The organism is Labrenzia sp. PHM005, assembly GCF_006517275.1.
Lineage (GTDB): Bacteria > Pseudomonadota > Alphaproteobacteria > Rhizobiales > Stappiaceae > Roseibium.
The window spans coordinates 3,386,725-3,617,410 of the sequence record NZ_CP041191.1; the positions used below are offsets into that span (position 1 = coordinate 3,386,725).

The following is a 230,686-nucleotide window of genomic DNA, read 5'->3' on the forward strand; positions in this document are numbered from 1 at the left end:
TTGAATTGCCGACAAAGCCAGAAATGGGTTTTGACCCGAACACGCCGCGCTGGGTCCAGCACATCGCATTCAAGGTCAAGGACCGGGACGAGCTGATTGGCTTTAAAGACCATCTGGAAGCAAACGGGGTTGAAGTTCTGGGCGTGACCGATCACTCAATCTTCCACTCCATCTATTTCTTCGACCCGAACGGCCACCGCGTAGAACTTGCCTGCCCGGATCCGGACGAAGAGGCGCTTTTGGCCAAGCTGGATGATGTGAAATGGCAAATGCTGGAAGAGTGGTCGAAGACCAAAAAAGCGCCGAAACACGCTGAATGGCTGCACGCAAAAGAGCTGTCCGATGTGTGAGAAAACCGAATGCGACCGCTGCGGCAAATGCGGGGCATTTGACACGATTTCAGCGGGATTGGGAGGAGAGCCCGATGTTTCAAACCTATCAGTATCCGGAATTCGACTACCAGCAATCGGAAGAGCAACGCGCAGGCACGGTCAAACGCCATCCGATGGTGGTGATCGGGGCCGGGCCCATAGGCTTGACGGCCGCGCTTGATTTTGCCCAGCGGGGCATTCCAACGATTGTCCTGGACGACAACAACACGGTTTCCATTGGCTCGCGCGCCGTCTGTTATGCCAAACGCCCACTGGAAATCTGGGACCGGCTCGGCTGCGGTGATCGCATGGTCGACAAAGGCATCAAGTGGAAGATCGGCAAGGTGTTCTTCCGCGATGATCTGACCTACACCTTCGACCTGTTGCCCGAAGACGGGCATAAAAATCCGGCCTTTATCAACCTCCAGCAGTATTATCTGGAGGAATATATGGTCGAGGAATGCGCCAAGTCGAACCTCATTGATCTGCGCTGGAAGCACAAGCTGATCAACCTGACGCAGCTCGATGACGGCGTGTCGCTGACCATCGAGACCCCCGATGGTGTTTTCACCATGGAAGCCGATTGGGTTCTGGCCTGTGATGGCGCCAATTCCGACACCCGCAAGATGGTAGGTGCCGGATTCTCCGGGCAATTTTTCCAGGACCGGTTCCTGATTGCCGATATCATCATGAAGGCCGATTTTCCGACCGAACGCTGGTTCTGGTTCGATCCGCCGTTCCACCGGGGGCAATCGGCTCTGTTGCACAAGCAGTGCGATGACGTCTGGCGGCTCGATTTCCAGCTGGGCTGGGAGTCTGACCCGGAAGAAGAAAAGAAACCGGAAAACATCATTCCGCGGGTCAAGGCGATGCTTGGTGAAGACACCGAATTTGAGCTGGAGTGGGCCTCGGTCTACCAGTTCGCCTGCCGCCGGATCGACCAATTCCGCTATGGCCGGGTTTTGTTTGCTGGCGATGCGGCCCATCAGGTCTCACCCTTCGGCGCTCGCGGGGCGAACACCGGCGTTCAGGACATCGACAATCTGGCCTGGAAGTTAAAGCTGGTCATGGATGGCGATGCGCCGGAAAGCCTGATCGACAGCTACCATGAAGAACGGGCGTTTGCGGCCGACGACAATCTGTTGAACTCGACCCGGTCCACCGACTTCATCACACCGAAGAGCGAAGCCTCACGACGCTTCCGTGATGCGGTTCTGGACCTGTCCGAAGTCACCGATTTTGCCAAACCTCTGGTCAATTCCGGACGGCTTTCAGCGCCAACGCCTTATGTGGAAAGCTCCCTGAACACGGCGGATGAATCCAGTTTTTCCGGCTCCATGACACCGGGCACCTGCTGCCTGGATGCGCCGGTCAAGGTGGGTGGCGACGACGCCTGGTTCCTGAACCAAATCGGGGACGGCTTTACCCTTCTGGTGTTTGGCGACGAGGAAGCCGAGACCGTTGCAGTCGGCAACGTCAAAGCCAATGTCCTGCGTGTCGGCAGTGATGTGGAAGATCCAGAGGGTAAGCTGGCAGAACGTTATAATGCGGCGCCTGGGACGGTCTATCTGATCCGCCCGGATCAGCATGTTGCCGCGCGCTGGCGTTATTTCAACGACAACAAGGTGGCATCAGCTTTGAAAACCGCGATTGGAGGCGCGTGATCCATGGCTCTTGAACTCACACGCAACATCGCCGACCCGGATGGTTTTTATGAGCATCTCGTCTCCAGCCAACGTCACATGAGCGACGAAGAGGCCAACCAGATGAATGCCCGGTTGATCCTGATCCTGGCCAATCAGGTAGGCGAAATGGAGACGCTTAAGGCGGCCATTGATTTCGCGGTTGACCCGAAGGTGGGCCGCAAACAAGCCGCTGCCTAGAAGATGCGGGTGGCTGCGGCCACCCGAATTTGGCCAATTCCAGAATAGCGTCCCGTTGGGGCGCTTTTTTTGTTCGAAGGCCGACCAACTGCCGTCTTTAGACCTAACCTTGTATGGTACTTCTGTTTGGATGTTGTGTGCTCTGGCCATGCGCGCAAGCAGATATAAGGGGGCAGACAAATCTCATGGCGAGTAGGGGTGGTGAAACCGGAAAAAAAAACCTGTTTGTGCGGGGCGCTGGAATGGCTGTTTGTCTTGCGCTTCTCTTGCAAATCTTCACTCTAGATGCCTCTGCCCAAGAATTTTCGCCAAATGTCTCCTCGCTTGGTTCTTTGACTTGCCAGCAGCTCTGGTATTTGGAGCATGAGCTTCTGGCCGTAGGCAGGATATGCCTGAAATCCGCCCGGGCACGGCGGGCCTTTCAACGGGCGAAACCCTGCATTTCTTCAGAAGAGCGCATCCTGCCGGCAAATGTTCGGAGTTACCTCACTGAGGTCCGTAAAACAGCGCGCGCAAAGAACTGCTCAAAACAGTGATGCCACTTGGATAACCCTGTGGACCTTCTGCGCTTTTGCTGTGGCGCTTTTTTACTTCTGCCGTTAGTTCTGAAACTCACAGTCCCGGTTCCGCTGCGTTCCGGATCCTGAACAGCTAGCAATCAAGGGGAGGGCGAGATGAGCGAAGCTGCTGAGCTTGACGTAAGCCCTTCTCCAGATCTGCAAATCCCCGTCCGCGACGACGAAGAACGGCTCAATCCGGACTTTATTGCCGCCGTTGAGGCTGCGCTTCACGTTGAAAATCGTGCGGAACTGCATGTACTGGCCGCCGATCTGCACGAGGCGGATACCGGCGACCTTCTGGAAACCTTAAGCGCCGATGACCGTGCCGATTTCATTCGCCTGCTCGGTGATGAATTTGATTACGCGGCGCTAACGGAGACCGATGAAGCGGTCCGCCTGCAGGTTCTGGAAGACCTGCCGAATGAAGTCATCGCGGAAGGCCTGGGCGAACTCGATTCCGATGATGCTGTCTACATCCTGGAAGACCTCGACGAGGACGACCAGGCGGCCATTCTCGAAGAGCTGCCCTACGCCGACCGGGCGCAGCTCAAGAAGGCTCTGGATTACCCGGAAGAGAGTGCCGGGCGGCGGATGCAGAGCGAATTTATTGCTGTTGCACCGTTCTGGACCGTTGGCCAGACCATCGACTACATGCGCGAGGCGCGCGACCTGCCCGACAGTTTTTACGAGATCTATGTGGTCGATGCCTCGTTCAAGCTGCTCGGCTCTGTGCATCTCGACAAGGTCTTGCGGGCCAAGCGGGAAGAAAAAGTCACCTCGATCATGGCCGAACGGCTGGATGCCGTGGAGGCGACGGAAGATCAGGAAGAAGTGGCCCGCCGGTTCGAGCGCTACAATCTCGTCTCCTCGGCTGTCGTTGATGAGAACGGCCGCCTGGTTGGGGTTCTCACCGTTGATGACATCGTCGACGTGATCCAGGAAGAGGCGGAAGAAGACCTGCGCGCACTGGCCGGTGTTGGTGACGAAGAGATCTCCGACAGTGTGATGACCATTGCGCGCTCGCGTCTAACCTGGCTGGTGGTCAATCTTGGTACGGCTGTGCTGGCATCCGTCGTGATCGCCATGTTCGACGAAACCATCGAGGCGATGGTGGCGCTGGCGGTTTTGATGCCGATTGTTGCCTCCATGGGAGGCAATGCGGGCACACAGACCATGACCGTTGCCGTGCGCGGCATCGCAACTCAGGAGCTGGGTGCGCGCAACATGGTCCGGGTTCTCAACCGCGAGATCCTGGTCAGCGCTCTCAATGGCGTTGCCTTGGCGGTGCTCATCGGCATCACCGCCTGGCTGTGGTTTGCCAGCCCCGGGCTCGGCCTGGTAATCGGCAGCGCGATTATCATCAACATGCTGTTTGCCGGCCTGTCTGGGTTGCTCATTCCGCTGGTTCTGGACCGGTTCCATATTGACCCGGCCATTGCTTCCAGCGTGTTTGTCACAACGGTCACCGATGTGGTTGGCTTTTTTGCGTTTCTCGGTATCGCGGCGATCTGGTTTGGCTTGCCGTTTTAGGAGCCTCGATCCCTCTCTTAGGTTAGATCAGCATCGCGCAGATTGTCCCGCAGCTTCATGATCTTGTTTTGAAGATCAACCACCTCTTCCAGGCTCATTCCGGTTGACGTGAAAACGCAGTTGCCGAAGTGTTCGGTCTTTTTCTGCAAATTCCGGCCCTTGCGAGTGAGTTTCAGGATCACCTGCCGTTCGTCCTTGGTGGAGCGGGTCCGGGTGAGAAGGCCCATGGCCTCCAGGCGTTTTAGGAGCGGGGTCAGCGTGTTGGTGTCGAGTTGCAGTTTCTGGGTGATCGCACCAACGGGCACATTGTTCTTGTCCCACAGAACCGTCATGGCCAGGAACTGCGGATAGGTGAGGCCAACTTCCTTCAAAAGCGCCTTGTAGACACTGTGCATGGCGTGGTTTGCGGAATAGAGTGCAAAACACAAATATTTATCCAGCGGCAAGGGACCGTCTGGCTGGATCTCCAAAGTGCCAATCGCTGGTTCTGCAGTGGCAGTCTCCTGTGACACCGGATCAGACACGTGGGCTGGATCAGCCGGGCCCAAACTTTCAGTTGCCTTTGCCGGCCGGGCGTCTTCCGCAACACCTGTTGCATCAGTCTCCGCGACCTGACCTGCGTCCGTGTCGTCTGCGGCTGCTGCCACATCCCCTGCCGGTTCAGCCTTCTTTTTGGCTTTACGTTTTTTCAGCGAAGCCTTGGCGCTCTTTGGTTCGCTGGCGCCTTCTTTGTTGGTTTTCTTCTCTTCTGGCTCGCTGAATCCGATCGCGTCCAGGAGAGACATCTGATTGGTCGTGTCACTCATAATCCGCCTTATAAATCGCGCGCGATATGATCGCAACCTGTTGACCTTCTGGCGCTGTCATCCTATGTGGGTAAAATATATCGCGCGCGATATAAAATCTGCCATCAAGTGGATTTGTTCAAGTTTTTGAAACGGTAAAGGAAATAACGAAATGAGCGTTGACGTGCTTTATGAAGCAAAAGCCAAGGCAACCGGCGGCCGCGATGGGACGGTTGAAACTTCAAACGGCTCCTTCCAGGCGAAGCTGACAACGCCGAAAGAACTCGGTGGGTCAGGAGGGGACGGCAACAATCCGGAAGAGCTGTTCGCCGCTGGCTATGCAGCCTGCTTTATCGGTGCGCTGAAATTTGTCGGCGGGCAGGAGAAGATCGCAGTTCCTGCTGACACCGCCATCAATTCCACGGTCGGGATCGGGCCACGATCAGAAGGCGGGTTTGGTCTGGAAGTTGCTTTGGAAGTCACGCTTCCTGGCATGGATAAGTCAGAGGCTGAAGCGCTGGTCGCCAAGGCGCATGAGGTTTGCCCTTATTCCAACGCCACTCGGGGCAACATCGATGTGAAGTTGTCTGTCGTCTGATCACTATGACCGGTCCAGCAAAACCGCAGGGCCGGTTTCTATTACCGGAGCTTTTCAATCAATGGCCCAAAACCTGTTTGTCGTTGATCTCACCTATGTTGTCCCGTTGGATCAGGTTGATCCTCATCTCGAACCGAACCGTGATTTCTTGAAAACGAACTATGAGGCCGGCCTGTTTGTCGCGTCAGGCCCCAAGAAACCACGCACCGGCGGCATCATCCTGGCGAAGGCAGAAATCCGGGACATGATCGAAGCGGTCCTTCAGCAAGACCCGTTCAAACAGGAAGGCCTCGCTGAGTATGTTGTGACGGAATTCAATCCGGTTATGATCGCAGACGGCGTTACCTTTTGATCCGAATGGCGTCTGTGCATGTTCGCCAAAGATCGGGTCTGGTAACGGATTTGATACGGTCTAATGGGTTTCGAATAGGAAGTGGTGGTGGCCGAACGTCCAGAAATCAATGGTATTTTAGAAACCTCGGTTTATGTCGACGACATGGACATCGCCCATGATTTTTACGGCGGGATCCTGGGGCTTAAACGCATGGTCGCGGGCGATAGGCTCTTTGCTTATGACGCTGGACCGGAACAGACCTTGTTGGTGTTTTTTCGCGGACACACGGGCGCGGATGTTCCAACCCCTGGCGGTGTTGTGCCGGGACATGATACCAGCGGATCTGGCCATTTTGCCTTCAAAATCAAACCGGAGACGCTCGATCCTTGGCGGGCTTATCTTAGAGAAAACCAGATAGACATTATCAGCGAAGTGGATTGGCCCGCCGGTGGCACAAGCCTTTATTTCAAGGATCCGGATGGCAATATTTTGGAGCTGGCCGCAGCACCACTCTGGCCGAATTATCTATCCTGATTTTTAAAGATTCTTCGGGCATGGTGTGACTGCTATTGGGGCCGTTGAAGAGGGGCGGAATGAATTTCTTGCAAGCAGTCTTGCGGACCTTGTTCTACATTGCCGTGGGCGGTGTGATTTCTATTGCGGGAGCAGCTTTCTTTTTCATGAACTGGGAACCGGACCGGGACGATTACACTCTGCGCGGGGTAGATGTCTCCCACCATCAAAAGGACATCGACTGGCAAGCGGTCGCCGGCGACGACGTTTCCTTCGCTTACATCAAGGCGAGTGAGGGAGGGGACTTCAAGGATAGTGCTTTCAAACGCAATTGGGAGGGGGCTAAGTCTGCTGGCCTTGCCAGAGGGGCTTATCATTATTTCAGCCTGTGCAAGGAAGGCGCTGCTCAGGCGCGCAACTTCCTTTCGGTTCTACCTGATGATCCTGACATGCTCGCGCCGATGCTGGATCTGGAGTTTGAAGGCAATTGTGCCCGCCGTCCGACCGTTGGCGAGATGCTTACGGAAATCAGCGATTTTGTAGCCGCCGTGGAGCCGGCAACCGGCAAACGCGTAATCTTTTATGCGCCGGAAGAGTTCTACAAAACTTACCTGAAAGACCGCGGATTGAACCGGCGGCTGTGGGTCCGCTCGATCTGGCATGCACCGTCTTATGCAAAGGAATGGGTGCTGTGGCAGTATCATCAGCGCGGGACGGTCAGCGGAATCTCTGGGAATGCTGATTTGAATGTTTTGCAAAAGGGCCTGGCACTCAAGGATTTGCAAAGATAATTTATTGAAAAATATGATGAAAAACTGATCTATTGACTTTAACGTAAAAAGAAGAAAGTCTGCGCCCCAAAGGATCGGGCATGCAGCGTTATTTTACCATTACCCAGCTTACGCAGGAGTTTGACATCACCACCAGGACGCTTCGGTTTTACGAGGCGCAAGGCTTGGTGACACCCCAGCGGCGTGGGCGTCAACGGCTCTATACGCCGGGTGACCGGACCCGCATCAAACTGATTCTGCGCGGCAAACGGCTTGGCTTTTCTTTGGCCGAGGTCAAGGAATTGATCGGCATGTACGGCAGCGCGCCCGGAGAAGCCGGGCAGTTGCGCTTGCTGATGGAAAAGATCTCTGCACGCCGGGATGAGCTTTTGGAAAAACAGCGGGACATTGAATTGACTTTGCTGGAACTGGAAGAAGTGGAAGCCGGTGCGCTCGCGCGGATGGAAGAACTCAGCCCTGTGCCCAGTGAGGAGAGCCCTTGATGGATTTGACACCGAGATCTGAGGATTGGGAGCAGCGGGTCCGCAAGAGTTTCAAGGCTCAGGGGTTCATGACCTATTTGGGGGCTGAGATATCCCATCTTGCGCCGGGTGCCGTTGATCTGGAACTCAAGCTGAAACCGGAACTTACTCAGCAGCACGGCTTTTTCCATGCCGGAGCGACGTCGGCCATTGCCGACAGCGCCGCCGGATATGCCGCGCTCAGCCTGTTTGCCGACGGTGTTGGCGTTCTGACAACCGAATACAAGGTGAACCTGCTCAATCCGGCCGCGCAAGATATCCTTGTGGCTCGCGGGCGGGTAATCAAACCAGGGCGGACCCTGACCATTGCCCGCGCGGATGTTTATGGGCTCGGAGACACCGAGCAAGTGCATGTCGCAACGGGCCTGTTCACGCTGATGAGCGTTTCCGGGGTGAAGGATTAACAATGAGTGACGTGAAAATCCGGCCGATCACACGAGATGATAAGGCCGCTTGGTGGGGCCTTTGGCAGGCCTATCTTTCTTTCTATGAGCAAACCCTCACGGACGAGATTTCAAACATCTTGTTTGAGCGGCTTCTTGGAGAGGAGTACCACGATGGTTTTGTCGCCGAACAGGACGGCAAGCTCGTCGGTTTTGTCCACTACCTGTTTCACGCCAGCACCTGGTCGCTGGAACCCACCTGTTATCTGGAAGACCTCTTTGTCGATGGCCAGATACGCGGCGGCGGGGTTGGCCGGAAACTGATCGAGGCTGTTTATGCAGCAGCTGATGAGAGTGGCTGCAGCAATGTTTATTGGCACACACATGATCACAACACGACGGCCCGCAAGCTTTATGACCGGGTCGGCAAGTTGAGCAACTTTGTGCGCTACGAAAAGCGCAAATGGGAGGATACGATATGATCCGCAACGATTTTCCGAGCTTCAACTTCAACCTCGGCGAAACCGCCGACATGCTGCGGGACACGGTCCGCTCCTATTCCCAGGACCGGATTGCGCCGCTGGCAGAAAAGATCGACAGGGACGACTGGTTCCCGCGTGAACTTTGGCCGGAAATGGGCGAACTTGGCCTGCATGGCATTACTGTGGAAGAAGAGTGGGGCGGCTCCGGCCTCGGCTATCTGGAACACTGTATTGCCATGGAAGAGGTCAGCCGGGCGTCGGCTTCCATCGGCCTCAGCTACGGCGCGCACTCCAACCTTTGCGTCAACCAGCTGCGCCGCTGGGGCAATGACGACCAGAAAAATCGCTACCTCGGCAAGCTGATTTCCGGTGAACATCTGGGCGCGCTCGCCATGTCCGAGCCGGGCGCAGGATCTGATGTTGTCTCCATGAAGCTGAAGGCCGAGAAAAAGGGCGACAAATACATCCTCAACGGTTCCAAGATGTGGATCACCAACGGCCCGACCGCTGAGACCATGATCATCTACGCCAAGACCGATCCGGACGCTGGCCCAAAGGGCATCACAGCCTTCCTGGTGGAAAAGGATTTTCCAGGGTTTTCCGTTGCCCAGAAACTCGACAAACTTGGCATGCGCGGGTCGGAAACCGGCGAGCTGGTGTTCCAGAACTGTGAGGTTCCGGAAGAAAACGTGCTCGGTGAAGTTGGCAAGGGCGTCAATGTCCTGATGTCCGGTCTCGACTATGAACGCACGGTTCTGGCGGCCGGCTGCATCGGTATAATGCAGGCCGCCATGGACATTGTGATCCCTTATGTCCATGAGCGCGAACAGTTCGGCAAGCCGATCGGCACCTTCCAGCTGGTTCAGGGCAAGGTTGCGGACATGTACGTTTCTATGAACGCATCCAAATCCTATGTCTATGCGGTGGCGCAGGCGTGTGACCGCGGCGAAACCACCCGCGAAGATGCCGCTGGCGCGATCCTCTATGCGGCGGAAAACGCGACCAAAATGGCTCTCGATGCGATCCAGCTGCTCGGTGGAAACGGTTATATCAACGAATATCCGACTGGCCGCTTGCTGCGCGATGCCAAACTTTATGAAATCGGCGCCGGCACCTCCGAAATCCGCCGCATGCTCATCGGCCGAGAGATTTTCTCGAAGACGGGCTAAGAGTGTTTACGTAATTTCAGGTTGCAATAGGCGGTGAAATCCTTGACTGATTTCGCCGCCTATTTCGTATGCACCTACAGGGATCACGGCATACATGACGAATGAGCCATCCACCATTCTCAGTCATTTGTTGCGCGGTGTGGCGACAGATGATGTGGAAACGATTAGAGATTCTTGGAGGGGGCTGCTTCAAGATAAATGCGGCTCAGAAGCGGTTGTCCGGCGCAAGCTACAGACTGATGCTTGGGAAAAGAAACCAAGCGGTCCGATCGCGAAGTATTTTGGGGTTCTTCTTGCTCTACTTCACGAACTGGACACAGTTTCTTTCCGTAAGGAAATCCGGCGGCTTTCGATTACTGATCTAAACCCGCATCATCGGCTTACACTCAAAGTGTTGTCGCTTCGGTGTGGCGATGCGGCAGCAACGAGGATAGGTCCTGACGTCCCTGTATTCATTTCGGACGAAATAGAGAATAAAAGTGAAATCATCAAAAAACTGGAGAAATGGGGCCAAACACGAGATCTAGATCTTAAGGATGTGACGAGGGTTGATGTCGTCGCGTCTCATCCACAACTTGACTATTTGGGCCTATACAATCTTCCCTTTTCAGGAGTTATTCTTGCTTGGCCGTCTGATGAAAAAGTGCGTGGCATTTCGCTTTGGTGGCGCAATTTTCTGGTCGAAAAGACTTTTTATCACGAAGTTGGTTGCCATGCTTGTGGCCACCTCGAAGGTGGACAAGTGCCGGAACAGGAAAGAGAAGCAGACCGCTATGCGTCGAAGATGATGCAGAACTCCCGCCCGATAACAGTTCGGACAATCCGGTTTGTATTTTGGCCACTCATCTACTATTGGAAATTTAATAAACGCTGAGAATTCCAGTAGCCATTTTTGGGGAAGGTATGGCGGTTTTTCAAAGTGCGATGTGAAGCAGCTTGACAGGAAATTCATGGCATTTTGAATCTGGAAATGTTGCTGTTGTTGCTCCGCAAATCTTAAGCTGGGGTGCTGCGTAAAGGTACTGGTACAAATTGAGGAACCATGGCAGCAGCGACAGCAATCGCGATTGGGGCAACCGGCAGCATTAGAGCTGCGGTTCTGGCAGAACTGCGGCAGACAGGCACTGTTTGAACAAGTTATCTGCCTTGGTGTCAGTCAGATCTTTAGGTTGATCTTCTGAAAGGCGCTATGAACGAAGACGCAGCCCGGTGGCCACAGGCTTCTCCATTATGACGTTCATGCTTGCACCAACCGAGGAAAGGCTAAGGTGCAAAAATTCATTGAATTGTGCATTGCAATAAGATCGGATTGGCAGTTTCATAAGCCCGGTAGCAGAGCGGCCTCAAACACCCGCACCCGTAAATAGCGGGTAACTGGCACAAGCGGACGTTTTTACCTGATCGGTTCTTGGAAGTTGGTGAGCTGATTTTATGAAGAAACAAATCGACATCGCGTTGCAAGGCGGCGGGGCGCATGGGGCCTTCACTTGGGGGGTGCTTGACCGTTTGCTGGAGGAGCCGGATCTCGAAATCGCCGGGATATCCGGCACAAGCGCTGGGGCTATGAATGCCGTCGCATTGGCGCAAGGGCTGTGTGAGGGCAGTGCGGAGAGAGCCCGGGAACTTCTCAGCGACTACTGGCTGGCGATAAGCGATGCAGCGCGCTACAGCCCGATACAGCGGACTGTTCTTGATCGGTTGTGGGGGCGCTGGAGCCTTGAATACTCCCCAAGTTTCATATTGTCACAACATTTCAGCCGCAGTTTTTCGCCCTACCAGTACAATCCGATGGATATCAATCCGCTCAAGGATATCGTCGAAGATATTTTCGATTTTGATCTAATTAATCGGTCCGAAACTCCGCGTTTGTTTTTGTCAGCGACCAATGTGAGGACCGGCCGGCCAAAGGTTTTCCGCCAACCGGATCTATCTGCCGAAGCTGTGATGGCGTCTGCGTGCTTGCCATTTATGTTCCAGGCGGTCGAGATCGACGGCGAGGCTTATTGGGACGGCGGTTATATGGGGAATCCGCCGCTGTTTCCCTTGATTGACGAGACCAACGCCAGGGATGTGGTCCTCATTCAGATCAATCCGTTTTACCGAGAAGAGGTTCCCAAAACCGCCTATGAGATCGAAAACCGGTTGAATGAAATCACCTTCAACGGCAGTTTGATCAAGGAGTTGCGGTCGATTGGTTTTCTTTACGAACTGATCCAGCACGAAGGCCTGGAGCGGGAGGCGTATCGCGATGCCCGGCTGCATATGATTAGTGCCGAGGCGGAAATGCGCGATCTGAGCGTTTCCAGCAAATTGAACGCAGAACGCCAGTTCCTGCATCATCTTCACAAGCTTGGGCGTACCACGGCTGAAACCTGGATTGATCAGCATTGGGAGGATGTTGGCAAACGAACAACCTGGAGCCCCAGGTTTGTGTTTGAGGAAAGCTTGAAACCGGCCCATTTGCCGGAGGAAGAGGAACGGGAGCTCGACAGCTGATGGACCTTCTTGCCATTCTCGTCGCCCTCGGGCTGTTGATGTTTCTAGCCTTCAAAGGTGTGACGATTTTAATCGTTGCGCCACTGATGGCGCTTTTGGCGGCGATCATTTCAGGGGCATTGCCGCCGCTTGCTGCCTATACTCAGATATTCATGAGCAACACGGGCGATTTCATTATCGACTTCTTCCCATTGTTTCTGCTTGGGGCTGTTTTCGGCAAATTGATGGATGACAGTGGGTGCGCTGAATCCATCGCAAAGGGTGTGATCGCTTGGCTAGGGCCGGAGAGGGCGATCCTTGCCGTGGTTCTGTGCTGCGCCGTACTGACATTTGGAGGTGTTTCCCTGTTCGTTGTGGCCTTCGCGGTTTATCCGATCGCCGCATCGCTTTACCGGGATGCCGATATTCCCAAGCGGCTTATTCCAGGAACCATCGCGCTTGGGGCTTTTACCTTCACAATGTCCGCGCTTCCCGGCAGTCCTGCTATCCAGAACGCAATTCCAATGCCGTTTTTCGGGACTACATCGTTCGCAGCGCCTGGACTGGGTGTCATCACCGCTGCACTGATGTTTGGATTAGGGATGGTTTGGCTAAACCGCCGCCACGCCCAAGCTATCGCAACTGGGGAGGGGTACGGCACTCATGAAGACAGCATTGTCAAACCAACCGTCGTGATGCGGGAGCAAGCCCAGGCGGAAGGGTTTGATATTGCTGAGATTGATGTCAAAGATCAGGTGAAAGATACCGCCCCGTCTGGCTTGCCTTCGTTTGCACTCGCCATCGCGCCGGTGGTGGTCGTGGTGGCCGTCAATATGGCGTTTATTCAGTTCATTGTTCCTTTGCTCCAGGTCGATTTCCTATCGCTGCCCTTGTTTGGAGAAACCAATCTAGAGGCAGTTCGCGGGCTTTGGGCGGTTATCATCGCTTTAACGTTGGCGAGCCTCTTTGTCATTGGCACCAATTGGGGACGGCTGAGTGATTTAAAAGCAAGCCTGAACAAAGGCGCGGACGCGTCTGTCTTGCCGATTTTTGCAACGGCGAGCCTTGTTGGATTTGGTGCGGTTGTCGCAGCCTTGCCAGGGTTTCAAACCGTCACGGAAGCTCTCATTGGGCTCGGTTCTACCGACCCGCTCATTGCAGTGGCAGTGTCCGTAGCAATTCTTTCAGGATTGACCGGCTCTGCATCCGGCGGCATGAGCATTGCGCTCGATGCGCTGGGCGGAACCTTTGTCGACATGGCCAAAGCGACAGGGACGTCGCTGGAAGCGATGCACCGGATCACATCGGTCGCTTCCGGGGCGATGGATGCGTTGCCCCACAACGGAGCGGTGATTACCGTCCTCGGGATTTGCCAGCTTGGGCATAAAGAAGCTTATTTTGATGTCTTCATGGTTGCGGTGGTCATCCCGATGATTTCCTTGATAGCCCTGATCATATTGGCAAGTGTTTTCGGCAGTTTTTGACCGCCCTGAACAGCTATCTGTCAGCGGCGGATTAGATCTGGGCAGTGCGTGGGTGCGTACTGATTCCCAAGGCATAGCGCATTGGGAAAAACATGACTGAAACGGCGGCACTCGTGATCGGTGCGACGGGTGGAATTGGAAAAGCGATCGTGGCGGAGTTGGAGGCCGACGGTCATTATGACCAGATCATCGCTTTGAGCCGGCGATCTAACCCGAGAATAGATCTGCTGGACGAAGCTACGATCGCTGAGACGGCTGATTGGGTCGAGAAACAGGACCTTCGGATTGAACTGGTGCTAGATGCGACAGGTGCGTTGACGCTGGGTGACAAAAAACCAGAGAAAAGCCTGCGGGAACTGGAACCACAGGCTCTGGCAAAGTCCTATGCCATCAACGCAATTGGCCCGGCGCTTTTGATGAAGCATTTTCTGCCATTGTTGCCCAGGGACGGCAAAAGTGTCTTTGCGACCCTGTCGGCCCGGGTTGGGTCTATTTCGGATAACAAATTGGGTGGCTGGTACAGCTACAGGGCGTCAAAGGCAGCACTCAATCAACTGGTCAAAACCGCTGCAACTGAACTGGCGCGTCGCAAACCGGAAGCCATATGCGTGGCGCTTCATCCAGGCACGGTACGCACGCCGCTCACCGAAGGTTTTGCAAAGTCTGGACTGGAAGTGCAACAGGCGGAGTTTGCGGCTTTGCGGTTGTTGTCGGTCGTTGACAGCCTGACACCAAAGCACTCAGGCGGATTTTTCGATCATCTGGGTAAACCGGTCGGCTGGTAGGATTTTAGGAGATCGGTCCGGGCATATGAGTCATTCTCAAGGGCGCGGTTTCGGGCAAGGATGCAAATTTTTGAAGCTCAGTAATCGCATTTGCAATGAGGGCGTTCAGTTTAGGAAGTTCCCCTCCGTCCAAATCCATTGTTCCGGCCACGCTGGCGCAGCCGTTGCGCTGTTTCGGTGGTCAAGTTATTGTTTGAATTAGGTTGTGTCAGTGCGCCGAGGCGGCTGGTCGGGGCGCTCTTATTCGGCATGAAATTCGCCAAAAGGCCACAAACGGCAACATAAAGCATTCCCAATCGCCAGATATAAGACCAAAGGTATCCGCTGATGCTGGGAACCGAGCGGGCCGAGTAAATCTTGTCCGTTCGTCCCGGGACATAAGCGATTTCTATGTCCGGATGCCGTCGTAGGTTATCTGCGAAAGGGACTGATGTTTTTAAATCCGCTTTTGCTCTGCGGCCGTTTAAGTCGGTGAATTCAATTTGGACAATAGAGGTGCCACGGCTGCCGTTTCCAAAAGGTTCTATTTCAGTGACCTTTACTGCAATGCCGGGGGTCTCAACGGAATGAAACACCACAGGTACATATTCGGGGGCTCCAACCACACCCATGAAAATGGCCGGTGCTGTAAGGAAAACACCGAAGCCATAAATTGCGGTGCTGCCCCAGAGTTCGGCTTCACTTTCCGGTTTTTTGGCAGCCTCTGGTAAACCTTGACTAATTTTCCGCACCATAAGTTTGATGCCAAATCCGAACAGCAACAACCCTGGAATAATCAGAATGAGTGGAAGGAAACCAATAAGAAAGAACACTTTTTCTGCAATCTCGACGTAATTAACTCCGTCGTTTTTAAGTGCGCTAACCAGTTCGAAGACGGCCTTCTTTTCAGCAAAATCCTGATAATCTTGGTAGGCGTTATACATCTGAATTACAGAGTAGCCGGTGAGGGCAAAGCCAAGAATTGCCACAAACCCGCTGAGTGATAGGCCGATTAGAAACCTGAAAAATCGCTCCATGGAAATCTCTTCAAAATGTCAACTTATCGATAGAGATCATTAGAAATAAAACTTTGAGTAGAAGTTAATTTGGGCGATAAACTTGTGCGGTTCAGTCTGGATATTTACCGATCCAAATCGATGGAATAGCTGGAGGTATTGGTAATTTGCGAAAGCGTTTGCTTTCAGGTGCTGCGTCATTTTCCAGGTGAATGGTGTCCCTCAGGACAGCTTCATGGTCACCCTACCGGCCACAATCAAGACGACAGCAATCGTCCGCTGTGGTGTCAGTGTTTCGCCTCGCAGCCAGACCCGGGTGCAAAAGCGCCAATAACTCAGATCCTGGTCCAGACCATATAGGCCGTGCCGGGCGGAAGGGGGCACATGGCCAGTGTGAGCAATCCAAAAGACCTGGCCATGGCAATACCCATGATTATTGTTGGAAGGGGCGTGTGAAATCATCTGGTTGCTACATCGCAAAGGCCCAGGCAACTTCAAGAAACCCAGCGGCAAACAAGAGAGCCCAGGCCATATTTCCTTTATGCCCGGGCCGTCTCGGCCTAATTAGCCACTATTGCGAGACCGTCCCCGCATGCTGAAGATGGAAGACCCTTGACTGTTTCAATGGTGGTTATGTCTTATCCAAGGCAGCCAATGTGCTGGCGTATTAGTCTGGGAGTTTCTCGTGTCCGATCCGTTTTTCCAACCTGTATCCGGTTTCGATTTACCGCGTTTTGCCGGCGTGCCGACATTCATGCGCTTGCCGCATGTTGGATTGGAGGACCCAAGGCTGGCGGAGGTTCAGATCGGATTGATCGGCGCGCCTTGGGACGGGGGCACCACCAACCGTCCGGGCCCGCGCCACGGACCGCGGCAGCTGCGCGATATGTCCACCATGATCCGGGCTCAAAATGGGGCAACCGGCGTGCGCCCGTTCGAGCTGGCCAACTGCGCCGACCTTGGGGATGTCGGCCCCAATCCGGCAAGTGTCGAGGATAGCCTGCAGCGGATGACCGCCTTTTATGATCAGGTGCTTGAGGCGGGAGTTGTGCCGCTCACTGCCGGCGGGGATCATCTGTGCTCACTGCCGATCCTGCGGTCAATCGCCAAGAAACACGGGGCCGTCGGCATGATCCATTTCGACAGCCACACGGATCTCTTCGACAGTTATTTTGGTGGCACACAATATACCCATGGCACGCCATTCCGTCGCGCTGTGGAGGAGGGGCTCCTGGACCCCAAACGGGTGGTTCAGATCGGCATCCGGGGAACAGCCTACGATTTTGAGGACCGGGACTTTGCGGAAAGCGTCGGCATCCGGGTGATTGTCATTGAAGAATTCCATCGGCGCGGCGTTGTCGACGTCATGGCCGAAGCGAAGGAAGTCGCCGGGGCGGGACCGACTTACGTCTCCTATGACATCGATTTTGTCGATCCGGCATTTGCACCGGGAACCGGCACACCGGAAGTCGGCGGGCCGAACTCCTTTCAAGCCTTGCAAGTTGCAAGGATGCTGGATGGAATCGATATCGTCGGAGCGGATCTGGTCGAAGTATCGCCGCCGTTTGACCAAAGCGGTGGAACCGCGTTTTTGGGTGTTTCGATCCTGTTTGAAATGCTGTGCAATATGGCACTCGCCTTTGGGCAATCGTGAGAACAGACACCATCATGAAACACACGAAGCTGCCAGAAAAGCCGGACGCCAGATCTCCCGCGGGCGCGGAAATTCGTTTTATCATGGACGGCGACACCGGCAACATGATCCACAGCACGGTCCCGCCTGGGCAGGTCAACAGAGCCACCCGCCACAAGACGGTGAGCGAGTTCTGGCATGTCCTTGAGGGGCAGGGCCGGATTTGGCGCGAGAAAGACGGTGTTGAAGAAACAGTTGTCCTGGAGGCAGGCGTCTCCATCGACATCTCCGTTGGAACAGCCTTTCAATACCGCTGCGATAGCGACCAACCGCTAAAATTCATCTGCATCTCGATGCCGCCCTGGCCGGGGGACGATGAGGCCGACTATGTCGAGGGGCCTTGGAGCCCCAGCGTTTCTTAGGTGTATTTGCCCGTGTTGATGAAAGAGCCCGGGCAATGGTTAAACCTGGGATTGTATTCTGCAGTTTGCACATCAGCGCAATTCTGCACTGCGGTTAATATGTCTGCGCATTATTGGAAAAACCGTACCATTTTTCCTAAGAACATCATTGCGCAGGATCGGTGCTCTTTCTAACCTTTCAAAAAATCAGGGAGAAACACATGAAATCCGGTCTTTTGAAACTGGCTATAAGCCTGTCTTTGTCGCTTGCAGCCGTTCATGCACAGGCGGAAACACGCATCACCTACAAGTCTGCGAAATCAACTTCGTCCTACTATCAGATGGGCGTGCAGATTTCCGAGGCGGTCAAGGAAGGCAGCGGCGGCGATATCATCGTGACCGTCGAAGAAAGCCAGGGCTCTGTTCAAAACGTCATGGAAGCCCGCGCTCGTGGCGGCGACTACGTCTTCACAACACCACCGGTGCTGGTGAAGCTCGCCCAGGGCGGCAAGGCCATGTTTGAAGGCAAGGGCTCGCCGAAATTTGATGAGATTCGGGCGCTTTTTCCGATTCCCTCACTGACCATGCATTTTGTCATGTCGGACAAGAGTGGCGTCACTGATTTTGCCGGCATGGAAGGCAAAACGATCCTGATCGGCAAAGGCTCGTTTGGTGCGCGTGAAGGCGAAAAATACCTGAAGCTCTTTGGTCTGGAAGGCAAGGTCGATCTGGCTGAGGTCGAGCTCTCCAATGCGGTTGCAGCTTTGAAGAACGGTCAGATCGACGGCTTTGTCACCGCAGGCTCCTGGCCGGCGCCGAACGTCATTGAAGCTGCGGCCTCTACGGGCGTGACCGTGATTACGCTTTCCGATGAGCAGATCATGAAATCCAAGCGGGCCAAGCTCGTCATTCCAGCGGGCACTTATGCCGGTCAGGATGCCGACATCACCACAACGTCTTTGCCGGTCGCAGCCTTTACAACCACGGCCATGAGCGATGATGCAGCCTATGCCTTGACCAAAACCTTCTGGGAGCAGAAGGCGAAAATGGGTGAGGGCGCTGCCTGGTGGAACGGTGTGGACCAAGGCTTGATGGAAAACATCACCGGTAAGATCCATCCGGGCGCCATCCGCTACTACAAAGAAGCCGGTTTTGAACTGACCGGCGCTCAGCAGTAATTCCCACGCACTTTGCTCCGGCGCTGTTTGCGCCGGAGCTTGGCTAAACAAAAATCATCATATGATCAGCAGCGACACAACACAGCCGCCCATCCGGCGAACCCTCATGCTTTGCCTGGCTTTGGCCCTGGTGGTGTTTCATCTGGGTCTGATTTTTTCAGGCCTTGTGCCCAATCTGGTCAGCCGCCCCGTCCACTTGGCACTGGCCTTGCCCTGGATTTTCCTGTTTGCCGAAGGCGGGTTTTTCAAGCGCACGAGTGGTGCTGTTTTGTGCCTGATTGGTGTGGCGGCCAGCTTGTGGGTGGCAATCAATCAGAACATGCTGTCCGACCAATACGGCTTTCTGGAAGGCGATCTGCAGTTTGCAATCGCTGCCGTGCTGCTGGTCGTTGTGCTGGAAGGCGCAAGGCGGGCCATTGGCTGGCCCTTGCCCATCGTTGCCGGCTTGGCGCTTCTCTATGGGCTCTTCGGTCAGCATATTCCCGGCGAATTTGGTCACTCCGGCACGCCTTTGGCGAGTTTTTTGGGAACCTTGACGATTGCCGAAGGCGGGATCTGGGGCAGCCTGACCGGTGTGTCGGTCAATGTCGTGGCGATCTTTGTGATTTTCGGAGCAGTGCTCAACGCAGGTGAAGCTGGGCAGGGGTTTATGAACCTGGCGGCAGCCGCCGCCGGCCGGCTCAAAGGCGGAGCTGCGAAAGTCTCGGTGCTGTCGTCGGCTCTGTTTGGCTCAATCTCCGGTTCGGCATCGGCCAATGTTGCGTCCACCGGCGCGATCACGCTCCCTGCCATGACGCGTCTTGGCTATCCCAAACGTCTGGCTGCCGCGGTTGAAGCTGTTGCATCGTCCGGTGGCCAGATCATGCCGCCATTGATGGGGGCGGGGGCCTTTGTCATGGTGGAGCTCACACGCGTTCCCTACACCCAGATCATGATGGCGGCCCTGTTGCCCGCCATCCTCTATTTTCTGGCAGTCTGGATCGGCATCAATGCGTATGCCCGGCACTACGATCTGAAAGCTGTTGCCAAGGAAGACCGGCCGGCCAGACGTCAAGTTGCGATCACATCAGCGTTTTTCATGGTGCCCTTTGTGGTGCTGCTTTATGGGATGTTCATGGCTGAATATACCCCACAGTACGCGGCCTGCATGGCGATCCTGGCCGGATTTGCGCTGCTGTTTTTCAACTCTCAAGGTCTTGCCAGTCTCCCGGAAATCCTGTCGCGGCTCGAAAAGGCGCTTTTGAGCGCTGCCCGACAGGTGTCAGTCATCGCCTCGATCATCATCTGCGCCTCAATCGTCATCGGCGTTTTGTCGATCACCGGCCTGGGCGTCAAAATCACGTCGCTGATCCTGTCCGGATCCGGCGGATATCTGTGGCCGTCCTTGTTCCTGACAGCTCTGGCCTGTTTGATCCTTGGAATGGAAGTGCCAACGACAGCGGCTTACGTAATTTGCGTTTCTGTCGCCGGGCCTGCGCTCATTCAACAAGGCCTGGATCCCTTGCAGGCGCATTTGTTTGTTTTCTGGTTTGCGCTGATTTCGACCATCACACCGCCGGTGTGCGGCGCGGTCTTCATCGCGGCTGGGATGAGTGATGAAAACTGGTTGAAAGTGGCGTTCACGGCGATGGCCCTGGGCATAGGGCTCTACATCATTCCCCTGGCAATGATCGCAAACCCGGCTGTCATTGCCTTGACCGAGACACCGCTCTTGGCGCTGCTCGCAGCAGCCAAAATCGGAGTGGGGCTCGGCCTGATTTCCTTTGGCGTGATTGGCTTCACAAAACCGCTGCGGAAAGTGGTTGCCATTGGAGCCGGATTGTTGGTTGTTTTTGTTGGTGGGCTTTAGCTTAACACTTGGAAGACGTTGGTCTTACGATGTTGATTCCGGAAATTAGAACAAGTCATTGAAAAATGGAGGAGTTCTTGGCGCCTGAAAGGATACTCAAGGGATATCTGTGTGCGTGTCTCGTGGCTGCTGCTACAGTCGTGTTGGGCGTCGTAATCCAGTTTTTTGACCTCCCAGAAATCATCGACATTTCAATAAACTACATAGCAGCTCACCTGGTGGCCTACCTGCTCCTGTTTTTGATAACTCTCATTGTGGCAGTTTTGCCAGCTTCGCTCGTCATCATTGCTGGTGAAGTCTTCTCTATTCGGAACGTTTGGTATTACATGGCACCTGCCGCAGCGGTTGGATTTTGGGTGACATGGGTTATCGATGGCGTTCAGTATTCTGCTTTTGATACCGGTGTTTTTGTCGCCGCCGGTGCATTGGCAGGATTGATGTATTGGTACGTTGCAGGACGGGATGCTGCGCGTGGTTCCTGGCCCAGGTTTTGATTGCAGGTTGGGTTGCGCGGCAAGTTGACGGAAAAAACAATGACCGGTGAAAAAGATCTTCAGAACCTGATTGCGCATATGCGGCCGATGCTGGATCCGGCGCCTTATGTGTTTTGTACGTTTGCTAAAAAGGGCCTGATGGAACTGGCTGATTACGAGCCGATCGGCCTGTTTTGTGAAACCGAGGGCGTCACTGCCATCTTGCCGCTGGAGCGGGCGCGCGAACTTGGGCTGGCAGATGCGGAGTGGTTTCGCCGGATCACGCTGACCGTGCATTCTTCTCTGGAAGCTGTTGGGTTGACCGCTGCTGTTTCCAAAGCTCTTGCGCAAAAGGGCATCCCGGCCAATGTGGTCGCAGCTTACTTTCATGATCATGTGTTTGTGCCCGAAGAAAGGGCCGAAGAGGCAGTTGAGGCTTTGCGTGCTTTGGCAAGTGATGTGTGACGATCGATTGACCGCATTGGGGAAAGTGGGCTTCTGCGGCAATATCGCATTTGTTTTCCCTTGCAATTGGCGCTGCAGCTTCCCATTCCTATGGTTAGGCAATCAGGGGTAGGTTTATGGAACGGGCCAAGCGCCGTTTAGCAGCAATCATGTGTGCGGATGTCGCGCATTATTCCCGGCTCATGGAGCAGGATGAAGACGGCACATTGAGCCGGCTGAAAACTTACCGCAGCATCATGTCGTCTCTGACCAGCCGCCATAATGGCCGGATCGTCAACACCTGGGGCGATTCAGTGATTGTTGAGTTCACGTCCGTGATCGAGGCTGTCCAATGTGCGGTCGAAATCCAGAACGAGCTCTCGCACAAAAATGCAGAACTGCCCGACGCTACCAAGATGGAATTCCGGATCGGACTTAATCTCGGTGACATCATGATTGAGGGTGATGACATCTATGGTGATGGTGTCAATGTCGCCGCACGGTTGCAGGAATTGGCGCCCAAGGGCGGTATCATGCTGTCCCAGTCCGTATATGACCAGGTCCGGACCAAACTTGCGCTGGGCTTTGATCCGCTCGGACCAAAACAAGTCAAGAATGTCACGGAACCGGTTGAAACCTATTCGGTGCGATTGGGCGGCCGAAATGAACCGGAAGATATCTCTGGTCCGGAGCCGTCAAAACGCAGCGAGCAGGCCGGGGCAGCAACTGACCGAACGCACGATTGGGAAAAGGACACACAAGCAGTTGCCAACGGATTTGAACAAGCGCGCCGCTGGCTCCGCTCGCAGCCAAAGCGTGTGCGCTCTTGCGTGTTTATGATCGGCTTTTTCTTTGTATTGAATCTGTTGACCTCGGGCCTGTCGACACTTTGGTTTGTGTGGCCATCTCTGCCATTTGCTGTGATGCTCGCCTGGCATCTCATAGTCGGCCGGAAGGGTGGGAAAATGCCGGTTCATCCACACCGGACAGATTGATTTCACAGATTGCCGGAATCCGTTGGCGGTCTGATAACTCTTTTCGGAATAAGAAAGCCAACATGATTTGCGAGAGCGGGCCTCTTCGCTTACACATGAAACAAACCGGATCAGGTCGGCATGCCGACTTTGCCGGAAAAAACCGCCGGATCCGACCGGCACAACAGCCAAGGGAGCTAAATCCTGCGCATGAAAAACTATTCGACCACGGTGCCTGCACGCCTCGACGATGACGACGAGGAAAAGTCCAAAGCCCAACAGTCGATCCAGGTCGACAAGCATCTGTTCGAAGCGCGCACGGTACTGATCACCGGTCCGGTGACCCAGGACATGGCCCGCGACGTGTGTTCCCGCCTGCTTGCGCTGGCACAGGTTTCGAACGATCCAATCACCGTCATCGTTTCGTCTCCGGGCGGCCACGTTGAATCCGGTGACATGATTCACGACACCATCAAGTTCATTTCTCCAGAAGTGCGCATTCTCGGTATGGGCTGGGTCGCAAGTGCTGGGGCCTTGATCTACGTGTCCGTGCCGAAGGAAATGCGTTTCTGTACGCCCAACACACGTTTCCTCTTGCACCAACCGTCCGGTGGTGCTGGCGGCATGGCGACCGACATCGAGATCCAGGCCAAAGAAATCATCAAGATGCGTGACCGTCTGAACCAGATCTTTGCCGATGCAACTGGCCAGCCGATCGACCGTATCGAAAAAGATACTGATCGCGACTATTGGATGAGCCCGGAAGAGGGCATTGACTATGGTCTCGTTGGAAAGGTCGTCACCAGCGTTGATGAGCTGGGCTGATTGCTGACTGACCGCGATCTGCGAGTTTTTTGGAGCGCCGGTGATGTTTCACCGGCGTTTTGTTTTTAAAGGCTGGTCTTCATACGCGCATGTGTTCGTTTTCGATCGAATAAACCAGTACCGGAGGGACTGGTTTGGGGGCAAGAACACGCGGGCGGAGACGGCTCATCATCGTTCGCAGACTTTCCTCGCCTTCGAAATTGCCGGATGGGCCGAAAAAGACAGCGACCAAGTGGTCGACGAACCGCTCGTAAGCATCTTCGCAATTGCATAAGGGGGATAAAAGGTCGGCGGCTGGTTTGCCGTCGTAGAATGGCGAGCCACCGAATAGAAACACAAGAAACTCGCATAGATCTCCGGATTGTTCGAATTCACCACGCGATGAAGGCAGATCAAAGCATGGGTCAGCTTCAAGCGCTTCCCTCAAGGCTGGAAGGGCATTTTCAATCGCCGTTCTGCCTCCGATTTTCATGTACAATGTCATCTCACTGTCTCCGAATATCCGTCTGAATCTGTTTGACAGTTTGCGGCAGTTTCCGATCAGTGGCTGTGATGCTGATCACAGCGATTATGTCCTTGGAAAAAAACAACAATGATTTTTAGATCCTTACATGATGTTTCAATTCCAGCCATTGGTTTGGGGACCTGGGATCTGCACGAAGAAGATTGCGTGCGGACTGTGTCATTCGCTTTACAGAACGGGTACCGGCATGTGGATACGGCGGTTTACTACGGCAACGAAAAGGACGTCGGGGAGGGCATCCGGGCCTCGGGTGTTGACCGCACGGAGGTCTTTTTAACCACGAAAGTCTGGTGGGATCAGCTGTCCGCTGAGGCCTTGTTGCGGTCTGCTGAAGACAGCGTGAAACGGCTCGGAACCGGGTATGTTGACCTTCTTCTGGTGCATTGGCCCAATCCGGATATTTCTTTGAAGGAAACAATAGGTGGCCTATTGGAGGCCAAATCCCGCGGATTGACTAAATCAATCGGGGTTTCGAATTTTCCTTCGGTGCTTTTGTGGGAAGCGCAGGACCTTGCGGACGGCCATTTGATAACCAATCAGGTCGAATACCATCCGTTTTTGAGCCAAAACACCTTGCTGCAGACCTGTGCGGATCTCGGCATGACGCTGACCGCCTATTGTCCGATCATCAAAGGGCGCGTGGCGGAGGAACCGGTTCTTGCTGAAATTGCGGAAAAACACGGCAAGTCCCCGGTTCAAGTGACCTTGCGTTGGCACATGCAGCAAGACAATGTCATTGCCATTCCAAAAAGCAGCAATCCGGACCGGCTCAAAGCCAATCTGGACATTTTTGATTTTGAACTCAGCCGCGATGATATGCGCCGAATATCTGCACTTGGCAGCCCCGCCGGACGGACAATACACGCCGATTTTGCTCCGGATTGGGATGTCGACTGAATTGTCATCCGAGTTATAACTAAGCAGTGGTCGGTGTTATCCGCCGATCTTCGGTCGCTTTCGCTTTCCCCCGCCAATTCATAAATAGCTTTCTGGAGCCGCAGACGTGTTTTTCTACATATCCAAGATCGCTTATTTTTTTATCCAGCCGTCCAATGTTCTGGTTGCCATGGTCGTTTTGGGCGGGCTGATGTCCTTGCGTCCGCGTTCTCAGGTGTGGGGGCGCCGTCTGGCATTCCTCGGGGCCCTTGGTTTTTTGGTTTGCGGGTTTTCACCGGCCGCCAATTTTTTGATGCTGCCGCTAGAGGAGCGGTTCTCCCGTCCGGAACAGCTTGGATCTTATGATGGCGTGATTATTTTGGGCGGGGCAGTGGATACGGTTATCTCCGGCGCACGTGGGGATACGGCGCTGACCTTGTCGGGAGAGCGGCTGACCATCGCGGCGCGGCTCGCCCGCGCGCTTCCAGGTGCAAGTATCATCCACACCGGCGGGCAAGGCGTCATCATCTCCGGCCAGACAACAGAATCAGAAGGTGCGGCACGCCTGTTTGCTGATTTTGGGATCGATGAAAACCGGATCATTTTAGAGGATGCGTCGCGCAACACCTGGGAAAATGCGGTTTTGACCAAGAAGATTGTGGATCCGCAGCCGGGACAAAACTGGCTGCTAGTCACGTCCGCCTACCATATGCCGCGCTCCATGGGCGTGTTTGAAGCGGCTGGCTGGACCGGCGTCACGCCTTATCCGGTGGACTATCGCACCCGTGGCGCCAATGACCGGACCCTTGGTTTCAATGGGGCTTCGAAGGGATTGCGAAGATTTGATCTTGCATTCAAGGAGTGGGTGGGGATGACCGTCTATTGGATGACAGGCCGCAGCAGCGCTTGGTTTCCTGGTCCGGATACGGCCGGCTGATCATTAACCTGAATGCATATTTCCACATTTTCCCACTTTCAATGCCAATGACTTGCACCCATATAATCGGTGTCTCATTGGAATGATAAGGACGTGGGCAGATGGTCCTGGAAGCGCCGCTTGTTGCGGCAGACGTCGTGCAATGGCTCTATAGCGATGCGGCACATTTGGACGGCACATTGGAAATTGTATGTGAGCTGGCCACTCGGCTGCAGGGCGGGGGCGTGCCGGTTGACCGGGTAACGACCGGGATTTGGATCGTTCATCCGAATGTTCGGGCGGAAGGCTCGATCTGGACAAGTGACGGCTTGCGCGAGCTGCGCCGCTATGTTCCCGGTCCGGATTCAGAAGCCGATTATGAGAACAGTCCGATCAAACAGGTGCACGAAACAAAGCGCTCCGTTCGGGTCAGCATTATGTCCAGCGAAAACACCGAAGATGATTTTCCGGTCATCCAGGAGCTGCGCGACGAAGGATATACTGACTATCTCGCGCTGCCGATGCCGTTCTCCGATGGGTCGGTTAAAGTTGCGACCTTTGCGACCAAAGCACCGGGCGGCTTTTCCGTTTCCCATCTGAGTGTATTTGACTCTCTCATGCGGCCGCTGGCGCTGGTGTGTGAGCTCAAGACCTTGCAACGCACGGCCGCAACGGTTCTCGACACCTATGTCGGGCCACGTGCAGGGTCGAAAGTGCTGGATGGCACCACCCGGCGGGGAGACGGTGAATGGATCAAGGCTGTGGTCAGCTTTGCGGATATTCGAGGCTTTACACGTCTGTCCAACACACTGCCGGCAGACAAGATTGTCCTGTTCTTGAACAAGTACTTCGGCGCGATGACAGAAGCCGTGGAGGCGCATGGCGGCGAGGTGCTTAAGTTCATCGGCGATGAGGTGATGGCGATCTTCCCCTATGAAACGGACGAAGAAGCCAGGGAAGCAGCCTTCCAAGCGCTGCTGGCCGCCCGTGACACTTTTGAAAAGATAGGTGAAATCAACCAGCAGAGAACCTGTGTGCAAACACCGGACATGAGTGTTGGGATCGCCTTACATGCGGGCGACGTCTTCTATGGCAATGTCGGCAGCGAAACCCGGCTTGACTTCACAGTGGTTGGACCTGCGGTCAATCTTGCGTCACGGATTGCGGAACTTGCAAAAGACCTTGGACGGGACGTCCTGGTGTCTGACGCTATTGCCGGCATCATGGGGTGCCGGCACGGGTTGTTCGGCGAGTATCATGTGAAGGGATTTGACGATCCTGTTGAGGTGTATTCTCCGGATTTAACCGCCGGAGACAAACTGGGGTATTGCCCGGACACGACCGCTGAACGGGCTTTGGAGGCAAATTGACGGCGCAGCAGGACCAAAAGCACGGCGAGTGTCAGCACCGCAAAAGCTATTGGTCCTGCAAACCAGCCGAGAAACCCAATGGCGAAGAACAGTGCTCGCTGGCCGCGGTTGAAATGCCGCCCGCCAAGAACGTTTAATTCTCCGGCCTTTTTGGCAATTTCGTGAATGATTTCGGCATCGCGCTCGTTGCGTTCCGGAACCGAGCCCATGACGATGCTGGCATAGTTGAAGAGCCGGTAGGCCCAGCCGAATTTGAAAAAGCTGTAGGCAAAAATCAGCATCAGACCAAGCACCTTGACTTCCCACAAGGCCCGGCTGGTAGAGACCGGAACGGACAGATCGCCAGCGACTTGCAAGATCATGTCCGTGGCGTCCAGAAGCGCAAAGCAGCCACCAATGGCCAGCAATGCAGTGGACGCAAAAAAGGCGGTGCCTTGCTGAAGGCCGGACAGAATGGCCGTGTCCATAATCCGAACCTCCCGGCCGGCCATGGTCAACATCCAGCCACGGCGATGAACGTCCATCGCGTGAGACAGGCTTTTCTTGCGCAAAGGGCTGATGTCAATCAGAAGGTTGAAGCCGAACCAGGCCAGGAGAAACCAAAGGGCGGCGGCTAAATCAAGCGGGGAAAGGGCGTGCATGAGCTCCACAGGCAGTTGGACGCCCTGACGTAGGGCTGGTGCGGCATACTATCCGCAAATCCCTGCAAATGAGAACTGCTGCCGGACAATTTCCAGAACCAGGCGGGGTCAAATCGACATCGGCCTAGGAATTCGAAACTTGCCGGATTTCAATTGTGATTGTGTTCTCCTGCTGCTTACAATTTCTTCGGAGTTTGAGGGCCGAAACAAGGCAAAACATGGCGGCCGTCCAAAATTATTTGTCGAACAAATTTATTTATAAGTATCAGAAATAATTAGCTAAATTGAGCTGTGCGTTTTTTGCAAAACTGATGCCGCTTTTTTGCACTTGCGAACGGGTAAGGGATCGTTTACCTCCTCGCCTCAATGGCGCCACATTTGCGGCCGCAACCGGCCGGCAACGCCAAAACCATATAGGGATTTTATGGACGAACACGTGCAGAAATCTTGTTGGAGCGTCACGCTTTGGACAGTCGCAGCTGTTGGCCTTGCATTGACCATGGTCCTGCTGTTCAACGACGTTGAAAACGCGCAACAAGCCGTCGCCATCGCCCAATAGGGCTGGGACGCATCCATTTCCAAAAGCCGTAGCGAGAGCTGCGGCTTTTTGCGTTTTTACTTTCTTATTAGTTGAGCGGCGGTGGAGACGGCTTAAGTCTGGGATCAGGCCGGTTCATGGGTCCAAAGACCTTCCGGAATTCCATTTGACGCACCACGGTGGTTTGGCCGGGGTGGCTGATCAAAAAGCCTGTATAGGCGTTCTGGCGCAGGGGCAGCAACACCAAGTGAACGGTGCCGAGCTTCGGCCAGTCAACGTTCGCTCCCCAGGCAGGAACATCTCTGGCTGACTCGAGCGTGCTGAGGTCGAGAATATCAGCACTGCCCAGAACCGAGGAATTGCCAGAATTCCATGTCAGTGCGGCCAGGCCGTTTTCGATCTCATAGAGCACAATTTCTGAGCCATTGATCGTCAAGAGGAGAGATCCAGCTTCCGAACTGCTGAGAGTGACGTCTGCTGTCTGCAAATCGACACCGAGCGGCTCCCGTATTCCGCTGCGCTCCACAAATCCCGCCGAATTGATGATCTTGAACTTGCCCAAAGGTAGGACATCTCCCGCCTGGAGAGGAGCCGCCAGAGCCAGAAGAGCAAACAAATGAAGGAGTATACGCACGCTAGGTCATCCAGCCGATTTGGGAGGCTGCAGTATAGCCTGACGAATCTTGAGAAAGTCTTGGACAGAAGAGCTATCTGGACAGTGTGACGACCAGGTCCTCGATCGTGGCATGCTCAGGGGCCCACCCAAGAATGCGCCGGGCATGGGTGTTGCCCGCGGATTGCGACAGGGCGTAACCGGCGGCCCAGTCCAAGTCCGGATTTTGCCCATCCGGCGCTTGTTGGGTGATAATATCCAGATGCTTTCCATGGCGGGCGGAAATATGCGCAGCCAAATGATCAACCGAAATATCTGAAATGCCACTGCCGATGACTGACATTCGGAACCGGTTCTGTTTCAGCACGAGGCCGTAGAGCCTCGCCAAGTCGGTCACCTCCACCAACGGCCAAAGCGTCTGGCCATTTGCCCGGGTTTCGAATTTGCCACCAGATTTCAAGGCAGCTGTCATCTCAGCAATCGGTCCAAAGTCCGGTCCGCACACCAGCGCGGGGTGAATGACCGAGAGAGAAACATCTGTACCAGCCGACAGGGTTTTGATGGTTTCCGTCATGAAACGGAATGCGGGCAGGGGCGCGAATGGCGTCTTTTCGCTCAAAAAGTCGTCGCTGTCACTGGTTTGCGGAAAGAGCCAAATGCCACCTGTGTAGATGATCTTAAGCGGTTGTCTGCGGTGCCGGGCTGCCTTCTTCAGTTCCAGCATTGCGATCCGATCGACTTTGCCCATATCGTCGGAAAATGTCGCGCCGGTGTGGACGACGGCGTCACAGGCCGCAGCCCGCTCCACCCAGGTTTCCGGGTGGCGCAAATCTCCTGGATAGGCTGAAGCGCCCAAGGCCCGAAGTTTTTCGGACGAAGAGCCAGAGCGTGCAAGTCCGATGACCTGGCAGCCTTCTTCAATGAGATGACGCACCACTGCCGACCCGATGCCGCCGGTTCCACCTGTTACAAAAACGTCCATCGGTCGAGACAACCGGTTTGAAGCTCGGTGCGCAAGGGGGCCGATCAGAGTTATAGGCACAATCCACCGCTTGCGCGAGCGGGTCTCTTGACCTTGACCGCTGTGCTGTTAGGTCAGGAACATGACCTTGCACCTGTTAAAACTGTGCGTTGGCGCGGACAGCGTTGAAAGCTTGCAAGCCTGGATCGATTTCCGGATCGAGCAGGCGCGGGCTGCTGGCCTTGGTGAATTCACCACCCACACCACACGGATGGTCCCGACCCGGCGGGATGAGCTGCTGGATGGCGGGTCACTCTATTGGGTGATTAAAGGCAAGATCCAGGCCCGCCAGCATCTGATGGATATCCGGCCGTTTACCGATGATGCGGGGATCAAACGCTGTGACCTGATCCTGGAGCCGCGGCTGATCCTGACACAGTACCAGCCAAAACGCCCGTTTCAGGGGTGGCGCTATCTCAAAGCGGGAGATGCTCCGGCGGATATTCGCGCAGGGGCCGATGTTCAGAATATGTCGGACAGCATGCGCCGGGATCTCACCGAACTCTGTTTGATCTGAGTTCGTTATTCAGCTGTTTTGATCCCCTTTCGGGTATCGCTTGCCGGTTCAAACAGGGTCAGCACATGCTTGATCACGGGTTCAAAACCTGGCCAGGCCCGCTCCAGGTTCGGATTATCCAGTTTCCGGGTCATGGCTAGATGGGCATAGCCGTGGACCAGCGACCAGACCAGGATCTCAATTTCCTCAGGATGCGCGGACGGTGGAATCAACGGCGCACAGGCCGCGCGCAAGATCCCGTATGCATGACCGGCGTTTGCTGAATAATCGGGATCATCTGATCCGAATTTCTGGCCTGAGAAAATAAACAAGAACAGTTCCGGGTGATGTTCAGCAAAATCCAGATAGCCATAACAAATGGCCGCAAGTCGGTCTTTTGGGTCGGTGCCCGCTTTGTCCAGCCTGGCCTGCATGGCATTTGCGAAGACGGCAAAACCCTTTGCGGCAATCGCCGTTGAGAGGCCCATCAGGTTTTTAAAGTGGTATCCGGGCGCTGCGTGGGAGACACCGGCTTTGGCCGCGCATTCCCGCAAGGACAGGCCGTCCGGACCGCGGTCCCGCAACAGTTCAATACCCGCATTAATGAGAGAGGCACGCAAAGTTCCATCCCGCTTGCGCGGTGTTGACGATGATTTTGTCATGCCAGTTTCATGAAAGAGCAACTTGACGATGTCAAGTTTGCGCCTATCTTGACAGTGTCAAGTTATGAGGAGGTAAGGACATGCTGGTCGCAAATAGGGCTATCGGACAGACGGGTTACTGGATTGCTGCTGTGTTTTCGGTTCTAGTCGCGCTGGCGTCTTTTCGTTTTCTCGTTTGGGGCGTTCCGGCAACCATGGAGATCGTGGCGCACAATTTGGACGGCAACCGGCTGGCGCTTTACGGCCATATCGGATTTGCCCCTGTTGCCCTGGCCGTGATGCCCTTTCAGTTCCTCAAAGGTCTTAGGGCCCGCAAACCGCACATTCATCGCTGGCTCGGCCGGATCTACGTTGCTGCAATCGCTATCTCCGGTATTTCTGGGCTCATTCTAGCATTCACAACAATTGCCGGAACCTTTGCCGGGTTTGGTTTTGGTATTCTGGCGGTCATCTGGCTTGGAACGACCGGTGCAGCTCTTGTGTTTGCCTTGAAACGTGACTTTGCCAGGCACCGGGTCTGGATGATCCGGTCTGCCGCGTTGACTTTTGCGGCGGTCACCCTGCGGCTGCAGCTTCCAATCGGCTTTGCATCAGGGGCTGAGTTCAGTAGTTTCTATCCAATTGTTGCCTGGTCCAGTTGGGTTCCAAATGCGATCCTTGCGGAAATCTACCTCTTCTGGATGCGTCAAGGGCGGCAGCGGCCATCGGCGGAAGCTCAGGTCCGGGCTTGATTGTCTTTACACAGCTGAAAGTCCGTCAAAACTTGTCAAATTCCATGGAGCAACCCAAGTTGATGAAAGAGATCAATTTGGGAGCTGCTTGAATGGCAAAGACGGATGATAAGCGGACATCGGCGCTGACCCAGAAAGGGGAAACAGCGCCGTCCGAGTCTTCCGATATTGCAGCCTTTCTGGACAAGGTTCAGAACACGCCGCCGCAAACCGATCGCGGCGGACGGCTGATCTTTGCGCTCGATGCCACAATGAGCCGCCAGCCGACCTGGGACACGGCCTGCCAGTTGCAGGCGGAAATGTTTCAGGAAGCGGCGTCCATTGGTGGCCTGAAAATTAAACTTGTCTATTTCCGCGGCTTTGGCGAGTGCAAAGCCTCACGCTGGTTCGAAACCGGCCGTGATCTTGCCGGCGTAATGGGGCGGATCACGTGTCAGGGTGGCCACACCCAGATCCGCAAAGTTTTGGCGGCCGCATTAAGTGCGGCGGAAAAGGAAAAGATCGCGGCTGTTGTCTATGTCGGCGACTGTATGGAAGAAGACGTCGACACGCTTTGCGACAAGGCCGGTCAGTTGGGGCTGTTGGGTGTCCCGATGTTTCTATTTCAGGAAGGGCGCGATGCAGTCGCCGAGCGGGCCTTCCGGGAAATCGCGCGTCTGACAAATGGGGCCTACTGCCCCTTTGACGCAGGCGCTGCCCGCCAGCTGGCGGAGCTCTTGAAGGCTGTTGCCGTCTATGCCAGCGGCGGGCGCAAGGCCTTAGCAGCTTTTGAACGGAAAGGCGGGCAGGGTGCCCGTTTGCTATTGGAGCAACTTAGGGACTGTTGAGAATCAGAATTTGGAGCGTGGTATGAACGAAAATCGTTCGGATCGAGAAGCAATACCGTGGGAAAGGCCGCCCCTTTTCAAGGCATTGCGCCGTGGAACCGGGCGATTTTCGTCATATCCCATGCGGGACGCGGTGCATCCGGCCACTGAAGGCGTCAGTGGGCCCTTGTGGAGGTTACTCCACGGCGGTCCCTCTTCCTTTTCAGCGGACGGACGCGCGTCGCGCCACGCCCGAAATCTGATACTCAACAGGCCCTAAACCGACATCATGATTTATTTTCTTCTCGGCCTCGTGCTGCTTGTTGTGTTCGTGGCCTTGGCACGGCAATTCGTCCAGGCCAATCCGGCGGCACTGGCGCAATCGATCCGCACCTATGGCGGTATCCTATTGATCTTATTGTCGGCGGTGTTTGCTTTTACCGGCCGGATTGCGCTTGCCATCCCAGCGTTCGGTTTCGGCGTGTCTTTGCTTGGATTGGCGGGCCTACGTAATTTATCCGGCTACAATCCGCAAAAGAGTTCCGGGCAGCAATCCCGGGTGCGGTCAGCCATGGTCGAAATGGAGCTGGACCATGATACCGGGGGACTGTCTGGAACAGTCCTGGCCGGCGGCTTTCAGGGCCGCAGGCTTGATGACTTGGCAGAAGATGAGCTCAAGGCCTTCTGGCAGGAAGCGCATCAGGACGAGCAGAGCTTGAAACTAGTCGAAGCTTATCTCGACCGCAGGCTTGCCGGATGGCGTGAACACTTCGAGGCGGATGCCGCAGATCGGCAAGGAAGCGCGTCGAGCGCGGGCCCCATGACAGATGAGGAGGCCTACCAGATCCTGGGGCTTTCTCCCGATGCCGGGGACGCGGAAATTAGAGCTGCGCACCGCAGGCTTATGATGCGGGTCCACCCCGACCAGGGTGGCTCCAGTTTCCTCGCGGCGAAAATCAACGAGGCGAAAGACACGCTTCTCAGAAGACATTGACGACATCCATTACTCAATTACTGATAGATGGCGAAGCAGGCGAATTTCGCCTTTTTCAAGGTTCTGCAAGCCCTGCGGGCTGCGGTTTTATTGTCAAACCCGGCAAAGCGGGCGCGGTAAAGGGTCTTGCCATTGGCTTCGACCGGTTCGGTATAAGGATCACTGCCGCGCAGCGCCTGTTTGGCTTTGGCGCCAGCTTTCATTAAAAGCGCCTGCGCCTGGGCTTCTGTCTCTGCCGCTGCGATCTGGATCTGCCAGCTTGGAATAACCTCCGGCTTGGCGTCACTATCGGCCAGGTCTGCTTCATCTGCATCGCCCTGCGCCATTTCTTCCGGTGCATTTGTGGACGGCGTTACAGCGGCGACGGCAATGCTCTGTGCGTTTTCAACATCTGCTGCCGGGATCACCTCAATGGCTTCGGTCTTTACCGTACGGATCGGGAGCGGTGCCGTTGGTGCCAGTTCGTCAGTGCGGGCTGGTAGATCTTGACCTGCACGCGCTCGTGCGGCCTGAAGCAAAGCGGCTTTCGTAATCGAATTTGTGGTCAGCGATGCATCCGGGCTTTGGCGCGGTACTGGCGGTAAGGCGCTTGCTACGGCAAAGGTGTCGTTGAAGCGGGATTTCACAGCCTTTGGCGGCAGCGGTATCTGGTTTCCAAAGCCTGGGACCGGCGCTGGAGCCGGTGCGACAGCCGCTGCTTTTAGGGCCGCTGGAGCTTTGACCGGAGCAGCACTGCTTGCCAATACAATTGGTGCACCTGTTGCTGGTTCAATTCTCCGGCCTGGTTTTTGGATCGGCCGCGGCGGGTTCTTCAAAGAGGCAGCATCAAAGGACCGAGGCGCAGTTTTGGCAGCGATAAGCGGCGCTGTCCGCTTGCCTTTGCTGGCCTTCGGCAAATACCGGCGGATCAGATCCGTCATATGGGCATTGCGGCGGGCGCCGGTTTTCCCGCCCATGACAACAGCAACGATGTGGCGGCCATTGCGTTTGACCGAAGACGTCAGGTTGAAACCAGAAGCGCGGGTGTATCCAGTCTTGATGCCGTCCACTCCCTTCACACGGCCCAAAAGCCGGTTGTGGTTACCGAACCTGCGGCCCTTGTATTTAAATGACCGGGTCTTGAAGTAACCGTAATACTGCGGGAACCGCTCCTGAATAGCCCGGCCAAGGGTTGCCATGTCGCGTGCGGTGGTGCGCTGAGCTGAATTCGGCAAACCGTGCGGGTTTTTGAATGTCGTCTTTGACATGCCCAGTTGGCGGGCAGTCCGGGTCATACGGACAGCAAAGTTCTTTTCAGAACCGCTAATGTTTTCGGCAATCACCGTGGACGCGTCGTTTGCCGATTTGGTGATCAGGCCAAGAATGGCGTCTTTGACCTTGATCGTGCCGCCTCTCTTCAGGCCGAGCTTCGTCGGCGGGCGACTGGCGGCATATTTGGAGACTTTCAACCGCGAATTCAGCGACAGGCGCCCGGCCTCCATTTCTTCGAACAAGACATACAGCGTCATGATCTTGGTCAGAGAAGCCGGATAGCGGTACGCATCGGCGTTCGATGCATAGAGGGTCTTGCCGGTTTTGGCATCAACCACGATACCGGCGTATTTCGAGTTGGCGTTTGCCGCCGCAGGGGCACATAAAACGAGCGCGCCGGCAACAAGGAGCTTGTTCAAACCGGCAAACATTCGCGCAGAGCGTGAAAGACGCATACCAAACACTGTTATTTTCCCAATCCGGGTCACGCATTTCTTGTGTGAACAGGTTGCTGTTCAGCCAGCCCCAGGCTGGACAGCCGGCCTGTCCGTGAATCATTAAGCGTATTTGATGGAAACACGGTTACGAATGTGTAAAGGAGATGCTCGAAAACCACTTAATAAATATAAATTTTGTTATCGTTAATTAAGTGTAAACCTCCGAAAAGCTTCAGAGTTCTTTTTTTGCTAGTGCATAAGAGCTGTGATTGCTGGGTCTGGCAGGTGGTTTTTCTTGGATTTTATCTGTGTTACTTAAGAGTTCTTTTGCTTTCCGAATACAGTTTGGCGAGTTTCTTGGTTTTGAATGAAGCCTAGTGGCCGCAAATCTGATTGCCAAACCAAGCGCCAAGTTCTTTGGAAAAAGGAATGTGTGCGTTGCAGTGATGCAGGTGATTTTCAGATTAGGTAATTACCGCCCGGTTTCGACTGCGGCCTAATCTGAATTGCGGGTTGGCCAAGCTCGCGAACACTGAGATTGTAGAGTGCCCTCGCGGTATCCGGCGTTTACATCAACACTGCCGAAGAGATTGCCCATTCTCGGCGTTATCTACATTTCCGAGACTACACTACTAATTTCTCGTAAGGGTTGTTTTTGCAATGCAAAATCACCTTGACACCTATTGTGCAGTGCATTATCTAATTGGCGTTAGGTAAAGCGACAAGCGCGCCGGACACTCCAGACAGGCCTCGGGTGCAGGTTCTGGCAACCGGTCCGCCGGAGAAGGGCAAACGACATGATGAACAACTTCGATGAAATCCAGAAGATGAGCAAAGACAGCATGGACATGGCCATGGAATCTTTCGGTTCCATGAGCAAGGGTGTTCAGGCCATCGCTGCTGAGGTTGCTGACTACCAGAAAAAGTCTTTCGAAGAAGGCACTGCAGCCGTTGAAAAGCTGGTTGCGTCCAAGTCTCTGGATAAAGCATTCGAAGCTCAGGCAGACTATGTAAAAACTTCCTATGAAGGTTTTGTTGGTGAAATGACCAAGCTCGGTGAGATGGTTACCGACATGTCCAAAGACGCTTACAAGCCGTACGAAGGCGTTCTTGGCAAATTTGCCAAGTAAGCAGAGAAATTCTGGCGGTCGCTAGAATGTGATTTGTGAAAACCCGGTCGCAGGCGGCCGGGTTTTTTCTATTTAGCAGATTTACCCAACTATTCTTTTTTGAATTCTATTTTTATCTGCCAGCCAAAATTCGCCCAAAACCTCATCTTTTAATCGGTTTTTAGAGACCTACATCCCCTAATGGAACAATGCTCGAGCATCTGGCCAGGAAATCGGATGGATGTTGATGAAATCGACCATTGCGCAAGTGCCGCTGGCGCGGCAGGATTATATCAATCGGGCGAAGAACGTGCCCGAATGTAACCTGCGTTAAGAACAGGTCCGGACCAGCTAGCGATGCTAGTCGGACCATAAGAAAGTAGATGGTTAGGGCTGGAGTGACACAGACGAGTGTAACTGAAATGTCTGCGGGATCTGATTATGACAAGGACGGTGGTGACGCCGGAACGTTTGTTGTCACGCGGACGAAAACTGTCACCAAGCGGCCAAACCTCTACCGTGTGCTGCTTTTGAATGATGACTACACACCCATGGAATTTGTGATCCATGTGGTGGAGAGCTTCTTTCAGAAGAACCGTGAAGAAGCCACGCGCATCATGCTGCATGTGCATCATCACGGCGTCGGGGAATGTGGAATCTTTACCTATGAAGTCGCCGAAACCAAGGTGACCCAGGTGATGGATTTCGCACGCCGGCATCAGCACCCCCTGCAATGCGTCATGGAAAAAAAGTGAGGACCTACACACGTGCCTTCCTTCTCGCGCAGTTTAGAAAAAGCCCTTCACCAGGCTCTGGCGCTCGCCAACGAGCGGCAGCAGGAATATGCGACACTTGAGCACCTGTTGCTGGCGCTCCTGGACGATCAGGACGCGGCCGCAGTGATGCGTGCCTGCAATGTTGATCTGGAGACGATCCGGCGCAACTTGGTGGAATATATCGAGACCGAGCTCGACAATTTGGTCACCGACAGTGATGAGGATGCCAAGCCGACAGCTGGGTTCCAAAGGGTGATCCAACGCGCCGTCATTCACGTGCAGTCCTCCGGACGTGAGGAAGTGACCGGAGCAAATGTTCTGGTTGCCATTTTTGCGGAACGTGAAAGCCATGCGGCTTATTTCCTGCAAGATCAGGACATGACCCGCTACGATGCGGTCAATTACATTTCCCATGGGATCGCCAAGCGGCCCGGAATGTCGGAAGCCCGTCCAGTGGAGGGCGCCGAAGAAGAAGATGTTCTGTCCGGCAACGAGGCAGAAAAGAAACCGGCTCAGAAGACCGACGCGCTGGAAGCCTATTGCGTCAACCTCAATGAAAAGGCCGAAAAGGGTAAGATTGACCCATTGATCGGCAGGGACAGCGAAATTCAGCGGACGATCCAGATTCTATGCCGCCGTTCCAAAAACAATCCCTTGTTCGTGGGTGATCCGGGGGTTGGTAAAACCGCGATTGCCGAAGGCCTGGCCCACCGCATTGTCAATGCTGATGTGCCGGAAGTTCTTCTGGACGCGACCATCTTCTCCCTTGATATGGGCTCGCTCCTTGCCGGTACGCGTTACCGCGGCGATTTCGAAGAACGTCTGAAGCAGGTGGTCAAGGAAATCGAAGACTATCCGGGCGCGGTGATGTTCATCGACGAGATCCACACGGTTATTGGTGCCGGTGCGACCTCTGGCGGGGCAATGGATGCGTCCAATCTTTTGAAACCGGCGCTGGCATCTGGGGCGATCCGCTGCATCGGGTCGACGACCTACAAGGAATACCGCCAGTTCTTCGAAAAGGACCGGGCTCTTGTGCGCCGGTTCCAGAAGATCGATATCAACGAGCCGACGATTCCGGACGCGATAGATATTCTGAAGGGCTTGAAACCTTATTTCGAAGATTTCCATAAGGTTCGCTATACGCAAGACGCCATCAAAACAGCGGTGGAGCTGTCGGCCAAATATATTGCCGACCGGAAACTGCCGGATAAGGCGATTGATGTTCTGGATGAAACCGGAGCCAGCCAGATGCTGGTGCCGGAAAACCGCCGCCGCAAGACCATTGGCGTGAAGGAAATCGAAAACACCATCGCCACCATGGCGCGGATCCCACCGAAATCCGTTTCCAAGGACGATGCGGAGGTTCTTGAAAACCTCGGCAAGGATCTGAAACGGGTTGTTTACGGCCAAGATTCAGCGATCGAAACACTGGCGTCGGCCATCAAACTGGCACGCGCTGGCCTGCGGGAACCGGACAAGCCGATCGGGTCTTATCTCTTCTCCGGTCCGACCGGGGTCGGTAAGACGGAAGTGGCCCGCCAGCTGGCGTCTTCCCTTGGTGTGGAGCTGATCCGTTTCGATATGTCGGAATACATGGAACGGCACACGGTCTCACGTCTGATCGGCGCACCTCCTGGTTATGTTGGCTTCGATCAGGGCGGCCTGTTGACTGATGGTGTCGACCAGCATCCCCATTGTGTTCTGCTGCTGGATGAAATTGAAAAGGCCCATCCGGATCTCTTCAACATCCTGTTGCAGGTGATGGATCACGGCAAGCTGACCGATCACAACGGCAAGCAGGTCGACTTCCGCAATGTCATCTTCATCATGACCACCAATGCGGGCGCGGCCGATATGGCCAAAATGCCGGTGGGCTTCAATCGCATCAAGCGGGAAGGGGATGATCAGGAGGCGATTAACAAGCTGTTTACGCCGGAATTCCGCAACCGTCTCGATGCGATCATTCCGTTCGGCAATCTGCCGATGGAAGTCGTCTACAAGGTGGTCGAGAAGTTCGTCATGCAGCTGGAAGTTCAGTTGGCGGATCGCAATGTCACCTTTGAACTCAGCGAAGACGCCATCAAATGGCTGGCTGACAAGGGGTATGACAGCCAGATGGGCGCCCGTCCGCTTGGCCGGGTGATCCAGGAACACATCAAACGGCCATTGGCCGATGAAGTGCTGTTCGGCAAATTGAAAAAAGGCGGCATGGTCAAGGTGTCGGTGTCTGAAGACGCCAAGGGCCTTCTTCTGGAAAGTGTCGAGGAGCGGGTGGCGCCTCCCAAGCCTAAAGCAAAAGTTGAGGCCAAACCTAAGCCGAAGCGCAAACGCAAGCCTGCGGCCAAAACCGCTGCTGCCAAGACGTCCAAACCAAGCGGCAAAGGCGGCACAGCCAAGAAGAGCCTGGTTCCAAAAGTACCGCTGGCGGACTGAGGACGGTCGAAATTATTTAAGATTGAATCGGGCGCCATTTGGCGCCCGCATCTTTTCCGGTTCTATATCGCCGGAACGGAGCGAACGGTTTGTCTTTCCCTCGTTAAACCAGCCATAGAGGCCATGATGGTGTGAAATTATCGAAGGGGGCAGCGAGCCGTAAAAGTTGCTGATCTGGAGTGTCACATTTAGGAAGCAGCAAGACTCGCATGGGATCCTTGGGTCCCGGCTAACCAATTCCCAAGGTCAGCGGCAGTCATAGGTTTAGCGAAGTGATAGCCTTGGGCCAGCACGAACCCAATGCGATGCAACTCTTGCGCTGTCTCGGCATCCTCCACGCCTTCGGCGACCGGAACCATGTTTGTTTTCTGCGCCAGCTGGCAACTGATTTCACAGATCGCTCGACACTTTTTGCTGGTTAGAAGATCCTTTACAAAGCGTCGGTCAACTTTGAGCTCTGTAAAAGGGACTTGGACAATCTGTTCCATCGACGAATAACCGGTTCCAAAGTCATCAATTGAGACACCAAACCCGGACATCCTTAAACGGGTTAAAATATCTATGGCGTTTCCAATATCGAGAGATGCTGCAGTTTCAGTGACTTCCAAAACAATTTGATTTGTGTCCAGGCCGTAGGCCCGGGTTGTTTCAAGAAATTTTTCGGGCAGTTGTACATCGTCGAATGTCGATGCAGAAATGTTTAGTGAAACGGTGAGGCCGGGTGTGATCGTTGAAAACGTCACGAGGTCCTTACATGCCGTCTCAGTGACAAAATCCGTCAAAACAGCCATGGTGTCGCGTGAAGCTTCAGCTGCCGGGATGAAGGCGGAGGGGGAGACCAGTCCGTCTTGGGGGTGTTGCCAGCGTATCAATGCTTCACAACCTGTCACTGTGGTGTCGGTCAGTCGAAATTGTGGCTGATAGACGAGAAAGAACTGATTATCTGCAAGTCCCGTCCTTATGTTTTCGGCAGAATAGGTTTGGTCTGATGCCGGAGCGGGCGTTTCATTCGTTTTTGCGGTTTCGAATTCCGCTTCGGCCTTCTTTAATACCGCTTCTATGGTGTTTAGCGAGATGGGTTTCTGCAATGTTTCAAGAACAGTGAGACCACTTGCGCGAGCGCCTTCCTGTGCGGCGCTTAAGATCGCCGGATCTTGACCGCTCATGAGCACCAAACGCGCATTGTTACCCGTTTTTGCGAGAAACCGAATACACTCGATGCCATTCACGTCCGGCATGAACAGGTCCAGGAATATCAGGTCTGTTTCCGCGGAAAACCTATCCGCAAATTCGTCAGCATTGGTGGCAATGACCGCTTCATGACCGAAGTCCGCAACCGCCTCTTCAACAAACTCGGCGAAGTCGGCTTCATCATCGTATACAAAAATCTTCATTGACGGGACCCTTCATCCAGGGTTGTTCGGACAGCTGCGGCGAGGGACTGCCGGTCGTATGGTTTGATCAGCAGTTTTGAGTGGCTATCTCCGCGGCCCTGGAGAACTTCATCGGGAAACCCGGATGTCAGCAAATGCTTGATTTCCGGATAGGATTTCTGGACTTTTGCAATTAGCTCAAAGCCGTTGACCGGGCCGGGCATCACCACGTCTGAAAGCACAAGGTCAACATCCGCGTTGGTGCGAAGAAATTCCAGCGCTGCCGCAGGTGAGGAACATGTTGAAGCGCGATAGCCGAGGTCTTCCAGCGTGACCTGTGCGTAGGTTGCGAGATCCGGTTCGTCGTCAACAATGAGTATTTTTTCCTTACCGCGCGGTGGGGGGTAATTATTTGTATTAATTGATTCAATTGTCTCTTTATCAGCGTCGAGTAAGGGGATGAAAATCTGAAAAATTGTTCCGACACCAGCCTCTGAGGATACTTTGATTTCACCGCGGCACCGTTTGGCAAATCCGTAGACCATCGCCAGGCCAAGGCCCGTGCCATGCCCTTTCGGTTTCGTAGTAAAAAAGGGTTCAAAGATCCGACTACGGATTTCTTCGGGAATTCCAGGTCCGCAATCGGCAACTGACACGACCCCGTATTGGCCGCTAGACAGTCCCTTCAGGCTTGGAGGCGGCCGGTTCGAAACACTAATTTCGGAGAGTTCGATCTTCAAAATGCCCTTGTTGTGCATGGCATCCCGGGCATTGACCGCGAGATTAATGATCACATCCTGGAGATCACCCATATCGACATGTGCGATCAAAGGTTTGTCATGGACCTTTATATGCAACTGGACACCCTTTGTGATCGAGCCTTGCAGGAGTGCTTCCACGTCTGACAGCGCATGGTTCAGGTCACAGGAAAGGTTATCAGAATAGTATTCCTTTTGACGGGAGAAGGAGAGCAGTTGCTGTGTGATCTTGGTGGCCCGCTCGGTCGCCCGGTTTGCTTTTTGAAAATAGCCAGCGATCTTTGATCCGTCTTCGGCGCGGCGTAATCCGAGTTCGAGGTTTCCCTTAACGATACCGAGAATATTGTTGAAATCGTGCGCGATTCCGCCTGTTAACTGGCCTATGGCTTCGAGTTTTTGTGCCCGTTGCAGCTGATTTTCAAGTTGCTCTTGTTCAGTTAAATCGGTCACTGATCCGATAAATTGAATGGAGTCGGACAATTCAATTTTACCGACCCCTAAGGTTATCGGGAATAGAGTACCGTCCTTTCTCTTGCCAGTCAGTCTTCGGGGTTGACCAATAATTTGAGCCGTTTCGGTCCTAAGGTAGTTGGCGATATACGTGTCATGCTGTTCTGCGTGGAATGGGGGCATGAGCAGAGAGACATTTTGACCAATAACCTCATCCGACCGGTACTGGAACATTCGTTCCGCTTCCCGGTTGAATTCGAGGATGATCCCGTTGGTATCAATCAGGACCATTCCAAGAAGGGCGCTCTGGAAGACGGCGCGCATTCTCGTTTCGGCGGCCTGCAGGCGCTCGTTGGAAAGCACTTGTTCGGTTATGTTCCGCCCAGTGCCGCGATACCCCTTGAAATCTCCTGTTTCGTCATAAACAGGTACCCCTGAGATAGACACGACCAGTTGCTGATTGTTGCGGCCGGCGATCCTATAGCTGAAGTCCCGGAAAGTCTGATGATTGGCGATTTTTTCGTCCAGTTCCCTCCATTTGGCAGATGTTACATCTTCGACAGCCACGCTATTCCGCGTTTTGCCAAGCACCGCTTTTTTTTCTATTCCAGATAGGTGGTGATTTCCGCCAAGGAACTTCATTCGATTGTGTTCATCGGTTTCCCAGATCCAGTCAGAGGCAGTCGCAGTGTAGTCCTTGAATTTCTGCTCACTGTCCCGAATGCCGGCCTCTTTTTCCTTCAGCGACGTAATGTCGGTCCGAACTCCGATGATCCCGCCATTGGGAAGGCGTTTTTCGGAAACGAGCAACCATTCACCAGAGCTCAACTGTTGTTCAAAAGGGTGATGAGGTGGTGTCTTGTGCAGGTCCAGACGCTCTCGCAACCATTCTTTTTCGCGGCCAACACCTGAAGTGTATTCACCGCTACGCAGACCATCGGTGAGAATGTCTTCGAACTTCCGGCCTATCCGGATGTTTTTCCCAGTTTTGTCATAAAATTCCTTGTACCGGTGATTGAAGAAAACCAGCCTGTCGTCTTCGTCAAAGACAGCCAGACCTTCGGTCATTACATTGGTAATATCGTCAATAAGCGCGGACAATCGGATCAGTCCTCGGTCACGTAGATGCCGCTCGCGAAGATGTTCCAATTGACGGATAACCAGACGCGCCATCGCTTTGAGGCTATTCAATTCAGGCTGGGTGTGTTGACGGGGCTGCCGGCTGGCGACGGCTACGGTGCCGATTACGTTGCTATTGCTGGTTATCAGCGGAGCTCCTGCAAAAAACCTTAGATATGGTTCGGCACAGACGCTCGAACTTGCAGAAAACCTCGCGTCTGCAAGCGCATCGGAAATAGCGAGTGGAGTTCCCGTCGAAATGATATGAGAACAGATGGTGTCTTCTTGTTGAGCGAATTGGTGACTAGCGCCAAAACTTGAAAGGAGCTTTCGCTGATTGTTGCTCTGTAAAAAAATGAATGCAAACTCAACGTCCAACAATGCCGCGAGTGTTTCGGTCAAGTCATTGAAGAGCGGGGGCGATGCCAAGTCCAAAAAATCGAAACTTTCAATTTCTTGTAAGTTTTCTTCATCGTTCAGCATCGAAACATGTTCCTGTATTGAGGAAATACATGATTGTTATAGCGGCATTTTTGGTGTCAGGAGCCTTGCACTTGGTTGATGTAGCCGGGATGAGATAGTTCTGATATGTGACGCATGTCTTTGTAGGGTTGTCTGTTTCCCGTGTCATTCCGATCAAATGAAACGGCCTGTTCAAGATAAGTATAATTGGCCGATTTGTTGAATCCTATCATGTAAAATATTATGTCTAAGTTACTGGCGCGCGCGAAATAATTGGGGCTACTCTAGGGAAGTTTGCCAGGGAGTGATGCGGGGTGTCGGGCGTGATCGCAGCGGAGGCGTTGAATTGCTGCGGATGCTGACCTTGTTGAGTGCTGAGTAATAAGGTTGAGCTGGTACGGAAACCCGCCATAGGGAAGCTTTTGAAAAAAATTATGCCCGGCGCGGCTTTGCCGTTCGCCGGGCCATAGGGCCGATGGGTTACCGGACCGGTTGGCATTATCGCCTTTCTCCGGTCTCCGGCGTTCCGCTTGCATTGTCTTGCAAGCCCGGACGCTGCAACGGCCACTGCACATATGTCCGTTGCGTTCAGTCTTGCCTGGCCACCTTCAGTGGATGGCTCAGACAGTAGGTCTTTTATTTTTCCAGCTTATTCAGCGTGATTTGCAGCGTGCCGCGATGCCGGTTTCTTGCTGAAGGTTTAGCTAAAAATATATGGCGGTCAAATTATGTTGTGTTATCTAGATATAACATAATCGATATAATTAGATAAGTGGTTGTAATGGCACTCGATCTTATCCAGAAAGGGCTGAAATTCCCTCACATGCGGCTCTTGGTGGAGCTGGGCCGCCAGAAGAAAGTCACGTCTGCCGCCTCATCTTTGGGAATCGCCCAACCGGCGGCATCACGGCTCATTGCGGAAATAGAGGACATTGTCGACGCTGAAGTTTGTGTCCGAACCGGACGCGGAGTTGAGCTAACGGAAATTGGTACTTTTTTGGCAGACCGCTGTATTCGGATCTTGCAGGAAGTGTCCGATACTGGATTGGCGATCGATCAGCAAAAGAGGGGCGTTAGCGGGCATGTCCGGATCGGGTCGGTTACTGGGCCCGCTGTTGAACATGTCATCCCAGCGCTTAATTCAATCCGGGACAGGTATCCGGATATCTCCATCTTTGTTGAAGTCGGTCCCAGCACCAACTTGGCTGGAATGCTGGCGGCAGGCAGTTTAGATTTTGCGCTGAGCCGTTTGCCGGCGACGCTGGCTTCAGCGACGTTTGATGAACAGCCAATCGGCCGGGAACCGGCCTGCATCATTGCGCGGTCCGGCCATCCGGATTTTGAAAATGCTAGAGACGCGGCGCTCCAGGCCCTCTTGAAGCAGGATTGGTTGCTGCCGCCTGAGGGCGCGCCGTTGCGTGCTTCCTTGGAAGATGCATTTCGTGAACATGGACTAACTCCGCCTACAGGGTCTGTTACCGTGTCCTCGTTTTTGTTCACGCTGATCATGGTGCAGAGTTCAAATGCTTTGGCTCCAATTGCTAAATCGGTTGCAGACAGTTTTGCCGGTGAAAAAGAGGGGGCGGACGGGCCGATCAAGATTTTGGAAACGGATCTGAAGGTGCACCTGAATACTTATTCGCTGCTCACCCGGACCGGCCAGAAACTGACGCCGGCCGCGCAACTGGTCGCTGATGAAGTGGTCCGCAGGGCAAATTACAGCTCCGGCTTGAGGAGGCAGGACTTTTTTTGAGCTAAGCTTTTTTGGGTTTATCGGGCCGGTTTTTGCTGTTTCAACCATGACAGCACCGTGTCTCGGGCCGTGGACCTGGTTTTCGTCGCCGCTGGATAGACAATGTAATAACCGGTGTCTTGAGGGATTGGATCTAGCCAGACGACCACCAGTCGACCATCCGCCAATTCCCGGTCCAGCATGATGTCAGGCACCAGTGCGATCCCTTGTCCGGCCAAGGCCGCTTCGATAGCAAGAGCTGTGTGACTGAAACTGGCGATCTTGGCTGACTTACCAAGTCTCCCGTTGTCGCGCATTTTCTCCCAGTACTTGTGGCCATCGCCAATAAGTGTGCAACCGGTCAAGTCATTAGGAAAATCTGAGAGCTGGATTGGGTTCGCATAATCTGGAGCGCACACCGCACACAGTTGAAGATCGGACAGGTGATCGTGTTTCACGTTGCCGGGAAACGGCGGCTTGCCGTGGCGGATGGCAATGTCGATGCCGTCCGTCTTAAAGTCTGACAGTTGCTCGCTGGCTGTGGTGACCAATTCGATGTCCGTATGGCGATCTCTAAAATCCGCCAGTTTTGAAACGAACCATTTGGACGCAAGGGATGGGGGCAGACTCAGGGTGATCCGGGTGCTGGACGGAGACAATGCATCGGTCGCCTCATCAATGATCGCCAGCGCGGGCTGGATCCGGGTGTGATAGGTGCGTCCGGCCTGGGTGAGGTCTAGACCGCGGGCCTTGCGGTCGAAGAGTTTTAATCCGAGCTCTTCCTCCAAAGCCCGGACCTGCTGCGCCACGGCGCCTTGCGTCAGGTTCAACTCACAAGCAGCCATGCGGAAATTGAGATGCCGGGCGGCGGCATCGAACATGACCAGCCGGTTGAGATTAAGTCGGGGCATCTGGAACTCTTTGAGCCTGTAGTTTTTCTGCAGCCTTGCGCGATGAGACATGATTGGTCAAGTCAGGCGCAGGCAATTACTTTGACCGCGACACCAATTCACGGGAAGAAGATATGAGCGATCACAAGATAGCCCTGATAACTGCCGGCGGGTCCGGCATGGGAGCAGATGCGGCGCGGAAATTGGCGGCCGACGGTTTCAAGGTTGCGATCTTATCGTCGTCTGGGAAAGGCGAAAAACTAGCTGAAGAGCTGGGTGGTATCGGCTTTACCGGGTCCAATCTGGTCGAGGCCGACTTGAAGGCCTTTGTTGACAAGGTCATGGACACTTATGGACGGATTGATGTTCTCGTCAATTCAGCCGGGCATGGTCCTAAAGGCGATATCTTAGAGATCTCAGATGACGATTGGCATCTGGGCATGGACTATTACCTGATGAATGTCATCCGCCCGAGCCGGCTGGTGGCTCCTATCATGGCAAAACAGGGGGGAGGGACCGTCATAAATATCTCCACCTTCGCTGTCTTTGAACCGGATCCAATGTTCCCGACATCAGGTGTGTTCCGGGCGGGGTTGGCTGCGTTCACCAAACTCTTTTCCGATAAGTTCGCAGCAAGCAACGTGCGCATGAACAACGTGTTGCCCGGCTTTATCGACAGCCTGCCGGAAAAGGAAGACCGCCGCGAGCGTATCCCGATGGGCCGCTATGGAAAGGCGGACGAAGTGTCGGCGCTGATTTCATATCTCGCCAGCGATGCAGCAGCCTATGTCACCGGTCAGAACATCCGTATCGATGGTGGCCTAACCCGGGCGGTTTAGTTTCTTCGAACGGCCGGCAAAGTGGTCTTTGCAGAACACGTTGCCGGCCGGTATTCGTCGAAACAAAAGAACACCCAAGCAGGGGTGTGGGCTGGACAGGTTTTTTGGATAAAGATAAGGACACCTTACTAACTGAAACATTCCAGCAGTGAGTCATGACCGTTTCTGAAGGGCAAGATCACCCGCAGATACCTTTGGAACCGCCGGTTTCCGGTGGCGGCTGGATGCTGCGCGGTGCCCGGGCTTCGATCTCCATTCCAGCGTTGATCCTGACATCGGCCTTTGTCGGTTTTGCCGGCATGGCGCGGGAAACCGGTCTGAGCCTTGCCGAAACGCTTTTGATGACCGGAGCCGTTTGGGCGCTGCCGTCGATCGTGGTTTTGACCGGGGCTTTGTCTTCCGGAATGGGATTGATCCCCGCCGCTGTTGCTGTCGCATTGGCGTCGGTCCGCTTGATGCCAATGACAATGGCTCTGATGCCTTTTCTCAAAGTGCCGGGAAAGACAAAAACGTGGCACCTACTGATTGCCTCACACTTCGTGGCGGTGACCGCTTGGGTCTTTGCCATGAAAAACTTGCCGGATTTGCCCAAGGAAGGCCGGCTGCCGTTTTTTGTCGGTTTTGGCGGGTGTGTGACTGGCTTTGTTTTCACCATGACCGGTATTGCCTACATGCTGGTCGATCAGATGCCGCCGATGGCTGCCGGATCGCTGGTTCTAGTCACGCCAGTCTATTTCTTGTGTTCGCTCTGGGGGGCGGCGCGGATGAATGCCGACAAGGCGGCGATGGTCGCTGGCTTGATCCTGGGACCTGTGTTTTTCCTCAGCGCACCTGGTCTTGATCTTCTTTGGACCGGACTTGTCGGCGGCACCTTGGCCTATCTGGTGACACGGGTAATGAGGCGGGGGCTGTCATGAATGACGTGATGGCAAACGCCTGGTGGTGGCCCTTCGTTATGATCTTGGTGGCCGGGTGGCTGGCAACGGATGTCTGGCGCTGGCTCGGTGTCTTTGCCGGCGGCAAGTTGCGCGAAGACAGCGAGCTGTTTATTTGGGTGCGCTGTGTCGCGACCGCTTTGGTCGCGGGCGTTATTTCCAAGCTGATCCTGTTTCCGCAAGGCATTCTTGCAGAAACGCCCATTTGGCTCCGCCTCGCGGCAGCGGCATTTGGGTTTTTGTGTTTTCAACTTTCTCGTCAAAGGGTGATCGTCGGGGTTTTGTCGGCCGTTGGTTTTTTGATCACCGGTTGGCTGATGCTCGATAACTTCGGCTTGTAAGGGCTCAAAAATAATCTACTCAAAAACAGAATGGGCGGCCTCAATAAGAGGCCGCCCATTCTTTTAGTTGCGAATTAGGCCGCGTTTTCAACGATAATCGCAATACCCTGACCGCCGCCGATGCACATGGTGGCTGCACCCAGCGATCCACCGGTCCGCTGTAATTCATACAGCAGCTTGGTCATGATGATAGCGCCGGTCGCTCCGATCGGATGGCCAAGGGCTATGGCACCACCATTCGGGTTGACCTTTTCACCGGGCAAGCCGAGCAGATCATTGACGGCACAGGCCTGGGCAGCAAAAGCTTCGTTGGATTCAACCACATCCAGATCATTTGCTGTAATCCCAGCGCGTTTCATCGCGATCTGCATAGCTGGAGCAGGTCCGATCCCCATCACTGCTGGATCAACCCCAGCAACGCCATAAGCGCGGATTTTGGCAAGCGGTTTGGCGCCAAGTTCTGAGGCTTTTTCGCTGGTCATCAGCGTGATCGCCGCAGCCCCGTCATTCAGCCCTGACGCGTTACCGGCGGTCACCCGGCCGTCTTTTTTGAAAACGGCCCGCAATTTGGCCATGTCTTCGATCTTGGCATCGTGCCGGACGTGTTCATCGGTATCAAAGACCTTTTCCTTGCCTCTGCGGCCGACGGTCAGCGGGATGATCTGGTCCTTGAAGTGACCGGCGTTGATTGCTGCGCTGGCGCGGCGGTGGCTTTCAAGAGCGAATTCATCCTGGCGCTCGCGGGAAATGTCGTTCTGTTCTGCCACATTCTCAGCGGTAATGCCCATGTGGCCAATGCCGAAGGGATCGTGCAGGGCGCCGGTCATCATGTCGTGAGCGACTGTATCGCCCATCTTTTGCCCCCAGCGCGCGGCTGGCATCAAGTAACCGGACCGGCTCATGCTTTCAGCACCGCCAGCAAGGGTGACATCGCCATCGCCCATGGAAATGGCTTGAACGGCCGAGACAATGGCCTGAAGTCCAGAGCCGCATAGGCGGTTCATGGTGAGCGCCGGCGCATGATCCGGCACGCCCGCCTGACGGGAGGCAACACGGGAGATGTACATGTCGCGCGGCTCGGTGTGGATGACATTGCCGAAGAAGGCCTGCTCCACCTGATCTGCCTGAATTCCGGCGCGTTCAATCGCTGCTTTGGCTATCGTGGTACCGAGATCCACAGGGGCCAGGTCTTTCAAGGCGCCACCGAAGCTTCCGACCGCTGTGCGCGCGGCACTGGTAATGACAATGTCTTTCATGTGAGGTCCGTCCTGTTTGGGCTGGTGTATCTAATTTGGCAGGAAACACCATCGCGCATCAATCCCGCTTTCCCATTAGGGAACTTGTCTAAAAGGCTAATGTCTGTAAAGAGCGTTACCTGAACCCATCAGCGCAACGATGGAAACCGTAGGGATCAGAATATGCTGTCAGGTGTTTGTATTGGAACCAACGATATGACTGCTGCCAGTGTATTTTACGATGCTGTCTTGGCAACGATCGGAATGAAACCCGTGTTTTTTGAAACCCACGAAAGAGGCTATGCTGGCCCGGATGGCCGCGTAACGGTTTTTGTCGTAACGCCATACAATGGGCAAGAAGCAACCTTCGGCAACGGGACGCAATTTATGTTTTATGCACCCGATAAGGACGGTGTGCAGGCGTTTCATGAAACAGCCCTCAGATGCGGAGGGACAGACGAAGGCGCTCCAGGACCGCGCGATTATCATCCGGACTATTTTGGTGCCTATGCCCGTGACCTGGACGGCAACAAATTGAACGTGTCTGTCAGTTTGGAAGGCAAGAGGTGAAGTGCGATGACTGGTGAGCCAGTCATCGACGAGAGTGCTTGATGTCTTAAGCTGCCTTTTCCATTTCCCAGCGCTGTTGAGCTTCGATCGTTACCCCGTATTGGAACATTTCGAAGGTGAAGTCTCTGATCGGCAAATTCGCCTGAAGTCTTTTCGGCAGGTCCGGATTTAGCAAGGCAGCTTTGCCGATTGAGATGAAATCTGCCTGTTCGTTTGAAATGATTTCGTTCGCCAAATTCATATCTTGTAGACCGCCGTTCGCGATCACCGGCAGCCCCGTGATTGTCTTGGCAAAGGCCGTCAGATTGTCTCCGTCTCTTGTTGAACTGTGATAAGCGTATCCGTTTTTTTCGCTGGCAAGATGGATGTAATCCGCCCCCGCCTTGGCAACACCTGTGAAAATCTCGCGGGCATCGTCTAGGCCGTTTTCCCAAAAATAGTCCTGATCTGTCGCTTTGGCTTGAGACAGGCGGACACCGACAAGAAATGGCTTTGATGTGGCCGTTTGAGCTCTTTCAATGATGTTTGTTGTGATCCGAAGCCTGTTGGTCAGCGATCCGCCATAGGGATCAGCGCGGAGATTGGTTTCCGGTGTCAAAAACTGATCCAAAAGATATCCGTTGGCGCAGTGGATTTCGACGCCATCAAATCCGAGCCGGTCGGCCGCCCGGGCTGTTTCGACAAAGGCTGTTTCGATGTCCTCTATGTCTTTGAGTGTTAGTTCACCCGGTACCTCGTACGCTCCTTGTCTGTAGCCATAGCCTTGCAGCATTTCGCCCTTGGGGCGGACAGGCGAGGGCGCGAACGCTTTTGGCACATGTTGGGAGACCGCACCTGCATGGATCAGCTGTAGGATGATCTTTCCATCCTCTCGACGAACTGCGTCCAGGACCGTCTTCCAGCCTGCTTCATGCAATGGGGTGGTTAGGCCTGGCTGGTTCGAATAACACTGCGAACAAAGATCATCGACGAAAACGCCTTCAGTGATCAGCAGGCCATAACCGCCTTTCGCAAACTCAGCGTAATATTCGGCCATGGTTTGGGTCGGCGTTCCATCGTCAAGTGCACTTGCACGAGACATCGGCGCAAGCACCAGGCGGTTCTGGAAGGCATGTGTGCCAATGGTGCAGGGCGTCAAGACAGGTTTTGGGTCGGTCATCGGTCAGTTCCTTGTTGTGGGTGACCGAGATTTATTGAGCACATGTCAAATTGCCAAGTACGCAACATTTTGGCATATACATACAAAAAGGTAACTAATGGAGAGCCCGGTGGCGGACCCGCATGACCCAATGTTCTGCCCAACTGAGACGGCGCTTGGCATTATCGGTGGCAAGTGGAAGGGTATGATCCTCTGGTGTATCTGCCGGAAAACCATGCGTTTCAATGAGCTGCACAGGATAGTGCCAGATATCTCTCAGCGGATGTTGACCAAACAACTTCGGGAATTGGAAGAGCACGGCATAATTGTTCGCAAAGTCTATGCGCAAGTGCCGCCGAAAGTTGAATACAGCCTCAGCTCTCATGGGGAACGCTTGAAGCCGATCCTGGATCAACTGGAAGATTGGTCGCGTGATTACCTGACAGAGCGTTTGGATCAACCGGATTCTTGATTTCTTACAAACCCGCTCAGTTGAGCTTCAGGTTCGGCTTAGGCGGTGGGCTGACTTTACTCCAGGCGCTGGTGACAAGCATGCGGTCGGGCTTTGCTCTGGGCTTCGGTACGAACTCCGGTTGGGGCACAAACCATGTCTTGATGGTGTGGCGCCGGGCAGGAACCGGATCGGCCAGATAGCTTTTCTTTCCAGGCAGTCCCCACGGATAGAGCTTGTCTTGCTTGGCTTCATAGACCGCGGTCTGATCACTGCACAGGCGCAGGCGCATGTCTTCCGGCGGGGTATCTGGAGTGTTGGCAAGATCCTTTAAGACTGTACCTTTGGACACCAAGGTGCCGTCAAAGGCCTCGGTGAAGAGCTTCGCTGTTCGCTCAGAGCGTTCCCGTCCCGTGGTGGCGCCCAGAACAACAGTTAGTATCCGTCGCCCGTCTCTTTCTGCTACGGCCGCGATGTTGCGCCCTGCAGGGCAGACGAAACCGGTTTTCAGGCCCAACGTACCTGGAAATCGGGTCAAAAGATTGTTGTAGGACTTCAGATCCTGGCCATCGATCTGGACCGCCGCCGTTGTGTAGATCGCGTGATACTGCGGATATTTCTGGTAGAGCTCGATGGAAAGCAAAGCGAGGTCGCGGGCCGATACAGTTTGTTTGCGGTCGAATAAGCCGTTCGGATTGGTGAAATGGCTGGCGGTCAACCCGAGGCGTTCAGCTGCCGCATTCATCCGTGCGACAAAAGCGTCCTCCGATCCGGCAACCGTTTCAGCCAACGCCACGGCGACGTTGTTTGCTGAGCTGACAAGAACTGCGTAAAGCGCATCTTCCAAGCTCATAGCGCTTCCGACTTTGAGGCTGGTTTTCACCCATCTCTGCCGCATGGCCTGATGCGATAAAATCACGGGAGTTTTGAGATCAATTTCGTTGTTTGCGAGCGCTTCAAACGTCACCAACGCGGTCATAAGTTTGGTGGTTGAGGCTGGATACCAGCGGTGTCCTGCATCCTCAGAATGAAGCACTGCACCGGTATCAAGATCGACCACGAGCGACGGGGTCGCCAGGAGCGCGCGCGGGCTCATAGCAAGGATCAGGATCGCAATTGCGAAGAGACAACGCATCAGAAAACCCGGACATTTATGAAAGGCTGCACCAATGAGACCCCGCTCGCAGTGATTACCTCACGTCATGAAACAGTGGATAGCCGGACAGTGTGGCTAAATTGAAACTTTACAAACTCTATCCCCAAAGACCATGTCGTTTAGCTTCTAATGCCCTCGAGTTACCCCGTTGCAAATTTTTTGGTTCAAATGCAGGCGAAACTGGTTCCATCGTATCTTGTCAGGCTTTCCAATGGGCGCCAAACTCTCGCCATGGTATTTGGCAAGCTCACATTTCCTGCGTTCTTGAGTGTATGCATTGCTGCCTGCATCGTCTTTTCTTTGAGTGCAAAGGCAGGTCAATTCGATCAAACGACGCTCTACCTAAATTATTTGCCGCACAGACTGACCGAAACCAGCGGCCAGCAGTATGACCGGCTTCTTGAGGAGCTGATCGGCGACGATGACAGGGCGGTTTTCCGCCAAGCCGTTCCGCTGGCTCGCGGCAAAGCTCTGTTTCTGCCCAATCCTGATGCTTGTTTGTTTCCAACGAACATTTTGGCGCTCCGGATTGACCAAAATGCCTACAAATTGTTGGTGTCCGAGACCGTCGATATTGTGTCTTTGCGGCTCTACACAGCGAGATCTTCAACCTCATTTGCATCAGTGACGGACTTCGATCCCCGCCGGGTTGGGTTCATCAGTGGATCCGGTGCCATCCAGAGCCTGCCCAATTCGGACCAGTTTGTCGCGATCCCGTCGGAGAAACAGTTGATAGCGATGCTTGAGCTTGGCCGGCTTGATGCCTTCCTTGGGCATCATCCGGACACAGCTCTGGCGCTTGACCATCTTGGCAAACCGGATGCCTTGCATGTCAGCCCGATCACCATCAAGAATCTGCGCTTTCCGGTTACATTCATCTGCCACGACACAGCAGTGGGCCGGACGTTTATCTCAGAAATCAACAAGCGTATTGCTGCGGTTCATAAGTCCGGACGCTTGCGGGACATTCTCGGACCCCATGCCGATCTGCCAGAGCTTAAGACGGCAGAAAACACTGAAGACATGACCCGGTAGGGCAGGTCGCCAAGACATCTGTTTTTACATACCCAATCGTTATTGTGCTCTCTTCTGGAAAGCAGAGATGATCCGCTTCTATGTTTAGCCAACAACGTCGGACCGACATTCCTTACGGGTTAGATTGCGCGTACGGGCGCATGACGTTGTTGACATGGTTGAGCAGCGCATTGAACGCGTCCTTGCGTTTTTTGATTTCCTGTTTTCCAGCCTGAGGATTGTTGGTCAGGTCGCCAAGGTCGGTGATCAGGTTGATGTTAATGTAGACCATGACGCCTTCAAGGAAGTCCTGAACGTGTTTCTTCATCGTGGCGTCTTTGATGGAAAAGGCGGCCTGTGAGAAAATGTATGCATCGTCAAACAGGCATTTGCTGTTTTTCAGTTTGTCGCAATCGACATGCTTGGTGATTGTGCCGCCTTTGCCGTCATCAAACTTGTCCGGACATTGGTTTGGCCGTGTTCCGGCGTTGATGGCTGCGATCAGAAAAGCCTCCTGGCCATCGATGTATTTGGTGTATGCCGACACGGCGTTCATCACGCGGACCAACTTGTTGTGCGCGTCCCTATTGCCGTTGCTGAGATCGTAGAATTTTTTGGCCGACGCATCCGTTTGGTTTTCAGCCTTGAAATGGCAGCTAGCAGAGTTGCGGTATTTGACCGGAGACGGCGCTTTTCGGCACACACGGGGAGCGGGCATGCAGGCGCGGGCACACAGTCCCTTGGTGCCATCTGGTTTCTTGGAGCAGCTCCAGTCGCCGCAGGTCTGTCCGCCCTTTGTTGCACATTGCCGGCATTCAACAAATCCGCTTGCGGCAAGGGTGCATTGTGTAACATCAAAGCAGGGTTCGCCGGGTTTCAGTTTGGAGGCATCGCATAACGCCTGCCCGGATGACCCGAGACCCGGTGCGAGCTTTTGGCCAAGCTTCTCGAGGCGCTGGGCAAGGCCAATCGTGAAAGATGAAGGTTGCAACCGGGGTTGGCGTTCCTCGGGCAAGGGGACGCGGCAGATGCCGGCTTCGGCGTCAACGAGCACATTCACATTGCACAACGCCCGGGAACAATTTGATTTAGGCCCCCAGGTTCCTTCTGTCCCCGGCCCGTCATCATCCAGACAACAACAATCGAAAGGCTTCGCTCTACAAAGCTCGTCGCTCACAATGAGGTGGCTTGCGCATTCGTTCGCAGATTTGAAATTGTAGTATGGCAGCCCGTCATCTAACTGGCAGCAAACCGGGCTCGGTGCTGTTTCGCTGAGTTCAAGAATGCGATTGAACTTCTCAGCGTCAAACAGGCCGTGATCTATGATGGGTGACTGAAGAAGAGGCGCGGTTTCTCGAAAACCTGGAATACTGTCCAAAGAAAGCGATTGAGCATACCCAGGCTGATACGAAACAGCTGCAACTCCGCAACAGATCAATAAAATGCGAGCAAGGATCGTTCTAACAAAACTCATAGTGTAGTTCCCTTATTCATAGGGAGTGCCCAAAAGCAGGTGGATGCAACAAAATCGAGTAACTTTTAAATCTGCCAGTGATGGTATCACGCATTGGGCTCAGGCAAAACAAATGTCTGTTGTGGACTCCCGTTAGATAAAACGCGTCTCTCTCCGGTGCATGCCAGCCGTCCCTTGACTTTTGCCGCCCTTCATGGCTTGTGCAGCGCGCACGGCCTGCGTTCTGCGGGCCGTAATGATTTTCTGTGCCGTGACGCCTTGGATGCGTTATCAGACGCGCAGCACTCTGAAGTTAAGAAACGAGGAACGAGAATGCATCCCTACCGTAGCCATACTTGCGGTGATCTGCGTCTGTCCGATGAAGGCCAGACCATCCGTCTTTCCGGCTGGGTCCACCGGGTCCGAGATCATGGCGGGGTGCTGTTCATCGATCTGCGCGACCACTACGGCATGACACAGTGTGTGGTCGATCCGGATTCTTCAGCATTTGGCCTGGCTGAAACCGTGCGCTCCGAATGGTGTATCCGCATCGATGCGACCGTGAAGAAGCGGACCGATGAGACCATCAATCCGGATCTGCCGACAGGCGAGATTGAAGTCTTCATCCGCGACATGGAAATCCTTGGATCTGCCAAGGAACTGCCGCTGCCGGTCTTCGGTGAGCAGGAGTACCCGGAAGAGGTGCGCCTGAAGTATCGCTTCCTGGATTTGCGCCGCGAAAAGCTGCACAACAACATGATCCTGCGCTCCAATGTGGTGCGCGATCTGCGCGACCGCATGTGGGACATCGGCTTCAACGAATTCCAAACTCCGATCATCACCGCCTCGTCTCCGGAAGGCGCACGTGACTTCCTGGTGCCGTCCCGTCTGCATCCTGGGAAATTTTATGCGCTGCCGCAGGCACCGCAGCAGTTCAAGCAGCTGCTGATGGTCTCCGGCTTTGACAAATACTTCCAGATCGCACCGTGCTTCCGCGATGAAGACCCGCGCGCTGACCGGTCACCGACCGACTTCTATCAGCTGGACATGGAGATGTCCTTCGTCACCCAGCAAGAAGTCTTCGACACAATCGAGCCGGTGATGGCGGGCTGTTTTGAGCGGTTCGGCAACGGCCGTCCTGTGAACCGCAACTGGCCGCAGATTTCTTATAAAGATTCTGCGCTGTGGTACGGCACCGACAAGCCGGACCTTCGTAACCCGATCAAGATGCAGATAGTGTCTGAACATTTTGCTGGTTCCGGGTTTGCGATCTTTGCCAACCTTCTGGAGCAGCCGGGCACGGAAATCCGCGCGATTCCGGCGCCGAAAGGCGGCAGCCGCAAGTTCTGCGACCGCATGAACAAGTTCGCGCAAGGCGAAGGCCTGCCGGGCATGGGCTACATCTTCTGGCGCGAAGCGCAGGACGGCAGCGGCATGGAAGCCGCTGGCCCGCTAGCCAAGAACATTGGTCCGGAGCGCACAGAAGCGATCCGCCAGCAGCTTGGTCTTGACGTCGGCGACGCCGCTTTCTTCCTGGGCGGCAAACCGAAGCAGTTCCAGGCTGTTGCCGCCAAGGCGCGTGTCATCATCGGTGAGGAGCTCGGCCACACTGACATGGACCGGTTCGAATTTGCCTGGATCGTCGATTTCCCGATCTACGAGCAGGACGAAGAAACCGGCGAGATCGATTTCGAGCACAACCCGTTCTCCATGCCACAGGGCGGAATGGAAGCCCTAGAAGGCGACCCGCTTGAAGTCCTCGGCTGGCAGTACGATCTCTCCTGCAACGGTCACGAGCTGGTATCCGGGGCGATCCGGAACCACAAGCCGGAAATCATGTACAAGGCCTTTGAAATCGCCGGTTATCCGCCGGAAGAGGTCAACAAGCGCTTTGGCGGCATGGTCAACGCATTCCAGTATGGCGCCCCGCCACACGGTGGCTGTGCAGCCGGGATCGACCGGATGGTGATGCTCTTGGCCGATGAAGCCAACATTCGCGAAGTCATGCTGTTCCCGATGAACCAGAAGGCGGAAGACCTGATGATGGGCGCGCCGAATGAAGCGGAAACGGCTCAGCTACGTGAACTGCATTTGCGGCTGAACCTTCCGGAAGAGTAAGAATTCCGGTTGTTCGGAGATTTCTGATAAAAGGCTCCGGTCTGCCGGAGCAAAAGAGGCCGGCTTTGCTGGCCTCTGTCATATTGGTGCTGTCTTCCGGTCCGTCAGTCCTCACTGACTTATCGAATCGCGCTAAACACGGCGGACAAGGTGGTGGCGCTTTTACGGGAATAGTTTCTGGCGGCGTTTAAGAAAGGCGAGTTTGCGTGCTCAATTTTAAAAAATTGAACGCTGGGACTGACCCGGATGGAACGGTGCCTCTCATCCGGCGCCTCTTCGGGGAGAACCTGAAGACCTATGTTCCGCAATACGCGCTGGCTTTTCTGTTCATGGGCCTGGTGGCGGCCACAACCGCGGCCAGTGCCTGGATCATGCGCGATGTGGTCAACGAGGTCTTTGTCGAACGCGACAAGCAGATGGTCTATGTGATCGCCAGCGTCGTGATGGTGATCTTTGCAGTCAAAGGCGTTGCCACCTACGGTCAGCTTGTCGTTTTGGCCCGGGTCGGCAATGGGATCATTGCCAGCCTGCAGAAGCGGCTGTTCGACCACATCCTGAAGCAGGATCAGGCTTACTTCGATCGCAAGTCGCTGGCAGAAATCAATGTTATCGTCACACAGGGTGTCACCTCCGCGCGCATGACGATGGACATGGTGGTCGTCTCCTTGGGGCGTGATCTTTTGACGCTGATCGGTCTTGTGATCGTGATGGTCGTTCAAAATCCACTTCTGAGTTTCTTCGCGTTTGTCATCATGCCGCCCGCCGTCATCGGTGTTGCCGTATTGATCCGGCGGGTGAAAAAACACATGAACCGCCAGGTGGTCTCCACCGCGAAAATCACGGCAGCCCTGCAGGAGACGGTGCTGGGTGTTCGGGTGGTCAAGGCGTTTGGTATGGAAGAGGCCATGCGCGGACGTATGGGCTATTCTGTTGAGGACGTACAGGCCCAGGCCAACAAGATTGCCGCGCTCAGCGCCCGAACCTCGCCGATGATGGACACCCTCGGCGGTTTCGCCATCGCCGGTGTGATTTTCTATGGCGGTTATTCCGTGGTGGAGCTGGGCCAGGATCCAGGAGCGCTTTTCTCCTTCATCACCGCGCTGCTGCTGGCCTATGATCCGGCCCGCCGGCTGGCGCGGCTGAATGTCAATCTTGGCCGCGAGATGGTCGGCCTCAAGCTGATGTATGAGTTGCTCGATGAAACACCGGATTTGACCAGCAAGCCGGACGCCAAACATCTGGCGGTCAGCGATGGAGAAATTGTTTTTCAAGATGTCAGGTTTTCATATGGCGAGGGCACGGCACTGAATGGGGCATCCTTCACCGCTGAGCCGGGCAAGATGACCGCACTGGTTGGCGCGTCTGGCGCGGGCAAGTCGACGGTCTTTTCGCTGATCGAGCGGTTTTATGACCCGCAAGGCGGCGATATTCGCGTGGATGGCCAGTCCGTACAGGATGTTCAGATCGCCTCCTTGAGGGGCAGCATCGCCTATGTCGGCCAGGAAGCCTATCTCTTCAACATGAGCCTGCGCGATAACATTGCTGTCGGGGTTCCAGGCGCAACACAGGCGCAGATTGAGACGGCGGCAAAAGCGGCCAACGCTCATGAGTTTATTACAGAGCTGCCGGATGGTTATGAAACCAGTGCCGGGGAGGGGGGCAGCAATCTCTCAGGCGGCCAGCGTCAGAGGATCGCCATTGCCCGGGCGATGTTGCGCGACGCGCCGATCCTTCTCCTCGACGAGGCGACTTCCGCGCTTGATGCGGAATCCGAAGCCAAGATCCAATCTGCTCTGGACACTTTAATGGAAGGCCGGACCACTCTGGTGATTGCCCACCGGCTGTCGACGGTGCGCCACGCCCACCAAATCCACGTTATGGACCAGGGCAAGGTTGTTGAGAGCGGGACACATGACAAGCTCTATGATCACGACGGCATCTACCGCCGTCTGTGCGATCTGCAGTTTCAGGACAAGACGGAAGCTGCGGAATAGGCGGCTTGCTCAAGCGCGTTCGCTGAAGCGTAGACCTTTGTGTTTCAGAACTAATTCACACGAATCATGGACAAAGGAGCTGTGCCTGGGTCGACTGTTCTAGTTCAGTTGGCTGATTGAAATTAGGCGCTCTTCGAACGGCTCATGTAGGTTTCCAGCTCCCGCTTAACCACCGGCATCAAGACATAGAGCTCGACGATATTGACCACTCCCATGGCAAAGATTGCCGTGTCTGAGAATTCAATGACCGGGTCGAGAAATGCAGCAGCGCCTATGATCACTCGGTCAGATGTCGCTCGGGCAATGGCGAAAAAGGGTGCCAAGCAGGCATTTGGACGCTTGATATCTCCGAAACAAAAAAGGGCTGGCCAATGTGGCCAGCCCTTTTTTGTTGTTCTGTAAGCTGCAGTAGTATCCGAAGCAGATCAGGTTCTCGAGATCACTTAGGTCGCTGCTTATTGGTTTGCCTGGATCGATACCCCGAGCAGTTGCGGGATCATTTGCGGTGCCATCATGGCCGCGCCCATAACCTGAGCAAAAGGTACGGGGCTGTCTGGGGAGGCGCTGATTTCCAGAGAGCCTGGATCGTTCAGATATTGGGTGATGGCTGCGGCCACTTGGCCTTCCAATTCCTTATTCTGCAGCATGCCGAGCATCAGCGGGAGCGAGCCCGTCAGTCCGGCGACATATTGCGGTGTTTCAATGCCAGCCTTCTTGGCTTCTTGATCCAGGATCCGCCCTGTGAGCGAGGCATCGTCCAGCCGGATCTTAACGTTGGATACGGAAATGTTCTGCATGAGAGCCATGGATTCATCCGGATTGTCGGAAGACGTATTCAGCTTCTCGATGACCTCCCGGGTGACACCGCCAAGCGATACGGACAAAGACAAGGCAGCAGCGTTTTGGCCATCGATCTTCAGGTCCGGAATGTTGATGGTCGCCGCATCCGGATCCCACTTGCCGGAGCCTGAGACATTCATGGAAAGGGTCTCATACCCAAGCTCCTGAAGGGTCTTGGCTTCGTCAGCCTGGATTTGCTTCACATCAATAACGATACCGGTTACCGCGAAACGGCCGCTGGTCGGTTGATCCCCGTCCATGCTGTCGATGGTAGACGTGATCTTGTCGATATTGGCAATTTTGCCATTCTCGTCATTGATCTGAATCGTGGAGGCTTCGACGGTCTTGTAGCTCGGGTCGACGTTCGGAGTGCCGTCCTTGATTTCTTCTGGCGCGGGCAGGACGACGTCAGTGGCCGACATGGTGGCCATTGTCATGCCGCCATCGTCTGCGACCAGCTCTAGATTGTCCAGCTGCAATCCGCCGAGTTTCAACCGGCCATTATCAAGCACCATGCCATCGCTCAATGTCGCTGTTGCAACGGTGACTTTTTCGTCGTCATCACCATCACTCTTGAGCACGAGGTCGGATATGGTGATCACACCGCCGTTTTCGGCGACCGCGCCGTAGCTCTCGACATCCCCTTCTTCAGAGTCGAGCAGTTTCAGAAAGGCATCTGCAACCGGTACACCGGTGGCATCAAACGCCAGAACCGGGCCTGCTTGAGCGAGAAAAAGGCCGATCGCGGTTGAAAGGCCAAGGCTAATCCGGGATTTTTGGGCAAACATTTTTGAATACTCCACCAAGCAGTGTCAGAGGCCGATGCCAAAGTAGGCCATAGTTTATACCAGCCACGCCAATTAGATGCCTATTATTTGCGACCGGTGTCTGAGGCGATCAAGGTCTGATGCCTCATGTGAAAAGTCTTGTCACCCAGTTGTTGAGGCAAGATTGTGACGGATGTCACACTACGATCCATTATCCTCAATTTCATTCGTAATCCGTTGTTTAGAATAGGCGCTGGGTTGCCCTGTTTCGAATGGTACAGAAAATGGATTTCAGATTGTCAATTTGAATTCACCAAACAGATGCCAGAGCCTTGCTGTGTATCTTAAAATTCGGCTTTCAGGATTAAGAATTCATCACATATTCAGCGCTTGTTTACCCATTTCACGTCATGGTTGGCAGGACAGTGTTCACGATAGGTCTGTGCGTTGCCCTTTCGCTATTTCGGATTTGCAAAAACGGTTCTGGTTGCCCTTGTTCTGGCGACCACGCCTTTGTTTGTTATCAACATTATCCTGAACCAGTATGCTGAGAGCCGCGCACTTGACGAAATGCAGTCGATGGGACAGGTATCGGTCCACAGGGCTGAAGAAGCGATCACCACAACGGTGTCACTGCTGCAGCGCCTTGACCGGGATAATGTGCAGACATGTGCGGCGGAAGACCGGGCGATCTATGAACAGCTGATTATCGAATACGGGATGATCGATGCCATCGGCCTGGTCGATGCCTCGGGCCAGCGTATGTGCATCATTCCAGACCGGGAACTGACAGCTGAGGTGGTATTGCCGCCGTTGCGAACCGACGGTCCTTTGGTTGGTATTGGCATGTTGGAGCGCAAATACCTGGGTGCACGTGCCGCGGTCGTCAGCTGGGATCTGAAGAATGAGACCCGGTTATTTGCGGAAGTTACGCCCTCGGTGATCGCTATGGATCCTGGGCCGGAGTATTTGCGCTCCTATCGCCGGACTGAACTCCGGCTTGGAGACAATCTGCTGTGGTACAGCATCGGAGGCTATACTTCTGAAGAGTCTAATCCGAGCAACATGCTTAGCGTGGATGTGCCATCAGAGCTTTATCCATTGATTGCTATGGTCCAGGCACCGGTATCTGCTGCAATTCAAGTGGTTCAGCAACTCAAAGTGATTGCAGCGGCTGCATGTGCAGGAATTGCGCTTTTGTTTGTTGCCATCGGTGTCTGGTATTCTTGGCGGCCGGAAAGCGAAGCAAACGACGAATTTGTTGCTGCGATCCGCAATGGCGAGTTCATTCCTTATTATCAACCTGTTATGGATATCGAAACCAAGCGGGTGCGTGGGTGCGAAGTGTTGATGCGCTGGCGTCGGCCGAATGGCGTGATCGTCTCACCGGGACAATTCATGGCCTACGCGGAAGCCAATGGGCATATCTTTGACATGACCCGACACATGATGCGGGTGTCGAGCGAAGAAGTCGGCAAACTCTACGGTGAAAACCCGGACTTCAAACTGTCGATAAACCTGTTTGCGGGTCATTTCCTTGATCGCGAAATTGTTGCGGACATTAAGTCGATCTTTGAAAACTCCGAGATCTCTTATCAGCAAATCGTGGTTGAGGTTACGGAGCGCTATCCACTCGAAGACATGGACCTTGCCCGCAAGATAATGGCGGAAATGCAAGCTCTTGGTGTTCGTGTCGCACTCGATGACGTTGGAACCGGCCATGGCGGCATGGCCTATCTGCAGAAACTCGGTGTCGATATCATCAAAATCGACAAGATGTTTATCGACAGCATCAGCTCCGATGACAATTCGACCACCATCGTCGATTCTATGGTCGAGCTGGCCGACAACCTTGGCATGGGCATTATCGCTGAGGGCGTTGAGGAAGAGGAACAGATTGACCGCTTGATGGAACTTGGTGTGACTGCGGCCCAAGGCTATTATTTTGCGCAGCCAATGCCTGCTAAAGAGTTTATCGAGTTTGCCGAGCGGATCGAAGATGAAGCCCGTGAGCGGGCGCGGATCGCCGCAGAAGCAGCGGCTGCGGAACAGGCTGCTGCGGAAGCTGCCATGTCGGAAGCTGCTGCTTAGCGCGTCCCCAAAAGCGGTAATGCGGTTTCCTCAGCAACGATTGTTGGCCGGTGCAGTCTCGAACTATGCCTCTTTGTGCACCCATGCGACCAAGCTGGAATGGGCGGCTATTGGAAAAACTTAGTTAGGAGCCAAGGACAGCTGACTCACATAAGTTCGGAAGTCGTCAATGTTATTAAACGGCAAGAGTGTTTGCATCATTCCGTTTGACCACATTCCCCGGATTGTACCGTTTAGGTCAGGCAAGATTTTGAAGGCCTTTGGTGTTGCTGCAACGAGAGCTGCTCCATAAACAAACATTGGCCGTTCGGGATTGTGGATCAGAGTTTCGATCCCGGCTTTCTTCATGGCCTGAAGGACGACGAACTCATCGGAGATATAAGCGTCTGCATGTCCAAGATCGACCATCTGAACCGCAGATAAATCCGAGTCCGTGTAGCTGATCTTTATGTCCGGATCTTGCAGGATCGCCGGGTCCAGGCCGTAGCCCAATGTTGCTGCAAGGGTTTTTTCGCGCAGGTCTTTTGCGGTCTTTGGGATTGCATTTCCTTTTCGGACAAACACGAAATCCCGGCGGAATATCATGGGCAGGGACCTTTCGGTCGAGAACGTCTCATAATCAGACATTTCTATCTCGAGAATAGGCATTCCAAAATCAACCTTGCCTGTTTTGAGCAGGACGGGAACCCGTCTGCTGGGGACCACGGAAATTTCGACTGAATGCCCAGTGCGTTCGAATATCTCGGTGACGGCGACGGCTAGCATTCCGGACCGGCCGTCTTTGCTCACAAGCCCTTCCAGATGTGGAGAAGCGACACGAAAGGTGTCAGCCATAGCAATCGGAACGCTGAGCAACAGATTTATGGTCAGGCAAATTGAGAACAGAAAATTCATGGAGCCTCTCTTCCGTAAGGTTAGCATGAGGCGCCTGGCAAAAGGAAACAGATCGGCAGGGAATTACCCGCCATCGCAGGTGGCGTTTCGGGAAAGGCAATCGGCCAACGGTATGTCGCAACGGCCTTTCGACAGGTTGCAGGCACTTCTGGTTGCTCGACAAAGACCAAATGATGCATTGGAGAAATGCCTCATCTTTACTGTACCGGCTGGACGGTTTATATGAAGACTTACTGTACCGGCTGGACGGTTTGGAAATTGTGAGCCATGTCAAAAAACACCAAGGATACCAAGGGCCAGATCCTGCAGGCTGCGCTGGAAGTTGTCTCCCAGTCCGGGACGGCTGCTCTGACGCTTGAAGCTGTCGCCGAAGAAGCGGGCTTTTCCAAGGGAGGCTTGCTTTATAATTTCCCAACCAAAGACGCGCTTATCCGGGGGATGGTGGAATTTCTAGCCGGTAAGTTCGAAGCGGAAATCGCAACTGCGCGAGACGTGAACAGGGCGTCCAAATCGCCAACTCTGGCGGCAATGGTCGATGTTACGGAAGGCTGGCTCCGTCAGCAAAGGGACGTGGCTCGTGCTATATTACCGGCGACGGCCGACAAACCAGACTTAAGACAGCCCTTCATTGATGTGAAGCTTCGATTGCGCGCTGCGATTTTGGAAGAGACCGGGGATCTTGGCGCAGCTTTCGCAATATGGACAAGCCTTGAAGGGCTGCATTTTTCTGAAGCGCATTGCGTTTCCACTTTGACAGACGACGATCGTGCCGCGGTATTCAGCGAATTACGCGCCCGGCTGGCAGAATTGAACAAATAGGACGGATATCAATGTTGGCATTGTTGAGGGCGCCGGCTGCCAAGGCGGCGGTTATTGTGCTATCGGCGGCGTTTTTAGGCGCGTGTCAGGAAGATGTGGTGGACCCAATTGCTGAGGCGGAAGCGAAATTGCACGCCGCACCACGCCCGGCGAAATTGTTCACAGTCACGGATCAGATTGGTCTGATCGAGCGGCGTTTTGCCGGCCGTGTCGCTGCTGTTCAGACCGTGGATTTGTCATTCCAGGTCAAGGGCCGACTGGTAGAGTTGCCGGTTTTGGAGAGCCAGCAGGTCTCCAAGGGCGATCTGATTGGTAAACTGGAAACGGCCGATTATGACCGGGCTCTGCGTGAGGCGACCATCAATGTTGAGCAGGCCAAGCGGGAACTGGACCGGCTGGAAACGCTGCGCGACCGGTCTGTCATCTCTGTTTCGGCTTTCGACGCCCAGAAAGACAAATACGATCTAGCGGTTGAGCGCTTGAAGGAAGCCAAGCAGGATCTGGAATACACCGATTTGCGTGCACCTTTTGATGGCATCGTATCGCTGCGCCTGATCGACAATTTCACTACAGTGAGCGTTGGAACGCCTGTGGTGCGGTTGCATGACATCTCTGAAGTTCAGGTGGATATCAACGTTGCTGAGGCTCTGTTTGGCCGGGTCACGGAAACGGAAGTCGTTTCTATGGAAGCCAGGTTCCCAGCATACAAGGATGTCTGGTTTCCTCTGATATATCGGGAGCATTCGTCGCAAGTGGATGATGTTACCCAAACATACCGGGTCACGCTGGCCATGCCGCGTAAAGATGCCGACCAGCTGTTCCCGGGTATGACGGCTTCGGTTCGGGTCAAATTTCTGCCGGAAGGACTGGAGCTCGGAGAAATGTTCCTGATCCCAACAGGATCAGTCGCGATTGATGGTGATGGCAAGTCCTTCGTCTGGATCTTTGATGACAAAAGCGGCGCTGTCGCCAAGCGAGGTGTGGAAGTCGGCACCATTATGGGCGACTACATTCCCGTCAGCTCCGGACTAGGGGCTGGTGAAGAGATCGTATCCGCTGGAGCCGCCTTCTTGAGCGAAGGCCAGGTCGTGCGCCCGCTGCGCTGATCCCACGACATTAGGAACAAGGATTAGATCCCTTGGATATTGCACGTTATTCCATCCAAAAACCGGTCAATACGTGGATGATCGTTGTCATGGCGCTGCTTGGCGGCCTGTGGGGACTGAGCACCGTCGGCCGGCTGGAAGACCCGGCTTTCACCATCAAGGAAGCCCAAGTCATCACCGGTTATGCAGGTGCGACTGCAGCAGAGGTTGAGAACGAGGTCACAGAAATCCTTGAGACGGCCATCCAGCAGATGCCGCAACTCAAGAAAATCACTTCGGTCTCCGAACCTGGGCTGTCACGCATCCGGGTAGAGATCAAAGACACTTATGACGGCACGGAGTTGCCGCAGGTCTGGGACGAGCTGCGCCGCAAGGTCAGCGACGAACAGCGCCAATTGCCCGCAGGGGCAGGAACCCCGTTGGTCTATGATGATTTCGGTGATGTCTACGGCTTGTTCTATGCCTTTACAGCGGACGGCTATACCAACAGGGACATTCGGCAAACGGTCAAGCGTATTCGCCGCGAATTGCTGACCGTGACCGGGGTCGGCAAAGTGGATATTTCCGGTGAACCGGAGGATGTCATCTACCTCAATGTCGATCACGACAAGATTGCCGGCCTTGGCATATCTATGACCGACATAATCGGCGTTTTGGATGCTGAAAACCGGATACAAACCAACGGTTCGGGCATCTCTGGAAACAAACGGATCCGTCTGATGACGGCATCGGCCTTTGATGATTTCCGGGGGATTCAGGACCTTGTGATCGGCCGCCCGGGCTCCACCGCGATGATCCGCTTGTCTGACATCGCAACCCTCGAACTGGGCGAGCCTGAACGGCCATCGCGCTTGATCCGCCACGATGGTCAGGAAGCCGTTACCATCGGGGTGTCCCAGGTCGACGGTGCCAACATCGTGGAAGTCGGTGCCCGGGTCATTCAAAAGCTCGCGGAAATTGAAGGGCAGCTCCCGGTTGGGATGCAGATCCATCCGATTTATGAACAAAACATCGTGGTCGATGAATCGGTGAACGGATTTATCATCAACTTGGCCGCATCCGTGGTCATTGTGATCGGTGTTTTGGCGTTGTTCATGGGGTGGCGTGCCGCGCTGGTCGTCGGAACAGTTTTGTTGTTGACCGTGATGGCAACAGTTCTGTTTATGCGTCTCTTTGCAATTGAAATGGAACGGATTTCACTCGGCGCGCTGATCATTGCCATGGGGATGCTTGTCGACAACGCCATCGTTGTGGCTGAGGGCATGATGATCAACATGCAGCGCGGCATGCGGGCGATTGAAGCTGCGAGCAAAGTGGTCAAGCAGACCATGTGGCCGCTGCTGGGTGCCACCGTCATCGGAATCATGGCGTTTTCCGGGATTGGTTTGTCGCCGGATGCGACGGGCGAATTCTTGTTCTCCCTGTTTGCTGTGATCGGGATTTCGCTGCTGCTGTCCTGGGTATTTGCAATCACCGTGACACCCTTGTTCGGCAAGTATTTTTTCCGAACGGCAGAAGATGTTGATGGTGACCATGATCCTTACAAAGGCATTCTTTACACGGTCTACCGGAAGTTTCTGATTGGTACCTTGCATGTTCGTCTTCTGACGATTGCCGTTCTGATCGGGATCACAGTTGCCTGTGTCATGGCTTTCGGCAACGTCAAACAGGCGTTTTTTCCAGACAGCAACACACCGCTTTTTTATGTCCACTACTGGACGCCTCAAGGGACCGATATCCGGGCAACGGAAGCTGATTTGAAGGAAATGGAAGCCATCGTTCTGGCCGATGACCGGGTCAGCACGGTCACCAGTTTTGCTGGCGGCGGCGCGACGCGGTTCATGCTAACCTATGGCCCGGAGGATGACAATCCAGCCTATGGCCATATGATCATCCGGACCACAAGCCGGGAGGTGATCGACGGGCTTGCGCTGGATCTCCGCGAACAGTTTTCGGAGAAATTTCCCTCAGCTCAGGTCATCACCAAACGGCTGGTATTTGGGCCTGGCGGAGGTGCAAAAATCGAAGCGCGCTTCTCCGGACCGGATGCAAATACACTCAAACGCCTAAGTGATGAGGCCAAGGCCATCTTCTCTCTGCCGGATAACAAGCTCGCAGATATCAACACTGACTGGCGTCAGCGCGAACTCGTCGTCCGGCCGGTTTTTGATGAAGACCGGGCTCGCATATCCGGGATTACCCGAGAGGAGTTATCTCTGGCCCTGCAGTTTGCCACCGAAGGTGTGCAGGTTGGTGCGTATCGCGATTTTGATGAAAGCATTCCGATTGTCGCGAGAAAAGCGGGTACTGACGGCATTTCGGTCAATGAAAGCGTGTCTGACTCCGTTGTCTGGAGCGCCAGCCAACGCCGGTATGTCCCGGTCGATCAGGTCGTGCGTGAATTCGTCATGGAACCGCAGGACACCTTGATCCAGCGCCGCAACCGCGTGCGCACGATTACAGTGCAGGCGGAGACGACGGGCGGTGAAACAGCAACAGCGGCCCTGGCCCGTGTCCGGCCTCAGATCGAAGCCATTGTCCTGCCCGCCGGGTATGCATTGGAGTGGGGAGGCGAATACGAGAGTACCAACGATGCCCAGGCATCCCTTGGGGCACAGCTGCCGCTTGGTTTCCTGGTGATGTTGATCATCTCAATTCTGCTGTTTGGATCGATCCGCCAGCCGCTGATTATCTGGCTGATGGTCCCGATGTCGATCAACGGTGTCGCGATTGCGCTATTGGCGACTGACACGCCGTTCGGTTTCATGTCGTTGCTCGGCTTCCTGTCGCTGTCTGGCATGCTGATCAAAAACGCGATCGTGTTGCTTGAGGAAATCGATCTGATGATCGGTGAGGGCAAGGAGAAGTATCAGGCTATTGTCGAGGCGAGCGTCTCACGTATGCGGCCGGTAATGCTGGCTGCGATTACTACGATCCTGGGTATGGCGCCGTTGTTGTCGGATGCGTTCTTCCGAGGGATGGCCGTCACAATTATGGGGGGGCTGGCCTTTGCGACAGTACTGACGCTGATTGCTGCCCCGGTACTGTACGCGCTGTTTTTCCGGGTCCGCCCGACTAAGGCAGGTCAATCTAAATCACCGGCAATGCCGGCGGACGCTCAGCCTGCCGCCGGAGAATAGTCAAAAACAAACCGCCTGCCAGCAAAGCCTTCTTTCTTGAAAGCTCTGAGTGGCAGGCGGCAATGCCCGGCTGGTGGGCCGCCCCTGGCGGAAACGAGAGGCCGGATGGGACCGGGCAGTGTGGATCTACTTCAAGTGTGCCAACTCGCCGCGCAGGCGGGATTTGCACTCTTTGACGTTACCCAGAACTCTGGTGCAGACGCCGTGTGAGTTTTCCTTTTCGACCAGGAAGGAGTCCATCCGGGCCTCCAAATCCCGCAAGCGGGAGCGCCGGGATGCGGACCCGGACGGCAATGCGTTGATCCCGTAATAAGGCCAGAACAAAGTCATCGGTTAGTTCCTTTCGAAATTTGGGGTCAGGCTGCAGACTGAGTGCAATTCATCGACAGTTCGATGCGCTGAATTTCATCACGCATACGCAGTTTGAATTTCTTGAGTGCCCGGATGTGCTCACGGTCTGGATAAGCGTGCAGCTCCTCACGCCGGATCAGGCTGTCCAGTGTACCGTGCTGTTTGCGCAAGGAAGTCAGGCGTGCGTGCATTATCGGGCTCCTCAAAAAGTGTTGCTTTGACACCTCCTGATATGGAAATGAAATCTCGATAGTTGAAATACATTGTTTCAATCATATCGATAGATTATCTCTATGTCTGGTAAGTGTTGGAGGTAAACTGATATGGGATATCGGCCATCTGCCAGGCAGCTTGAGTATTTCATCGCGCTCGCAGAGTGCACGCATTTCGGAAAAGCAGCAAAAACATGCTATGTCTCACAGCCAACATTATCTCATCAATTCAAACTATTAGAAGAAGGTCTTGAGACATCACTTTTAGAAAGGGGTGCTGCTGGAATCAGTTTGACTGCTGCAGGCGAACGATTGCTGCCCTTGGCCCGGCGCGCCTTGGAGGCATTGGACGATTTTGTGACCGCGGCTGAGGCAGGACGGGAAAATTTGGGTGGTTTGATCCGTCTGGGCGTTCCATCCACCTTCGGGCCGTATTTCATGCCGTATTTGCTGCCGATTCTAAAATCGAGCTACCCTGGATTGGAGCTGTACATCCGCGAAGACCGGCCTGCGGTTCTAGAACAACAGATCCTTGACGGCAGTCTGGATTGCATCATTTCGCCGGACCTGACCGGCACTGAGCGTCTACAGGCTCTTCAATTGTGCCGGGAGGAGTTGTCGCTTGCCGTGCCTAGGTCTCATCCGCTTGCCGGCTTGGACGTTATTCCGGTGGAGATGTTAGGCGGAGAGCGGCTACTCACGCTTAGTCAAGGGTTCCGATTGCACGATGATGTGCAGGCCCTAGCCCATGCGGCAGGGGCGGAGTTCCGGCAGGATTATGAAGGCACAAGTCTCGATGCTTTGCGCCAGATGGTTTCCATCGGCATGGGGCTGTGTCTGTTTCCGGCCGCTTACATCGCGTCCGAATTCGGTAAAGAGCCCGATGTCCTGTTGAAAAATGTAGCAGATGCAAACCTAAGCCGAACCATCTGTATCGCTTGGCGGCGGGAAAGTGCCCGCTCGGAACACTTCGAAGAGCTGTTCGAGCTGTCGTACAGAGCCGTTGTAACGATGCAGGTTCCAGGAATCGTAGCAATCCGGTCATCATGAAGAGGAAAATGGCGGTCAAGTTGCCCCTGCGGGAAAATCATGTCAGCCTTGAAGAAACTCAACGGAGATGTGCCATGCCCCAGATTTCCGCCGGTACCGATTGCCAGACCGTCATCACCACGTTCGAAATGACCCCGGGGACTTGTTTAGACCTCCTGGAAGAACTCAAAGACGCCTATGACAGCTTTATCCAGCATCAGCCAGGGTTTATTGGCGCCGGTTTGCATGTCAACGACGCTCAGACCCGGATTGCCAACTATTCTCAATGGCGCAAGCGCGATGATTTTCTGGCCATGCTGCGGTCACCAGAAATGCGCGAGCGCAACCGCCGGATCTCAGCACTGTGCAAGAGCTTCGAGCCGGTGATGTACGACGTCGCGGAGAGCTTCGCATAAATTGCATGGATTTAGCGCAGACAAATCGTAGGTAGTCGCCTTTGCAGCATGCCTGAGATGTTGGTCTTAGGAAGAACTGATTTCAACCAAGTCTCTGCGTCTCTACAAAACTTTTTTTGCTTAGATGTATGCATTATCTCGCATGTATAATCTAGCGACCGATAGTAATTAAGTTCAGCGGGTAAATATAATATTTTGTTGCCTTTACGGTCGGTGTGCGAATAGGGATTAATCCTGATTAGATAAAATAAAAAACTTACTTGGGAAAACTATAAAGGCATGGCACTATTGGGTGATCGTAAAAATCCCAGCCGGGGGATTTCGTTTTGTTTAGACTTCTACTTATCCAACTCCTCGCTCTGTGTATTTCTGTCAGCGTTGCTGCTGCCGGCAAACCCACCAAGATACGCCTAACCAACGGCGAATGGGCGCCATATCAATCCGAAAACTTGCCCGAATATGGGGCCGCTTCGGAGCTGGTGACAAAAGCCTTTGAAGCCGTGGGCATTGAAGTTGAGTACGGGTTCTTCCCTTGGAACCGGGCGATGATGCTTGTGGAACGCGGGGCATGGGACGGCACATTCATGTGGGTGCTGACACCAGAACGCGAGCGCCTGTATCTGCCTAGCGATCCTTTATTTACTTTGCGGGAAGTCGTGTTCTTCTCTCACGACAATCCGGTTGCGGCCCAAAAAGCGGAAGATCTAACCGGCAAGGTTATGGGGGCACTGGATTCAAGTGCATTTGGCCGGCAGTTTACTACGCTGGTTGAGAATGATTCTATCATTGTTGCTCGTGTGCCGAACAACCAGCAACTCTTTCAGATGCTCGCAATGGGGCGGGTGGATTTTGTGCCAGAACTGGAAACCAGCGGTTATGATGCTGTTCGCGAACATCTGACGGAAGATCAACGGAAGCGGATCAGTCATCTTGAGAGTTTGACTTATCCCTGGTCCTACCATCTGCTGATTTCCCGGCAGACTGAAGACGGTCCCTATTTTGTCGACGCCTTCAACCGCGGTATGGCCATCATCCGAGCAAACGGCGAGTTTGAGCGCATCATCGGGTCCTATATCCGGCCGAAACCGATTAATTGACTTACGGATGAACCTCTCGACCGCGTTTGTTTCCTTTGGACGAGAAGAGATCGACCAAGGCGTTGTGCGGTATAAGGTTGTTAGCTCCGCCGGGTATCTCGATCAGCCGAACACAATAACGGCCCCGGCACTCGTGTGCGTAGGGGCCGTTTACATTTCTGAACAGTGAAAACGTCTGTCTAGCTTATTGGTAGTTGGCTAGGATTTTAGCCTGCGTTCCGTCGTCGATCATCGATTTCAGAGCATCCTGCATCTTCTTGACGTTTCCGGCGTTTGTGCCAGGGTTACAAGCCATGGATAGCACGGTTTCAGACAGAACGACCGCGATATCTACGTCTTTACCGTCCTTTTTCAAACTGTTGTAGAACGCCTCGGAGACTGCAACCAGGTCAATCCGGCCAGCATCTAGCTTCTTCAAGGTTGTTTCCATGTTCTTTGCTGCGTCGATTTTCGGAAACCCCTGATCCTTGAGAAGGGACTCTGTGTAGTCTTGTGACTGAGTGCCAACAGTGAAAGCTTTCGCGTCTTCAATTGTCGACGGGTTCACATCCGAACCGGATTTTTTCATCAGAAGCGTCCGGTCGACGTTAAGGGGCTCAACCCAAACAAACTTGGGATCGCGTTCAGCCGTATGGGAAGCCGTGAAGACGCAATAATCCGCTTTCTTCTCTGCAAGGCCAATGGCGCGTGACCACTGAGCCATCTCTACATCATAAGAAAGTCCAGCGCGGTTCATGACTTCAAACACTTGGTCTGCGCCAAATCCGACAATCTTGTCACCATCCGTGTAGTTGAACGGCTTGTATTCTTCCGTTGTCAGGTTGATATCCGCCGCCATAGCTGGTGACATCACTGTAACTGCAGCAAGCGCGATAAGTCCGGTAGCGAATTTCATAATTGTTCCTTTCTGGAGCGACCTTGTCCGGTCTTTTTTGGCCTGCCTGATTAGAGGGGCAAGGTCACTACAATAGGTTACGCGGTGTGTTGAAAATTCCGGAAAAACATGAACTAGGTTATTGAAATATTGACGGAAATCGAGATTGTGACTATTGCTGATCGGACAACTGACAATGCGATTTTCGTCTGACCATTGCAGTTTTGAACACCTAATTCACCTCTGGACTGTTCCATGCCAATTGAAGTGACAAATTGCAGTGATATCGCAGCCGAAGATCTGTGTGCTGCGCTCAATCTTGCGTTTTCCGACTATCTGGTTCCGTTGCAAATGGACGTTTCGGCTTTCAAGGATTTTCAGGTTCAGCGCGGTTTTTCGGCGGAGCATTCCTTTGTCGCCCGGTCAGGGAATGAAATCGCCGCGTTCTGGCTGGCCAGCACACCGCTGAAAGACTACGGAAACCGCTGCTACACACTGTCGACAGGAACAGTGCCCGCCCACAGGCGAAAAGGTCTAATCAAAACCCTTTTTCATATGGTCTCGAACGCCTGCCAAGCGGACGGCGCATCGGGCCTGCAACACGAAGTGATTACCACAAACAACGGGGCTGTTGCCGTCTATAAAGCCATGGGATTCCGGCGGGCCCGTGACCTGCTGGTCTATAAGGTACCTTCTGAATCCCTTTCGGTTTCAGTGCCAGATGGTTTCGAAATCCGGGCTTTGACAATTGGGGAATTGCCTGTGCTCTCTGACTTTTTTGAAGACGTGCAAGCCACCCCGCAAAACAGCCGGGCGGCGGTTGGCAGTCAACCAGTGACCACCAAACTTATAGGTGCGTTTCAACGGGATGGAACGTTGATCGGGTGGGGCGCCATCTATCAAAGCGGTGCGGTTGTCCAGATCGCGGTTCGCAGGGATGTTCGCAGGCAGGGTGTTGGCACGGCGATTGTTATTGCTTTGGCAAAGGCCGTCGATACGGAGGTGCTGTCCTTCGTGAATGTTGATGCGGAAGCAACAACACTCACAGCCTTTTTAACTGCGTTAGGCGGTGAAGAAGTTCTGCGCCAATATGAAATGCGATTGCAGTTCTAAATTGGCCTTACAAGCTTGTCCGGATTAGGTGCCGCAAAAAGTCTGGTAGGGGCCGAAATCTGTAGGTGCGGGTTCGGCAAAGGCCTCTAAGCCGGGGCGCTCGTCAAACGGATTTTTCAGCACTGCAAGCAGCGTTTTAACCGGGGCATAATCAGCTCTTTCTGCCGCCGACAAAACCTCTTCCACCTTATGATTGCGCGGTATGTAGATCGGATTGATCCGGTTCATGGAAGCGCTGATCTCATCCAATGGTCTAGCTTCCGTTGCAAGCCGTTGCATCCACCGGTCCAACCAAGTGCTGACGCGGGCGGGGTCAGCAAAGAGCGTTTTGACGCTTTCGTCATTTCCATTGACGGCCTCAGAAAGCTTCCGGAACACCAGCGTATAATCGGCCTTTTGCTCTGTCATCGTGCTGAGAAGCTCTTCGAACAACTGAACGTCGTCATCCTGATGGCTTTCAAGGCCGTGCTTTTGACCCATACCTTTGATCCAGGCTGCTTTATAGAGCTCTGGATACCGGTCGAGTTCTGTGGAAGCGAGCGCGACGGCCCTGTCTAAATCCTCCGCATCGAACAAGGGAAGCAGCGCTTCAGCCAGCCGGGCCAGGTTCCACTGCAGGATTGTTGGCTGGCGGCCAAAAGCGTATCGTCCGCCATGATCGATGGAACTGAAAACGGCTGCGGGGTCGTAGGCATCGATAAAGGCGCAGGGGCCATAGTCGATGGTTTCGCCGGATATTGTAGTGTTGTCGGTGTTCATCACGCCATGCACAAACCCGATCAGCATCCATTTGGAGACGAGGGCCGCTTGCCGTTCGATCACCTGCCTGAAGAACTTTAGATAGCGATCATTTTCTCCGGACAGATCAGGATCGTGCCGGGCGATGGCATAATCGGCAAGCTGGCGAACTTTGTCCGTTTCGCTTCTTGCTGCGAAAAACTGAAATGTGCCGACCCGCAAATGGCTGGAAGCCACACGAGCAAGAACGGCGCCCGGTTTTGTGCCCTCGCGCGGGATCATCTCACCTGTGGTGACCGCGGCAAGGGCCCGGGTGGTAGGGACGCCGAGTGCATGCATGGCTTCGCCGAGGATATACTCCCTGAGCACCGGTCCGATCACAGCCTTGCCATCGCCGCCGCGCGAAAACGGTGTCCGGCCAGAGCCTTTTAGATGAATGTCCTGGCGTTGGCCTTGGCGGTCGATGATTTCACCGATCAAGAGCGCCCGCCCATCGCCGAGCTGCGGGGAAAACCCGCCGAACTGATGACCCGCATAGACCTGGGCGAGGGGAGATGCCCCCTCAGGGCGGGATACACCGGCAAAAATCGCAGCCCCGTCTGTCCCGCTTAAAGACGCCGCATCCAGGCCGAGGGCATCGGCAAGGTCATCGTTGAACAACACCATCTTGGGGTCAGGCACAGCTGCCCCTTGCCAATCGACATAGAACCCCGGCAGATCCCGGGCATAGGTATTATCGAACTGAAAGAGCGGTGGCTGGCTGGTCATATCCGGTCTTGGAAATCTTGTTAAAGACGCTGGCAGAATATAGTCGCCGGCGCATCCGCTTTCGAGCCTTTGATACGAAAAAACACGTAAAGAAAAGCTCTTGCCAGATTCGGCGGTATCTCCAAAAAATCACTGATTGATCGGTGGCGACGCAGGTCAGTGCAATCTATTGATGAAAAGACCAGTAAAAATGGCCGAAATAGGGAACTTTATGGGGAGTGCGACGGAAGGCGCGTTGACCAGTCACCGCGGGTCTGTCACCACGTGTCCCAAGGGAATAGTCCCGATCTTTAAAATACCGGGATGTTCCATTGCAGCCTAATCAGATTAAGGACCTTGCCGCGCATTGCGAGCAGTTCCGCACGCCCAACACTGGAATTGCGATTGGGCAGATTGTAACCACCGTCATTCCATTTATAGCGCTGATCGGCGCAATGTATTTCAGTTTGGATTACAGCTACTGGATTACACTTGCCTTGTCGCTGCCTGCAGCCGGAATGATCATCCGCTTCTTTATCATTCAGCATGATTGCGGCCACGGATCGTTTTTTGCGTCCAAAACGGCGAATGACCTGACGGGGCGGCTCATCAGCATCGTAACCTTGACGCCTTACGCCTATTGGCAACGGGCCCATGCGCTTCACCATGCGACCTCGTCCAATCTCGATCGGCGTGGTTTTGGTGACATCGATACGCTGACGGTAGCGGAATACAAAGCGCTGCCATTGATGAAACGGATCAATTACCGGATTTACCGCAATCCGTTCATCATGACGTTCGTGGGCGGTGTTGTGCATTTTCTGATCATTCAGCGGCTGCCATTCACCGTGCAAAGACCTTCACGGAAAATGACCAGCAGCGTTCTTATGCTGAACGTAGCAATTATCGTTGTCTACGGCGCAATCGGCGCACTGTTTGGCTGGGTGAACTTTGTCTTGATCTTTGCCCCGATCGTGGTGTTCTCAGGTGCGGCGGGTGTTTGGTTGTTCTATGTCCAGCATCAGTTTGAAGAAACACATTGGTCTAGAGACGGGGAGTGGGATCGAAAGACCGCTGCCGTGCTCGGCTCATCTTACTACCAGCTGCCGGGTATCCTGAATTGGTTCACCGGCAACATTGGACTGCATCATATTCACCACCTGTGCAGTCACATTCCCAATTACCGTTTGCAGGAGTGCATGGCCGCGAAGCCTGAATTGGCATCCATCAACCGGCTGACGTTTTGGGAAAGCTTGAAGTGCGCGCATCTGGCACTTTGGGATGAAGACAGCAGACGCCTGGTATCATTTGCACAGGCGTAAAATCGCGTCGTCTTGAGTGGGGACGGCGCGGAAGGTCTTCTTCCGTTTCTGAGTATCTGTGACAATCTACAAACTATACGGCTATCTGGCGTATAGTTGACTGCTCATAACCGTTTTTTTGCCGGATGACACATAATTGGGCAGACAACGGAACTTCAAAAAGTGGCTTCACGCCTTAGGGAGGCACTTGCAGATGATAAAGGTATCTGTTTGCAGCAGCACTCCAGAAGTCTGCGACGAAGCCGCGTATAGAGGGGTTCGGCAAGTTTTTGTTAAAAAGGCAATGCACATCTCGGGCGCAACAGCGTTCTTCAGTAGATGGGCAGCTGTTGTTTCATCTTTGTTTCTGTTTTGCACTCCCTCAGTCATTGCTGAGGAGCCGCGCTTAGAACGCCCTGTTCTTGTGACCGGGCAAGCGGAAGATGGGTATCGGCCCTTCCTATTTCCGGTAGGAGCGCCGCGGCGCGGTATCTATTACGACATTGCCGAACGAGTCACCGCCATCACTGGCATCGAAATCAAATGGGAAGTAATGCCGGCAACCCGTGGCCGGTATCTGTTTGAAAGCTGTCAGGTACAGCTCGAATTTGGGGTCTCACCGACGTGGTATTCCGATAAAGAGCTGGCGAACTCGCACTTTTCAGAACCGTTTATGAAACACATCGACGCCCTTGCATATGCAGGGCCGGACCAGGGCGTGGACCAAATCTCCGTGAAGGACGAGCCCGTTTTAGCGATTCTAGGGTATCGATACCCCACTTTTGAGTTTGATGAGCGGTTTGACGTCAAGTCCGAACGGACAATGATTATGATGCTTCACCAAGGCAGGGCAAAGGCCGGTATCCTTGAAAAAACGGTCGGTCAATATCTCGCAAATGACATGGGAGTGGAGATAAACTTTGCGCAAACGGTAGAAACCACGGAGTTGTCCCTTCGGGTTCATCCCTGCGCTGAAGCCCATTTACCGGCCTTGAACCAAGCCATTGCCGAACTGAAAAACAGCGGTGAAATCGGCCGGATCATGGAAAGCTACCTCAAGCCGGTTCCGTGATGCTTATGAGTTTTCGCCGCATGGCATCGCGCAAATCGCAAATTATCGGCCGCTGGAAATTGAATTGAGGCTCTGTCGTTAAGAAGCGCGACGCGTGTCTGAGCTGGCTGTTATGTGATTCACATTTATCTTTTGCGCTCGTCATTTATCTCGATGAGAGTTTGCGAAGTCTGGCAATCGTCATCCGTTACGGGGCTTCGCAATCCTCGTTTTTTTGCCTTATTTTCATAATTTCGCATGTTGATTGTGGATGTTTCCGCCAAATGCGTCACAACACCCAGCCTGCATATTATCCTATTTGAGATGGCAAAGGCTGCTGGCCCAGCCGGGAAATCAGAACAAATCATTTTGAGTCGATTTGAGCGGTGAAACGCCAGCTTTTTCATTGCCTTCGAGAGTAGAAGCCCCATCTACAATAGAGGGGGTGACGCTATCAAATCGCCTGAAATGGAAGCCGAAAATGGAGATTTATACACGTTTCGCTGAAGACTATAGAAACAAGAGCCTGGAAGAACTGACGATCCAGGACTACCTGCTTGGGTGCAGGGACAATGCTCTGATGCGCGCAACCGCAGCTGAACGAATGATGGCTGCGATTGGTGAGCCGGAAATCGTCGATACCAGCCAGGACCAGCTCCTTGGCCGGATCTTCATGAACCGGACGATCAAACGCTATAAACCCTTTGAAAAACTCTATGGCATGGAAGCGACGATCGAACGGATCGTCGGCTACTTCCGTCATGCCAGCCAAGGCCTGGAAGAACGCAAGCAGGTCCTTTATCTGCTCGGCCCCGTCGGCGGCGGAAAGTCCAGCATCGCTGAAATCCTGAAAAAGCTGATGGAACAAGAACCCATCTATGCTTTGAAGGCCGGAGATCAGATCAGTCCGGTTTTTGAATCCCCTTTAGGACTGTTTGATCCAGACCAGATGGGCGATCTGCTTTCGGACAAATACAATATTCCTCGACGGCTTCTGAAAGGCCTAATTTCGCCATGGGCGGCGAAGCGGCTGCAGGAATTCGATGGCGATATCTCAAAATTTTCGATCGTTAAACTCTATCCCTCTCGTCTACATCAGATAGGTGTCACCAAGACCGAGCCAGGGGATGAGAACAATCAGGATGTCTCGGCGCTTGTCGGCAAGCTGGATATCCGGAAACTTGAGGAATTCAGCCAAAACGATCCGGACGCCTACAGCTACTCAGGTGCGCTCAATCGGACGACACAGGGGCTGATGGAATTTGTCGAGATGTTCAAGGCGCCAATCAAGGTGCTCCATCCATTGCTGACAGCGACCCAAGAAGGGTCCTATGTCGGCACGGAAAACATTGGTGCGTTGCCATTCCAGGGCCTGGTTCTGGCGCATTCAAACGAATCTGAATGGCATCAATTCAAAAACAATAAAAACAACGAGGCGTTCCTTGACCGGATCAGTGTGGTCAAGGTGCCGTATTGCCTCCGCGCAACGGCCGAGGCCCAGATCTACGACAAGCTTTTGCATGAAAGTGCGTTGGCCGAAGCGCCCTGTGCGCCGGAAACTCTGCCGCTGCTTGCAAGGTTCAGTGTTTTAACCCGGCTTCACGAGCACGAGAATTCGACTCTTTATTCTAAGCTCCGGGTCTACGACGGCGAAATGCTGAAAGATGCTGACCCCAAAGCCAAGTCGATGCAGGAATACCGCGATGCTGCCGGTGTCGACGAGGGCATGAACGGGATTTCTACTCGGTTCGCTTTCAAGGTTCTATCCGAAACGTTCAACCACGATACGGAAGAAATCTCGGCTGATCCTGTCCATCTCATGTATGTGCTGGAACAGGCGGTCCGGCGCGAGCAGTTCGATCATGAAACCGAGAGCAAATACCTTGATTTTCTGAAGACCGAACTTGCAACGCATTACGCGGACTTCATCGGCAATGAAATCCAGAAAGCTTATCTGGAATCCTACACAGACTATGGTCAGAACCTGTTTGACCGCTACATCGCCTATGCCGATGCCTGGATTGAGGAGCAAGATTACAAAGATCCTGATACCGGCCAGATTTTTGACCGCGAAATCCTGGAAAAGGAACTGGAAAAAATCGAAAAACCGGCCGGTGTTGCCAATCCAAAAGACTTCCGCAATGAGGTCGTCAAATTTGTCTTGAGGGCCCGGGCGGAGAACCAGGGCCGGAATCCGGACTGGCGGCGCTATGAGAAGCTGCGGCAGGTGATCGAAAAACGGATGTTCGGCAAGGTCGAGGAACTGCTTCCGGTGATCAGCTTTGGTGCCAAACGCGACAAGAAGACGGATGCCAAGCACCACGAATTTGTCGAGCGCATGACCAGCCATGGGTACACAAAACGCCAGGTTCGGCGGCTTGTGGAATGGTACATGCGTGTCAACAAAGCCGGATAACCCGGCTGGAGGCCGTCTGAAGCATGACGCATTTTATCGACCGCCGGCTGAACCCGAAAGACAAGAGCCTCAGCAACCGCCGCAGGTTTTTGAAGCGGGTGCGATCGCAGATCAAAAAAGCGGTTAAAGACGCCGTCAGAGAGCGTGGCATTGCCGATGTCGACCGTGGCAAGAACGTTAGCGTGCCCACGGACGGCATTTCCGAGCCGAGCTTCCGCAATGGGACAGGCACCGGGCGCCATGAGCGCATTTATACCGGCAACAAAACGTTCCAATCCGGAGACCGGATCAAGAAGCCGCCGAGCGGCGACGGCGGCGCTGGCGGCAAACAGGGCTCGGCGGACGGGGAAGGGGAAGATGAGTTTCTCTTTGCCCTGTCGCGGGAGGAATTCCTCGATTTCTTCTTCGATGACTTGGAACTGCCCGATCTGATCAAACACAGTTTGAAGGAGATCACAAAAACCAAGCCGCAACGTGCGGGGTTCTCGGTTTCCGGATCCCCGGCCAATATCAACATCGGCCGGACGATGCGTAATGCGTATGGCCGCAGGATCGGACTTAAGCGCCCGAAAACGAAGGACCTGAAAGCGCTTGAGGAAAAGATCGCGGTTCTTGAAGATGTCGCTGTTCCGACAGAGAAACAGCAGTCCGAGCTGGCAGACTTGCACGCGCAACACGCCAAGGCTGTGCGCCGGCGGCGGCTGATCTCCTACATCGATCCTTTGGACGTGCGCTACAACTACTTCGTCCAGCAGCCGCAACCCAACACCAATGCGGTCATGTTCTGCCTAATGGACGTCTCAGCATCGATGGGCGAGCGGGAGAAGGATCTCGCGAAGCGGTTCTTCATGCTGCTGCACCTGTTCTTGAACAAGCGCTACGACAAAACAGAGATTGTTTTTATCCGTCATACGCACGATGCGTCTGAAGTTGACGAAGAAACCTTCTTCTATTCTCGACAGACCGGCGGAACCGTTGTCAGTACGGCCTTGGTCAAAATGCAAGAAGTTATAGCCGACCGGTATCCGCCGTCGGAGTGGAACATCTATGCAGCTCAGGCATCTGACGGCGAAAACTACAGCGGTGACTCGTTGAAATGCGCCAAGCTCCTCAGCGAAGACATCATGCACATGTGCCAGTACTTTGCTTATGTTGAAATCGTTGAAGAAAACGAAGCCCAGCTGATCCGCAGCGAACTTAGCGGCATGGAACTTTGGGATTCCTATCGCCTTGTGGCGCAAAGCTGGCCGAATTTCGCCCAAAAACGTGTCGCGACAGCCACGGACATCTATCCGGTGTTCCGCGAGTTGTTTGCACGGGATGATGCGGGGAAACAGCATGGCTAAGCGGTCACCAAAGTCTAAGAGCCAGCCTCTGTTTACCGAGGTTGATTGGGACTTCGACACTTTGAACCGGACCTATGACGCTCTTGAGGACGTCGCTTTGAAGGATCTGGAGCTGGACTTTTATCCAAACCAGATCGAAATCATCTCATCCGAACAGATGCTGGATGCCTATTCCTCCATCGGCATGCCGCTGATGTATCACCACTGGTCTTTCGGCAAACACTTTGTCGGGCATCAGCATCTTTACCGCAAAGGCGCGCGCGGCCTCGCTTATGAGATCGTGATCAATTCCAATCCTTGTATCAGCTATTGCCTGGAAGAAAACACCATGGCCTTGCAGGCCTTGGTGATGGCTCATGCAGCCTTTGGCCACAATCATTTCTTCAAGAACAATCATTTATTCGAACAATGGACGGATGCCGAAGGAATTCTCGACTACCTGGAATATGCCCGCAAATTCATCGCCGACTGTGAAGAAAGTCACGGAATTGAAGACGTTGAACTCATTTTGGATGCGGCGCATGCGCTGATGTCCTTTGGCGTGTTCCGGCATCGCCGGCCGCGCCAGCTCTCGTTGAAGGAGGCGGAAGAACAACGTCTTGAGCGGCTCAAGGCCTCCGAGCAGAACGTTTATTATCTTTGGAACACAATCCCGGACCAGGACACGGATCAGCAAGGCGATGCGGCCCTTGCCAAACGCAAACAGAATATGCAGCTGCCGGAAGAAAACATTTTGTATTTCCTGGAGCAGTACAGCCCGGTATTAAGATCCTGGCAGCGGGAAATTCTTCGGATCGTCCGCAATGTGGCGCAGTACTTCTATCCGCAGAAACAGACCAAAATCATGAATGAGGGGTGTGCTTGTTTCGTACATTACCACATCCTCAACACGCTCTATGAACAGGGCCGGATTACAGACGGTGCGATGCTGGAAATCCTGCACAGTCACACCAATGTCGTCACCCAGCCGGAGTTTGATGATCCGCGCTATTCCTGGATCAATCCGTATGCCCTTGGGTTCGCGATGATGCAGGACATCAAACGGATCTGTACCGAGCCGAAGGATGAAGACCGGGAGTGGTTTCCTGATATTGCCGGCAGTGGCGACTGGCGTGGTGTTCTGAAACACGCTTGGGCCAATTACCGGGATGAAAGTTTTATCCAACAGTTCCTGTCGCCGACCGTCATGCGCCACTTCCGCATGTTTGCGCTCGCCGATGAGGCCAAAAACTCGTTTTGCACCGTCACCGGCATTCACGACACCCAAGGCTACCGCCACTTAAGGGATGTGCTGGCGCTCAATCACGACATGTCATTCCTGGAACCGGACATTCAGATTGTCGATGCCGACCTTTTGGGCGACCGCTGCCTGCATTTGCAAGCGGTCAAACGCAATGGCGTCGAGCTCGATCCAGCCAGCAAAAACAAGACCATCAATCACATCGAACGTCTTTGGGGCTACAAGGTTGAGCTGAAAGAGGTCGAGAATACCGTTTGAGGTGATCGCCCGGTAAGCCGCCGCCATGGCAAAACAAATTCTGCCCGAACGTCCCCAGTAAGCGGGGTTATTAGCGGGAATCTGGTTTAGCGTTGTTACCAGGGGAAACCGGTCTGGGGTGTCCCGGCGAGAACCTTGTCAGCGGCCTGAGGCCGAGCCGCAGATGTTGTCTGAAACTGTCTTAAGGCTCTAGAAGGCTGCTCCAAATGATGTGCGGACCAAACAATAGTCTAGTTAACTTCGCGAGTGGATTTTTCGAACTGTTTTTCCTGATCCCTTAAAACAAGTAAGTCATCAAGAGCTGTCTGGAACCGTTCAACGACCCAATTGGGCGTGTCGATGTTAAATGCGAAGTTCAAACTAACGGTATTTGCAAGAAACACCGGCTCATATTCGGAAGGATTTACGCCTACTTCGTTTGCAAGCCGTTCAAAATTCTTCCATTGGATTGGTATGAAATCAATCCGGTCAGCTGCCAGCATTCTGACATTGAAGAGACCTTGAGTGTTAAAGGTGATGTTTGCGTCTGGAATGCCATGTCGCTTGGCAAAGGCAGCGCTTGCACCATCAATCACAACACCGACCTTGTATTGATGGAGGTCTTCAGACTGTTCAATTTTGAAGTTCCTCTCCTTTTTGCCGATAAAATAAGAGTCAAACTCAACGATTGGCCCCACCCACTTAAAAAGCTTCTCCCTTTCGAGCGTGCGGCCGGTCGAGAAAAGCACGGTGTTCGGTCTGGTTTGAGATTCTCTGAAGGCCCGGGCCCAAGGGAGAACCACGATATCTTTGCGCCCCTGCTTTGATCCGACTTTCTTCAATATATTCAGCAAAAGATCGACTGTTTGCCCCTTTACAGTACCGTCTTCGACATAGTGGTAGGGCTTCCAGTCCTCTGTCAGAAGATTGAGTTTTGGGAAAGCGGTGTCCGTCTGAGCGGTCTCCAGACCAAAAATCTGAGAGGCGACCGTAATTAAGCAGACGACTACGATTGTTTTCAATCGTCTGATCAGTTCGGTCTTAAATCCACTTCGGGAATTCTGATCGGATATATTCAAAGTCCCACCAACAGCGTTTAGGAAGCATCAACTCGTACGCAAGTATAAAAATACTGCGTTCGGGTTTAAGAAGTAAATAATATCTGCGTCATCGTAGTTTTTTGACTTAAGGAAAATTATAGGGTTGTAGGCCAGTTTTGGTGTATATTTAAATTATGTTACTTAGGGTAAGTATATCACTGCTCATTGATAGAATTACTAGTAGGGCTTAAAGAAAATTCACTAGGCGTCTCTCATCGTGATTTGAGCGTCGCAATTTATCTTTAGAGAGGGCATGGCAAATCGGAAGCGCCTACCTGTTGTTTCGGCGTCTGCTGATTAGCTGAAATTCACACCAGTTTCAGGACCAGCTGTTTTCTATGTCCAGAGACAGGACCAACCGACAAGGCCTAGATCGCCTCGTCTAAATGAGTTGGTGTGCGTTGTGTTTCTCCATCTGGATGCAGTTCATAACACCTGGAACGAAAAAAACCGCCCATCGTTTCCGATGGGCGGGTTTGTTATTGGGTGCCGGGAGGCGCGCTGTGACCGGGGGAAACCAGTCTGGGCGACCTCCCGGCGAGAGCCTTAGGAGCAGCCGGAGGTGGAACCGCAGGTGTCGCATTTCAGGCAGGTGCCGTTGCGCACCATGGTGAAATTGCCGCATTCGGCGCAACTTTCGCCTTCATAGCCTTTCATGCGGGCTTGGGCGATTTGCTGAGCGGGCGTGCTGACTTGCGGAGCAGGGGCAACTTCAACAGCAACAGCTGCTTCGCTGCCGCGGGCAAAGGCTGTCGCAACAGCCGACGTTTGAGCTGCCGGAGAGCCGCCAAGTTCAGCGGTTACAGTCTGGGTGATCTCTCCGGACGGTTCGTCCGACACCAGGCGGAAGCGCTCTGTCTGGCCACGGACCAAGCCGTGGGACACCATGCCCGTGTCCTTCTTGTCCTTCATGGTGCCAGCAGACACTTTGTCACCGCTGAAGACTTCCGGCGGAACGTGCGCAAGTTCGTGACGGCCGAGGTAGGAGACCGCGAGCTCCCGGAACACATAGTCGAGGATCGATGTTGCGTTCTTGATCGCGTCGTTGCCTTGGACCATGCCAGCCGGCTCGAACTTGGTGAAGGTGAAAGCGTCGACATATTCTTCCAGCGGCACACCGTACTGGAGGCCAAGGGAGACGGAGATGGCGAAGTTGTTGATGAAGGCACGCAGCGCCGACCCTTCCTTGTTCATGTCGAGGAAGATCTCGCCAAGGCGGCCGTCATCATATTCACCAGTGCGCAAGAACACAGTGTGCCCGCCGATCTTGGCCTTCTGGGTGTAACCCTTACGGCGTGTCGGCAGTTTTTCCTGTTCACGCACAACCCGTTCGACGATCCGCTCGACAATGCGCTCGGCCACAACCTCGGCCTTGGCGGCCTGCGGCAGGGCTGCCACTTCTTCGGCTGCATCTTCCGCATCATCGTCATCATCGGCGAGAAGCTGGGAGTTCAGAGGCTGGCTGAGCTTGGAGCCGTCGCGATAGAGCGCGTTGGCCTTCAGCGCCAGCTTCCAGGAGAGCATGTAAGCTTCTTTACAGTCCTCAACGGTCGCATCGTTCGGCATGTTGATCGTCTTGGAGATCGCGCCTGAGATGAACGGCTGGGCTGCGGCCATCATGCGGATGTGGCTTTCGACGCTCAAGAAGCGCTTGCCGATACGGCCGCAGGGGTTGGCGCAGTCAAACACCGGATAATGCTCTTCCTTGAGGAAAGGCGCGCCTTCCAGAGTCATGGCACCGCAGACGTGGGTGTTGGCCGCTTCAATATCCGATTTGCTGAAGCCGAGGTGGCCGAGAAGATCAAACTCACCGTCTTCCAGCTGTTCGTCGGAAACGCCGAGAGCTGTCATCTGCTCGTCGCCAAGCGTCCAGCGGTTGAAGACGAACTTGATGTCGAAGGCCGACTTCATGCCGTCCTTCAGCTTGGTCAGGCTCTCGTCGGTGAAGCCCTTTGTCTTCAGCGCTGACGGATTGATACCCGGTGCCTGATCGATGGAACCATGGCCAACCGCATAGGCTTCGATCTCGGCGATCTCGCTTTCCTTGTAGCCCAGCTTGGCAAGCGCTTCAGGAACCGCGCGGTTGATGATCTTGAAGTAACCGCCGCCGGCAAGCTTCTTGAACTTAACAAGAGCAAAGTCCGGCTCAATGCCTGTGGTGTCACAGTCCATGACGAGGCCGATTGTACCGGTCGGCGCAATGACGGTGGACTGGGCGTTGCGGTAGCCGTTCTTTTCTCCGAGTTCGAGCGCCCGGTCCCAGGCTTTCTTGGCGCGGTCGATCAGGATCGGTTCCGGGCAAGAGGCATGGTCAAGCGGTACCGGGTTGGTGTTCAGCCCTTCATAGCCGCCTGTTTCGCCGTGAGCGGCCAGCCGGTGGTTGCGGATGACGCGCAGCATATGCTTGGCGTTTTTCTTATACCCAGGGAAAGAGCCGAGTTCGCCAGCCATCTCTGCAGAGGTTGCATAAGACACACCGGTCATGACAGCGGTGATCGCACCGCAGATCGCGCGGCCTTCGTCGCTGTCATATGAAATGCCGGAGGTCATCAGCAGACCGCCGATATTGGCGTAGCCAAGGCCAAGGGTGCGGAACTTGTAGGAAAGTTCTGCAATTTCCTTGGACGGGAACTGCGCCATCAAGACCGAGATTTCCAAAACGATGGTCCACAGGCGTGTGGCGTGTTCGAAGTTGTCGATGGCAAAGGATGCATCTTCATTGCGGAACTGCATCAGGTTCAAGGACGCCAGGTTACAGGCGGTGTCGTCCAGGAACATGTACTCCGAGCACGGGTTGGAGGCGCGGATTTCGCCGTCAGCAAGGCACGTGTGCCAGTCGTTGATGGTTGTGTGGTACTGCAGGCCCGGATCGGCAGAGGCCCAAGCGGCGTAACCAATCTGTTCCCAAAGCTCTTTGGCTTTGACGGTTTTCAAGACGGTGTTGGTCTTGCGGCCAGTCAGGTCCCACTCGCTGTCTTCAACAACTGCGTTCAGGAAGCCGTCGGTGACGCGCACAGAGTTGTTGGAGTTTTGGCCTGCAACGGTCAAGTAAGCTTCAGAATCCCAGTCCGTGTTGTAGGTTGGGAATTCGATCTTGGTGAAGCCTTGCTTGGCGAACTGGATGACGCGCTGGATGTAGTTCTCCGGCACCATCATCTTTTTGGCAGCGCGGATTTCACGCTTCAGGGCCGGGTTCTTGGACGGCTCGAAGCAATCGCCGTTGTCTGCCTCGCAGTTGACACAAGCGCGCATGATCGCGGAGAGGTGCTTCTGACAGATCTTGGAGCCGGTGACGAGGGCCGCCACTTTCTGCTCTTCCTTGACCTTCCAGTTGATGTATTCCTCGATATCCGGATGGTCGGCATCAACCACAACCATTTTGGCCGCACGGCGAGTGGTGCCGCCGGACTTGATCGCGCCGGCTGCCCGGTCGCCGATCTTCAGGAAGCTCATCAGGCCGGAAGACTTACCGCCGCCGGAGAGTTTTTCGCCTTCAGCACGGACATGAGAGAAGTTGGATCCGGTTCCGGAGCCATATTTGAACAGGCGGGCTTCGCGGACCCACAGATCCATGATGCCGCCGTCGTTGACGAGATCATCGCCAACAGACTGAATGAAGCAGGCGTGCGGCTGCGGATGCTCGTAGGCGGTCTTGGACTTGGTCAGCTTGCCAGTCTGGAAATCGACATAATAGTGACCCTGGCTCGGGCCATCGATGCCATAGGCCCAGTGCAGGCCGGTGTTGAACCATTGCGGGGAGTTCGGCGCGACTTTCTGGGTTGCGAGCATGTAGCGCAGCTCGTCGTAAAAGGCGTGGGCGTCGGCCTCGGTGTCGAAGTAGCCGCCTTTCCAGCCCCAGTAGGTCCAGGTGCCGGCCAGGCGATCGAACACCTGACGGCCGTCGATTTCCGATCCGTAACGCTCGTCTTCCGGGAGTTTGGCGAGGGCTTTTTCATCGGCTTCCTGGCGCCACAGCCAGGACGGTACGGTGTTTTCTTCCACCGGCTTCAATTTGGCGGGAACGCCGGCCTTGCGGAAATATTTTTGGGCCAGGATGTCGGAAGCGACCTGAGAGAATTGCGCCGGAACCTGAATGTCCTCCAGGCGGAAAACAATCGATCCATCCGGATTGCGGATTTCACTGGTTGCTGTCCGGAAGTCTATGCTGGCGTAAGGCGATTGGCCTTCCTTGGTATAGCGCCGCTCGATCCGCATTTTCTCAAGTCCCCTTTAATTCCCCGACCGGTTCGCCCCGAACCGTTCAATGTGTCCACCTGGTCATTCTGCGGAGTGTTCCCACTGGCCTCTGCCGCCGAATGTCATGCCTGTATGTCACAGGTGTGAAGTCTGTATCTAGCGTCTCTTTGTTAATGATCCACTACATATAGTGTTCATCAACAGGTTTGTCACGATGCGCACCGAAAAAAGGGCACACAAAAACCCGCTTTCCGGTCTTTGGTAAAGAAGCTCCGGAATCGGTACTCGAATACTGGATTTTGGATGATCGGGAAGCCTGACAGGGCCGCCGACTACGCACATCGCTATGATGTCGAAATTAATGTAAATGCTTTCTTAAGGTCAAGACGCGAATGACAACAGCTAGTGCCTATGTTGAGGGCAAGCGCAAAATCTTGTGTGTCTATGTGGATAGCGGGGAGTGCAATAGAACTGCGGCCGGATGCCGGATGGAGCGGGCGGAAAACAGCGCTAAACGGCTGTCAAACTTGCCCAATAAAGGCTGTGGATGAGAATAGATAGAATTTTATGAAAATTTGAAGAAAATGGCATCGAGCGATTTCAACGCGGTTTAAGGCGGCTCTGCTTTAGTACCCCAGTACTAGGGATAAGGGACCGTCTTAATGAAACATCATGCTGCCTTTGGCTTGGCAATGGATGATATCGACGTTGTTGTTGTTGAAGACAGCAAGCCGATGCAGACGATTCTCAGGTCTACGTTGCTGAGCTTCAAGGTTGCGCGGGTGCGTACATTCGATTCGGTCGATGATGCGCTGGAGGCCAGCCTGGCTGAGCCACCGAATCTGATCATCACCGATTGGCGGATGGCTCCCACGACAGGGTACCAGCTGCTGCGGCTTGTGCGCCACAAGCACATGGAGCCCCTGTGTTTTGTTCCGATTCTCTTCATTACAGCCCATGGCACCCGGCCGCTGGTGGATAAAGCGCTTAGGGCAGGGGCTCATCATGTGCTGGTCAAGCCGTTGTCGCCGTCGACTCTCTATAAGCGAATCGAATGGGTTCTGAATGACGACCGCCCGATGGTTCTGGAACATTCCGGCTTCTATAATATCTTCGGCATTCAAAAAATGATGGATGAGCAGGCGGAGAAGATGAAGTCGCTTGCCAACGCCCGGATCAATCATCAGACAGCAGTGAAAAAACGGGCAGAAGTCGAGGATGTCGTGGAAGAAGCATTCGAGAAGAAACCTGCGCCAGTTCCGGCCGCGCCAGGTGGATTTGCCCGCCGGGCGGAAGGGGCCAAAAAACGGCACTCAGCCGCGTCACGCCATATCCGCAACGCCTGATCTTTTAGCTGAACGTCACGGTTCAGACTGTACGGCGGCCTTATGGCCGCCGGTTTGGCGCGTCCGGATCAGCAATTAGGAAGTGATTCTCGATCCACTTCGCATATATGGTTCAATTTCGGGGTCTTGCGGCAATGCGGCACTGGACAGATACTACGCTTGACGCCATAGTCCGCCGAAATTCAGGCGGTCCTCGCTGCCGCCAAATCCTGCGATCTAAGACCAAGGGACCTTATAAGGGCCATGAAAAAGCTTCTGCTTGAACTCTTCACCTGGTGGAACGGCTATACGATGGGCACGCGCTTCTTCACATGGCGGAAGGGCGAGTTTGTCGGCGAAGACGAATTCGGCAACAAGTACTATAAGGAACGTGACGGCAAGAAGCGTTGGGTTATTTATAATGGCCTCGCTGAAGCGTCGACTATCCCTCCGGGCTGGCATGGTTGGATGCATCACCGGGTCGACACGGCGCCGACGGACGAGACGTACCATGCCAAGAGCTGGCAGAAACCGCATCATGCCAATCGCACTGGTACGCAGGACGCCTACCGTCCGCAAGGGTCCATCTTGACCCCGGAAAAACGTCCGGATGTCACTGGCGACTATGAAGCCTGGACACCAGGCCAGTAAGCAGCCCTTACAATTCTGAGCTTTGAAAGGTCCGCAATCGCGGGCCTTTTTTATTTTGGGCTGCGAGCCCAAAAAACGCGAATGACGCTGTCGTTGCGAGGTGATTTCTCACAAACTTGTGTGCTGTGCGTCCTACCGGCATCCCTAGAGATGGCAAGGACCGTTTGCATGATTACCAATTACAAGCGCGTACCCGACCCGCAAGCCGGACAGCAACAGGTGGACGCCAATTTCAAGATCTTGCGGGACAAGCTTAAAGCCGGCCTTGAAGACGCGGCCGCCTTGTCTGAAGACCGGGCCTATGCGCAGAACCTGACGGCGCTTCTTGGAAAGCCTTGCCCGCGCATGATGGTGGTGCCCGAGCTGGCAACCGAGATAAAAACCATTGGGTTTGGCTTCAAGAAGGACGACGACCCTGCAAAAGTCTACCCGCTCCGTGCGATGGTGGCCAAGGGAGCCCAAAATACAGAATTCAAGATCGGATTGGAAACCAAAAGCAGTGATGTCGTCTTTGGCGCGACGTTGCTCGATTTGACCGAACTGATCGAGATAACGGAACTGCGAACCTATTACTGCACCATGCGCAAATCAGAGGGCAAGAAGCAGGACGAATACGGGGTGCGTCTGGTTGCGTTATTGTTTATTGGCCGGAACCAGCAAAATGAAGTGACCTATGTCTATGAGGCTTCATCATCGGGACCTTTGTCAATCACATCCCTCAACCAGGCGGCCACCGGTCAAGATCCTTCCGCGATCATCACAGCGATAGAAACGGCGGTCGGGCAATACAACGACAACACCCGGCACAAGGACTATTACATCTTCTGGTCAATCAATGACTCCGGCTTGCAATTGGGCCCGACAGACGGAAACGGCAACAAGGTCATCAATATCCGGTATTCAAGTTTTCTCGGATCGAGCCGGACTTACATAGGCAATTTCAGCCTGATATCCGCTGTGGACATCAAAGCCACTGTTTCGTCGATGTTTGAAAACCTGGAGACCCTCAATTTTCAGATCCCGTTCAAGAAGAACCCTTCCGGTTTGGCTATGACCTGTACATTTGGTCACGGTGAATCCAAGAAAAACGGGTCAATTGACATCTTTCAAAAATCAACGTCCAGCACCTTCAGCATTCCGCAGGTCGGAATTGGCAAAATTTTCACTGTCGGTTCAATTTATTCGCGGACCAGCGCACAGACGATCACAAAACAAAGAGAAGCGTCTGTCACAATCGACCAGACAGACAGTGTGCAGCTCACCGTTCCGGTGGATTGTTACGTCTCAAACAGCTTTCCCGCGACGCCCTTGGACAACACGGCGGCGGTCGTCCAGTTTTCATATTTCACCGGGAATTACGGCATGCAGCTGGTCTGCCGGATGCAAGGCGGTCAGGCTGTCAGCACCACGAACATTCTGAGGAGGCAGGGGACCATTCTTGTCGAAATGCCTCAAACCCAAGGAAATCCGACAGTCTCGGTGGCGGGATTGGGAGTGATTTCAAATGGTGTTTACCCGGGTGGCGGCGATCAGACAGTGTTCCAGAACGTTGACCTTCCCTTTCGTGTCGCCAAGCGTACTGGGGCCCTTTTCACAATAAAACAGGAGAGCCAAGGGGGGAGCTGCGAGTGTGAGTATTCCTACAATATGGACGATGAGGCGATTACGAGCACCTTACCAAATGTCAATAATATGCAGGCGACAAGCCAGTACTACAACAGTACGGACTACGCGACTGCATCGAACTATTCCATCAGCATCCCGATGAACATTCCTGCGATTGTTTTTGACATGCAGGGGCAGCAGGCGGTCGTGGACTTGAACTTGACCACAGCGGTGATCGGTTTTGTCTAGGCGGAATGAACGCATTCGCCTATTAGCATTTACGAAGCTGTTTGCTGACTATTCAGAACGTTCAACACGTCTTGCCCATTTGCACGTTGAGATAGAGCATAAAAATCGGTCTCTTTCTGCAAGGCATCGCTCAGCAGGGTGTTGTAGGCGTCCCGGGCAACTTCAACGGTTCCGAACTTGCTGAGATGGTCGGTCACAAACTGGGTATCCAGAAGCGTGTATCCACCGGCTATCAACCGGGCGACCAGATGCGCCAGGCACACCTTGGAGGCATCCGTTTTGAAGGTGAACATGCTTTCACCAAAAAAGGCGCCGTTCAAGCTGACACCATAAAGGCCGCCGACGAGTACTCCGTCTTGCCAGGCCTCAACAGTGTGGCAATAGCCCATCTCGAACAATTCGCCGTAGAGGCGCCGGATCTCCTTGTTGATCCAAGTTTTGCGGCGTCCGGGCATCGGCTCTGAGCATCCGTTGATCACACCTTGAAAATCTGTGCTGATCCGGATTTCAAAAACATCGCTGCGAATGGTGCGTTTTAAGCGGCGCGGAATGTGAACTGTATCAAGAGGCAGGATGCCCCGGCGTTCTGGTTCCAGCCAGAATAGACCCGGATCCTCGGCGGATTCAGCCATGGGAAACAACCCGCAGGCATAGGCCTTTAAAAGGACCTGCGGCGTTATCTCCAAGATGAAATCGTCCTTGTATCCTGCCATCGAATGTCTGTTATCCGTTGTACCAATTCTGAGTGTGACACTGGACCGGTTTACACTGCGTTAGGCTAAGCCGCTGTCTTTTACGTATTACCAGCCGGCAGGTCCAATCTCTTCAGTCTAAATGTTCCTGAAAATCTGCAAAAGGAAAACACCGATATTCAAGTCTTCAACCGACGAATTGGGGCTTGTCTCTTCCGCCCATGCATGAAGGCTGCGTAACCCATCACATTTGTCTGCCTCAGCCGTCTTTCAAGACAAACCCGGGGCAAATCGCCCCATATTAAAGAAAGGCTGGCCGGATGCGCGTGACCATCAAGTCTACCGACCAACAATTTCAAGCCATAAGTGACCAGCTGCAAACCAACCTCTCGGTCCGGCTGCAAAATGCGGGGGATGTCGGCAATCCCGAGCCTTACGATTTGTTGAGCAGTCCGGGCTGCGCAGAATTGCTTGCGCTGGATTCTTATCCGCAGGATTTCACAGTGCTTGGATTTGCCTTTAAGGATTCGAAAGATCCGGCCGGTCAATACCCCTTGCGCCGGATCCTGGCGTGTACGGAAAGCAACGCCTGTATTTCCGCTGGATGTGATCTTAGTGCAGGGGATGTCGGACAACAGGTGGCTGTGGACCTCACCGCCATGTCGCAGATCGCGAAGATCACGACCTATTACTGCCAGACGGCGAGTATCGATTCAAAAGACACTAAACGTTATGGCAAGCGGCTGGTCGCTTTTGTCATTTCTTATCTACCTGCGATCCAAGGAAATCCGCAAACAGACCAGTTGGTTGCGGCCCCTGTTGGGCTGTTCGAAACAGCCAAGAACAACGTCACGCAACAACTTCCATTGTTGGACAGCATCAAGCGGGAAGTTGACCTGTACAATCAGCGAAATGCGAACAGCTATCAGATCTTCTCCCAAGTCAATGATACCGGATTGAAGCTTCTGGTGACGGCCGGCCAGGACACCATCCGCCGGACTATCGTCAATCTTGCCTATAATCAGTTCACCGGCAAAAGCCGAACTTACATCAATAATGTGTCGATCATTTCCGCGATCCCGAAAACCGCAGAGGTTGCCAATCTATTTCAGGGACTGAAGGAAATCCGGTTTGATATACCGTTTGTGAAGAACCCGCTGACCTTTGATACAAACTTGAGCCTCGAGAGGTCGGCATCCGATACGGCCGGTAGTGTGACGATCTACCAGAACTCATCGATGCACAGCTTCAAGATCCCATCTTACAAAATCGCTGGCGTTGTCGATATCGGCAGCATGTATTCCTACAGCCGCGGAACCACAACTACGGATCAAAAACAGTCGAGTGAAACGGAAGGATATAAGAATACGATCGGCTTCACGGTCCCGGCCAATTCGTATGTCGTACGCGGCTATCCGCAGACGCAGAAATATGACGTCGCCACCGTCATAGGGCTGATCTACACCGACAACGGTGATCCAAAATTCGAAATCTCCGTGCCGAGCGGAACACCGTGTGTCGTCGCTACCAACGACAACGCATTGGCGGCAGCGATCTTGGGGTTTATCTGACTTTATTCAAGACCAAAGAAAAAGGGGCGTTGCCGCCCCTTTGTCATTTCGATTTGTCCGCCAGGTATTTCTCCAGCCAGTGAATGTCGTACTGGCCGTTGGCGATATCCTGGTTTTCAACCAGATTGCGGAACAGCGGAATGGTCGACTTGATTTCGTCGACGACAAACTCGTCGAGGCACCGGCGCAGGCGCATCATGCATTCGACGCGGTTGCGGCCGTGTACGATCAACTTGCCGATCAGGCTGTCGTAATAGGGCGGGATTTTGTAACCCTGATAAACGCCTGAATCGACGCGCACGCCCAGACCGCCCGGCGGGTGGTAATAGGTAATCGTGCCCGGTGACGGTGCGAAGGTGACCGGGTCTTCCGCGTTGATGCGGCACTCGATCGCATGACCGTCAAAGGAAATGTCATCCTGGCTCATGTCCAGGGTGCCACCAGCCGCAATCCGGATCTGTTCATTGACAAGGTCGATGCCAGTGATCATTTCCGTGACCGGGTGTTCCACCTGCAGGCGGGTGTTCATTTCGATGAAATAGAACTCGCCGTTTTCGTAGAGGAACTCAACCGTACCGACGCCGCGGTATTTCAGCTTGCGCATGGCATTGGCAACGATTTCGCCAATCTCAGCGCGCTGTTCCGGGTTGAGGCACGGGGAAGGGGCTTCTTCCAGAACTTTCTGGTGTCGGCGTTGCAAGGAACAGTCGCGCTCACCCAAGTGAACTGCATTGCCTTGACCGTCCCCCAGAACCTGGATCTCGATGTGCCGCGGCTTGCCGAGATATTTTTCCATGTAGAGGGCATCGTCGCCGAATGCGGCTTTTGCCTCGGAGCGGGCCGTAGACAGGGCCGTATCGAGATCGGCCTCGGTCAGCGCAACTTTCATGCCGCGGCCGCCGCCGCCACTTGCTGCTTTCACCAGAACCGGGAAGCCGATTTCCCGCGCAATCGCATGGGCATCGTCAGCCGCTGTCACTTCGCCATCAGATCCTGGAACCACCGGAATTCCGAGGTCCTTGGCGGTTTGTTTCGCCTGGATCTTGTCGCCCATGATCTTGATGTGATCGGAGGTTGGGCCAATGAAGACAATGTCATGAGCTTCCAGGATTTCCGCAAACCGCGCGTTTTCGGACAGGAAGCCGTAGCCCGGATGAACCGCATCCGCGCCGGTGATTTCACAGGCGGCGAGAAGCTGCGGAATGTTCAGATAGCTGTCGCGTGCGGCCGGAGGACCGATACAGACGCTTTCATCAGCCAGGCGAACATGCATGGCGTCGGCGTCCGCGGTGGAATGAACTGCGACCGTGGAAATGCCAAGCTCTTTACAAGCACGCAAGATGCGCAGGGCAATTTCGCCGCGGTTCGCGATAAGGATTTTGGAGAACATGGCCGGAACGGCTCCTTATTCGACGATAATGAGCGGTTCGCCGAATTCCACCGGCTGGGCGTCTTCCACGAGGATCTGCTTGACCGTGCCAGCTTTGGTCGCCGGGATATGGTTCATCGTTTTCATGGCTTCAATGATCAGGATCGACTGGCCTTCTGCGACTTTGTCGCCAACCTGGATGAACGGGGCTGCGCCCGGTTCTGCCGCCAGATAGGCAGTTCCAACCATCGGTGAGGTGATGGTGCCCGGATGGCTGGACGCGTCGGCGGCCGGGGCGGGAGCTGCGGTTGCAGCCGGTGCAGCAGCTGCAACTGGGGCAACCGGTGCTGGCGCTGCTGCGGGAGCTGCAACACTGACTGGGGCTGTAAACGAAATCTCACGGGCGACCCGGATACGGGTCTCGCCCTGTTCCAGTTCGATTTCGGTCAGATTGGTCTCATCAAGCAAAACGGCCAAATCGCGGATCAGCGCCGTGTCGAAACTCTTGTTATCTTTATTCATGTCTTCTGGCTCTCGTACTCGGGCCGCAAGAAGCGTTCGCTTGCAGGAAACTGATTGGCGATCTGTTCCAAGTCGCAATTTTGGCCGCGCCAACCCCAAAAGGTCAGTACGGCCAGATATTAGCTAAGCAGCAACACGCTTATTGCTCCGCCGAACTGTAAAGCGGATCTAGATACTTTGTCTGATTTCCCTACGAAACCGGACCAAGCTTCTTATAGGCATTCAAAGGGGTCAGGAAAACCCCTGAAACCGCGTCAAAACTAAAGATTTCCGGTTTCAAAGCCGCTTGATTAACAGGTTGTTTGACCACAATTCTTTAAGTCGGTCAGTTTTGCGCTGAGTTGGTCGTAGCCAACAGCTCCCATGATGACTTCCTCGCCAACGACATAGGATGGTGTTCCAGTCAGTCCAAGGCGGTTGGCGAGCGTGTAGACCTCTTCGATTGTCTGGCCTGCCACATCAGTGCTCATAGCCTCCAAAAGTGCTTCTTCGGAAATACCGGCGTTGGTTGCTGCCTCTAGGGCGCTGGCCCGGTTGGCCTGGCCGCGGCGCATCATCAGGGCTTCATGGAAGGCGCCATATTTGTCCGGAGCGACCTCATTCACCGCTACAGCCACCTGAGCAGCTTCAACGGACGGCTGTCCCAATACCGGGAATTCCTTCAATACCACGCGTAGGTCTGGATTTTCTTCCATCAGGCGGACCATGTCACCATAGGCCCGTTTGCAGTAGCCGCAGTTATAATCGAAGAATTCGACCAATGTGACCGATCCGGTCGGGTTCCCTAGAACAACCTGACGTGTGGAGTTGTAGAGAATATCGGAGCTGCTGGTCAGGACTTCCCGGCGGGCGGCTTCTTCTGCTGCCTTTTCACGTCTGTCCAGCTCTGCGAGAGCTTCTGTAATGATCTCCGGATTCTTCAGAAGGTAGTCGCGAACGATATTCTCGATTTCGCCACGATCAATGTCCTGGGCAACCACTGGCGTGCTCAAAATGGAAAAGAGCAGGGCCACCAACGCAGCACATTGTGCCAATGGTAGGCGCCAGAATGTCGAATTACGGTTCATGTGTTGCTCCTGAAACTGCGGCGTCCAAGGCGGCAGCAGTTATTGGGTCCAAAAAATCAGCGCCTTCTTTGACCAGGCACGCTAGGTGGTTTGTAGGCGACAATATCATCAGCTTGAAGCCAAGCGGCTGAACCTCGCTTCAAACTTTTTTGAGCACGTGCGGCGTAGCGTTTTGCAGCACCAAAGTCGCCGCGCACCATCAAGCCTTTTGCGGTTGCAAGATCAGCTTCGGCGCGCTCGCCCTGACGGCCATGGGCAATCGCCAGCTGAGCGTATGCTACACCCGAGTTCGGGTCGCGCTGGATGGCTTTCTTCAAAACCTTTTCTGCCTCGGGCAGATAGGACGGATTGTTGGCACCGACAAGCGCATATCCAAGCCACACCATGAATTGAGTTTCATTCGGTTTGATGGCAAGCGCCTTGCGGAAGGAGGGAATTGCTCCTTTGGGATCACCACCCTCAAGCAGGGCCTGTCCCTTTAATTCATGGAAATAGGCATTGGTTGGATGCTGGCGGATCAGCGGATCGATTTCCTTGACGGCTGCTTTTCCGCGCGCCTGCATGGCGGCGATGGCCCGGGCGTATTGAGCTGGCGGGCTTTTGTCCTTGCGCGGGTATTTTCTAAGAGTGGCCGAGGGATGACTGGTAAAAGCAAAGAGTTTTGCCTTCGCCATTTCATGCCGGTATTGCAGAACATAATCGTCCGGTTTGTCGAAGAATTTTGATTTCTGCGCATCTGCCAGTAGGCCGTTGAAACGGTCTTGTGCCATTGGGTGACTGATCGCGTAAGGGTCTGCGAACCGCTTGGAAAACATCTGTTGTTCGGCCATCCGCTGGAAGTTTTTCAACAACCCGCGTGCGCTTTGCCCTGTCTTGTCCAGGTAACGAAGGGCTGCCCGGTCGGCAGCTGCTTCTTCTCCGCGCTGATAGGCCAAGAATGATCGCTGTCCGAGCGACCCAGCGCTGGCGACAGCCGCAGCGCCTCCGCTAGTTGCCGACCCGGAACCAGCAGCAGCGCCCGCTGCAGCTGCGCCGGCGCCCAGGATCATGCCGATAACGGACATGATTTGTGCATTGGCTGCTGCTGCGCGCAAACGGACCAGATGGCGACCGGCAATATGGCCGGATTCGTGCGCAATCACTCCGATGACTTCGCCAGGTGTCTCGGCTTCCATGATCACGCCAATGTTGATGAACATGCGCCGCGAATCGGGAACAAACGCGTTGAAACTCTTATCGTTCACCAAAATGATGGATGGTTCGGAATTGCCCAGGCCAGCTACCCTGAAAATCGGTTTGGCATAGTCCCGCATAAGAGATTCGATTTCCGCATCACGGACAAGTGGAAGCTTTCTTTGTGCAAAGGCGGGCGTAAGTGTAACCGGAAGCGCCATAGCACCGACACAGGCAAGCGCAACCGCCCTGCGAGCAGCTCTGCGCATGGCTGTCTTGACGGGGACTGTTGGACGGGTAAGCCAGGCGAAACCAGTCCGAAAACCTTTAATAACTTGGGTCAACAAGAGCATTCCGAAGCATTGAAACCTATTTGTGGCGAAGGTATGGGGGCTGACACCACCGGTCAAGGAACGCTGGTATCAAACCCGATAAAAAGCTGGCGAAATGGTTTTAGAAGACCAGTTGATTGCGCCAGGCCTTGCGTATTGGCGCACCTGCATTTAGGGGCAGGGGACAGATCCATGTCCGATCCACTTTTCGAATTTAAAGGACCAGCCCATGGCCCGTGGCCGTTTCCAGCCGTCGAACCGCAGTAATGTCGCGCCGTTCATAGCCATGGACGTGTTAGCAGAGGCGGCCCAGCTGGAAGCCGCCGGGCGCAGAATCATCCATATGGAAGTTGGCCAGCCGTCTGCACCGGCTCCGAAACCGGCGCTTGTTGCTGCCGCCGAAGCGCTCCAACACGGCAAACTCGGATACACCGAAGCCCTAGGCATCAAGCCGCTGCGGGATGCCTTGTCGGCCCACTACCGCAAAACCTATGGTGTCGATGTGCCGGCCAGCCGGATCATGGCAACGACTGGATCTTCTGCTGGATTTAACCTGACTTTTCTTGCCGCCTTCGATCCAGGTGATCGGATTGTGCTGACGGCGCCAGGGTATCCTGCCTACCGCAACATCTTAAAAGCGCTTGGGCTTGTTCCGGTTGAAGTGGAAGTGGGGGCCGAAACCCGTTGGAGCTTGACACCAGCGCATCTGGAGGCGGCTCAAGCCGATGGACCCGTTAAGGGCGTGTTGGTCGCAAGCCCTGCCAACCCCACTGGTACGATGATGACAGCCGAAGCCCTTGAAGAGCTGATCACCTATTGTGATGATGCCGGGATCTGGTTCATCTCAGATGAGATCTATCATGGTCTCGATTATGCCGGTGAGCAGAAGACCGCACTAGAGACCTCGCAAAACGCGATCATCATCAACAGTTTCTCCAAATACTACTGCATGACCGGGTGGCGGATTGGCTGGATGGTGTTGCCGGAACAACTGGTCCGTCCAACGGAACGGATCGCGCAAAGCCTTTATATCTCGCCGCCGGAACTGTCCCAAATTGCAGCAGGTGCCGCGCTGAACGCCGTTCAGGAACTGGAGGCGGTTAAGGCCGGATATGCGGCCAACCGGAAGTTGCTCTTGGAAGGGTTGCCACAGATCGGGTTCGACAAGCTTCTACCGGTGGATGGAGCGTTTTATGTTTACGCCGACATCAGCCGGTTCAGCGATGACAGCCTGGCTTTCGCCAAACGCATGCTGCACGAGGCGGGGGTTGCTGCCACGCCGGGCGTGGATTTCGATCCTGTCCATGGCAAGGAGTTTATTCGTTTTTCCTTTGCCGGTGCCCATGACGACATGAAAACCGCGTTGGGGCTCCTGAAAGACTGGATCTGAGCGGAAAAAAGAAAGGCGGCCACTCGGCCGCCATTCTAAACTACTCATTATCTGATAACTTTTCAGAAGAACGACCGCCCGCGCTGCCACCAGCCGCCGCGTTTCGGTTTGTCTTTCTTTTCGTCACCGGAAGTTTCGCTGGTTACCACCGGTTCAGCCGGTGCAGACGGCTTAACAGGCTCTTCTTCCGCTTCGGCAGCAACCGGCTGTTCTGACGTCGGGGTTTCGACGACAATGTCCTCATCGGCTGGAACGGTTTTCTCTTCAGAGCTGTCTCCGTCGACCTCTGCCGCCACTTCCGCTTCTGCCGGTGCAGCCTCTTCTGTCGCTGCATCTGCTGCAGCTTCAGTGACACTTCCGTTCACAGCGTCATCAGAATCGGCGCTGGTTTCTGAAGATTGATCGACAGGTGTTTCGCTGGATTGAGTTTCAACCGTGGTTTCACCGTTGTCGCCCTCTGTAGCTTCAGCATCTGCGATTGCTTCGGCAGTTTCATCCGAGCGTGCCTCTGTCTCATCGTCCCGGCGGCCGCGGCGGCCACCCCGGCGGCCCCGGCGGCGTTTGCGGCGCGGTTCATCGTCGTCACTGTCATCCGAACCGCGGGCTTCCTGGGTTTCGCCTTGCTCGCTATCAGCATCGTTGCTGTCGGCTTGCGCTTCGGTTCCTTCTGAACCCTCTTGTTGGGCATCCGAGCCGCCCCGCCGGCGCTTTCTGCGGCGGCGCTTGCGGCGGTCACCGCCATCTTCGTCCTGTGCCTGTTCTTCAATAACTGGCTGCTCAGTGTCTTCGTCGATGATCTCGATCATGTCCGGCTGAACAATCGGAGACGGAGCCGGAACACGGTCGCGGTCAATCGGTGCACCGCGTTCAAGGACATAAAGTTGCCCGTTGACCATGTGGTCGGACTGCACCTCGATGCCAACGGCAAAGCGTGTTTCCAAGTCGAAAAGGTTGGATCGTTTCTGGTTCAGGATATAGAGCGCAACTTCCGCCGTGGTGCGGATGATCAGATCGTGGGTTGCGCCTTTGAGCAGATTGTCCTCAATGGAGCGCAGGACGTGCAGCGCGACCGATTCCACGGAGCGGATCATGCCGGTGCCCTGACAATGCGGGCAAGGGGTGGTCGAGCTTTCCAGAACGCCGGTGCGCAGGCGCTGGCGCGACATCTCCAAAAGACCGAAATGGGAAATCCGGCCTACCTGGATACGCGCGCGGTCATTCTTCAGGCACTCTTTTAGCTTGCGCTCAACCGCCCGGTTGTTCTTCGATTCCTCCATATCAATGAAGTCGATGACAACAAGACCGGCAAGGTCGCGCAGGCGCAGCTGGCGGGTCACTTCTTCCGCCGCTTCCAGGTTTGTCTGAAGGGCGGTGTCCTCGATGTTGTGTTCACGGGTTGATTTGCCCGAGTTCACGTCGATGGAGACCAAAGCTTCGGTTTGGTTGATGACGATGTAACCACCGGACTTCAGCGTCACCTGCGGCGAGAACATCGCATCGAGCTGCGGTTCTACCCCATAGCGGATGAACAGCGGGGAAGGGTCGCGGTAAGGCTGGACGTTTTTGGCATGGCTCGGCATGAGCATGCGCATAAAGTCCTTGGCCTCTCTGTAGCCTTCGTCCCCGGCAACAAGGACTTCATTGATGTCCTTGTTATAAAGATCGCGTATCGACCGTTTGACCAGACTGCCTTCCTCGTAGACGAGGCTTGGTGCACTGGATTTGAGGGTCAGCTCCCGGACATTCTCCCAAAGCCGCATCAAATACTCGAAATCGCGTTTGATTTCGGCCTTTGTCCGGCTGGCACCTGCGGTCCGCAGGATAACGCCCATGCCTTCCGGCACATCCAGCTCAGACGCAATCTTCTTCAAGCGCTTGCGGTCGGTCGGCTGGGTGATCTTGCGGGAAATGCCGCCGCCACGGGCAGTGTTCGGCATCAGAACCGAATAGCGGCCTGCCAGGGACAGGTAAGTGGTCAGAGCCGCGCCTTTGTTGCCGCGCTCTTCCTTGACAACCTGAACCAGAATGATCTGGCGGCGCTTGATGACTTCCTGGATCTTGTACTGTTTGCGCAGCGGTACGGTCCGCTCTGGAACTTCTTCCATGGCGTCTTCAGCGCCAACGGATTCAACACCTTCGTCGTCCCCGTTTTCGTCCTCGGGGGCAGCTTCGACGTCAGCTTTGCCACGCCGACGCCGGCGGCGGCGTGTTGGTTTTGCGTCTTCTTCTGTGCTGGCTTCGGCCGCGACGTCTTCGGATTCGGAAGTTTCGTTTGAGGCCTCGTCTTCGGACGCTGCTTCAGCTGTTGTTTCGTCACCATCTGCAGCAGCTTCGGCGTCGGTCGCGCTTTCAGGTGCTGAAGCCTCGTCTGCGTCCGCAACTACCTCCGCTTTAGCGCCGACAGTTTCAGTATCGTCTGCGGCGTTGTCAGCGGCAGCTGTTTGGGCGCCGTCTTCTTCAGCATTTTCAGCTGCCTCAACCGGTGCTTCGCCGTCTGTTTCCTCGGCGTTTTCGATTTTTTCGCTGGCAACCGTATCGGTGTCTGTTTCATTGCGGGCCGCGCGCGAGCGCCGGCGACGCTTTGGCTTTTCTTCCGTCTCAGTATCATCAGACTGGCGTTCGGCTGCCTCGGCAGCCAAGAGCGCTTCCCGGTCGGCGACCGGGATCTGATAATAATCCGGATGAATTTCGCTGAAGGCTAGGAACCCGTGCCGGTTTCCGCCATATTCCACAAATGCTGCCTGAAGGGAGGGTTCAACCCGTGTCACCTTCGCCAGATAGATATTGCCACGCAGCTGTTTGCGATTCGCTGCTTCAAAATCGAATTCTTCAACCCGATTGCCGCGGACGACGACGACCCGGGTCTCTTCCGGGTGGCCCGCGTCGATCAGCATCTTGTTTGCCATTATTGAATTTCTCCACGGCAGCGCTCATGTGCGCCTGTCGAAACCGCGCATCGCCTGAAAGGTAGATGGCTGCCGTATTTGTTGTGCTGTTGTGAGCAAGAGCGTCCGAGCCCGGCGCGTTTGGCTGACCATGACAAGCGGCCGCTCCTTTGGCGGGGGCTTGTATGTTGGTTGTCAGCATTTGCATTACGCGGGTCCTTCGGGGCAACGTAAGCCCTTGAGTTAAAGTCTCTTAATCTGTGTCCGAAACCAGCCGGCCAGTTGCGGCCGTAGGTCTAGCCCCGGGTCGGATCAGCTTGTCCTGGGTGACCGCCTGGGCCCCGGTTGAATATCTGCTCATGTGTAATTGGCAGCGTCACAGGGCGGGCGGTTTCAAGACGGGCCGAGAGACTGTCCTTCACGATCGGGCAATCCTGTGAAACGTTAGAACGGCCTCTGTTCTTTCGTTCAACTGGCCCGTAAACAGATGGCTTTGTGGATATGTGTATCCTTTTGCCACCTTGGACAGTATCGGTTTCTAACCTGAATCCGTAAGGTACTTTTACGTTCCGCGGAGATGGTTTGCAAGCAATGTGAACAGGATAAGCCATTTTCCCTATCGAAGGGGGGAACGATAGCGTAAAACACAGCGTGTTTGAGGCGACCGCATTTGGCGGCTTTTTGGTGACGATGAACGCACTTGGGAATTTAACAGCTAAATTGAACAAATCTGTTGCGCACGGCTGGATTGCGGCCGTGGCGGCCGTCAAGTTATGCCTCGTTGCGGTTGCGACTGCCGTTGCAATTCTTCAGCTGGCTTCGGCCGCAGCGAACGCTGCAGAGGACAAACCGCTTATCTCGGCTGCCCGTGTCGCTGGCGATCAGGATCGGACCCGAATCGTTCTTGAGGTAGACCAGCAACTGACACCAACCATTTCAGCTCTCGGCTCTCCTTACAGATTGATTCTGGATTTGCCTGAAGTCACATTTGGCTTTCTGAGCTCGTCCAATCCAGCCGGCAAGGGATTGGTATCTGATTGGCGGTTCGGGCTGTTTGCAGTTGGAAAGTCGCGCGTCGTCGTTGATCTGGCTGCTCCAGCACGGGTCGACAAAACCCTCTTTTTGCCATCTGTGGATGATCAACCCTCGCGCCTTGTGATTGATCTTGTCAGGGCGAGCGAACAAGAGTTTGCGGACTTTGTCACGGCTTCCAGACCCTCGCGCACGGCCACGAAAAAAGCCGCGCCAAAAGCCGACAGGCTGTCGGCAGAGCGGGCGAAGGACAAACCGGTGATTGTTCTGGATCCGGGCCACGGCGGCATCGACAATGGGGCGATCGGCGTTGCGGGAACACTCGAAAAGGCCATTGTGCTCGAGTTCACAAAGCTGCTTCGGGATAAATTGGCGGAAGGTGACCGTTATGACATTCATCTGACGCGCGAAGATGACACGTTCATTCCGCTCGGCGACCGGGTTCAGGTCGGGCATGATCTGGCTGCTGATCTGTTTATTTCCATCCATGCTGATTCGGTGCGCCGCGGACAGAAATTCGCGCGCGGTGCCACGGTCTATACACTTTCCAACAAGGCATCAGACCGGTTGGCGGAAGAACTGGCAACAACTGAAAACATGTCGGACGTCATTGCCGGTGTGGAACTGGATGAAGAGCCGACAGAAGTGACGGACATCCTTTTGGATCTAGCGCGCCGGGAAACCCGGTCGTTTTCCGTCTACTTTGCCAAGACTTTGGTGGATGAGCTGCAAAGTGCGGTCCGCTTGATCAATAATCCGCATAGATCTGCGGGTTTTCGGGTGCTCAAGGCCCATGATGTTCCGTCGGTTTTGGTTGAACTAGGCTATCTTTCCAACGCCCATGACGAGAAATTGCTGATCTCCGAAGAGTGGCGCGAGCGGATGGCCAGCGCGATGGCGGAAGCAATCCACGGTTTCTTCCGGCCGCGGCTGGCTGGCCGCAAAGCCGCTCCGTCCCAGTAAAAGCGAGGGCAGGATTGAAAAGTTCGAAAATCTTTAGCTGGCATTTGCCTCAGCATCGCCATAATGGTGCACGAGTTAGGCAGTGACTGATTTTGTATGATGTGGCGCCTGAGTGTGCCAGGCCCCTGAAAGCGTGGTACAACACGCAAGGGCACTCAAGACGGGGAAAGACGAGCCCGCAATATGAAGTTTTTGGTGAAATTCTTTGGTTACTTGTTCGGCATTGGAGCAGCGCTTGGCCTGCTAATTGCCGCAGGTCTGTGGATGTATCTGCAGCACCTCGACGAAGGCCTGCCGGACTACAGCGCTCTGAAGAACTATGAACCTGAGGTCATGACCCGGGTGCACGCGTCTGACGGCAGCCTGATGGCCGAATATGCCACCGAGCGCAGGTTGTTCCTGCCGATCCAGGCCATGCCGGACCGGTTGAAGCAGGCATTCATCTCCGCGGAAGACAAGAATTTCTATACGCACCTCGGGGTGGATCCGGAGGGCATTGCCCGTGCCGGTATCCGTTTCATCCAGAACTACGGTTCCGGACGCCGGCCGGAGGGCGCGTCGACGATAACGCAGCAGGTTGCAAAGAACTTCCTTCTGACCAACGAAATCAAGTTTGAGCGTAAGATCAAAGAGGCGATTCTCGCGCTTCGCATTGAGCAGGCCTATTCAAAGGACGAGATCCTCGAACTATACCTCAACGAGATCTATTTCGGATTTGGCGCTTATGGTGTGGCCGCGGCTTCACTGATTTATTTCGACAAGTCGGTGCATGAACTTGCCCTGGAAGAGGCGGCCTATCTTGCCGCCCTGCCGAAGGGACCGAGCAACTATCATCCTTACAAAAAGACAGAAGCGGCGATTGCCCGCCGGAACTATGTGATCGATCGTATGGTGGCCGATGGCCATGTGTCATACGACGACGGCGAAGAAGCAAAAGCGAAGCCGATCACGGTGAAACTGCGTGGTCATGGCTCGAAGCTGTTTGCCGCAGAATATTTCACGGAGGAAGTCCGCCGGGAGGTCGCCGAGATTTTTGGCACCAAACGCCTTTATGAAGGTGGTTTGTCTGTCCGATCGACACTCGATCCGGAATTGCAGAAGATGGCCCGCAAGTCCCTAATGGACGGGCTGATCAGCTTCGACCACAAGCGTGGCAGCTGGAATGGTCCCGTCGACCGGATTTCCACCGGTACGGACTGGGGCGTTGAACTTGCGAAGATCGAAGCCTTAAGTGACTTACCGGAATGGACCCTGGCGGTTGTTCTGGAAAGCGGCGAAACAGAAGCCAAGGTCGGTATTCAGCCAAAGCGGTTGGAAAGCGGGCTTTTGTCGGAAGAGCGCAAATCCGGGCCGTTGTTTCTGGAAACCATGAAATGGGCCCGTGTCAGCGGCCGGGCGCCCTCTGCTGTGTCCGATGTTCTGGCGCCTGGCGATGTTGTTTATGTTCAGGCAAGTCCGGTTGCGCCTGGCACATATGAGCTCAGACAAATCCCGAAGGTGTCCGGTGCTCTTGTCGCTATGGATCCCTATACCGGTCGTGTTCTTGCGCTGGTTGGTGGTTTCAGCTTTGCGCAGAGTGAGTTCAATAGGGCAACACAGGCCTATCGCCAGCCGGGGTCGTCCTTCAAACCGTTCCTTTATGCGGCTGCTCTCGACAATGGCTACACCCCGTCTTCGGTGGTCATGGATGCACCGCTGGAAATCTCGCAAGGGCCGGGACTTGGCACTTGGCGGCCGCAAAACTATGGCGGCAAGTTCTACGGCCCATCGACCTTGCGCACCGGCATTGAGCGCTCGCGGAACGTGATGACCGTGCGCCTGGCTCAGGACATGGGCATGCCGCTGGTGGCTGAATATGCCAAACGCTTCGGCATCTACGACAATATGCTGCCGGTTCTCTCCATGTCGCTGGGGGCCGGTGAAACCACGGTCCTGCGCATGACCACAGCCTATGCGACGGTGGCCAATGGTGGCCGTAAGGTGCGTCCGACCTTGATTGACCGGATACAGGACCGCTACGGCCGGACAATCTACAAGCACGACAGCCGGATTTGTGATGGCTGTACCCAGGATGCTTGGGATGGTCAAAGCGAACCCCAATTGATCGACGACCGTCAGCAGGTGCTCGATCCGATGACTGCCTATCAAATTACCTCCATGATGGAAGGTGTGGTTCAGCGCGGCACAGCGACCTCGGTTCGGGCGGTTGGCCGGCCAGTCGCTGGCAAAACCGGCACCACCAACGACGAAAAAGATGCTTGGTTTATGGGTTTCACATCGGAGCTTGCCGTTGGCGTCTTTGTTGGTTTCGACAATCCCAAACCGATGGGCCGTGGCGCGACCGGTGGTCAGGTGGCTGCACCGATCTTCACCGACTTTGTCAAAAAAGCTCTGGCTGACAAGCCGCCGGTGGAATTCCGCGTGCCGCGTGGACTTCAGCTGATCCCGATCAACCGCAACACGGGTCTTCGGACTGCTGCTGGCTCTCCCGGTGTTATTCTGGAAGCCTTCAAACCAGGCATGGCCCCGCCGGACAGCTATTCCGTTATTGGGTTCCAGGACACCATGGGTGTTCCGACCTATGTGTCTCCGGAGGCAGGCCAAGCCGTGTTACAAGGAACCGGCGGCCTCTACTAAAGTGTCCTGATCAGATGCAGCCAGGCGGTGGTTTACAGGCACCGCCCGGAAAGCTAATGTCCGGCTCCAAATTCCGGCCCGGATCCTGACACGAGGATCCGGGCCGTTTCACCAACTAAAGCGAGGTATCCGATGCGCGCCGAAATGGAAGCCATCGTCGATGAAATCAAGCAGGCCATAAGCCTGCTGAGGAGGCATCTTTGACTGGGATCAGGCCCTTGTAAGACTGGAAGAGCTGAACGCTCTTTCTGAAGATCCCGAGCTTTGGAACGACCCCACCAAAGCCCAGAAGCTGATGCGCGAACGCCAGCAGCTCGACGACGGAATCAATGGCGTCAAAGGCCTGGAGCAGGATCTGGCCGACAACATTGAGCTGATCGAGCTTGGTGAGATGGAAGACGACACGTCGGTCATCGAGGATGCGGAAGACGCGCTGCGCGGCCTGAAGGAAAAAGTCAACGAACTGCAGCTCAACTCGCTTCTGTCGGGTGAAGCCGACGGCAATGACACCTACATCGAGATCAATTCCGGGGCAGGGGGCACGGAGAGCCAGGACTGGGCGTCGATGCTCCTGCGGATGTACCGCCGCTGGGCGGAAAAGCGGGGCTTCAAGGTCGAGGTGCTTGAGTATCACGACGGAGAAGAGGCCGGGATCAAATCCGCGACACTGCTGATCAAGGGCGAGAATGCCTATGGCTGGCTGAAAACCGAATCCGGGGTGCACCGTCTGGTGCGGATTTCGCCTTACGACAGCAACGCGCGCCGTCACACCAGCTTCTCCAGTGCCTGGGTCTATCCTGTGATTGACGATTCGATCGAGATCGACGTCAACGAAAGCGACTGCCGGATCGACACCTACCGTGCGTCCGGTGCTGGCGGCCAGCACGTCAACACCACCGATTCGGCTGTGCGCATCACCCACCAGCCGACCGGGATTGTTGTTCAGTGCCAATCCGAACGCTCCCAGCACAAGAACCGGGCAACCGCCTGGGGCATGCTGAAAGCCCGTCTTTATGAGGCGGAGCTGAAAAAACGTGAAGAAGCGGCCAACGCCGAAGCGGCGTCCAAGACCGACATCGGTTGGGGCCACCAGATCCGCTCCTACGTCTTGCAGCCGTATCAGATGGTCAAGGATCTACGCACCGGCGTTCAAAGCACTGCACCAGGTGATGTTCTGGATGGCGATCTGGATCAGTTCATGGAAGCAGCGCTGGCCCAGCGCGTCTTTGGCGGCGATGAAGTCGAAGTCGAGGATATCGAGTAATCGGACTTCAAATTGTTTTCGAAAAACGAAACGGCGCTTCGGCGCCGTTTTTTGTGCCCAATCACATATACCCGCTTGGAACGTCGGAAGTGAGGAGGACGGCAAATAGACTGCCAACTCACCTCAGCTACGGCAACTTACGGAGAGGCTATATGTCCAAGGTTACGAGCATAGACGTTCAAGGGTGCGACAATGAAATCATCATCATCGCCTGCCAGACCGCGGGAAGTTCAGTAATCTGCCATTTGAAATCTGGTTACAATGCACCGGTCAGCTATACTGTGGACCCAGCAAACATTCTGTCCAGCGGATCCTACAATCTCACTGTGATCGGAATCAACTGGGGTGGTTCAGGAAGCTTCAAAGTTGCTATCAGTGGCGACAGTCCAGTCGTGCTTGAAGGCGGCGGCACAGAACCGGGTGTGGCCTACTCCAAGACGATTCCGATGACAGTCTAAGCCAAAAAATTGACGATTAGAGCGACAGTTGCGTGAGCTTCTCGCCAGCGCGGAGGAAAGATGCCGGGTTGCTTGGCTTATCGTGGCGGCGGACTTCATAATGAAGGTGCGGGCCAGTCGAGCGGCCTGTGGAGCCGATGTTGCCGATCACATCGCCTGCCAGAACATGGCCGCCTTCAGAAATCCGGATCTTGCTCAAATGTGCATATCGCGTCACGAAACCGTTGGCGTGGCGGATTTCAATCATCTTGCCGTAGCCGCCTTTCCAGCCGGCATGGATCACCGTTCCGGGCGCTGATGCAAAAACGCGGGCGCCGTAGGGGGCTTTAAAATCGAGGCCGGAATGCATCGCCAAACGGTTCAGGAAAGGGTCCATGCGCGGGCCATAACCGCTGGAGAGGGAGCCGTTGCGCACTGGCCGTTTGACCGGCAGGCGCAGAGCCGCGAACTTCACCCGTTTCAAGACCTTCAGGGCAGTGTTCGCCCGGTTTAGACGGCTCGCAAAACTCGTATGGTTGAGTGGCTCAAAAGGGCCGCCAAGACCTGACGTCGTTTTGACAGCCTTATTGAGATTGGGAAGGAGTGGGCCGGCGATGCTAAGTATATCTTCAATCCGGCTTTCGGTCGCAACTGTGATGGCATCGACAGCCGCCGTGCTTTCTGTTCCCATTTCGGAGATATCGGCTTTTACGGCGTCAAGTGCGGCCTGTTTTTCAGCGTTTTTTTTTACGTTGGTGTCAGCGGCCGGATCTGTGCCTTGAAGGACGCTCAGTGGATCAAAAGTTTTCGAGGATGCGTCCCGCAAACCGAGCGCCTTGACCGGTTCTGAAATGATATCACTTTCGCCGCCCATGGCAGTGCGGTCGTCGTGGCCGGCAGACGCAAGGCGTCCGGCGTCGATGGCCGGTTTTTGCGCCGGGACCGGCTGGCCGGTGTTCAGATAAATTCCGACGCTTTCAGCGCGGGCCACCAGGTCGGCGACAATAGTATGGCGCTGATTGAGATCATGCTGGCGGCGCAGGACATCCATCACCTGGATTTCAACGCTCTCACGGTCCACCAATTGGCGGCTGTTTAGGCGCTCGATTTCGGCCCGCAGCCGGTCGATTCGATCTTGGTACTGAAGAGCAACTTCCGCGCGGCCAGCGTTGACTTCTGTATCTGTTCCATTGCGCATGACGTGATAGCCAATGATGCCGGAGATGGTCAGCGTGGCGGCAATACAGGTTAAGGCGCCTGCAAGCAAATGCGCGGGGCGCAGAACGTAAGTAGTGGTTCTCAAATCGCCTTTTAAAGACTCCCGATGCGGTGCTGCCGACTTTGGCGCTTGGTATCTCCGCGTCGTTTCTGGGCGCTGCTGTATCATCACTCGTTCACTGCTGCATTCTGCATTTCACTTGTGATGATTAGACTTCCTTAAGGTTAATAATTCGTCTTCAAACACCTGAATTTAGCCCGTCAAACGGGCAAGAGGCTTGTAAAAACCAGGGGTTAGTCCAGCTTCCGACCGCGCGCGGTCGTTGAACGGCGGTTTCAGAGCGCCCCTAAAATGGGTTCGGACATAGGTGTGAAACGCAGGTTCAGGGCGAATCCCTTGCCGGTCACACAAGAATCGGAACCATTTTGCTCCGAATGCGACGTGATGTTTTTCATCCCGGTAAATCACATCAAGACATTTGGCGGTTTCTTCGTCACCAAGGTTACGGGCCTTTTCGATCATCGGCGGGGTGATGTCGAGACCGCGCGCTTCAAGCACCAAGGGGATGATGGCAAGACGGGCGGCCAGGTCGTGTCCAGTATCCTGAGCTGCCTGCCATAAACCGTCGTGAGCCGGCATGTCGCCATAAGCGGTATCCAGGCGCGCAAGCCGATCTTCCAGCATTGAAAAATGCTTAGCCTCTTCCAACCCCACACGAACCCAGTCGTCATAATAGGACCGCGGCAAGCGGACGTGGGCAAAACGGCCGATCAGGTCCCACGTTAGGTCGACGGCATTGAGTTCAATATGTGCAAGAGAATGAATGAGCGCCAACCGGCCGGCTTTGCCGGAGAGGCTGCGTTTGGGCATGTCTCTCGGAGCCAGAAGAACCGGTTTTTCCGGCCGTCCTGGACGGTCCGGCATTGGACCGTCCTTTGACGGAGAGCCCAGCGCCAAGTCCCGTTTGAACCAGGCTTTGGAGACCGCATACGCCAGCCGGACCTTTTCTGAGGTGTCCGGCGTGGCGACAATGGCGCGTGCGCCGGCAACGAGGCTTGCCGGCAGGGGTGTTTCTTTGACTTCGCTCATCTGGCCGTCTGATCTTTATGTGGAGAGACAGTCAAACGTGGCTAAAGTGCCTGGACTGCCTCAAGGACCGCTTCAGCGTGTCCCGCAACTTTCACTTTGCGCCAGATCTGAGCGATTTTTCCGTCCGCGTCCACCAGAAAAGTCGCTCTTTCAACGCCCATATACTTTTTGCCGTACATCGATTTCTCCACCCAAACGCCATAGGCCTCGGCGGTGGTCTTTTCTGTATCGGCCCCAAGGCGGACCGCGAGATAGTGTTTGGCGATGAAATTGTCGTGTTTGCGGGCTGTGTCGGGCGAGATTCCAACTATGGTGGTGCCAAGCTTTTTGAAATCTTCAATCAGATCAGTGAAGGCAATGGCTTCCTTGGTGCAGCCGGGCGTGTTGTCTTTTGGGTAAAAATACACCACCACCGGCTGCCCTTTCAGGGCACTTAGGGAGATTCTGGAGCCGCCATCGGCTTCCAAATCAAAATCCGGAGCAGCATCACCTAGGGCCAGGTCGCTCATATCGCCTTCCTTCTGTCATGTTTTGTGCGTTAAAGCCGTTTTGGGCAGCTGGGAGGGGAGCGGCTATCGCTTTTGCTGCCCGTTTGACACTATCATAGGCATTGATACGACTCGTTCAATGCAACGGATGTGCGGCCATCTCAGAATATTGCATGGCTAACAACAGACCCTGCGTATTCGCCAGGAGATAGCGGACGGAATGTAAGTGGCACGACCGGACGGAATGAAAGACCAATTGCCGGAAAAATCTAAGGTAAGCCGCCGCAGCCTTTTGCGCTGGGGGGCAGGCTTGTTCGTGGTCGGTCTGGCAGTATTCGTTGCGGTGGTGTTTACCTCCGGCCCAGTAATGGTGCCGTTTCTCGGCAGCTTCTTGGCAGCGCAAGGCACACGGGGCCCGGTCACGTTATCCATTGAAAGCGCAAGCTTGGATTTTACCGACGCCGCCGGGGTCAAGATCGTCGCAAATGACGTGGATGTCGAGATTTCCGGAGGGGCGCCGGTTTCGCTGCGCTTTCCGCAATTGGAAGTGCCGCTGGACAGATCAGCCCTATTGTCTGGAAAGCTGAAGTTTGCATCCCTGCAGCTTATCCGCCCTGAAGTCACAATTGCCTTGAAAGGCGGGCCGGCCGTTGTGCCGGAAGTCGGGCAGCTGATGGAAGCTGTGAACCGGATCGGCAATCTGGTCGATGATCAGTTTGCCCGCCGCGGTTTGACGTCCGTTCGAATTCTGGATGGGCGGTTTGACGTGTCCGGACCGGCACCCCGGTCCTTTTCCGGCATCAATGCAGATGTCTTGCGCGCCGCAGACGGTACAATTACGGCTCGGGCCCGCGTCGGCGGGCAGGTCACATCATGGCAATTGGACTTCTTGCGCAGCCAATCGGTCTCGGGGACCGGGACCCGCATGGCGGCCGTGGTCAATGGCATCACACTGGCGGAACTATTGGGTCCGGAAGGATCGACAGCTTACGGAAAAGGCTTGCGCCTTCCTGCTTCGGCGAAAATTGATTCTGTTTTGGATGGAGACGGGAAACTCGAATCTGCGAATGCTGTCGCCCGGGTTCGAAACGGCTGGTTTCAAATGGGGCGCACGCTGGTCGCTTTTGACGATGCAGCTCTGTCATTGGTTTACAGCGGGCCGAACCAACCGATAGAGATCCAAAAATCTCATTTCATTCGCGGCAACACGCGAGTGTTCTTTACCGGCAAGATTGACAGGCCAAAAGCAAATGCCCCTGTTTGGAATTTCCAACTAGAGTCTGAATATCCGGTGGTCGGGCCGAACGACATTCCCGAACCGCCTCAGATGTTGGACGGCGTATTGGTTAAGGGGTCGATCGACTTAAATGAGCGGCTGATTGATGTCAGTCGGTTCGCAATTCGTTCCGGAAAATCTTCCGCTGACGGGGCTGCCAAAGTTCAGCTGAGGCCAGACGGACCATATTTGGCTATTGCCGTTGATGGTCAAAATATCCCTTTGTCGCTGGCAAAGAAGGCTTGGCCAATTACCTTGGTTCCGCCGGCACGGCGTTGGATCATCGAGCGATTGAAGGCTGGGATCATTGAAGAGGCATCGTTTACCGGTGCATTCCGCCCACCAGCCTTCAATCACAAGGATCCGGATGCTGGTTGGTCCGGTGATGATTTGAAATTGACCATGTCTTTCACCAATGGCGCGGTGGCCCCTGTTGGGGAGGTTGCGGTGGTAGATGGCCTGTCTGGTACGGTCAAAATCGAAAACGAAGTTCTGACGGTGACGGCAAGCGACGGGACGGCAGGTCTTCCTGGGAACGCTCGTGTTTTGGTTCCCGAGACGGTTTTTGAGATCCATCATCTTCCGCTGCGCACTGGCAAAGTCGCTCAGGTTCACACACGGCTGGAAGGTGGAAACGCGGAAATCGGCACCCTTTTGAACGCCAAGCCTTTTACGGTGTTGGAGCGGGCGAAGCTGACGGCAGATGGGGTGAGTGGCATTGGCGAGGTAGATATCAGCGCCAGTTTCCCAATGAAACGGAACCTCGACATGAAGTCGGTCTCCTGGAAAGCGGTCGGCCGGTCCCGCGATTTTTCAGACACCAATCCGATTATGGGGCATTTGATCAGCAACGCCGATCTGGTGATTGAGGCCGACCGGGAGGCCGTCGCCATAACCGGAAATGGCAAGTTTGATGGCCTTAATGCGGACATTAATCTTGTTGTGCCGCTGGACGGTGAAAAAGGGTCATCACGACAGGACGTTGTTGCTGCAGTCACTGCAAAACAGCTCAAGGCCCGTGGTATCGACCTGACGGCGTTTCTTGACGGGCCAATGACGGTGAGCGCTGGGAAGATTGAAGGCGGTCAAAACATCACCGTCAACCTGCGCGATACAGACGTGCAATTGAAGGCGCTCGGCTGGCAAAAAGCTAAAGGCGTGCCGGCAACGGCCACTTTTAAGTTGATTGAGACCGACGAGAAAACCTTGGTTCAGGATTTCGAATTGATGTCGGAAGGGGTCGACATCTTTGGCCAAATCGAACTGTCGAAGAGTGGCGAATTGCAGGTCGCGTCTTTTCCCCGGTTCCAGCTTCGGCCTGGTGATGATGTTGATGTCGACATTACACGGGCAAGGAACGGCCGCTATGACATAATCTTTGCCGGTCTCACATTTGATGGGCGGGGGCTCATCAGAAGCCTGCGCAGCCCTGGCGGCAGCCAAGGCGAGGGGGATTTTGCAGATGGCGCCCGCATAGCTGTCGATATCGCTCGAATGACCGGTTTTAACAAACGCTGGATGAGCGACGTTAAGGGCCGGGTGGATACCGGTCCAAAAGGGCTTGAGGCCACGGAAATCCGCGGAAAACTCGACGGCCAGTCAGATTTCCGGTTCACACTCGCCAATCAAGGGAACGCCCAGCAGGCAGATGGTCGGTTCGACGATACTGGAGCGATGCTAGCTTTTCTGGATTTCTATGAGCGGATGCAAGGCGGCAAGGGCGTGCTCAATGTGGCCATGGCGGATGCCGACAGTTGGGTCGGAGACTTCCGTGTCCGCTCTCTCTTTATCACGGAAGATCCAGCGATTCAGCGGATCCGGGAAAGTGACCGCCGCATAAACGAAGAGGACGGTTGGATTAATCCATACGCGGGCCGATCAGCGAGCTCGAACCGGCCAAAAGGCAGCGCATCGTTTGAAACGCTCGATATCAACTTCACCAGGGATGGTGATATCATGACCATCAGCCGGGGCGCCTTGCGCGGCGCGGCGCTTGGCGGCACGGTTTCAGGCACCGTCGATCTGGGCCAGCAGACCCTCAGCCTGACCGGTACCTTTGTTCCGATCTATGCGCTCAACAATGTCTTTTCCAAGATCCCTCTATTGGGGTTTGCGCTCGGCGGCAGCACCGGAGAGGGTTTGATCGGCGTGACCTACCGCCTGTCCGGTGCACTGTCAGATCCGGTTTTGTCGGTCAATCCAATCTCGGCCATTGCGCCCGGGATTTTCCGGAAGATGTTTGAGTTTCAGCCGAACTGAACGGCATTCTAACCACTGATCATAAGAAAAGCCGGGTGCGTGCCCGGCTTTCTGTTTATCAAAATGTGAGCGTCTGATCGATCACACCGGCTTTAGGAGAACATGTTTCTTCTTGCCGAGAGACAATTTGATGATGCCGTCTTCGGTGACGTCGTTCAACGACAGCTGGCGGTTGGCATCCTGCTCACCCTTGTCGTTGATCTTGACCGCACCACCCTTGATGTTGCGTCGGACATCGCCATTCGAAGCACACAGACCGGCGGTCACAAAGGCATTCAAAACACCGAGACCGGCTTCCAGATCGCCTTTGGCAACCTCTACGGTCGGCAAGCCTGCCGCGGATTGGCCTTCTTCAAACGCCTTGCGCGCAGTTTCTGCTGCCGCTTCCGCTTTATCGCGGCCATGGATCAGCGCGGTGGCTTCTGTCGCCAGAACCTTTTTGGCGTCGTTGATCTCAGAGCCTTCCAGGGCGGCGAGGCGTTTGATCTCGGCCATCGGCAAGACTGTGAAGAGCTTCAAGAACTTCTCGACATCAGCGTCTTCTGTGTTGCGCCAGTACTGCCAGTAGTCATAGGCCGACAGCTGTTCTTCGTTCAGCCAGACGGCTCCAGCAGCGGTTTTGCCCATCTTGGCACCGGATGCGGTCGTCAGAAGCGGAGAGGTGAGGGCAAAGGCAGAAGTTTCTTCCAGACGGCGAACAAGGTCGGTGCCGGACAGAATGTTGCCCCATTGGTCGGACCCGCCCATCTGCAACCGGCATCCGGTCCGCCGGTAAATCTCCAGATAATCGTAACCCTGCAGCAGCATGTAGTTGAACTCCAGGAACGACAGATTCTGCTCGCGCTCAAGGCGCAGGCGGACGCTATCGCGCTGGATCATCTGGTTGACGGAAAAATGCCGGCCGATTTCGCGCAGGAAGTCGACGTAATTCAGGGACAGAAGCCAGTCGGCATTGTCCATCATCAGGGCATCGTTCGGCCCGTCGCCAAATGTCAGCAGTTTTTCAAAAACCTTGCGAATACCCGCCTTGTTTTCTTCAATCAGGTCCGGTGTCAGGATCTTGCGGCTTTCGTCCTTGCCGGACGGATCGCCAACCCGGGTGGTGCCGCCGCCCATCAGGGCAATCGGCCGGTGGCCGGTCTTCTGGAACCAGTGCAGCATCATGATCGGGACAAGCGACCCGGCGTGCAGGCTCGGCGCGGTGCAGTCAAAGCCGATATAGGCAGTCACCGTTTCCTTGGCGCACAGCTCATCCAAGCCTTGAGGATCCGAGATCTGATGGATGAACCCGCGTTCGGACAAAACCTGCAAAAACTCTGACTTGAACTCGCTCATAAATCTGCCTGTCGATTAAAACTGTCGCGTGGCCTTTGGCCTGTTGCACAAGGCTCTATACCGGCGGAGTGCGGTTGTAAATTGCAAGCTCGGTCTAGAGTGTTCAGTAAGGCAAAAATTCGATTTTTTGGAAAACTGACTTTCGTGATGCGGGTCACGCCGCCGGATAACAAGCGCTGGTAGTTTCTTATTATCGGCCGGTTGAGATCCGGCGTTCAGTTGAGGAGGAGAAGTCATGTTCAAGAAATTCGCAATTGCCGCCGTAACCACCGCGACATTGGCCACCGCTGCCGTATCCCTTGCGCCGAGCCAAGCCCACGCCGGCAACCGCGCGGGAGCTGTTGCAGCCGGCGCGATTATTGGTCTTGCAGCTGGCGCAATCATCGCAAGCCAGGCACAGCCGCGCTATTATGCGCCTGTCCGTTGCCGCAACCAGGCCGTCCGCCGCTGGAATCCATATCAACGCCGCTATGTCGTCGTCGGTTACCGTCAGGTTTGCTACTGATACCTTGGCAAAGTCATTTTGAAACGAAGGCCTCCTCTTGGGGGCCTTTCGTTTATTGGCAAGGAAGCACACTCGTTTCCCTTTTCCGCTCTTTAACGATCATAGTTCCCGAACTGCAGATTTCATCAGAATGACACCAATCCTTCATTCAGCCACCCGTCCGGTTTGCTACGACGCTCGCAACCGAGGAGGCCTGGATGACTGCAATCTCAGTACAGCGACTGTCCAAAACGTTTCGCGGCGGTGTTCAGGCACTTGACGGTGTCAGTCTGACGGTGTCGGAAGGTGAATTCGTCGCGCTGATTGGCGCCTCAGGATCTGGAAAATCCACCTTAATCCGGCACATTTCAGGCCTTGTTGCCGGCGACAAGGACCGGGATTGCTGTACGGTCACCGTCAACGGGAAAACGGTTCAAAAAAGCGGTGCAGTCTCAAAGAACATTGCGGCCACCAGAACCGGAATCGGCGTTGTGTTTCAGCAGTTCAACCTGGTGCCGCGTCTCAGCGTTCTGACCAATGTTTTGGCCGGACTGCTTGGCAAGGTGCCGGTTTGGCGCGGGGTTTTTGGTTTCTTTTCAAATGAAGAAAAGCAGCTGGCCATGCGCGCACTTCAACGCGTCGGGATTGAAGCGAAAGCCCGCCAAAGAGCCTCAACCCTGTCAGGCGGGCAGCAGCAACGCGCGGCAATCGCCCGCACAATTGTCCAAGGTGCCAAGGTGATCCTGGCCGATGAGCCGATCGCCTCCCTAGATCCAGCCTCTGCGAAGCGTGTGATGGGTATATTGTCCCGCCTCAATGAGGAAGACGGCACTACGGTCGTCGTGTCTTTGCATCAGGTTGAATATGCGCGCCGCTATTGCCAGCGGACCATTGCGATGCGGGCCGGCCAGATTGTCTACGATGGGCCGAGCCATGCTCTGACGACCCAGTTTTTGCGTGAAATCTACGGCGAGGCCAGCGAAGAACTTGTGCTGCCGGACGCCGAAGACTTCGGGACCGCGCCAATCCCGGCGACGGCCTGAAACCCTTTAGGGGAGACATCGTGATGAAATTGTTTGCTCGCATTGCTGCGTCCGCGGCGATCATGGTTGGTTTGAGTGGCCCGGCCCTGGCCGAGCGTGAAAAACCGGAAGAACTGTTCTTTGGCATCTTGTCCACCGAGTCCAGCTCCGCCCAACGCGAAAAGTGGGGCCCGTTCCTGGAAGCCATGGAAGCGTCCCTCGGCATGCCGGTGAAGCCGTTTTTCGCAGCCGATTATGCCGGTGTGATTGAAGGCATGCGTTTCGATAAGGTCGATGTTGTCTGGTACGGCAACAAATCCGCAATGGTTGCGGTTGACCGTGCGGGGGCTGAAATCTTTGCTCAGACCACGGAAGCAACCGGCGATCGTGGCTACTGGTCTGTCATGGTGACGCACAAGGACTCTGGCCTCACATACGAAGATGTCATGAAGTGCGGCAAAGACCTCAACTTCGGCATAGGTGACCCGAACTCCACATCAGGGTTCCTGGTTCCGTCGACGTTCATCTTTGCCAAGGAAGGCGTGAATCCGAAGGACTGTTTCAAGACCCTTCGCAACGCCAACCACGAAACCAACTTGATTTCGGTTGCAACCCAACAGGTTGATGCAGCTGTTGCATCTTCCACCGGCATGTATTCCCGCCTGAAAAACGCAAAGCCGGAGCTCTTTGCGGAGCTTAAGGAAATCTGGCGCTCCCCGCTGATTGCATCTGATCCGATGGCCTGGCGTCCGGAACTGGACGACAGCATCAAGTCGAAGATCATGTATTTCTTCATGACTTACGGCCGTCAGGGCACAGATGAGGAAGTGGCTCAGGCACGGGAAAATCTCGCGCTGATCGACATGGGGCCGTTTATCCCGTCGTCAAACGCTCAACTCTGGCCTTTTTATGAGATGGACCAAATCCGTCAGCGCATGTCGATCGAAGGAGATGACACTTACTCCGACGATGAGCGGACCACCAAGATCCTGGAAATCAACACCAAGATCGAAGAAATCCGCGCTGCTGCTGCTGCTCGTCCGCGAAAGTAACAAGCATCTAACAGAATGGCATGAGGGACACGGTCCCTCATGCTGTTTGAAGGTTTCTTCTCAGGATCACACCAATGACCAGCAACGTGAATGTGCTCAACGCGGCAAACCCCGAATTGCCGGTTCCCGGCCGCACGACCCAAGAAAAGGTCTTTGATGTCCTCATATGGGGCGGTCTGATTGTTCTGCTGGTCTGGAGTTTCAAGCCGGCCGATATGCACCGCATGGGACAGGTTTTCATCGGTGGCGGCAACATGGCCATGTTGCTCGAAGATTTTTTGAAACCAAACTTCCGTTACTGGCACAGCTATTTTGACTTGATGCTGGAAACAGTACAGATGGCGGTTTGGGGGTCGTTTTTGTCCGTGATCCTGGCTGTGCCCTTCGGTCTGCTATCGTCCTCCAACATTGCACCTTACTGGATCGTCTTTCCGGTCAGGCGCCTGATGGATGCCTTCCGGGCGATCAACGAACTGGTTTTTGCGCTGATTTTTGTAGCGGCGGTCGGACTTGGTCCTCTTGCCGGTGTTTTGGCGCTGATGATCCACACCACGGGGACGCTCGCAAAACTCTTTTCAGAAGCCGTTGAGGCAATCGACCCCCGACCGGTCGAGGGCATCAAAGCGACGGGCGCCCCGGCCATTCAGGAGATCGTCTACGGCGTCGTGCCTCAGGTACTGCCTCTTTGGATTTCCTATTCGCTTTACCGATTTGAATCGAATGTGCGGTCTGCCACCGTTCTTGGAATTGTTGGTGCCGGTGGGATTGGAATGTCGCTGTCTGAAGCCTTGCGCGGCTTCGACTATTCGGCAGGGGCCGCAATCCTTCTGATCATCCTAGTGACCGTTTCGTTGCTCGATATCTTTGGATCGCTGCTGCGCAAGGTCGTTATTGACGGCACGGACCACGGCCGTTTCGCCAGCTATTTTCTCTTTCTGGCCGGTCTTGTGGCCGGTCTGGAGGTCCTGCTGGCGCATTCCTAACAACGATTGTTTGGATATTGCTGTTCGTTGCAAATCTGACGGGTTGATGTCACGTTGTCGGTCCCCTCAGTTCCATTTCTCTTCTGAACAGTGCGAACAGGTTTCTTGATGACCACCGGACATCTCCACATTCTCTGCGGCAAAATTGCTTCTGGCAAATCGACATTGGCCGCAAAACTCTCCAGCAGTCCGGCCACGGTGCTAATCAGTGAAGATATCTGGCTTGCGGATCTATTTGGCCCAGAAATGGCGGCGATCAAGGACTATGTCCGCTGCTCAGCGCGTCTTCGATCAGTCATGGAACCGCATGTCGTTTCGCTTCTGAACGCTGGCGTTTCTGTCGTGCTCGACTTTCCGGCAAACACGCCGAACATGCGTGGCTGGATGAAGCAAATTATCGTTACGGCCGAGTGCGGTCATACCCTGCATTTTCTCAACGTAACTGATGATGTCTGTAGGATCCGGCTCCAAGAAAGGAATGCCAGCGGACTGCATCCGTTTGAGGTCAGCGACGAGCAATTTGAGCAAATCACCCGGCACTTTATCGCACCGGAAGTTGAGGAAGGATTTGAAATCAAGGAATACTGAGGTTTTGTTTTTGCCGGTTCCAGCATCCAATGAGATCAAACGAATCGCCGGAGTTCTTTCATGTCCTTAAGCAGCACGTCACCCGCCCGGGACGCAGGTCTTACCTGCGGCACATTGGAGCCAGGGCCGCGCAACACAATTACCGATGTTGCAGGAGTGACGGTCGGCCATAAAACTGTGATTGATGGCAATCTGAGAACTGGCTTCACCGCTATTTTGCCGCATCAGGGCAACATCTTTATGGAAAAACTGGCAGCCGGATCGGATGTCATCAATGGCTTCGGCAAGAGCGCAGGTCTCATCCAGGTTGACGAGCTGGGAACGCTGGAAACCCCGATCCTTTTGACCAACACATTTGGTGTCGCAGAAGGTATCCATGCGCTGATCCGTCGAGAGCTCTCAGAGAACCCGCAGATCGACCGCGCCAAGGGCACCGTCAATCCGGTCGTGATGGAATGCAATGACGGATATTTAAGCGATATCAACGCCATCGCGCTCACCGAAGCAGACGCCAATGCGGCACTTGCGGCTGCATCAGAAGATTTTGACCAAGGCAGCGTTGGCGCGGGCACGGGTATCAGCTGTTTTGGCTTCAAAGGCGGGATTGGTTCTTCATCCCGTCAGTTTCAGCTGGAAGGCAAGATTTATACCCTTGGTGCGTTGGTTCAGGCGAATTTCGGCAAGGCCGGAGACTTGGTCCTGCCGGACGGACGGCGGGCAGCCCCGAACGAAGAAGGGGCTCAGCCAGAGCGTGGGTCTGTGATAATTGTGCTTGCGACGGACGTTCCCTTGGACAGCCGCCAGCTGAAACGTGTGGCCCGGCGGGCGGGCGCGGGATTGGCACGCCTCGGCGCCTATTATGGCAACGGCAGCGGTGACATCGGCCTTGCGTTTTCAACAGCGCAACGTATCCCTCACTTGTCAAAAAATTCGATCGTCGCGCGCGATTGTCTGCATGAAGATAAAATCGACACCTTGTTTCAGGCGGCTGCCGAAACCACTCAGGAAGCTGTCTTAAATGCCATGATTGCGTCCCCTGCGATGCACGGCAAAAACGGCAGTTTCCGGCCGTCTCTGGCTGAGTGGCTGGGCAATGTGCAAGACTGAACATCTATTTAATCGCTGTTTTGCCAATTGGCTCAAGCATTTTGTAAGACTTGGATGAATAATGGTTTGGATTGGACCTGATCTCGGGATCCGCAGGATGATGAGACCGTTTTTAAAAGCGAAATGGGTGTGTGCTGGGACATTCGCAGTGCTTGCCGCGGCGTTGCCTGCTTCAGACAACGCCCGTGCGGCCGACATCCATTTGGTGACCGAAAACTACCCGCCGTTTAATTTCATGGAAGATGGTAAGATTGTGGGCGTTGGCGCGGACCAGGTTCGCGAAATCATGCAACGGCAAGGCATTGAGTTTTCGCTTGAGATGATGCCCTGGTCTAGGGCTTATTGGCTGGCGGAGAATCGGAAAAACCATTGTGTCTTCACCACGGCGATGACTCCCGCTAGGGCAGACAGCTTTTCCTGGATTTCGCCGCTGGGCGGCGCGGAGCTTTTATTGGTCAAGAAGGCCGGTACGCAAGTACCTTCGTCCATTACGGATATCGCACAGACGTCTTCGGTCGGAACTCAGAGAAGCGACTATTCGGAATATGTTCTTCAAAACAACGGCTTCAGCAACATCGACTATTTCGATGATATCGGGGCGATTATCCGGCAACTGACTCAAGAGCGCCTGGATCTGGCCGCGATATCCAGCATGATGTTCCACACCCTCATTGAGCAGGGCGTTGACGTCGAACTTGTTCATGGATTTGGAGATATTATCGGTAATGGAATTGCCTGCCATCCCGATACGGATCAAGCGCTGCTCGGCAAGATGCAAAACGGACTCAACAAGATTATAGCCGACGGTTTTCAGTTAAAAACTTTGAAGAAATACGCGGCAAGTTCCGCGGAGAGCGCACAACTCAGCGACAATTGACCCTTAGCCTCTGGTCTTTCTCTTTTTATCTCGTCCTTTTTCGGAACTTGTGAAGCGCATAGCTCCAAATGAAAAACCCCGGCCAAATGACCGGGGGTTTCCGTGTTTGACGCCTAAACTGTCTTAGACAGAGTAGTAGAGATCGAACTCGACCGGATGCGGGGTCATTTCGTAACGCTCGACTTCTTCCATCTTCAGCTCGATGTAGGCATCGATTTGGTCGTCGTCGAAGACGCCGCCGGCTTTCAGGAACTCACGGTCCGCATCGAGAGCTTCCATAGCTTCGCGCAGGTCACGGCAAACCGTCGGGATCTCAGCCAGTTCTTCAGCCGGCAGATCGTAAAGGTTCTTGTCCATGGCATCGCCCGGATGGATTTTGTTCTTGATGCCGTCAAGGCCAGCCATCAGCAGGGCGGAGAAGCACAGGTACGGGTTCGCTGTCGGATCCGGGAAGCGGACTTCAACGCGTTTCGCCTTCGGAGAAGACGTGAACGGGATACGGCAGGATGCCGACCGGTTACGCGAGGAGTAGGCCAACAGAACTGGTGCTTCGTAACCCGGGACCAGACGCTTGTAAGAGTTGGTGGACGGGTTGGTGAAAGCGTTCAGGGCTTTCGCGTGCTTCAAGATACCGCCGATGAAGTACAGGCAGGACTCAGAGAGATCTGCGTACTGATTGCCGGCGAAGGTCGGCTCACCATTGTTCCAGATGGACAGGTGGCAGTGCATGCCGGTGCCGTTGTCGCCGAAAACCGGCTTCGGCATGAAAGTTGCGGACTTGCCGTAAGCATGTGCGACCTGGTGAACGACGTATTTGTAGACCTGCATGTTGTCGGCACAAGTGGTCAGGTTGTCGAACTTCATGCCGAGTTCGTGCTGAGCAGCAGCCACTTCGTGGTGGTGCTTTTCAGTCGGAACGCCCATTTCGCCCATGACGGACAGCATTTCGGAGCGGATGTCCTGTGCGCTGTCGACCGGCGGGACCGGGAAGTAGCCGCCTTTGGTGCGCGGACGGTGACCGAGGTTGCCGGTCTCATATTCAGAGCCCATGTTGGACGGCAGCTCGGAGCTGTCCAGGATGAAGCCGGTGTTGTACGGGTCAGCGTTGAAGCGGACGTCGTCGAACATGAAAAATTCAGCTTCCGGGCCGACATAGATGGTGTCGCCGAAACCGCCGGACTTCACGTAAGCTTCCGCTTTTTTCGCGGTCATGCGCGGGTCGCGGTTGTAAGCTTCGCCAGTGATCGGATCGATGATGTCGCAGAAGATCGCCATGGTGGACTGGGCGAAGAACGGATCGATGTGTGCAGATTCCGGATCCAGGATCAGCATCATGTCGGATTCGTTGATGGCCTTCCAGCCAGCGATGGACGAGCCATCGAAGGCAACGCCTTCAGCGAACATGTCTTCGTCAACAAGTGCAACGTCCATGGTGACGTGCTGCATCTTGCCGCGCGGATCGGTGAAGCGCAGGTCGACGAACTTGATGTCTTTTTCCTGAATTTCCTTCAGGACGTCAGCGGCGGTGGTCATTATGTCCATCCCTTTGATTTTTCGTGTGAACGTTTGGGTTTTGGTCCCGGTCCGGCAGAGGGTTTATAGCGTTTGTCTCAGCGCGGAAAGTCCGGAATTGGGTGTGCGGCAATAAGCCGGAATTCAAGGCGGGTTAAATGGCGTCGATGCCGGACTCGCCGGTCCGGATGCGAACAGCTTCTTCAATATTGGAAACGAAGATCTTGCCGTCGCCGATGCGGCCGGTCTGGGCGGCATTGCGGATGGCGTCAACGGCTTTTTCAACCATGTCGGCGCCAAGAACGATTTCGACCTTCACCTTTGGCAGGAAGTCGACGACATATTCCGCACCGCGGTAGAGCTCGGTGTGTCCTTTTTGGCGGCCAAAGCCCTTGGCTTCGGTCACTGTGATGCCCTGCAGGCCGACTTCTTGAAGAGCTTCTTTCACCTCGTCGAGTTTGAAAGGTTTGATGATCGCTTCGATCTTTTTCATCACCGTATGTCTCTCTCCACATTAAACTGGCAGGGTCTGCCCGGTCGCTCTTCTTTAGAAGCCGGTTCAGGCAGGCGTGCCTTGACCGGGATCATCCGAGAGCTGTTGCCCAGGTGTTAGCAGGAAGCGTGCCAATTGAAAGTGGACGCAGTTTTTTTTGCATTGCGGCGGGAAACCGCCACCATTTTTGGCAGGTTTGATGCAGTGCCAATGCTGTTGGTCATCAGAGGACCGTGTAGCTGTCTATTTTTTGAGCAACCTGCACATAAAGTATGCAAGGTTGTGCCCTTGACGGCGTCAGGCCGGCCCTGCGCTCAAAAAAGAGCGCGTCGGGCCTTGTGGTTTTGATCAGTGGTAAGGTTGCTTGAAGAAGACCGGCTAGAGTTTGTTGGTCTCCCGATGGAAACTGCGCTTGCAGACTGAAAGCGAAAGAAAATCATGACAGCTGCCTTGTTGACGCCTGAGGAAATGGGCCGTGCCGATCGCTTGACGATCGAGGGCGGTATTCCGGGAATTGACCTGATGGAGCGGGCGGGCACTGCTGTTGCCAAGGCGGCTGCAGATCTAGCGCCGACAGGAGGGCGCGTCTTGGTGTTATGTGGGCCGGGAAACAATGGCGGTGACGGGTTTGTCGCAGCAAGGCTTCTGGCAGAACACGGCTATTTGGTTGATGTGTATCTTCTGAAAGACCCGGCGGGCCTCAAGGGCGATGCGGCGCTTGCGTTTGCCTCTATGAATTTGCCCCACAAAGTTTTGCCGGACACCGTTCAAGTCGCAGGCGATCTTTTCGAAGAAGCCGTTGCGCCCGACGTTGTTATTGACGCCCTTTTTGGCGCAGGGCTGGACCGGCCGCTTCATGGTTTGGCGGCCATGCTCGTTGATGTGATCAACAGCGCCTCAGCGCCGGTGGTCGCTGTGGATCTGCCGTCTGGTGTCAATGGAACGACCGGACAGATAATGGGATGCGCGATTGAGGCGCACACGACTGTGACGTTTTTCCTAAAAAAGCCGGGGCACCTTCTTTTTCCGGGACGCGGCCTTTGCGGGGAGGTCACAGTTGCCGATATCGGGATAAACCAGAGTGTGCTCAATCTTATTGCGCCGCAAACATTTGAAAACGGTCCAGCGCTTTGGCTCGATCATTGGCCGGTGCCGGATCCGGCCGGGCACAAATACGCTAGGGGTCATACTGTGGTTTTTGGCGGTCCGGTGGCTGCGACCGGTGCCGCGCGTTTGTCCGCAACGGCTGCACTGAGGGCCGGGGCAGGGCTCGTCACCTTGGCATCGCCCCCAGATGCTCTGATGGTCAATGCCTGTCATCTGACGGCTGTAATGCTGAAAAAGATAGCAGGCGCTGAGGCCATCCCTGAGCTGCTGGCCGACAAACGTCTCAACGCTGTCCTGATCGGTCCGGCATATGGTGTCGGCCCAAAAACTTGTGCCGCAGTCGAAGCGATTCTGGCGCAGGATCGGGCCACTGTTCTGGATGCGGATGCCTTAACCAGTTTCTCAGAAAAACCTCGGAAGCTATTTGAATTAATAAGAAAAGCTAAAAGTCCTGTGGTTCTCACACCGCACGATGGTGAGTTTGCGCGTCTGTGTCCGGACCTCGTGGATGTAGACAGGTTGAGCCGTGTCCGCACAGCGGCTGTGCGGTCAGGTGCTATTGTCATCTTAAAAGGGCCGGACACCGTGGTCGCAGCGCCCGATGGACGGGCCGCGATCAACGCCAACGCGCCGCCCTGGCTGGCGACTGCCGGGTCCGGGGATGTTCTGGCCGGAATTGTTGGCGGCTTGCTCTCCCAAGGAGTAACCGGGTTCGAGGCCGCATGTCAGGCCGTTTGGCTGCACGGTGCCGCAGGGCAAGAGGCAGGGCCCGGCCTGATCGCGGAGGATTTAGCGCCAGCGCTTAAGGCGCCGATCCGCGAGCTTGTGGACAAGTCTTGCGTCTGGGGTACCTAAGGCGTTATTTTTCCTTTGACCTCAAAAGACAGAGTGATATAGAGGCTCCGCTTCAAACGCGGAGCTTTCAAGTTCTCGCGATGCGGATGTGGTGAAATTGGCAGACACGCCAGATTTAGGTTCTGGTGCCGCAAGGCGTGGGGGTTCAAGTCCCTCCATCCGCACCAAATCACTTGCTAGCAAGTGATTGAGACGAAAAGATAACCGGCCTTTGGCCGGTTTTTTTGTTTTTGCTTTCGTAAGCATTACCCCAGCTCTCGTCCTTCGATCTGTGCAAATGCACTGGGTGCGGAACAACGGCCGTTTCCAAAATGGCCTGACACCAGCCCTTTGGATTGCCCGCGCTGGTAAACTCGCATATCTGGCTCAATGCTTCGCAAAACCGACCGGACCCTAAGCCTGCGGGCGGGTGTCCTGATTTTTGCGGAAGGTTTGGGATCAGCATTGATCAATAACAAACCCCGAACAGGTTTCCCAAAAACTCAAGAATCCAAGCGGAGTTGCCTGAGCGATTTGGACAGGATCCGGCAGAGGGCGTTTTCAATCGGTTTTTGATTGCTGCGTGACGGGATGAGCAGGCCGATCTTCAAGTCTTTCAGAAAGCTCGACTTGAGCGGGAGATAGCTGAGCTCTCCAGATTCAATTTCTTTCAAAAAACCAATCTTGGAATAAAGGCCAATACCGCGGCCAGAGAGGATCATGGAACGGGCGAGGGGCAAGGAGTTGGTAAAACAGGCCGTTTTCAGCGGGATCGTATGGTCGGCAAGCGCCAGATTGACCAGTGACCGTTCCGCAAGCGCATCGTAGGAGCGGATCAGCGGAAACGGTGTGAGGTCTTCTAGGTCCAGGGCATCACGTTCGGCCAATGGATGGTTCTTGGTGAGAATGGCGCCGATTGGTGCGGATTTTTCGGTCTGCAGCCGCACGCCGGGGTGGAGGTCATTGCTGAAGGATATGCCGATGTCAGCTTCGCCCTCGGCCACGGCTCGAACGATCTCGTCCGGCTGCGCCGTTCTGATGGTATAGGTTATATCCGGATAGTCCCGGGCGAACTGGTCGATGGCAGAAGGCAAGAGACTGAGCGCGACAGAGTCGAGAGAAGCGATGTCGATATGTCCGGCCCGCATCTCACGGATATCGGCCACAACATGCAGGATCTTTTCATAGTCGAAGATTGTTTTCCGGCAATGTTCCAGAACAACAGCCCCGGCGGTGGTCAGTTCGACGCCTTCTGCATGCCGGTCGAACAAACGGACCCCTAAGCGCTCTTCAATGTCGAGGATTTTCCGGTTTACCGAAGATGACGACACATGCAGCACGGCCGCGGCTCTCCGGATAGATCCTTGCCGGGCGACTTCATCAAAATAGCTCAAAAACTTGCTGTGCATCGGTGTTTCTCTCTAGCGTGATGCAAAAAATGCATCGCTATGCGCAAAACTTAATTCTATCTGCAGCGCCGAACCCACGTCTAGTCTGAAAAGAAAACGGGAGATAACAAAAAAATATCACCTACCAGGAGACGGGTATCATGACGCATTGGGGACTTAACCGCCGGCATATGTTGCAGGGACTTGGGGCAACCGCCGGACTGGCGACAGCAGGTACATTCTTTTCAATCAAACCATCGAAAGCGGCCGATTTCAAAATCAGGATGCAGCTTGGCTGGCTGGCATCCAACGGGATTCTGGGCGAGGTCATGGCGGACAAGCTTGGCTATTTCGCCGAAGAAGGTCTTGAACTTGAGATCGTACCGGGCGGACCGAACATCGATGGGGTTGCCTCTGTTGCCTCCGGGGCGAACAATTTCGGCTCCATCTCGTCCTCGCCATCGCTCATGCTGGCACGCTCTGCCGGCCTGCCGATCAAATGCGTCGCCGCCGGATATCAGCAGCACCCGTTCACCTATTTTTCCATGGAAAGAAATCCGGTGCACAAGCCGGAGGATCTGATCGGCAAGAAAGTCGCAACGCAAGGCACCGCAAGGATCTTGCTGCGGGCGCTTCTGGCCAAGAACGGCATCGACGAAGATCAGGTTGAAGTGTCGGTGATGGGCGGTGATATGGCACCGCTGAAAGTCGGTCAGGTCGACGTCGCAACTGGCTGGCAGACCAATGTCGGTGCGCTGTCCGTTCTGGGCGACGAGCGGGTCGACATGAAGCTTTGGGACGCAGGCATCCAGCTTTATGCCAATCCCTATTACACCACGGATGATGTCCTACAAGAAAATAGCGACAAGGTTGCTGCCGCCATCCGGGCCATTTCGCGCGGCTGGGGAGCCGTTTACGAAAACCCTGCTGCGGGTGTCGATGCGTTGGTCGAGCGGTATCCAAACCTCGACAAGGACAGTGAGATGAAAGCCGTCGATCTGGTGCTCGGCTTTTCCTTCAATGACAAGACCAAGGCGGGGGGCTGGGGAGTTATGAACCCGGACAATTGGCGGGAGCAGATCTACACCTACGAAGCTCTCGGACAATTCACCAACGGTGCACCGGACCTGTCGGACATCATGACTTTGGACATTCTGGAAGCGACCAAAGATGTCCGTCCAACATTTGGCTGACGTTGCGGACTTGCATCCGCAACAGGATTTGGCAAGCCGCAGCGTTGCGGCCTGCCTGTCCAAAGCCTCGGTGAAATTCGGTCATTTCACTGCCCTTGAAGACATCAGCCTAGACATTGGCGAAGGCGAGTTCTGGACCATCCTCGGGCCGTCCGGGTGTGGCAAATCCACAATGCTACGGCTCGTTTCCGATTTGGTGCCGGCGGCGACAGGACAGGTCGAAATTCTCGGTAAGACCACTGAGGCCGCCCGGCTGGCGCGTGAATTCGCGTTTGTCTTTCAAGATGCAACGCTTCTGCCTTGGCGCAGTGCCTTGCAGAATGTCGAATTGCCGCTGGAAATTGGCCGCAAGCGCGGCGTCAAGATCCCGACGTCCGACAGAAGCCCGCGCGAACTTTTGGAACTTGTCGGCCTGAAGGGACGTGAGGATGCGCTTCCGCACGAGCTCTCCGGCGGCATGCGCCAGCGGGTGGCGATCGCAAGGGCGCTTGTCTGCAAGCCGAAACTCCTGCTCATGGACGAGCCGTTTGGTGCACTCGATGAGATGACGCGGGACCGGTTGAACCTGCAGCTCCGGGACATCTGGCAGGAAACCGGTGTCACGATCCTATTTGTCACTCACTCGATACCGGAAGCAGTGTTCCTCGGGCAGAAGGTTTTGATGCTTCGGGCAAATCCGGGCCGGGTGAAAGACGTCGTGGACATTGATCTTCCAGCAGACCGGCACGTCGCCTTGCGGGAAACTCCGGAATTCAACCGGTATTGCGGCCAGCTCCGCCAACTTCTGGAGGACTGCTGATGTCTTTGGCGCAAGTTTCCGCAGAACTGGATGACAAGAAGTCCGGCCGGAACGACCTGATCTATAAACGGGCCGTCAATGCCGCGATCCCGATTGGGACAGCCGTCTCCTTGCTGCTGATCTGGCAGCTCGGGGTGCGTTTGTTCGAGGTGCCGACGTACATCGCACCAGCGCCGACGGATGTCCTGGCCGTATTTGTGAATGAATTCGCGCTGTTATCGCGGAATTTCTGGCCGACGCTGATCGAAAGCCTGTCCGGATTTGTCGTCGGCAATCTGGCAGCGATTATGATCGCCATCGCCTTCGTACACAGCAGGACGATCGAAAAGGCGTTCTTTCCGATCGCCGTCTTTATCAACACGATCCCCATTCTGGCGATCGCACCGATCCTGGTGCTGATTTTCGGTGCCGGCATGACGGCAAAGGTCGTTATTGCTGCTTTGATCTGTTTCTTCCCGACCCTGGTAAATATGGTTCGGGGGCTTCAGTCCGTCTCGCCGCAAACCTTGGAACTCGCCCGGATCCTGTCCGCGTCCAAGGCAGAAGTGTTCTGGAAAATCAGGCTGCCGTCCTCACTGCCGTTCCTGTTTTCGGCTTTGAAGATTGCCGCGACCACCTGCGTGATCGGAGCAATCGTCGGGGAGTGGATCGGAGCGGATGTCGGCCTCGGCGCCCTTATCATCGACAGCACCTTCAACTTCCGCTCACCGCTTCTCTACGCAACCGTTTTCGTTTCTTCCGGCCTGTCGGTGCTGTTGTTCACCGCAGTTTCGGTCGCCGAGAAACTTGTCATTCGCTGGTAGTCGGCCCACCCGCCGCCAGCCGTTCAAAATCGAAACAAGGAACAAGAAATATGGCAGAGCGTCATACAGAAACTGTTCAAACAGAGGGCGCACAGATCCCGGTCGTTGCCACTTGTGACGTCGTCGTCATTGGCGCTGGACCGGCAGGTCATGCAGCTGCCGTTTCTGCGGCCCGCAACGGAGCTTCCGTAACCCTACTTGAACGCTATCATCATCTCGGCGGTATGGCGTCCGGCGGCATGGTGCTTGTGCTCGACGACATGGTCAATGACGGCAATGAAATCGTCACAACGGGCATCGTCAGCGAATTTGTGGACCGGATGGAACGTCAGGACGCTGCAGTTTATCCGCCGCCTGAAGAGTGCCAGACCAATTGGGAGATGTGGCAGAAATGGTCCCGCTGGGGCTGCATCGACTTCCACAAGGCGATGATGCCGCAACCGATCATCCATGCCGTTGCCTTTGATCCGGATGCTTGGAAACGGGTGAGCTTGGACATGGTTGTGGAGGCAAACGTCAATCTGCGCACCCACAGCTGGTTTTGCGATGTTCTGATGGAAGGCGGCCAGATCACCGGCGTGATCGCCCAAACCAAACTCGGCCGCCAGGCAATTCGGGCGAAATATGTTGTCGACGCCACCGGGGATCTGGATGTCGGTGTCGCAGCCGGTGCGGAGTACACAGACGGCCAATACATCGTCACGACCGTGTTCCGCATGGCCAATGTCGATACCGACAAGGCAATCGCCTTCGAGTTTTCAGATCCGGAGGAATACAAGAAACTGGATCGCGAAGCCCGGCGGCGGATTGGTGGCGCTTGGGGCATGTGGTGGCTGAAGACACCAATCCCCGGAATTGTGTGGTGCAACTGTCCGCATATGCCGGGCTATGACGGGCTTTCGGTCGAGGACATGGTTGCCTCTGAAATCGAGGGCCGGGAGCGGATGATGAAGCTTCATCAGTTCGCAAAGGAAAACATCCCGGGCTTTGAAAATGCCACCATGCTGGGGGCGGCCGAGCAGATGGGTATCCGGCAAACGCGGCTTCTCCAAGGTGAATATGTCGTCACCAAGGATGATGTGAAATCGCGCCGGTATTTTGAAGACACCGTTTGCCGCGGCCGGGACTATTACACACCATACCGGGCACTGCTTCCGAAGGGCATCGACAATTTGATCGTCGCTGGCCGCCACTACTCCGTTGAGAGCGATGCCCAGAAACTGTCGCGCGAAATTCCGCCCTGCATGGCGCAAGGGGAGGCGGCCGGTGTTGCTGCGGCGCTGGCCCTAAATGGGGATGTCCCGCTCCGGATGGTTGATCACAGGGCAATCCAGAAACAGATGCGCGCCCAGGGGGCTGACCCGGGAGACAAACCGTCGGCAAACGCATTGATCGAAGATCACGTCGCGGCGGAATAACAGAGGCCTACATGTCAGAGAAAATAATGCCGCTCGATGGCGTTCGTGTCATCGACTTCACCCAAGTTATGCTTGGTCCCTGCGCCACCCAGACCCTCGGGGACTTTGGTGCAGACGTCATCAAGATCGAACGTCCGGGGGCCGGTGACCTTAGCCGTGGTTTCTACGGCGTGGTCACCGAAGAAGCGACCAACAATGCGGTTTTCGCATCACTGAACCGCAACAAACGCTCAGTCGTCATCGACACCAAATCGCCTGATGGACACCAAAAGATCCTGGATCTTATCAAGACTGCGGATGTGGTCGTTGACAATTTCCGTGCTGGCGTAATGGACCGCCTGGGTTTTGGTTATGACGCTTTGGAGAAAATCAACCCGAGGATCATCTGCGCATCGGGAACCGGATTCGGGTCCACAGGCCCCTACGCCCATAAGGGCGGTCAGGATGTCTTGGCCCAGGCCATGACCGGGGTGATGGAGAAAACCCAAGATCCGTCAATCCCCAAATCGATCTATCCAACCACCTTGTGTGATTACTCAGCCGGCATGCATCTCGTGCAAGGCGTTCTTGCAGCGTTGTTGATGCGGGATAAAACAGGTCGTGGTCAAAAGGTTGAGGTGTCCCTTTACGACAGCATGATCGCCATGCAGATGCAGGAAGCTGCGCAGTGGTCAAAACACCGGGATGTGCTGAACTGGGCGGCCATGCCGCTGACCGGCGTTTTCGACGCGACAGACGGGGCAATCGTTATTGTCGGCGCTTTCAAGGCAAATCCCTTGCAGGACATCTGTACAGCGCTCGAAATCGAAGACCTGTCTCCGGAGTATCCGACGTTGGATATTCAGCGGAAAAATAAGCCCTATCTTCAGCAGCGCTTTAGGGAGGCCATCGCCGGCAACTCTTGTGCTTATTGGCTGGATCGTTTGGAAGCTCAGGATCTTCTGTGCGCGCCTGTGCGTTCGCTGGGCGATGCACTGGATGATCCGCAGACCAAGATCAACGGCATGTTGCACACCATTCAGCATCCGGTCATCGGCGAGCTCACACTTGCCGGTTCGCCGGTTCACCTGAGTGATGCACCGCTCACCGTCCGCCATCTCCCGCCGCGGCTGGGGGAACACACAGACGAGGTGCTTCACGAGTTGGCCGCGCTTCTGGCGCATGAGGCTGCCGAATGAGCGTTGCTTTCGAAATCTCCGGAAATCTTGCGCGGGTAACCATCAACCGGCCAGACAGCTTGAATGCGGTCGATACGGCCACCCATGCAAGACTTGGCGAGATCTGGACGGAAATCGAAACCAATCCCGATATCCGTTGCGCTGTTCTGACCGGTGCGGGATCCAAGGCGTTTTGCGCAGGTGCTGATCTCAAAGAAAACACCGGTCTCTCCGGTGTGGACTATTGGAAGGGCATCAGCGGCGCCGGATTTCCCGGAATTGCGCTCCGGCAGATGTCGACACCGGTCATTGCACGGGTGAATGGCCTTGCCCTTGGGGGCGGGCTGGAAATGGTTCTTGGGTGTGACATTGTCATTGCCGCAACGACCGCCCGTTTCGGACTGCCAGAGGCCAAGGTCGGGCGGGTGCCGCTCGATGGCGGCATGGTTTTGCTGCAACGTCTTATTCCCCGGAACATTGCTCTGGGCATGATGATGACCGGACGGTTGATCGATACCGAGGCGCTTAAGCCTTATGGCCTGTTGAATTCGGTCGTGCCGCCTGAAGACCTTGATGATGAGGTCGACCGTTGGGTGCAGGATCTCTTGGCCTGTGCCCCGCTCAGCTTGAAAGCCATCAAGGCCGTGTCCCGGCAGACCGCGCATTTGCCGCTACAGGACGCTTATCAGTATCCATCGGAAGAGCTGGTTGCGGCCCTCTTGTCAGAGGACGCAGACGAAGGGCCGGCCGCATTCCGGGAAAAGCGGCCACCGGTCTGGAAAGGGCACTGACCCGATGACCCTCGTAATCACCAGCGCTTGCATTGATGTCAAAGACGGCATTTGCACGACTGCGTGTCCAGTCGATTGCATTTATGAGGGGGAGCGCATGTTCTACATCCACCCCACAGAGTGCATCGAGTGCGGCATGTGCGAGAGCATTTGCCCGGTGGACGCCATTCGTTATGCCGATGAGGTTGAAGACGATGAACGGCCCTTCTTGGCGCTGAATGCGGCGGCGTTTCGAAATGCGTCCGGCACACTCTCAGAACCGGGCGGATGGTCAAAAGCGGATGCCCCGCTTTCCGACCCGTCAGAACTGACCGAACTTGCCAAACATTATTCCAAAGAAAAGGTTGCCTGATGGACGGCGTGATTGCAGCGGTGCCAACCCCGGTTGGCAAAGATTTGTCTCCGATGCAGGAGCCATTCCTCGAACATTGCCGGTGGGCGCTAGATAACGGCTGTGATGGTTTAAATATCCTGGGGTCTACGGGCGAAGCCAACTCATTCGATACTGCGACCCGGAAACAAATTATGGGGTGGGCTGCAGAAGGTTTGCCGCAAGACAAATTGATGGTCGGAACGGGAACACCGTCGCTTCGGGAGACGATTGATCTTACGGTCCATGCGGACGAATTGGGGTATTCCGTCGCGCTTGTTCTTCCGCCTTATTATTACAAACCCGTTGATCCGGCCGGTTTGAAAAGTTGGTATATCGCACTTCACGATGCTCTCGGCGCACGGAAAATACAGATCTATTTCTATAATTTCCCGCAGATGACCGGGCTCACAATCCCGGTGGACTTGATTGCAGACCTTGCGTCGCTGGCGCCAGACCGGTTTGCCGGGATCAAGGATTCTTCAGGTGATCTTGATTATTGCCGAGCCATCGTCGCTGCAGCTCCGGCTTTGCAGGTGTTTCCAAGTTCAGAAACCGCGCTCCAATCTGCGGCGACAGACGGCTTTGCCGGGTGTATCTCCGCCAGTGTGAATACCACAGCGCCCTTAGCCGCGCAGGTTTGGTCAGAACGGTCTGCGCCGCCCCAGGAAATCTGTAACGAGATCGCCAGACAGCGTGGTTTGCTCGCCGGATCGCGCCTGGTCCCGATAGTCAAGTTTCTGGCAGCAGCACGATCCGGGAATGAGGATTGGCGAACAGTCTTGCCTCCGTTCACCGCGCTGACTGGGGTAGAGGGAAAAGTCCTTCAGCAAGACCTCGGTCAGACAGTTTGATCATGGCCGAAGACCACAAATGGACTCAGCGTTTTATGGCGCTGTGTGATCAGATCGCATCCTGGTCGGAAGATCCGCACTTTCAGGTCGGATGTATCATCGCGTCGCCCGCAGGCCGGGAAATCCGGTCCACCGGATACAATGGTTTTCCGCGCGGGGTGTCTGCGGCAGATCCAGCGCGGTTCGACCGGGACAGCGGCGAAAAGTTCTACTGGTTCGAACATGCGGAACGGAACGCGATTTACAACGCGGCACGCGCGGGCATTTGCCTGTCCGGCTGTACGCTGTATGTCAACCGCTTCCCATGTGCCGATTGCGGCCGCGCAATCATTCAGGCCGGCATTCCCCGCATCGTTGCTCCGCCCATTCCACAGGCCGATGGAGCCCTAGACTACAGTTTTCAGGTTTCGCGGCAGATGCTGCGTGAAGCCGGTGTTCAGATTATCGAATTCAAGTGAGGATTAAGAATGGTTAGAAGTCAGTCGCTGGTCGCTGGAGAGTGGCTCGCATCGGAGACGGTCTTTTCGAACGACCCTGTCAGCGGCGAGCCGGATCAGTTTTCGGCCGGGACGGCCGAGATGATTTCCAAAGCCTGTGAAGCTGCGGAAGAAGCCTTTTGGAGCTTCGGCTATTCTTCCCGTGCAGACCGGGCCGCGTTTCTGCGCTCTGTTGCCGAGCACATCGATGCGCTGGGCGCGGAGATTACGGCGATGGGCATGAAGGAAACCGGTTTGCCAGAAGCCCGGCTTGAGGGCGAGCGGGGACGGACGGTCGCGCAGTTTCAGCTGTTTGCAGACCACATCGAATCGGGCGATTATCTCGACACGCGCCACGAGCCCGCACTGCCGGACCGCGCACCGTTGCCCAGACCGGATCTCCGGCTCGTGCAAAGGCCGATCGGGCCTGTTGCTGTTTTCGGCGCCTCCAATTTTCCGCTGGCCTTTTCGACAGCAGGTGGGGATACCGCTTCTGCGCTTGCTGCTGGCTGTCCGGTGGTCGTGAAAGGCCATCCGGCCCATCCAGGGCTTTCCAGCCTGATTGCCCAAGCCTTTGACGCGGCAATAAAAGCGACCGGAGTCCATCCGGGCGTTTTCAGCATGGTGCATGATGGCGGCAATGTTGTCGGGGAAACACTTGTCAAACATCCTCTGATTTCAGCAGTCGGCTTTACCGGATCTTTGCGCGGCGGGCGCGCGTTGTTCGATCTTTGCGCGAGGCGGCCAGACCCAATCCCGTTTTTTGGTGAACTGGGATCGATAAATCCGATGTTCGTCTTGCCGAATGCAATGGCCGCCCGCGGCAAAGACATTGCCAAGAACTGGGCGGGTTCACTGACGCAAGGTGCCGGTCAGTTCTGTACTAACCCTGGTGTTGCAGTTGTCCTGGATGGCTCAGAGGCCCAAGCCTTTGCAAAGTCCGCAGTAGAAGCACTTGGCGCAATCGCACCGCAGACCATGCTGACCGGTGGGATCGCAGCTGCGTTCCAATCCGGACGTGGTCGGATGCGCGCGCATCCCAATGTTCAGGTACTGACTTTAGGGCAGGACACCGGCCGAAATGCATCCCCTTGTCTCTTATCCACCACTGCGGAGTCATGGCTTAACAATGAAGATTTGGGGGAGGAGGTATTCGGCCCCCTTGGTCTCATTGTTGTTGCCCGCGATGTACAGGAGATGCTGTCAATTGCCAGAAGACTGCACGGGCAACTGACCTGCACCTTGCATTCTGACACGGAAGATTTCGGCCTCGCCAAAAGCCTACTTCCAATCCTGGAGCGCAAGGCTGGCCGGTTGCTGGCAAACGGGTTCCCGACCGGTGTTGAAGTGTGCAGCGCCATGGTGCATGGCGGGCCTTATCCAGCCTCAACCAACTTTGGCGCAACGGCTGTCGGTACTCTGGCCATCCGGCGTTTCCTGCGGCCGGTGTGCTACCAGGATATTCCAGCCGAGATTCTGCCAGAAGATCTGAGGTATTGAGGCCCGTCGAACTTCTGTAACTTTCAAATGGCGATGGCGTGGAATGTGTCCTGAACGGGCACCATTCCGCGGCATTGTCTGGTGCCGCTCCAAATTACCCAGTGTTCGGTATCCAAGCCAGCACTAACTAACAGCCAATCTGCCGAAAGTGAGATTTATACAAGTCGGCAGGAGAGGGGCGGGCGATTTTGGAGTGCCGCTCAAACGGTTGAGTTGAAAGTTCCGGGAGACAGACGTCACTTTGTCAGCCAGTCGTTGATGCGCTTTGCCAGGTCTTCGCGGGAAGAAGGGCCGAAGGCCGTTTCGAGGGGGATGTTTGCCGTATCCGTTAGAAGCGCCAGACGTTCGGTCGGGCTTCCATCTGAGGTGTTTCTTTCAACATGTGCCCGTTTGATTGCGGTGAGCTGGACCGTTTGCCGGTCGGTTCGGCCGAGCCTTTGACGTTCGTTGACAACCGTTCCTGCAGCTCTGTCGAAAGTGATCGTTTGTTTTGGGAAGAATGCCCATCCGATGGCCAGAAAACCGGCGCCAGTCGCTGCCATTCCCATCCGGCCGACGAGGTCCGCTGCTTCGACCGTTATGGCGCCCCAAAACAAAATCACGGCTGCCGCTGCCAATCCAAGCTGCGGCAACCGGTTTATGCTGCGCAGAATGAGTTTTTCCCGGGAGCAGTTAACAGCAAACATGGATTTGAAACGCTCGTTCTTTTGGGGCAACAGTGCGGGCCGCAAGAAGCCCGAAGGGGTCTTTGGTTCCAGTTGTCGCATTGCATGCAGGAGTATGACGCGATGGGGCGTGTTGTTCCAGACCGGCCCAGAGGAGCAGAACGTTCAAGCTTATACGCACGACAGATGTTTGTCGTGAGGCATTCCTAACCCTGCACTCGCCAAAGGAATAGGGAATTGCGAACAAAAGATCCAACCTCAAAACCCTTGCGGTAGCTGTTTCGTTTCTTCCGTTTAAGGGAAGCCTTCTCCCAGATCCCAGAACAGCCCGGTCATCATTTCCAACCCCTCCTTCATGAGGTGCGGCAGGACATGCTCGTTTGGGGCGTGCTGCGAGCAGCCGGTGTAGCTGTGAGGGACCCAAAGTGTGGGCATGCCGATGATGTTGAGAAAGATATCATTCGGTAGAGAACCGCCGGCATTGGGAATGACAGTGACATCTTTGCCGGTCGTTTGTTCGATCGACTTCACGGCCCAGGCGACTGCCGGATGCTCCGGATCCAAACGCGATGCGCGCAGCATCGACATGCGGGCCGGTTCCACTGTGATGTCATCAAATCCATTGTCTTTCAGGTGCTGACGGATCAGAGGCAGGAAGGTATCGGGATCGGTATCAACCACGAACCGGATCTGGCAAATGGCTTCCGCAAAAGGAGGGACTGCATTTTGTGTTTTTTCAGGATCGCCTGTGATGAACGATAACACTTCGAAGGTGTTCCAACCGAAGACCTTTTCAGCCCCGCTTAATCCAGGTTCACCCCACCATGGATCGATCTCGGGATCATCCGGTCCGGATGTCACCGTTACTTTGGACAGGGCATCACGCACCGAATTCTTGATACGGGCCGGTTTGAGTCCTGGATGCAAGATTTCGCCGGTCCGGCTTACGAGTGTCGTGAGCGCGTGCATAAGTACAATGGCTGGATTGGCCAGCAGTCCGCCCCAATTGCCCGAATGGTGTCCGCCTTCACGGTATTCCAATCGAAAGCGAAGGTTCAATCCGCCGCGTGTGCCAAGCTTGATGTCCGGTCCGGCCGTTGAGAACCGCGGGCCGTCTGAAGCAATCAGGAGATCTGCGGCCAGCAGGTCACGATTGGCACGGCAGAATTCTTCAAGCCCGGCTGACCCCATTTCCTCTGCTGTCTCGATCAAGAATGTGACGTTGTAACCGAGACGACCGCGCGTTCCGATGACATGGCGCAACGCCTGCATATTGATGGCATGTTGGGCTTTGTTGTCGGCCGTCCCGCGACCGTACCAGCGTTCCTGCGACGCTGTTTGGTCGACTTCAAGGGTCCAGGGATCGCGGTCCTGGCTCCAGCGTCCTTCTTCTCCCGGGACAGTGTCACCATGGCCATAGCAGAACAACGTCGGCAGGGCCGGATCCTCGATCCGTTTGGCAACAAGGAACGGCGCCCGGTCTAGGACATCGTTGGGATGGATCTCCACGGAAAAACCCATATCTTCGAAACGCTGGCGCATCACAACATTCTGGTAGCGCATCAGGTCATCGCGATGCTCTTCCTCCCGACTGGACGTTTGAACCGAAACCAAATCGGCCAGCTCGGCTTGGAACCCGCCGTCGTCAAAGTATTTTGAAACGGCATCAATTGCGGCTTCGCGAGTTGTCATGCTGGGTCCCCTATGATGTTGTTTTTATTGGTCGTCTTAAAACTCAATCGTCGCGCCGTGCGAGCCGAACTGCGGTTTGTCCTTTCCAGAGCCGTTTTGAGGGCATCACTAACATCAGATCGTCCACAGGTGTCACAACCGGCTCATCTCCGTCAAAGCCAATGAGCGTTCCCTTTTGCGCAATCACCTCACCGCCGATAAAGGGGTGAGCGAAGGTAAAAGCCTCTGACTTGATCGTTACAGCTTCAATGACTGTGAAGGCTGACTGACGTGCCTGCGGCGCGGGGAATTCTTCGAGCGCCTCCAAAGGTAGAATCCCGGCCGCGCAGAGAAACCGGATTGAAGCTTCCTTGGCAAGATCTCCGGTCGACGCAGCCCAATGCTGGCCGCACTCAATCAAAAGAGCTGTTTGACTGGCACTTGGGTCATCAAACGGACCAAAGTCCCGCAACCGTTTGCCGACGGCGTGGCCAGCGTCACCTACCACCCGTTCCGGAACCCCGATAGAAGCTGCCAGGGTCTTTGCCCGTGCATGCCTGCCGCTCATCATCAAGGGCGGAGCGGGATGCTGCATCGAGTGGATGTCGAACAGAAAATCGATGGTCTCCAGGGCTGGCAAAATTTCCCGTGCGCGGCGCAACTCGTTGCTATCCCGGTCTCCGTTCAGCATATCTTCGCCCCAGATCCGGTTGAAGTCTTCATCGACCCATCGGGATGCGTTCGGGTCGGCTGGGTCAAAAGCCTCATAAGCTGCAACGTTCATGAATGCGAACGTCAATGAGCCGGCGATGGGCCGTGTCTCGCGTGTCATCAGCCAGTCGAGCGCTATGGCTCCACAAGGCTCATTGCCATGAACGATGGCGCTGATCATAACGTTCGGCCCGGCCGTGCCACTGTCAAAGCGCCAGATATATGGAATACCCGAATTGCCCGATTTATAAGGAGAAATGTCCGGCGGAGTAAGCTCGACTGGATAGGCGTTCGGAATATTGATTTCCCTCATCAGGTGGTGTTCCTTAAAAAAATGATCGCATGCGGGAGGAAGAGTGTTGGCATCACCCAAGGTTGCGCTTCTGGGCATGATACTGGAATCAAACCGGTTCGCACGTCCAGCCGATGAGGAAGATTTTCGCTCTTTGACATGGCTTGACGGGGAGGCCCTGCTTAAAGAAGCGCGGTCCGGAACGCCGACCTTGGCGACCGAGTTTGCTGCTTTTGTCCGGGCCATGGACGCCACCGGCGACTGGCAGCCCGTCCCCTGCACACTTGCGGCAAGCCATCCGGCCGGACCAGTGAAACAAGAAGTCTTTGATACGATCCGCGGCAACATTGTCCGGCATTTATCGGAGAATGGTCCCTTTGATGCTGTTTATATCTGCAATCACGGGGCAATGGTCGCCGAACACAGCCACGACCCGGACGGAGATCTTATGGCATGCGTGCGAGAGGTCGTTGGCCCCAAGCCGATCATCGTGAGCACTCTGGATCTTCATGCAAACATGTCGTCCAAGATGGTGGATGCCTGTGATCTGATTGTCGGCTACCGGACCAACCCGCATGTCGACATGATTGAGCGCGGTGAAGAGGCAGCATTTTCGCTGCGGCGCTGTCTTTCAAGCGGCGTAAGGCCAAAAACTGTCCTCAAGCGCCCGCCAATTGTTCCGGCATCGGTCACGCTCTTAACGGCGGATGGGCCTTATGGCGATCTGATCGACTTTGGACAGCGCCGCCAGGCGGAGATGGGCGGAGCGATCCTGAACGTCTCAGTGTTCGGCAATTTTGTCTTTTCCGACACGCCGGACAACGGTTTGAGTGTGGTTGTGACGGCCCGCGATGATCAGAAACAAGCAGAAAATTTGGCGGGAGAAATTGTGGAACGTGCCTGGCAAAACCGGGACCGGTTTGTCCGGGAACTCACGTCCATCGATCAAGCTGTCGCGTTGGCAAGCAATCCTGGAAAAGCGCCCGTGATTTTTTCCGACGCCGGTGACAACCCGGGCGGTGGCGGGTCCGGCCGGACCACGGAGCTTTTGAGCGCTCTTTATGCCAGCAACGCAAAGGGCGTCATCTATGGATCGTTTTACGATTCTGACCTGGCAGCCGAAGCGCATCAGGTAGGTGTCGGAGCAAGCCTCTCTGCAACATTCAACCGCAATGCGGGAACAGAAATCTGGGAGCAATGGAATTGGCCGTTTGAAGCAGAAGCCAAAGTGCTCGCCCTTCACGACGGAGACGTTGTCGGAGAACGGGGCATCACCCAAGGCCGCCGGATGCATCTAGGGCCCTGCGCCGCCTTGGATCTCGGCGGTTTAAAGGTTGTTGTCATCTCTGACCGGGCACAAACGGCGGATCCCGTCTTCTTTCACATGCTTGGACTGGATGTCGGTGCTGCCAAGTGTGTGGTGGTGAAATCCCGGGGCCATTTCCGCGCTGGATTTGACCAATGGTTCGCGCCCGATCAGGTCTATGAAGTCGATACGGCGGGCTTGACGAGCCCCGTTCTTGAACGTTGGCCGTTTCAATACCTTCCGCGTCCAAGTTTCCCACTGGATCCAGATACAGTTTGGCCGGAAGACGTGCGCGGCTAAACAGGCTCCGAATAATCGTCTGGCTCCGTGGTGTCCTTCACATATTCCATGAATTGCTGGGCGAGTTCGGACGGTTGCCGTCCGGTCGGCAAAACGAAGCTGGTGTCGTAGGTGATTGGCGCGTCGAAGGGCCGGACCGAGATGCCCGGCATCCCATTGGACAATACGGGAAACGGGTTGAGCAGGGTAACGCCAAGTCCTGCCCGTACCAATTCGATGGCTGCCATGTTGGTTGCTGTTTCTGCGACGGTGCGCGGTCTGACACCCGCTCTGGCAAAGAGCTGTTCTGTGATAGCGCGTGTCCCAAGCCGTCTCAGGAATTCGATCAGCTCCACGCCCTCCAGATCCGACGGGGTGATGATGTCTTTTTCTTCCAAGGGATGGCCGGCTGGCATGGCGCACACCACCTTGGATCGCCGCCAGGGAAGGAGGGTCACGCCTGAACGCCGGATCATAGCGCTGGTCAGGCCAAGATCGTAGTGCAGGTCAAGGATGCCGGAGACCAAGACATCCGTTGCTTGAATGTCGAGTTGAAGGTTCTTGCCAGGATTCTGTTTTAGGAAAGCCGCAACTCTGGAAATGATATAGTTGTGCGCGAGCGTTGGCGGAACAATCAAGCGCAACGGCTCTTCATCTGCTGTTGCCCACTCTGCCCCTTCGATCAAGGCAAGTGTCTCAAAAAGCGGGTCGAGCTGGTCGTTGAGCCTTAGGGCAGCCGCGGTTGGTTCAATCTTACCGGCACTTCGCAAAAACAGCGACCGGCCAACGCGTTGTTCGAGCTGCCCCAATGCCCGGCTAATCGAGGATTGTGACACACCAAGCCGGCGGGCTGCCCCGATCGTGGTGCCAGTGGTGACGAGGGCACGCAGCGCTTCCATTTCCCTCAATCTGTGTCGCGGTTCTGCCATGAGGTGAGGATCCCATTTTCATCATACTCAATATTCAAGTTGAATTATCCTATGCAAAAATGGATTAACTTTCCAGTTGGCAATGAATTTTCTGCAAGCTAACATCCTTTCCATCGTGCGGCAAAAGTCCGGAAAACGGATATCGCACCTTCCGAGGGAGTTACATTGTTATGAGAAAACTAACAGCTGTTGCTGCTGCAACGGTAAGCGCGCTCGCGTTGTTAACCGGAGCGGCTTCCGCCGAAAAACTAACCATCGGCCTGGCCTCAGAGCCAACCGCGATGGACCCCCATTTTCACAATCTGGGCCCGAACAACGCCATGTCGGTTCACATCTTTGACCGGCTGATTGCTCAGGACGAAAAGCAGCGCTTGTCGCCAGGCCTGGCTGTGTCTTGGAAGCCGATCGATGATCTGACTTGGGAATTCAAACTGCGCGAAGGCGTCAAGTTCCACGATGGATCCGATTTTACAGCCGACGATGTCGTCTGCACCATGGAACGTGCACCGGATGTGCCGAACTCCCCGTCGAGCTACGGCACCTATTTGAAGGGCAAAACCTTCAAGAAAATCGACGACTACACCGTTCATGCCATAACTGCGGCGCCTTATCCGCTGATGGCAAATGACATCTCCAACGTCCCAGTGGTCTCAGACAGTGCCGGCTGCGGCGCAGCAACCGAAGACTTCAACTCTGGTAAAGCTGCTATCGGCACGGGTCCGTTCAAGTTCTCAAGCTACAAGCCGGGTGAAAGCATCAGCCTGGTCCGGAACGACGATTATTGGGGCGATGCTCCGGCCTGGAGCGAAGTTGAGTTCCGTCCGATCAAGTCCGGCCCAAGCCGGGTGGCAGCGCTTCTTGCCGGCGATGTGGACATGATTGCGGCCGTTCCAACGACCGATATCAAGACCTTGAGCGAAAAAGCCGATCTTCAGCTCAGCCAAGGTGTCTCCAACCGGGTTATTTATCTTCACATGGACCAGTTCCGCGAGAACTCGCCGTTTGTGAAAGGCAATGATGGTTCGGACATCAAGAACCCGCTGTTGGATCAACGTGTCCGTCTGGCCATTTCCAAGGCAATACGCCGGGATGCCATCGTAGAACGCGTGATGGAAGGCGTGGCTATTCCTGCTGGTCAGTTGTTGCCAGAAGGGTTCTTCGGCGTTTCCAGCAAACTGAAACCTGAACCGTATGATCCGGAAGGCGCAAAAGCCTTGCTGGCCGAAGCCGGTTATCCGGACGGTTTTCAGTTGACCATTCACGGCCCGAATGACCGTTACATCAACGATGCTAAGATCGTGGAAGCGATCGGACAGATGCTCACACGTATCGGCATCAAGACGGCAGTGGAAACAATGCCGAGGTCCGTCTATTTCGGCCGGGCGTCCCGCGGCGGCGCGGATGGTCAGCCGGAGTTTAGCTTTATCCTGGTTGGATGGGGTGCAGGCTCAGGTGAAGCCTCTTCACCGCTGAAATCCCTGATCCACACCTATGACAAAGACCAGGGCTTTGGGTCTTCGAACCGTGGCCGTCATTCCAACGCCGAAATCGATGCAACGATCGAAGAAGCATTGCGGACCGTGGATGACGAAAAGCGCCAGGACTTGTTGGCAAAAGCCACCGAAATGGCCATCGGTGATGTTGCGATCATCCCGACCCACTTCCAGGTCAACACTTGGGCCACCAAAAAGGGCCTGAAATATATTCCCCGCACCGACGAGTACACACTCGCCATGGGTGTCGTGAAGGAATAACCGGCTGTTACCGGACCGCTGCTGTCAGCGGTCCGGTTCTCCCCCTGAACTGAGAACCTCTCATGTCTGTTTTTGTCATCCGCCGGCTGATGCAGGCGATCTTCGTCGTGTTTCTCATGTCGGTGATCGTCTTCTTCGGAGTGAATATTGTTGGCGATCCGGTTTACATGCTGGTCAGCCCTGATGCAGATCAGGCAGACATTGAAGCCGCGATCCGCCGTCTTGGGCTCGACCGCCCGATTTGGGAGCAATACCTTCTGTTCCTGAAAGGGGCCGCGCAGGGCAATCTCGGCGACTCCTTCATCTTCGGCGAACCGGCTCTGAAATTGATCCTCCATCATATGCCGGCAACGCTGGAGCTGGCATTCAGCGCGCTGATGATGGCGATTGTGATCGGCATACCTCTTGGTCTCTATTCGGGGCTTTATCCGGACAACGTGGTGTCGAAGGGCATTATGGCCGGATCAATCCTTGGGTTTTCCCTGCCGACGTTTTGGGTCGGGCTGATGATGATTTTGCTGTTCGCAGTTGAGCTTGGCTGGCTGCCATCAACCGGCCGCGGGGATACAGCTTCAGTCTTTGGAATCCAAACCAGTTTGGCCACATGGGACGGCTTGACCCACATTATGCTTCCCGCGCTAAACCTTGCGCTTTTAAAGATCTCGCTGGCGATCCGGCTGACCCGGGCCGGGGTGCGTGAAGCGATGAGCCAGGACTATGTCAAATACGCCCGCGCAAAAGGCGTTTCGACACAGCGCATCATCTTCGTTCATGTCATGAAAAACATCATGATCCCGGTGGTCACTGTCATGGGACTGGAATTTGGCAGCCTCATCGGATTTTCGGTCGTCACCGAAACAATCTTTGCCTGGCCTGGGATGGGCAAGCTCCTGATCGATGCGATCCTGCAACTCGATCGGCCTGTGGTCGTCGCCTACCTGATGATCATGGTCCTGTTCTTTGTCGTGATCAATCTGGTCGTTGACATTCTCTATTCAATCCTGGACCCGCGTGTCCGTCTGCAGGATCAGGGCGCATGACCGATACTACGATTTCGTCGTCAACCCCGGCCACGGTCAAGGTGGAAACACCTTTCCAACGGTTTCGGGCGGAGTTTTTCGAAAGCCGCATTGCCACGGCCGCCTTCTGCATCCTCGCGATCATTCTGCTGCTGGCGATTTTGGCTCCGTGGATCACGCCACAAAACCCCTATGATCTTGCCCAGGTGGATGTTTTAGACGGGCGGTTGCCGCCCGGATCTGAAGCCTTTGCCGGATACACCATGTGGCTCGGATCTGATGGAGCCGGTCGGGATCTTTATTCGGCGATCCTATATGGCCTCAGGATTTCAATTTCCGTTGGCCTCGCTTCTGGGGTGATTGCCCTCTTCATCGGCATGACTGTGGGCTTGATCGCTGCTTATGCCGGTGGCCGGACCGAAGCCATCATCATGCGGGTGGTCGATTTGCAACTGTCCTTTCCAGCGTCCTTGGTGGCCTTGATGCTGGTCGCAGCTCTTGGAAAAGGGGTCGACAAGATTATCCTGGCCCTTGTGGTGGCCCAATGGGCCTACTATGCCCGAACGGTCCGGGCGACGGCTTTGGTGGAACGCGGCAAGGAATACGTCGAAGCCGCTCAATGTCTGGGCCTTTCGAAGATGCGGGTCGTTTTCCGGCACATCCTGCCGAATTGTCTCGCTCCGCTGATCGTGGTTGGCACCGTGCAGACTGCCCATGCCGTCTCATTGGAAGCAACACTGTCGTTCCTCGGAGTCGGATTGCCGCAAACCGAACCATCTCTGGGTGTTCTGATCGCCAACGGCTTTGAATACATGCTGTCCGGCCGGTACTGGATTTCGGTCTTTCCCGGCTTTGCGCTGCTCATGACCGTGGCATCGATCAACCTTGTCGGAGACCAACTCCGAGATGTTCTCAATCCGAGGCTGAAGAAATGACCGCGGTCCTGGAAGTAAGCGGGCTGAAGACGCATTTCTTCACCCATGCCGGTGTTGTCAAAGCCGTCGATGGCGTCGATTTCACTGTCAACAAGGGCGAGGTGATGGGCCTTGTCGGAGAATCTGGATCAGGAAAATCCATCACCGGGTTTTCTATTCTGGGTCTCATTGATCAGCCCGGCCGGATTGTTGAGGGCGCTATCCGGTTCAATGGCGATGACATTGCCAATGCGCCGGAGGAAAAGCTCAAAACGATCCGCGGAAACCGGATTTCGATGATTTTCCAAGATCCGATGATGACCCTCAACCCGGTCTTGCGCATCGATTCCCAAATGATGGAAGCAATCTTTGCGCATGAAAAAGTGTCCAAGAAGGAAGCCTGGGAGCGTTCCCGGGACGCTCTTGGTTTGGTCGGCATTCCATCCCCTGAAGAGCGGTTGAAAGCCTATCCGCACCAGCTCTCTGGCGGGATGCGCCAGCGGGTGTCGATTGCCATCGCCTTCCTGAACAAACCAGATTTGATCATCGCCGATGAGCCAACCACCGCGCTTGATGTCACCATCCAGGCGCAAATCATCCACGAAGCGCAAAAACTGACGCGCCAGACCGGAACCGCGATGATTTGGATTACCCATGACCTTGCTGTTGTTGCCGGTCTCGCAGATCGAATATCGGTGATGTATGCCGGCAGGATCGTTGAACAGGGGCTAACAGACGATGTGATCGATCACCCGCTGCATCCGTATACGGTGGGGTTGCTTGGGTCTGTGCCGACTGCCAACAAAAGAGGCGAACGCCTGTTTCAGATCGAGGGTATGACGCCGAACATGCTGGCTCTGCCCGAAGGCTGTGCTTTTGCGCCGCGTTGTGGAGCTGCGACCGCTGCCTGCAAAGCTCCGCCTCCAGTGGAACATGTGGCAAACCGCGAACTGCGTTGTTTCAATCCCCAGGCACAGGTGGCAGCCCAATGACCACGCCACTTGTTGAGATTAAGAACGTCTCCAAACGTTTTGCGAAACGGCTCGATGTTGCCGGAAAAATCGCTCAGAAGCTGGGGGCCAATGTCCGCGAAGAAGTGGTGCATGCGGTCGACGAAGTGAACCTAGATATCCGCGAGGGTGAGGTATTGGGCCTTGTCGGGGAATCTGGCTGTGGTAAATCCACGCTTGGCCGCGTGGTTGCTGGGATACATGCACCGAGTTCAGGTCAGTTGCTCTTTCAAGGCAACGACGTGGCCGCCATGTCCAGTGCCGAACAGCGGGCTGCGACCCTCGCAATTCAGATGATCTTTCAGGATCCCTTCGCCAGTTTGAACCCGCGCATGCGGGTTGAGGACATAATCGGCGAAGCGCCGCAGTTTCACGGCATTGTCTCGCGGTCTGAGGCTTCGGACTACGTTGATGACATCATGCGAAAAGTCGGGCTCGATCCATCGTTGAAGCGGCGCTACGCCCACCAGTTTTCCGGTGGTCAGCGTCAGCGGATCGGGATTGCGCGGGCGCTCGCAGTCAAACCGAAATTTCTTGTCTGTGACGAAGCCATCGCGGCATTGGATGTTTCCATCCAGGCCCAGGTGATCAACCTCTTCATGGATTTGAGAGAAGAATTCGGCCTGACATACCTGTTCATCAGCCATGATTTGAGCGTTGTCGAGCACATCGCCGACCGCGTGGCGATCATGTATTTGGGCCGGATTGTCGAAAGTGCATCGACTGAAGAAATCTTCAGTGCGCCCAAACATCCCTACACAAAGGCGCTTCTGGCTGAAGCGCCGCGGCTCGATCAGAGAAAGCGCGATTTTGCGCCGATCGAGGGCGAGATTCCATCACCGTTGGACCCGCCGAAGGGGTGTTATTTCAATCCACGCTGTCCACACGCACAAGATCTGTGCCGCCGGGAACAGCCTGGCCTTGAAACCTTCGGCGAGAGCCATTCGGTCGCTTGCCACTATTGGAAGGATGTCTGATCCCCACAGCTGGGATCGTTAATCGAGTTGCTTACCACGTGCCACTTTGCTGCGGCGCGGCCGGTATGTGCTGCCTTTTGGGAGGAAGAAATGAAAAACACTGATCGTGTCTGGGACTTGGTCGATGCCCGCCGGGAGGATTATGTCGGTCTGTCCGATCGTGTCTTCGACCTCCCGGAAATTGCCTACACCGAGTTCAAATCTGTTGCTGAGCACAAGAAAATGCTGGAACAGGAAGGCTTCAAAATCACCGAAGGTGTCGCGGGGATCCCGACCGCAATCGTCGGGGAGGCCGGTGATGAAGGGCCGGTGATCGCCATTCTCGGCGAGTTCGATGCGCTGCCGGAACTGGGGCAGACAGCGGGCGTTGCTGAACATCAACCCGTCGAAGCCGGCGGCCCCGGACATGGTTGCGGGCACAATCTTCTGGGCTCAGCCGCGCTCATGGCAGCTTCTGCGGTAAAGGATTACCTCGCCGAACGCGGCCTCAAAGGCCGTGTGCGCTACTATGGCTGTCCAGCCGAAGAAGGCGGTGCGGCCAAGACATTCATGGTGCGCGAAGGATTGTTTGATGACGTCGACGCGGCAATCTCTTGGCACCCGGCGACGTTTACGGCGGTCAACGAAGCCAATTCCCTCGCCAACACGCGGATTGACTTCACATTTCATGGCCTGGCAGCACATGCGGCCGGCGCACCCGAGCTCGGCCGCAGTGCGCTGGATGCCATCGAGCTGATGAACGTTGGCGTCAACTACATGCGGGAGCACATGCCAGATGATGCCCGGGTGCATTATGCCTATTTGGACGCTGGGGGTATTGCGCCCAATGTTGTGCAGTCAAAGGCAACTGTCCGCCAGCTTGTCCGTGCCCGGAATTTGAAAGAGTTGCGCGGCCTGATCGACCGGGTTCGCAAGATAGCCGAAGGCGCAGCTTTGATGACGGAAACAACCGTTGAGACCAGCGTCGTCAGCGGGGTTTCCAATTTGATCGGCAACCGTCCTTTGGAAGAAACCATGCAGCGCAATCTCGACAGGTTGGGCGCCCCTGACTTTGACGACACAGACCGGGAATTTGCAGACAAAATCCGCAGCACGCTCAGTGAGGACAACATCACCGTCTCGTTCCGGCGGATCGGCGCTGAGGTGGACCTGGATATGACCCTCTGCGACTTTGTGGCCCCGCTGGACCGGAACAGCGAAGGCGGAGAAGGCTCTACCGATGTTGGCGATGTCAGCTGGGCCGTGCCGACTGTTCAGGCCCGTGTTGCAACTTGTGCAGTTGGAACGCCGTTCCATACTTGGCAATTGACCGCGCAAGGGAAAGCTCCGGCTGCGCACAAAGGCATGCTGCATGCAGCGAAAATCATGGCAGGAACCGCGGTGGATCTGTTCGAAGATAGCGAAGTTCTGGATCAGGCGATCACGGCCCACAAAGAAAAGCTCGCGCGCGATCCTTACGCTTGCCCGATCCCAGATGAAGTCGGCCCGCCACTGAAAGCGATGAGTAATCAATAATATATCAAAATCTCATCTAGGTGAAATTTGCGGGCAGTCCGGATGTTCACTTCCAGTGCCCGCAAGTCGCACGACTCAACTGCGGTTCTTCAAGCAACCTCATGATCGTATTCTCTAGTAACTGTCGGTGAAGGCGTTACAGATCGGCTGCCTGTATGAGGAAAAACAGCAGGTCAGCCTTGTCGAACTTGAGGAAGAGTTTGCCAGTATGCCCATAGCAGTTTCTTAACCGAACTAATTGGCGCGGTAGCAGTGTAGTTCCAATTGTAGAGCCGGGAAAGCTGACCCCGAACAGTTTTAGTCTGTAAGTTCGTCAGTGAAAATTCCGTCACCGGATAATTACATAAGTATAAATATAAATGGCAATGTTTTCAATCGGAAAATGAACAATAAAACAATATGTAATCTTTGATTAATTGTAAGTGATAACCGCAAATTTACAAAAATAATTTTCAAATATATTGCAGATGGGCAATAGTTGGTTTTGTGAAATTGTTGGAGAATTGAATGATTTCCTGTTTTTGGAAAGGTCTGTCGGGAATACTTGTTGCTGTTCTTATCGTTGGTCAATGGTCGACCGTTGCCGATGCTGAGGAACAGGTCATTTTGGAAATCAGCGGCAATGTTTCGGTGGACGGGGAGGTCCTGTTTACGCGCAGTGCCTTGGAAGCTCTCGGGTCAACGGAAATCGCCACAACAACGCCATGGCATGATGGGGTGGTGCGTTTTGAAGGAGTTCCGCTGAAGAGCTTGTTGGCGCATGTCGGGGCACTTGGTAACGATCTAACTGTCTTCGCGCTCAATGATTATTCTGCGACAATTCCGATGAAGGACCTTGAAGAATTCAACCCCATTCTTGCCCTGAAACTGAATGGAAAACACATGGGAGTTGAAGACAAGGGGCCGCTTTTTGTCATCTATCCCTTTGATTCAGACACGAAGCTTCAAAGTGAAATCTATTTCTCGAGATCCGTTTGGCAGGCCAACAAGATCCTCGTGAAATAGGCTATCGGGATGCAGTGGCCAAAAATCCAGTTTTCTTGGCAGATTTACTTGATAGCCGGGGTGTTGATATTCGGGTCGCTCACAGCGCTCAATATTGCATCCTTCGACAATGCACGCCTGTCGATCAAACAGGCTATGCGTCATGACACGTCTTGGAATGGCGCCAATGGCCGCATCGAAGTAGAAAAACTGAAATCAGCCTTAAGCTCGTATCTGCTTCTCCTAGATGATGCTGGAAAAGCGCGTGTTGATCTCCAAATTGCGATCGTAAAAAGCCGCGTGGGGACATGGAGCCAGGGGTCCTTTGGTGAATTTGTAAATGAAGACACTGATCGAATTGAGCGATTAGCACATGCCAAACAAGTCATAGTAGACATTGAGGATTTGATTTCAGAGCACACAGCAAACGCTGGGCGTAAAGAGCTGATGGAGAAATCAAATCAACTTTCGAAAATTTTTCATAATTTAGGATCGTTATCGCATGAAACGAGTATGAACCGGGCAGCCGCAGCCCGCGAAGAATTGCAGCACCAGCAACAAATTCAAAGGCGGATCTCGGAATTCCTTATGGGGCTTGGTGCACTGTTGTTTTTTGTGGCGATTAGGCAAAACGTATCGCTTAAATCTGCATCTGATCTGGCAGATGCAAATGCGCAGAAATTTGCTCACTTGGCAAAACACGATCCGGTAACAGGGCTGCCAAACCGGACTGCTGTCGATGAAAAGTTGACGGCCCTGGCAAGCGCGCAACAAAAGCCGCAACGGGTGTGCGTTCTTGCGACGGACTTAGATGGTTTCAAACGCATCAATGATATGTTGGGTCATACCGTCGGCGACGCAGCCCTGAAGGCGGTTGGCCAGCATTTGACAAGAGCCGTTGAAGTGTCCGGAGCAGCGGGAATGGTTGCGCGAGTAGGGGGGGATGAGTTTCTGATCATTCTGGAGAATTGTGATCCGGATTGGTCCTTGCCTGATTTTGCCAGAAGTCTGTTGCAGTCTTTGGATGTGCCGATGGAAACTGAAGCCGGGAAAGTGAGCCTCGGATTGTCGATTGGCTATGCGGAGTCAAACAACCAGCAAGAAGCATTTGTTCCTCTGATTATGGATGCCGATCTTGCCCTGACTGAAGCCAAATTGCGCGGGAAGCGGCGCGCGGTCGCCTATAACAACGCTTTGAGAACGAAAATGAAGCGCAGGGAGGCGGTGGAGGACGCGCTGCCGTCGGCTGCACGAAATCATGAGATCCGACCGGTGTTTCAGCCTTTCTTCGATATTCAATCTGGCCGGTGTGTGGGATTTGAAGCTTTGGCGAGATGGACCCATCCAGAGCTTGGTCAAGTTGCGCCAGATGAGTTCATCTCGATTGCGGAAACGACTGGAGACATTGTTGATATTGGTGGCCATATTTTGCTTCTGGCGTGCCGCGAGGCGGTCAGTTGGGAATTTGACGCTGCCATTTCCGTGAATCTCTCTATGTCGCAGATTTTGCGGTCAGACATTGTTCGCGACGTGCGCAAGGTCTTGGACGAAACTGGGCTTGATCCGCACAGGCTGAAACTGGAAATTACTGAAAGTGTTTTGATTTCCGACCTAGATCGTACCGTCGCCGTTCTGCGCCAGTTTCAAAACATGGGAATTCGAGTCTCTTTGGATGATTTTGGGACCGGGTATTCAGGTTTGTCCTACCTGGCAAAATTCGCTTGGGATGAAATCAAGATTGACCGCAGTTTTGTGATTTCCGCCGGATCTTCTGAAGATGTTCGCAATGTCGTCAAAATGGTGGTCAAGATCGCTGCGCAGCTTGGCGCTGTTGTTACCATTGAGGGCATTGAGACACATGAGCAGAGGGAGCAATTCGCTAGCTTTGGCTGCCATACAGCGCAAGGATATTTGTTTGGAAAGCCGCAAGGTCGAGATAAAATTCCTGAATACCTTCAAAGACAAATTGTACCGCTGGGTAGACCAGCCAATCAATTGCCGGCATCGGAATTGAGGACGCGGTCTAAGCGGGTTTAACACGACCGGGAAACGAACAGGGTGGCACAATGCCATCTCCCGGATCTCTGATTGAATAGAATCCAGCCGTTTTCTGCGTCAATAACGGGTGGTTCATCGCCCGCAAGACTTGACACTTTCGCCCCCAGCCTTTATCGCGCTCCCATCGTGCGTCTTGGGCTCTGCTTAAGGCGTGCATCGCTATTGGAATGCTCCTGCAAAAAGGGGAGTGGGCGGTGCGGCACACGGAAATTTTGATAATCAACACCTCCAGGGCGCATTGCCGCTCAGGACCGAGGACGAAGCAAAACCCATGCAGGTAACCGAAACCCTCGCCGAGGGCCTCAAGCGCGAGCTGAAGATCGACATTCCAGCTGGCGATCTGGCAGCCAAACTCGATGAATACATGGACGACATGAAGTCCAAGGCCAACATCAAGGGCTTCCGTCCGGGCAAGGTTCCGGTCGCGCATCTGAAGAAGATGTATGGCCGCCAAGCAATGGCTGAGATCCTGTCGAACACCATCCAGGAAACCACTCAGAAGGCCGTTGAAGAGCGCTCCGAGCGCCCGGCGCTGACACCGGAAATCGATCTGCCGGACGAAGAAGCTGAAAAGATCCTGGCTGGCGATGCCGACCTGTCCTTCAAAATGACTTATGACGTTCTGCCGGACTTCGAAATCGTGGACTTCGGCGGCTTTGAGATCGAGCGTCCGATCGTCGAGATCGCCGATGAGGAAGTCGACGGCCAGGTTGCTGACATTGCCAAGAACAACACACCGTTTGAAGCGAAAGACGGCGCTGCGGAAGACGGTGACCGTGTCACCATGTCTTACCTCGGCAAAGTCGACGGCGAGCCTTTTGAAGGCGGCGCTGACGAAAACGGTCAGCTCGTTCTGGGCTCAGGCCAGTTTATCCCGGGCTTTGAAGATCAGCTGATCGGCACCAAGGCAGGCGACGAGAAGGTTGTTGAAGTAACTTTCCCGGAAGACTACCCGGCTGCCCATCTGGCTGGAAAAGCAGCGACCTTTGACGTTGTCGTCAAGGAAGTTGGTGCACCAGGCGAAGCTGCGATCGACGACGAGTTTGCAAAAGGTCTCGGCCTTGAGTCGCTCGACAAGCTGAAGGAAATCGTCCGCGGCCAGATCGAAGGCCAGTTTGGCCAGATGACCCGCCAGCGCGTTAAGCGTCAGCTGCTCGACAAGCTCGATGAGCATTATTCTTTCGAACTGCCGGAAAAACTGCTGGAATCTGAGTTCCAGGTCGTTTGGCAGCAGGTCGAAGAAGACATGAAGCGCAACGAAAAGACCTTCGAAGACGAAGAGACCACGGAAGAAGAAGCTAAAGCGGAGTACCGCAAGATTGCTGAACGCCGTGTCCGTTTGGGTCTGGTTCTGTCTGAAATCGGTGAAAAGAACGACATTCAGGTCACCGAAGAAGAAATGCAGCGTGCGCTTTATGACCGGGTCCGTCAGTTCCCGGGTCAAGAACAGCAGGTGTTCGAATTCTACAAGAACAACCAGCAGGCGCTCGCGTCTCTGCGCGCACCGATCTACGAGGAAAAAGTCGTCGACTTCATGCTCGAGCTGGCAAAAGTCAGCGACAAGACGGTGACCAAGGAAGAGCTGGAAAAGCTTGTTTCTGAGGATGAAGACGACGCGTAAGGCGTTTTTTCCCAGATAATCCCCAGATGCGGCGGCAACTTTAACTTTGCTTTCACGCCGCATCTGCCATGACTTTGCGTTGAGGGCGGCATCCCTATATATGGGATGTCGCTTTTTTCGAATTGGGCCATGAAACGATGCGCTTTCATGGTCTGTGTTCTGCCCAAGACCCTTGGGCAACATCTCAAGCATATGGATGAGGTATGAAGGATCCTGTCGATATCTACATGAACACTCTCGTGCCGATGGTTGTCGAACAGACGAACCGGGGCGAGCGGGCCTTCGATATCTACTCGCGCTTGCTGAAGGAGCGCATCATCTTCCTGACCGGACCGGTCGAAGATCACATGGCAACGCTGGTGAGCGCACAGCTTCTGTATCTGGAAGCGGAAAACCCGTCTAAAGAAATCGCGATTTACATCAATTCGCCGGGTGGTTTGGTGACCTCCGGTCTCGCGATTTACGACACCATGCAGTTCATTCGCCCCTCGGTGTCAACGCTCTGCATTGGTCAGGCTGCGTCCATGGGCTCTCTGCTTTTGGCTGCTGGTGAAAAGGACATGCGCTTCATTTTGCCGAATGCCCGCGTCATGGTTCATCAGCCGTCCGGCGGTTTCCGCGGTCAGGCAGCCGACATCATGCTGCATGCTCAGGAAATCCTGGCCATGAAACGCCGGCTCAATGAAATTTACGTGAAACACACCGGCCAAAGCTTGGATCAGGTTGAAGAAGCGCTGGAGCGCGACAACTTTATGACCGCCGACAAAGCCAAGGAATTTGGCATTGTTGACAAGGTCATCACGGATCGGATGAGCCTGGGCGGCGAAGAAACGTCGTAATTTGCGGGTTTGTGCAATAATCACGGGGCGATTTCCCGTGGTTTTGCCGGAAAAATCCATAGGTAATACAGGGTTTTCACCTTCGCCTTAAACCTATATTGATTTTTAACGGCGAACCATGGTGACATCCTACAGGAAAGTGCGGCACTTTAGGTGTCTAACGCTTTCAGTTCGGATCTGGCTCTATTGGGCCAAATCCGGGAAGATAAGGGGTGAAGGCCCCAGAAACGCGAGGTTGATTACATGACCAAGGCCAGCGGCAGCGATTCCAAGAATACGCTCTACTGCTCCTTCTGCGGCAAAAGCCAGCACGAGGTCCGCAAGCTGATCGCCGGCCCGACTGTTTTCATTTGCGATGAATGTGTCGAGCTGTGCATGGATATCATCCGCGAGGAAAACAAATCCTCGCTGGTAAAATCTCGGGACGGAATCCCGACCCCTCAGGAAATCCGCGATGTTCTGGATGACTATGTCATTGGTCAGGGCAGTGCGAAGAAGGTCCTGTCGGTCGCCGTTCACAACCATTACAAGCGTCTAAACCACGCCACCAAGAACAATGATGTTGAACTGGCCAAGTCCAACATTCTTCTGGTCGGTCCGACAGGTTGCGGCAAGACACTGCTCGCGCAGACCTTGGCCCGTATCCTCGACGTGCCGTTCACCATGGCGGACGCAACCACATTGACCGAAGCCGGTTATGTCGGTGAAGACGTTGAAAACATCATCCTGAAGCTGCTGCAATCTGCCGACTACAACGTCGAACGTGCGCAGCGCGGCATCGTCTACATCGATGAGATCGACAAGATCAGCCGCAAGGCCGACAACCCTTCGATCACACGCGATGTGTCGGGTGAGGGCGTCCAGCAAGCGCTCTTGAAGATCATGGAAGGCACGGTGGCCTCCGTTCCGCCACAGGGTGGCCGGAAACACCCGCAGCAGGAGTTCCTGCAGGTGGACACCACCAATATGCTGTTCATCTGTGGTGGGGCCTTTGCGGGACTTGATAAGATCATCTCCGACCGCGGCACCCAGACATCCATTGGCTTCCAGGCACAGGTGCATGCACCTGAAGACCGCCGGATCGGTGAGCTCTTCTCCGAGCTGGAGCCGGAAGATCTTCTGAAGTTTGGTCTTATTCCGGAATTCGTTGGCCGTTTGCCGGTCATCGCCACGCTGGAAGACCTCGACGAAGATGCGCTGATCACTATTTTGACCGAGCCGAAAAACGCGCTCGTCAAGCAGTATCAGCGTCTGTTCGAGATGGAGCAGGTCGAACTGTCTTTCCACGAGGACGCGCTGCGGGCGATCGCGCAAAAAGCGATCGAGCGCAAGACCGGTGCCCGTGGTTTGCGGTCCATTCTGGAATCCATCTTGCTCGATACCATGTACGAGCTGCCGGGTCTGAAGGGCGTCAAGGAAGTCGTCATTTCACCAGAAGTGGTGAATGGCGAAGCGCGTCCTTTGTACATCTACGAAGACCGCGAAGAAACCTCTGCTACGAGCGCGTAAGCTAGCGGCAAGCGCTTAAGTTTAGACGTTTGAAAGTGCCGCTCTTTCGGGGGCGGCATTTTTGTTTTTTGCACAGCCAATTTGGTTTGGGGTGCGTTATCCACCGTGCTGGTGAGTCGTCAACAGACAAGTCCGTTTCTTAAGACGCGATTGCCTTGACACCGGGGCGGCAGGTAGCCACCTAATAGAGCGAAAGGACGGCTTGTGCGGATCGTCGGCACGCCCATCCGGGGTGTTTACGATCCGGCCCTCGGCAAATACCGCTGAAAGCCGTTTTCCAGTGTCTCTGGCTGCCTTTTAATGAGTGGGGCCGGAACACGCCGAGAAAGGAAAAAAAATGAGCGACGCAGAAATCCGCGCCACTGATCCAGACTCAACGTCTGTGTATCCCGTCTTGCCCCTGCGCGATATTGTCGTCTTCCCACATATGATCGTTCCGCTGTTCGTTGGCCGTGAGAAGTCGATCAAGGCGCTTGAAGAGGTGATGACCACCGACAAGCACATTCTCCTTGCGACGCAGATGAATGCCGCGGACGATGATCCCAATCCGGACCAGATCTACAACGTCGGTACGCTGGCAACCGTTTTGCAGCTGCTGAAGTTGCCGGACAACACTGTCAAAGTGTTGGTCGAGGGCGGTGCGCGTGCGCAAATCGGTGAGTATTCCGACCGTTCAGACTATTTCGAAGCCACAGCGACTGTTTTGCCTGAAAAAGACGGCGAAAACATCGAAGTGGAAGCTTTGGCACGCTCCGTGATCGCCGAGTTTGAGAACTATGTGAAACTGAACAAGAAGGTTTCTCCGGAAGTTCTCGGCGCGGTCAATCAGATCGACGATTATTCGAAACTGGCCGACACGATTGCCTCACATCTGGCGATCAAGATCCCAGAAAAACAGGAAATCCTCGGCGTCGTTTCCGTCTCCGAACGGCTTGAGCGTGTCCTTGGCATGATGGAAAGCGAAATTTCCGTCCTGCAAGTGGAAAAACGCATCCGTTCGCGCGTCAAGCGCCAGATGGAGAAGACCCAGCGCGAGTACTATCTGAATGAGCAGATGAAGGCCATTCAGAAGGAGCTGGGTGACAGCGAAGACGGCAAAGACGAGATTGCCGAACTCGAAGAAAAGATCAAAAAGACCAAGCTGACCAAGGAAGCGCGCGAACGTGCCGCTGCCGAGATCAAGAAGCTGAAACAGATGAGCCCGATGTCCGCGGAAGCGACCGTGGTACGGAACTATCTGGACTGGCTGATCGGCATTCCTTGGTCAAAGAAATCAAAGGTCAAACACGATCTCAGCTTCGCCGAGACGGTGCTCGACACTGATCACTATGGCCTCGATAAGGTCAAGGAGCGGATTGTCGAATATCTGGCGGTTCAAAGCCGGGCCAACAAATTGCGTGGTCCGATCCTCTGCCTAGTTGGCCCTCCAGGTGTCGGTAAAACCTCGCTTGGTAAGTCGATTGCCAAGGCAACGGGCCGTGAATTCGTACGTATGTCGCTGGGCGGTGTACGCGATGAAGCGGAGATCCGTGGCCACCGGCGGACCTACATCGGCTCCATGCCGGGCAAGGTCATCCAGTCGATGAAAAAAGCCAAAAAATCCAACCCGCTCTTCCTGCTCGATGAGATCGACAAGATGGGCATGGATTTCCGCGGCGATCCGTCATCCGCACTGCTTGAGGTCCTGGATCCGGAACAGAACTCTTCCTTCATGGATCACTATCTGGAGGTCGAATACGATCTGTCGGACGTGATGTTCGTGACGACGGCCAACACGCTGAACATCCCTGGTCCCTTGATGGACCGGATGGAGATCATCCGGATTGCCGGCTATACGGAAGAAGAGAAGGTGGAAATCTGCCGCCGTCACCTCATTCCGAAGGCTGAAAAAGACCACGGCCTGCGGGACGGCGAATTCACGATTGAAGACGAGGCGCTTCAAAAAGTGGTGCGCCGCTATACCCGTGAAGCCGGGGTGCGGAACCTGGAACGCGAAATGGCGACCCTTGCCCGTAAATCGGTCAAGGATATCCTGATGAGCGACAAGGAAAGCATCACGGTTACTCCGGAGCTCGTCGAGGAATACCTCGGTGTGCCGCGGTACCGCTATGGTGAAGCCGAACTTGAAGATCAGGTCGGTGTTGTTACCGGTCTCGCTTGGACGGAAGTTGGCGGCGAGTTGCTGACGATCGAAGGTGTCATGATGCCGGGCAAAGGCAAAATGACCGTTACCGGCAACTTGAAGGACGTGATGAAGGAATCGATTTCCGCGGCAGCGTCTTACGTACGCTCCCGGTCCGTTGATTTCGGCATCGAACCGCCGAGCTTCGACAAACGCGACATCCACGTGCACGTGCCGGAAGGGGCAACGCCGAAGGATGGTCCGTCTGCCGGTATCGCCATGGCAACCGCAGTGATCTCGACCATGACCGGCATTCCGGTCAAACGCGATGTGGCCATGACAGGTGAAATCACCTTGCGCGGCCGGGTTCTGCCGATCGGTGGATTGAAGGAAAAACTCCTTGCAGCCCTGCGTGGAGGTATCAAGCTGGTCATGATCCCGGAAGACAACGCCAAGGATCTGGCGGATATTCCGGACACGGTGAAAAACTCGCTCGAAATCATCCCGGTTTCCGGCATGGAAGAAGTCCTCAAACACGCTCTTGTACGTTTGCCGGAGCCGATTGAATGGGACGCGGATGCAGCGGAAGCTGCAACCAAGGCGGGAAGTTCGGATGACGACACAACAGGTGTCGTTGCCCACTAAATCCGCTCAAACAATGTATAAAATGTCAAGCCCCGGCCAAACCGGGGCTTTTCTTTTGAATAATTGGTCAAAATGGCTGTTTTCTGCGAAAAAACCTCTTGCGTTTCGTCTCAAATCTCGCGAATTTCGCGCAACGGCGCTGACAGGAATCGTCGGCATACGTCCGTTTCTTAGAAAGGTATCTGCTATGAATAAGAACGATCTGATCGCAGCTGTCGCAGAAAAGACCGGCCTGACAAAGGCACAGGCAGGCGAAGCAGTTGACGCATCTTTTGAAGCTGTCACTGAAACGCTGAAAGGCGGCGGCGAAGTCCGCATCATCGGTTTTGGTAACTTCACTGTTTCCGAACGTGCTGCTACCGAAGGCCGGAACCCGCGGACTGGCGAAACGATCCAGATCCCGGCTTCTAAGACGCCGAAATTCAAGGCTGGTAAAGGCCTGAAGGACGCTGTGAACGCTTAATCGTTCTCAGAGGTCATAAAGACCCAAGAACCCCGTGCTTGAGTGATCAAGGGCGGGGTTTTTCTTTTGGTGTTTTGACTAGAGCATTTTTGAACAATACGGGGTCACTTGATGGGTTCAAATCTGCTCAAGATGACGGGAACCTTGCAGGGAGCGGGCACTCTCAACTATTGTAACCATAGGTATTATAGCTGTTGGATTACCGCGATGCCGCTTCATGCAGTGATCAGTCAAAGGCGGATTGCCCTTTTTGAAGCCTGGAAGGCCGATTCTTTTCAACAGGTCCAGGTGGAAAACATTGAAGACCTGCGCCGCCACGCTTTTCTCGATGATTTGGACCTGGAGGTCGAGACGGAGAAGTCCGGCCGCAGAAGCTTAAAGAACGCCATTGTCGTGCGCCGTGACGGCAATCCCGATACCAACGCTAGTGTGTGGGTGCGGGCGAGCTATTCGGGCTACCAGAAGGCCTGGCTCGGCTTTGTCAAACAGGTTTACAAGATCGACGCGAAACCGGCGGATCTGGCGGGCTACAACATCGATCATCTGTTGAACCGCGCGCGCAGTCCGGGCGGGGCAGGGTTCATCCGGATCGAAGCGATCAATGACCAGGTCAATCAGGCCTGGGGCCGCATGTTTGAAAAGGCTGCCAGCAATCCGGAGTTTTATGCCAACCAGGAACGCTATGGGCGGAAACTATCCTGGTTGATCGCCGCAAAGCTGATGGGCCAGATGCCGCCGCGCGGCCCTTCCGATCAGCAAGGCATCAACCGGCTGGTGAGTTTTTTCAATTCTCAAGGCATGGCGCAGGACAATCCACGAGAAGGCCTGACAAATATGCTGGAGTTTGCCTATCGGTTCCGCTGACCTTCTGTCACGCCCCCCCAGAGAAATCGTTAGAAAACAACCTCTTTTCGCAGCAGGTCATCTAAAATCATCCACAGGCAAACCGCGTTTTTTGAAATTCTTCAATTTCGCACTTGCCAAGCGGAGAGGGAGCCCATAAAAGGCATCTCACCTCGTTGAGGGCGATTAGCTCAGTTGGTAGAGCGCTTCGTTTACACCGAAGATGTCGGGAGTTCGAGTCTCTCATCGCCCACCATTCTTTTCAATGACTTAGCAGGTGTACCCCTCAGGGGCTGCTCAGAAACTCCCTAACGCATACGCCGTGAGATCGTATTGGCCGCTGTCCTCTGGTGGATTGGGCTGAGATGTCCATAGGTGTTCAGGAGCAATTCAAGGCTCATTCCGATGTAGCCCGCAAGCGCGTGCAGATCCTGGAAGCTCTCTGCGTTCTGGACACCCCAACTGGCCGCGGTATGACGTAGAGCGTGCAGAACAACGTCCTGATCCAGTTCTGCATCCTTGCGGCTTGCAGCCCACGCTCGTCGGACACTTCCCACAGGTTCGCCATCCCAATGAATGGCTTCCGGCAGATCCTAGTCCATTTTGCGCCATCGATGGATGGTGGGGCAGGAGGCGCTCCAGGATCTGCACAGATGGCCTGCGCTTGCGCGTGGAGCGCTGTGAGGAGCCTTTGCATCACACCCAACTCTAGGTCAATATAGCCTTTGTCCGTGCTGGGGAGCCATTTCATGGCCTTGATCGCGCCGCTTCTAGTGCCTTTGTAGGCTTTTGGATCTGATTATCGAACCTTCTAGCCAGGGCAAGTCAGCTCTGGCACGGGGGGCTTGCCAATCACATCGCCAAGCGGGGACGGTCTTGGCGGAGGAAACCCCGATAGGATGTCGCATCAAAATGAACTAGAATCGCGAACCGGAGCTTCAAGCAAGACCCTGGAAAATAAACACAGTAAATCACTTACAGATTTAGGCTCTGGCCGTTGCCAATCAAGCGTAACACGGCCTGCATCGCTTCTTTCAATACACCGCCGACATGCGAATCTCGAACATCGAGGCGCTTATCGCCCACCAACATCGAAAACCATCGCACAGATAGGCTACAGCTCTGTCATGCACTAACAATCAAACCGGCCCACCCAAGAGGGGCTGGTCAGATCGTGTTCGCGTTATGAACCAGCACATGATCAGACCAGTATTTGCCCAACGGGTCGTTGATTGTTGGTGCTGCGCGGAAGGCGTGCCGGGTCGCCATCGGGGTATCACCGTTCCGAACCCGCACAACCAACTCTCTCGCCATCATCGAAGCATGGGGCGCTTCAACCAAGACGGAGTCAGCTGGTAAATGGTGTCGGCCGGATCGAAGCTACTCTTCCTGCGTTGCAAGATTGAAGAAGCAACTACCCCTTCAAGACGAGGTCATAGGGCAGGATGATGTTCCGGCCGGTTTCACCGCCCTGAACGATTTCCATCTGCTCAAGCGCGGATGAGGCGAGCTGGACGTGAGGAACACGCACCGTATTGAGCCATGGGGCCAGCCATTGGTTCATGGGATTATCATCGAACCCGAAAATCGCAACATCTTCGGGGACGGACAGCCCCAGTTCTCTGCACCTGCGGTAAACGCCGTAGGCAATCTGATCATTGCCGCAAACGATTGCAGAGTACCGCTTCTGGGACAGCATCTCGACGGCGGTTTCGTAGCCACTTTCCATAGAGAGGCTCGCTTCGCGAACATCGTTGGCATCGATGGTTTTGCCATGATCTGCGCATGCATCCATCATGCCTTTCAAGCGCCTGGAACTCGTATCCGACGATTGCGGGCCATGGATGAAAGCAGCACTGTGTCCATACATGCGCAGCATAGATGAGGTGATTTCCCGCGCCGCAGAATAATCGTCGATCCCGACGAATGGTACATCCGGCATGGATGTCACACGGCGGTTAATGAAGATCAGTGGAAAGTCATCATTGGCTTCTGTGAGCTTGTCGCTCTCCAGCGCGCAGAGCATAAAAATCCCGGCAACTTGGCGGGAGCGCATGTCTTCCAATGCCCTGTCCTGCAAGGCTACATCCTCATTGGAATTGAACATGAGCAAGGCTTGACCCCGGTCATTCAGGATCCGTTCAATTTCCCAAGCAACTGCAGCGTAAAAGTTGTTGTGAATGTTTGAGATAACCAGCGCGTAGGTGTCATTGGCTTGTCCTCGAAGCGCGCGCCCCGCGCGGTTGGGCCGATAGCCGAGCTCGTCAATTGCCTCTTGAACCCGCCGGCGGGTTTCACTGGAAACCGTTCCGGAGCGATCATTGATGACCCTTGAAACGCTGGAAATCGATACACCGGCGTGTTTGGCAACATCTTTGATTGACGGAGAGGCGTGACCTTTTTTCATTTTGGATCGATCCCGAGGTTTACTCGACTAAATCATATAATGTCTGGACGGCTTCAATTCTTAGTCCGTGTTTAAACCTCCTCCAGCACCAGCTCCAGGTCATATTTTCTGGTTTCACCGGCAGAAAGAGGGGCATCTGCTTGTAAGTTTGTTTGAGGTTCCAGGCCCAAGGCAAAAACACCGGATTGAAAGGCCCTCCACAAAGCGGTGACGGGAAGCTGGGCGGCATCGAATTTCAGCAGCAACCGGGTCTTCATAAGCTCATTTTCGATGCCAATGACAGACAGGCCGTTTTCGGTTGGAGCTGGCGAGACCCCGGCATCGACGATCTCCACGTGATCGTCTGACGGAACGGCGGAGCCATTGTCCAGAAAATGCTGAAAATCCCAAGTCTCACCTACAAGTTTTGCACTCCGGTCCAGAAGCGGGTAGCCGATGTTAAAGTGGTACAGAATGCCGTGCCGGGTAGGTCTATATCCTCTATTGGTGACCCGGTCCGAGATTGATATTTCTGGCCGGCACAGGCCAACTGAAATTTTCCGTTCCAGTTCCAATACTTCGCCGAAAACGGAGGTTTGCCTGACCACAAGGACAACCTCAATCAGATCGTCGTCCCACTTGATGTGTTTTGTAATGAGTTCGGCTTTGCAGGCCATGATGCGGCCATGCAGGGGGTGCGAATGCTCCTTGCGAAGTGGATACAACGCATCGGCCGCTGAGGTCTCCGTCGCGACGCCATGGTGATCCAAGCCGCAAGTCACTAGAAAACCGTCAAATCCGCGCAGGAAACCGAGGCCCTTCTCAGTGTCAAGTTGCGGCCAGGGTGCCGGGGCAGAGTTTGCGCTGTGCCAACCCAGTTCCTGCCCGCGAAAGGACAGGCGGAGGATATCGCCGCCGCGGTCCAGCGCGATGTCCATGGCAACGCCGGACGGACTGCGCAGTTCCAAAAGGCGTCCGCCGGCGCCCGGGCCGTCGTTTACGGTTACCAAGCGGATGTCGGCCAGACCGCGGAGCAAAACACTTCGCCGCCGCAATTGAAGTTGACTTTGCTGGTCCATCCCGAAATCCTGCTCCAAATAAAGCGGTTTCGCGGCGGCTGTAGGATGTGCGCTACCTAAAGGCCAGCCGCCGCGATTTGGGGTTATGCGCCCCAGCTCACTTTTTCCCAGCTCGCTCCGTTTTGGCTGGAGCGAACGCATGCTTCGATGAAGGCGAGCCCTCTTGCTCCATCCTCGACCGTTGGAAGATCTGTGGCAAAACGGTCCGGCTCGCGGCCTTCCCGCTTGGCCCAAATCATCTCGGCCGCATTGGAATAAAGATTGCCGAAACCTTCAATGTAGCCTTCCGGATGGCGGGGGGGCATCCGGGTCGCCGCATTGGCGACGTCCATTGCGCCCGGGCCACCGCGCGTGATGCACCGGGTCGGCTCTCCGAGGGGGGTATAGTAGAGGTTGTCGTTATCCTCACCAACCCATTGAATGCCGCCCTTCGTACCGTAGACCTCAATAGACAGTCTGTTGTAGTTGCCTGGAGCGACCTGGCTGGTCCAAAGGGTGCCACTGGCACCGCCCTGGTAGCGCAGAAGCACGTTGGCATTGTCGTCCAGCTGTCGGTTGGGGACATAGGACCGCAAGTCGGCGCACACTTCATCCAGTTCCAGGCCCGTTATAAAGGAGGCCAGATTGAAGGCGTGAACGCCGATGTCACCGATTGAACCGCCGGCACCTGCCTGTTTAGGATCGGTCCGCCAGGCTGCCTGCTTCTGTCCTTCCTGGTCGAGAGCAGTCGTTAGCCAATCCTGTACATAAGAGGCACGGACAACTTGAATGGTCCCCAAGGTGCCGTCCGCGACCATTGCCCGGGCCTGCCGGACAAGTGGATAGCCGGTGTTGTTCTGGGTCAGCACGAACTGGCACTCCGACGCCCGGGCGATCTTCACCAGCTCCTTGGCCTCTTCCAGATCAAGCGTCATCGGCTTGTCGCAGATCACATTAATGCCGCGCTCTAAAAACGCCTTCGCAGGGCCAAAGTGCAATTGGTTGGGGGTGACGATCGAGACGGCGTCGATCCCGTCGTCCCGGGTCGCTTCCTTTTCGGCCATGTCTTCCCAGCTGGTGTAGATCCGGTCGTCACTCAGGCCGAGATCCTGACCGGACAGTTTGGCATTTTCCGGATTTGCGGAAAGCGCGCCCGCCACGATGTCCCATTTGTCATCAAGGCGTGCAGCCATGCGGTGAACGGCGCCGATAAACGCGCCGCGGCCGCCGCCGACCATGCCCAGGCGGAGCTTGCGCGCCGCCCGTTCAGTTCCAAAGGATTCAATCGCCATCTTGACTACTCCAGACCAAGAATGGCACGCGCGCCGCTGGTGTCGCCCTTGCCGCCGGCAAAGTCATCGAATGTTTTGTCGGTGACGCGGCGGATGTGATCGCGAATGAACTGGGCGCCCTTCGGAGCGGCATCTTCCGGGTGCTCGATGCAGTCTTCCCATTCGTAGACGCACCAGCCTTCAAAGCCGTATTCAGTGAACTTGGAGAAGACCTGACCGAAATCGGTCTGCCCATCTCCAAGACTGCGGTCACGGGCAGCCCGCTTCAGCCATGGCTGATAGCCGGAAAGGAAGCCTTGTTTGCCGGTCGGATTGAACTCACTGTCCTTGACGTGGAACATCTTGATCCGCTCATGATAGAAATCGATGAACTGGATGTAGTCCAAGCCCTGTTTCACGAAGTGGCTGGCGTCATAGTTGATCGCACAGCGCGGATGGTTGCCGGTACGCTCGTAGAACATCTCAAATGTCACGCCGTCATAAAGATCTTCTGTCGGGTGCAGTTCGAAGCAGAGATCGACGCCGCACTCGTCGAACGTGTTGAGGATCGGAGTCCAGATCCGCGCCAATTCGTCAAAGGCTTCATTGATCAAGGATTCGTCGCGCTGCGGGAACGGGTACCAGAACGGCCATGCGAGTGCGCCGGAAAAGGTTGCGTGTTCGGTCAGGCCCAGATTCTTGGAAGCCTGCGCACATTTCACCAGCTGGTCCATTGCCCATTCCTGGCGTGCTTTCCGGTTGCCGCGAACGTTTTCCGGGCACAAGCCGTCCATCCAAACATCATATGCCGGGTGGACCGCACATAATTGTCCTTGAATGTGACTGGCGGTGTCGCAGATGACCACCCCATTTTCTTTTGCGATGCCGTTCAACTCATCTGCATAGTCTTTGCTTTCAGCCGCTTTTGCCAGGTCGATAAACCTGCCATCCCACATCGGCAGCTGGATCGCTTCGAAACCACCGTCTGCGCACCATTTTGCAATGGCGCTCAATGAGTTGAATGGTGGTTTGTCGTCTGCGAATTGCCCGAGAAACAGTCCTGGGCCTTTGAGTGTCTGCATAGTCTCCTCCCGACTCTCCAAAATGTGTCTTTCAGCATATTGCCATCACACCTGCGTGAGTTGGCAAACTGAAAAACTGACAACGTTTTCACTCGGAAATATGTTCTTGATCTCATCTGTGTGTCAAGTCTTGATGCTGGTGAAATTTATGACGTTGGCTGGAAGGTGGTTCGTGCAAGTGGAAAATCAATAAAAAACAATATAGTAATAGAGGGTTATTGATTGTTTCTGGGTGTGGTCTCTTGCATGGTTAATCTTGCTATTGAATAGGTAATTTTCAAAAATATCAAAATCGACCTTGACTACTGAAAACGTTTTCTGACATTTTGCAGCCCTCACGTCGCAGCAAAATGACGGTGTATTTGCATCCGATGAAGTTGCTGCGGCGATCTCTAGGGAGGAGATGAGATGATTAGAGGATCGAGTACACGCAGAAGTCTGCTTAAGGGCAGTGCCGCCTTTATGGCCACTGCCGCGGTCGGAATTAATCCAAAGTTTTTGGGGGCAGCGCATGCCTCCGAATTGGCGCCTGGAATGACAGGCGGGCCTTCTGGTTTTCCAGGTGCCGAGCGGTTTCAGTACAATGAGACCCATTCTGAGGGCCGGGCCATCGAAGCCATGAAGAAAATGGTGGCGGATGGTGCGGCGCCGAAAAAGATTACGATGCTGCTCGCCGATGGTGCGATCGGCCAAATCACAAAGCCCTTTCCGTCCGGGCCGTCAGTCAAGGAGGTTTGGGAGGCCGAGACTGGCGTAGAACTTGATATCGTGGGTGCGCCAGCAGGAGATATCTGGGCCCGCGTGCTTCAGGATGTCACCACCCGGTCCGGTACCTTCGACATCTACACCCATCCCTGGAACAGTTTGGGAGACTTGGTCGAAGCTGGCGGAGCCATGAACTTGGATGAATTGGTCGACAAACACCGCCCGGATTGGGCGGATGGTGAACGGGGGACGCCGACTGCGCAAACCGCCGAGCTGCTCTACAAATATGGCGGCAGTTACTACGGTGCTTCGCTGGATGGTGATTTCCAGACCTGGGTCTACAACAAGGCCTATTTTGAAGATCCGAAGAACATGGCGGATTTCCAGGCCGAACATGGCCGTGATCTCGCTGTGCCGAATACTTGGGTGGAGAGTGATCAGGTCAGTGCGTTCTTTACCGGACGGACCGGTTTGGGCGGCACAAAGATCTACGGCAACGGCAATGATATGGCGCCGTTCTGGGGTTTGCCGCGTTTCTATGCACGTTTTGCGGCCCAGGCAGTTCCGAACATGTATTGGTTCGACGAGAATGGCCGGCCGAATCTCGATACCGATGAAGGTATCAAGGCGGCGACCGAGTACGTCAAAACCAAGGATTGGTCGCACCCGGACGTGATGTCCTGGACCTATGCGGAAGGCTACAACGGCATTGGATCCGGGCAGACCGCTCATCTGACCACTTACACGAATGTGTCGAAGTTCGTTGACCGCAAGAACGCCGATGGATCTCCTGCAAGTCCTGCGACGGGCATGTTGAGCGCCTATATGCCGCCAGGTGTCCAGCATGGTGATGACCTGGTTCGCCGGTCCGTGATCTACTACAACATTACCGGGACAGTCAGTTCCAGAAGCCAGAACCCGGAAGCTGCTTACCTCTTCCTGCAATGGTTGAGTTCCACCAGAACCTACTCCTGGATGGCGGGTAACCCTGCTGGCTACTTCGATCCGTTCCAAAAAGCGAACTTCGAAGAGCAATTTGTCTCTGAAACCTATCATCCGTACATGATGGATGCCATTCGGGAAACCATCGCCCGGTCGGCGCCAACCATTAACTTCGCGGGTCAAACCGCGTTGGATGCAGCGCTGGATGAGGAACTGCAGGCCGCGTTGATCGGGGTGAAATCGCCGGAAGATGCGATGCAGTCGGCCACAAAGCGCTGGGAGCGCGTCATACGGCGGAAAGGCGAGGACAAGATGATCCCGATCATCCAGCAGAGCCGGGCTGCCTGGCCGACGATCGTCGACAAAGCGTGATCCAAACAACATCCGATTGAACTGTAACCGGGCGCGGCAGCGCCGCGCCCGGAAGGGTTCCTGCTTGCTACAAGGAGAGCTGCATCGTGGGCAGTCTCATACTCAGAACCATGGTCGTGGCCGTTGTTGCGGTTATCGCGCTTTTACCAGTGTCCTGGATGATTTCTATGGCGTTTAAACCGCCGGCGGAATGGACTTCGGCGTCGGGTGCGATCACTTTCCTGCCGCAGAATCCGACGCTGTCGAATTTCCAGTACATCCTGACCGGCGAAGCTATGAACCAGCCTGTGTCGCTGGACAGGACCGTTTGGTGGCCGATGTTTGCCAGCTTGTTGACCTCGGTGATCGGCACACTGATCGCGGTGATCTGCGGGACAGCGTCAGCCTATGCGGTGAGCCGCCAAAAGGTTGGTGAGAGCATTGGCCTTTCCCTCTTGCAATTGCGGATATTCCCGCCTCTTGCCGTGATGATCCCGGTCATGATCATGTGGGCATTCCTTGGCATGATCGACACCTGGTGGGGACTGTCGCTCATCTATGGCATTGTGACGATGCCGTTTTCCTTCTGGTTGATGAAAACCTATTTCGATGACTTGCCGCGTGAGATTGAAGAAGCGGCGATCGTTGAAGGCTGCACGGCTTTTGAAGCTTTTTATCAGATCACCTTGCCGATCGTGGCGCCCGCCGTCGCGTCGACCGCGCTGTTTATCTTCATTCTCAACTGGTCGGACTATCTGATCGCTCTCCTTTTGACGCGCAAGGATTGGACCACCGTGCCGGTCTATATGAATGCGCTCGCAACCGCAGCTAGCGGCCAGCTGTTTGGCGCTAAGGCTGCTCTAGGCCTCATCGCCGCCATTCCCCCTGTCATTCTCGGGATCTCTATCCAGAAGTTTCTGGTGCGGGGTCTCACTTTCGGAGCCCTGAAACAATGACTATTGCCGATACAATCCCTGTTGAAGCAGACGCTCCAAAGCCCGCCACCCGCGACCAGCTCGCAGCAGAGAAAGTAACTCTTGCGCGCCGCCTGATTTTGCCGACCCAACTGTTGCTGGTGTTCATTGTCGCCTTTCCATTGGTTATGCAGATTTACATCAGTCTGACCTGGTGGACGCCGTTGGACGGAGATCCTTGGTACCTTGCCTATCTGAGTTGGGCTTGGTTCGATAACTATCTGTATCTTTTGTCGGATTCCGATCTTTGGGCGGCTGTCTGGCGGACTGTTCTGTTCGTGGCTATTGCCGTTCCCATCGAGTTCTTCCTTGGACTTTTGCTGGCTGTGTTGTTTTACGAAGGCATCATGGCGCGGTCTGTGTTCTACAGTCTGATCCTGATGCCCATGATGGTTGTTCCGGCAGTTGCCGGCTACATCTTCCATCTGATCTTTCAGCAAACCGGCCCGTTGAATGCGCTTTTAGGTCTGTTCTGGTCTGGTGCCAGCGAGATCAATTGGCTTTCCGACGTTACCAACGCCTTCATTGCGATCATCATTGCGGAAGTTTGGCATTGGACGCCGCTGATGTTCTTGATCCTGTTCGCCGGGCTGATGAGCGTGCCGGAAGATCAAATGCGCGCATCCGTAATTCTGGGTGCCAACTGGTGGGTCCGCTTCCGCTACATCGCGTTGCCGCGGATCAAGGCTGTGATCTTCATTGCGATTGGTTTGCGGGTGATCGAAAGCCTGAAAATCTTCGATGAGATCTTTGTCATGACGAGTGGCGGCCCGGGAGTCGCGACCCAAAGCCTCTCGCTCTACCTCTACAAGCTGACCTTCCAAGGGCTCGAGTGGTCCTACGTCGCGGCCATCGGCATCACCGTCCTGGTCGCCCTCAGTGTCCTTACCGCACTCATTCTGTCCCGCGTTCAAAAGGCTGGGCAGGCAAAATCGGAGGCGAACTGATGTCCGGAATTTCGCTGGAAAACGTTAGCAAGAAATACGGCAACTTTACCGCGGTCAACAGCGTGTCATTGGAGATACAGAACGCCGAGTTTGTTGCAATTCTGGGGCCGTCGGGCTGCGGCAAGACCACGACCATGAACATGATCGCAGGTCTTGAGGATATCACGTCCGGGACCATCCGGTTTGACAATCGGGACGTAACGAACCTCAAAGTGCAGCAGCGCGGCGTGGGGTTTGTTTTTCAGAACTACGCGATTTTCACGCACATGAGTGTGCGCGATAACTTGGCGTTCGGTTTGCGCATCAAGAACCTTTCGCAGGCCGATATCGATCGCAAGGTTGGTGAGATGGCCGAGTTTATGGCCTTGTCGCACCGGTTGGAGGAAAAGTCGTCTTCGCTCAGTGTGAACGAACTGCAAAAGCTTGCCATCGGACGGTCCGCAATTGTCGAGCCAAGCATCTTTCTGCTTGATGAGCCGCTTTCCAACCTTGATGCCGCTTTCCGCGAACGGATGCGGTCCGATCTTCGGGAGCTGCAGCGGGAACTGAAACAGACCATGGTCTATGTCACCCATGACCAGATTGAGGCTATGGGGCTGGCCGACAAGATCGCGGTTATGAACCAGGCTCATCTCCAGCAGTTCGCCACGCCGGAGGAAATCTACGCCCGGCCAGCCAATGTGTTTGTTGCCCGGTTCATTGGCGCTCCGAGCATGAACATCGTGAGCGGCACGCTTCACCAAATGGGCGATAACCTGGAACTGCATATCGGCGGCCGGGCTGCGGACAGTTTGAGGCTGCCGCTCCCCTTGGCCAATGCTGCAAAAGTACTGGGTTACCAGGGATTGCTGTTTGGGTTCCGTCCGGAAACGCTGTCGGTGAGCAACACACCTGGCCCGGACTGTATCGCAGCGGATGTGGCTCTGGTGGAAACCGTTGGCCGGCGGCGCATCGTGCACTTCCAATCGGGCGGAACCAAGTTTTTGGGCGTGTTTGATCGCAGTTTTTCGCTTCGTTCCGGGGACGCAACCTATGTGCGTTTCGATCTTTCACGCTGCCATCTTTTTGATCCTGAAACGGAACTTCGCCTTAAACCCTGCGATGCGCCCAGCATGACTGTTGAAAAGGAGCGGGCCTATGGCTGAAATCCGTCTGGAAGGCGTTACCAAGCGCTACGGTGCGGTCACCGCGCTCGATGATGTCAATTTGACCATTGATACAGCCGCGTTTACGTCGGTTTTTGGTCCTCCGGGTTCCGGGAAATCCGTATTGCTCAGGGTCCTGTTGGGTTTGGAACAGGTGGATGAAGGCAAGATCCTGATCAATGGTCAGGATATGACGTTTGCCTCGCCGCGGGAGCGGAACCTGGCGATGGTCTTCCAAAATCTGGCTCTGTTTCCGCATCTGACAGCAAGGGACAATATCGCGTTTCCAATGCGCAGGCGCGGAACGGCGGAAACAGAAATCGAGGCCAAAATCGATGAACTCGCCAATGTGCTCAGCATTGGCCATATCCTTCATAAGAAGCCGGCGGCCTTGTCCGGGGGAGAACGTCAGCGTGTGGCAATTGCCCGTGCGCTGATCCGGGAGGCTGCTGTCTATCTCATGGACGAACCGATTGCTGCGCTTGATGCACGCCTGCGCGATGCCATGCGGGTCGAATTGAAGCGGCTGCAGTCCGAGCTCGGAAAAACCTTTATCTACGTCACCCATGACTGTGATGAAGCAATGAGCGTTGCCGACAAAATGGCCATCCTGGAAAACGGCCATGTCGCTCAAGTCGATCGCCCGGACAGCATCTATGCAGCGCCGGCTTCTGTCTATGTTGCAGAGCTCATGGGATCGCCCCGGATCAATGTGCTGAGCGGCAGTCAATTCGCCGACTTTATCGTTGAATCGCTCAAGTCGCTTTCCGAAAGCCGGGTGCCGCAGATCCAGAGTGGGTACCCCGATTGCCGCATTGCGCTGCGCCCGGAAGCTGTCCGCTTGCACCAGGTCTCCGAACAAGGAGCCAATACGGCGTGTGTGAGCGACATTGAACGGCTGGGCGCGTTTGCGATCGTCACTGTCTCAAAGGGCGGTGAGAGTTTGCGCTCCGTTAGCCCAGGCGACATCCCCCTGGCCGTTGGAGACGATGTCTGTCTGACGGCTGACCCTGACGGAATACTGCTTTTCGATCCGGACAACGGATCCCGGTTAATTTGAGGAATTCTGCGCTATGCAGCAACGAGATGAAACTGTCGCGATTATCGGGTTCGGTATAATCGGCCAATCCTGGAGCATTTCCTTTGCCAGGGCTGGATTTAAGGTGCGGGTCTTTGACCCGGCCCTTCCGGAGGATTGGTACCAGTTCCTAAAAGCAGCTCTCGATGATTTGAAAGAACTGGGGCTGCTGGAGGGACAGGAGCCGCAAGCGGTTTTAAGCCGGGTTTCCAGCGTACCGAGCATGCAGGATGCGGTTTGTGAGGCGATCTATGTCCAGGAGAACACCCCGGAAGTCGCTTCGGTGAAATCCCGGGTGTTTGACGAACTGGATGCGCTCTGCCAGCCGGATGCGATCATTGCCAGCTCTACCTCTGCGCTGCTTCCTTCGCAATTCACGGAGAACCTGAAAGGAGCGGAGCGATGTCTGGTTGCTCACCCGCTCAATCCGCCCCATCTGATCCCAGCTGTTGAAATCGTACCCAATCCAGGAACAAGCGACCGCGCCATAAAGAAGACATGCGAGCTCATGCAGGCTATCGGGCAAAAACCGATCGTGGCGAAAGATGAGGTTCCGGGCTTCATTATGAACCGTCTTCAGGGGGCCATTCTGGATGAGGCTTTCGCACTCGTTGGCGATGGCGTGTGTACGGTGGATGATGTCGACCGGGCAGTACGGGATGGTCTGGCGCGCCGCTGGGCGTTCATGGGGCCGTTCGAAACGATTGACCTGAATGCGCCGGGCGGCGTCGCTGGTTTCATGGACCGCTACGGCGAAGCCTATGCGAACATCGGGGAAGGGCGGCCCAACCGGAAAACATGGGACGGCCTGCTTCGGGATCAGGTCGTCCGCGCACGGCGCAACGCAATTTCGGAAGCGGACCTTATCAGCCGTCAGGAATGGCGGGACCGTCAGCTTGCGAACATCTCAGCTTTCTTCAACACAGACAGAACTTGATAGCCCATGACGCAGAAACGCAAAACAATCATCACCTGTGCTTTGACCGGCGCCATCCATACGCCGTCCATGTCACCGTACCTGCCAGTGACACCGGAAGAGATCATTGAAGAAGGCGTTCGGGCAGCCAAGGCCGGTGCCGCGATCTTGCATGTTCATGCCAGAAACCCTGTTACCGGACAGCCGGACCAGACAGTTGAAGGGTTTTCCAAGATCCTTCCTGAGCTGAAGCGGCGATCAGGTGCCGTCATCAATATTACGACCGGTGGCAGCCCGTTCATGTCGGTTGATGAACGGGTTCAGCCAGCAGCTGTTTTCAAGCCGGAACTGGCCTCTTTGAATATGGGGTCGATCAATTTCGGCCTCTACCCAATGCTGGAAAGGTTCAAGGAATTTAAACATCAGTGGGAGCGCGAGCACCTTGAAAACTCAAGAGACCTGGTCTTCCGCAACACCTATAAGGATATTGAGTTCGTTTTGAATACATGCCGGGAAAACGGCACCCGGTTTGAGTTCGAATGCTATGATATCGGCCATCTTTATAACCTAACCCACATGGTGGCCCAGGGGCATGCCAGTGCTCCGCTGTTCGTCCAGTCCGTTTTTGGCCTTCTTGGCGGAATTGGAGCGCATCCGGAAGATGTGATGATGATGCGCCGGACCGCAGACCGTCTGCTGGGAGACCGCTATGTATGGTCTGTTCTGGGGGCAGGGGCCAACCAGATGAAGATCGGTGCCATGTCCGCAGCAATGGGTGGGCATATCCGTGTCGGGCTTGAAGACAGTCTTTGGGCTGGGCCGGGACAAATGGCAAAGTCCAGCGCGGATCAGGTCGATAAGGCACGTCAGCTGCTGGACGGGTTGAGCCTTGAACCGGCGACGCCGGACGAGGCCAGGGAACTCCTTGACCTCAAAGGAGAAGACAAGGTGGAATTCTGATGCAGGTCTCAGTTGTTGCGGACATGAAACCGCTGCTCGGTGAAGGCCCTGTTTGGGACTCGGATACCGAACGCCTTTATTTCATCGACAGCTTGGGCAAGCGTATTTTCCGGTGCGCCGCTGACGGCAGGGACATGCAGACTTGGTCCGTCCCCTCTGAGATCGGGTCCATGGCCTTGAAACAGTCGGGTGGGGCTATCTTGGCTCTTCGTGACGGGTTCCATGAAATGGACTTTGTGACGGGTGAAACCCGGCACATCGTCGATCCGGAGCCGGACAGACCTGCTAACCGCTTGAATGACGGAAAGGTCGATCTAAAAGGCCGGTTCATCTGCGGGTCCATGGATACCGGCGAGGCTGCACCCACCGGTTCCTTGTGGCGTCTGGATCCGGATCACACGCTGACCGAGCTTGACACAGGCATCATCTGTTCAAACGGACCTTGCTGGTCGCCGGACTGGAAAACGCTTTATTTCAGCGACAGTTTTTCCGGCAGTATCAGCGCCTATGACTATGAGGCCGAAACCGGTCAGGTTTCCAACAAACGTGAATTTGCCGCAGTTGATGGCTCACGCGGCGGGGCTCCGGATGGGGCGACGGTTGATGACGAGGGTTATCTTTGGGGAGCCACCGTGTTTGATGGCAGGATATTCCGGTATTCGCCGGATGGGAAAGTCGATCGGACAATTGAAATGCCCGTGGTGAAGATCACGAGCGTCGCGTTTGGTGGCCCCAATCTGGATCAGCTTTTTGTAACGTCCATGGCGGAGCCGCCACTGCCCAAATATCCTGGAGATGGCCCGTTGCGGGGATCTTTGTTCCGCATCGACGGGCTCGGGGTAAGGGGCCTTCCAGAACCAAAATTTGCAGGCTGACAAGGGGCACGCCATGTCTGATACACCAAAAACAGCAATTATCACCGGCGCGGCTCAAGGGATCGGGGAAGCAGTCGCTTTGCGTCTTGCCGACGAGGGATTTCGAAAGTTTATCCTGATCGACCGCCAGGCGGACAAACTGACCGAAGTGAGTGATGCCCTTAAAAACAAGGGCGCGGACGCGAAAAACCTCGTTCTGGACCTGACGGACCTGTCCGCCCTGGATCAAGAGGTGACACGAGCGGTGGAAGAGGCCGGTCCGATCAATCTTCTGGTGAACGCTGCAGGCACCACGGCGCGAGGGGGATTGACCGACACCAGCCCGGAGACGTTTGACTTCATCTACAACCTGAATGTCCGGGCACCGTTTTTCATGATGCAGAAGGTCGCGCCGGCATTTGTCCAAGGCGGCGCAATCGTCAACATCACCTCCATGCTGGCTTACGGTGGGCCGCCGTTCCTCTTGGGATATTCTTCCAGCAAAGCCGCGCTGGTGGCTTTAACCCGCGGAGCGGCCAACACCTTGAAACGGGATCGCGTTCGTGTCTTTGGCATCAACCTCGGCTGGACGCTGACGCCAGCTGAACAGCAGGTTCAAACACAGGTTCATGGCCTTGGAGACGACTGGGGCGATACCATCGGAGCCAAGCAGCCTTTTGGCCGCTTACTGTTGCCTAGCGATCCGGCTGGCGTAATCGCGTTTCTGGCGTCCAAGGATGCGGCCATGATGACGGGTGCAATCATTGACTTGGACCAGTTTGTAGCCGGGACCGTTGATGACAATCCGGGTGCAGGGGCGTAAAAAACCAGACTGCAAAGTGAAACCGAAACTCGGAAATCATTCCTGTCTGGTTTGAATTGCATCTACCTGGAATGCATTCTGAGGCCTTTAGGTAAAGTCACGCAACCAGAAGCGCGCGGCTGCGAGATTGAGGGCGGTGCCAAAGGATGGTTTGGCGCACTATGACGCCAACCTATCCCTTGTCGTTTGGGAACACCTGGGCTTTCCGCAAGGTGTTCCCAAGAGACCGGGAGCAGAACTGTTAAGTGACGCTTCGCTGTCGGTCGGGATCACGCCGATTGAATGCCTTTGGCGGTCTACTCTGGCGTGGGTTTTCGTCATTAAGCCGCAACGTGATCGACCAAAATCTCCTTATGAATTCCTTCTCTGGAGGCTGACTGTGGCCGCGAGCGTCATGGCTTGGGTTGTGGTACAGACCGGCCAGGCGGTATAGGGTCAGTTCCAGCAAAGGAATGTGAGCCTGCGCGATCCAAGCTGGTACGCGGCGCCGATCGTCTGATCGGAGAACGGGCGTCTCAGGGAAAATTGGTCACCCTGACGCCTTATACAGCCAAAACCGTTGCCCGGCGCATGACGAAATCCCTCGATCCAGACCCGCATTTGAAATCTCTCACATTCCGGCTTGAGGTGTGGGATGCATCCGGAAATACGTTGATTGAGCTGCTAGCAACCTCCAGCACTTTTACCCTGTTCAAGCTTTCTTATGAAGCTGCACTGGCCACGCGATGAAATGACGGTCTCTTCGTTCGTCAGGGAATAATAGTGGTTGTTGATTCTGGCGAACCAGATCCGGATGGGGCTGCGAATGTAGTGCGGTTGAGGTGAGGGCTAAACGCGCTACGGGTTAGCGGCATGAGAACAAAGCGGGCGTCCGCCCGTTTACCGCCCGTTTATAGCGGAACAAACTGAGACGTTCGCGTTTGTTCTCTTATCGAAAATGGCTTAATTCTGCGGTTTTGCGGTGAGTTTCTTCGTTTACACCGAAGATGTCGGGAGTTCGAGTCTCTCATCGCCCACCATTCTCTCTCAAAATATTTTCTGTTTCCTACGGGGCGTAGATGACGCTCCTGCGCTGGGAAGTTGGCTTATCCGCTAGAGTGATGTCCTCTTTGTCCGTCCATGCTTGGCAGAAGGTTTTGGGTGGGTAATCCCGATTTTGCCGGTGTGCAGCTCAGAGGCAGACGTCCGGCAGGGCTCGATCCTAAAGGTGACCTTTTCCGGATTTTCCGGAACGAGCTTCAGCAGCATCGACATCATGTTCTATCTGTAGCAAGGCACGGGCGAACTGCGTGAAAAGCGCGACAAACACGCCAACTCCGACAAATAGATAGATGACGGTAAACAGTTTGCCCGCTGTTGACTGGGGCGCCAAATCGCTAACGCCAACGGTGGCAACGGTCATGGCACTGAAATAAAGCGCGTTAACCCAGCTCCAGCCTTCAACAGTTTTGTAAAAAATTGTTCCTGACAAGAGGATCAGACCGGCCAGCAGGAAACCGGAGCGAAAATGCGGCCTGTTCCAGGACCGGACAATGGCTTTCAGAAGACGGATCAGGGTGAGAAGTGTTGAGAGCACGGTTTTGGGACCTCCGGATTTCGAGGGGATGGCACGCTCACCCTAGTGTCGTTTCTAAGGCGAGCGGTTACAACTCTTCGACGAAAGCACATTCTGCTCTCAAGTGATCCGAAAACGCTATGGCTGGGTTATGCAATGTCCACGTAGCCGACAATGCCTTCGTAGTTCATGTTGGACAGTGTGTTGATGACGTTGTCTTTCTCCGCCTCGTTAGCGGTGTAGAAGTGTGTTCCAGTATCTGAGTTGAAAAACCGGTAAAGCGCGATGTCATCGGAATCTGCGGTGCTGTGCAGGTAATAGGCAACGCCTTCGTAGTTAAACTGAGGCATGTTGGCGATCACAGAGTCTTTTTCAGCTTCATTGGAGGTGAAAAAGTGGGTGCCAGTTTGCGTATTGAAAAACCGGTAGAAGGCGATCGCATTTGCATCAGAGCTGTTCACGCTCTTAAACGCTACGTTTTCATAGGCAAAATTAGGCAGGTTTTCGTTGATCGACACGGCTTCTGTGAAATCGGGCGAATAAAAGTGCGTCCCGGTGGCGGTATTGAAGAAGCGGAATACACCGAGATCGACATCAGTGATGGTCACACCATTTGATCCGGTAGACGAACGGCTTTCCGTGACCGTCATAGAATAGGTTCCAGGATCGGTATTCAACCGGTTGGTTCCAAGCGTTATTATGCCGGCATAATGGCTGGCAAAATCAGTCGGCAAGCCGCCCGACATCGCTTCAATGTAATAAACTCCGCTCACTGTCGGCGTGTAGGTGATCAGGGCATTGTTTCCTGATCCGTCGTCATCGTCGGTTTGTACCGGATTACTTGAAGACGTACTTGAATATAGCCTGAGATAAGGGTCAAGGAGCGTACCTGCTCCGGTCGACCATCCGTTGAGAGCGATGGTGTAGGAATAGCCCGCGGTCATATTGACGGCGAACCAATCCGTGTCGCCTAGAACTTCCAATTCCCCGCTTGTCGCCCCATTTGCGCTAATGGTTGTTGCAGAACTGGTATCGTCTCCAAAATCGTCGCCGCCATATGTGGAAACGGTCAGGACGTAAGTGTCACCGATGTTGTCGATTGGATCCAGGTTTTGGCGAAGATAGATCGTTTCGGTCTCTTCGGCGGTATAAAGCAGGTTTCCGTCGAGACCGACGCCGTAGCCCGTATCTGTGGTGTGCAGGTTCGGGTCATATACGCCCAAGCCGGCACGGTCCAAGGTGCCTTTGCCTGTGGCGTATCCTTCCAGCTGGATACGGTAGGTTACGCCAGCAACTGCTTCGAATGTGAAGTAATCAAATTCACCAGATTGCGTGAAATTATAAGACTGGCCAACTGTAAGCGTGGGGGAGCCAGCCCATGTTTCTTCTATTGTAGGCATGTAATTCTTCCTCCTGCAACCCGGTTCCGGTGTTGGGGAATTGAACTACTTCATCTTTACATAAAAGATCTGCTGATAGGACTGCGTAAAACTCCCTATGCTGCAGCTCGTTTGTTGTGAGCCGCTCGGAAGTGAAAGGCGACGACGGTCGGATTGTTGAGAGTTACAGGACCAAAGTCGCGGCTTCTTGGACCTAGATGAGGACATAGGATCACAAATAAGTGCACTGTGTGCATTTTGTGCTGGCCAGCACTATAGTGTTGGGTGTATCAGTTGTTTAAACGGCAAACGAAATAGAACGAATAAAGTCAGAAACATATCAAAATGTTCGCAATCGCCTTGATCAAGGTTCTTGGGGCGGTGATGCTGCTCCTTTATGCAGTCCGGATGGTTCGCACGGGATTTGAACGGGTTTCAGGTCCAAGTCTGCGCCGGACAATTGGAAAAGCCTCCGCCAATCCTGTTGTTGGTGCAGTGTCCGGCGGGGCCGTGGCCATCCTCTTACAGAGCGCTACCGCTGTTGCCATGCTGGCAGCCGGCTTTGCCGCGTCCGGCTTCATGTCAACGGCCGCTGGGCTGGCGATCCTCTTGGGGGCCGATCTCGGGTCAGCACTTGTTGTCCAGTTTTTATCCTTTGACCTCAGCTGGCTGATCCCGCTGCTGCTGGCTGTCGGAGCGTGGCTGTTTTTGAAACTTGACGCACGCACGGCAAAACAAGTCGGCCGGATCATGATCGGGATCGCGCTCGTTTTGATGGCGCTGCAGATGATCAGCGAATCGACGGAACCTTTGAAGCAGGCGTCCTTCATGCCGGCGGTGGCCGGCTATCTTGCCAGTGATCCGTCAACGGCACTGATGATTGGCGCTTTGCTCGCGTTTCTCGTCCACTCCAGCGTTGCAGCCATCTTGATGATCGTGACCTTCGTCGAAAAGGCGGGTCTACCGCTGGATGCGGCCATCCCGCTTGTGCTCGGCGCGAATATCGGAGCGGGGCTTGTAGCCCTTTGGCTGACACGGTCCATGGATCTGAAGGCGCGCCTGCTGCCAATCGGCAATTTTCTGTTCCGCTCTGGCGGCGCTGTTCTGGCGATGGCGCTGTTGTCCACTCTTGAAGATCCGCTAACCGGTTTGGCGACGACCCCTGGGCAGCAGCTTGTAACCCTGCACGTCCTCTTCAATCTGCTTTTGATGCTGTGCTGCCTGCCGCTGGTCCGCCCGGTTGCCTGGGTGCTTGATAAATGGACCACCAGAAGCACAGCGCAGCCAGGGGAAGTTCCTTTAGCGCCCAAAAGTGCGTTGGATCCGGGGGCAGTCACTGTGCCGCGTCTGGCGCTGGCCAGCGCGACCCGGGAACTGCTGCGCATGGGAGAGGTGGTTGCCGCCATGGCGCGTCCGGTCATCTTGATGCTGGAAAAGGGTGAAAAGGACCAAATCCAGCAGCTTCAAAAAAGCGATGCTACCGTCAATCAGATCCATTCCGACATCAAACTCTATATCGCCGAGGTCAGCCGGGGGGAGTTGAACCAGGAAGACGCTGAGCGCAGCATGGAGCTGGTTAGTTTTGCGGTAAACCTGGAGCGGGCAGGGGATTTGATCTCCAAGAACCTTTATGGCTTGGCGCTGGAATTACAGGACCGGAAAATCCGGTTCTCCGACGATGGTTTGAAGGAGCTGTCGAATATGCATGACCGGGTGCTGGCCAACATGCAGCTCGCCATGAATGTGCTGGTGTCCGGCGATGTTGAATCGGCCCGGGAACTGATCGCCGAAAAGGACCATATGCGGGAGCTGGAGCGGGAAAGCCATGCTCTGCATCTGGAGCGGCTGACATCCCGTACGCCTGAGAGTATCGAATCGAGCAATGCCCATCTGGAAGTCATGCGCAGCTTAAAGGAGATCAACTCTCTATTTGCGGCTGTCGCAGTGCCGATCCTGGCAGAACAAGGCCAACTGCGCGACACCCGGCTGGTGCCGGCGGAATAGGCCACGATCCCTTCTGGGATGTCGTCTATGAACATCCATCCGATGCGTTTTATTTGGATGCAAAGATTTTCTCACGGGACTTCCTGTGCGCAGAAACCATTTTGTGAAGAGCAGGCAAGGTCGTTGTCGATCTCCAGCGGGGCTTGGACAGCCTGCCGGAAGAGACAGGCTTTGTGGCGGTTAACACGGCATGTATTGTCGCCCTAGTCAGGGTAGATTCGCGTGGCAGACAGCGCTTTCTCAGGGGGGGCGGCACTTTCCCAGAGTGTCCAGACAGTTTTTTGTTCATTCATTACAAAAATTGCTGAGCACACCTCGAGTCACATGAGGTGCCTAAGGTAAGGAATACGCTACGTCTAGTTTGATTGTTCTGGCGTAATGATCTGAAAAGATGAGACTAATTCAAATTGTCACGACGTTTTTTGAAACGTCTTGTTAAGGGGATTTGTGAACCTTCCACCTTCATAACTGTCAGAATTGACAATTAGAAAATTAACTAGGTGGATTTCTGCAATGTCTTCTTGCTGTTCAAACATTCTTTATGTGTCCGACGCGTCCGTTTCCAATCTGGAACTGCTTCAGCGCAATGTTCCGGTCAACGCTGAAATGATCGTCCTGAGCAATGATGCAGATGGTATTTTGGAGCTTGCCAACCGTGTGGTGGGCCGCACCGGCATTGAGGCGCTGCACATCGTCTCCCATGGCCGCGACGGGGGGCTGATCCTCGGCAATGCTGTTCTGTCGAACGAGACCCTTGTTTCTTACCAAGCCGCTCTGTTGACGCTCAACCGGGCCTTGAGCGAAACCGCCGACATTCTTCTCTATGGCTGCGAAGTTGCGAAGACGGAAAAGGGCGCTGCGTTTGTTGTCGCTCTGGCGGAGGCCACCGGCGCCAATGTCGCCGCCTCCCGCACGCTGACGGGCGCGGCCTATCTCGGCGGTGACTGGGAGCTGGATGTTCATGTTGGTCAGATAAATGCCGCAAGCCTGCAATGTGAGGAGTTTCGGGGCGTTCTCGGCGCCGACCCGCTGTTGCCAGCCGGACTGTCCGGCAGCCCGTTCACTTACGGTGGTGTTACGTTCAGCGAAAAGATCGATGGAGAGCTGACGGTCACGGATGGCCGGAGTGCACTTAAAAGCGGTGGCAATGCAGACCGCTATGAGATTACAGGCGTTGCTGATGGGACCACTTTGTATGTCTACATGGGCAACTCATTGGAAGTAGACGACTATATTCAAATTGGGCGTCCAACTGGACCAGGTACAGCCGAAATTGCGGCTTTCAATGACGATGATGGAGACGGCACAAGCAGTTACGATGCTTATCTATCTTGGACCTATCAAACGGGAGATCAGATCCTCACCTATCCGTACAATGTTGCCGGCTCATTGGGGACATATTCCCTTTTCCTGTCGCAAGGTACTCTCAACGAGATTGCGCCGCCATCCTTCAGCAGTGCGCCGGGTCAAATTGCCAGTTATGTTGATACTGTCGGGTCTGACACTTTCACCGCTTCAAATACTACGCTGACGTCAGCCACGGCGAATGCAGTTTACTCTGTAGACGCCAGCAATGGTAATTCCACGACATCGCGGTTGGGCAACTACGGCACTTTGAATGTTGCGGCTGATGGCAGCGTTACCTATTCACCAGACGATGCCAAGATCAATGCGCTTTCCGAAGGTCAAAGCGTAACTGACACATTCACGGTAAATGTCTCCGACGGCATCATGAAAGGCTCAGAGACACTCACCATCAGCATCACAGGTGCAAATGACCGGCCAACACTGACGGCATTCGCGGCCACAGTGGATAGCGGCCAAAAGAACGAAGAAATTGAGATTTCGTTCGCTGAGCTTGCAAGTCAGGGCAACGAACAGGATGTAGATGGGTCAGTAAACGCGTTCATTGTTCAGGCAGTGAGCTCCGGGACACTCAAGATCGGGACAAGTTCGGCGACAGCGACCGCTTGGGAAGCGGGTGTTAATGACGTCGTTGATGCCACCAATAAAGCCTATTGGACATCTGCCGCAGATCAGTCCGGCACGCTTGACGCGTTTACCGTTGTTGTGCGGGACAACGGCAATGCCGCTTCACTCACGGCTGTAAAAGTTACCGTCGCCGTCAATGCTGCGCCAGAATTCGGCAACCTTGACGGCGATGCCCCTTCAGGCACACTCAATACCGCTATCGCCTTCGATGCCGGCGGCGATGCGACGGTGACCGATCCGGACGGTGCGGACTTGAACAGCGGCACGCTGACCATCACCCGCACCGGTACGTTGGAGGGCAATTTTGCCCTGAACGATGCCAATGCCACTTCGGACGGGGACGGCACGATCGCTGCCGGTCAAACAATTGCTGTTGGTGGAACCAACATCGGGACTGTCACAACGGACGGACAGGGCAGCAACAATCTGGTCATCACGTTCAATTCGGCTGATGCGACGCCAGCGCGCATTCAAACACTTATTCAGGCCTTAACCTACCAGAGCAGCGAAACCGGGACCCATGGATTTACCATTACTCTGTCAGATGGCGATGGCGGCACGTCTGCCAATACGACAGTTACTCTTAGCGTTGCTGCGCCTTCTACCGGCGGCGGTGGAACGAACCCAGTCACGGTGGTGACGGAAGAAGACAATTCTGGTGCGACGCCGGAAACCAAGACCACAGTGACGACCAACGGCAGCGGTTCCGGTTCAGCGGCGATTGTCGAAAATACCAATAACAACGGTAATGTGGTGACGGCGACGTTGCCGGCCAGCACGACACTCACGGTCACCGGTCCGAATTCGGCGCAATCAGGGGCAGATGCCGTCACGTCGCTGGTGAAGGCAGTGGACAATCGCGATTCGACGGCTGAATCGGAGCTGATAACTGGGGCGCAGACCTTCTTAAACACGCTGGCGCAAACCACCACGCTGGATGTGCGCACGGTTGTGCCGACAACAAGCCAGACCAGCCTGTCGGACCCGATCACAATTACCGGAACATCCGCGACTGGCGGTTCTACCCAATCTGAAGCCTTTGTGATCGACACGCGCTCCCTGCCGAACGGGGCACAGTTGCAGCTCAACAACATCGAGTTCGCCACGATCGTTGGTGAGGCCACGGTTACCGGCGGATCAGGCCAGAACTATGTCGTGGGAGACGACAACCGTCAGGTTATCATTCTGGGGGCGGAAGATGACCAGCTCTTTGGCGGTGGCGGCGACGACACGGTTGGCAGCGAAGGCGGCAATGACCTGATCCATGGCGGCGTCGGCAACGATCTTTTGTTTGGTGGCGCGGGCAATGACATGCTTGATGGCGGTGGCAACCGCGATGCAGCACTCTATGGCGGTACCAGCAGCAGCGTCAGCCTCTCCGGCACCCGAAGCAGCGTGACGGCTGTTGACGGGCAGGGTACCGACACGCTCACCGGCGTGGAGCTGGTTGTTTTTGCCGGCACGAACGCCAGCGGCAAGGACCGGGTGACGGTGCTCGCCCAAGACAGCTCAACGGTTACAGGACAATACGGCTTTAATGAAGCTGCCTATCTAGCGGCGAACCCGGATGTTGCGGCAGCTGTTTCTGCCGGCACCTTTGCCAGTGGCGCCGAGCACTATGCCACCTACGGCAAAGGGGAGGGCCGGGTTGCGGATCTGGTTTTCGACGCCGAGTTTTATCTCGCCGACAACGCGGATGTGGCCGCGGCGGTGGCGGCCGGTGCCTTCGCTTCTGCATCAGAACATTATGAATTGAACGGCTATAAGGAGAACCGCTCAGTAAATCCCCTGTTTGACGCGGATTATTATTTGGCTCAGAACACGGATGTAGCGGAGGCTGTGGCTGCGGGCGGTTTCAACAATGCCTACCAGCATTTTGTATTGTGCGGTGACAGCGAGGGCCGGGCAGCGTCCGCTTTCTTTGATACGGCAACCTATCGGGTCGAGCGGAGACTTGCCGATGATGCGAGCGCTCTAGAACACTTCCTGCTGATTGGCCTGCCGCAGGGCATTACTGCGCCAACGGCAGCTGACTTCACAGCGCACGGGGTAGCTTAAACATAAACCAGCCCGACCAATTTCCTGGCCGGGCTGTTCGCTTTGTTAAAGCGTCTTTAAGACAAGACCTAACGGTAAGATCAAAAAGTTGTCCCGGGGCCCGTCCGCCGGGCCTTCGAACCGCTTTTGGCGCCGGGCTTGGTTCTGACATGAGCTGGAGTTGTTTGCAGGTGATATCTGCGGTTCCATCTCAAAGAACAAACATTTGACCGATACGCCTGCAATTAGGGGCTTATGGCGTTTTTCCGCCGCCGATCGTACGGGAAGGTGACCGCACTGGTTTCAGCATGCGTCTGCCTTGATAAGAGCCGTTTTGAATAAGATATTGAATCGCTGAAACAAAACCGATTTTTTTTCCGATAAACGACGGTGAGTGCGTTGAGCTTGTGGGCGGAGTTGTCCACAAGAGGATAAGGGCAATTGAAGCAGTTGAATGGCTCAATCCGGCGGCTTTTAAAAAAACGACATATAACACTGGTCAGAGTGCTTGACTTCATCTCTCAGCCGCCGTACATCAGCGCCACTTCGCGACGACATCACGTCGCCGCGCGAAGCGGGTGTAGCTCAGTTGGTTAGAGTGCCGGCCTGTCACGCCGGAGGTCGCGGGTTCGAGCCCCGTCACTCGCGCCACTTCCCCAAACCGGGTAGGTGGCGCATATATACCGTGAATGTGCGGGTGTAGCTCAGTTGGTTAGAGTGCCGGCCTGTCACGCCGGAGGTCGCGGGTTCGAGCCCCGTCACTCGCGCCACTCACGGTTCCCTCATTATCTCCTTTAAAAACAATTGTGATCTCAACAGCCCTGCAAAAGGCGTAAGGTCTATTTTCGTCTTCCGGCATGAAAGTGCCGACGTGGATCGCGTGCGGCGTTTTTTGCGGAAGTACGTGATTTTGCCTAAGTTTCTATTGGGGGGGTGAGGCGGGCGGTGTGCCGATTCTAGCCTGGTGGTCAGGGTTTCTCCCGGGCAAGGTAAAACTGTCACCGGGTTTGTGAGGAGAAAATCGGCTTCGGCTAATCCGCCGATTTGCGGGCTTTGTAGCGATCTGCTACGGATTTGGTTGAAATATGGCAATAGCTTGGCCGGATTGGGGTCTTGCGTTGCAGCAACGCGTGGGATAAGCGTGCGCTCGCATGTTGGATTTATGAAAACCCGACGGGCCACGCATGACCTGCCGGTGCTATCCGGCAAAGGGCTTGGCTGCGGTACGGATCGCCTCCCGGTCCGCCTCCATATGCAAGGACGCGAAAAACATGGAAGAACTTTTGCGGGAATATGTCCCGATTGTCGTGTTCATCAGCATCGCGCTGGTGATCGGCCTTGCGCTGCTGGTATCTCCGTTCCTGCTCGCCTACAAAAACCCGGATCCGGAAAAGCTGTCTGCCTATGAGTGCGGGTTCAATGCTTTTGACGACGCCCGGATGAAATTCGATATCCGTTTCTATCTGGTCGCGATTCTTTTCATCATCTTTGATTTGGAAGTCGCCTTCTTGTTCCCGTGGGCAACGGTCTTCGGTGACTTGGGCTGGTACGGCTACTGGTCGATGATGGTGTTCTTAGGCGTCCTGACCGTCGGCTTTATCTACGAATGGAAAAAGGGAGCGCTGGAATGGGATTGACCACGGCCAAGCCGCTCATTGCAGAGCAGCCGAAGGGCATCATTGATCCAAACACCGGCAAGCCGGTGGGGGCAGACGATCCTTTTTTTCTGGAAGTCAACGACGAACTCGCCGACAAGGGCTTTCTGGTCACCTCCACAGACAATTTGATCCAGTGGGCGCGCACAGGATCGTTGATGTGGATGACGTTCGGCCTGGCGTGCTGCGCGGTCGAAATGATCCAGATGTCGATGCCGCGATATGACTGTGAGCGTTTTGGTTTTGCGCCGCGCGGCTCGCCCCGCCAGTCCGACGTGATGATCGTTGCAGGCACCTTGACCAATAAGATGGCGCCGGCTTTGCGCAAGGTCTACGACCAGATGCCGGAGCCGCGCTATGTCATCTCCATGGGTTCCTGCGCAAACGGCGGCGGTTACTACCACTATTCTTATTCGGTGGTGCGCGGCTGTGACCGCGTTGTTCCGGTCGACATCTACGTTCCGGGGTGCCCTCCGACAGCTGAAGCGCTGCTTTATGGCGTCTTGATGCTGCAAAAGAAGATCCGCCGCACCGGCACGATCGAACGCTGATTGAATTCGCCGCCGGTCCCGGTGGCGAGTTTTCTAGGAATTGGGCTCTTGGAGCCCTTGTGAGGCTCCGGAAGGGATCCGGGGGAGTGAGGTCGAATATGGACGAAACCTTGAAGGAACTCGCCGAGCATATTGAACTCGGATTGGCTGAGTCCCTCGTGTCCTGGAAGGTGGAGTTTGGTGAGCTGACGCTGACCGTGAATGCCGCCGATATTCTCGACGTCGTGCGATACCTGCGCGACAACAGCTCCTGCAAGTTCATCAATCTGACCGACATATGCGGCGTCGATTACCCGGCCCGCGAAAAGCGTTTCGATGTCGTTTATCACTTCCTGTCCCCAGTTCAGAACCAGCGTATCCGCGTGAAATTGGCAACGGACGATGCAACTCCGGTAGCCTCGCTGACACCTTTGTTTCCTGGGGCAGAATGGTTTGAACGCGAAGCCTACGACATGTATGGCATCTTGTTTTCCGGCCACCCGGACCTGCGCCGCATCCTGACCGACTATGGCTTCGACGGCCATCCGCTGCGCAAGGACTTTCCTGTCACCGGGTTTGTCGAACTCCGGTATGACGATGACAAGAAGCGCGTCGTTTATGAGCCAGTCCGGCTTAATCAGGAAATGCGGTCTTTTGATTTCCTTTCGCCTTGGGAAGGCACGGACTACGTGCTGCCGGGTGATGAAAAAGCAACGACGAACTGAGGGGCGGCATGAGCGAACGGCTTTCAGGACGGTGTCTTTGCGGGAAGGTGCGGTTTTCGGCCGTTCCGGAAAAAGATGATATGGGCGTATGCCACTGCGAAATGTGCCGCAAATGGACAGGCGGCACCTATATGGCCGTTGATTGTGGGTCGAGTGTAGAGTTCGACGGGTCGGAATCCCTAGGCATATATAAGTCGTCCGGCTACGGTGAGCGGCTTTTCTGTAAAGAATGCGGCAGCAGCCTGGCGTGGCGGCTTCAGGACGGTACGCACACGTCATTTTCAGCTCAGGCGTTCGACGAACCCAGCCGTTTCAAATTCAAGACTGAAATCTTCACTGACGAACAGCCGGACAATTATGCGTTCGCCAATGAAACGACACGAATGACTGGCCCGGAAGTCATCGCGCTCTTCACAGCAAATCAGGACCCTCAAAATGGCTGAGGCTCAGGTTCGTAATTTCAATATCAACTTCGGTCCGCAGCACCCGGCGGCCCACGGCGTGTTGCGCCTGGTGCTGGAGCTGGACGGCGAAGTGGTGACCCGTGTTGATCCGCATATCGGCCTTTTGCACCGCGGCACCGAAAAACTGATCGAGCAGAAGACTTATCTTCAGGCGGTGCCGTATTTCGACCGCCTCGATTATGTGGCGCCGATGAACCAGGAACATGCCTTTGCCATGGCGGTGGAGCGCATGTTGGGCATCGAAGTGCCCAAGCGCGGCCAACTGGTGCGGGTGCTTTATTCGGAAATCGGCCGGATCCTGTCGCATCTTTTGAATGTCACGACACAGGCGCTCGACGTCGGCGCGCTGACACCACCGCTCTGGGGCTTTGAGCCGCGCGAAGAGCTGATGGTGTTTTATGAGCGCGCCTGTGGCGCCCGTATGCACGCCGCCTATGTGCGGCCGGGCGGTGTCCATCAGGATCTGCCACGCGATTTGCTCGACGATATCTGGGATTTCTGTGACCCGTTCCTGCAGACGCTGGACGACATTGAAGGCCTTTTGACCGACAACCGCATCTTCAAGCAGCGCAACGTCGATATCGGTATTGTTGATCTGGATGATGCCTGGGCGCGTGGCTTCTCTGGTGTCATGGTGCGTGGGTCTGGTGCCGCTTGGGATCTTCGCAAGTCGCAGCCGTATGAGTGTTACTCCGAGCTCGACTTCGATGTTCCGATCGGCAAAAACGGCGACAACTACGACCGTTACTTGATCCGTATGGAAGAAATGCGCCAATCGGTCCGCCTTATGAAGCAGTGCCTTGAAAAGCTGACGGTGGAAACGGGACCGGTGTCGTCCATGGACGGAAAGATCGTGCCGCCGAAACGCGGTGAAATGAAGCGGTCGATGGAATCGCTGATCCATCACTTCAAGCTCTACACCGAGGGCTATCACGTCCCGGCTGGGGAAGTGTACGCAGCTGTCGAAGCACCGAAAGGTGAGTTCGGGGTTTATCTGGTCGCCGACGGCACCAACAAGCCGTACCGCTGCAAGATCAAGGCTCCGGGGTATGCGCACTTGGCAGCCATGGATTTCTTGTGCTGCGGCCATCAGCTCGCTGATGTGTCAGCCGTGCTGGGGTCTTTGGACATCGTGTTTGGTGAGATCGACAGATAACCCATGACCGTAGCCGCGAACCCTATTTCTGTTGATTGGCACACCGGTACAGCCACACACGCTGGACCGCTGGAAGCTGCTGGCTTGCGCATTATGCGTTTGGCAGCCAGCTTGCTTGCGCCGCTTGACAGCTTTGGGTTCTCCTATGTCGCGTCCCTGGTTGGGAAGATTTTCCCGAGTGACCGGTCCGTCCGGCTTCAAATCGACGCCGACAGCAGCTTCACGTTTCCTTATGGCGACAGGTACTGGAGCAGAATGCTGCAGCCCGGAAGCCGCTATGAGGAAGAGATCGAAGATCTTTTGATCGCTCTGAAATCTGTCGACTATGCATTTGTGGACTGTGGCGCGAACTACGGCTTCTGGTCTGTAAAAGTCACGAGTGAGCGGTTTGGGCAGCATCCAGCTGTCGCCATTGAACTGGACCCGGATACTTTTGCGGGCCTTCAGGTGAATGCCGGTGAAAATGGTAACCGGTTTGACTGCTTGAACCGGGCCGTATTCGACAAAGATGGCGAGCATCTGGACATTTTCGGTGACAAACACGAAGCCCGGACTGTTGCGGCCAGCGATGCCGGAACCGCGCGTCATGGCAGTGTTTTGTCATCCACACTTGACCGGATCGTCGCTGATGCCGGCTTCCAGACCCATGGCAAGGTCGTGTTGAAACTGGATGTCGAAGGCGTCGAGATCAAAGCGCTTCAGGGCGCGGCTCAGCTGCTCGAAAAGGATGTTCTCCTAATCTACGAGGATCACGGTAGCGATCGCGATCACGAGATTTCCCGATATTTAACCGCCAATGAAACTATGCGCGTTTTCGGTTATCTAAAGGGCAGCTTTTTTGAAATCGAAGATTTGGCTGATCTGACCAGCCTGAAAACCAATCGCCGTAAAGGCTATGATTTTTTCGCAACGCGGAGCCAGTTTTGGCTGGATCAGCTCGCCGGGCTTATAGCCGGCCAGTCTGTATCTGGGCCAAACAGTGCTGAATTGCGCAGGAAACGGGGATAACACCATGGCAGTTCGCAGACTTGCCGCGGAACAACCAGAAAGCTTCGAGTTCACCGAGAAGAACCTCGGTTGGGCCAAGAAGCTGATCGACCGCTACCCGGCTGGCCGGCAGGCCTCTGCGGTCATACCGCTGTTGTGGCGCGCGCAGGAACAGAACGAAGGCTGGGTCAGCGAACCAGCGATCCGCTACATCGCCGACATGCTCGACATGCCGAATATCCGCGTCTTGGAAGTGGCGACTTTTTACACCATGTTCCAGCTGCAGCCGGTTGGAAGAAAAGCCCACATCCAGGTGTGCGGCACGACGCCTTGCCAATTGCGCGGATCGGAAGACCTGATCAAGATCTGCAAATCCCGCATTGCCAAGCACATGCACGAGATTTCCGAGGACGGCATGTTCTCCTGGGAAGAGGTCGAGTGCCTGGGTGCTTGTGTCAACGCACCGATGGTTCAGATCTTCAAGGACACGTACGAAGACCTGACCGAAGACACTTTCAACAAGCTGATCGACGATATTGCGGCCGGCAATGAAGTGACACCTGGCCCGCAAAATGGCCGGCGGTTCTCCATGGCCGAAGGTGGCCAGACCAGCCTTACCGAGATTGACGACAACACCAAGGGGGACCTCCCGGTTCCTCATGTGGTGGACGGCTCTGAAAAGGCCTCGCATCATTTTGCTGGCGCGTCCATCAACACCGGCGGCAACGACTATGATGGCGTTCCGACCCCGGCCGAAGATTCCGTTGCCAAGGTAAAGGCGGCGTTTGCTGCCAAATCGGCGGAAAAAGCAGAAGCTCCCGCAGCTGCACCGGCCGAGAAGAAGGCTGAGGCACCGAAAAAAGCAGCTCCGAAAAAGGCCGCAGCCAAAAAAGAAGCAGCGCCCACGAAGGAAGCTGCCCCTAAAAAGGCAGCTGCACCGAAGAAACCTGCTGCAGCGAAAGCCAAGGCTGCAGACGATGCGCCAGCTGCTGAAAAAGAGCCGGAAGTCCTTACAGAAGCCCGTGGTGGCAAGGCCGATGACTTGAAGAAGCTCAAAGGCGTCGGTCCGAAATTGGAAGCAACCCTCAATGAGCTCGGGTTTTTCCATTTCGATCAGGTCGCTGCGTGGGGCCCGGAAGAGGTCGCCTGGGTCGATAGCCGGCTGAAGTTCAAGGGCCGCATTGAGCGGGATGGCTGGATTGAGCAGGCCAAGATCCTCGCATCCGGCGAGACAACCGAATTTTCCAAGCGTGTGGAAGCCGGCGATGTTGCTTCCTCCAAGAGCGAAGACTAAGGGGAAGAGATGCTTCAGGATAAGGATCGGATCTTCACCAACATCTACGGTCTTCATGACTGGGGTCTTGAAGGCGCGCAGAAGCGTGGCCAGTGGGACAACACCAAGGCGCTGCTCGACAAGGGCCGCGATTGGATCATTCAGGAGATGAAGGACAGCGGCTTGCGTGGCCGTGGCGGGGCGGGTTTCCCGACCGGTCTGAAATGGTCGTTCATGCCGAAAGAATCCGACGGCCGTCCAGCGTATCTCGTCGTTAATGCTGACGAATCTGAGCCGGGCACCTGTAAGGACCGCGAAATTCTACGCCATGACCCGCACACCCTGGTCGAGGGTTGCCTGGTTGCCGGTTTCGCTATGGGCGCCATTGCCGCTTACATCTATGTGCGCGGTGAGTTCATCCGTGAGCGCGAGCGTCTTCAGGCGGCGATTGACCAGGCTTACGATGCCGGTCTGATCGGCAAGAACAACAAGAACGGCTACGATTTCGACATCTACGTTCACCACGGCGCCGGCGCTTACATCTGCGGTGAGGAAACCGCGCTGCTGGAAAGCCTGGAAGGCAAAAAGGGCCAGCCGCGCCTGAAACCGCCGTTCCCGGCAAATGTCGGCCTTTATGGCTGTCCGACGACGGTGAACAACGTCGAATCCATCGCAGTCGCACCGACCATCCTGCGCCGTGGCGGCGGCTGGTTCGCGAGCCTTGGCCGCCCGAACAACACGGGCACCAAGCTGTTCTGCGTGTCCGGCCACGTCAATCAACCGGCGACCTTCGAAGAAGAGCTCGGTGTGCCGTTCTCCGAGATGATCGACAAGCACTGCGGCGGTATCCGCGGCGGCTGGGACAATCTCCTAGCAGTGATCCCGGGCGGTTCCTCCGTTCCGTGCTGCACGGCGGACGAAATCAAAGACGCCCCGATGGACTTTGATACGCTGCGCGGCATGGGCTCCGGCCTTGGTACCGCTGCGGTGATCGTCATGGACAAGTCCACCGACATCATCAAGGCAATCGCCCGTCTCAGCTACTTCTACAAGCATGAGAGCTGCGGCCAGTGCACGCCGTGCCGGGAAGGCACCGGCTGGATGTGGCGGGTGATGGAACGCATGGTGAAGGGCGAGAGCTCTTATGAAGAGATCGATATGCTCTTCAAAGTGACCAAACAGGTCGAAGGCCACACCATTTGTGCCCTTGGAGACGCGGCCGCATGGCCGATCCAGGGGTTGATCAAGAATTTCCGGCCGGTCATCGAGCAACGTATCGATGACTATGTCGCCAAGTCGAAGAGTTCTTCGACCATGGTGGCGGCTGAGTAAGCGGAACGGGATTTGGAGAGCAGCGGATGACGAAGCTCATCATCGACGGCAACGAGGTAGAGGTCCCATCGGACTACACCCTGCTTCAGGCCTGTGAAGAGGCAGGTGCCGAGGTTCCGCGGTTTTGTTACCACGACCGCCTGTCGATTGCCGGCAACTGCCGCATGTGCCTGGTGGAAGTGAAGGGCGGACCGCCCAAGCCAACCGCCTCTTGCGCCATGGGCGTCAAGGACCTGCGCCCGGGGCCGAACGGCGAGCCGCCGGTTGTTGAAACCAAGTCCGAGATGGTCAAAAAGGCCCGCGAAGGGGTGATGGAGTTCCTGCTCATCAACCACCCGCTGGATTGCCCGATCTGTGATCAGGGCGGTGAGTGTGACCTTCAGGACCAGGCGATGGCCTATGGGGTTGATGGCTCGCGGTTCCATGAAAACAAGCGGGCGGTCGAGAACAAGGAAATCGGCCCGCTTATCAAGACCATCATGACCCGCTGCATTCACTGCACGCGCTGTGTCCGCTTCACCACCGAAGTTGCCGGTGTCACCGACATGGGGCTGATCAGCCGCGGCGAAGATGCCGAAATCACCACCTATCTGGAAGCCGCGCTGTCCTCAGAAATGCAGGGCAATGTCGCCGATCTTTGCCCAGTTGGTGCGCTGACACACAAGCCGTATGAATTCCATGCCCGTCCGTGGGAGCTGACCAAGACCGAAAGCATCGATGTCATGGATGCGCTCGGGAGCGCGATCCGTGTCGATACACGCGGCAAGGAAGTCATGCGGGTGATGCCGCGGCTCAATGAAGAGATCAACGAAGAGTGGATTTCCGACAAGTCCCGCTACATCTGGGATGGGTTGAAGACCCAGCGTCTTGACCGGCCGTATGCCAAGAAGGACGGCAAACTGCAGCCGGTGTCCTGGGCGGAAGCGTTCCAGATTATCGCTGACAAGGTCAAGGCAACATCAGCGGACAAAGTCGGTGCTCTGGCTGGCCAGCTGGCCGGCGTTGAAGACATGTTTGCGCTGAAGAGCTTGATGGACAAGCTGGGCTCGGCCAACATCGACAGCCGTTTCCCGGGCTCGCCGCTGCATCCGAAAAACGGCCGCGCCAGCTATATCTTCAATTCCACCATTCAGGGCATTGAAGAGGCCGACGCGATCATGCTGATCGGCACCAACCCGCGCCTGGAAGCGCCGGTCCTGAATGCCCGGATCCGCAAGCGCTGGAACCAGGGCAATGTCCACATTGGATTGATTGGCGAAAACGCCGATCTGACCTATCCGGTGACCTATCTGGGCGCCGGCCCGGACAGCCTGAAACAATTCATTGAACACGCGCCGGCCAAGGCGGAAAAGCCGATGTTCATCATCGGGCAGGGCGCCTTGAACCGCGCAGATGGTGCGGACGTTCTGGCAAACCTGGCTGCTGCTGCCAAGTCGCTCGGGGTGATCAAGGACGGCTGGAACGGCTTCAACATCCTGCACACCGAAGCGTCGCAAGTTGGCGCGTTGGACATTGGTTTTGTTCCAAGCGAGGGCGGCAAGGACACAGCCGGCATGCTGGAAAGTGGCGCTCTGGATGTGCTCTTCCTGCTCGGCGTTGATGAAGTCGAAGTTCCCGAAGGAGCGTTTGTTGTCTACCAGGGCACCCATGGTGACCGCGGTGCGCACCGTGCCGATGTGATCCTGCCGGGCGCAGCTTATACGGAGAAATCCGCGATCTATGTCAACGCCGAAGGCCGTGTTCAGATGGCTGATCGCGCAGGCTTTCCTCCAGGTGATGCCCGCGAAGACTGGGCCATCCTTAGAGCGCTATCGGCCGTTGTCGGCCAGACGCTGGAGTTTGATTCCCTCCAGCAACTGCGTGCCAAGCTGTTTGAAGCCGTGCCGCACATGGCTGCTATCGACGCGATTGAGGCTGGCGATGCTGGCGATATCGAAAAGCTGGCCAACGGCAAAGCCAAGATGGATAACGCCGGATTTGCAAATGTGATCCGGGACTTTTATTTGACGAACCCGATTGCTCGGGCCTCCAAGGTGATGGCCGAGTGTTCGGCGCTCGCGAAAACGCGTGCCGCAGAAGCTGCGGAATAAGGGGTAGGGGACTGAAATGGCTGAGTTCATGACCACCTACGGCTGGCCGTTCCTCTGGATGGTGTTCCAGAGTGTTCTGCTGATGGTCGTGCTTTTGGTGTTCGTCGCCTACGTGCTTTATGCGGATCGTAAGATCTGGGCGGCCGTTCAGATCCGCCGTGGCCCGAACGTTGTTGGGCCCTGGGGACTCTTCCAGAGTTTTGCCGACCTTCTGAAATTCGTTCTGAAAGAGCCGGTGATCCCGTCCGGATCCAACAAGGTTCTCTTCCTGCTGGCGCCGCTGATTTCCGTGCTTTTGGCGCTTGCCGCCTGGGCAGTTATTCCGGTCGCGGACGGCTGGGTAGTTGCCAACATCAATATCGGTGTTCTGTTCGTCTTTGCCGTTTCATCGCTGGAAGTTTACGGCGTGATCATCGGCGGTTGGGCGTCCAACTCCAAGTATCCGTTCTTGTCGGCGCTGCGTTCGGCCGCGCAGATGGTGTCTTATGAAGTCTCCATCGGCTTCGTCATCGTGACCGTTCTTCTTTGCGCTGGCACTTTGAACCTCACCGGCATCGTTCATGCCCAGCAGACGGGTCTGGCCGATATGCTGGGTGTGCCTTGGCTGAGCTTCCTGAACTGGTACTGGTTGCCGCTGTTCCCGATGTTCGTTGTGTTCTTTGTCTCTGCGCTGGCTGAAACCAACCGGCCGCCGTTCGATCTGGCGGAAGCGGAATCGGAGCTGGTTGCCGGTTTCATGGTGGAATATGGCTCGACGCCGTACATGATGTTCATGTTGGGCGAATATGTCGCCATCTGCCTGATGTGCGCACTGATGACCATCTTCTTCATGGGCGGATGGCTGCCGCCATTTGACTTTGCACCGTTTACCTGGGTGCCGGGCATCGTCTGGTTCATCTTAAAATGTCTGCTCGGCTTCTTCATGTTCGCAATGGTCAAGGCCATGGTCCCGCGTTACCGCTACGACCAGCTGATGCGCCTGGGCTGGAAAGTGTTCCTGCCGCTGTCTTTGGGCATGGTTGTGGTTGTCGCGACTGTCCTGATGATCATGGGGTGGGCACCGTGAGCGGCATAAGAGGCGGCTGATGGATATTTCGCTCCCCGGTGTGATCGGGGCGGCCGTTGGGTTCTACATCGGCTGGCTCGACTGGAAGATCCTGAAGGGCATGCTTCAGGCGGTGGAGACGAAAAACAGACAGGCTGGCGGCGACGGTGGCGCCGTGGCCAAATACAAAGCGCTTCTCGGCGCACTGAGTTTTGGAATTCCGGTGATCGGCTTCCCGATTGTCGGCTATTGGGCGGCCAGTCAACTGGCTGGTTGAGGAAAGAGAGGCAAGGGCGATGGTTGGTCAAGTGGTCAAATCGCTGTTTTTGCAGGAATTCGTGTCGGCTTTCTTCTTGGCGATGCGCTATTTCTTCAAGCCGAAGCCAACGGTGAACTATCCCTTTGAAAAAGGGCCGGTGAGCCCGCGCTTCCGGGGAGAGCATGCGCTGCGCCGGTATCCGAACGGCGAAGAGCGCTGTATCGCCTGTAAGCTGTGTGAAGCCATCTGCCCGGCGCAGGCGATCACCATTGAAGCTGGCCCACGCCGCAACGATGGCACCCGCCGCACCACCCGCTATGACATCGACATGGTCAAATGCATCTACTGCGGCTTCTGTCAGGAAGCCTGCCCGGTGGAAGCCATCGTCGAAGGGCCGAACTTCGAATTCGCTACGGAAACCCGCGAAGAGCTTTATTACGATAAAGAAAAGCTGCTTGCGAATGGGGACCGCTGGGAACGCGAAATCGCCCGCAACATTGAAATGGACGCTCCTTACCGCTAGGAGCTAACCGCAACCAAATTGGTCCAGCAATCCGGTTGGATCCCGCATTTTTTGGCCGCAAGGCACCACGACAGGCAGGTCTTTGAAATGATCCTGAAAGCCCTCTTTTTCTACCTATTTGCCGGCGTCACTCTGGCGTCTGCATTTATGGTGATCGCGGCCCGCAATCCGGTGACGTCGGTCCTGTTCCTGATCCTGGCCTTCGTCAACTCTGCTGGCTTGTTCATCCTGCTCGGCGCAGAGTATCTGGCTCTGCTTTTGGTCGTTGTTTATGTCGGCGCGGTCGCGGTGCTGTTCCTGTTCGTGGTGATGATGCTCGATGTCGACTTCGTCGAGCTGCGCCAAGGTTTTCTGCAGTATCTGCCGGTCGGCAGCCTGGTAGGACTGATTTTACTTGTTGAACTTCTGATGGGCCTTGGTGCCTGGGTGATCGCCCCGGAGGTCTTGAGCCATGGTGCGGAGCCGACACCGGCCTTGACTGAGATGAGCAACATCCAGGCGCTCGGTTCGGTGCTCTACACCAAATACATCTATTTCTTCCAGGTCGCTGGCCTGGTGCTGCTGGTGGCGATGATCGGGGCGATTGTCCTGACACTGCGCCACAAGCCAAACGTCAAACGTCAGGACATTCCGACCCAGGTTGCGCGCAACAAAGAAAGCGCCATCGAGATCAGGAAGGTCGAAACGGGCAAAGGTATTTGACGCGATAAAAACGCGTCGTTCGAGAAGTCCTGAAACCGGCACGCTCCTCCGTGCGGTATCAGGTTGGGGTAAACGAGGGGAGCACGGCGAGGCGCCCATGGAAATCGGTCTGTCGCACTATTTGTCGGTCGCGGCGATCCTGTTCACGATCGGAATTTTCGGGATCTTCCTGAACAGGAAAAACGTGATTGTTATCTTGATGTCTGTCGAGCTTCTGCTCCTGGCAGTGAACATCAATTTTGTCGCCTTTTCGTCGTTCCTCGGCGACATGATGGGACAGATCTTCACCATGCTGGTGCTCACCGTTGCGGCGGCTGAAGCGGCCATTGGCCTGGCGATCCTGGTGGTCTTCCACCGGAACCGCGGCTCGATTGCCGTGGAAGACGTCAACGTGATGAAAGGGTAGGGGCTGATGTATTCCGCAATCCTGTTCCTGCCGCTGATCGGTTTCCTGATTGCTGGCCTTTTTGGCCGGGCCATCGGTGCCAAAGCGTCTGAGTATGTCACCAGTGGTCTGTTGATCCTGGCGGCGCTTCTTTCATGGGTTACGTTCTTCGGGTTCTGGCTTGGTGGGGCAGAGGCCCAGGTGGTCAACCTGTTCCGCTGGATGAGTGCCGGTGACCTTAATGTTGCCTGGTCGATCCGGGTCGACACGCTGACCGCCGTCATGCTGGTGGTCGTCAATACGGTCTCCGCGCTCGTGCATGTCTACTCCATCGGCTATATGCACCACGATCCGCACCGGCCGCGTTTCTTTGCTTATTTGTCGCTGTTCACTTTCGCCATGTTGACGCTGGTGACCGCCGACAACCTGATGCAGATGTTCTTCGGTTGGGAAGGTGTTGGTCTTGCCTCTTATCTGCTGATCGGTTTCTGGTATCAAAAGCCATCTGCCAATGCGGCTGCTATGAAAGCTTTTGTTGTCAACCGTGTCGGCGACTTTGGGTTTGCGCTCGGCATTTTCGGCGTCTTCTACCTGTTCGGCAGCATCGACTTCACCACAATATTCAATGATGCCCCGTCCTTCATCGAAGAGCAGGGTGAGGTGATGACCTTCTTGGGTTACCATCTGGATGCGCAGTCTGCGATGACGATTGTCTGCTTGCTCTTGTTCATGGGCGCCATGGGCAAATCGGCGCAATTCCTGCTGCACACTTGGTTGCCGGATGCGATGGAAGGCCCGACCCCGGTCTCCGCACTCATCCACGCTGCGACCATGGTCACCGCCGGTGTCTTCATGGTAGCGCGGCTTTCCCCCCTGTTTGAACTTTCTGATACGGCGCTTGCGATCATCGTTTTCTTCGGTGCAACCACGGCGTTTTTTGCAGCGACCGTCGGTCTCGTTCAGAACGACATCAAGCGCGTGATCGCCTATTCGACCTGTTCCCAGCTCGGCTACATGTTTGTTGCGCTCGGCGTTGGTGCCTACTCTATTGGGATTTTCCACCTGTTTACGCACGCGTTCTTCAAGGCGCTGCTGTTTCTATGCGCCGGGTCGGTGATCCATGCCGTCTCCGATGAGCAGGACATGCGTAAGATGGGTGGTCTGAGAAAGCACATCCCGATTACTTACTGGACGATGATGATAGGCACGCTGGCCCTGACCGGTGTCGGCATACCGCTGACCCATCTTGGATTTGCAGGCTTCATCTCCAAGGACGGCATCATCGAAGCCGCGTTCGCGGCGACCGGTGGGGACCATCCAAACCCGATGGCCATGTACGGCTTCTGGCTGACCGTGATCGCAGCAGGCCTGACGTCCTTCTACTCCTGGCGCCTGACGTTTATGACCTTCCATGGTAAGCCGCGCGCTTCCGTCGATGTGATGAAGCATGTTCATGAATCGCCGCTGGTGATGACCGTGCCGCTGTTTGTCCTGTCGATCGGTGCAGTTCTGGCGGGTATGGTCTTCTACGGTCCTTTCTTCTACGACGAAGCGTCTTATGAAGCCTTCTGGGCCGGGTCTTTGCCTGCCTTTGCCTCCAGCCACGTCTTGCACGACATGCACCACGTCCCTGCCTGGGTGAAGGTGTCACCGTTTGTCATGATGGCGGGTGGTCTTCTGGTTGCATACCAGTTCTATATCCGCGCGCCGGAAATGCCGAAGCGGTTGGCGGAACGCCATTTTGGGCTCTATCAGTTCCTCTTGAACAAGTGGTATTTTGACGAGCTCTACGACTTAATCTTTGTCCGTCCTGCAATGTGGGTTGGCCGAGTCCTTTGGAAGAAGGGCGATGGCACCGTGATCGATGGCTTTGGCCCGAACGGGATCGCTGCGCGGGTGCAAGGGGTCACGGCCTGGGTCGTGAAACTGCAGACCGGATATCTTTACCACTATGCATTTGCGATGCTGATCGGCGTGGCTGCGCTGATCACCTGGTCGATGTTCTCCGGTGCGGGCACCGGCGGGGGTGCACACTAATGATTGACTGGCCAATTCTGTCACTCACGACATTCCTGCCATTGCTTGGCGTCGTCTTTGTCCTGGCCGTTCCAGGAAATGACGATCACGCAAAGCGCCAAATGCGGATGGTGGCGCTTGTCACCACGTCGATGACCTTTGTCTTGTCCTTGATGATTTGGGCAAGTTTCGACTACGCCAATCCTGGCTTCCAGTTCATCGAACAGCGTGATTGGCTCGGCGGCAACATCCAATACAAGATGGGTGTCGACGGGATCTCCGTGCTCTTTGTCATCCTGACGACATTCCTGATGCCGTTTTGCATCCTGTCGTCCTGGGAAAGCGTGCAGAAACGTGTGCGCGAGTACATGATCGCGTTCCTGATCCTGGAAACCTTGATGATCGGCGTTTTCTGTGCGCTCGACATCGTGGTCTTCTATGTCTTCTTCGAGGCAGGCCTTATTCCGATGTTCTTGATCATCGGTGTCTGGGGTGGCGCGCGCCGGGTCTATGCATCCTACAAGTTCTTCCTCTACACGCTGCTCGGATCGGTCTTGATGCTGGTCGCGATCATGGCGATGTACTGGACGGCAGGCACGACTGATATCCAGGAGCTGCAGGCCTATTCATTCCCGGCGGAAATGCAGACCTGGCTCTGGATCGCATTCTTTGCATCCTTTGCGGTTAAAATGCCGATGTGGCCGGTGCACACCTGGCTTCCGGACGCCCACGTTGAAGCGCCGACGGCCGGGTCTGTGATCCTGGCGGCTGTCCTTCTGAAGTTGGGTGGATACGGGTTCCTGCGGTTCTCACTGCCAATGTTCCCGATTGCTAGCGCAGATTTTGCGCCGTTGATCTATACCTTGTCGATCGTAGCGATCATCTACACCTCGCTGGTGGCGCTCGCTCAGGAAGACATTAAGAAACTGATCGCCTATTCCTCTGTTGCCCACATGGGCTATGTGACCATGGGTATCTTCACCATGACACACCAGGGGGTTCAGGGCGGAATCTTCCAGATGCTCTCACACGGTATTGTCTCTGGCGCGCTCTTCCTGTGTGTCGGTGTCATTTACGACCGCATGCATACCCGTGAGATTTCTGCTTATGGCGGGCTGGTCAACCGGATGCCGAAATACGCGGTCGCCTTTCTGATCTTCACTATGGCCAATGTCGGTCTGCCGGGTACGTCCGGGTTCGTCGGTGAAATTCTGACGCTGATGGGCGCGTTCCAGGTCAACACTTGGGTGGCATTCTTTGCGACTTCCGGTGTGGTCCTGTCGGCGGCCTACGCGCTTTACCTCTACCGCCGGGTCGTCTTTGGCGCGCTGGAGAAGGAAAGCCTTAAGTCGATTCTGGATTTGAACCTGCGCGAAAAGGTCATTCTGATCCCCTTGATCTTCCTGACGATTTTCTTCGGCTTCTATCCGATGGCGATCCTGGATGTGACCCAGGGATCCGTCGACAATCTGATCAATCATTACACTGCGGCTCTTGAAGCTGCTGGGGCGACCCAGCATGCAGCCGCAGCGCACTAAGAGTTTCGAGGACGAGACAGAGCTATGACCCAATTGCCAGATCTCATGCCGGCGATGCCGGAAATCATCCTGGCGCTCGGAGCGATGGTGCTATTGATGATCGGTGCCTTTGGCGGCCGGAACATCAGCTATGCGGTTTTCGGCGGAGCGATGGGACTTCTTGGCGGCACGTTCCTTGTGTTGCTGCTGGTTCCGAACTTTGGCGAGACCTTTGGCGGATCCTTCATTCTGGATGACTTTGCCTATTTCCTGAAGCTGATTGTGTTGGTCGGGTCGTTTTTTGCCATTGCCATGTCCTGGGCCTATGCAAAGAGCCAGTCGTTCGATCATTTCGAATATCCGATCCTGATCGTCCTGGCGACGCTCGGCATGATGCTGATGCTGTCGGCCAATGACATGATCGCGCTTTATCTCGGCCTGGAGCTGCAGAGCCTGTCGCTCTATGTGGTTGCGGCGATCAACCGTGACAGTGTCCGTTCGACGGAAGCTGGCTTGAAGTACTTTGTCCTCGGCGCCTTGTCCTCGGGCATGCTGCTGTACGGCATGTCGCTGGTCTATGGCTTCTCCGGTCAGATTTCGTTTGCCGCGATTGCCGAAGTACTCAGCCATGAAGGTGCACCGCTCGGCGTGATCATCGGCCTGACCTTCATCCTTGCGGGCCTTGCATTCAAGATTTCCGCTGTACCGTTCCACATGTGGACGCCGGACGTTTATGAAGGGGCTCCGACGCCGGTCACGGCCTTCTTTGCAGCGGCTCCAAAGGTTGCGGCCATGGGCATGCTGGTGCGTATCGTGATTGATGCGTTCCATCCGGTGACCAGCGACTGGCAGCAGATCATCGTGTTCGTCTCCATTGCATCGATGGCCCTTGGTGCGTTTGCAGCGATTGGCCAAACCAACCTGAAACGGCTGATGGCTTATTCCTCTATCGGCCACATGGGCTACGCGCTGGTTGGTCTTGCGGCCGGCACCCAGACCGGTGTGGAAGGCGTGATCTTCTATATGGTTGCCTATCTCGGCATGACGCTTGGTGTGTTTGCCTGCATTCTGTCCATGCGCCGCAAGGAAGGCATGGTCGAAGAGATTGCCGACCTTTCCGGCCTGTCGCAGACCAATCTGACCATGGCTGTGGTACTGGCGCTTTTGATGTTCTCGCTGGCCGGTATTCCGCCACTGGTCGGTTTCTTCGGCAAGTGGTTCGTTTTTGCCGCCGCTGTTCAAGCTGGCCTTTATCCGCTGGCGGTTATTGGTGTTCTGGCGTCTGTGGTCGGCTGTTATTACTACCTGCGCATCGTCAAGGTCATGTTCTTCGATGAACCGGCCGAAGCGTTCCAGCCGATGCCGACTGAACTGAAGGTCGTTCTTGGGCTCTCTGGCCTGTTCGTGATCTTCTTCTGGGTGATGCCTGGACCGGTCGTGACCGCGGCAACAGCTGCTGCGCAGTCTTTGTTCTGATGGGTGGCACCAGCGATTGAGTAGTCAAACACCACATCGAGGTTTGGAAGGTCCGGCGCCTGGAGCGCCGGATTTTCGTTATGAGGCGCATGATACGGTTGGGTCCACCAATGCGCTCTGTTTTGGGCGTGCGGCGGCCGGACATGCTGGCAATTTGTGGATCCGCGCCGGCATTCAGACGGCGGGACGCGGCCGCAGGGGGCGGGCCTGGGATTCGCCGCATGGCAACCTCTTTGCCAGCGTACTTCTGATTGACCCGGCGCCACTCGACCGGATTGGCGAATTACCGCTGATTTCTGCAGTTGCCCTTGCCGAGGCCGTTGACAAGGCCGCCGGAACATTCCAATTGGTGTCGCTTAAGTGGCCAAACGATCTTCTGGTCGAGGGCGCAAAACTCTCCGGCATTCTGCTGGAAGCAGAAACACTGGAAAATGGCCGTTTGGCAGCGGTGATGGGGTTTGGCGTCAACTGCGTTTCTCACCCAGATCCCGCGCTTTACCGGGCCACCGATCTGCGCAGTCTGGGCTATCAGGTGAGTGCTGACCGGCTATTCGAGGCGCTTGCAGAGACGCTGGTCAGTTATCTGGCAACATGGAAACAACCTGATGGCTTTGACCGGATCCGCCGGCAATGGCTGAAACGGGCGGCCCATTTGGGCCAGCAAATTACGGTCAAAGCCGCTCAGGAAGAGATTACCGGCATATTTGACGATCTGGATGCGCGCGGCCACCTGGTCTTAAAACTTCAGGATGGCCGGAAACGGACCATTTATGCAGGCGATGTATTTTTATCCGGCGAATAACAGCCGGACAGTTCCCTCTCTGCTTGAGAGGGGTAGGAGATTTTGATGGCTTCGGCCAAAGACAAAAACGATATTGTGTTCCTGCCGCTCGGCGGCGTCGGTGAAATCGGCATGAACCTCGGCCTTTACGGCTATGGGCCGGAAGGCAACCGCACTTGGTTGATTGTCGACTGCGGCGTCAGCTTTGCAGGCCCCGAACTGCCGGGCATCGATTTGATCATGCCGGACATCAAGTTTCTGGAAGACGAGGTCGACAATATCGCCGGCATGGTGATCACCCATGCCCATGAAGATCACTACGGTGCGATCCTGCATCTGTGGCCTTACCTGAAAGTGCCGGTGTATGCGACTGCCTTTACGGCCGGCTTGCTTGCCGCCAAGACTGAAAGTGAACCGGGCGCTGAAGAGGTGCCGGTCACGGTCGTACGCCAGGGCGAACGGCACCAGATCGGACCGTTTGATGTTGAATTTGTCGCGATGGCGCATTCAATTCCAGAACCTTGTGCTTTGGCAATCCGCACGCCGGCAGGAATGGTGCTTCATACCGGCGACTGGAAGATCGACAAGTCTCCTGGCATCGGGCATCCAATCGACCTGGACCGTCTGGCCGAGCTCGGCCGGGAAGGGGTGATGGCCCTGGTCTGCGACAGCACCAATGCCGTGCGCGACGGCGTCAGCCCGAGTGAAGCCGATGTCGCGGCTGAATTGACCAAAGTGATGGCGGGTGCAAAGAACAGGGTTGCGGTTACGACCTTTGCCTCGAACGTTGCCCGAATCCGCGCCATTGCTGTGGCGGCAAAGGCTAACAACAGAGACGTTGTTGTGGTTGGCCGATCCATGCACCGGGCGATCGAAGTCGCCAACGAACTGGAATACCTCGACGGCTTGCCGGCGTTTCACGATGAAGAAGCTTTTGGCTATTTGCCGCGGGATAAGGCCGTGCTGCTGTGCACCGGATCACAAGGGGAAAACCGGGCGGCGCTTGCGCGCATTGCCACCGGTGATCACCGCAATATTGCGCTGACCAAAGGCGACATGGTGATATTTTCCTCGCGCACCATTCCCGGCAATGAAAAGGACGTTGGAGCGGTTCTCAACAATCTTGCCGACAAGGACATTGAGATCGTCACCGACAAGGATGCTCTGGTGCATGTCTCTGGCCACCCGCGCCGGGGCGAGTTGGAGCAACTCTATAAATTGGTACAGCCGAAAGTCGTGCTTCCTGTGCACGGCGAACCGTTGCATCTTGCCGCTCATGCTGCGTTTGCGAAGGAGCAGGGTGTTCCGGAGGTTATTCGCGGCAAAAATGGGGACATCATCCGCCTTGTGGCCGGACGGGCTGCAGTCATTGACGAGGCACCGTTCGGCATTCTGGTCAAGGACGGCAGCATTCTGGATGATCCGGAAGTCACCGGGGTGCGTGAACGGCGCAAACTGTCTTATGCCGGTGCCGCGATCATCACGCTGGTGGTCAATCGGTCTGGTGAGCTCTTGGATGATCCGCATGCGGTTCTGCTTGGCCTGCCGGATACAGACGACGACGGTGAGCCAATGGAAGAGATTGTCACGAAAGCCGTGGTCGGCGCGGTGACCAGCATTCCGAAGGCCCGGCGCAAGGACAAGGATTTGATCGCGGAAGCGGCTCGCCGTGCGGCCCGCGCAGAGATCCTGGATGTCTGGGGCAAAAAGACGCTCTGCAAGGTGGTTGTGACCCGTCTTTAGATTTGGTGCGGTTGAACAGGAACCGCCGTGTTTGTGGAGGAATTGATATGATCGGACGGCTCAATCACGTTGCCATCGCGGTATCGGACATCGAAGCGGCGACCGCGACCTATCGGGATACCCTTGGTGCAGATGTCTCTGCCAAGGAAAAACAGCCCGATCATGGCGTTTCGACCGTGTTCATCAACTTGCCGAACACGAAAATCGAACTACTTGAGCCCTTGGGTGACGATTCGCCGATCGCCAAGTTCCTGGAAAAGAACCCGTCCGGTGGTATTCACCATGTCTGTTATGAGGTCGAAGACATCATCGCGGCGCGGGACAAGCTGGTGGCCGAGGGCGCCCGGGTACTGGGCAATGGCGAACCGAAGATTGGTGCTCATGGCAAACCGGTGCTGTTCCTTCATCCGAAGGACTTTTTGGGCACCTTGACCGAATTGGAAGAGGCGTAAACACATGTCGGTGGCGTTCAGCCTGGCAATCTTTTTTATGATGTGGTGGATCATCCTGTTTGCGATGCTGCCGTTTGGCATGCGCCGCACGCAGGAAGAAGCCGGAGAGGTGATTCCCGGTTCCGAGGCCAGTGCCCCTGAACGCCCCCGGATGCTGCGCGTTGTCATCCTGACGACAGTTGTGACCTGTGCTTTGTTTGCCGCCTATCATTATCTGCGGGCTTCGGGTTTCGGGCTGGATGATATCCCGTTTTTGACACCGCCGAGCGACAGTTACGCCAAGCCGGGCGGGTGAGAAGGCATTTCTTGTAAGGCGGGATCATCGGCATGAACCTCGATTTGATCGGCAGCATCAACGCTGCACGGCAGGCTGCCGGGTTTCTATCTCTTGAAGAGACTGTTGCGCTTGGTGAGCGCGGAAACCGGATCCTGGATCCGTTTTCCATTCTGATTTCCAACGGGGTTCATCTCGGCGAAGGCAATACCATTTATCCCGGCTGCACATTGCGGGCAGAGGGAGAGGCAGAAATTGTCATCGGCAATGGCAATCTGTTTCATTCCGGAACCTTGATTGAAGCCAGCGCGGGCCCGGTCAGAATCGGTAACTGCAATCAATTTGGCGAGGGCGGCTTTACTGCAAAAACCAATCAACCGGGATCAAGTATTAAGATAGACAACAAAGGCCGCTTCCTGAACAACCCATCTGTATTCGGGAAAACGGAGCTCCAAGATGGTTCGCAGATCCTGGGAAATATCTCAGTCATTTCCTGCGTATTAGGTGCCGGAAGTTCCTTTGAAGACCCGGATCCGGATTTACGAGCCGGGCTCCTGAAAGGCTCTGGTATTGCCAAGAACCTTTCTGTTCCTGCCGGTCACGTCATTCAGGGGCAGGGAACCTTCGAGCAAGACCAAATGGTTCTGCAATCCACCTTTCATCCGATAAGGTGACTATCAAAATAATGTTTGATCGGATTCGACCATTTTTCGGATCTCTCGCGACCCAATCCCAAAAACTTCCAAAGAAAAAAGGCAGAGCTGAAAGCTCTGCCTTGAAAAAGTTCCGCGTCTAAATTGACTCCGTTCCCTCGCGTGCCGGTGTTCCGGCTTGACGGGGCGGCTGCTGCCGTAAAGGCGCGCCTGGTGTCCTTCCTCCCAAGACTCAGACCGCGATGTCCATAAGCTCCTGACATTACTGCCGTGGCTTTTTTATTATGGAAACGGAACCTAGCTGATTGTTTCAGCATTGTCACCTATTTGTCGTGCCAAGCCTAATTTTTTTGCTTGCCTAATTCCCTTGCGTCGCAAATTGCGAATTTGAAGCCATTTCCATGGGGTGGAAATGAGCTGGCTAATGTCTGGAGGTGGCCGTTTTTTTGGGAGTCAAAGAGGCAAATATTGCAAAACTCAGCCAGACAGTGCGTTTGGACTTGTGTTTGAACCCAGCTTGCGGTTTGACTGCGCACAAAACCGGCAATGCCCATAGTCTGAGAGTGCATAATGCGTCTGTCCCGATATTTTCTGCCCATCTTGAAAGAAACTCCCAAAGAAGCGGAAATCGTCTCCCACCGCCTGATGCTCAGGGCCGGGATGATCCGCCAGCAGTCTGCTGGAATCTATTCCTGGCTGCCGCTGGGGTTGAAGGTCTTGCGCAAGATTGAAAGGATCGTCGAAGAAGAGCAGGCACGGGCCGGCGCTATCCAGCTGTTGATGCCGACCATCCAGCCGGCGGACTTGTGGCGTGAAAGCGGGCGCTATGATGCGTATGGCAAGGAGATGCTGCGCATCACCGACCGGCACGAACGCGAGATGCTGTTTGGCCCGACCAACGAGGAGATGATCACCGACATCTTCCGCAGTTATGTGCGTTCTTACAAGGACCTGCCGCTGAACCTCTACCACATCCAGTGGAAGTTCCGCGATGAAGTCCGTCCGCGCTTCGGCATCATGCGTGGCCGCGAATTCCTGATGAAGGATGCTTATTCCTTCGATCTTGATCAGGAAGCCGCCCGACATTCCTATAACCGGATGTTTGTGGCCTACCTGCGGACTTTCGACCGGATGGGGCTGAAAGCCATCCCGATGAAAGCCGACACCGGCCCGATCGGCGGGGATCTCAGCCACGAGTTCATCATTCTTGCTGACACCGGTGAAAGCGAGGTCTTTCTCGACAAGTCGCTTCTGGAAATGCCGATCCCGGCCGATGATACGGATTTCTCCTCAGATCTCAGCCCGATTGTCGCCTCCTGGACAACGCCCTACGCGGCGACCGATGAGATGCACGACGCTGCAGCGTTTGAGGCCTTGCCGAACGATGGAAAAGTGTCCGCCCGCGGCATTGAGGTCGGCCACATCTTCTACTTCGGCACCAAGTATTCCGATGCCATGGGCGCGAAAGTTGCCACCGGCGAAGGTACCGAAGTCCCGGTTCACATGGGCTCTTACGGCGTCGGGGTTTCCCGTCTTCTTGGCGCCTTGATTGAAGCCAACCATGATGACAACGGGATCATCTGGCCAAAATCAGTCGCCCCGTTCCATGTCGGCATCATCAACATGCGCCCGGGAGATGATCTGACCGACCCGGCGTGTGAAGACCTTTATGCCAAGCTGGAAGCGGCGGGCATCGAAGTGCTTTACGACGATACCGACAATCGGGCAGGGGCGAAGTTCGCCACCATGGATTTGATTGGTCTGCCGTTCCAGGTCGTCGCCGGTCCACGTGGCCTGAAAGACGGCCTTTTGGAAGTCAAGGACCGCGCAACTGGGGAAAAGGAAATGCTGACCCCGGAAGCAACCTTGAACAAGCTGACCGCGGCATTGACGGACTGATCTTGTCCGGTGATCCTCGGGGGCGGGGAATCGGCCGCGGGTAACTGCGGCTGCCGGGGCGTTGCGGAAATGGATGGACTATGACAGCGGTAGACACTGCGGACGACAACGCGAGCCGGGATATGGCGCAGCCAACACGCCCCTTTTCGCCCTTTGAATGGATGATTGCCGGCCGGTATTTGCGCTCGCGCCGGAGAGAAACCTTCATTTCGGTGATTGCCGGATTTTCTTTTGCCGGCATCATGCTGGGGGTCGCCACGCTGATCATCGTCATGGCGGTGATGAACGGCTTCCGGTCTGAACTCCTTGGCAAGATCCTTGGCATCAATGGCCACATGCTGATCCAGCCGATCGATCAGCCGCTCAATGACTATGACGCTGTCGCCGGGCGCCTGGAAGGTGTGCCGGATGTCATCAGTGCGATTCCCTTCGTTGAAGGCCAGGCGCTTGTGTCCGGTCCTGCTGGTAACCTCGGCGCCCTGGTGCGCGGTCTTTACGAGCGGGATCTGCGCCGGGTGCCGCTGGTCGCTAACAACTTGCGGGCTGGATCGCTCGATGGCTTTGACGCGGGTGAGGGGGTTGCGATTGGGTCCCGCATGGCCCAGCAGCTTGGCATTACGCTCGGCGACAACATCACCATCATTTCTCCGCGTGGCAGTGTCACGCCCATGGGGGTGACACCGCGGCTCAAGGCCTATCCGGTGACGGCGATCTTCGAGATCGGCATGAGCGAATATGATGCGACATTCCTGTTTATGCCGCTGCCCGAATCCCAAGCCTATTTCAATATGGACGGCATCACGACCGGCATCGAAGTTTATGTGACCGACCCGGACAACGTCGGCAACATGCTGCGCGCCATTGAGGATGCTGCAGACCGGCCTGCCTTCGTCACCGATTGGCGCCAGCGCAACGTCACGTTCTTTTCTGCCCTTGAGGTGGAGCGCAATGTGATGTTCATCATCCTGACACTGATCGTTTTGGTGGCTGCACTCAACATCATTTCCGGGCTGATCATGCTGGTGAAAGACAAAGGCCACGATATTGCGATCTTGCGCACGATGGGCGCGACCCGCGGCGCCATCATGCGGATCTTCCTGATCACAGGGGCTAGCATCGGCTGTGTCGGCACGCTGGCCGGGTTTGTCCTCGGGCTGATTGTCTGCCTCAATATCGAAAGCATCCGGCAGTTCGTTTCCTGGCTGACGGCGACGCAATTGTTTGACCCGACACTTTATTTCCTGTCGAAACTGCCCGCGGAAATCGACAGCGGGGAAACGCTCACGGTGCTGGTTATGGCGCTGGTTCTGTCTCTTCTGGCAACACTCTACCCCGCCTGGCGGGCCGCCCGGCTCGATCCGGTCGAAGCCCTGAGATACGAATAGGAGCGGTGAGATGAACCAAGTTGTTGATCCGCGCCAGGCACCCCGCCTGAAACCCGCGGCAATTGAACTGGCTGGCATTGAACGCGCCTATGACGAGGGCGATCAGAAACTCCATGTTCTGAATGGTGCCAACTTGCGCATTGAAGCTGGTGAGATGGTCGCGCTGGTTGCGCCGTCCGGTACCGGCAAATCAACCTTGCTGCATATTGCCGGGCTCTTGGAACAACCGGACGCGGGCGATGTGTTTTTAGGCGATGTCAATTGCACCGATCTTTCCGACGATGAACGCACGGCCATCCGGCGCAACGACATCGGCTTTGTTTATCAGTTTCATCACCTCCTGCCGGAGTTTACCGCGCAGGAGAACATCATGATGCCGCAGATGATCCGCGGCCTTTCCAAAAAAGTTGCCGCCGAACGCGCCGATGAGCTGCTTTCTTATATGCGCCTTGCCGACCGCGGCAGCCACCGGCCATCAGAACTCTCCGGCGGCGAGCAGCAGCGTGTTGCGGTCGCCCGGGCCGTTGCCAATGCCCCGCGCATCCTGCTGCTTGATGAGCCGACCGGGAACCTGGATCCGAAGACGGCCAATTACGTCTTTGATGCTCTGTCGGCTCTGGTGCGGGCTTCTGGTGTGGCCACCATATTTGCCACGCACAATTTGGAGCTTGCCGGCCGTATGGACCGGGCGATCACCTTGTCCGCCGGACTGGTCCAGCCGCTCAGATAACCGGTTTTTCATCTCGAGTCGGGGTCCCTTGTGGACGCCTTGGTCGGTAGGAACAAAGCAAAAACGCAAAGATTTCTGCGGGTCTTATACAATTCAGATCAAGGAGAACAAAAAGGGCTTGCAAAAAGAACATAAATGGAACATGTTTAGCGTATCGAAAGAAAGTTTGGAGAGTGTGATGTTCTATTTCGCGCGTGACTGTGCTGCTCTTGCATCCCTGGTTTCTTTTGGCGTGACCCTGGCGGTCTGGGGCGATGTGATCCTGTCCGCGGGCTGATCGGTGCCTGATTTTTGTCCTGTCCGGCGGGCCGCTGGTCTGACGGACAGTGTTCCAAAGCCGCATATTTTAGTGTGGCAGATCAATTCACAGCTGGAAAAGCAGAGGTCTGAGCAGGCGTGCTCTGGTCAAGGCGTTTGCGGCTGATTAAAGAACAGCGGTGACAACCGCGCTGGCGGCTGGACGGAACGCGATGCAAGCGTTTCACTAAGAGCGAAGATTCGCCTAGGCCTTTGAAGGTGCCGCCATGACTGATTCAAACAGCGCTCTAGACGCAGTTGTTCACCCATCCACGCAGGCGGGTAATGGGCCCGGTTATGTGCATCTGCGGGTTCATTCGGCACTGTCGCTTCTAGAAGGCGCGCTGCCGATCAAGAAGCTTTTGGATCTGGCCAAGGCCGACGACCAGCCGGCGCTGGCGATTGCCGACACCAACAATCTTTTTGGCGCCCAGGAGTTTTCGGCCAAGGCCTGGGGCGCAGGCATCCAGCCGCTAACCGCTTGTCAGCTGTCCGTCTTTTTCGACGACGGTCTGGACAGCGGCCGGCGCGGTGAACCGGCGCTCGCCGACCTTGTTCTGATTGCCATGACCGAAACGGGCTATGGCAACTTGATGGAGCTGACCTCGCGTGCGTTTCTGGATACGGAAACAGGCCTGCGCCCGCATGTCACCCTCAGCTATCTCTTGTCTAAGGCTGAAGATGTCATAGTCCTGACCGGCGGCAGTCTCGGGGCTGTCGGGGCGGCACTTCTGGCCGGGCGCAAGGAACTGGCCGAGAGCCGCCTAAAGACGCTGAAAGAGGGATTCCCCGGTCGTTGTTATGTTGAAATTCAGCGCCATGGCATGGACAGCGAAAAGAAAACCGAGGAGGCCTTCCTCGATCTTGCCTACGCCATGGATCTGCCGCTGGTTGCCACCAATGAGGCGTTTTTTCCCAAACGTGAAGACTATGAAGCCCATGATGCGCTGATCTGCATTTCCGAAGGCCGAGTCATCATTGAAAGTGATCGTCGTCGCCTGACCCCGGAGCACTATTTCAAGACAAGGGCGGAAATGTGCGCGCTCTTTTCCGATCTTCCCGAGGCGCTTGCCTCCACGGTCGAGATTGCCAAACGCTGTTCTTTCCGACCGATGCGGCGCGCACCGATTCTACCGCGGTTTGCCGGTGCGGATGCGGACCCAGAAGAAGCCGAACGCGCCGAATCGGAAGAACTGAAACGCCAGGCGCGCGAAGGCTTGCAGGCCCGTCTTGATGCTCATGGCCTGGCGCCGGGACTGGAAGAAAAGGATTATTGGGAACGGCTCGATTATGAGACCGGCATCATCGAGCGGATGAAGTTTCCGGGCTACTTCCTGATCGTTGCCGATTTCATCAAATGGGCCAAAAACCAAGACATTCCGGTTGGCCCGGGCCGTGGGTCGGGCGCGGGCTCGCTGGTGGCCTGGTCCTTGACGATCACCGATCTGGACCCGATGCGGTTTTCTCTGCTGTTCGAACGGTTCTTGAATCCCGAACGTGTCTCCATGCCGGACTTTGACATCGACTTCTGCCAGTCGCGGCGGGAGGAGGTGATCAGATACGTTCAGGAGAAGTACGGCCGTCAGCAGGTTGCCCAGATCATCACTTTCGGGTCCTTGCAGGCGCGCGCGGTTCTGCGGGATGTCGGCCGGGTGCTGCAAATGCCTTATGGACAGGTCGATCGGCTGTGCAAATTGGTGCCGGCGAACCCTGCCAATCCGGTGACGCTTGGCCAGGCGATCGAAGACGAACCGCGCCTCCGGGAAGCGGCCAAGGAAGAAGAGATCGTTGACAGGCTTTTGGGCATGGCGCAGAAGCTCGAAGGCCTTTACCGGCACGCCTCGACCCACGCAGCCGGTGTGGTGATTGGCGACCGGCCGCTGGAACAGTTGGTTCCGCTCTACCGCGATCCACGCTCCGATATGCCGGTTGCCCAGTTCAACATGAAAATGGTTGAAGATGCGGGCCTGGTGAAATTCGACTTTCTGGGCCTGAAAACCCTGACGGTGATCGACACGGCGGTCAAATTGATCGAACGGCGCGGCATCACCGTTGATGTCGCCGGTCTGCCGATTGACGATAAAAAATCCTACGATCTTCTAACCCGCGGCGAGACTTTCGGCGTGTTCCAGCTGGAAAGTCAGGGCATGCGCCGGGCCGTTGCCGGCATGAAACCGGACCGCTTTGAGGACATTATTGCGCTGGTGGCGCTCTACCGCCCGGGGCCGATGGAAAACATCCCGGTCTATAACGCGGTCAAACACGGCGAACAGGAGCCGGACTGCCTGCATCCGCTCCTGGAACCGATCCTGATGGAGACGAATGGCATCATCGTCTACCAGGAGCAGGTGATGCAGATCGCCCAGGTTTTGTCCGGGTATTCGCTCGGCGAAGCGGATCTTCTGCGCCGCGCCATGGGTAAGAAGATTGCCGCCGAAATGGAGGTTCAGCGGGCGCGCTTTGTCGACGGTGCCGTGGAGCGGGGCATCAACAAGACCCAGGCCGGCACGATCTTCGATCTGGTGGCGAAATTCGCCAACTACGGCTTCAACAAATCCCATGCGGCCGCCTATGCGCTGGTCTCCTATCATACGGCCTGGCTGAAGGCGAACCATCCGGTTGAATTCATGGCTGCGTCCATGACACTCGATATGGGCAACACGGAAAAACTTGGTGATTTCCGCCAGGAAGCCCGGCGCATGGGCATTGAGGTGGTGCCGCCATCCATCAACCGTTCGCAGGTCTATTTTGATGTGTCCGATGGCAAGATCCTTTATGCGATGGGGGCTGTGAAAGGTGTCGGCGAACAGGCCGTGGAACACATCGTAGAGGTCCGCGGCGACAAACCGTTCCAGAGCCTGGGCGATTTTGCCCGCCGCATCAGCCCCAAAGCGCTCAACAAACGGACGCTGGAAAACCTGGTTGCCGCGGGCGCCTTTGATGAGCTGGAACCAAGCCGGGCCCGGGTCTTTGAAGGGCTCGACCGGGTGATGGGCCTCGCGCAGCGCACGGAAGAAAACAAAACACTCGGCCAGGACGAACTGTTCGGCGGTTCTGACAGCGAGGAACCCTTGCAGCTGGATGAGGTCCATGGCTGGACGTCGGAAGAAAAACTCCAGCGGGAGCATTCGGCCATTGGTTTTTATCTCTCCGCCCACCCGATCGACGAATACGCCTCTGTCCTGGAAAAAATGCGGGCGCAGCCTTGGGCCCAGTTTTCTGAAGCGGTGAAAAAAGGCGCGTCCGCCGGACGGCTTGCAGGAACCGTCATATCCATGCAGGAGCGCAAGACAAAATCCGGTACGCGAATGGGCATTGCGCGGCTCTCCGATGCAACCGGCCAATATGAAGCCCTGCTTTTCCGCGAAAAGCTGGAACAATTCCGCGATGTGCTGCAATCCGGCCGGTCCGTTGTCGTGCTGGTTGCTGCCGACTTGCGCGACGACGAACCGTCCCTGATCATCGAACAGGTTGACCCGATCGACAAGGTTGCTGCGCGCTTACAAAAAAGCATGCGGGTCTTTGTTCGCGACGAGCGGCCGATCGCCAGTCTTGCCAAACAGCTGACCATGCGCGGAGAGGGCGATGTGACTGTGATTGTGCTTCTGGAAAACGGTGCCCGAGAAGTCGAAGTAAAACTTCCCGGCCGGTTCCGCCTCTCGCCAGAGATTGCGGGTGCGTTGAAAGCCGTTCCAGGTGTAACGGATGTTCAGGTTGCGTGATCCAGTGCAGCGCAATGCAAATTGTTTGACTAGCCAGCTAGCCACTCGGTAGTGGGCTGTCCGGGGCCGGATGCGGTTTGCGGCAGTTACAGTGCATTCAGTTAAGGGGGGTTTCTTTGCCAGCCAGGATTTCGGCTCTGCGTAGAAGCAGGTCCTGATAGCTGAGTCCGAGATATGTTCGGTAAATTGTATCGATCGTGCCGTCTTCTAACATCGATGCGAGTGCCTTGGAATATTTTGCTTGGGCTTCGCGTTGAGATTTGTGAAAAGTCAGGTCTAGGAAGGTGATCATGATCGGCGGATGTACAGGCTGAACATCAAATTTGTTCTTTTGCTGTAGCTGTCGATTGTTGACGAGGTCGCCGAAAAAAAAGTCAAACCGGTTGGCGGCCAGCATACGCAAGCCTTCTGTGTCATTGGCGACTGCAAATGAATTGATTTCCGGGTGATCGAGAAATTCCTGCGGATAGCCATAACCTTGGACGTAACCGACCGATTTGCCGGCAAGGGCATTGATGTTGTCAAATGTGTTTTTTGGGACGGTTCCGTTTGTCCAAAGGGATTGGACCCAAGGAACAGGCATCAAGGCGTTTTGGATGATGTTCGCGATTCCCGCGTCGCCATCGACGGCCGCTTCATAATTGCCCCTTTCGACCAGTTCCTTACAGCGCGCCCATGGCATCTCTTCAAATGTCATGTCCAGCTGAGCGCGGTTGAGGGCCTCCTTGTAGATCGAAAATGACAATCCCTGGAGCCTGCCGGTACTGTCTCTGAAGGTATAGGGCTCCCATAGAACAAAACAGCTCTTCAGGGGCTGGGCCGTGGCGGGATCCGGCATGGCAAGAGTCAACACTGGCAAGAAATGGATAAGAAGCTTTTTTGCAGCAGATCTTATTGCCATCCATTGATCCCGAAAACTTTGTTTGTCCAAAAATATAGTCGATGCGCTTTGTTCAAACAAGAAATGGCGGATTCTCAGCGTTAGGCAGAGGAGTTCGTCACGTTGGCCTGGAAGCGCCTCATAAGTGACACGAAGGTATCTTTCATTTGCTGTACCCATGTAACCGTTGTCCAGCCACAATTGGAACGCAACCAATTATCTTGGATGTTGCAAGCTTGCGGCATGTGCCTCCTCCCATTTACTCACAACGGGTATGGCGGAGGCCTTGCGGCTGATCTGCAATGCAGCTGGACAAGGATCCTCTTGTAGATACCCAATCCTGCAGCCTTGTATTTGTGAGGAATTAGCCGGCCGGCCAGATGATCTCCAGCCGGATGCCTCCGGGTTCTGAAAACATCGCGTGCATCCGCGGACCGGCGCCCATGGGTTCCGGGTTGAATTCCATCTGAACGCCGGGCCAATTGCGGACTTTCGCCGCCAATTCGTCGAGCGCATCCCGGCTTGGAACTTCCAGGGCGAGGTGATGCAGGCCGATGTTGGTTTTGCGGTTAAAGTCTGTGATCGGTTGGGTTTTGTCCGCTTGCCAGAGCGTGAGACGGCAGGTGCCATCGGAAACAGTTGAGCGCGGATAGCTGTCATCGCGGGCAAGTAACTCCCATCCAAGGCAATCTGAGAAGAAAGAGGTTGTTTGATCCAGATCCCGGACCGTCAGGCCGAGGTGGTTGATGCCTATGGTTGGCATGGAACTCTCCTTATATATGGTCGGCCATCTAAATTGGGATCAGCTGCTGCGGGCAAAGGCCTAGGGAGGAGCGGTTTGCAAGGACTTGCAGCCGCGGTGGGGTGGGTTCAGCGAATATAGCCTATAGCGGCGAAGATTCTGCGTATAAAACCGGCGCCAGGCTCTTGAAATAAAATTTCTCTCCCACTATAAGGCGCCCATTCCACACGCAAGGGGCGGAAACTGAGCTTATCGGTGTCCATCCGGTGGCTGAAGGAAAATCTCCTCCAGCCCACAAACCTCTTGCGGAGGTAAAACCGGAAAACTCAGGAGTTATAGGCATGGCATTGCCTGATTTCACGATGCGTCAGCTGCTGGAAGCTGGCGTTCACTTTGGTCACCAGAAACACCGTTGGAACCCGCGTATGGGTCAGTACATCTTTGGTGTACGCAACGATGTTCACATCATGGACCTGTCCCAGACTGTTCCGCTTCTGCACCAGGCACTGAAGGCTGTCTCTGACACAGTTGCTGGTGGTGGCCGCGTTCTCTTGGTTGGTACCAAGCGCCAGGCTCAGGAAGCTGTTGCAACGTCTGCCCGCAATTCTGCGCAGTACTTCGTCAACGCCCGCTGGCTCGGCGGCATGCTGACCAACTGGAAAACCATTTCCCAGTCAATTCAGCGCCTGCGCAAGCTGGAAGAGACCCTGAACTCTGACGCAGCAAACGCTCTGACCAAGAAAGAGCGTCTGTTCATGGACCGCGAGCGCGAAAAGCTTGAGCGGAACCTTGGCGGCATCAAGGACATGGGCGGTATCCCGGACCTGATCTTTGTCATCGACACCAACCGCGAAGCGATTGCCATCCAGGAAGCCCGCCGTCTGGGTATCCCGGTTGCTGCGATCCTGGACTCCAACTCCAGCCCGGAAGGCATCACTTACCCGGTTCCGGGCAACGATGACGCTGGCCGTGCAATTTCTCTGTACTGCGACCTGATCGCCCGCGCTGCCATCGACGGTATTTCCCGCGCACAGGGCGCGTCCGGCATGGACATCGGTGCATCTGAAGAAGCTCCGGTTGAAGAAGCTATCGTTGAAGCTGCTGCAGAAGCAGCGCCGGCTGAAGCCGAAGCGGCTGCCGCTCAGGCTTAATGATTTTGTTTCTGCCGCGCGGCGATCTGCGCGGTAGAAACATGTTGAATTCGCAAGGCGGGGTGCAAATTGTTGCGTGCCCGTCATAAAGGCGCGGAAAGCCATCGGCTAAACCGTGTCTCATCTGAAACCCCCCATCCACGAGGCAATCGATGAGCATTACCGCCGCGATGGTAAAAGAGCTCCGCGAGAAATCCGGCGCTGGCATGATGGACTGTAAAACCGCCCTTAAAGAAAATGGCGGTGACATGGAAGCAGCTGTTGATTGGCTGCGCACCAAAGGCCTGGCGAAAGCCGCCAAAAAAGCTGGCCGTGTGGCCGCTGAAGGTCTGGTTGGTGTAGCTGCTGACGGCGCAAAAGCTGCTGTGATCGAGCTGAACTCCGAAACCGACTTCGTTTCCCGTAACGAAGGCTTCCAGCAGCTCGTGGGCAACGTCGCCAAGGTTGCTGTTAGCACCGACGGTTCCGTAGACGCTGTGAGCGCAGCTGATCTGAGCGGCAAGTCTGTTGCCGACTCGATCACTGATGCGATCGCGACCATCGGCGAGAACATGAACCTGCGCCGGTCTGCGATCCTGTCTGTAAACGACGGTGTTGTTTCCACCTACGTTCACGGCGCTGTTTCCGATGGCCTCGGCAAAATCGGTGTTCTGGTTGCTCTGGAATCTTCCGGCGACAAGGACAAGCTGAACGCCCTTGGCCGTCAGATCGCCATGCACGTTGCTGCAACCAGCCCGCTGGCTCTGAACACCGATGAGCTGGACCCGGCTGTTGTTGAGCGTGAAAAAACCGTGTTCTCCGAACAGGCCCGCGATTCCGGCAAGCCGGAAAACATCATCGAGAAGATGGTGGAAGGCCGCCTGCGCAAATTCTACGAGGAAGTCACGCTGGTCAAACAGGCTTTCGTGATCAATCCGGATCAGACTGTCGAGCAGGCTGTTGAAGGCCTTGCCAAACAAATCGGCACTGAAGTCAAACTTTCTGGCTTTGTCCGCTTCGCTCTTGGCGAGGGGATCGAGAAAAAAGAAGAAGACTTTGCCGCAGAGGTGGCGGCAGCCACCGGGCAGTAAGTTCCCAAGAAAAAGCGCCGGCAAGTCCGGCGCTTTTTTTTTAGAAACTACAATTTACCCAAGGTGCACAAATGACATCTCCTTTGCGTTGGAAACGGATCCTTCTCAAACTCTCCGGCGAGGCCCTGATGGGATCGCAGGCTTTTGGAATTGACCCGGCCATTGTTCAGCGGATCGCAAAGGAAATAGCCGACGCTGTGGCGCTTGGGGCGCAAGTTGGTGTGGTTGTCGGCGGCGGCAACATCTTCCGCGGTGTGGCTGTGGCTGCGAAGGGCGGCAATCGTGTCACCGGTGACCACATGGGCATGCTGGCCACCATCATGAACAGCCTGACGCTCGCCGACGCTCTGCGCCGCCTCAAGGTCAACGCCCGCGTTCTGTCGGCGGTCGCTGTTCCGTCCATCTGCGAAACCTTCTCCCAGCGCGTTGCGGACCGCTATATGGAAGATGGCGATGTCATCATCTTTGCCGGCGGCACAGGCAATCCGTTCTTCACGACCGACAGTGGCGCGGCCTTGCGCGCGGCGGAAATGAAATGCAACGCCTTCTTGAAGGGCACACAGGTCGATGGGGTCTATTCCGAAGACCCGAAGGTCAATCCGGATGCGGAGCGGTATGAAGCGCTCAGCTACGATGACGTGATCACCCGCAATTTGAAAGTCATGGACACGACGGCAATTGCCCTTGCGCGGGACAATTCCATCCCTGTTATTGTCTTCTCCATCCACTCGCCGGGCGCCCTTGTGAGCGTGTTGCAAGAAACGGGAACCTACACAGTCGTGGGTGAGCAATAGTTTTTAGCTGTGTAACAGCTTGTAGCTCTTGTGTTTCGGCGCGGTTATGCCATGTTGGCGCGCCGGATCTGAATTGGCTCTAAGCAAAAACAACAGTGAGGACAAAATGTCTGTAGAAGGTGTCGACCTGGACGATTTGAAGCGGCGCATGCAAGGCGCGCTTTCGGTATTGAAAACCGAATTCGCCGGTCTTCGCACAGGCCGCGCATCCGCAAGCATGCTGGACCCGATCACAGTTGATGCTTACGGCCAGTCCATGCCGCTCAATCAAGTTGGAACCGTGTCCGTTCCGGAACCGCGCATGGTTGCAGTTCAGGTTTGGGACAAGAGTATGGTTGCAGCGGTCGAAAAAGCGATCCGCGAATCAAACCTTGGCTTGAACCCGGTCGTCGACGGCCAGTTGTTACGCCTGCCGATCCCGGAGCTCAATGAAGAACGCCGCCAGGATCTGATCAAAGTTGCGCACAAATATGCGGAAGGCGCGAAAGTCGCGATCCGCCATGTGCGCCGCGATGGCATGGATGACGCCAAGAAGGCCGAAAAAGACGGGGATATTTCCCAGGACGACAGCCGTGTTGCCTCAGATGAGGTGCAAAAACTGACGGACCAGATGATTTCCGAAGTGGATGCTATGTTGTCTAAAAAAGAGCAGGAAATCTCTCAGGTCTAATTAGATAAGGCGCGGCAGCGGCGGATACGATGATGAGCGGCAACCCGGAACGACAGGCAGATGCAGGGCCGCTTGCGGCTTCATCCCCGCATGTGCCGCGCCATATTGCCTTCATCATGGATGGCAACGGCCGGTGGGCGTCCTCCCGGGGGCTGACGCGCACCGAAGGCCACCGCCAGGGGCTTGAAGCTCTGCGCCGGATTATCCGGCACTGCGGCACGCGCGGCATTGAGATTGCCACGATCTACAGTTTCTCGACTGAAAACTGGAGCCGGCCGGAACCGGAGGTGAAGTTCTTGATGAGCCTGCTGCGCCGGTTTGTGCAGCGGGACTTGAGCGAACTTCACCGGGAAAACATCCGCATCCGCATTATCGGCGAACGCCAATCTCTTGAGCCCGGCATTTTGAAATTGCTTCAAGATGCCGAGGATTTGACCCGCGAAAACACGGGGATGGATCTTGTCGTGGCGTTCAACTATGGCTCCCGCCAGGAAATCACCGGTGCAGTACGCAAGTTGTGCGAAAAACTGGCAGCCGGAGACCTTCAGGCTAGCGAGATTTGCGAAGACGCGATTTCAGCTGAACTGGACACGGCAGGCCTTCCTGATCCGGATCTGATCGTGCGCACCAGCGGCGAGCTGCGCTTGTCCAACTTCCTTCTCTGGCAGGCGGCTTATTCGGAATTCTATTTCACTGAATTGATGTGGCCGGATTTCGATGAAGCGGCCCTCGACAAGGCGCTTGAAAGCTTTGGGTCACGGGACCGGCGCTACGGCGGTGTTACCGCTCAAGCTCTGTAGGGCCCTTATATCGTGATGCCGGTGCAAGACACTCCCGCCAAACCGAAAAGCAATCTGTATCAGCGTGTTATATCTGCCGCGGTTCTGGCGCCGGTCGTTCTCGGACTGATTTACTGGGGCGGCTTGGCCTATGCAGCCCTCGTTTTGGCCGCCGCTGTTCTATTTTTGTGGGAATGGTTTTCGATCACCGGAACTCGCCACCTGTCGCCATCTGCCATTGCCGGGCAGGCAGCGCTGATTTGCGGTGGCATTCTCCAAGTGGCCGGAAATCCTCAGCTTGGACTTGCTGTAATTCTCGCCGGTGCTGGCGCAGCCTATGTGTTGTCCGGCTTTTCAAGGGCAGGGCGCTGGGGCGCGGAAGGTGTGCTTTATAGCGGGTTCGCTTTGTTTTCTCTTCTGGCCCTTCGTAGCGGGACTGGCGGCCTGATCTTCATCTACTTCCTGTTCATCGTTGTTTGGGCCACCGACATTTTCGCTTATTTCACTGGCCGGGCTTTGGGTGGACCAAAGCTGTGGGCGCGGGTTTCACCAAAGAAAACCTGGTCAGGTGCCCTTGGCGGCCTCGTCTTTGCGATCATATTTGGGGCAGGGGTCAGTTTTGCAGGCAGCGGCGGACAAATGGTGATATGGGCTGGACTTGCGGCAGTATTGTCAATTGTCTCGCAGGCAGGGGATCTGCTTGAATCAGCCATCAAACGGCGGTTCGACGTAAAGGATTCCAGTCAGCTCATCCCTGGGCATGGCGGCATTATGGACCGCATCGATGGACTGGTCGCTGCCGCGATCTTTGCCGTATTGATCGGCTGGGTGGCCGGCGGAACTCTCGCCGATCCGCTTGCTGGGTTGGCTCTAAACTAGTTGGGAATATGCCGGTGCCGGCAAAAACAGACTATAACACCCGGACTTCTCCAATCCGTGTGACAATGCTTGGAGCGACTGGTTCAATCGGTCAAAGTGCAGCCGATTTGATCGCGCGCAATCCGGACCGCTTCGAAGTTGTCAGCCTGGTCGCCAATTCCAGTGCCAAGGCATTGGCAGAAATGGCGATTTCGCTGAAAGCCAAGAATGCGGTTCTGTCCGATCCGGAAAACTTTGAAATCCTGAAAGGTCTTCTTGCTGGAACCGGTATTGAGGCGTCAGCCGGTGAAGCCGCCGTTTTGGAAGCTGCAGACCGGGACGCGGATCTGGTTATTGGAGCGATTGTCGGAGCCGCGGGACTGGCGCCGACCATGGCCGCTATCAAACCTGGCCGCCGGATCGCGCTTGCCAACAAGGAATGCCTGGTTTGTGCCGGGGATCTCTTTATGGCGAAGATTGCGGCGGCGGGCGCAGAAATTCTGCCGGTCGACAGCGAACACAATGCGATCTTCCAGGTGTTTGAAGCAGCTGAACCCGACAGTGTTGAAAAAGTGATCCTTACGGCATCCGGCGGGCCTTTTCGCACCTTTGCGCTGAAGGATATGGCGCAGGTAACACCTCAGCAGGCGTTGAAACATCCGAACTGGGACATGGGTGCCAGGATCTCAATCGACAGTGCGACCATGATGAACAAAGGCTTCGAAGTGATTGAAGCCTATCATCTTTTCCCCATTGAATCTGATCAGCTTGAGGTGCTGGTGCATCCCCAATCTGCTGTGCATGGCCTGGTTCAGTACCGGGATGGGTCTCTGCTTGCGCAGCTTGGAAGTCCGGATATGCGCACGCCAATTGCGCACTGCATGGCCTATCCACGCCGGATGGAGGCGCCAGTTCAACGGCTGGACTTGGCAAGCCTTGGTTCTCTTACGTTTGAAAAACCAGACCTCGCGCGGTTCCCGGCGCTCCGTCTTGCACTGGAAGCACTGCGAAGCGGTGGGCAGGCTCCGGCGGTTCTGAATGCTGCCGATGAAACTGCAGTTGCTGCGTTTCTTAAAGGTGCGATCGGCTTTATGGACATTCCGGCAGCTGTGGAAGAAACGCTCAATGCCTTTGCCGCATCTGGTGAAATTTCAGCAGCCGGTTCCGTCGAAGATGTGCTTAACGTCGACCGTGACGCCCGGCAATGGACTGCCGATTGGATTTTGCGCAAAGCCGCTTAAAAAATGCGGGGTCAAACCCGCCAAGGATCATTAACGTGCCGTAATTCCATTGCTAATAGAGTGGCTCTGGATTTTAAGCTCGGGAAACATCGGATATCTCATGGACCTCTTTGACTCTGCCTACGGATTGTTGGTCGGATACCTCGTTCCATTCCTCTTCGTTCTGACAATCGTTGTGTTCTTCCACGAGCTTGGCCACTTTGCTGTGGCGCGTTGGTGCAAGGTCAAAGTGGACGCTTTCTCGGTCGGTTTCGGACGGGAACTCTTCGGCTGGTATGACAAACATGGCACGCGCTGGAAAATCTCTCTGATTCCATTGGGCGGATACGTAAAATTCGCCGGGGATGAGAATGCAGCCAGTGTTCCTGACCGCGACTATATCGCCAGCATGAGTGAAGAAGAGCGCAAGACTGCCTTTATTGCCAAGCCCGTTTGGCAGAGAGCGGCCATTGTTGCTGCTGGTCCAATCGCGAATTTCATCCTAGCTATCATCATCTTCGCCGGCATCTTCATGGCCTATGGCAAGCCGCAATTGCTGCCAGTCGTCTCCTCGGTGATCGAAGGCTCTGCAGCCGAGGCAGCAGGCATCAAAACCGGTGACCGGATTCTTTCCATCAATGGTGAGCCTCTGTCCTATTTCGAAGATTTGAAATGGACAGTTCGCCATAATCCTGATCAGCCGTTGATATTGGGAATCAATCGGAATGGGGCGGACATCTCCGCAACTGTCGTTCCGGTGTATGTGACGGACGTCAATCAGTTTGGCGTAGAGTACCGCGAACCGCGCATCGGCGTAGCCATGGCGAGTGATGCCGAAACGCGGGTGCTGATCCGACTCGGTGTTGGTGGTGCTTTGTGGGAAGGGGTCTTGCGCACCTATAAAATCATCTACGACACGATCAACTTCATTGGTGAAATCTTTGTCGGAGAACAATCTGCGCAGCAGTTGGGCGGCCCCATCCAGATTGCCCAGGTGTCCGGTACCGTTGCGCAATTCGGTTTGATCGAGCTGATCAGCTTGGCCGGTTTTCTGTCTGTTTCCATCGGTTTTATCAATCTGCTGCCGATTCCGATTCTTGATGGTGGGCATTTGGTTTTCTACGCCGCTGAAGCAATCCGTGGAAAACCACTCGATGAAAGAGTTCAGGAAGTTGGTTTCCGTATCGGACTGGGGCTCGTTCTGGCACTTATGGTGTTCGTCACATGGAACGATATCTGGCGTTTGATGAGGCTCTAAAGCGAACGCCGTGACATTGACGCAACGTCCTCAGACTAAATCGCTTTCGCCAGCCAAGGGCTGTTGCGTTATCGGTAAAAGTCTATAAAACATGGATCGGTTTTCAGGAATCTTCCGGGGTGATGTGAAGGTTTCTGAAACGGGGTATTAAAAAACAAAGGCATAGCGCACTGATGCAGCGATTGCAGAAACTTATGAGAGCCGCAATTTTGGCGGCCGCGGTTCTCACTGTCGGCTCTGTTTTGCCGGACACTTTGGGGCCATTCGCTGGCGCGACACAGGCGGAAGCCGCAGTCGCTCGTAAGATCGAGGTTCGGGGGACGAGCCGAATCGAGGAAGAGACGGTCATCAGCTATATGACCATCGTTCCTGGTCGGTCCTACGGCGCCGCAGATGTGGATGAGTCGCTAAAGGCTCTCTATGCAACAGGTTTGTTTGCCACGGTTGAGATCACCCCGCGTGGCAGCACGGTCATTGTGACCGTCAGCGAAAATCCGATGATCAATCGCGTTTCTTTTGAAGGAAACAAGAAGATCAAGGACAACGCACTGGAAACCACTTTGCGCTCCCAGCCGCGCTCCATGCTGTCGCGTGCAAAAGTTCAAGCCGACGTCCAGAACATTCTAGAAGCTTACCGCCGCTCCGGACGCTATGGTGCGTCTGTCGAGCCGAAGATCATTGATCGCGGCCAGAACCGCGTTGATCTTGTGTTTGAAGTCAATGAAGGCGCCAAAACTGGCGTTGAGCGCATCAGCTTCATCGGTAACCAGTCCTTCAGCGATGGCCGTTTGCGTGATGTTATCCGGACCCGCGAAAGTGGTCTGTTGAGCTGGTTGCGCAGCACCGACACGTATGACCCGGACCGTCTGGCTGCCGATGAAGAGCTGCTTCGACAGTACTACAACAAAAAGGGTTTTGCGGATTTCCGTATCGTTTCGGTCAGCGCAGACCTTGATCGCGAAAACAACATTTTCTATGTGACCTTCACTGTTGACGAAGGCGAGAAATACAGCGTTGGCAACGTTGAAGTCGTTTCCACGATTGCTGAAATCGATCCGGAGGATCTTCGCAAGCTGGTTCGGACACGCAGTGGCAAGACATTCAACTCTCTGCGCGTTGAGCAGTCTGTGGAAGACATCACTTTGCGTGTTTCCGAAGAGGGTTATGCCTTTGCCCGTGTTCGTCCGCGTGGCGCGCGCAACTACGAAGACAACACCATCGACCTGATCTACTATATTGAAGAAGGGTCGCGCGCTTACATCGAACGCATCAACATCATCGGTAATGACAGGACCCGCGAATACGTTATTCGTCGTGAGTTTGATGTTGCTGAAGGTGATGCTTTCAACCGCGCCTTGATCGACAAGGCTGAGCGCCGCCTTAAAAACCTGAACTTCTTTGAACGTGTTGCGATTTCTACTCAGCAGGGCAGTGCGCCGGACCGGGTTATCGTAAATGTTCAAGTGGAAGAAAAGCCAACCGGGGAAATCTCTTTCGGTATCGGGTATTCGACCACGGACGGTGTTGTTGGCGACGTTTCGGTCTCTGAGAAGAACTTCCTGGGCCGCGGTCAGTTTGTAAAGATTGGCGTTGGTGGTGGTACCGATACTCAGACCTATGAATTCCGGTTTATTGAGCCGTTCTTCATGGGGCGCCGGATTGCTCTTGATCTCGATCTCTACCGCGCGGTCAATGATGCCAATGACTACCGGTCATTTGATGAAACACGGACCGGAGGCGGCTTCGGCTTCACTCTGCCGTTGCGCGAAGATGAAACCACTCTGCGGCTTTACTACAAGATCTTTCAAGAAAAGAACGAAGACAAGCGCTACGGATCAACCAATATTGCCAATTGTGATACGACGAACCTTTCTCTGGCGGTCTGTGACTCTCTTGGCACTTATCTGACGTCGTTGGTTGGCTACGAGCTCAAGTACACCACGCTTGACCGCAACTTGAACCCGACAGATGGCTTCTACGCGTCCTTCTCGCAGGAGTTTGCTGGCGTCGGTGGTGACAGCCAATACATCAAGACAGAAATTCAGGCACGGGCTTACCAGGAAATCCTGGCAGACTACGGTCTCGTCGGCAGTGTCCGTCTTCGTGGTGGTAACATCATTGGTATTGGTGAGCGTCTGCGGGTGTCTGAGCAATACATGCTTGGCGGAAACCTTGTTCGCGGTTTTGAAAACCGGGGTATTGGCCCGCGCGATGCGTCTTCAGATGACGCAATTGGTGGCCGTTGGTATTTCGCAGCAACCACAGAAGCACAATTTCCGTTCCCCTTCATTCCCAAGGAACTTGGGCTCGGTGGCGCGTTCTTCGCAGATGCCGGTTCGCTTTGGGATGCTGACAATGATCTCGTGAACATTGTGGAAGCTGGTGGTGGACGGATCTTGTCTAACGGCTTCGATCTGCGGGCATCGGTCGGTTTCGGTATCCGTTGGCAATCGCCGTTCGGACCGCTGAAAGCTGATTTTGCATACCCGCTACTCAAGGAAGATAGCGATAAGACACAGATCTTCCGTTTGAGCGGTGGAACCAGCTTCTAACGAGCGGTTTCTTTGAAATTCAAACGGCCGCCGCGTCAAACGGCGGCCGTTTTTGTTACGGTCTAACCGGAACACACTCCAGAACATGGGAATGTGCGCATGTCCGAACCGAACTTCTTTCATTTTCCAACTGGCGTCTGTTTGGGCGATATCGCCGAATGGGCTGATGCGGAGATTTTGAACGGATCAACCGACACTGGGATCTCCGGTGTTGCTCCGTTGGAAGACGCGGGGGCCGGCATGTTGGTCTTTTTCGATAACACCGCCTATCTCAATGCGCTTCAAAACACAGAAGCAGCCGCGTGCCTGGTATCAACCCGCCACAAAGACAAGGTGCCGGAGGGGGTTGCTGCGCTTGTGTGCAAAGACGCGTACCGGTCCTGGGCTAAAGTGCTTGCAAAACTCTTCCCGGACGCCATGGTGCCAAAGGAACCGGGCGTTGAAGGTGTGTCCGATCGAGCGTCAATTGATGACCAGGCCCAACTTGAAGATGGTGTTTGTGTCGAACCCGGCGCAGTGATAGGGGCCGGCGCAGAAATCGGGGCAGGGACTGTCATCCGCAGCAATGCTGTGATTGGCGCTGGGGTCCGTATTGGCCGGGACTGCGTTATTGGGGCCAACTGTTCAGTACAACACTCCATCTTAGGAAACAGAGTTTACCTGCATCCAGGTGTTTGCTGTGGTCAGGATGGGTTCGGCTACGCCATGGGGCCGGGTGGGCACCTGAAAGTGCCACAAGTTGGCAGAGTGGTGATCCAAGATGATGTTGAGATTGGCGCCAACACCACCATCGACCGTGGTGCGAACAGAGACACGGTAATCGGAGAAGGTACGAAGATCGACAACCAGGTCCAGATTGGCCACAACGTGGTCATTGGGCGGCACTGTGTATTGGTTTCTCAGGTCGGAATATCTGGCAGCGCGACTTTGGAAGACTTTGTGGCGATTGGCGGTCAGAGCGGTGTGAAAGGTCATGTCACGGTCGGCATGGGTGCTCAGGTGGCGGCTGTAAGTGTCGTCAACGAAGACCTTGCTGCCGGCGGTCGATATGGCGGAACACCGGCAAAACCGGTGAAACAATGGTTCCGGGAAGTGGCTGCAGTCAGAAAGCTTGCAGAACGCGGCGGCAAATCGTAAACGGACGGTAGTTCGAACATCCAATTACTTGAAGAATTTGGCGGTGAACGGCCAAGGGGCGAAGAATGGACGAAACAGAAAAGAAAACGCTCGCGACCGCGGACATCATGAAAATCATGAAGCTGTTGCCGCACCGGTATCCTTTTTTGCTGATCGACAAGATCATCGAAATGGACGGCGATGAGAGCTGTATTGGCGTCAAGAATGTCACCATCAACGAACCGCAGTTTCAGGGCCACTTTCCGGAACGGCCGATCTTTCCGGGTGTTTTGTTGATCGAGGCCATGGCCCAAACTGCCGGCGCCTTGTGTGTCCATGCCCGCGGTGCCGATGCGCCGCCGCAGCTGGTCTATTTCATGACTATCGACAGGGCAAAGTTCCGCAAACCTGTGGAACCGGGTGATCAGGTCCATTTTCACGTCAAGAAAATCAAGCAACGTGCGAACATCTGGAAGTTCGATGCCGTTGCCAAGGTGGATGGTGCAAAAGTTGCCGAAGC

General features: G+C 55.1%; 201 protein-coding genes, 4 tRNA genes and 1 pseudogene (2 of these 206 running past the window's edge). 153 read left to right on the top strand and 53 right to left on the bottom strand.

What is annotated here, in order from left to right:
• From FJ695_RS15365 to mgtE, 4 genes are all read left to right on the top strand, one after another.
• Positions 1-350 carry the 3' portion of a VOC family protein gene (locus FJ695_RS15365; protein ID WP_141186263.1) on the top strand. 193 nt of this gene lie to the left of the window's left edge, so only the last 350 of its 543 coding nucleotides appear in the window; the start codon falls outside the window, past its left edge; it ends in the stop codon at positions 348-350.
• Between the two features lie 74 nt (positions 351-424).
• Positions 425-2,035: an FAD-dependent oxidoreductase gene (locus FJ695_RS15370; RefSeq protein WP_141186264.1), complete on the top strand. Its 1,611-nt coding sequence runs from the start codon at positions 425-427 to the stop codon at positions 2,033-2,035.
• Between the two features lie 3 nt (positions 2,036-2,038).
• On the top strand, positions 2,039-2,254 hold the full coding sequence (locus tag FJ695_RS15375) for a DUF2783 domain-containing protein (protein ID WP_141186265.1): 216 nt from the start codon (positions 2,039-2,041) through the stop codon (positions 2,252-2,254).
• A 674-nt stretch (positions 2,255-2,928) separates the two neighbouring features.
• On the top strand, positions 2,929-4,344 hold the full coding sequence (mgtE, locus tag FJ695_RS15380) for a magnesium transporter (RefSeq protein ID WP_141186266.1): 1,416 nt from the start codon (positions 2,929-2,931) through the stop codon (positions 4,342-4,344).
• 17 nt (positions 4,345-4,361) lie between these two features.
• Here mgtE and FJ695_RS28300 read toward each other — a convergent pair whose 3' ends face one another.
• Positions 4,362-5,150 (bottom strand): MarR family winged helix-turn-helix transcriptional regulator, encoded by a 789-nt coding sequence (locus tag FJ695_RS28300; protein ID WP_141186267.1) that lies wholly within the window; start codon positions 5,148-5,150, stop codon positions 4,362-4,364.
• A 151-nt stretch (positions 5,151-5,301) separates the two neighbouring features.
• Between FJ695_RS28300 and FJ695_RS15390 the strand changes: the two genes are divergently transcribed.
• From FJ695_RS15390 to FJ695_RS15445, 12 genes are all read left to right on the top strand, one after another.
• The gene (locus FJ695_RS15390; RefSeq protein WP_141186268.1) at positions 5,302-5,727 is read left to right on the top strand and encodes an organic hydroperoxide resistance protein; all 426 of its coding nucleotides are present in this window, start codon (positions 5,302-5,304) and stop codon (positions 5,725-5,727) included.
• Between the two features lie 61 nt (positions 5,728-5,788).
• Positions 5,789-6,079, top strand: coding sequence for a YciI family protein (locus tag FJ695_RS15395; RefSeq protein WP_247653645.1), 291 nt, complete (start codon positions 5,789-5,791; stop codon positions 6,077-6,079).
• A gap of 87 nt (positions 6,080-6,166) precedes the next feature.
• Positions 6,167-6,595, top strand: a complete 429-nt coding sequence (locus tag FJ695_RS15400; protein ID WP_141186269.1) for a VOC family protein — start codon at positions 6,167-6,169, stop codon at positions 6,593-6,595.
• Between the two features lie 59 nt (positions 6,596-6,654).
• The gene (locus tag FJ695_RS15405) at positions 6,655-7,365 is read left to right on the top strand and encodes a GH25 family lysozyme (protein WP_141186270.1); all 711 of its coding nucleotides are present in this window, start codon (positions 6,655-6,657) and stop codon (positions 7,363-7,365) included.
• Positions 7,366-7,445: 80 nt separating this feature from the next.
• Positions 7,446-7,847, top strand: a complete 402-nt coding sequence (locus FJ695_RS15410) for a MerR family DNA-binding transcriptional regulator (RefSeq protein ID WP_141186271.1) — start codon at positions 7,446-7,448, stop codon at positions 7,845-7,847.
• Positions 7,847-8,290: a PaaI family thioesterase gene (locus FJ695_RS15415; protein ID WP_141186272.1), complete on the top strand. Its 444-nt coding sequence runs from the start codon at positions 7,847-7,849 to the stop codon at positions 8,288-8,290. The genes FJ695_RS15410 and FJ695_RS15415 overlap by 1 nt, the downstream gene beginning before the upstream one ends.
• Before the next feature lie 2 nt (positions 8,291-8,292).
• Positions 8,293-8,751, top strand: a complete 459-nt coding sequence (locus tag FJ695_RS15420) for a GNAT family N-acetyltransferase (protein ID WP_141186273.1) — start codon at positions 8,293-8,295, stop codon at positions 8,749-8,751.
• Positions 8,748-9,920: an isovaleryl-CoA dehydrogenase gene (locus tag FJ695_RS15425; protein ID WP_141186274.1), complete on the top strand. Its 1,173-nt coding sequence runs from the start codon at positions 8,748-8,750 to the stop codon at positions 9,918-9,920. Before FJ695_RS15420 ends, FJ695_RS15425 begins: the two co-directional genes overlap by 4 nt.
• A gap of 94 nt (positions 9,921-10,014) precedes the next feature.
• Positions 10,015-10,794, top strand: coding sequence for a hypothetical protein (locus FJ695_RS15430; RefSeq protein ID WP_141186275.1), 780 nt, complete (start codon positions 10,015-10,017; stop codon positions 10,792-10,794).
• A 557-nt stretch (positions 10,795-11,351) separates the two neighbouring features.
• Entirely contained in the window at positions 11,352-12,416 is a 1,065-nt protein-coding gene (locus FJ695_RS15435) for a patatin-like phospholipase family protein (RefSeq protein WP_141186276.1), read from the top strand.
• Positions 12,416-13,879, top strand: a complete 1,464-nt coding sequence (locus FJ695_RS15440; RefSeq protein ID WP_209010677.1) for a GntP family permease — start codon at positions 12,416-12,418, stop codon at positions 13,877-13,879. The genes FJ695_RS15435 and FJ695_RS15440 overlap by 1 nt, the downstream gene beginning before the upstream one ends.
• Before the next feature lie 92 nt (positions 13,880-13,971).
• The gene (locus tag FJ695_RS15445) at positions 13,972-14,664 is read left to right on the top strand and encodes an SDR family NAD(P)-dependent oxidoreductase (RefSeq protein WP_141186278.1); all 693 of its coding nucleotides are present in this window, start codon (positions 13,972-13,974) and stop codon (positions 14,662-14,664) included.
• A gap of 110 nt (positions 14,665-14,774) precedes the next feature.
• Here FJ695_RS15445 and FJ695_RS15450 read toward each other — a convergent pair whose 3' ends face one another.
• Positions 14,775-15,680 (bottom strand): hypothetical protein, encoded by a 906-nt coding sequence (locus FJ695_RS15450; RefSeq protein ID WP_141186279.1) that lies wholly within the window; start codon positions 15,678-15,680, stop codon positions 14,775-14,777.
• Between the two features lie 314 nt (positions 15,681-15,994).
• Positions 15,995-16,090 (bottom strand): hypothetical protein, encoded by a 96-nt coding sequence (locus FJ695_RS28485; protein WP_371708785.1) that lies wholly within the window; start codon positions 16,088-16,090, stop codon positions 15,995-15,997.
• 254 nt (positions 16,091-16,344) lie between these two features.
• Between FJ695_RS28485 and speB the strand changes: the two genes are divergently transcribed.
• From speB to FJ695_RS15495, 8 genes are all read left to right on the top strand, one after another.
• A complete protein-coding gene (gene speB, locus FJ695_RS15460) occupies positions 16,345-17,313 on the top strand; it encodes an agmatinase (protein ID WP_141186280.1) in 969 nt (322 codons plus the stop codon).
• Positions 17,314-17,327: 14 nt separating this feature from the next.
• A complete protein-coding gene (locus tag FJ695_RS15465; protein WP_141186281.1) occupies positions 17,328-17,714 on the top strand; it encodes a cupin domain-containing protein in 387 nt (128 codons plus the stop codon).
• A gap of 200 nt (positions 17,715-17,914) precedes the next feature.
• On the top strand, positions 17,915-18,871 hold the full coding sequence (locus tag FJ695_RS15470; protein WP_141186282.1) for a TAXI family TRAP transporter solute-binding subunit: 957 nt from the start codon (positions 17,915-17,917) through the stop codon (positions 18,869-18,871).
• Positions 18,872-18,932: 61 nt separating this feature from the next.
• Entirely contained in the window at positions 18,933-20,720 is a 1,788-nt protein-coding gene (locus FJ695_RS15475) for a TRAP transporter permease (protein ID WP_371708786.1), read from the top strand.
• Between the two features lie 77 nt (positions 20,721-20,797).
• Entirely contained in the window at positions 20,798-21,214 is a 417-nt protein-coding gene (locus FJ695_RS15480) for a hypothetical protein (protein ID WP_141186283.1), read from the top strand.
• Between the two features lie 39 nt (positions 21,215-21,253).
• Positions 21,254-21,658 (top strand): ACT domain-containing protein, encoded by a 405-nt coding sequence (locus FJ695_RS15485; protein ID WP_141186284.1) that lies wholly within the window; start codon positions 21,254-21,256, stop codon positions 21,656-21,658.
• A 116-nt stretch (positions 21,659-21,774) separates the two neighbouring features.
• Positions 21,775-22,632, top strand: coding sequence for an adenylate/guanylate cyclase domain-containing protein (locus FJ695_RS15490; protein ID WP_141186285.1), 858 nt, complete (start codon positions 21,775-21,777; stop codon positions 22,630-22,632).
• A 189-nt stretch (positions 22,633-22,821) separates the two neighbouring features.
• Positions 22,822-23,436, top strand: a complete 615-nt coding sequence (locus FJ695_RS15495; RefSeq protein ID WP_141186286.1) for an ATP-dependent Clp protease proteolytic subunit — start codon at positions 22,822-22,824, stop codon at positions 23,434-23,436.
• Positions 23,437-23,515: 79 nt separating this feature from the next.
• On the opposite strand, the gene FJ695_RS15500 is transcribed toward FJ695_RS15495, so the two are convergent.
• Positions 23,516-23,920, bottom strand: coding sequence for a Clp protease ClpP (locus FJ695_RS15500; protein WP_168206377.1), 405 nt, complete (start codon positions 23,918-23,920; stop codon positions 23,516-23,518).
• A 108-nt stretch (positions 23,921-24,028) separates the two neighbouring features.
• Here FJ695_RS15500 and FJ695_RS15505 point away from each other — a divergent pair, with 108 nt between their 5' ends.
• The 3 genes from FJ695_RS15505 (at position 24,029) to FJ695_RS15515 (ending at position 27,121) form a co-directional block, all read left to right on the top strand.
• On the top strand, positions 24,029-24,856 hold the full coding sequence (locus FJ695_RS15505) for an aldo/keto reductase (RefSeq protein WP_141186288.1): 828 nt from the start codon (positions 24,029-24,031) through the stop codon (positions 24,854-24,856).
• A 106-nt stretch (positions 24,857-24,962) separates the two neighbouring features.
• Positions 24,963-25,772: a YdcF family protein gene (locus FJ695_RS15510; RefSeq protein WP_141186289.1), complete on the top strand. Its 810-nt coding sequence runs from the start codon at positions 24,963-24,965 to the stop codon at positions 25,770-25,772.
• Positions 25,773-25,873: 101 nt separating this feature from the next.
• Positions 25,874-27,121 carry an adenylate/guanylate cyclase domain-containing protein gene (locus FJ695_RS15515; protein ID WP_141186290.1) on the top strand — a complete coding sequence of 416 codons (1,248 nt, stop codon included), beginning with the start codon at positions 25,874-25,876 and terminating at the stop codon, positions 27,119-27,121.
• On the opposite strand, the gene FJ695_RS15520 is transcribed toward FJ695_RS15515, so the two are convergent.
• Complete coding sequence (locus FJ695_RS15520; RefSeq protein ID WP_141186291.1) at positions 27,007-27,762, bottom strand: DUF599 domain-containing protein; 756 nt, start codon at positions 27,760-27,762, stop codon at positions 27,007-27,009. The two genes, FJ695_RS15515 and FJ695_RS15520, sit on opposite strands and share 115 nt — an antisense overlap.
• A gap of 436 nt (positions 27,763-28,198) precedes the next feature.
• Between FJ695_RS15520 and FJ695_RS28405 the strand changes: the two genes are divergently transcribed.
• Positions 28,199-28,321 carry a hypothetical protein gene (locus FJ695_RS28405; RefSeq protein WP_256370124.1) on the top strand — a complete coding sequence of 41 codons (123 nt, stop codon included), beginning with the start codon at positions 28,199-28,201 and terminating at the stop codon, positions 28,319-28,321.
• Positions 28,322-28,388: 67 nt separating this feature from the next.
• On the opposite strand, the gene FJ695_RS15525 is transcribed toward FJ695_RS28405, so the two are convergent.
• Positions 28,389-28,934, bottom strand: a complete 546-nt coding sequence (locus tag FJ695_RS15525; protein ID WP_141186292.1) for a hypothetical protein — start codon at positions 28,932-28,934, stop codon at positions 28,389-28,391.
• 73 nt (positions 28,935-29,007) lie between these two features.
• Positions 29,008-29,895: an SDR family NAD(P)-dependent oxidoreductase gene (locus FJ695_RS15530; protein ID WP_141186293.1), complete on the bottom strand. Its 888-nt coding sequence runs from the start codon at positions 29,893-29,895 to the stop codon at positions 29,008-29,010.
• A 121-nt stretch (positions 29,896-30,016) separates the two neighbouring features.
• On the opposite strand from FJ695_RS15530, the gene FJ695_RS15535 reads away from it, so the two are divergent.
• Positions 30,017-30,451: a DUF1489 family protein gene (locus FJ695_RS15535; protein ID WP_141186294.1), complete on the top strand. Its 435-nt coding sequence runs from the start codon at positions 30,017-30,019 to the stop codon at positions 30,449-30,451.
• A gap of 5 nt (positions 30,452-30,456) precedes the next feature.
• Here FJ695_RS15535 and FJ695_RS15540 read toward each other — a convergent pair whose 3' ends face one another.
• Positions 30,457-31,092 carry a TetR/AcrR family transcriptional regulator gene (locus FJ695_RS15540; RefSeq protein WP_141186295.1) on the bottom strand — a complete coding sequence of 212 codons (636 nt, stop codon included), beginning with the start codon at positions 31,090-31,092 and terminating at the stop codon, positions 30,457-30,459.
• An 80-nt stretch (positions 31,093-31,172) separates the two neighbouring features.
• Here FJ695_RS15540 and FJ695_RS15545 point away from each other — a divergent pair, with 80 nt between their 5' ends.
• From FJ695_RS15545 to FJ695_RS15555, 3 genes are all read left to right on the top strand, one after another.
• The gene (locus FJ695_RS15545; protein WP_209010678.1) at positions 31,173-31,823 is read left to right on the top strand and encodes a DUF2306 domain-containing protein; all 651 of its coding nucleotides are present in this window, start codon (positions 31,173-31,175) and stop codon (positions 31,821-31,823) included.
• A 92-nt stretch (positions 31,824-31,915) separates the two neighbouring features.
• The gene (locus FJ695_RS15550) at positions 31,916-32,650 is read left to right on the top strand and encodes a VWA domain-containing protein (RefSeq protein WP_141186296.1); all 735 of its coding nucleotides are present in this window, start codon (positions 31,916-31,918) and stop codon (positions 32,648-32,650) included.
• A gap of 268 nt (positions 32,651-32,918) precedes the next feature.
• Positions 32,919-33,623: a DnaJ domain-containing protein gene (locus FJ695_RS15555; protein WP_141186297.1), complete on the top strand. Its 705-nt coding sequence runs from the start codon at positions 32,919-32,921 to the stop codon at positions 33,621-33,623.
• 17 nt (positions 33,624-33,640) lie between these two features.
• Here FJ695_RS15555 and FJ695_RS15560 read toward each other — a convergent pair whose 3' ends face one another.
• Complete coding sequence (locus FJ695_RS15560; protein ID WP_141186298.1) at positions 33,641-35,329, bottom strand: D-alanyl-D-alanine carboxypeptidase; 1,689 nt, start codon at positions 35,327-35,329, stop codon at positions 33,641-33,643.
• Positions 35,330-36,108: 779 nt separating this feature from the next.
• Here FJ695_RS15560 and FJ695_RS15565 point away from each other — a divergent pair.
• The 3 genes from FJ695_RS15565 to clpA all read left to right on the top strand — a co-directional run bounded on the left by FJ695_RS15565 (position 36,109) and on the right by clpA (position 39,632).
• The gene (locus FJ695_RS15565) at positions 36,109-36,441 is read left to right on the top strand and encodes a phasin family protein (RefSeq protein WP_141186299.1); all 333 of its coding nucleotides are present in this window, start codon (positions 36,109-36,111) and stop codon (positions 36,439-36,441) included.
• Positions 36,442-36,842: 401 nt separating this feature from the next.
• Positions 36,843-37,175 (top strand): ATP-dependent Clp protease adapter ClpS, encoded by a 333-nt coding sequence (gene clpS / locus FJ695_RS15570; protein WP_141186300.1) that lies wholly within the window; start codon positions 36,843-36,845, stop codon positions 37,173-37,175.
• A gap of 12 nt (positions 37,176-37,187) precedes the next feature.
• On the top strand, positions 37,188-39,632 hold the full coding sequence (clpA, locus tag FJ695_RS15575) for an ATP-dependent Clp protease ATP-binding subunit ClpA (protein ID WP_141186301.1): 2,445 nt from the start codon (positions 37,188-37,190) through the stop codon (positions 39,630-39,632).
• A gap of 188 nt (positions 39,633-39,820) precedes the next feature.
• Here clpA and FJ695_RS15580 read toward each other — a convergent pair whose 3' ends face one another.
• From FJ695_RS15580 to FJ695_RS28490, 3 genes and pseudogenes are all read right to left on the bottom strand, one after another.
• The gene (locus tag FJ695_RS15580; RefSeq protein WP_141186302.1) at positions 39,821-41,026 is read right to left on the bottom strand and encodes an EAL domain-containing protein; all 1,206 of its coding nucleotides are present in this window, start codon (positions 41,024-41,026) and stop codon (positions 39,821-39,823) included.
• Positions 41,023-43,314, bottom strand: a complete 2,292-nt coding sequence (locus FJ695_RS15585; RefSeq protein WP_247653649.1) for a PAS domain S-box protein — start codon at positions 43,312-43,314, stop codon at positions 41,023-41,025. Before FJ695_RS15585 ends, FJ695_RS15580 begins: the two co-directional genes overlap by 4 nt.
• A 69-nt stretch (positions 43,315-43,383) precedes the next feature.
• Positions 43,384-43,815 (bottom strand): annotated as a pseudogene (locus tag FJ695_RS28490) (GAF domain-containing protein); the annotation flags it as partial.
• A gap of 760 nt (positions 43,816-44,575) precedes the next feature.
• On the opposite strand from FJ695_RS28490, the gene FJ695_RS15590 reads away from it, so the two are divergent.
• Positions 44,576-45,547: a LysR family transcriptional regulator gene (locus tag FJ695_RS15590; RefSeq protein WP_141186304.1), complete on the top strand. Its 972-nt coding sequence runs from the start codon at positions 44,576-44,578 to the stop codon at positions 45,545-45,547.
• Between the two features lie 17 nt (positions 45,548-45,564).
• On the opposite strand, the gene FJ695_RS15595 is transcribed toward FJ695_RS15590, so the two are convergent.
• Positions 45,565-46,437: a LysR substrate-binding domain-containing protein gene (locus FJ695_RS15595; protein ID WP_141186305.1), complete on the bottom strand. Its 873-nt coding sequence runs from the start codon at positions 46,435-46,437 to the stop codon at positions 45,565-45,567.
• 113 nt (positions 46,438-46,550) lie between these two features.
• On the opposite strand from FJ695_RS15595, the gene FJ695_RS15600 reads away from it, so the two are divergent.
• The 3 genes from FJ695_RS15600 to FJ695_RS15610 all read left to right on the top strand — a co-directional run bounded on the left by FJ695_RS15600 (position 46,551) and on the right by FJ695_RS15610 (position 48,531).
• On the top strand, positions 46,551-47,255 hold the full coding sequence (locus tag FJ695_RS15600) for an SDR family oxidoreductase (protein WP_141186306.1): 705 nt from the start codon (positions 46,551-46,553) through the stop codon (positions 47,253-47,255).
• A gap of 155 nt (positions 47,256-47,410) precedes the next feature.
• On the top strand, positions 47,411-48,172 hold the full coding sequence (locus tag FJ695_RS15605; RefSeq protein WP_141186307.1) for an AzlC family ABC transporter permease: 762 nt from the start codon (positions 47,411-47,413) through the stop codon (positions 48,170-48,172).
• On the top strand, positions 48,169-48,531 hold the full coding sequence (locus FJ695_RS15610) for an AzlD domain-containing protein (protein ID WP_168206378.1): 363 nt from the start codon (positions 48,169-48,171) through the stop codon (positions 48,529-48,531). Before FJ695_RS15605 ends, FJ695_RS15610 begins: the two co-directional genes overlap by 4 nt.
• A gap of 74 nt (positions 48,532-48,605) precedes the next feature.
• Here the strand turns inward: FJ695_RS15610 and bktB are convergent, their stop codons facing one another.
• Positions 48,606-49,787 (bottom strand): beta-ketothiolase BktB, encoded by a 1,182-nt coding sequence (gene bktB / locus FJ695_RS15615; protein WP_141186308.1) that lies wholly within the window; start codon positions 49,785-49,787, stop codon positions 48,606-48,608.
• Between the two features lie 195 nt (positions 49,788-49,982).
• Here bktB and FJ695_RS15620 point away from each other — a divergent pair, with 195 nt between their 5' ends.
• Positions 49,983-50,336: a VOC family protein gene (locus FJ695_RS15620; RefSeq protein ID WP_247653651.1), complete on the top strand. Its 354-nt coding sequence runs from the start codon at positions 49,983-49,985 to the stop codon at positions 50,334-50,336.
• Positions 50,337-50,382: 46 nt separating this feature from the next.
• Here FJ695_RS15620 and FJ695_RS15625 read toward each other — a convergent pair whose 3' ends face one another.
• Positions 50,383-51,495: a tRNA-dihydrouridine synthase gene (locus FJ695_RS15625; protein WP_141186310.1), complete on the bottom strand. Its 1,113-nt coding sequence runs from the start codon at positions 51,493-51,495 to the stop codon at positions 50,383-50,385.
• A gap of 130 nt (positions 51,496-51,625) precedes the next feature.
• On the opposite strand from FJ695_RS15625, the gene FJ695_RS15630 reads away from it, so the two are divergent.
• Positions 51,626-51,946 (top strand): helix-turn-helix domain-containing protein, encoded by a 321-nt coding sequence (locus FJ695_RS15630; RefSeq protein WP_247653868.1) that lies wholly within the window; start codon positions 51,626-51,628, stop codon positions 51,944-51,946.
• A gap of 16 nt (positions 51,947-51,962) precedes the next feature.
• Here FJ695_RS15630 and FJ695_RS15635 read toward each other — a convergent pair whose 3' ends face one another.
• On the bottom strand, positions 51,963-53,060 hold the full coding sequence (locus tag FJ695_RS15635) for a D-alanyl-D-alanine carboxypeptidase family protein (RefSeq protein WP_141186312.1): 1,098 nt from the start codon (positions 53,058-53,060) through the stop codon (positions 51,963-51,965).
• 189 nt (positions 53,061-53,249) lie between these two features.
• On the opposite strand from FJ695_RS15635, the gene FJ695_RS15640 reads away from it, so the two are divergent.
• Entirely contained in the window at positions 53,250-54,116 is an 867-nt protein-coding gene (locus FJ695_RS15640) for a transporter substrate-binding domain-containing protein (protein ID WP_168206379.1), read from the top strand.
• Positions 54,117-54,228: 112 nt separating this feature from the next.
• On the opposite strand, the gene FJ695_RS15645 is transcribed toward FJ695_RS15640, so the two are convergent.
• Positions 54,229-55,155 (bottom strand): hypothetical protein, encoded by a 927-nt coding sequence (locus FJ695_RS15645; RefSeq protein WP_141186314.1) that lies wholly within the window; start codon positions 55,153-55,155, stop codon positions 54,229-54,231.
• A gap of 726 nt (positions 55,156-55,881) precedes the next feature.
• Here FJ695_RS15645 and aspS point away from each other — a divergent pair.
• A complete protein-coding gene (gene aspS / locus FJ695_RS15650) occupies positions 55,882-57,666 on the top strand; it encodes an aspartate--tRNA ligase (protein ID WP_141186315.1) in 1,785 nt (594 codons plus the stop codon).
• 206 nt (positions 57,667-57,872) lie between these two features.
• Complete coding sequence (locus FJ695_RS15655; RefSeq protein ID WP_247653653.1) at positions 57,873-59,660, top strand: ABC transporter ATP-binding protein; 1,788 nt, start codon at positions 57,873-57,875, stop codon at positions 59,658-59,660.
• A gap of 122 nt (positions 59,661-59,782) precedes the next feature.
• Here the strand turns inward: FJ695_RS15655 and FJ695_RS15660 are convergent, their stop codons facing one another.
• Together FJ695_RS15660 and FJ695_RS15665 are read right to left on the bottom strand one after the other, a co-directional pair.
• The gene (locus FJ695_RS15660; RefSeq protein WP_247653655.1) at positions 59,783-59,983 is read right to left on the bottom strand and encodes an alanine:cation symporter family protein; all 201 of its coding nucleotides are present in this window, start codon (positions 59,981-59,983) and stop codon (positions 59,783-59,785) included.
• A 132-nt stretch (positions 59,984-60,115) separates the two neighbouring features.
• Positions 60,116-61,288: a hypothetical protein gene (locus tag FJ695_RS15665; protein WP_141186317.1), complete on the bottom strand. Its 1,173-nt coding sequence runs from the start codon at positions 61,286-61,288 to the stop codon at positions 60,116-60,118.
• Positions 61,289-61,714: 426 nt separating this feature from the next.
• Here FJ695_RS15665 and FJ695_RS15670 point away from each other — a divergent pair, with 426 nt between their 5' ends.
• Positions 61,715-63,358 (top strand): EAL domain-containing protein, encoded by a 1,644-nt coding sequence (locus tag FJ695_RS15670; RefSeq protein ID WP_141186318.1) that lies wholly within the window; start codon positions 61,715-61,717, stop codon positions 63,356-63,358.
• Positions 63,359-63,478: 120 nt separating this feature from the next.
• Here FJ695_RS15670 and FJ695_RS15675 read toward each other — a convergent pair whose 3' ends face one another.
• Positions 63,479-64,252 (bottom strand): ABC transporter substrate-binding protein, encoded by a 774-nt coding sequence (locus tag FJ695_RS15675; protein WP_168206380.1) that lies wholly within the window; start codon positions 64,250-64,252, stop codon positions 63,479-63,481.
• 267 nt (positions 64,253-64,519) lie between these two features.
• On the opposite strand from FJ695_RS15675, the gene FJ695_RS15680 reads away from it, so the two are divergent.
• The 3 genes from FJ695_RS15680 to FJ695_RS15690 are packed head-to-tail and all read left to right on the top strand — an operon-like array spanning position 64,520 to position 69,317.
• Positions 64,520-65,071, top strand: coding sequence for a TetR/AcrR family transcriptional regulator (locus FJ695_RS15680; RefSeq protein ID WP_141186320.1), 552 nt, complete (start codon positions 64,520-64,522; stop codon positions 65,069-65,071).
• 11 nt (positions 65,072-65,082) lie between these two features.
• Positions 65,083-66,177: an efflux RND transporter periplasmic adaptor subunit gene (locus tag FJ695_RS15685; protein WP_168206381.1), complete on the top strand. Its 1,095-nt coding sequence runs from the start codon at positions 65,083-65,085 to the stop codon at positions 66,175-66,177.
• A gap of 32 nt (positions 66,178-66,209) precedes the next feature.
• Positions 66,210-69,317: an efflux RND transporter permease subunit gene (locus FJ695_RS15690; RefSeq protein ID WP_141186321.1), complete on the top strand. Its 3,108-nt coding sequence runs from the start codon at positions 66,210-66,212 to the stop codon at positions 69,315-69,317.
• Between the two features lie 126 nt (positions 69,318-69,443).
• Here FJ695_RS15690 and FJ695_RS15695 read toward each other — a convergent pair whose 3' ends face one another.
• Together FJ695_RS15695 and FJ695_RS15700 are read right to left on the bottom strand one after the other, a co-directional pair.
• On the bottom strand, positions 69,444-69,647 hold the full coding sequence (locus FJ695_RS15695; protein WP_141186322.1) for a hypothetical protein: 204 nt from the start codon (positions 69,645-69,647) through the stop codon (positions 69,444-69,446).
• A gap of 26 nt (positions 69,648-69,673) precedes the next feature.
• Positions 69,674-69,859, bottom strand: coding sequence for a YdcH family protein (locus FJ695_RS15700; RefSeq protein WP_141186323.1), 186 nt, complete (start codon positions 69,857-69,859; stop codon positions 69,674-69,676).
• A 132-nt stretch (positions 69,860-69,991) separates the two neighbouring features.
• On the opposite strand from FJ695_RS15700, the gene FJ695_RS15705 reads away from it, so the two are divergent.
• The 3 genes from FJ695_RS15705 to FJ695_RS15715 all read left to right on the top strand — a co-directional run bounded on the left by FJ695_RS15705 (position 69,992) and on the right by FJ695_RS15715 (position 72,422).
• Positions 69,992-70,930: a hydrogen peroxide-inducible genes activator gene (locus FJ695_RS15705; protein ID WP_141186324.1), complete on the top strand. Its 939-nt coding sequence runs from the start codon at positions 69,992-69,994 to the stop codon at positions 70,928-70,930.
• Between the two features lie 74 nt (positions 70,931-71,004).
• The gene (locus FJ695_RS15710) at positions 71,005-71,325 is read left to right on the top strand and encodes an antibiotic biosynthesis monooxygenase (protein WP_141186325.1); all 321 of its coding nucleotides are present in this window, start codon (positions 71,005-71,007) and stop codon (positions 71,323-71,325) included.
• Positions 71,326-71,651: 326 nt separating this feature from the next.
• Entirely contained in the window at positions 71,652-72,422 is a 771-nt protein-coding gene (locus FJ695_RS15715; RefSeq protein ID WP_141186326.1) for an ABC transporter substrate-binding protein, read from the top strand.
• 184 nt (positions 72,423-72,606) lie between these two features.
• Here the strand turns inward: FJ695_RS15715 and FJ695_RS15720 are convergent, their stop codons facing one another.
• Entirely contained in the window at positions 72,607-73,317 is a 711-nt protein-coding gene (locus FJ695_RS15720) for an ABC transporter substrate-binding protein (protein ID WP_141186327.1), read from the bottom strand.
• A 234-nt stretch (positions 73,318-73,551) separates the two neighbouring features.
• Here FJ695_RS15720 and FJ695_RS15725 point away from each other — a divergent pair, with 234 nt between their 5' ends.
• Entirely contained in the window at positions 73,552-74,409 is an 858-nt protein-coding gene (locus FJ695_RS15725) for a GNAT family N-acetyltransferase (protein WP_141186328.1), read from the top strand.
• Positions 74,410-74,433: 24 nt separating this feature from the next.
• On the opposite strand, the gene FJ695_RS15730 is transcribed toward FJ695_RS15725, so the two are convergent.
• Positions 74,434-75,915 (bottom strand): YdiU family protein, encoded by a 1,482-nt coding sequence (locus tag FJ695_RS15730; RefSeq protein ID WP_141186329.1) that lies wholly within the window; start codon positions 75,913-75,915, stop codon positions 74,434-74,436.
• A gap of 311 nt (positions 75,916-76,226) precedes the next feature.
• Between FJ695_RS15730 and FJ695_RS15735 the strand changes: the two genes are divergently transcribed.
• The 5 genes from FJ695_RS15735 to FJ695_RS15755 all read left to right on the top strand — a co-directional run bounded on the left by FJ695_RS15735 (position 76,227) and on the right by FJ695_RS15755 (position 83,506).
• The gene (locus FJ695_RS15735; protein ID WP_141186330.1) at positions 76,227-77,216 is read left to right on the top strand and encodes a fatty acid desaturase; all 990 of its coding nucleotides are present in this window, start codon (positions 76,227-76,229) and stop codon (positions 77,214-77,216) included.
• Positions 77,217-77,409: 193 nt separating this feature from the next.
• Positions 77,410-78,267 (top strand): ABC transporter substrate-binding protein, encoded by an 858-nt coding sequence (locus FJ695_RS15740; RefSeq protein ID WP_141186331.1) that lies wholly within the window; start codon positions 77,410-77,412, stop codon positions 78,265-78,267.
• A 460-nt stretch (positions 78,268-78,727) separates the two neighbouring features.
• Positions 78,728-80,662 carry a PrkA family serine protein kinase gene (locus FJ695_RS15745; protein ID WP_141186332.1) on the top strand — a complete coding sequence of 645 codons (1,935 nt, stop codon included), beginning with the start codon at positions 78,728-78,730 and terminating at the stop codon, positions 80,660-80,662.
• A 23-nt stretch (positions 80,663-80,685) separates the two neighbouring features.
• Positions 80,686-82,008, top strand: coding sequence for a YeaH/YhbH family protein (locus tag FJ695_RS15750; protein WP_141186333.1), 1,323 nt, complete (start codon positions 80,686-80,688; stop codon positions 82,006-82,008).
• Entirely contained in the window at positions 82,001-83,506 is a 1,506-nt protein-coding gene (locus FJ695_RS15755; protein WP_141186334.1) for a SpoVR family protein, read from the top strand. Before FJ695_RS15750 ends, FJ695_RS15755 begins: the two co-directional genes overlap by 8 nt.
• Before the next feature lie 230 nt (positions 83,507-83,736).
• Here FJ695_RS15755 and FJ695_RS15760 read toward each other — a convergent pair whose 3' ends face one another.
• The gene (locus FJ695_RS15760) at positions 83,737-84,507 is read right to left on the bottom strand and encodes an ABC transporter substrate-binding protein (RefSeq protein ID WP_168206383.1); all 771 of its coding nucleotides are present in this window, start codon (positions 84,505-84,507) and stop codon (positions 83,737-83,739) included.
• A 624-nt stretch (positions 84,508-85,131) separates the two neighbouring features.
• A complete protein-coding gene (locus FJ695_RS15765; RefSeq protein ID WP_141186336.1) occupies positions 85,132-88,800 on the bottom strand; it encodes a vitamin B12-dependent ribonucleotide reductase in 3,669 nt (1,222 codons plus the stop codon).
• Positions 88,801-89,444: 644 nt separating this feature from the next.
• Here FJ695_RS15765 and FJ695_RS15770 point away from each other — a divergent pair.
• The 3 genes from FJ695_RS15770 (at position 89,445) to FJ695_RS15780 (ending at position 92,612) form a co-directional block, all read left to right on the top strand.
• On the top strand, positions 89,445-90,128 hold the full coding sequence (locus tag FJ695_RS15770) for a PleD family two-component system response regulator (protein WP_141186337.1): 684 nt from the start codon (positions 89,445-89,447) through the stop codon (positions 90,126-90,128).
• A gap of 243 nt (positions 90,129-90,371) precedes the next feature.
• Positions 90,372-90,758 carry an NADH:ubiquinone oxidoreductase subunit NDUFA12 gene (locus tag FJ695_RS15775; RefSeq protein ID WP_141186338.1) on the top strand — a complete coding sequence of 129 codons (387 nt, stop codon included), beginning with the start codon at positions 90,372-90,374 and terminating at the stop codon, positions 90,756-90,758.
• 168 nt (positions 90,759-90,926) lie between these two features.
• The gene (locus tag FJ695_RS15780; protein ID WP_141186339.1) at positions 90,927-92,612 is read left to right on the top strand and encodes a hypothetical protein; all 1,686 of its coding nucleotides are present in this window, start codon (positions 90,927-90,929) and stop codon (positions 92,610-92,612) included.
• A gap of 29 nt (positions 92,613-92,641) precedes the next feature.
• On the opposite strand, the gene aat is transcribed toward FJ695_RS15780, so the two are convergent.
• Positions 92,642-93,325, bottom strand: a complete 684-nt coding sequence (aat, locus tag FJ695_RS15785; RefSeq protein ID WP_141186340.1) for a leucyl/phenylalanyl-tRNA--protein transferase — start codon at positions 93,323-93,325, stop codon at positions 92,642-92,644.
• Positions 93,326-93,624: 299 nt separating this feature from the next.
• On the opposite strand from aat, the gene FJ695_RS15790 reads away from it, so the two are divergent.
• Positions 93,625-94,875 (top strand): hypothetical protein, encoded by a 1,251-nt coding sequence (locus FJ695_RS15790; protein WP_141186341.1) that lies wholly within the window; start codon positions 93,625-93,627, stop codon positions 94,873-94,875.
• 43 nt (positions 94,876-94,918) lie between these two features.
• Here FJ695_RS15790 and accC read toward each other — a convergent pair whose 3' ends face one another.
• From accC to FJ695_RS15810, 4 genes are all read right to left on the bottom strand, one after another.
• Positions 94,919-96,265 (bottom strand): acetyl-CoA carboxylase biotin carboxylase subunit, encoded by a 1,347-nt coding sequence (accC, locus tag FJ695_RS15795; RefSeq protein WP_141186342.1) that lies wholly within the window; start codon positions 96,263-96,265, stop codon positions 94,919-94,921.
• Positions 96,266-96,280: 15 nt separating this feature from the next.
• Positions 96,281-96,766 carry an acetyl-CoA carboxylase biotin carboxyl carrier protein gene (gene accB / locus FJ695_RS15800; RefSeq protein WP_141186343.1) on the bottom strand — a complete coding sequence of 162 codons (486 nt, stop codon included), beginning with the start codon at positions 96,764-96,766 and terminating at the stop codon, positions 96,281-96,283.
• A gap of 290 nt (positions 96,767-97,056) precedes the next feature.
• Positions 97,057-97,833 carry a DsbA family protein gene (locus FJ695_RS15805; protein WP_141186344.1) on the bottom strand — a complete coding sequence of 259 codons (777 nt, stop codon included), beginning with the start codon at positions 97,831-97,833 and terminating at the stop codon, positions 97,057-97,059.
• Positions 97,834-97,889: 56 nt separating this feature from the next.
• Positions 97,890-99,275 carry a M48 family metalloprotease gene (locus FJ695_RS15810; RefSeq protein WP_168206384.1) on the bottom strand — a complete coding sequence of 462 codons (1,386 nt, stop codon included), beginning with the start codon at positions 99,273-99,275 and terminating at the stop codon, positions 97,890-97,892.
• Between the two features lie 292 nt (positions 99,276-99,567).
• Here FJ695_RS15810 and FJ695_RS15815 point away from each other — a divergent pair, with 292 nt between their 5' ends.
• Complete coding sequence (locus tag FJ695_RS15815) at positions 99,568-100,728, top strand: pyridoxal phosphate-dependent aminotransferase (RefSeq protein WP_141186346.1); 1,161 nt, start codon at positions 99,568-99,570, stop codon at positions 100,726-100,728.
• Between the two features lie 62 nt (positions 100,729-100,790).
• On the opposite strand, the gene FJ695_RS15820 is transcribed toward FJ695_RS15815, so the two are convergent.
• The gene (locus FJ695_RS15820; protein ID WP_141186347.1) at positions 100,791-103,634 is read right to left on the bottom strand and encodes an Rne/Rng family ribonuclease; all 2,844 of its coding nucleotides are present in this window, start codon (positions 103,632-103,634) and stop codon (positions 100,791-100,793) included.
• Between the two features lie 735 nt (positions 103,635-104,369).
• Here FJ695_RS15820 and FJ695_RS15825 point away from each other — a divergent pair.
• From FJ695_RS15825 to FJ695_RS15840, 4 genes are all read left to right on the top strand, one after another.
• The gene (locus tag FJ695_RS15825; RefSeq protein WP_247653657.1) at positions 104,370-105,608 is read left to right on the top strand and encodes an N-acetylmuramoyl-L-alanine amidase; all 1,239 of its coding nucleotides are present in this window, start codon (positions 104,370-104,372) and stop codon (positions 105,606-105,608) included.
• A 192-nt stretch (positions 105,609-105,800) separates the two neighbouring features.
• Positions 105,801-108,245, top strand: a complete 2,445-nt coding sequence (locus tag FJ695_RS15830) for a penicillin-binding protein 1A (protein WP_209011151.1) — start codon at positions 105,801-105,803, stop codon at positions 108,243-108,245.
• A gap of 132 nt (positions 108,246-108,377) precedes the next feature.
• Positions 108,378-109,509 (top strand): peptide chain release factor 2 gene (gene prfB / locus FJ695_RS15835; protein ID WP_141186349.1). Its coding sequence is split into 2 segments (ribosomal slippage): positions 108,378-108,446 and positions 108,448-109,509, totalling 1,131 coding nucleotides; the frame shifts between segments, so codons are not numbered across the junction.
• Positions 109,510-109,661: 152 nt separating this feature from the next.
• Positions 109,662-109,967, top strand: coding sequence for a hypothetical protein (locus FJ695_RS15840; RefSeq protein WP_141186350.1), 306 nt, complete (start codon positions 109,662-109,664; stop codon positions 109,965-109,967).
• A 16-nt stretch (positions 109,968-109,983) separates the two neighbouring features.
• Here the strand turns inward: FJ695_RS15840 and FJ695_RS15845 are convergent, their stop codons facing one another.
• The 3 genes from FJ695_RS15845 to bcp form a co-directional block, all read right to left on the bottom strand.
• Positions 109,984-111,249, bottom strand: a complete 1,266-nt coding sequence (locus FJ695_RS15845; RefSeq protein ID WP_209010679.1) for a M23 family metallopeptidase — start codon at positions 111,247-111,249, stop codon at positions 109,984-109,986.
• Positions 111,250-111,417: 168 nt separating this feature from the next.
• The gene (locus FJ695_RS15850) at positions 111,418-112,254 is read right to left on the bottom strand and encodes a ferritin-like domain-containing protein (RefSeq protein WP_141186352.1); all 837 of its coding nucleotides are present in this window, start codon (positions 112,252-112,254) and stop codon (positions 111,418-111,420) included.
• 41 nt (positions 112,255-112,295) lie between these two features.
• Complete coding sequence (bcp, locus tag FJ695_RS15855; RefSeq protein WP_141186353.1) at positions 112,296-112,763, bottom strand: thioredoxin-dependent thiol peroxidase; 468 nt, start codon at positions 112,761-112,763, stop codon at positions 112,296-112,298.
• Between the two features lie 205 nt (positions 112,764-112,968).
• Between bcp and FJ695_RS15860 the strand changes: the two genes are divergently transcribed.
• Positions 112,969-116,277: an AsmA-like C-terminal domain-containing protein gene (locus FJ695_RS15860; RefSeq protein WP_209010680.1), complete on the top strand. Its 3,309-nt coding sequence runs from the start codon at positions 112,969-112,971 to the stop codon at positions 116,275-116,277.
• A gap of 81 nt (positions 116,278-116,358) precedes the next feature.
• Here FJ695_RS15860 and tyrS read toward each other — a convergent pair whose 3' ends face one another.
• Positions 116,359-117,612: a tyrosine--tRNA ligase gene (gene tyrS, locus FJ695_RS15865; RefSeq protein WP_141186354.1), complete on the bottom strand. Its 1,254-nt coding sequence runs from the start codon at positions 117,610-117,612 to the stop codon at positions 116,359-116,361.
• A 235-nt stretch (positions 117,613-117,847) separates the two neighbouring features.
• Here tyrS and FJ695_RS15870 point away from each other — a divergent pair, with 235 nt between their 5' ends.
• The 7 genes from FJ695_RS15870 to FJ695_RS15900 all read left to right on the top strand — a co-directional run bounded on the left by FJ695_RS15870 (position 117,848) and on the right by FJ695_RS15900 (position 123,725).
• On the top strand, positions 117,848-118,117 hold the full coding sequence (locus tag FJ695_RS15870; protein WP_141186355.1) for a tyrosyl-tRNA synthetase: 270 nt from the start codon (positions 117,848-117,850) through the stop codon (positions 118,115-118,117).
• Positions 118,118-118,314: 197 nt separating this feature from the next.
• Positions 118,315-119,139, top strand: a complete 825-nt coding sequence (gene phnC, locus FJ695_RS15875) for a phosphonate ABC transporter ATP-binding protein (protein WP_141186356.1) — start codon at positions 118,315-118,317, stop codon at positions 119,137-119,139.
• A 23-nt stretch (positions 119,140-119,162) separates the two neighbouring features.
• Positions 119,163-120,170, top strand: a complete 1,008-nt coding sequence (gene phnD / locus FJ695_RS15880; protein ID WP_141186357.1) for a phosphonate ABC transporter substrate-binding protein — start codon at positions 119,163-119,165, stop codon at positions 120,168-120,170.
• A 74-nt stretch (positions 120,171-120,244) separates the two neighbouring features.
• Complete coding sequence (gene phnE, locus FJ695_RS15885; protein ID WP_141186358.1) at positions 120,245-121,153, top strand: phosphonate ABC transporter, permease protein PhnE; 909 nt, start codon at positions 120,245-120,247, stop codon at positions 121,151-121,153.
• A gap of 108 nt (positions 121,154-121,261) precedes the next feature.
• Positions 121,262-121,741: an ATP-binding protein gene (locus FJ695_RS15890; RefSeq protein WP_141186359.1), complete on the top strand. Its 480-nt coding sequence runs from the start codon at positions 121,262-121,264 to the stop codon at positions 121,739-121,741.
• Between the two features lie 60 nt (positions 121,742-121,801).
• A complete protein-coding gene (locus tag FJ695_RS15895; RefSeq protein ID WP_141186360.1) occupies positions 121,802-122,848 on the top strand; it encodes a P1 family peptidase in 1,047 nt (348 codons plus the stop codon).
• Positions 122,849-122,945: 97 nt separating this feature from the next.
• A complete protein-coding gene (locus FJ695_RS15900; protein WP_168206385.1) occupies positions 122,946-123,725 on the top strand; it encodes an ABC transporter substrate-binding protein in 780 nt (259 codons plus the stop codon).
• Between the two features lie 123 nt (positions 123,726-123,848).
• Here FJ695_RS15900 and glnA read toward each other — a convergent pair whose 3' ends face one another.
• Both glnA and FJ695_RS15910 read right to left on the bottom strand, forming a co-directional pair.
• On the bottom strand, positions 123,849-125,258 hold the full coding sequence (glnA, locus tag FJ695_RS15905; protein WP_141186362.1) for a type I glutamate--ammonia ligase: 1,410 nt from the start codon (positions 125,256-125,258) through the stop codon (positions 123,849-123,851).
• Between the two features lie 133 nt (positions 125,259-125,391).
• Positions 125,392-125,730 carry a P-II family nitrogen regulator gene (locus tag FJ695_RS15910; protein WP_141186363.1) on the bottom strand — a complete coding sequence of 113 codons (339 nt, stop codon included), beginning with the start codon at positions 125,728-125,730 and terminating at the stop codon, positions 125,392-125,394.
• Positions 125,731-126,168: 438 nt separating this feature from the next.
• On the opposite strand from FJ695_RS15910, the gene FJ695_RS15915 reads away from it, so the two are divergent.
• Complete coding sequence (locus tag FJ695_RS15915) at positions 126,169-127,692, top strand: NAD(P)H-hydrate dehydratase (protein ID WP_247653659.1); 1,524 nt, start codon at positions 126,169-126,171, stop codon at positions 127,690-127,692.
• 82 nt (positions 127,693-127,774) lie between these two features.
• Positions 127,775-127,859, top strand: a tRNA-Leu gene (locus FJ695_RS15920).
• Positions 127,860-128,174: 315 nt separating this feature from the next.
• On the opposite strand, the gene FJ695_RS15925 is transcribed toward FJ695_RS15920, so the two are convergent.
• Complete coding sequence (locus FJ695_RS15925) at positions 128,175-129,080, bottom strand: LysR family transcriptional regulator (protein WP_141186364.1); 906 nt, start codon at positions 129,078-129,080, stop codon at positions 128,175-128,177.
• 140 nt (positions 129,081-129,220) lie between these two features.
• On the opposite strand from FJ695_RS15925, the gene FJ695_RS15930 reads away from it, so the two are divergent.
• Genes FJ695_RS15930 through FJ695_RS15975 form a run of 10 tightly spaced genes read left to right on the top strand, consistent with a single transcriptional unit; the run spans position 129,221 to position 138,420 of the window.
• A complete protein-coding gene (locus FJ695_RS15930) occupies positions 129,221-130,252 on the top strand; it encodes an ABC transporter substrate-binding protein (protein ID WP_141186365.1) in 1,032 nt (343 codons plus the stop codon).
• On the top strand, positions 130,230-131,051 hold the full coding sequence (locus FJ695_RS15935; RefSeq protein WP_141186366.1) for an ABC transporter ATP-binding protein: 822 nt from the start codon (positions 130,230-130,232) through the stop codon (positions 131,049-131,051). Before FJ695_RS15930 ends, FJ695_RS15935 begins: the two co-directional genes overlap by 23 nt.
• A complete protein-coding gene (locus tag FJ695_RS15940) occupies positions 131,045-131,854 on the top strand; it encodes an ABC transporter permease (RefSeq protein WP_371708994.1) in 810 nt (269 codons plus the stop codon). Before FJ695_RS15935 ends, FJ695_RS15940 begins: the two co-directional genes overlap by 7 nt.
• Positions 131,855-131,904: 50 nt before the next feature.
• Positions 131,905-133,272, top strand: a complete 1,368-nt coding sequence (locus FJ695_RS15945; protein ID WP_141186368.1) for an FAD-dependent oxidoreductase — start codon at positions 131,905-131,907, stop codon at positions 133,270-133,272.
• 11 nt (positions 133,273-133,283) lie between these two features.
• The gene (locus FJ695_RS15950; protein ID WP_141186369.1) at positions 133,284-134,450 is read left to right on the top strand and encodes a CaiB/BaiF CoA-transferase family protein; all 1,167 of its coding nucleotides are present in this window, start codon (positions 133,284-133,286) and stop codon (positions 134,448-134,450) included.
• Positions 134,447-135,220 carry an enoyl-CoA hydratase-related protein gene (locus tag FJ695_RS15955; protein ID WP_141186370.1) on the top strand — a complete coding sequence of 258 codons (774 nt, stop codon included), beginning with the start codon at positions 134,447-134,449 and terminating at the stop codon, positions 135,218-135,220. The genes FJ695_RS15950 and FJ695_RS15955 overlap by 4 nt, the downstream gene beginning before the upstream one ends.
• Positions 135,221-135,224: 4 nt before the next feature.
• Positions 135,225-135,572 (top strand): ferredoxin family protein, encoded by a 348-nt coding sequence (locus tag FJ695_RS15960; protein WP_141186371.1) that lies wholly within the window; start codon positions 135,225-135,227, stop codon positions 135,570-135,572.
• Positions 135,572-136,444: a dihydrodipicolinate synthase family protein gene (locus tag FJ695_RS15965; RefSeq protein ID WP_141186372.1), complete on the top strand. Its 873-nt coding sequence runs from the start codon at positions 135,572-135,574 to the stop codon at positions 136,442-136,444. The genes FJ695_RS15960 and FJ695_RS15965 overlap by 1 nt, the downstream gene beginning before the upstream one ends.
• 2 nt (positions 136,445-136,446) lie before the next feature.
• Positions 136,447-136,902, top strand: a complete 456-nt coding sequence (locus FJ695_RS15970) for a deaminase (protein ID WP_141186373.1) — start codon at positions 136,447-136,449, stop codon at positions 136,900-136,902.
• Positions 136,903-136,911: 9 nt separating this feature from the next.
• The gene (locus tag FJ695_RS15975) at positions 136,912-138,420 is read left to right on the top strand and encodes an aldehyde dehydrogenase (NADP(+)) (protein ID WP_141186374.1); all 1,509 of its coding nucleotides are present in this window, start codon (positions 136,912-136,914) and stop codon (positions 138,418-138,420) included.
• A gap of 236 nt (positions 138,421-138,656) precedes the next feature.
• Here FJ695_RS15975 and FJ695_RS15980 read toward each other — a convergent pair whose 3' ends face one another.
• From FJ695_RS15980 to FJ695_RS15990, 3 genes are all read right to left on the bottom strand, one after another.
• Entirely contained in the window at positions 138,657-139,106 is a 450-nt protein-coding gene (locus tag FJ695_RS15980; protein ID WP_141186375.1) for a hypothetical protein, read from the bottom strand.
• A 273-nt stretch (positions 139,107-139,379) separates the two neighbouring features.
• A complete protein-coding gene (locus FJ695_RS15985) occupies positions 139,380-140,777 on the bottom strand; it encodes a M20 family metallopeptidase (protein WP_141186376.1) in 1,398 nt (465 codons plus the stop codon).
• Positions 140,778-140,820: 43 nt separating this feature from the next.
• A complete protein-coding gene (locus FJ695_RS15990; RefSeq protein WP_141186377.1) occupies positions 140,821-141,780 on the bottom strand; it encodes a succinylglutamate desuccinylase/aspartoacylase family protein in 960 nt (319 codons plus the stop codon).
• A 46-nt stretch (positions 141,781-141,826) separates the two neighbouring features.
• Here FJ695_RS15990 and FJ695_RS15995 point away from each other — a divergent pair, with 46 nt between their 5' ends.
• Positions 141,827-143,365 (top strand): M81 family metallopeptidase, encoded by a 1,539-nt coding sequence (locus FJ695_RS15995; protein WP_209010681.1) that lies wholly within the window; start codon positions 141,827-141,829, stop codon positions 143,363-143,365.
• Here the strand turns inward: FJ695_RS15995 and FJ695_RS16000 are convergent.
• The gene (locus FJ695_RS16000; RefSeq protein WP_209010682.1) at positions 143,362-144,273 is read right to left on the bottom strand and encodes a LysR family transcriptional regulator; all 912 of its coding nucleotides are present in this window, start codon (positions 144,271-144,273) and stop codon (positions 143,362-143,364) included. The genes FJ695_RS15995 and FJ695_RS16000 overlap by 4 nt on opposite strands.
• Before the next feature lie 170 nt (positions 144,274-144,443).
• Between FJ695_RS16000 and FJ695_RS16005 the strand changes: the two genes are divergently transcribed.
• From FJ695_RS16005 to FJ695_RS16075, 15 genes are all read left to right on the top strand, one after another.
• Positions 144,444-146,027, top strand: a complete 1,584-nt coding sequence (locus FJ695_RS16005; protein WP_141186378.1) for an ABC transporter substrate-binding protein — start codon at positions 144,444-144,446, stop codon at positions 146,025-146,027.
• Positions 146,028-146,089: 62 nt separating this feature from the next.
• On the top strand, positions 146,090-147,067 hold the full coding sequence (locus FJ695_RS16010; RefSeq protein ID WP_141186379.1) for an ABC transporter permease: 978 nt from the start codon (positions 146,090-146,092) through the stop codon (positions 147,065-147,067).
• On the top strand, positions 147,064-147,981 hold the full coding sequence (locus tag FJ695_RS16015) for an ABC transporter permease (protein ID WP_141186380.1): 918 nt from the start codon (positions 147,064-147,066) through the stop codon (positions 147,979-147,981). Before FJ695_RS16010 ends, FJ695_RS16015 begins: the two co-directional genes overlap by 4 nt.
• Entirely contained in the window at positions 147,978-148,952 is a 975-nt protein-coding gene (locus FJ695_RS16020; protein ID WP_141186381.1) for an ABC transporter ATP-binding protein, read from the top strand. The genes FJ695_RS16015 and FJ695_RS16020 overlap by 4 nt, the downstream gene beginning before the upstream one ends.
• Positions 148,949-149,947 (top strand): ABC transporter ATP-binding protein, encoded by a 999-nt coding sequence (locus FJ695_RS16025; protein ID WP_141186382.1) that lies wholly within the window; start codon positions 148,949-148,951, stop codon positions 149,945-149,947. Before FJ695_RS16020 ends, FJ695_RS16025 begins: the two co-directional genes overlap by 4 nt.
• A gap of 90 nt (positions 149,948-150,037) precedes the next feature.
• Positions 150,038-151,462, top strand: a complete 1,425-nt coding sequence (locus tag FJ695_RS16030; RefSeq protein ID WP_141186383.1) for a M20 family metallopeptidase — start codon at positions 150,038-150,040, stop codon at positions 151,460-151,462.
• Positions 151,463-151,969: 507 nt separating this feature from the next.
• Positions 151,970-152,467 carry a molybdopterin-dependent oxidoreductase gene (locus tag FJ695_RS16035; RefSeq protein ID WP_141186384.1) on the top strand — a complete coding sequence of 166 codons (498 nt, stop codon included), beginning with the start codon at positions 151,970-151,972 and terminating at the stop codon, positions 152,465-152,467.
• 9 nt (positions 152,468-152,476) lie between these two features.
• Positions 152,477-154,483: a bifunctional diguanylate cyclase/phosphodiesterase gene (locus FJ695_RS16040; RefSeq protein WP_141186385.1), complete on the top strand. Its 2,007-nt coding sequence runs from the start codon at positions 152,477-152,479 to the stop codon at positions 154,481-154,483.
• A 292-nt stretch (positions 154,484-154,775) separates the two neighbouring features.
• A complete protein-coding gene (gene tig / locus FJ695_RS16045; RefSeq protein WP_141186386.1) occupies positions 154,776-156,125 on the top strand; it encodes a trigger factor in 1,350 nt (449 codons plus the stop codon).
• A gap of 203 nt (positions 156,126-156,328) precedes the next feature.
• A complete protein-coding gene (locus tag FJ695_RS16050) occupies positions 156,329-156,964 on the top strand; it encodes an ATP-dependent Clp protease proteolytic subunit (RefSeq protein ID WP_141186387.1) in 636 nt (211 codons plus the stop codon).
• A 243-nt stretch (positions 156,965-157,207) separates the two neighbouring features.
• Positions 157,208-158,473: an ATP-dependent Clp protease ATP-binding subunit ClpX gene (gene clpX, locus FJ695_RS16055; protein WP_141186388.1), complete on the top strand. Its 1,266-nt coding sequence runs from the start codon at positions 157,208-157,210 to the stop codon at positions 158,471-158,473.
• A 337-nt stretch (positions 158,474-158,810) separates the two neighbouring features.
• A complete protein-coding gene (lon, locus tag FJ695_RS16060) occupies positions 158,811-161,240 on the top strand; it encodes an endopeptidase La (RefSeq protein ID WP_141186389.1) in 2,430 nt (809 codons plus the stop codon).
• Positions 161,241-161,427: 187 nt separating this feature from the next.
• Complete coding sequence (locus FJ695_RS16065; protein ID WP_141186390.1) at positions 161,428-161,703, top strand: HU family DNA-binding protein; 276 nt, start codon at positions 161,428-161,430, stop codon at positions 161,701-161,703.
• Between the two features lie 207 nt (positions 161,704-161,910).
• Positions 161,911-162,567, top strand: coding sequence for a hypothetical protein (locus FJ695_RS16070; RefSeq protein WP_141186391.1), 657 nt, complete (start codon positions 161,911-161,913; stop codon positions 162,565-162,567).
• A 159-nt stretch (positions 162,568-162,726) separates the two neighbouring features.
• Positions 162,727-162,802, top strand: a tRNA-Val gene (locus tag FJ695_RS16075).
• 52 nt (positions 162,803-162,854) lie between these two features.
• Here the strand turns inward: FJ695_RS16075 and FJ695_RS16080 are convergent.
• The 6 genes from FJ695_RS16080 to FJ695_RS16100 all read right to left on the bottom strand — a co-directional run bounded on the left by FJ695_RS16080 (position 162,855) and on the right by FJ695_RS16100 (position 168,343).
• Positions 162,855-163,103 (bottom strand): hypothetical protein, encoded by a 249-nt coding sequence (locus FJ695_RS16080; RefSeq protein ID WP_141186392.1) that lies wholly within the window; start codon positions 163,101-163,103, stop codon positions 162,855-162,857.
• A 610-nt stretch (positions 163,104-163,713) separates the two neighbouring features.
• The gene (locus tag FJ695_RS28410; protein ID WP_256370125.1) at positions 163,714-163,842 is read right to left on the bottom strand and encodes a hypothetical protein; all 129 of its coding nucleotides are present in this window, start codon (positions 163,840-163,842) and stop codon (positions 163,714-163,716) included.
• 118 nt (positions 163,843-163,960) lie between these two features.
• The gene (locus FJ695_RS16085; protein ID WP_141186393.1) at positions 163,961-164,953 is read right to left on the bottom strand and encodes a LacI family DNA-binding transcriptional regulator; all 993 of its coding nucleotides are present in this window, start codon (positions 164,951-164,953) and stop codon (positions 163,961-163,963) included.
• 71 nt (positions 164,954-165,024) lie between these two features.
• Positions 165,025-166,011 (bottom strand): aldose 1-epimerase family protein, encoded by a 987-nt coding sequence (locus FJ695_RS16090; protein WP_168206386.1) that lies wholly within the window; start codon positions 166,009-166,011, stop codon positions 165,025-165,027.
• A gap of 83 nt (positions 166,012-166,094) precedes the next feature.
• Positions 166,095-167,282 (bottom strand): Gfo/Idh/MocA family protein, encoded by a 1,188-nt coding sequence (locus FJ695_RS16095; protein WP_141186395.1) that lies wholly within the window; start codon positions 167,280-167,282, stop codon positions 166,095-166,097.
• A gap of 5 nt (positions 167,283-167,287) precedes the next feature.
• Positions 167,288-168,343 (bottom strand): sugar phosphate isomerase/epimerase, encoded by a 1,056-nt coding sequence (locus tag FJ695_RS16100; RefSeq protein ID WP_141186396.1) that lies wholly within the window; start codon positions 168,341-168,343, stop codon positions 167,288-167,290.
• Between the two features lie 408 nt (positions 168,344-168,751).
• On the opposite strand from FJ695_RS16100, the gene FJ695_RS16105 reads away from it, so the two are divergent.
• The 10 genes from FJ695_RS16105 to FJ695_RS16150 all read left to right on the top strand — a co-directional run bounded on the left by FJ695_RS16105 (position 168,752) and on the right by FJ695_RS16150 (position 178,767).
• Complete coding sequence (locus FJ695_RS16105; protein ID WP_209010683.1) at positions 168,752-170,362, top strand: ABC transporter substrate-binding protein; 1,611 nt, start codon at positions 168,752-168,754, stop codon at positions 170,360-170,362.
• 86 nt (positions 170,363-170,448) lie between these two features.
• The gene (locus FJ695_RS16110; RefSeq protein ID WP_141186397.1) at positions 170,449-171,297 is read left to right on the top strand and encodes a carbohydrate ABC transporter permease; all 849 of its coding nucleotides are present in this window, start codon (positions 170,449-170,451) and stop codon (positions 171,295-171,297) included.
• Positions 171,294-172,262 (top strand): carbohydrate ABC transporter permease, encoded by a 969-nt coding sequence (locus tag FJ695_RS16115; protein ID WP_141186398.1) that lies wholly within the window; start codon positions 171,294-171,296, stop codon positions 172,260-172,262. The genes FJ695_RS16110 and FJ695_RS16115 overlap by 4 nt, the downstream gene beginning before the upstream one ends.
• Positions 172,262-173,407, top strand: a complete 1,146-nt coding sequence (locus tag FJ695_RS16120) for an ABC transporter ATP-binding protein (RefSeq protein ID WP_141186399.1) — start codon at positions 172,262-172,264, stop codon at positions 173,405-173,407. Before FJ695_RS16115 ends, FJ695_RS16120 begins: the two co-directional genes overlap by 1 nt.
• Complete coding sequence (locus FJ695_RS16125) at positions 173,400-174,467, top strand: ABC transporter ATP-binding protein (protein WP_168206387.1); 1,068 nt, start codon at positions 173,400-173,402, stop codon at positions 174,465-174,467. The genes FJ695_RS16120 and FJ695_RS16125 overlap by 8 nt, the downstream gene beginning before the upstream one ends.
• Positions 174,468-174,480: 13 nt before the next feature.
• Positions 174,481-175,422, top strand: a complete 942-nt coding sequence (locus FJ695_RS16130) for a 3-hydroxyacyl-CoA dehydrogenase (RefSeq protein WP_141186400.1) — start codon at positions 174,481-174,483, stop codon at positions 175,420-175,422.
• A 6-nt stretch (positions 175,423-175,428) separates the two neighbouring features.
• Positions 175,429-176,361, top strand: coding sequence for a 3-keto-5-aminohexanoate cleavage protein (locus FJ695_RS16135; RefSeq protein ID WP_141186401.1), 933 nt, complete (start codon positions 175,429-175,431; stop codon positions 176,359-176,361).
• Positions 176,361-177,236 carry an SMP-30/gluconolactonase/LRE family protein gene (locus FJ695_RS16140; RefSeq protein ID WP_141186402.1) on the top strand — a complete coding sequence of 292 codons (876 nt, stop codon included), beginning with the start codon at positions 176,361-176,363 and terminating at the stop codon, positions 177,234-177,236. The genes FJ695_RS16135 and FJ695_RS16140 overlap by 1 nt, the downstream gene beginning before the upstream one ends.
• Before the next feature lie 13 nt (positions 177,237-177,249).
• Positions 177,250-178,038: an oxidoreductase gene (locus tag FJ695_RS16145; RefSeq protein WP_141186403.1), complete on the top strand. Its 789-nt coding sequence runs from the start codon at positions 177,250-177,252 to the stop codon at positions 178,036-178,038.
• 399 nt (positions 178,039-178,437) lie between these two features.
• Positions 178,438-178,767, top strand: coding sequence for a hypothetical protein (locus FJ695_RS16150; RefSeq protein WP_141186404.1), 330 nt, complete (start codon positions 178,438-178,440; stop codon positions 178,765-178,767).
• A gap of 472 nt (positions 178,768-179,239) precedes the next feature.
• On the opposite strand, the gene FJ695_RS16160 is transcribed toward FJ695_RS16150, so the two are convergent.
• Together FJ695_RS16160 and FJ695_RS16165 are read right to left on the bottom strand one after the other, a co-directional pair.
• Positions 179,240-179,614, bottom strand: coding sequence for a potassium channel family protein (locus FJ695_RS16160; protein WP_209010684.1), 375 nt, complete (start codon positions 179,612-179,614; stop codon positions 179,240-179,242).
• Positions 179,615-179,742: 128 nt separating this feature from the next.
• Positions 179,743-180,993 carry a pre-peptidase C-terminal domain-containing protein gene (locus tag FJ695_RS16165; RefSeq protein ID WP_141186405.1) on the bottom strand — a complete coding sequence of 417 codons (1,251 nt, stop codon included), beginning with the start codon at positions 180,991-180,993 and terminating at the stop codon, positions 179,743-179,745.
• Positions 180,994-181,317: 324 nt separating this feature from the next.
• On the opposite strand from FJ695_RS16165, the gene FJ695_RS16170 reads away from it, so the two are divergent.
• From FJ695_RS16170 to dnaE, 30 genes are all read left to right on the top strand, one after another.
• Positions 181,318-182,976: a Na/Pi cotransporter family protein gene (locus tag FJ695_RS16170; protein WP_141186406.1), complete on the top strand. Its 1,659-nt coding sequence runs from the start codon at positions 181,318-181,320 to the stop codon at positions 182,974-182,976.
• Between the two features lie 513 nt (positions 182,977-183,489).
• Positions 183,490-187,026, top strand: coding sequence for a DUF4347 domain-containing protein (locus FJ695_RS16175; RefSeq protein WP_141186407.1), 3,537 nt, complete (start codon positions 183,490-183,492; stop codon positions 187,024-187,026).
• A 553-nt stretch (positions 187,027-187,579) separates the two neighbouring features.
• Positions 187,580-187,656: transfer RNA gene (locus tag FJ695_RS16180), tRNA-Asp, on the top strand.
• A gap of 42 nt (positions 187,657-187,698) precedes the next feature.
• Positions 187,699-187,775 (top strand) — tRNA-Asp (locus FJ695_RS16185).
• A gap of 501 nt (positions 187,776-188,276) precedes the next feature.
• Complete coding sequence (locus tag FJ695_RS16190) at positions 188,277-188,642, top strand: NADH-quinone oxidoreductase subunit A (protein ID WP_141186408.1); 366 nt, start codon at positions 188,277-188,279, stop codon at positions 188,640-188,642.
• Positions 188,633-189,211, top strand: a complete 579-nt coding sequence (locus FJ695_RS16195) for an NADH-quinone oxidoreductase subunit B family protein (RefSeq protein WP_168206388.1) — start codon at positions 188,633-188,635, stop codon at positions 189,209-189,211. Before FJ695_RS16190 ends, FJ695_RS16195 begins: the two co-directional genes overlap by 10 nt.
• Before the next feature lie 98 nt (positions 189,212-189,309).
• Positions 189,310-189,915: an NADH-quinone oxidoreductase subunit C gene (locus tag FJ695_RS16200; protein WP_141186410.1), complete on the top strand. Its 606-nt coding sequence runs from the start codon at positions 189,310-189,312 to the stop codon at positions 189,913-189,915.
• Between the two features lie 8 nt (positions 189,916-189,923).
• On the top strand, positions 189,924-190,358 hold the full coding sequence (locus FJ695_RS16205; RefSeq protein WP_141186411.1) for a GFA family protein: 435 nt from the start codon (positions 189,924-189,926) through the stop codon (positions 190,356-190,358).
• Positions 190,351-191,535: an NADH-quinone oxidoreductase subunit D gene (locus tag FJ695_RS16210; protein ID WP_141186412.1), complete on the top strand. Its 1,185-nt coding sequence runs from the start codon at positions 190,351-190,353 to the stop codon at positions 191,533-191,535. The genes FJ695_RS16205 and FJ695_RS16210 overlap by 8 nt, the downstream gene beginning before the upstream one ends.
• 3 nt (positions 191,536-191,538) lie before the next feature.
• Positions 191,539-192,543 carry an FkbM family methyltransferase gene (locus FJ695_RS16215; RefSeq protein ID WP_141186413.1) on the top strand — a complete coding sequence of 335 codons (1,005 nt, stop codon included), beginning with the start codon at positions 191,539-191,541 and terminating at the stop codon, positions 192,541-192,543.
• A gap of 4 nt (positions 192,544-192,547) precedes the next feature.
• Complete coding sequence (locus tag FJ695_RS16220) at positions 192,548-193,816, top strand: NADH-quinone oxidoreductase subunit E (protein ID WP_141186414.1); 1,269 nt, start codon at positions 192,548-192,550, stop codon at positions 193,814-193,816.
• Positions 193,817-193,825: 9 nt separating this feature from the next.
• Positions 193,826-195,127, top strand: a complete 1,302-nt coding sequence (nuoF, locus tag FJ695_RS16225; RefSeq protein WP_141186415.1) for an NADH-quinone oxidoreductase subunit NuoF — start codon at positions 193,826-193,828, stop codon at positions 195,125-195,127.
• 26 nt (positions 195,128-195,153) lie between these two features.
• The gene (gene nuoG / locus FJ695_RS16230; protein ID WP_141186416.1) at positions 195,154-197,217 is read left to right on the top strand and encodes an NADH-quinone oxidoreductase subunit NuoG; all 2,064 of its coding nucleotides are present in this window, start codon (positions 195,154-195,156) and stop codon (positions 197,215-197,217) included.
• Positions 197,218-197,233: 16 nt separating this feature from the next.
• Positions 197,234-198,283: an NADH-quinone oxidoreductase subunit NuoH gene (gene nuoH / locus FJ695_RS16235; protein WP_141186417.1), complete on the top strand. Its 1,050-nt coding sequence runs from the start codon at positions 197,234-197,236 to the stop codon at positions 198,281-198,283.
• 19 nt (positions 198,284-198,302) lie between these two features.
• Positions 198,303-198,539, top strand: coding sequence for a hypothetical protein (locus tag FJ695_RS16240; protein WP_141186418.1), 237 nt, complete (start codon positions 198,303-198,305; stop codon positions 198,537-198,539).
• Between the two features lie 19 nt (positions 198,540-198,558).
• Positions 198,559-199,044: an NADH-quinone oxidoreductase subunit NuoI gene (nuoI, locus tag FJ695_RS16245; protein ID WP_141186419.1), complete on the top strand. Its 486-nt coding sequence runs from the start codon at positions 198,559-198,561 to the stop codon at positions 199,042-199,044.
• A gap of 87 nt (positions 199,045-199,131) precedes the next feature.
• On the top strand, positions 199,132-199,746 hold the full coding sequence (locus FJ695_RS16250) for an NADH-quinone oxidoreductase subunit J (protein ID WP_141186420.1): 615 nt from the start codon (positions 199,132-199,134) through the stop codon (positions 199,744-199,746).
• Positions 199,747-199,843: 97 nt separating this feature from the next.
• Positions 199,844-200,152, top strand: a complete 309-nt coding sequence (gene nuoK / locus FJ695_RS16255) for an NADH-quinone oxidoreductase subunit NuoK (protein ID WP_141186421.1) — start codon at positions 199,844-199,846, stop codon at positions 200,150-200,152.
• A 6-nt stretch (positions 200,153-200,158) separates the two neighbouring features.
• Complete coding sequence (nuoL, locus tag FJ695_RS16260; RefSeq protein ID WP_141186422.1) at positions 200,159-202,168, top strand: NADH-quinone oxidoreductase subunit L; 2,010 nt, start codon at positions 200,159-200,161, stop codon at positions 202,166-202,168.
• Positions 202,168-203,685 (top strand): NADH-quinone oxidoreductase subunit M, encoded by a 1,518-nt coding sequence (locus tag FJ695_RS16265; RefSeq protein WP_141186423.1) that lies wholly within the window; start codon positions 202,168-202,170, stop codon positions 203,683-203,685. The genes nuoL and FJ695_RS16265 overlap by 1 nt, the downstream gene beginning before the upstream one ends.
• 24 nt (positions 203,686-203,709) lie before the next feature.
• Positions 203,710-205,140 carry an NADH-quinone oxidoreductase subunit NuoN gene (gene nuoN, locus FJ695_RS16270; RefSeq protein ID WP_141186424.1) on the top strand — a complete coding sequence of 477 codons (1,431 nt, stop codon included), beginning with the start codon at positions 203,710-203,712 and terminating at the stop codon, positions 205,138-205,140.
• A gap of 16 nt (positions 205,141-205,156) precedes the next feature.
• Positions 205,157-205,942 (top strand): biotin--[acetyl-CoA-carboxylase] ligase, encoded by a 786-nt coding sequence (locus tag FJ695_RS16275; RefSeq protein ID WP_141186425.1) that lies wholly within the window; start codon positions 205,157-205,159, stop codon positions 205,940-205,942.
• A 45-nt stretch (positions 205,943-205,987) separates the two neighbouring features.
• The gene (locus FJ695_RS16280) at positions 205,988-207,664 is read left to right on the top strand and encodes a ribonuclease J (protein WP_141186426.1); all 1,677 of its coding nucleotides are present in this window, start codon (positions 205,988-205,990) and stop codon (positions 207,662-207,664) included.
• A 47-nt stretch (positions 207,665-207,711) separates the two neighbouring features.
• Positions 207,712-208,116 (top strand): methylmalonyl-CoA epimerase, encoded by a 405-nt coding sequence (gene mce, locus FJ695_RS16285; protein ID WP_141186427.1) that lies wholly within the window; start codon positions 207,712-207,714, stop codon positions 208,114-208,116.
• 4 nt (positions 208,117-208,120) lie between these two features.
• Complete coding sequence (locus FJ695_RS16290; protein ID WP_141186428.1) at positions 208,121-208,411, top strand: DUF1467 family protein; 291 nt, start codon at positions 208,121-208,123, stop codon at positions 208,409-208,411.
• A gap of 32 nt (positions 208,412-208,443) precedes the next feature.
• Positions 208,444-209,064, top strand: coding sequence for an AraC family transcriptional regulator (locus FJ695_RS16295; RefSeq protein WP_141186429.1), 621 nt, complete (start codon positions 208,444-208,446; stop codon positions 209,062-209,064).
• Positions 209,065-209,613: 549 nt separating this feature from the next.
• A complete protein-coding gene (gene proS / locus FJ695_RS16300) occupies positions 209,614-210,942 on the top strand; it encodes a proline--tRNA ligase (RefSeq protein WP_141186430.1) in 1,329 nt (442 codons plus the stop codon).
• 80 nt (positions 210,943-211,022) lie between these two features.
• Complete coding sequence (locus FJ695_RS16305) at positions 211,023-212,327, top strand: lipoprotein-releasing ABC transporter permease subunit (protein WP_141186431.1); 1,305 nt, start codon at positions 211,023-211,025, stop codon at positions 212,325-212,327.
• A gap of 10 nt (positions 212,328-212,337) precedes the next feature.
• On the top strand, positions 212,338-213,057 hold the full coding sequence (locus FJ695_RS16310; protein WP_141186432.1) for an ABC transporter ATP-binding protein: 720 nt from the start codon (positions 212,338-212,340) through the stop codon (positions 213,055-213,057).
• Positions 213,058-213,581: 524 nt separating this feature from the next.
• Positions 213,582-217,076, top strand: a complete 3,495-nt coding sequence (gene dnaE, locus FJ695_RS16315; RefSeq protein ID WP_141186433.1) for a DNA polymerase III subunit alpha — start codon at positions 213,582-213,584, stop codon at positions 217,074-217,076.
• A gap of 97 nt (positions 217,077-217,173) precedes the next feature.
• Here the strand turns inward: dnaE and FJ695_RS16320 are convergent, their stop codons facing one another.
• Entirely contained in the window at positions 217,174-217,914 is a 741-nt protein-coding gene (locus FJ695_RS16320; RefSeq protein ID WP_168206389.1) for an ABC transporter substrate-binding protein, read from the bottom strand.
• Positions 217,915-218,320: 406 nt separating this feature from the next.
• Entirely contained in the window at positions 218,321-218,719 is a 399-nt protein-coding gene (locus FJ695_RS16325; protein WP_141186435.1) for a VOC family protein, read from the bottom strand.
• A gap of 320 nt (positions 218,720-219,039) precedes the next feature.
• Here FJ695_RS16325 and rpsB point away from each other — a divergent pair, with 320 nt between their 5' ends.
• The 11 genes from rpsB to fabZ all read left to right on the top strand — a co-directional run.
• Positions 219,040-219,849, top strand: coding sequence for a 30S ribosomal protein S2 (gene rpsB / locus FJ695_RS16330; protein ID WP_141186436.1), 810 nt, complete (start codon positions 219,040-219,042; stop codon positions 219,847-219,849).
• A gap of 152 nt (positions 219,850-220,001) precedes the next feature.
• Positions 220,002-220,919 carry a translation elongation factor Ts gene (gene tsf, locus FJ695_RS16335; RefSeq protein WP_141186437.1) on the top strand — a complete coding sequence of 306 codons (918 nt, stop codon included), beginning with the start codon at positions 220,002-220,004 and terminating at the stop codon, positions 220,917-220,919.
• Positions 220,920-220,990: 71 nt separating this feature from the next.
• Positions 220,991-221,713: a UMP kinase gene (gene pyrH / locus FJ695_RS16340; protein ID WP_141186438.1), complete on the top strand. Its 723-nt coding sequence runs from the start codon at positions 220,991-220,993 to the stop codon at positions 221,711-221,713.
• A 106-nt stretch (positions 221,714-221,819) separates the two neighbouring features.
• A complete protein-coding gene (frr, locus tag FJ695_RS16345) occupies positions 221,820-222,383 on the top strand; it encodes a ribosome recycling factor (protein WP_141186439.1) in 564 nt (187 codons plus the stop codon).
• Between the two features lie 32 nt (positions 222,384-222,415).
• The gene (locus FJ695_RS16350; protein ID WP_141188766.1) at positions 222,416-223,183 is read left to right on the top strand and encodes an isoprenyl transferase; all 768 of its coding nucleotides are present in this window, start codon (positions 222,416-222,418) and stop codon (positions 223,181-223,183) included.
• Positions 223,184-223,198: 15 nt separating this feature from the next.
• Positions 223,199-224,041 (top strand): phosphatidate cytidylyltransferase, encoded by an 843-nt coding sequence (locus FJ695_RS16355; protein ID WP_141188767.1) that lies wholly within the window; start codon positions 223,199-223,201, stop codon positions 224,039-224,041.
• Between the two features lie 8 nt (positions 224,042-224,049).
• Positions 224,050-225,261: a 1-deoxy-D-xylulose-5-phosphate reductoisomerase gene (locus FJ695_RS16360; protein ID WP_141186440.1), complete on the top strand. Its 1,212-nt coding sequence runs from the start codon at positions 224,050-224,052 to the stop codon at positions 225,259-225,261.
• Between the two features lie 100 nt (positions 225,262-225,361).
• A complete protein-coding gene (rseP, locus tag FJ695_RS16365) occupies positions 225,362-226,498 on the top strand; it encodes an RIP metalloprotease RseP (protein WP_141186441.1) in 1,137 nt (378 codons plus the stop codon).
• A gap of 173 nt (positions 226,499-226,671) precedes the next feature.
• Positions 226,672-229,050 (top strand): outer membrane protein assembly factor BamA, encoded by a 2,379-nt coding sequence (gene bamA, locus FJ695_RS16370; RefSeq protein WP_141186442.1) that lies wholly within the window; start codon positions 226,672-226,674, stop codon positions 229,048-229,050.
• A 99-nt stretch (positions 229,051-229,149) separates the two neighbouring features.
• Positions 229,150-230,187: a UDP-3-O-(3-hydroxymyristoyl)glucosamine N-acyltransferase gene (lpxD, locus tag FJ695_RS16375; protein WP_141186443.1), complete on the top strand. Its 1,038-nt coding sequence runs from the start codon at positions 229,150-229,152 to the stop codon at positions 230,185-230,187.
• A gap of 65 nt (positions 230,188-230,252) precedes the next feature.
• On the top strand, positions 230,253-230,686 hold the 5' portion of the coding sequence (gene fabZ, locus FJ695_RS16380) for a 3-hydroxyacyl-ACP dehydratase FabZ (protein WP_141186444.1). It continues 31 nt past the right edge of the window; 434 of the gene's 465 nt are visible here — the first part of the coding sequence; the start codon lies at positions 230,253-230,255; the stop codon falls past the right edge of the window.

Coding starts and splice junctions, on each gene's coding strand:
- FJ695_RS16350 (WP_141188766.1), top strand. CDS start 222,416: ATGAGCGGCAACCCGGAACGACAGGCAGATGCAGGGCCGCTTGCGGCT.
- phnC (WP_141186356.1), top strand. CDS start 118,315: ATGACTGCAATCTCAGTACAGCGACTGTCCAAAACGTTTCGCGGCGGT.
- pyrH (WP_141186438.1), top strand. CDS start 220,991: ATGACATCTCCTTTGCGTTGGAAACGGATCCTTCTCAAACTCTCCGGC.
- mce (WP_141186427.1), top strand. CDS start 207,712: ATGATCGGACGGCTCAATCACGTTGCCATCGCGGTATCGGACATCGAA.
- FJ695_RS15640 (WP_168206379.1), top strand. CDS start 53,250: ATGCAGGCGAAACTGGTTCCATCGTATCTTGTCAGGCTTTCCAATGGG.
- aat (WP_141186340.1), bottom strand. CDS start 93,325: ATGGCAGGATACAAGGACGATTTCATCTTGGAGATAACGCCGCAGGTC.
- FJ695_RS15550 (WP_141186296.1), top strand. CDS start 31,916: ATGGCAAAGACGGATGATAAGCGGACATCGGCGCTGACCCAGAAAGGG.
- FJ695_RS16240 (WP_141186418.1), top strand. CDS start 198,303: ATGGATATTTCGCTCCCCGGTGTGATCGGGGCGGCCGTTGGGTTCTAC.
- FJ695_RS15530 (WP_141186293.1), bottom strand. CDS start 29,895: ATGGACGTTTTTGTAACAGGTGGAACCGGCGGCATCGGGTCGGCAGTG.
- FJ695_RS15945 (WP_141186368.1), top strand. CDS start 131,905: ATGGCAGAGCGTCATACAGAAACTGTTCAAACAGAGGGCGCACAGATC.
- FJ695_RS16295 (WP_141186429.1), top strand. CDS start 208,444: ATGAACCTCGATTTGATCGGCAGCATCAACGCTGCACGGCAGGCTGCC.
- FJ695_RS15985 (WP_141186376.1), bottom strand. CDS start 140,777: ATGACAACTCGCGAAGCCGCAATTGATGCCGTTTCAAAATACTTTGAC.
- clpX (WP_141186388.1), top strand. CDS start 157,208: ATGACCAAGGCCAGCGGCAGCGATTCCAAGAATACGCTCTACTGCTCC.
- FJ695_RS15840 (WP_141186350.1), top strand. CDS start 109,662: ATGTCCAAGGTTACGAGCATAGACGTTCAAGGGTGCGACAATGAAATC.
- FJ695_RS15850 (WP_141186352.1), bottom strand. CDS start 112,254: ATGAGCGAAGTCAAAGAAACACCCCTGCCGGCAAGCCTCGTTGCCGGC.
- FJ695_RS16025 (WP_141186382.1), top strand. CDS start 148,949: ATGACCACGCCACTTGTTGAGATTAAGAACGTCTCCAAACGTTTTGCG.
- FJ695_RS15910 (WP_141186363.1), bottom strand. CDS start 125,730: ATGAAAAAGATCGAAGCGATCATCAAACCTTTCAAACTCGACGAGGTG.
- FJ695_RS16130 (WP_141186400.1), top strand. CDS start 174,481: ATGCAGCAACGAGATGAAACTGTCGCGATTATCGGGTTCGGTATAATC.
- FJ695_RS15470 (WP_141186282.1), top strand. CDS start 17,915: ATGAAATCCGGTCTTTTGAAACTGGCTATAAGCCTGTCTTTGTCGCTT.
- FJ695_RS15580 (WP_141186302.1), bottom strand. CDS start 41,026: ATGAAGATTTTTGTATACGATGATGAAGCCGACTTCGCCGAGTTTGTT.
- FJ695_RS16115 (WP_141186398.1), top strand. CDS start 171,294: ATGACTATTGCCGATACAATCCCTGTTGAAGCAGACGCTCCAAAGCCC.
- FJ695_RS16200 (WP_141186410.1), top strand. CDS start 189,310: ATGGACGAAACCTTGAAGGAACTCGCCGAGCATATTGAACTCGGATTG.
- FJ695_RS15810 (WP_168206384.1), bottom strand. CDS start 99,275: ATGCGCAGAGCTGCTCGCAGGGCGGTTGCGCTTGCCTGTGTCGGTGCT.
- FJ695_RS15915 (WP_247653659.1), top strand. CDS start 126,169: ATGACAGCTGCCTTGTTGACGCCTGAGGAAATGGGCCGTGCCGATCGC.
- FJ695_RS15695 (WP_141186322.1), bottom strand. CDS start 69,647: ATGACTTTGTTCTGGCCTTATTACGGGATCAACGCATTGCCGTCCGGG.
- FJ695_RS16015 (WP_141186380.1), top strand. CDS start 147,064: ATGACCGATACTACGATTTCGTCGTCAACCCCGGCCACGGTCAAGGTG.
- FJ695_RS15890 (WP_141186359.1), top strand. CDS start 121,262: ATGACCACCGGACATCTCCACATTCTCTGCGGCAAAATTGCTTCTGGC.
- FJ695_RS28300 (WP_141186267.1), bottom strand. CDS start 5,150: ATGAGTGACACGACCAATCAGATGTCTCTCCTGGACGCGATCGGATTC.
- FJ695_RS16325 (WP_141186435.1), bottom strand. CDS start 218,719: ATGCCAACCATAGGCATCAACCACCTCGGCCTGACGGTCCGGGATCTG.
- FJ695_RS15465 (WP_141186281.1), top strand. CDS start 17,328: ATGAAACACACGAAGCTGCCAGAAAAGCCGGACGCCAGATCTCCCGCG.
- FJ695_RS15900 (WP_168206385.1), top strand. CDS start 122,946: ATGATGAGACCGTTTTTAAAAGCGAAATGGGTGTGTGCTGGGACATTC.
- glnA (WP_141186362.1), bottom strand. CDS start 125,258: ATGACCACCGCCGCTGACGTCCTGAAGGAAATTCAGGAAAAAGACATC.
- frr (WP_141186439.1), top strand. CDS start 221,820: ATGTCTGTAGAAGGTGTCGACCTGGACGATTTGAAGCGGCGCATGCAA.
- FJ695_RS15980 (WP_141186375.1), bottom strand. CDS start 139,106: ATGTTTGCTGTTAACTGCTCCCGGGAAAAACTCATTCTGCGCAGCATA.
- FJ695_RS15590 (WP_141186304.1), top strand. CDS start 44,576: ATGGCACTCGATCTTATCCAGAAAGGGCTGAAATTCCCTCACATGCGG.
- FJ695_RS15960 (WP_141186371.1), top strand. CDS start 135,225: ATGACCCTCGTAATCACCAGCGCTTGCATTGATGTCAAAGACGGCATT.
- dnaE (WP_141186433.1), top strand. CDS start 213,582: ATGACTGATTCAAACAGCGCTCTAGACGCAGTTGTTCACCCATCCACG.
- FJ695_RS16220 (WP_141186414.1), top strand. CDS start 192,548: ATGGCAGTTCGCAGACTTGCCGCGGAACAACCAGAAAGCTTCGAGTTC.
- FJ695_RS15410 (WP_141186271.1), top strand. CDS start 7,446: ATGCAGCGTTATTTTACCATTACCCAGCTTACGCAGGAGTTTGACATC.
- FJ695_RS15820 (WP_141186347.1), bottom strand. CDS start 103,634: ATGGCAAACAAGATGCTGATCGACGCGGGCCACCCGGAAGAGACCCGG.
- FJ695_RS16195 (WP_168206388.1), top strand. CDS start 188,633: ATGGGATTGACCACGGCCAAGCCGCTCATTGCAGAGCAGCCGAAGGGC.
- FJ695_RS15375 (WP_141186265.1), top strand. CDS start 2,039: ATGGCTCTTGAACTCACACGCAACATCGCCGACCCGGATGGTTTTTAT.
- FJ695_RS15425 (WP_141186274.1), top strand. CDS start 8,748: ATGATCCGCAACGATTTTCCGAGCTTCAACTTCAACCTCGGCGAAACC.
- FJ695_RS15965 (WP_141186372.1), top strand. CDS start 135,572: ATGGACGGCGTGATTGCAGCGGTGCCAACCCCGGTTGGCAAAGATTTG.
- clpS (WP_141186300.1), top strand. CDS start 36,843: ATGTCTGCGGGATCTGATTATGACAAGGACGGTGGTGACGCCGGAACG.
- FJ695_RS15930 (WP_141186365.1), top strand. CDS start 129,221: ATGACGCATTGGGGACTTAACCGCCGGCATATGTTGCAGGGACTTGGG.
- FJ695_RS15665 (WP_141186317.1), bottom strand. CDS start 61,288: ATGTTTGCCCAAAAATCCCGGATTAGCCTTGGCCTTTCAACCGCGATC.
- FJ695_RS15490 (WP_141186285.1), top strand. CDS start 21,775: ATGGAACGGGCCAAGCGCCGTTTAGCAGCAATCATGTGTGCGGATGTC.
- FJ695_RS16100 (WP_141186396.1), bottom strand. CDS start 168,343: ATGCAGACACTCAAAGGCCCAGGACTGTTTCTCGGGCAATTCGCAGAC.
- FJ695_RS15600 (WP_141186306.1), top strand. CDS start 46,551: ATGAGCGATCACAAGATAGCCCTGATAACTGCCGGCGGGTCCGGCATG.
- FJ695_RS16085 (WP_141186393.1), bottom strand. CDS start 164,953: ATGAAAAAAGGTCACGCCTCTCCGTCAATCAAAGATGTTGCCAAACAC.
- FJ695_RS16135 (WP_141186401.1), top strand. CDS start 175,429: ATGACGCAGAAACGCAAAACAATCATCACCTGTGCTTTGACCGGCGCC.
- FJ695_RS15440 (WP_209010677.1), top strand. CDS start 12,416: ATGGACCTTCTTGCCATTCTCGTCGCCCTCGGGCTGTTGATGTTTCTA.
- FJ695_RS15675 (WP_168206380.1), bottom strand. CDS start 64,252: ATGAATTTTCTGTTCTCAATTTGCCTGACCATAAATCTGTTGCTCAGC.
- FJ695_RS15625 (WP_141186310.1), bottom strand. CDS start 51,495: ATGACCGACCCAAAACCTGTCTTGACGCCCTGCACCATTGGCACACAT.
- aspS (WP_141186315.1), top strand. CDS start 55,882: ATGCATCCCTACCGTAGCCATACTTGCGGTGATCTGCGTCTGTCCGAT.
- FJ695_RS15445 (WP_141186278.1), top strand. CDS start 13,972: ATGACTGAAACGGCGGCACTCGTGATCGGTGCGACGGGTGGAATTGGA.
- FJ695_RS15680 (WP_141186320.1), top strand. CDS start 64,520: ATGTCAAAAAACACCAAGGATACCAAGGGCCAGATCCTGCAGGCTGCG.
- FJ695_RS15970 (WP_141186373.1), top strand. CDS start 136,447: ATGGCCGAAGACCACAAATGGACTCAGCGTTTTATGGCGCTGTGTGAT.
- FJ695_RS15705 (WP_141186324.1), top strand. CDS start 69,992: ATGGGATATCGGCCATCTGCCAGGCAGCTTGAGTATTTCATCGCGCTC.
- FJ695_RS15595 (WP_141186305.1), bottom strand. CDS start 46,437: ATGCCCCGACTTAATCTCAACCGGCTGGTCATGTTCGATGCCGCCGCC.
- FJ695_RS15560 (WP_141186298.1), bottom strand. CDS start 35,329: ATGCGTCTTTCACGCTCTGCGCGAATGTTTGCCGGTTTGAACAAGCTC.
- rpsB (WP_141186436.1), top strand. CDS start 219,040: ATGGCATTGCCTGATTTCACGATGCGTCAGCTGCTGGAAGCTGGCGTT.
- FJ695_RS15405 (WP_141186270.1), top strand. CDS start 6,655: ATGAATTTCTTGCAAGCAGTCTTGCGGACCTTGTTCTACATTGCCGTG.
- FJ695_RS15720 (WP_141186327.1), bottom strand. CDS start 73,317: ATGAAATTCGCTACCGGACTTATCGCGCTTGCTGCAGTTACAGTGATG.
- FJ695_RS16360 (WP_141186440.1), top strand. CDS start 224,050: ATGCCGGTGCCGGCAAAAACAGACTATAACACCCGGACTTCTCCAATC.
- FJ695_RS15390 (WP_141186268.1), top strand. CDS start 5,302: ATGAGCGTTGACGTGCTTTATGAAGCAAAAGCCAAGGCAACCGGCGGC.
- FJ695_RS16035 (WP_141186384.1), top strand. CDS start 151,970: ATGATTTCCTGTTTTTGGAAAGGTCTGTCGGGAATACTTGTTGCTGTT.
- FJ695_RS15750 (WP_141186333.1), top strand. CDS start 80,686: ATGACGCATTTTATCGACCGCCGGCTGAACCCGAAAGACAAGAGCCTC.
- FJ695_RS15430 (WP_141186275.1), top strand. CDS start 10,015: ATGACGAATGAGCCATCCACCATTCTCAGTCATTTGTTGCGCGGTGTG.
- FJ695_RS16250 (WP_141186420.1), top strand. CDS start 199,132: ATGATCCTGAAAGCCCTCTTTTTCTACCTATTTGCCGGCGTCACTCTG.
- FJ695_RS15630 (WP_247653868.1), top strand. CDS start 51,626: ATGTTCTGCCCAACTGAGACGGCGCTTGGCATTATCGGTGGCAAGTGG.
- FJ695_RS16310 (WP_141186432.1), top strand. CDS start 212,338: ATGAACCAAGTTGTTGATCCGCGCCAGGCACCCCGCCTGAAACCCGCG.
- FJ695_RS15740 (WP_141186331.1), top strand. CDS start 77,410: ATGATAAAGGTATCTGTTTGCAGCAGCACTCCAGAAGTCTGCGACGAA.
- FJ695_RS15475 (WP_371708786.1), top strand. CDS start 18,933: ATGATCAGCAGCGACACAACACAGCCGCCCATCCGGCGAACCCTCATG.
- FJ695_RS15635 (WP_141186312.1), bottom strand. CDS start 53,060: ATGCGTTGTCTCTTCGCAATTGCGATCCTGATCCTTGCTATGAGCCCG.
- nuoH (WP_141186417.1), top strand. CDS start 197,234: ATGGCTGAGTTCATGACCACCTACGGCTGGCCGTTCCTCTGGATGGTG.
- bamA (WP_141186442.1), top strand. CDS start 226,672: ATGCAGCGATTGCAGAAACTTATGAGAGCCGCAATTTTGGCGGCCGCG.
- rseP (WP_141186441.1), top strand. CDS start 225,362: ATGGACCTCTTTGACTCTGCCTACGGATTGTTGGTCGGATACCTCGTT.
- FJ695_RS16005 (WP_141186378.1), top strand. CDS start 144,444: ATGAGAAAACTAACAGCTGTTGCTGCTGCAACGGTAAGCGCGCTCGCG.
- FJ695_RS16290 (WP_141186428.1), top strand. CDS start 208,121: ATGTCGGTGGCGTTCAGCCTGGCAATCTTTTTTATGATGTGGTGGATC.
- FJ695_RS15610 (WP_168206378.1), top strand. CDS start 48,169: ATGAATGACGTGATGGCAAACGCCTGGTGGTGGCCCTTCGTTATGATC.
- FJ695_RS15975 (WP_141186374.1), top strand. CDS start 136,912: ATGGTTAGAAGTCAGTCGCTGGTCGCTGGAGAGTGGCTCGCATCGGAG.
- FJ695_RS15605 (WP_141186307.1), top strand. CDS start 47,411: ATGACCGTTTCTGAAGGGCAAGATCACCCGCAGATACCTTTGGAACCG.
- nuoN (WP_141186424.1), top strand. CDS start 203,710: ATGACCCAATTGCCAGATCTCATGCCGGCGATGCCGGAAATCATCCTG.
- FJ695_RS15420 (WP_141186273.1), top strand. CDS start 8,293: ATGAGTGACGTGAAAATCCGGCCGATCACACGAGATGATAAGGCCGCT.
- FJ695_RS15730 (WP_141186329.1), bottom strand. CDS start 75,915: ATGACCAGCCAGCCACCGCTCTTTCAGTTCGATAATACCTATGCCCGG.
- FJ695_RS15870 (WP_141186355.1), top strand. CDS start 117,848: ATGTTCAAGAAATTCGCAATTGCCGCCGTAACCACCGCGACATTGGCC.
- FJ695_RS15780 (WP_141186339.1), top strand. CDS start 90,927: ATGATTACCAATTACAAGCGCGTACCCGACCCGCAAGCCGGACAGCAA.
- FJ695_RS16065 (WP_141186390.1), top strand. CDS start 161,428: ATGAATAAGAACGATCTGATCGCAGCTGTCGCAGAAAAGACCGGCCTG.
- FJ695_RS16305 (WP_141186431.1), top strand. CDS start 211,023: ATGACAGCGGTAGACACTGCGGACGACAACGCGAGCCGGGATATGGCG.
- FJ695_RS16000 (WP_209010682.1), bottom strand. CDS start 144,273: ATGGCAGAACCGCGACACAGATTGAGGGAAATGGAAGCGCTGCGTGCC.
- tig (WP_141186386.1), top strand. CDS start 154,776: ATGCAGGTAACCGAAACCCTCGCCGAGGGCCTCAAGCGCGAGCTGAAG.
- FJ695_RS15505 (WP_141186288.1), top strand. CDS start 24,029: ATGATTTTTAGATCCTTACATGATGTTTCAATTCCAGCCATTGGTTTG.
- FJ695_RS16165 (WP_141186405.1), bottom strand. CDS start 180,993: ATGCCTACAATAGAAGAAACATGGGCTGGCTCCCCCACGCTTACAGTT.
- FJ695_RS15415 (WP_141186272.1), top strand. CDS start 7,847: ATGGATTTGACACCGAGATCTGAGGATTGGGAGCAGCGGGTCCGCAAG.
- FJ695_RS15435 (WP_141186276.1), top strand. CDS start 11,352: ATGAAGAAACAAATCGACATCGCGTTGCAAGGCGGCGGGGCGCATGGG.
- proS (WP_141186430.1), top strand. CDS start 209,614: ATGCGTCTGTCCCGATATTTTCTGCCCATCTTGAAAGAAACTCCCAAA.
- nuoK (WP_141186421.1), top strand. CDS start 199,844: ATGGAAATCGGTCTGTCGCACTATTTGTCGGTCGCGGCGATCCTGTTC.
- FJ695_RS16280 (WP_141186426.1), top strand. CDS start 205,988: ATGGCTTCGGCCAAAGACAAAAACGATATTGTGTTCCTGCCGCTCGGC.
- FJ695_RS16070 (WP_141186391.1), top strand. CDS start 161,911: ATGCCGCTTCATGCAGTGATCAGTCAAAGGCGGATTGCCCTTTTTGAA.
- FJ695_RS15535 (WP_141186294.1), top strand. CDS start 30,017: ATGACCTTGCACCTGTTAAAACTGTGCGTTGGCGCGGACAGCGTTGAA.
- accC (WP_141186342.1), bottom strand. CDS start 96,265: ATGTTCTCCAAAATCCTTATCGCGAACCGCGGCGAAATTGCCCTGCGC.
- bcp (WP_141186353.1), bottom strand. CDS start 112,763: ATGAGCGACCTGGCCCTAGGTGATGCTGCTCCGGATTTTGATTTGGAA.
- FJ695_RS16265 (WP_141186423.1), top strand. CDS start 202,168: ATGATTGACTGGCCAATTCTGTCACTCACGACATTCCTGCCATTGCTT.
- FJ695_RS15555 (WP_141186297.1), top strand. CDS start 32,919: ATGATTTATTTTCTTCTCGGCCTCGTGCTGCTTGTTGTGTTCGTGGCC.
- FJ695_RS15955 (WP_141186370.1), top strand. CDS start 134,447: ATGAGCGTTGCTTTCGAAATCTCCGGAAATCTTGCGCGGGTAACCATC.
- bktB (WP_141186308.1), bottom strand. CDS start 49,787: ATGAAAGACATTGTCATTACCAGTGCCGCGCGCACAGCGGTCGGAAGC.
- FJ695_RS16050 (WP_141186387.1), top strand. CDS start 156,329: ATGAAGGATCCTGTCGATATCTACATGAACACTCTCGTGCCGATGGTT.
- FJ695_RS15370 (WP_141186264.1), top strand. CDS start 425: ATGTTTCAAACCTATCAGTATCCGGAATTCGACTACCAGCAATCGGAA.
- FJ695_RS16210 (WP_141186412.1), top strand. CDS start 190,351: ATGGCTGAGGCTCAGGTTCGTAATTTCAATATCAACTTCGGTCCGCAG.
- FJ695_RS15895 (WP_141186360.1), top strand. CDS start 121,802: ATGTCCTTAAGCAGCACGTCACCCGCCCGGGACGCAGGTCTTACCTGC.
- FJ695_RS15700 (WP_141186323.1), bottom strand. CDS start 69,859: ATGCACGCACGCCTGACTTCCTTGCGCAAACAGCACGGTACACTGGAC.
- tyrS (WP_141186354.1), bottom strand. CDS start 117,612: ATGAGCGAGTTCAAGTCAGAGTTTTTGCAGGTTTTGTCCGAACGCGGG.
- FJ695_RS16040 (WP_141186385.1), top strand. CDS start 152,477: ATGCAGTGGCCAAAAATCCAGTTTTCTTGGCAGATTTACTTGATAGCC.
- FJ695_RS16125 (WP_168206387.1), top strand. CDS start 173,400: ATGGCTGAAATCCGTCTGGAAGGCGTTACCAAGCGCTACGGTGCGGTC.
- accB (WP_141186343.1), bottom strand. CDS start 96,766: ATGAATAAAGATAACAAGAGTTTCGACACGGCGCTGATCCGCGATTTG.
- FJ695_RS16320 (WP_168206389.1), bottom strand. CDS start 217,914: ATGCCGGATCCCGCCACGGCCCAGCCCCTGAAGAGCTGTTTTGTTCTA.
- mgtE (WP_141186266.1), top strand. CDS start 2,929: ATGAGCGAAGCTGCTGAGCTTGACGTAAGCCCTTCTCCAGATCTGCAA.
- FJ695_RS15450 (WP_141186279.1), bottom strand. CDS start 15,680: ATGGAGCGATTTTTCAGGTTTCTAATCGGCCTATCACTCAGCGGGTTT.
- FJ695_RS15775 (WP_141186338.1), top strand. CDS start 90,372: ATGAAAAAGCTTCTGCTTGAACTCTTCACCTGGTGGAACGGCTATACG.
- FJ695_RS15950 (WP_141186369.1), top strand. CDS start 133,284: ATGTCAGAGAAAATAATGCCGCTCGATGGCGTTCGTGTCATCGACTTC.
- FJ695_RS16190 (WP_141186408.1), top strand. CDS start 188,277: ATGGAAGAACTTTTGCGGGAATATGTCCCGATTGTCGTGTTCATCAGC.
- FJ695_RS15495 (WP_141186286.1), top strand. CDS start 22,822: ATGAAAAACTATTCGACCACGGTGCCTGCACGCCTCGACGATGACGAC.
- FJ695_RS28485 (WP_371708785.1), bottom strand. CDS start 16,090: ATGGGTATTGCCATGGCCAGGTCTTTTGGATTGCTCACACTGGCCATG.
- FJ695_RS15685 (WP_168206381.1), top strand. CDS start 65,083: ATGTTGGCATTGTTGAGGGCGCCGGCTGCCAAGGCGGCGGTTATTGTG.
- FJ695_RS16090 (WP_168206386.1), bottom strand. CDS start 166,011: ATGGACCAGCAAAGTCAACTTCAATTGCGGCGGCGAAGTGTTTTGCTC.
- tsf (WP_141186437.1), top strand. CDS start 220,002: ATGAGCATTACCGCCGCGATGGTAAAAGAGCTCCGCGAGAAATCCGGC.
- FJ695_RS16010 (WP_141186379.1), top strand. CDS start 146,090: ATGTCTGTTTTTGTCATCCGCCGGCTGATGCAGGCGATCTTCGTCGTG.
- FJ695_RS16145 (WP_141186403.1), top strand. CDS start 177,250: ATGTCTGATACACCAAAAACAGCAATTATCACCGGCGCGGCTCAAGGG.
- lpxD (WP_141186443.1), top strand. CDS start 229,150: ATGTCCGAACCGAACTTCTTTCATTTTCCAACTGGCGTCTGTTTGGGC.
- FJ695_RS16095 (WP_141186395.1), bottom strand. CDS start 167,282: ATGGCGATTGAATCCTTTGGAACTGAACGGGCGGCGCGCAAGCTCCGC.
- FJ695_RS16020 (WP_141186381.1), top strand. CDS start 147,978: ATGACCGCGGTCCTGGAAGTAAGCGGGCTGAAGACGCATTTCTTCACC.
- phnE (WP_141186358.1), top strand. CDS start 120,245: ATGACCAGCAACGTGAATGTGCTCAACGCGGCAAACCCCGAATTGCCG.
- FJ695_RS16140 (WP_141186402.1), top strand. CDS start 176,361: ATGCAGGTCTCAGTTGTTGCGGACATGAAACCGCTGCTCGGTGAAGGC.
- FJ695_RS15765 (WP_141186336.1), bottom strand. CDS start 88,800: ATGCGGATCGAGCGGCGCTATACCAAGGAAGGCCAATCGCCTTACGCC.
- FJ695_RS15815 (WP_141186346.1), top strand. CDS start 99,568: ATGGCCCGTGGCCGTTTCCAGCCGTCGAACCGCAGTAATGTCGCGCCG.
- FJ695_RS15540 (WP_141186295.1), bottom strand. CDS start 31,092: ATGACAAAATCATCGTCAACACCGCGCAAGCGGGATGGAACTTTGCGT.
- nuoL (WP_141186422.1), top strand. CDS start 200,159: ATGTATTCCGCAATCCTGTTCCTGCCGCTGATCGGTTTCCTGATTGCT.
- FJ695_RS15565 (WP_141186299.1), top strand. CDS start 36,109: ATGATGAACAACTTCGATGAAATCCAGAAGATGAGCAAAGACAGCATG.
- FJ695_RS16175 (WP_141186407.1), top strand. CDS start 183,490: ATGTCTTCTTGCTGTTCAAACATTCTTTATGTGTCCGACGCGTCCGTT.
- FJ695_RS16205 (WP_141186411.1), top strand. CDS start 189,924: ATGAGCGAACGGCTTTCAGGACGGTGTCTTTGCGGGAAGGTGCGGTTT.
- FJ695_RS15935 (WP_141186366.1), top strand. CDS start 130,230: ATGTCCGTCCAACATTTGGCTGACGTTGCGGACTTGCATCCGCAACAG.
- FJ695_RS15755 (WP_141186334.1), top strand. CDS start 82,001: ATGGCTAAGCGGTCACCAAAGTCTAAGAGCCAGCCTCTGTTTACCGAG.
- FJ695_RS15500 (WP_168206377.1), bottom strand. CDS start 23,920: ATGACATTGTACATGAAAATCGGAGGCAGAACGGCGATTGAAAATGCC.
- FJ695_RS15745 (WP_141186332.1), top strand. CDS start 78,728: ATGGAGATTTATACACGTTTCGCTGAAGACTATAGAAACAAGAGCCTG.
- FJ695_RS15520 (WP_141186291.1), bottom strand. CDS start 27,762: ATGCACGCCCTTTCCCCGCTTGATTTAGCCGCCGCCCTTTGGTTTCTC.
- FJ695_RS15770 (WP_141186337.1), top strand. CDS start 89,445: ATGAAACATCATGCTGCCTTTGGCTTGGCAATGGATGATATCGACGTT.
- FJ695_RS15790 (WP_141186341.1), top strand. CDS start 93,625: ATGCGCGTGACCATCAAGTCTACCGACCAACAATTTCAAGCCATAAGT.
- nuoG (WP_141186416.1), top strand. CDS start 195,154: ATGACGAAGCTCATCATCGACGGCAACGAGGTAGAGGTCCCATCGGAC.
- FJ695_RS15710 (WP_141186325.1), top strand. CDS start 71,005: ATGCCCCAGATTTCCGCCGGTACCGATTGCCAGACCGTCATCACCACG.
- FJ695_RS16120 (WP_141186399.1), top strand. CDS start 172,262: ATGTCCGGAATTTCGCTGGAAAACGTTAGCAAGAAATACGGCAACTTT.
- FJ695_RS15395 (WP_247653645.1), top strand. CDS start 5,789: ATGGCCCAAAACCTGTTTGTCGTTGATCTCACCTATGTTGTCCCGTTG.
- FJ695_RS16170 (WP_141186406.1), top strand. CDS start 181,318: ATGTTCGCAATCGCCTTGATCAAGGTTCTTGGGGCGGTGATGCTGCTC.
- FJ695_RS16215 (WP_141186413.1), top strand. CDS start 191,539: ATGACCGTAGCCGCGAACCCTATTTCTGTTGATTGGCACACCGGTACA.
- FJ695_RS16105 (WP_209010683.1), top strand. CDS start 168,752: ATGATTAGAGGATCGAGTACACGCAGAAGTCTGCTTAAGGGCAGTGCC.
- nuoF (WP_141186415.1), top strand. CDS start 193,826: ATGCTTCAGGATAAGGATCGGATCTTCACCAACATCTACGGTCTTCAT.
- FJ695_RS16355 (WP_141188767.1), top strand. CDS start 223,199: ATGCCGGTGCAAGACACTCCCGCCAAACCGAAAAGCAATCTGTATCAG.
- FJ695_RS15485 (WP_141186284.1), top strand. CDS start 21,254: ATGACCGGTGAAAAAGATCTTCAGAACCTGATTGCGCATATGCGGCCG.
- FJ695_RS15925 (WP_141186364.1), bottom strand. CDS start 129,080: ATGCACAGCAAGTTTTTGAGCTATTTTGATGAAGTCGCCCGGCAAGGA.
- FJ695_RS15620 (WP_247653651.1), top strand. CDS start 49,983: ATGACTGCTGCCAGTGTATTTTACGATGCTGTCTTGGCAACGATCGGA.
- FJ695_RS16030 (WP_141186383.1), top strand. CDS start 150,038: ATGAAAAACACTGATCGTGTCTGGGACTTGGTCGATGCCCGCCGGGAG.
- FJ695_RS15990 (WP_141186377.1), bottom strand. CDS start 141,780: ATGAGGGAAATCAATATTCCGAACGCCTATCCAGTCGAGCTTACTCCG.
- FJ695_RS15545 (WP_209010678.1), top strand. CDS start 31,173: ATGCTGGTCGCAAATAGGGCTATCGGACAGACGGGTTACTGGATTGCT.
- FJ695_RS15805 (WP_141186344.1), bottom strand. CDS start 97,833: ATGAACCGTAATTCGACATTCTGGCGCCTACCATTGGCACAATGTGCT.
- lon (WP_141186389.1), top strand. CDS start 158,811: ATGAGCGACGCAGAAATCCGCGCCACTGATCCAGACTCAACGTCTGTG.
- FJ695_RS15725 (WP_141186328.1), top strand. CDS start 73,552: ATGCCAATTGAAGTGACAAATTGCAGTGATATCGCAGCCGAAGATCTG.
- nuoI (WP_141186419.1), top strand. CDS start 198,559: ATGGTTGGTCAAGTGGTCAAATCGCTGTTTTTGCAGGAATTCGTGTCG.
- phnD (WP_141186357.1), top strand. CDS start 119,163: ATGAAATTGTTTGCTCGCATTGCTGCGTCCGCGGCGATCATGGTTGGT.
- FJ695_RS15515 (WP_141186290.1), top strand. CDS start 25,874: ATGGTCCTGGAAGCGCCGCTTGTTGCGGCAGACGTCGTGCAATGGCTC.